Source organism: Halomonas sp. C10-5, assembly GCF_057169305.1.
In genome coordinates this window covers 111,259-337,415 of sequence record NZ_CP175665.1, presented here as the reverse complement: position 1 = coordinate 337,415, position 226,157 = coordinate 111,259, and the positions used below count along the sequence as shown (strand labels likewise).

Here is a 226,157-nt window from a genome sequence, read left to right as displayed (position 1 = left end):
TACCCTGTTCGGCGATCACCTGTTCAGTGCCTACACCGCCAACTGCTGGAAGCCCGACCCCTGCCTCTACGCCCATGCGGCACAGCAGATGGGCTACCCCCCGCAGCACTGCCTGGCCATCGAGGATTCGGTGGTCGGCGTCAAGGCGGCCCTCGGTGCCGGGATGCTGGTGGTCCACCTCAACCGTTACCCGGACGTCGAGCAGACCCCGGAGGGCGCGATCATGATCACCAGCATGTTCCAGCTGCCCACCGTGGTCAGCCGCCTCGCCCGAGATCTCTCGCCCCGCGCCGCGGCCCGCTGAGTCGGCGCGCCCCCATGCAAGCGGCGTCCACAGCCGCTATCATCCCGGCACCTTCTCTTCATCCTTTCCGGGAGTCCTTTCCATGCCATCACTCCAGGACCAGCTGCGCGGCCTCGTCTACTCCACCGAGCACGGCGCAACCTGCCCCGACTGTCGCCAGCCCGTCGCCGAGTGCCGCTGCGCCGAACAGGCCGAGCAGGCGCGCCTCGCCGAGCTCGACGGCATCGTGCGCATCCGCCGGGAGACCAGTGGCCGCAAGGGCAAGGGGGTGACCACCATCGACGGCGTGCCGCTGCCCGAAGCCGAGCTCAAGAGCCTGGCCAAGGCGCTGAAGAAGCGTTGCGGCACCGGCGGCGCCGTCAAGGAGGGGGTAATCGAGATCCAGGGCGACCACCGCGAGGTGCTCAAGGCGGAACTCGAGTCTCGCGGCTACACGGTCAAGCTGGCCGGCGGCTGAGGCGCGCCTCCAGCCGCTCGACCAGCGCACCCAGCGAGGTCTCCAGCGGTGCCGCCACCTTGAGCGAATAGAGCGCGTCGGCGCGGGTACGCCCCAGATTGAGGCAGGCGATGGGCTTGCCGTCGCGGGCCGCGGCCCGCGCGAAGCGGAAGCCCGAATAGACCATCAGCGAGGAGCCCACCACCAGCAGGGCATCACACTCCTCGACCAGGGCGAAGGCGCGCTCGACCACGCCACTCAGCACGCTGTCGCCGAAGAACACCACGTCGGGTTTCCAGATACCATCGCCGCAGCGCGAGCAGTCGGGTACCCGGAACGCGGAGAAGTCAGCCTCCAGGTCGGCGTCGCCATCGGGCGCCGCGGCGGCACCGGTGGTCGCCCAACGCGGATTGAGCGCCTCGAGTTCGGCATGCAGGGCATGGCGCATGCGACTGGCGCCGCAGCCCATGCAGCGCACCCGATCGGCGCGGCCGTGCAGGTCGATGACTCGCCGCGAGCCGGCACGCTGGTGCAGGCCATCCACGTTCTGGGTGATCACCCCGCGCACATGGCCCAGCGCCTCGAGCCTGGCCAGGGCAAGATGCGCCGCGTTGGGGCGCGCCTCGCCCAGGGTGCGAAAGCCCACCAGGGCGCGCGCCCAGTAGCGCTGCCGGGCAGCGTGACTGCCCATGAACTGGCGATGCTGCATGGGCGGCGAGCGCTTCCACTCGCCGGCATCGTCACGGTAATCGGGAATGCCGCTGGCGGTGCTGATCCCGGCACCGCCGAGAACCGCCAGTCGCGGATGGCGCACGGCGAACTCGACGAGCGCCTCCAGGTCCGCCCCGCTTTCATCGCGTACCACTGATGCTGCTGATACTGCCGTCATCCTGTTGCCTCGCTGCCTGCGCCGAACAGAGCATGGCCCCGGAGGGGGCGGGTTGTCTAGAATGGGGCCACCTCTCGCCGCCCCCTGCGCATGGGCAAGGAATCCCGATGGCCTGGCTGGAATACCTGCTCCCCCTGATCTTCCTGTTTCCCCTCGCCGCCATGGGGGTGATCGTGGTGGCGCTACGCAACCTGCACGATGCCCGGGTGCGCTCGCCCTTCAACGCCCAGCCGCTGCGCGAACCCGGCCAGCACCTGCGCGACCGCCTCGACGACGCCTTCGCCGGACTCTATCTGAATGGCGCCCTGGGTCCCCTGGTCACCCTGGTGCCGCTGGTCTACGGCATGGGTCGCATGATCTTCTCTGCAGAGCAGCACTGGGTGGAGTGGGCCCTCTACGGCGCACTGAGTACCCTGCTGGTGCTCGCCTACAGCTTCCGCCTGATGCGCGACTTCCAGCGCATCCGGCGGCTCAAGCTGGGGCTGGCCTGCGAGCTGGCGGTGGGCCAGGAACTGGAACGCCTGGTGCGCCCCGAGGCCCATCCCTTCTACGTCTTCCACGATGTGCCGGCGGCCGGTACGCGCATCGATCACGTGGTGGTCACGCCCTGTGGGGTCTTCGTGGTGGAGACCCGTGCCCGCACCCGCCCCTTCACGCCTTCCGGGGAAGAGCTCGACCGGCTGGTGGTGGAGAAGGCGCGGCTGCGCTTCCCTGGCTGGAGCGAGCGCAAGCCGCTGACCAGGACCCGCGAGCTGGCGCGCTGGATGGCCGAGTGGCTGAGCTCGCGTACCGGCCGCACGGTGCCGGTGATGGGCGTGCTGACCCTCCCCGGCTGGAAGGTGGAGACCGACCAGGCACCGGATGACCTGCTGGTGGACAGCGGCGACGACCTGGCCGGCCGCCTGGCCGACCTGTGCCCCGGTGAGTTCGATGCCGCCACCCATGATGACGTTATCGCCACCCTGCTCGCGCATGCAGCAGACACACCCTAGCCCTCACCCGACCGACCATGACGCTGATCACCTTCAACCCCATCCGGGCCCTCGGCGTACCTGGGGCGCGCTACCTCAAGCCCCAGCGGATGTATGACCACCTCGACGAGATCCGTGCCGCCGAGTGGCTGCTGTTCCCCGACCACTGGCAGGTCAACGCCCTGGCCTACGGGCTCGGCAAGCGCATCTTTCCCAGCCTGCCCAGCTACCACCTCGGCCACGACAAGGTGGAACAGACTCGCGCCTTCCAGGCGCTGTGCCCCGAACACGTGCCGGATACCCTGATCGGCGGCTTCACCACCCCCGAGCTCGAGACGGTAGAGCGCCAACTGGGGCTGCCCTACATCGCCAAGCGAATCCGCAGCGCCCAGGGGGAGGGAGTGATGCTGATCGAGCGGCGCGAGGACCTGATCCCGCTGATGGCCACCGAGTCGGTGTTCTACGCCCAGCGGCGCCTGCCCATCGATCGGGACCTGCGCATCGTGGTGGTGGGAGAGCGCGTGCTCACCGCCTACTGGCGCATCGCCGAACAGGGCGAGCACCGTGCCAACGTCAGCCGGGGTGGCAGGATCGAGCATCGTGGGGTGCCCGAGGCGGCCATCGAGCTGGCGCTTCACCTGGCCCGCTCACTGGGTATCGACCACGCCGGCTTCGACATCGCCATGGTCGACGGCCACCCCTACGTGCTGGAGTTCAACCGCCTGTTCGGCAACCGCGGCATTCCCGACAGCAAACACACCATCGGCGCAGCGATCGTGGAGGCGATGGCACGGCACGAACGGACCGGCTGACCGCGCCCGGGCTCAGTCGCCGCGCAGGCGCCCGCCCATCTCCTGGGCCAGGTCCACGGCGTAGTGGTCGGTCATGCCGCCGATGAAGTCGAGCATGCGCCGGTAGCTGTCGTAGAGGCTCCAGGAGGGACGCGGGGTATTCTCGCCGATCAGCGCCAGCACCCGCTGGTGCTTGAAGGTCGAACGCCCGGTGTGGTGCAGCTCGTGGGCCGCGCCTATGAAGGCCTCGAGCAGGATGCCCAGGGTGGTATAGGCACCGATCTCCAGCTTGGCCTTGCGCTCGTTCTGGAAGATGCGCTCCCGGGCCAGCTGCTTGGCCGCCTTCACCCCCCAGTCCAGGTCGGGATGACACAGCTCCAGCAGGTCCGACTTCAGCCGCCCGGCCAGCAGCTCCGTCTCGTGCTGCACGAACACCGCCCCGACATCGTTCACCGCACGCTCCATGGCCGCACCGCGCAGGGCGGCGATGCGCCGCCGCTGGGAGACCCCCTGGCGCTGCATGGCGGTGTAGTCGCCCGGGGGCCCGCCAGCGATCTGGATCAGGATCTCGGCGACCTCGTCATAGCGCAGGATGCCCATCTCCAGGCCATCTTCCAGGTCGAGCAGCGCATAGCAGATGTCGTCGGCGGCCTCCACCAGCCAGGCCAGCGGATGACGGCACCAGCGTCCCTCTCCCCTGGGCAGCAGCCCCAGCCGCTCGACCACCTCGATCAGCAGTTCGCGCTCGCTCTGGTAGCAGCCGAACTTGCCCGCCGCGCCGCCGTGCTCCACGGTCCAGGGATACTTGAGCAGGGTGCCCAGGGTCGCCGTGGTCAGGCGCATGCCGCCGCGGAACTGGTTGTACTCGATCTGGGTGACCACCCGGAAGCCCTGGGCGTTGCCCTCGTAGGTGAGCAGGTCCTCGCGCTCCAGGGGCGAGAGCCCCTCGAGCAGACCCTTGCCATCACTCTCGGCACGCTTGAACCAGTCGCGGATGGCGTACTCCCCGGCATGCCCGAAGGGCGGATTGCCGATATCGTGGCCGAGGCAAGCGGCCTGGACGATCACCCCCAGGTCAGCGGGGGTGATCCACCCGGGCAGTCGGCCGCTCAGCCGCTCACCGACGATCATGCCCAGCGAACGCCCCACGCACCCCACCTCCAGGGAGTGGGTCAGGCGGGTATGGATATGGTCGTTGTCGGTCAGCGGATGCACCTGGGTCTTGCGTCCCAGGCGCCGGAAGGAACCGGCGAAGACGATGCGGTCGTGGTCCTTGTGGAAGGGGCTGCGGCCGATCTCATCACGGCCGTTACCGGGGCGCTCGCCGCGCCGGTCATGCAGGCGGCTCGGATCCAGCAGCCGCTCCCAGCTCATCTGCGTCATGGGCATCTCTCCTTGAGGCCCCATTCTGGCAGCCCCCGGCGCCCCCGCCCAGCCCCTACTCCCCCTCCGCCAGGGCCGGCAACAGGGTCTTGAGCTTGCGGGTAAGGGTGTTGCGCCCCCAGCCCAGCAGCTCGGCGGCCTCGCCCTTGCGCCCCCCGGTGTGGCGCAGGGCGGTCTCGATCAGGATGCGTTCGAAGTCGGGAACGGCCTCCTCCAGAAGGTGAGTGTGGCCGGCGGCCAGGGCGCGGTCGGCCCAGTCGCGGAAGGCCACCCGCCAGTCGCTGCTGGCGACCAGCCCCTCGTCCCTCTCCTGGCGAAGCTCCGGCGGCAGGTCCTCCACCAGGATCTCGCGCCCGGAAGCCATCACCGTCAGCCAGCGGCAGGCGTTCTCCAGCTGGCGCACGTTGCCCGGCCAGGGCAGCCGGGTGAGGTGACGCTCCGCCTCGGGGGTGAGCACCTTGACGTCAGTGGCGAGCTCCTTGGCCGCCTCGGCCAGGAAGTGGTTGGCCAGGCGCGGGATATCCTCGCGCCGCTCGGAAAGCCTGGGCAGGTGCACGCGGATGACATTGAGGCGGTGGAAGAGGTCCTCGCGGAAGCGACCATCCTCCACCAGGCGCTCCAGGTCCTGGTGGGTGGCGGCGATAATGCGCACGTCCACCTTCACCGGGGTGTGGCCGCCGACACGGTAGAACTCACCGTCGGCCAGCACCCGCAGCAGTCGGGTCTGGGTCTCCGCCGGCATGTCACCGATCTCGTCGAGGAACAGGGTGCCGCCGTTGGCCTGCTCGAAGCGCCCCTGGCGGCTGGCCGTGGCCCCGGTGAAGGCACCCTTCTCGTGGCCGAACAGCTCCGACTCGATCAGGTCGCGGGGAATCGCGGCCATGTTGAGGGCGATGAAGGGCTTGCCGGTGCGCGGACTGTGCTGGTGCAGGGCGCGGGCCACCCGCTCCTTGCCGGTGCCGGACTCGCCGTTGATCAGTACCGTGATATGCGAATGCGAGAGCCGGCCGATGGCGCGGAACACCTCCTGCATGGCCGGCGCCTCGCCGATGATCTCGGCGTCCAGACCCTCCGGCACGCTGACCGGGCGCTTGCGCTCCCGGGCATGGGCCACGGCACGGCGCACCAGGGCCAGCGCCTCGTCGACGTCGAAGGGCTTGGGCAGGTACTCGAAGGCGCCGCCCTGATACGAGGCCACGGCGCTATCGAGATCGGAGTGGGCGGTCATCACGATCACTGGCAGCTCCGGGTGGGCCTCGCGCACACGGGCCATCAGGTCCAGGCCATCGATGCCCGGCATGCGGATATCGGTGACCAGCACGTCGGGCGGGTCGGCCAGCAGGCGCTCGAGGGCAGTATCGGCGCGCTCGATGCACTCCACCTCGAGGTCGGGCTGGGCCAGGGCGCGCTCCAGCACCCAGCGAATGGCACGATCGTCATCGACGACCGCCACGCGTGCAACGTCAGTCATGGCGCGTCTCCAGAGGAATCAGCAGGCGGAATTCGGTATGGCCCGGCACGGAATCGCATTCGATCAGGCCCTGGTGCTGGTGCAGGATGCCCTGGGCGATGGAGAGCCCCAGACCGCTGCCGTCGGCACGCCCCGAGACCATGGGATAGAACAGCGTCTCCTGCAGCGCTTCGGGGACGCCGGGGCCGTTGTCGAGGATCGCCACCTCGGCGACCAGACGGTGGCGCTCGGCACCCAGGGTGAACTGGCGCCGCGCCCGGGTGCGCAGCACCAGGCGCGGCTCGGGCATCGCCGCCTCGCCCATCGCTTCCACGGCGTTGCGGGCCACGTTGAGCACCGCCTGGATCAGCTGCGCCTCGTCGCCGGCGAGGTCCGGCAGGCTGGGGTCATAGTCGCGCTCGATGATCACCCCGGGGTGCTCGGCGAGCAGCAGGGTGCGCACCCGCTCCAGCACCTTGTGGATGTTGACCGGCTGGTGGCGCATCACCCGGTTGGGGCCCAGCATGGAGTCCACCAGGTCGCGCAGGCGGTCCACCTCCTCGATGATGATGCGGGTGAATTCGTGATGCGCCGGGTTCTCCAGGTCGCGCTCCAGCAGCTGGGCGGCACCGCGGATGCCGCCCAGCGGGTTCTTGACCTCGTGGGCCAGGCCCCGCGTCAGCACCTTGACAGTCTCCTGGCGGGTCATCAGCGCCTCCTCCCGGGAGATGCGGATCAGGCGGTCGCGGGGCTCCACCTCCAGCAGCAGCTCGTCGCGGGAGAGCGGGGTCACGGTGTAGTCCACGGTCAGCGACTCGCCGCCCAGCATCGCCAGGCGCGCCTCGCGACGGGTGAAGGGGTGGCAGGCGTCACGCGCCTTGGTCAGCACCTCGGCCAGGCCGTCCGCCTGCTCCATCAGCGAGCAGAGTGGCACCCCCTGCACGCGACTCAGGCTCACCGAAAGCAGCGCCTCGGCGGCAGGGTTCATCCACGCGACCCTGAGCTCGCCATCCAGCAACAGCACAGCGGTGGAGAGGTGTTCCATCAGGCGTTGGTACATCGAAGCGGCCATATCGGGTCCGGGTATACTTGCTCTGGAGAGGGAAGCTGCAAGAAACGGGCCAGGACGCTGGGGCCCATGACAGCGCGCCCTGCGACGTCTGACGGCGCAACATATGCACCAAAATAGTGCATAAGAAAGACGCCTGCACCATTGCCGGAGGGCCGAATCAGGGCGCCGGGCTCGCCCGGCGCTGCACTGGCTCATCCTCGGGCAGGCGTCGAGAGGGGGCGTCCAGGCGCCGCCGGGGCGTCAGGGACTCCTCTTCATCAGCAGGCGACGGAGGCGGCTGGTAGGGCGGATACTCGGAATGGGGAGGCCAGTGCCCGCCATGCGGTGGGCGACAGGGCCTGGGGCTGCCGTCCGGGCACCACGGCCAGGGTGCCCAGCGAGGGGGGAGCTAACCGGACGATTGGCGATTCACGTTGGCACGCAGCACATAGATGGTCACCGGCGACGTCCGGTGGCGCACCTCGCCGCCGGCATCCAGAAGCTCGGCCTGCAGCACATGCTCCCCGGGGTTCATGTTGGGCACCATGAACGCCGAGGTGTGCATCGCCGACTGGCTGACCTGGCCATCCACCAGCAGTCTGACGCGATGGTCCTCGCGCAGGCCGGGCTCGATCCCCAGGTCCACGGCGATGTTGCCGGCCGCACCCACCGGGAAGGCCTGCTCGTGGGTCGGCGAGACGATACGGAAGCTGTCGTAGGGCATGAACGGCTGGCCCGGCGAGGCCGCCGCCGGGGCGCTGTCCAGCCGCGGCGCGGCCTGGCCGGTGCGCACTTCGCCACTGGATGGCACCACCGTGACCGGTGCCAGCTCCACCTGCTCGCCGCCACGGTCGGGGTTGTCGGTGAACACCACGTTGCCCTGGGCATCCGTGGTGCGGTAGATATTCTGCGCCTCGGCGGCCACGCCGAAGGTCATGACCAGCACCAACGTCAGCACTGCCTTGTTCATGGAGAGCCCCCTGCTTGTCGGCTGCGCGAGCCTGGATGGTTCCGCAGCACCACTCTGCGTTGGATAGTGTAGAGAAGAAAGGGGTTCCGCCGGTAGCGGAACCCCTTTTCTGGTTCAACGAGTGCTGGTTCAACGTAACGCGCCGCCCCGCCGGGGCGACGACGATCATCAGCAGCTGTAGTACATGTCGAACTCGACCGGGTGCGTGGCCATGCGCAGGCGGTCCACGTCTTCCATCTTCAGCTCGATGTAGGCGTCGATCATGTCATCGGTGAACACGCCACCCTCGGTCAGGAAGGCACGATCCTTGTCCAGTGCCTCCAGGGCCTGGTCGAGGCTATGCGCCACGGTCGGCACCTTCTTGCCCTCTTCCGGCGGCAGGTCATAGAGGTTCTTGTCCATGGCATCGCCGGGGTGGATCTTGTTCTTGATGCCGTCGATGCCGGCCATCAGCATCGCCGCGAAGCACAGGTAGGGGTTGGCGGTCGGGTCGGGGAAACGCAGCTCGACGCGCTTGCCCTTGGGGCTCGCGGTGTAGGGGATACGGATGGAGGCCGAACGGTTGCGAGCCGAATAGGCCAGCATCACCGGCGCCTCGAAGCCCGGCACCAGGCGCTTATAGGAGTTGGTGGAGGCGTTGGCGAAGGCGTTCAAGGCACGCGCATGCTTGATGATGCCGCCGATGTAGTAGATGGCCATCTCGGAGAGGCCGGCGTACTCGTCACCCGCGAACTGGTTGGTGCCCTCCTTCCAGAAGGACTGGTGCACGTGCATGCCGCTGCCGTTGTCGCCCACGACAGGCTTGGGCATGAAGGTGGCGGTCTTGCCGTAGGCGTGAGCCACGTTGTGGATCACATACTTCATCTCCTGGACCTCATCGGCCTTCTTGACCAGGGTGTTGAACTTGACCCCGATCTCGTTCTGGCCGGCGTTGGCCACCTCGTGGTGGTGCACCTCGACGCTCTGGCCGATCGCCTCCAGGGTGTTGCACATGGCGCCACGGATGTCGTGGAAGCTGTCTACCGGGGGCACCGGGAAGTAGCCGCCCTTGACCCGCGGACGGTGGGCCAGGTTGCCGCCCTCGATGGGACGGTCGGTGGCCCAGGCGCCCTCCTCGGAGGTGATCCGGTACATGGCGCCTTCGGGGTCGGCCTTCCAGTGCACCTCGTCGAAGATGAAGAACTCGGGCTCCGGGCCGAAGAAGGCGGTGTCGCCCAGGCCAGTGGACTGCAGGTAGGCCTCGGCACGCTTGGCGATGGAGCGCGGATCACGCTCATAGCCCTGCATGGTGGCCGGCTCGATGACATCGCAGCGCAGCACCAGGGTGGAATCCTCGGTGAAGGGATCCAGGAAGGCGGTGCCATCCTCCGGACGCAGGATCATGTCGGATTCGTTGATGCCCTTCCAGCCGGACATGGAAGAGCCGTCGAACATCTGTCCGTTCTCGAAGAACTCCTCATCCACCTCCCGGGCCGGGATGGTGACGTGCTGCTCCTTGCCGATGGTGTCGGTGAAGCGCAGGTCGATCCACTTGACGTCATGTTCTTCGATCAGGGCGAGCGTCTTGGCAGACATGGTGTCCTCCGGTTGAGCATGGCTCGATGGTTGAGGTGATTCAGGCATAACGATGCTGGAACCCCAGCAAGCTGTTGTAGCACGCCGCAGGCACGCTGCCCACGACGGCCCGGCATCACCGGGCTCTGACCATAACAATGCAGGCGGCGTGCCAACCCTGCACCCCACACAGGCACGCCTCACACAATTAATTGAATAACTTGAATTTTATCCGAGATGCCTGCTGCACTTCGATGAGGCGCCGGCTCGTTGGGCGAGACAGTCTGACACAAACCGCACCATAACGGTGCAAAGCCCGGACGATACGCACCATTACGAACCACCGGACAGCGCCGGCAACAAGCCTTTGATACATTCAATAACTTCAAGCTACACTTGCTTACAACACTCCACGCCGGCCGCGTCTCCTGGCCGCCACCCGGAGCCTCCTCCTTCTGGCCTCGGAGAGCCTATGGCCGCTCCTTCCGGCACTTTACTGATCGATGCACGCAGTGCCGGCGCCAGGCTACCCCGGGAGCTGGCACTGGTGGCCAGCCTCGCCGCCGACCAATCCTTCGAGCTTGTTGTTGTCGACGATACCCGAGATCCACGGGTCACCGGCATCGCACGCCGCTATGGGGCACGCCACCTGCGCCTGCCCGGCGCCCCTCTGGGCGAGCGCCTCGCCACCGCCATCCCCAAGACCAGCGGTTCGTTGCTGGTGTTTCCCGTGCTTGGCTCTCTCTCCTCTACCCTCAGCCTGATTCAGCTGGCACAACGTGTGGCCGAAGGCGAGGTCGACGCCGTGATCCTGCCCGACAGCACGCCGGGGCTGTTCGCCCGCCTGCTGGGTCGCCGAAAGCCTGCCACCACGGCCGGCATCTGCCTGGCGCGCCACTGGTACGAGCGCCTCGGCGGTTGCGACCCGGGTCTCGACCGCGACGCCCTCACCGACCTGGTGGCGCGCCTGCGCCACTGCGGGGCTCGCCTGGAGCTGGCTGCCCCCGATCAGCGGGAAAGATAACCACCGCCAGGCGGTGTCACGGGCCCAGGCCCCGGATGAGGCGAGCGGACCAGGCTCGAGGGCACGCCATGGCAAGTCGGCAAACTTGCTACTCCTGGGCGCCGCTAGTCTGTACAATGCGCGTCCCACATCCCTGCCCCGCGCCTAGGGTACTTACCAGAACGTGTACATAGGTGCGTACATATCAGCGAGTCACACCTTATGAGCACGACCGTAAGTCCTTCAAATATCGAAAGTCTCAGAAATATCGCGATTATCGCGCACGTCGACCACGGCAAGACCACCCTGGTCGACAAGCTGCTCCAGCAGTCCGGCACCCTGGACCGCAAGGCCGAGGGCCAGGAGCGCGTCATGGACTCCAATGACCAGGAGAAGGAACGCGGCATCACCATCCTGGCCAAGAACACCGCGATCCGCTGGCAGTCACCGGATGGCCAGGCCTACCACATCAACATCGTCGATACCCCCGGACACGCCGACTTCGGTGGCGAGGTCGAGCGCGTCATGTCCATGGTCGACTCGGTGCTGCTGCTGGTCGATGCGGTCGACGGCCCCATGCCGCAGACCCGCTTCGTGACCCAGAAGGCCTTCGACCAGGGCCTCAAGCCCATCGTGGTGGTCAACAAGATCGACCGTCCCGGCGCGCGTCCCGACTGGGTGATCGACCAGATCTTCGACCTGTTCGACAACCTCGGTGCCTCCGATGAGCAGCTCGACTTCCCGATCATCTACTGCTCGGCGCTCAACGGCATCGCCGGCCCCGACCCCGACGAGCTGGCCGAGGACATGACGCCCATGTTCCAGTCCATCGTCGATATCGTGGAGCCGCCCAAGGTCGAGCTCGACGGTCCCTTCCAGATGCAGATCTCGGCGCTGGACTACAACAGCTACGTCGGCGTCATCGGCCTGGGCCGCATCAAGCGCGGCTCGGTCAAGCCCAACCAGCAGGTCACCGTCATCACCAAGGAAGGCAACACCCGTAAGGGCAAGATCGGCCAGGTGATGACCCACATGGGCCTGGAACGCGTACAGACCGACGAGGCCACCGCCGGCGATATCGTCTGCATCACCGGCATCGACGCCCTGGCGATCTCCGACACCCTGTGCGACCCGGCCGCCGTCGAGGCGCTGCCGCCGCTCTCGGTGGACGAGCCCACCGTCTCCATGACCTTCCAGGTCAACGACTCGCCCTTCGCCGGCAAGGACGGCAAGTTCGTTACCAGCCGCAACATCAAGGATCGCCTCGAACAGGAGCTGATCCATAACGTGGCGCTGCGCGTCGAGCAGGGCGAGACCCCGGAGAAGTTCAAGGTCTCCGGTCGTGGCGAGCTGCACCTCTCGGTGCTGATCGAGAGCATGCGTCGCGAAGGCTTCGAGCTGGCCGTGGGCCGCCCCGAGGTGATCATCCGCGAGATCGACGGCGAGAAGCAGGAGCCGTACGAAGAGGTGATCATCGACTGCGAGGAGCAGCACCAGGGCGCCATCATGGAGGAGATCGGCTACCGCAAGGGCGAGCTCAAGAACATGAACCCCGACGGCAAGGGCCGGGTGCGCCTGGACTTCATCATCCCGGCACGCGGCCTGATCGGCTTCCGCGGCCAGTTCATGACCCTGACCTCGGGCACCGGCATCCTCACCAGCCGCTTCGACCACTACGGCCCGCTCAAGCCCGACGCCGCCATCGAGCGTCGCAACGGCGTGCTGGTCTCCATGGTCTCCGGCAAGGCCCTGGCCTACGCCCTCTATGCCCTTCAGGAGCGCGGCAAGCTGATCATCGACCACGGCACCGAGGTCTACGAGGGCATGCTGATCGGCATCAACAACCGCGCCAACGACATGGTGGTCAACCCCACCAAGGGCAAGAAGCTCGACAACATGCGTGCCTCGGGCAATGACGAGAACATCGTGCTGACCCCCCCGGTCAAGTTCAGCCTCGAGCAGGCCATCGAATTCCTCGATGACGACGAGCTGGTGGAGATCACTCCCAACTTCATCCGCCTACGCAAGAAGCACCTCACCGAGAACGAGCGCAAGCGCGCCTCGAAGAAGTAACGCTTGCCACTCCGCTCTCCCAGGCCCGCCGATCGGCGGGCCTTTTCATGGCTGTCTGCCACCAGCGCCTTTCCCGTCAACGTCGCCACCCTCTATGCTGGAGGCATGCCCTTGCAGGCATGCCCATACAGAGAAGGAGAGCCCCGATGCACAAGCACGTGGAGTGGGACGACCCCGGCGCCGACAGCGTGATGCACCACTTCCAGCAGGACCCCGGCGGCTATTCGGACCCCGGCCCCGGCGACATCCTCTCGGCCCGCCATGAGGGTGCCGTGGTACGGGTAAAGGTGGAGGCCTATGTGGAAGGCACCAGCATCGGCGAGGTGGCGGCGATCATCTCCGTGGACAACGGCCGTAGGCTCAAGTCCCACGGCAAGCTCGCCCTGGGCGACACCGTGCGCCTGCCCGACGAGTTCCGGGCCCTGGAGCCGACCCTCGGGGACCCCGACGAGAGGCGCGAGAATGACTAGCCGACCCCCTCCTCTTCCCGGACGTTAACGCGGCAAACGCGTTGCCACTGGTTCCCGAAGGGGTTTTGTCGCAAAGTGGCGAGCTGGGCCAACGGCCAATGCTTTCAGCTTCGGAGCCACGATGAGCACGCACAACGTCTGGACCCACAAGGGCACCTTCCTGCTGGCCGCGGTCGGCTCGGCGGTAGGACTGGGGAACCTGTGGCGCTTTCCCTACCTGGCCGGCGAGAACGGCGGCGGCGCCTTCCTGCTGGTCTACGCCCTGACCATCTTCGCCGTGGGCATTCCGATCCTGATCGCCGAGATCATGCTGGGCCGCGCCAGCCGACGCAGCCCCATCATGGGCATGCATTTCCTGACCCGTACCCACCATACCTCGCGCAGCTGGCAAACTATCGGCTGGCTGGGCGCCGTCTCCGCCTTCCTGATCCTCAGCTTCTATTCGGTAATCGCCGGCTGGGCGATCCACTACACCTGGCAGATGTTTACCGGCGCCCTGGTCGGGGCCGACGCCGCAACCATCGCCGCCGGTTTCGACGCCCTGCTCGCCTCGCCCTCGCTGCTCACCCTCTACCACACCCTGTTCATCGTCGCCTCGGGGCTGATCGTCGGCCTCGGCGTCCACCAGGGTATCGAACGCGGGCTGCGGGTGATCATGCCGGCTCTCTTCGTGATCCTGCTGGTGGTGCTCGCCTACGGCGTGACCAACGGCGACTTCGCCGCCGCCGCCAGTTTCCTGTTCACCTTCAATGTTGCCGACCTCAGCCTGGAAGGCTGGCTCGAGGCCATGGGCCAGTCGTTCTTCACCCTGAGTCTGGGCATGGGCGCCATCATGGCCTACGGCGCGTACATGTCCAGCGAGGTGTCGCTGACCCGCACCGCCATCGCCATCGCCGTGATCGATACCGCGGTGGCCATCGTCGCCGGCCTGGCGATCTTCTCGCTTGTCTTCGGTGCCGGCCTCGACGCCGGCCAGGGCCCCGGGTTGATGTTCGTCACCCTGCCGCTGGCCTTCGCCGAGATGCCCGGCGGCGCGCTGGTCGGCGGAGTCTTCTTCATCCTGGTGCTAGGTGCGGCGATCAGCTCCTCCATCTCGCTGATCGAGCCGGTAGCCGCCTTCCTGGTCGAACGCTTCGACCTCACCCGTCCCCAGGCGGTATTCGCCATGGTGGTAGCCACCTGGGCACTGGGCCTGCTCACCGTGGTCAGCTTCAACCTGTGGGCCGAGGGCAGTATCTTCCACAGCCTGTTCGGGCGCAGCGCCTTCGACCTCTTCGAACTGCTCACCAACATCTTCATGCCGCTGGGTGGCCTGTTGATCGCGCTGTTCGCCGGCTGGGCGCTGACCCACTCCGAGGTGATGAAGGAGATGCGCACCAACGAGACCTGGTTCGCCATCTGGCGCTTCCTGGTGCGCTTCGTCGCCCCGGCGGCGGTCTCCTTCGTGTTCCTGCGCGCCATTCCCCAGGTAGATGGCTATCTGATTCCGGCCATCGGCGCGGTAGTGATCGTCGGCGCCTTCGCCGCCGGCCGCACCTTCCTGATGGATGACCGCCAGGAACAGTGACCCACGCTGCCGCCTCGAGGGGCGGCGGCGTCGTGGCGGCGTGACATAGCAAGCAGATACATCAAATCAACACAACAACAACGAGACATAGCGCATGGCATCCATGATCGACGTGCAGCACGTCAACAAGGCCTTCGGCGGCCTCAGGGTGATCAACGACTGCTCGCTCTCGGTGGAGTCGGGCTCGATCACCGGCCTGATCGGTCCCAATGGCGCCGGCAAGTCGACGCTGTTCAACATCATCGCCGGGGCCCTGCCGCTGGACAGTGGCAAGGTGCTGCTCGAGGGCGAAGATATCACCAACCGCCCGGCCAACGAGCTTTTCCACAAGGGCTTGCTGCGCACCTTCCAGATCGCCCACGAGTTCTCCCAGATGACCGCGCTGGAGAACCTGATGATGGTGCCCCCGGCCCAGGCCGGCGAAAGCCTGTTCAACGCCTGGCTCAAGCCCGACCTGGTACGCTCCCAGGAAACCGAGGTGCGCCGCCGGGCACTGGAGGTGATCGACTTCATCGGCCTGCATCACGTGCGCAACGAACTGGCCGGCAACCTCTCCGGCGGCCAGAAGAAGCTCCTCGAGCTCGGCCGCACCATGATGACCGACGTCCGGGTGGTACTGCTCGACGAGATCGCCGCCGGGGTCAACCGCACCCTGCTCGGCGACCTGGTGACCAATATCGAACGGCTCAACCGCGAGATGGGTTACACCTTCCTGGTCATCGAGCACGACATGGACATGATCGCCCGGCTCTGCGACCCGGTGATCGTGCTCGCCCAGGGCAGCGTGATGGTCGAGGGCTCCATCGAGGAGATCCAGAACAACCCCGAGGTCATCGAGGCCTACTTCGGAGCGTCCCAAGATGCCACTACTTGAAGCGCGTGAGGTCTACGGCGGCTACGGCGGCATGAACATCCTCAACGGGGTGAACCTGACCCTGGAGGCCGACGAGATCGGCGTCATCGTCGGCCCCAACGGCGCCGGCAAGTCCACCATGCTCAAGGCCATCTTCGGCCTGCTCGTGGTAAGCCAGGGCGAGATCCTGCTGCGTGGCGAGCCCATCCACAACCTGCCCCCGCACAGGCTGGTGCAGCAGGGCATGGGCTTCGTGCCCCAGGAGCACAACGTCTTCCCGAGCCTGACGGTGAAGGAGAACCTGCAGATGGGGGCCTTCCTCAAGCCGGGCAACGTCAAGCGCATGCTCAGGCAGATCTATGACTTCTTCCCGCCGCTCTACGACAAGCGCCACCAGCCCGCCGGCGAGCTCTCGGGGGGCCAGCGCCAGATGGTGGCCATGGGCCGCGCATTGATGGCGGAGCCCAGCGTGCTGCTGCTCGACGAACCCACCGCCGGCCTCTCGCCACTCTTCGTGAACGAGATCTTCGAGCAGGTAAAGCAGGTCAACGCCGCCGGCGTCGGCATCCTGATGGTGGAGCAGAACGCCAAGCAGGCGCTGGCCATCGCCGACAAGGGCTTCGTGCTGGCCGCCGGCCAGAACCGTTTCACCGATACCGGGGCCGCCCTGCTGGCGGACCCGGAAGTGGCCAGGAGCTTCCTGGGCGGCTGAACCGCTGGGGAGGCAAGGGAGAACCAACCTCGTGAACGAATTCGTCTTCTTCATCAACAACGTGATCGTCGCCGGCAGCGTCACCGGCTCGATCTACGCCATCGGCGCGGTGGGCGTCACCCTGGTGTTCAGCATCATGCGCTTCGCCCACTTCGCCCACGCCGACATGATGACCTTCGGTGCCTTCATGGTGCTGCTGCTGACCATGGCCTTCCCGGGGGCCGGCGCGGCCCTGGGGCTGCCCACCGCCGTGGTGATGCTGCCCCTGGCCATGCTGCTGACCGCGGGCCTGGCGGTAGGCATCGACAAGGTGTTCTACAAGCCGCTGCGCGCCCATGGTGTGAAGCCCATCGTCATGGTGATCGCCTCGCTGGGCGTGACCCTGATGCTGCAGGGGCTGATCCGCCTGTTCGCCGGCACCAGCGGCACCAGCCTGTATGTCGACGACCGCAAGGAGATCTTCCGCCTCGCCCTGCCCTTCGAGGGCGTGCGAGCCCCCATCGTGGTCACCGAACCCCAGCTCATCCTCTTCGTGCTGACCATCGCGAGCGTGGTGGGACTGCACCTCTTCCTCTCCCGCTCGCGGCTGGGCAAGGCGATGCGCGCCATGTCCGACAACCCCGACCTGGCCCGCGCCTCGGGCATCAATACCAACCTGATCGTGGCCGTGACCTGGGTGATCGTCGGTGGCCTGGCGGCCATCGCCGGCACCCTGCTGTCGCTGGATGTCACCTTCAAGCCCGACCTCAGCTTCTTCCTGCTGCTGCCGATCTTTGCCGCGGCCATCGTCAGCGGCGTGGGGCACCCCTACGGCGCCATCGCCGGCGGCTTCGTGGTGGGCTTCGCCGAGACCCTGGCGGTGTTCAACTGGGGGGTGCTGCTGCGGCCTTTCCGCGACAGCCTGCCGGAGTGGCTGGCCAACGCCGGCAACCTGGCCTTCGTCGGCACGGAGTACAAGATCGTGGTGCCCTTCTTCCTCCTCGTCGCCATTCTGGTGTGGCGCCCCACCGGCATCTTCAAGGGCAAGGTGATCTGATGAGCACACAGCAGCAACAAGGACAACACGAGCATCGAGAGGACCTGGTCGCCGCCCCGTCGCGCTTCCCGCTGCGTGAGGTGGTGCTGTTCGCCATCCTGATGGCCGCCATCCTCGGCGTCTACACCGTCATGGGGGCCGCCTACAGCACGCGCATGCTGGTGGAGGCGGCCTGCTACGCCATCCTGGCGCTGGGCCTGACCATCCAGTGGGGCTATGCCGGCCAGTTCAACGCCGGGGTGATGGGCTTCGTGGCCCTCGGCGGCTACAGCGCCATGGCCTTCAGCATGCCGGTCAACGGCGAGTTCTGGGCCAGCCCCCTCTCCGGCGAACTGGGCATGGTGGTGCTGATGGCCCTGGGCGGCGTGCTGGTGGTGGTCGGTGCCAGCCGCCTGCACCACCTGGGCGTGCCCCGGCGGCTGCGTACCGGCCTGGCGGTGGCCCTGGCGCTGCTCTTCTACCTGCTGGTCTCGGCCCGCCTGGGCCTGGTGACCGAGCAGATCGAGTCACAGTTCGGCTATATCGGCGGGCTGGGGCTGCCGCCCTGGGCCGGGTGGATCGTCGGCGGCACGCTGGCCGGGTTCGTCGGCTACTTCATCGGCAAGGTGTGCCTGGGACTGCGCAGCGACTACCTGGCCATCGCCACCCTGGGCATCGCCGAGATCATCAAGGCGATGCTCAAGAACGCCGATTGGCTGACCCGCGGCACCGCCACCGTCTCGCCGCTGCCCTGGCCGGTGCCAGGACCCGAGACGGTCGGCTTCACCCTCGCCCGGGCGCTCTACCTGTCGGTCACGGCGGTGATGATCGTGGCGATCTTCTTCCTGCTCACCCGTGCCTACCGCGCCCCCTGGGGACGCATGATCCGCGCCATCCGCGACAACGAGGTCTCCGCCGCGGCCATGGGCAAGGACATCAACCAGCGGCGCCTGGAGATCTTCGTGCTGGGCTGCATCCTGATGGGCGTCGGCGGCGCCGCCCTGGGCAGCTTCAACGGCATCTTCGACCCCCAGGGCTACCTGCCCCTCAACCACACCTTCCTGGTACTGGTGATGGTGATCCTCGGCGGTCCGGGCAATAACCTGGGCACCATCTTCGGTGCCTTCGCGGTGTATATCATCTGGGTGATGTCCGAGCCCCTGGCGCTGGCGGTGCTCGAACTGGCGATCACCTTCGGCGAGGGCAGCTTCGGCTGGGAGGCACCCACCAACCTCGACAGCCGCGCCCTCCAGGCCCGGGTGTTCGTCATCGGCCTGCTGATCTCCCTGGTGCTGCGCTTCGCGCCCAAGGGACTGCTGCCCGAGAAGGTCAAGCACCATGGCTAGCGAAACCAGGAACAGGGAGAGGTTGAGGACGTGGCTTCGGCGTTAGCCAAGCCCCACCATCTTGCCGATAATGGGCCGCGTCGCAACGGGGAGCACACGAGACGAATGGCAGCGAGTCGGCGATTACCGTATCGAGTGGCGGACACCATCAAGGGCTGGATCGTGGATCGCCAGCTGAAGCCCGGTGATAGGCTACCCAGCGAGGCGGAGCTGATGGCCAAGCTGGATGTCTCCAAGGGCACGATCCGAGAGAGTACCCGCGTGCTCGAGGCCCAGGGGCTGGTGGAGACGCGCACTGGTCCCCGTGGCGGCGTCTTCGTCTGCCGCATGAGCGAGGCCAAGGCCACGGCACTGCTCAGCCATTACTTCTACTTCCAGGACATCTCGATTCGAGACATCTACCAGATCCGTCTGGCGCTGGAGCCGGAGCTGGCCGCATCGCTGGCCGGCAAGGTCAGCGTCGAGGACCTGACCCGCCTGCGCAATAGTCTGCACAGCTATGCCGAGCCTGCCGATGATATGGAGGGCGAGCGTCAGCAGCATATGGAGTCGCTGCACTTCCACGAGATGCTGGCCGAGCTCGCCGGGGGCAATCCGCTGCTCTCCTTCATCATCCGCTTCATCGTGGAGATGCTCTCGGACCTCACCGTCTATCGCCGGCTCTACGAGCCTGGTGCCCACCAGATCGGACCCACGGGGTGTCGCTATCATGCGCGTATCCTCGATGCCATTGAGGCCGGCGATGCCGAGCTGGCTCGGGCACTGATGCGCGAACACATGCTCTCCGCCCAGGCGGTGATGAACGACAACGAGGCCCAGGTGCAGCGCGGTTTCCTCACCGGCTGAGTCGGGCACCGTGAGCCCCCTTCCGTCCTGCCTGTCAGACTCGCGACTCCATCGCGCGCAGGAACTGCATCATCACTCGGGTGGCGCGTTCGGCGTCCTCGGCGGTGATCGATTCGTCCGGGTGGTGGCTCAGGCCATCGCGGCAGCGCACGAACAGCATGCCGATATCAGTCAGGTCATGCATCGCCAGTCCGTCGTGGCCAGCCCCGCTGAACATCCGCTCGACCGGCTCGCCGGCACCGCCACACGCCTCCTCCAGAGCCTCGATCAGCCACTCGGCACAGGCCACCGCCTCGGCGGCGTAGGTGCGCTCGATCACCACCTCGAGGCCGCGCGCCTCGGCCAGGCGGCGAAAGGCGCTCAGTATCTCCTCGCGCCCGCGGGCGCGAGTCTCACCGTCCGGTGAGCGCAGCTCCAGGGTAAAGGTCACCTCGGAGGGAATCACGTTCACGGCATTGGGACGGACCTCGAGCTTGCCGACCACCCCGACGAAGTTGTCGGTGGCCTGGAGCAGGCGATCGGCCTCTACCACCATCTCGGCGGCACCGACCAGGGCATCGCGGCGCCCTGCCATGGGAGTGGTGCCGGCATGGCCCGCCTTGCCGGTGACCGTGACCCGTTGGCGCTCGATACCGGTCAGTGCCGTCACCACGCCCACCGCATGGTCACGCGACTCCAGCACCGGTCCCTGCTCGATGTGGACCTCGACGAAGCCCAGCACCTGTTCGGGACGCCGCGCCAGGTCGGGAATCGCCTCGGGTTCGCCGCCGAAGGTCTTAATGGCCTCCGCCACGCTGATACCCTCGGCATCTAGGGCGGCCAGGCTCTCGTCATCCAGCGTGCCCGCCAGGGCGCGGCTTCCGATCAGGGTCGACTGGAAACGAGTACCCTCCTCGTCACCGAAGGCAACCACCTCCACTCCATAGGGGAGTTCAACTCCCTGATCCTTAAGCTCCTGCAGTGCCATCAGCGGCAGGGCGACGCCGAGCATGCCGTCGTACTTGCCGCCTTCGGTGACGGTGTCCTGGTGTGAGCCGAGGATCAGGGTCTTCTCCCCGGCAGTCGCACGCGGGTTGCGTCCCACCAGGTTCCCCGAGGCATCGAGACTAGGTTCCAGTCCGGCCTGGCGCATCCAGTCACCGATCAGCTCCAGCACCTGGCGGTGCTCCTCCGAGCAGAACAGCCGGGTCACGCCGGGACCCGGTCGGGAGAAGGTCGCGGCCTCGTCGAGCCGCGCTATCAGGGTCTTCCCCAGGGTGGGGGCGTCGTTGGCAATATTCATGAGGACTCCAGGGTTCAGCGGAGCGGTAGCGCGGCCAGGAAGTCGGCAAAGGTCGGTTCGCGTACTCGCTCTAGAAGAGCGCGCAGCTCGGCCGCCGGGTTCTCGGCCCAGTCCACGCGAAGATCGATGGGGGCGGCGGAGAACGACTCCACCCGCAGCGCCGCCGAGCGGGTGCCGCGGCCATCGCCGCCGCCCGCCAGCGCGGCCTCGAGGGCCGCTACCAGAATCTCGGGAAGCAGCGCCTCGTAGTCATCGCGGTAGCGGGGGGATTCGACCTCTCGCCACGCCGTCTCGGCATTGACGCAGGCCTGCTCGAGGAAGCGATAGAGCAGGGCGTCGATCACCTCGGCATCGGCCAGCATGTTGCCGGCGGCGGCGACGGTGGGGAGACAGACGGCGGCGACCACGGGCAGGTTGTCGGTACCGCTGTGGACCGCCGCCCGGCCCTGGTGATCCATCACCAGGCACTGGCGACGGCTCGCTCCCGGATCCGATACGACGGTTTGGGCGAGGGCCTGCTCGGCGCTATCTGAATCATTTAGCGCCACACGCACTGTATCGGGGTACCAGGGGTTGGTGGCCAACCCCTGGGTAGCGCAGGCGCCGACGCCACGCCAGACATGGTGCACATAGCCGCCGACAGCCACGCCACCGGTGGCGGTTAGCGCCGCCACCGTGCCGGTGGCCGGCTGCACGTGCAGGAGGGAGAGAGTCATGGGGCGCTCAATAGCCGACCAGATGGCCTATCACCAGCCCGACCCAGGAGAGCCCGTAGACCAGCACCATGAAGGGCAGGATCGCCTTTAGCCACTTCTCGTAGGAGACGCGTCCCAGCGCCAGCATGGCCAGGGTTCCCCCGGAGGTCGGCACGATCAGGTTGGTCAGGCCATCACCGACCTGAAAGGCGGTGATCATCAGCTGGCGGCTCATGCCGACCAGGTCGGCCACCGGGACCAGGATGGGCATAGTCACCAGCGCCTGGCCCGAACCCGAAGGCACGAACAGGTTGATCGCCCCCTGTACTATGCTGGCCATGATCGCCGACAGCGCACCGGGAATACCCTGAATCATGCCGCTCAGGCCGTAGACGATGGTGTCGATGATCTGTGCCTGCTGCAGGATCACCTGGATCGAGGCGGCCAGGCCGATCACCAGCGCGCCGGCGGTCACCTTGGAAGCCCCCTCCATCATCTGCTTGACGATCTCGTTGGCCGAATAGCCATTGACGATACCGATCACGATGGCGATCAGCAGGAACATCCCGGCAATCTCGTTGATGTACCACCCCTGAGCGAACACACCCACCAGCATCGCTGCCAGGCCAAGCACGAATACGCCCAGCGTCCACTTGTCCTTGCGAGTCATCGCGTACTCATCGAGGGACTTGCTCATCGCCTTGGTGTTGTCCGGCTCCTCGAAGTCCATCTTCACCACCCAGCGGCAGATGTAGAAGGAGAGCAGGCCCAGCGATGACAGAACCATCAACGTGCGCAGCCAGGCGCCGGAGAAGGTCGGTAACTCGGCGATACCCTGTGCAACGCCGACCGTATAGGGGTTGATCGGGGAGAGCGCGAAGCCGATCCCGATGCCGCCGACCGCCATGGTCGTGCCCACCAGACTCGAACAGCCGATGGCACTGGCGATGAGCACCGCGATGGGCACCAGAGCGATATTGTTCTCGAAGCCCACGGCGACACCGAAGAAGCCATAGATGAAGGTGCCGGCGGTAATGATCACGTTGCGGCGCTCCACGCCCACACGATTCACGGCCACGCCGATCGCGTTCTCCAGCGAACCGGTGCGCTGCAGGATGTGAAACAGCCCGCCGGCGATGAACACGATGAACAGATACAACGAGGCTTCGTTGAGCCCGCGGGGGACCGCCACGAAGATATCGAAAGGATTGATGGCACCGACGTCGTTCAGGTACTGAAACGAGCCGGGCACGACCCGGGTGCGACCATCCTCCATCACCCGCTCGAACTCACCGGCCGGCACCACGAAGGTGAGGGCATAGGTTGCCAGAAGGATCAGGAATATCAGCACCATGGGATCGGGTACCGTCTGGTACCACTTCTTCTTGTGCGCGCGAAGCGTCTGGTCGTGGGATGTCATGGCTCTTGTCCTTGTAGGTTCGACACACGCCACCCTCAGTACGAGTGGCGCTATGGAAAATTTATCATGATAAATTGACCCGTCAAGGAACAACCTAGCGCCTCCTGCAAGGTCGAGTCGGTTTGAAGTCCACACGGTGCCTGGATGATCAAGTCAGTAAAAACGCTTCGGCCCCGGCGGTTTCCCGCCGAGGCCGAAGCGTTTCAGAGCATTGAGAGGTGGGTGAGTTTACTCGTCCAGGAAGCCCTTGCTGACGAACTCGCCGCCCTCGACCGCCATCTCCTCGACGATACCCGGGACGTCGCCCTTGTCGTCGAACTCGTGGCTGCCGGAGGCGCCCTCGTAGTTGATCTCCTCGCCGGCGGCGATCAGCTCCAGAGCCTTCTCCCACTCGCCAGGCAGGATCACCTCACCCGGGGCGGAGGAGACACTGCGCAGCGCCGCGGAGAGCCCCTCGCGCTCGGCGCTGCCGTTCTGCTCGATGGCCAGCGCCAGCAGGAAGGCGGCGTCGTAACCCTGCCCTGCGAACACCGCCTCGTGGGAGATGCCCCCCGCCTCGGCCAGCTCGACGAAGCGTTCGGTGCCGGGGCTGTCCGGGTTGCCCGGGCGCGTGGCGATGAAGCTGTCGTTGAGCACCTCTTCACCCACGCCATCGAGCAGCCCCGAGATCACCATGCCGTCGGCACCGATGTAGCGGGTGAACATGCCGCTCTCGTAGGCCTGGCGCACCACGGTCTGGCCGGAGGTATCGCCATAGGCCAGTACCACCAGGTCGGGCACGCCGGTCGCCGAGAGGGTGCCCAGCTCGGAACGGTAGTCGGCGCGGTTGTCCTCGTGGGCCAGGTTCTCGGCCACCGTGCCGCCCTCGGCCTCGTAGGTGGCCACGAAGGCATCGGCCAGGCCACGACCGTAGTCGTTGTTCACGTAGGTGACTGCCACCTCCTCGATGCCCTTCTCCAGCAGCATCTTGGCCAGGGCCTCGCCCTGGAAGGCATCGGAGGGCACGGTGCGGTACACCAGGTCATTGTCGTCCAGTTCGCTCACCGCCGGAGCCGTGGAGGCCGGAGAGACCATCACCACGCCCCCCGGAATGGCGGCGTTGTTGGCCGCGGCGATGGTGGCGCCGGTGCACAGCGCACCGACGATCGCCGTGACCTCCTCGCTGTTGACCAGGCGGTCGGCCGCGTTGGAGGCCGCCGAGGCGTCGGAACAGGTGGTATCGCCGCTGGGCATGGTAATCTGCTCGCCGCCCAGCACGCCGCCCTGCTCGTTGACATGCTGCATCGCCAGCTGCGCCGCATCATAGACCGGTGGGGTCAGGGTCTCGATCGGGCCGGTGAAGCCGCCCAGGAAGCCGATCTTCACCTCGGCCTGGGCAGCGCCCATGGCCAGGGTGGAGGCGGCTACCGCCATCGCTACTAGACTCTTCTTCATATTGTTCGTCTCGCTTGGTTTGCAGGGATGACACACCCCCTAAATCTGGAAGGGCAAAGGAAAAAACTCAAGTCGACTTCGCCAACGCTTGCACAATCGCGAGCCCCCGGTCAGGCCAGGCCGCCTATACTGAGCCGGGCAACCCCAGCCACGGGAGGTTTCCCCCAATGACAACGCACTATCCCCTGACTCCCACTGCCCTCGTCCTGGCACTCGCCGCCGGCGGCGCCCACGCCTTCGAACCCGCCGGTGAGGAGATCGCCTACGAGGTCGACGGCGAAACCTTCGAGGGCTACCTCTCCCGAGCCGAGGGCGAAGCCCGCGGCAGCGTGCTGATCATCCATGACTGGGACGGCCTGGATGACTACGAGCGCCGCCGCGCCGACATGCTCGCAGACCTGGGCTACGACGCCTTCGCCGCCGACCTCTACGGCCAGGGCAATCGTCCGGCCGAGACCGAGGCCAAGAAGGCCGAGACCGCCCGCCTCTACGAGGATCGCGAGCGCATACGTTCCCTCACCCTGGCCGGCCTGGAAGAGGCCCGCGCCCAGGGCGCCGCGAGTAATGCGGTAATCATGGGTTACTGCTTCGGCGGTGCAGTAGTGCTGGAGATGGCCCGCTCCGGCGCGGCCGACGACGTGCACGGCTTCGCCAGCTTCCACGGCGGCCTGGCCACCCCCGAGGGGCAGAGCTGGTCCGAAGACGCCGGCCCCCTCCTGATCGCCCACGGCGGGGCCGACGCTTCGATCTCCCTGGACGATGTCGCCACCCTGGGCAAGGAGCTCGAGAGCGCCGGTACCACCTACCAGATCGAGGTCTACTCCGGCGCGCCCCACGCCTTCACCGTGTTCGGCAGCGACGCCTACCAGCAGCGTGCCGATGAGCGCTCCTGGAGCGCCTTCCAGGACCTGCTCGACGAGGCGCTGACGCCCTCGTCCTGATCCGGCATCTTCCGGAGCCGGCCCTCTCTCTTCCCCCTACGCACCAAACCTGAAATGCCTCCCCGCGAACCGCGCGGGGAGGCATTTTTTCGGGAATGGCAAAGTTTCTTTCTGTAGAATCGCCGCCCTGCGCAATAAACCCACCATAAAATCGCACTTATGCAGCAAGGAGCCATGTTATGACCCAGCCTCCGCAAAGCACCGAGGGCAACCTCTGGCGCCGCATTCCGCTATGGCAGAAGATCCTGGCCGGCCTGATTCTCGGTGTGCTGGCCGGCGCCCTGATGGGCGAGAGCGCCAGCATCTTCAAGCCCGTCGGCGATATCTTCATCAGCGCCATCAAGATGCTGATCGTGCCGCTGGTGTTCTCGACCCTGGTGGTCGGCATCACTGCCATGCGCGACCCGCAGAAGATGGGCCGCATCGGCGCGCGCACCATCGGCCTCTACCTGATCACTACCGCCTTCGCCATCAGCATCGGCCTGCTCGCCTCTTGGATCTTCCAGCCGGGTGTGGGCCTGGAGATGAGCTTCGAGTCCGGCGTCGAGGCCAAGGAGGCCCCCAGCCTGATCGACATCATCGTCGGCCTGGTGCCCCAGAACCCCGTCGACGCCCTGGCCAGCGGCAATATCCTGCAGATCATCGTCTTCGCCATCGGCCTGGGCATCTCGCTGACCCTGATCGGCGAGAAGGGTGAACCGGTGGTACGCGTGTTCGAGAGCTTCGCCGAGGCGATGTACAAGCTCACCGGCATCGTCATGGCCTTCGCCCCGTTCGGCGTATTTGGCCTGATCGCCCATGTCGCCGGCAGCTACGGCCTCGAGGTGCTGTTGCCGCTGGCCAAGGTGATCGGTGTCGCCTACCTCGCCAGCATCCTGCATGTGCTGGTGGTCTACTCCGGCATGCTCGCGCTGATCGGCAAGCTCAACCCGCTGCGCTACCTGCAGGGCATCCTCGACGCTCTCGTCGTGGCCTACTCCTCCGCCTCCTCCTCGGGCACCCTGCCGGTCTCCATCCGCTGCGCCCAGAATAACCTCGGCGTCTCGGAGGGCGTCTCCGGCTTCGTGCTGCCGGTGGGTGCCACCATCAACATGGACGGCACCGCCATCTACCAGGGCGTGGTTGCGGTATTCATCGCCCAGCTGCTCGGCGTCGACCTCAGCCTGATGGACTACGGCATGATCATTGTCACCGGCACCCTGGCCTCCATCGGCACCGCCGGCGTGCCCGGCGCCGGCCTGGTGATGCTCTCCATCGTCATGGCCCAGATCGGCCTGCCGCTGGAGGCGATCGCCGTCATCGCCGGCATCGACCGCATCCTCGACATGGCCCGCACCAGCGTGAACGTCGCCGGCGACCTGATGGTCACTACCCTGGTCGGCAAGAGCGAAGGCGAGCTCGACGAGAGCATCTACAACGCCCCGCACAAGAGCTGACACGCCGGGGCCGGCGCCCTGCCGGCCCCACACTGCCTGCGTGCTAGAGTGATCCGAAAGGTCACCACACGGAGGTCACCATGCAACTGACTTATCTCACCGGCAGCCGGCGCGACATCGGCCTGGGGCACGGCCGTGCCCATGCCGCTTCGATCCGCGCCAGCATCGCCGTCTACGACCGCCTCTTCCAGGACTTCGTCGGCCTCGACTGGGGCCAGGCTCGCCGTGAGGCCGAGCGCTTCGGCGCCATGATCGAGGAGCGCTTTCCCGACATCCTCGAGGAGATGGCCGGCATCGCCGAGGGTGCCGAGGTCGACACCGCCGACATCCTCACCCTCAACTGCCGCAGCGAGATCTCGCTGACCCAGGCCAGCGGCGGCTGTTCCGCCTTCGCCCTGCAGCGCGGGGGGAGCCAGTGGCTGGCCCAGAACTGGGACTGGCGTGCCGACCAGCTCGACAACGTGGTGGCACTGCACATCGCGGGCGATGACAGCGCCCCGCTGGTCAGCATCGGCGAGGCGGGCATGGTGGCCAAGATCGGCATGAACGCCCACGGCATCGGCGTCTGCCTCAACGCCATCCGCTCGCAAACCTGCGGCGAGGGGCTGCCGATCCACGTCGCACTGCGCCGGACCCTCGAGAGCCCCGACATGGCCGGCGCCCTGGCGGTAGCGGAGCAGAACCGCGTCTGCTCGCCGGCACACTTCCTGGTCGCGAGTGCGGATGGCCAGGCCATGGGCCTGGAGGTACACCCAGGCGAGCCCGGCGTGCTCACGCCTCGGGGCGGCGCGGTGACCCACACCAACCACCTCTACGACGCCGCCGTAACCTGCCAGGTGGAGGACTTTCCTCGTCCCGACTCCCGCCCGCGCCTGGCCAGGCTCGACGCCCTGCTCGGCAAGTTCCCGAAGGACGCCCCGGTGGACGAGGCGCGGCTGTTCGAGATCCTCGGCGACCACGACGGCCACCCGCTGTCAATCTGTCGTCACTTCAATCCCGACCAGCCCGCCGAGGAGCGCATGGAGACACTGTTCGGCGTGGTGATGAACCTCTCCGAACGGCGCCTGACCCTCCGCCATGGCAAGCCCTGTGAAGCCGAAGACAGCCTGGTCCTGACGCTGCCGGCGGGCTGATACGAACTGTGACGGAGGTCAAATAACTCTCAAGCGCAAACAATAATACTTGTCATTAACAAGTCCGGGCGCTAGAGTTCTCGCTGTAAATGATTCTCATCGACAGCGAGGACATCATATGAAGAAGCTGCTGTTCACCGCCATGTGCTTCGGCCTGCTGGGCTCCACCGCCGCCAACGCCGACGACCATGAGCGGGCCGACCACTTCGAGGGCGAGAGCGCCGAGAGCCTGGAACAGGCGGTCAGCCACTTCACCGAGACCAACCGCCAGCTCGCCGAGTTGCTGGCCAAGGACGAGCTCAGCAACGCCGACCTCGGTACCATCCACGAGCTCACCTACACCCTCGAGAATGCTCTGGCGAAGATCGACGAGGAGCTCGACACCATGGCCGTGGACCTCGAGGAGGTGCACCAGGGCTCCGAGACCCTGGAGCAAGAGCGCGTGCGCACCCATGGCGCCGCCTACCTCGAGGCCGCCCAGACCCTGGCCGAGTAACGCCTCGCCAAGAGATCGGCCCACAATTCCCGGCCCCGAACGCACGACGGGCGAGCCATCCTCTATGGCTCGCCCGTCGTCGTATCGGCTGACCGGTCACGGCATGGCTATCCCGCCAGCGCCTCCTCCACCAGGGCCCGGGCCTGGTCGGTCATCGGCAGTGCCAGCGCCAGCTCGTGGGCCCGCGGCGACATCTTCTTCCAGGTCATCTGCACGATGCGGATCAGATGGTCATGGTCGATCTGCCTGGAGAAGTCGGCAAAGTAGTTCTCCAGAAACACCAGACAGGCGCAATCCTCCACCGCCTGGGTGCCTGCCTCTCGCCCTAACCCCTGCTTGCGGATCATCCGCGATACCGCTTCGGCGTCCTCGTCGTCATAGCCCGCCTCGCGCATCAGCCTTGCAGTGGTCTCGCCGGCGCGCTGCCCCTGGTCGCGCCGCCAGGTCAGGTAGCCCACCCGGCCCTCGGGATACTCGCTGCGCGACAGCTCCCAGCGCTGCAGGTGCTGGCCACGCACCGCCAGCTGGACCAGCTCATCAGGGTGCTCGTGCAGCCGCTCCAGCCAGGCGCTCATGCGCCCGGCATGCCACAGCTCATGAGGTACGCTCTCGCCCTCCACGCTGGCATGGCGCGGATCCTGGGCATGCAGCGCATCCAGCGCGGCCAGGGTCCGCTCGAAAGGGGAAAGGGGCATCGCTCAAGACTCCTTGCTGATCAGACAGAACGGCCCGACAGCCACCATGCCACCGGGCCGAGATATCAACCTGTTCTGAAGCAAAACCCCATACAGGTCAACCTTCCGAGTCACCCTCCTGCTCGGCGGGAGCCGTTCCCCAGTCGTCCGGGACATCGGCACCCTCGAGCCCCTCGAAGCGATCGGTCACATAGGCGCTGTGACACGCCACGCAGGACTCGGTCATCTGCGCATACAGCTCCACCTGTCGCGCGGTGTCCTCGGCATCGCCGGCCTCGGCCAGGGACGCCGAGAGTTCGTGCAGATAGCCATCCATCTCCAGGAACTCCGCCGGCACAGCGTTCTTCAGGTCCTGGCGGTCCTCGTCGGTCAGCGATTGCGAGAGGATGAAACTGTCGTGGATCGCCTGCCCCTTCTCGGCCACCACGTCGTGGCGCCCCTGAATGATGGCGCTGTAGACCTCGTGCATGGCCAGCTCGACCTGGATCATCTCCTTCTTGAGCAACCCCTGCAGCTTGGGGGTCAGGTTGGGCCTGACCGGCTCCGCCGCGAGACTCGCGGCACTCAGCCCAAGCCCTGCCGCCACCCCGGCAACAATGATCGCGGTCCGGCCACGACGGCAGCAGTGGATAAGTGGGCGTTTCGACATGGCATATGACATGGTCGGCCTCCTGCGGTTGGGTAAATATGGATTTACGGCACTCCTTCCCGGTCAGGATAGACGTTGCCACGGGAGAGCGAGCCGAGACAGATCAAACTACGCCCGAACGGTGGTATCAGCCGCCACACAGCAGGCCGCTGCCGCGGATCGCTTCCAGACGCCCCTCGCCGATGCCGGAGATACGCGTCAGCTCGCCCGGTGCCCGCCACGGCCGGCCCGAGATGATGGCCTCGGCGCGTGCCGGCCCTACGTGGGGCAGCTCGGCCAGGCGGTCGGCGCCGCTGGCGTTGAGGTCGATGCAACCCGGACCACCCCGGCTGGCCATCAGCTCACCCCCATCGGCAGCCCGGCGCTCCAGCGTCGCCCCGTTCAGCGCCACATATACCGGCACATGGTCCGATACGCGCGCGCGGGCCTCCTGGTGGGCCATCGGCAGCAGTTCGGGGAAGCGCAGCATGCCCTGTTCATCCGGCGCGAGGCGCTCGGCGTCGTACCACAGGTTGTCGTAGAGGTTGGCGTAACGGCCCGCCGTGGTCGCCAGGGTGGAGGCACCCTCGGTCACCGCCGGCACCGCGCCTCGCTCGCGCAGGGGCGCCCAGCCGGCATGGTGCGGTGCCAGGTTGAAGTCGCCCATCAGCAGGCGCGGGGTATCGGCATGCACCTCGCCGAGCCACTGCCAGTAGTCGGCCAGGGCCGCAATTTCCGGCAGGCGGTCGCCGACGCTATCGCCATAGACCACATGCACCGTGGCCGCGGTGAAGAGCGTATCGTTCTCCACATCGCGGAAGCGCGCCGAGTAGGGCTCGCGGGAGAAGACGTCGCCGTGGTCGATGAATACCACCGCGCCATCCTCGTAGGCCACCTCGCTCTCGCGCCACAGGAAGCCGTAGTGCTCCTCGTAGGAGCTGCGCCCCAGGGCATGGCTGGCCATGGAGGACCACGCCTCGCCGGAGAGCGCCTCCAGCTCCCGCTCCAGCGCCTCGAGGGCCGCCGGGTCCATCAGCTCCTGGATCGCCAGCAGGTCGAAGTGGTCGGCCACATGGGCCACCTGCCCCACCGCCTTGTCGTTGTTCCACCCCAGGTGCTTGATGTTCCAGCTGCCCACGATGACATCCCCATGGGCCGCCAGGGGAGCGAGGGCCAGCAGCCCGACCAGCAGCCCGGCCAGCAGAGAGCGGCTCATGAATCCTCCACGCAAAAGGCCGCCATGCTGCCGGCTCCGCGCAGAATCATCAATGGCTTAAAAAGGAAACAGGCATGTCATCGCGCCGACAAGGGGCTGTCATCACGACACATGATGATGCAGTAGCTGTACTCACCCCTTTCGGAGGTTCTCATGCGCTTCACTCGTCGCGACACCCTCAAGCTCGGCCTCAAGGGGGGTGCTGCCCTCGGCGCCTGCCTGGCCGCCCCCTCCATCGTGCTGGCCCAGGGCCGCCGCCCGATGCTGCCCTACGGTGTGATGAGCGGCGACATGCTGCACGACCGCGCCATGCTCTGGGCGCGTGCCGACCGCCCCTCGCGCATGCTGGTGGAGGTCGCCGACAACCCGGAATTCCGCGGCGCCCGCCAGCTGGCCGGCCCCGAGGTGCTGCCCAACACCGACCTTACCGCCAAGCTCGACGTCACCGGCCTGGCCGACATGGAGACCGCCCACTACCGGGTGCGCTTCGCTGCCCTGGACGACCATCGCGCCATCAGCGAGCCGGTAGTCGGCCAGCTACGCCTGCCGCCCAGCACCCGCCGCGACGTGCGCTTCGTGTGGTCAGGGGATACCGCCGGCCAGGGCTGGGGCATCGACGAGTCGCGCGGCGGCATGACCACCTACGCCACCATGCGCCGCCAGCGCCCCGACTTCTTCATCCACTCCGGCGATACCGTCTACTCCGATGGCCCCCTCAAGGAGAGCGTAACGCTGGACAATGGCGAAATCTGGCGCAACCTGGTGACGCCCGAGAAAAGCAAGGTAGCGGAAACCCTGCAGGAATTCCGCGGCCAGTTCGCCTACAACCTGATGGATGCCAACGTGCGGCAGTTCAATGCTGAGGTGCCCATGCTCGCCCAGTGGGACGACCATGAGACGGTCAACAACTGGTACCCCGGCGAACTCCTGGACGATGCTCGCTACACCGAGAAGAACGCCAGCCTGCTGGCGGCGCGCGCGCGGCGCGCCTTCCTCGAATACATGCCGCTACGCCAGCGGCCCGAGGCCCCCGGCCGCATCCACCGTCGCTTCGCCTACGGGCCCAGCCTCGAGGTGTTCATGCTGGACATGCGCAGCTACCGCGCCGCCAATAGCCGTAACCAGCAGACCGGCGGAGACGATGCCACCTTTCTCGGGCAGGACCAGCTGCGCTGGCTGCTTGACGGCCTGCGTCGCTCCACCGCTACCTGGAAGATCATCGCCTCGGACATGCCGATCGGGCTGATTGTGCGCGACGGCGAACACTTCGAGGCCATCGCCAACGACCATCACGGTGAGCCGCTGGGGCGCGAACTGGAGATTGCCGACCTGCTGCGCGCCATCCGCGACGAGGCCATTCACAACGTGGTGTGGCTCACCGCCGATGTGCACTACACCGCCGCCCACCACTACTCGCCCGAGCGCGCCAGCTTCAAGGAGTTCGCGCCCTTCTGGGAGTTTGTCAGCGGTCCGCTGCACGCCGGTACCTTCGGCCCCGGTGAGCTGGACGGCACCTTCGGCCCCGAGGTGGTGTTCCAGAAGGCGCCGCCGGAGGGGCAGTCCAACCTGCCGCCCTCCGACGGCTACCAGTTCTTCGGCCAGGTGGATCTCGATGGCGAGAGCGAGACCCTCACCGTTACCCTGATGGACGCAGCCGGCAATGCCCTACACACCCAGGCACTGGAGCCCCAGCGCACCTGAGAAGCCGGGCTGACCGCCACCCGCAGCACCGCGGCTCTCGAGAGCCGCGGTGCGTTCTTATAGAGAACCACGCAAGTAAATGAACAGGGCAAACCCCGCCACCGCCAACAGGAAAAACGCCAGTCCGATGCGCCGGGTGGGGATACGCGACGGACCGAACTGGGCGAGTTTCGGGTCGTCGGGGTCGTAGCGAACCTCCAGCGTTTTGCCGGTGGGGTAGTCCCGCAGCCAGGCCTCGGCCGCCTCACGCTCCGTGAAGGAAGGCGGCGCATCGAAGCGGCGGTTGTCGGTGACGATTGCCTGGCCCGCCACCTCGAAACGAACCTCCACCCGAGCCAGGTAGCGACGCTCCTGTTCGGGCCCCTCGCGATTCTGCACTCGCGACCCAAGCTCGATGACCTCGGTGGCCACCACCTCGGCCGTGGCCCGGGGCCAGGAGCTGACCGCGCGGCGCCGCCATACGCCGTAAGCGGAAAAAGCCGCCCCAAGCAGGGCGGCGATGGCGATCAGCAGGGGAACCTGCGACATCATGGAACATCCTTACCAGTAGCCGAGCAGCTTCCACCATAGACCGCCCACCACGACCCAGACCAGCAGGTTGACCACGCTCATGCTAAACCGGCCCACCCGGCTCGGGCTCATGGCACTTCTTCACCAGAGGCAGGCGGCTCGCACCCTGCCCGCACCAGCGTCACAGGGCGATAGGCGTCCTCCTCACGCCAGCGGCGCCACACGGAAGGGTCGACTGTCACCCCGACGGCCCGGTTGCCCTGGGCATCTTGGTCGTAGAGCCGGAAGTGACGGCCATCACCATCGCGGTCAAGCAGCGCGTGGTAGCGCCGGTAGAGCCCCTTCATGAACTCCGAATACGAATCCCGCAGCAGCGCCCGATGCGCACTGGGCGGCGGCTGATGCGTGTGCAGGGAAAGCCCGGCAGCCACCGCCTGACTGCACAACCAGGCATAGGCCAGGCTGGCCAGCGGGTCGAAGCCACCACCCGCTACCCGATAGCCTCCTCCCACGTTGGCATGGGCGCCGATGAACCAGCGCTGCTCGACCTCCAGCTGCTGCTCCTTCTTCTCGCCACCGCGATGGGTCCACAGCGGCACGGCGTAGGCCTTGCGATGTTCATCCAGTGCCACCGCGTGATAGGCCCGCTCCACGATCGACGACAGCTCGGTATCATGCCAGGCGAACTGCCCGTGCTCCGAGAGGTTGGTACCCGGAATGCCCAGCGCGCCGACGGTATCCCACACGCCGATGAAGTGAACCTTGATCTCCCGGCTGTAGCGCTCGCGAAACGCCCGACACGGTGCATCGTCGGGGGCGATCGTCTTGTTGCGGTAGAGGGCCTCTGCCTCCTTCACCAAGCCGGGAGTGGAGACCCGCAGCAGCCCGCACTTGCGGAGCATCCCCACCAGGCTGCGAGCGGTGTAGGCCCCACGGCTGAAGCCGAAGATGAAGACGTGGGTGTTTTCCACATAGTGGCGCACCAGCCAGTCGTAACCGTTCTGCAGGTTACGGCTCAGCCCGATGCCGAAGGCACCGCCGAGCAGCCGCTCCCACGGCCGAGTCCCGACCCCCGGCTCGTAGAAGAAACGCTGCCGGACAGCGTGGCGATCGTGGTCGTGGATATCGCGGGCCAGGCGGTAGACGTTGGTACGATCCTGGGGGTCGTTCCAGGTACCATCGAACAGGAGGATCAGGCGCTGCGTGGGCTGTGACATGCGTTTTCCCTCCTTGATACCCGGCACGGCCGGTGTCACCGATCACACGTGAACGGCCTGGCTTCAAGATAGGAAAGGGCGTGCAGGCACGCCATACGGGCCACTCTTCACGCCTGGGTTGGCTATCCTCGCACTGAGCGTGCCATGCCACCGGCAGGAGAAAGCCATGAAGTACATCTTCGAAGTGCATATCCGCGACGGCTACACCGCCGAGGACTACGCCGACGCCTGGGTACGCGCCAGCGAGCTGATCCAGCAGGCGCCGGGCGCGCGGGGCACCGAACTGCACCGCAAGATCGATGACCCCACCACCCTGATCGCCATCGCCCACTGGGACAGCAAGGCCAGTCGCGACGCCATGGAGGCCAAGCCGGCGCCCAGGGTAAAGGAGATCATCAAGAGCGCGGCGCCCTTCTGCGAGATCCGCGTGATCGGCGAGTTCGAGGAGCCCGAATGGGTGGTGATGCCGCCCCCGGCAAGGTAATAGGCCATCGCCATGTAACAAGCATCACGCGACGCCCATTTCGTTAGCTGCCTCTGTTTTCTCGCTTCCTGCACCCTTGCTGCACCTTCCCCACAGATAATCCCCGCATAACAGAACACGCCTCCCCCTCCCCGACGTCACCGTGACCGTCATCCAAGGAGGCAAGACATGAAGGTGCTGAAACCCGGGCAGGCCGTGGGCATCACGGTCGCCATCAGTTTCCTGCTGGTGCTGTGGGAAGTCCCCGTATCCACCTGGGCCACGTCGGCCACCCTGAGCCTGGCGGCGGGGATGGCGGCCCTGGCGCTGATGGCCACCTCGGCCATCCTGGCCAGCCGCTGGGCCTGGGTCGAGCGGCTGCTGGGCGGGCTGGATCGGATCTACCTCGCCCATAAGTGGATGGGTGTGTGGGCGCTGGGCCTGGCCTCGTACCACCTGGTGTTCAAGGCCGGTCTCGACGCCTGGGACGTGGCGCCGATCCTCGAGGTCAGCAAGTACTGGACCCGCCTGCTGCGCCAGCTGAGCTTCGTGGCGCTGATGTTCATCATCCTGCTGGCGCTCAACCGCAAGATTCCCTACCACCTGTGGCGGAGCTGGCACAAGCTCTCCGGCCCGCTGTTCGTGGTGGTTATCCTGCACTGGCTGACCTTCGAGTCACCCATCGCCCTGAGCGAGCCCGCCGGCCTCTGGCTGGGGATCCTCTCGGTGCTCGGCGTGGCGGCGGCCGCCTGGAAGCTGCTGCTCTATCCGCGCCTCGCCCGCCATGGCGAATATGAGGTAGTAGAGGTCTCGCCCGGCGCCGGGGCGGTTCGCCTGCGCCTGGCTCCGGTGGGCAGCGGCGTGGCCTTCCAGCCCGGCCAGTTCGGCTTCCTGCGGCTGAAGGAGGAGGGACTGCGCGAGCCGCACCCCTTCACCATCGCCTCGGCCAGCCAGGAGAACGGTGCGGTGGAGTTCTTCATCCGCGGGCTGGGCGACTTCACCCGCAGGCTGGTCAGCGAGAGCCGGGTGGGCATGCGCGCGGATATCTACGCACCCCACGGGCACTTCACGCGGCCCGAGCAGGCCAGCCATGAAGTGTGGGTCGCCGGCGGGGTGGGGATCTCGCCGTTCATCTCCTGGCTGCAGGACCCCGAGGCCGAGTCGCTGGAGCGGGTCACGCTCTTCTACTGCTACACCCCGGGGCGGGAGTTCCCCGGCGTCGAGGCCCTGCAGGCCCAGGCCGACGCCCGCGGCGTGGAGCTGGTGCCGGTACCCGCCGGGCCGAACAGCGCCGCCTTCCGCGAGCGCCTGGCCGAGATCGCCCGCGAGGTGCCGGCCGACAGCGTGGAGATCCGCTTCTGCGGTCCCCAGGGGTTGAAGGAAGCCGTGCGCCAGCAGATGGAGGCGCTGGATATTCCGCGCCGCAACCTGGCCTACGAGTACTTCGATTTTCGCTAGTCTGACCACCGCCCGGGCCTCGCCCGGGCCTCGCCCGGGCCGAGGACGGCGCTGCCGGAGCTCAACCGGTCGGCGCCGCCTTCGCTTCGGCATCCAGCCGCTGGGCGGTCTGGTCCACTCCGCGAAGCCAGATGAGAAGCACCGCCCCCAGGGCGACGAAGCCACCGGCCAGCCACAGGCCGATGTCGTAGTGGCCGCTGGTCTCGGCGAGCATGCCGGTGAGTGCCGGGGCGATGATCTGGGCGGCACCATAGGCCAACGTCATGCGCCCCATCATGCGGGCCGGGCTCTGCGGATAGAGCCGGCCGGCCATGGTCAGCACCAGGCTGACACAACCCAGGAAGGTGCTGCCGTAGAGCACGGCGCTGGCCAGCACGCCGGCCAGGTTGTCGGTGACCGCGGGCAGCACGATTCCCACCACCTGCAGGCCCATGGCGGCAATCAGCGCGCCGAGGTAGCCGATCCAGCGCGCGATCAGGTCCCACAGCATCACCGCGGGCGCGGCCGCCAGGCCCACCAGGGCGAAGGTCCAGTTGCCGGCGCCGGCCAGCAGCGGCTCACGCTCGACGATGGCGACGATGAAGGTGGCGCTGATCACATAGCCGTAGCCGGCGCAGAAGTAGGCGGCCAGCATCAGCCGCATGAAGGTGCGGCTGGGCGGCTGGGCCTGGCGTTGCCCGCCACCGCCACCCTCGAGCGGCTTGGCGGGCCGCGGCAGCCAAGCCCAGGCGGGCACCAGCAATGCCACGGCCAGGGCGGCGAAGCCCCACCACTGGGCCTGCCAGTCGAGGGAGAGACGCAACATCAGCTCCACCGCCAGGGCGGCCAGCAGCATGCCCAGGCCCACCCCGGCGAAGTGGATGCCGAGCTCGCCCCGCTGCCGGTGGCTGATCAGCCAGTGCAGGATCAGTCCGGAGGCGAGCAGCATGGCGCCGCTGCTCGAGAAGCCGGCCACGAAGCGCATCGACGCCCATAGCCAGAAGCTGTCGGCCAGTGCCATGCCGGCGGTGGAGACGAGCGCCAGCACCAGGGTGAGGCGGTAGAGGGTGTCCTTGAGCCGGATGCTGCTGATGGAGGCGGCGGTCAGCGCGCCGAGCATGTAGCCGGCGTAGTTGAGGGCGGCCAGCCAGCCGCCCTGGGCATCGCTCAGCCAGGTCTGCTGCTGCATCAGTGGCAGCAGCGGAGTGTAGGCGAAACGCGCCACGCCCACGCACAGCAACTGGCTGAACAGCCCGGCCAGCAGCACGCGGTAGCGCGGAGAGAGAAGAAAGGGCTTGGCCATGCCTGGCGCTCCGTGGTCCCTGTTATGGTTGTTGTGCCTGCCGTTATCCGCGGTGCGGCAGCGTGCCGGCCTACCATACAGCACGCCCCCGGCAGGAACCGGGGGCGTGCGACCAAAGGTGAAGCGAGAAGCGCCGGGGAGCGGCTCAGCGCCCTCTGCCGAGCCTCGGCAGCATGCGTGCCAGCACGTCCTCACCGGCCATGCGGCGATGCAGGAGCGCCATGCCCACGTGGCCGACGATCAGCGCCAGCAGCACCCAGCCGAGCAGGCCGTGAAAGATGCCGCCGACGGCGGTCATCCACTCGATCTCGCCCTCGAAGCCCGGCATCAGCGGGATGCCGAAGGGGGCGAAGGCACGGCCGGAGCCATACTGACGCAGCAGGGCGACCAGCGGCACCGCCACCATCAGGGCATACAGCGCCAGGTGACCGAGGCTGGCGGCGAGGTTGACCGAGGCCGGGCGCCGGGCCCGGTCCACCACCGCCCACACCAGGCGCAGCACGATCAACAGCATCAGCAGCGCCCCCAGCGGCTTGTGGGCGCCCCATACGGCGGCCTCCAGGGCGGTATCCGGGAAGGCGAAGTGGGCGATGGCGGTGATGAACTGGACGCCAAAGAGCGCCGCCATGCCCCAGTGGAGCAGGCGGCTGACGCGGCCATAGTGTGGGATGTGGGACGGCATGGCGGGGCTCCTGTGCGATGAGAATGCTTTGCATGCTAGCGACCCTTAGCGCAGGAATTGTGAAGGTCCCGTGCAGCTACCCGTCACAAGTGGGAGGCAGGATAGGCCAACAGGGCCCCGGAACTTGGTACTCTCGGGGTTCGATCGATGACACTGCGAGGATGCCCCATGTGGGATGAGCGCTACAGCACGGACGACTACGTCTACGGCACCGAACCCAACGACTTCCTGCGCGAACAGGCCGCGCTGATCGGCGAGGCGCCCAAGCGCGTGCTCTGCCTGGCGGATGGCGAAGGACGCAACGGGGTCTACCTGGCCGGCCTCGGCCACTTGGTCACCTCGGTGGATGCCTCCTCGGTGGGCCTGCGCAAGGCCGCCCGACTGGCCGAACACAAGGGGGTAGCGCTGACTACCCAGAACGCCGACCTCACCGAGCATGAGTTCGTGCCGGCCTCCTTCGATGCCGTGGTGTCGATCTTCTGCCACGTGCCGGCGGCGGGCCGCCCCCACCTGCACCGCCAGGTGATCCACGCGCTGAAGCCCGGCGGAGTGCTGATCCTGGAGGCCTATACGCCGGATCAGGTGCATCGCAATACCGGTGGCCCGGATACCCCGGATCGCACCCCCACCGCGGCGGAGCTCGACGCGGCCTTTGCCGAACTGGATATCGAGCTCAGCCGGGAGTGCGAGCGCGAGGTGATCGAGGGCCGCGGCCATACCGGCCCGGGCTGCGTGGTGCAGTTCATCGCCCGCAAGCGCTGAGGATACGGCTCGATAATATGCAAGGAGACACCATGAATTCCGTGACCGCCCGCCTGAAGGCCGTGGCCTCCCCCACCATCGGCCTGGGCTGCATGAACCTCTCCCATGGCTACGGCCAGCCGGTCTCCGAGTCCGAGGGGCTGCGCGCCCTGGAAGAGGCCTTCGAGATGGGCTATCGCCACTTCGATACCGCCACGCTGTATGGCGCCACCGCCAACGAACGCCTGGTGGGCAAGGCCCTCGCCGGCAAGCGGGACGAGTTCCTGCTCGCCAGCAAGTGCGGCATGGCCATGGACCCGGAATTGGGCAGGAAGGTGATCGACGGCCGCCCGGCCACGCTGCGCCGCCAGTGCGAGGCGAGCCTCGAGCGCCTGCAGACCGACCATATCGACCTCTACTACCTGCATCGCTGGGACAAGGGCGTGCCCATCGAGGAGAGCGTGGGCGAACTGGCCCGGCTGGTGGAGGAAGGCAAGATCGGCGCCATCGGGCTCTCCGAAGTCTCGGCGGCCACCCTGCGCCGCGCCCGGGCGGAGCATCCCATCGCCGCGGTGCAGACGGAGTACTCGCTGTGGACCCGCAACCCCGAGATCGCGGTGCTCGAGGCGTGCCGCGAGGCGGACACCCTGTTCGTGGCCTTCAGCCCGCTGGGGCGCGGCTTCCTGGCCGGGGCGGTGCGCGACAGCGAGGGCCTGGTCGAGGGCGACGTGCGCGTCGGCATGCCACGCTTCAACGCCGAGAACCTGTCGCGCAACTTGGGGCTGCTGGCCGAGCTCGAGGCCGTGGCCGGCGAGCTCGAGGTGACCAGCGGGCAGCTGGCGCTGGCCTGGCTGCGGGCCAGGGGTGATGACATCATCCCGATCCCCGGCACCCGCTCCATCGCGCACATGCGCGAGAACCTGGCCGCCGATGCCGTGACGCTGGACGCTGCCGGCGTGGCGCGTCTCGACGCCCTCTTCACTCCCGAGCGCATCGCCGGCGCACGCTACGGCGAGGCGCTGCAGGCCGAGATCGACACCGAGGAGTTCGCCTGACGGCGGGCCCGTGGCCTCAGCCGTTCAGCCACCAGATGCTGGTATTGAGGTAGGCGGCCAGGCTGACCCAGGCCAGATAGGGCGCCAGCAGCCAGGCGGACAGCGGCGAGACCCCGGCGAAGCGGCGGATGGTGAACACGATCAGCCCCCACAGCAGCAGCAGGTCGACCAGCGCCACCAGCATCCAGTGCAGGCCGAAGAACAGGATCGACCAGAGGGCGTTGGCGGCCAGCTGGGCCACGAAGGGCCAGAGGGTGTGCCAGCGCATTGCCGGGGGCGCGGCCAGGGTGGCCCGCCAGGCGGCCACGGCCATCAGCAGGTAGAGCAGCGTCCAGGCGATGGGGAAGGCCAGGCTCGGCGGGGTGAACGGCGGCTTGTCGAGGCCGGCGTACCACTCGCCGGGCGGGGTGAAGATGCCGGTCAGCGCGGTCAGCGTCACCAGTGCCAGCCAGCCCAGCAGGATCAGCGCGGATCGTGTCGCGGTCATGGTCGCTCCTTGGGTCGTCGAGTTTCGGTATCCTAGGCGGTAGCGACCGCGACCCGAAAGGGATTTCGCGCGTCGCCCGGACATCGGCAGTTGGAGAGGGCCACTTGGAGAAAGGCATGGACGAGACCCTGGATGCGATCATCGTCGGTGGCGGCATGGTCGGCGCGGCCGTGGCGGCGGCGCTGGGCCAGGCCGGCATGAGCGTGGCGCTGGTGGAGGGCGGCGGCCCGCCGGCGGCGATACCCATTGAGGCCCCCTTCGACCTGCGGGTGTCGTCGCTCAACCTGGCCTCCCAGCACTTGCTGGAGGAGGTGGGCGCCTGGGCGTTCATTCCCGCGGCGCGGCGCTGCCCCTTCCGCCATATCGAGGCCAGCGATGCAGCCGAGAAGCGCCATATCCGCTTCAACGCCGCCGAGCTCGAGTTGCCTGACTTCGGCTACTTCGTCGAGAACCGGGTGATTCGCCGCGCCCTTTGGCAACGCCTCGAGGAGATTCCCGAGGTGACCACGCTCTGCCACGTCCGGCCGGTGGCCTGGGTCCCCGGCGGGCACCGCAGCCTGCTGGAGCTCGATGACGGCCGGATGCTGGCCGCACGGCTGGTGGTGGGCGCCGACGGTGCCGCCTCGCATACCCGGGAGCTGGCGGGCATCGCGACCCGCGACGAGGACTATGGTCAACGTGCGTTGATCATCAACGTGCGCACCCGGCTGCTCCAGCAGGACGTCAGCTGGCAGCGCTTCACCCCCGCCGGGCCCCAGGCTATGCTGCCACTGCCGGGCCAGCATGCCTCGCTGGTGTGGTACGACAGCGCCGAGGCCACCCTGGCCCGGGAGGCACTGGACGACGAAGCGCTGCGCCTCGCCATCGAGCATGAATTTCCCGCCCGCCTGGGGGGCGTCGAGGCCGTGCTGGGCCGCGCCAGCTTCCCCATCCGCCGGCGTCACGCCGAGCGCTACGTGCGCCCACGCCTGGCACTGGTGGGCGACGCCGCCCACGTGATCCATCCGCTGGCCGGCCAGGGGCTCAACCTGGGGCTGCAGGACGCCGAGGCGCTGAGCCGGCGGGTGATCGAAGCCTTCCGTGCCGGCCAGGACCCGGGCGACCGCGCGGTCCTCGCCGGCTATGCCCGGGAGCGGCGCCCCCAGACCCTGGCGATGATCGCCGCCATGGAGACCTTCCATCACGTCTTCACCGGAGCCGCGCCGCTGCGCTTCGCCGGCGCCGCGGGACTGGCCCTGGCCGAGCGCCTGGAGGGTGCCAAGCGCCAGGTGATGCGCCACGCCCTGGGGCTCCCGCGATAATGGGGCTCCAGCGGTGAATCAGGCCGACTCGACCGTCGTCTCGGCCAGGGCCTCCGCGAGGAACCCCAGCAGCTCGGGCAGCTCGCCCTCGATATGCTGGCTGAGGTCGTGGTCGCCGGGCAGCAGGTGCAGCCGGGTCGGCGTCTCGCCACGGCTGGCGTAGAGCCGCTCGGCATCGCTCGGCGGGATCACGCGGTCGTCGCGGCCGTGGACCAGCAGCACCGGGCAGCGCACCCGCGGCAGGGTGTTCACCGGGGCGATGGCGTCGAAGCGATGGCCGATCACCCGCTCCACGTAGCGCAGCACGTACCAGCCCAGCGGAAAGAAGGGCAGCCCCCTCTCCGCCAGCCAGCGGCGCATCATGCCGTCGGGGTGGGCGAAGGCCGAGAGGCTGACCACGGCACCGATATCGTCGCGCCGCGAGGCGGCCAGCAGCACCGCCGCGGCGCCCACCGAGTGGCCGAGCAGCGCCACCGGAGCCTCCGCCATGCCGGGGCGGGCGCGCAGCCAGGCCAGTGCCGCCTCGGTGTCCTCGGCGAAGCGCGGCATGGAGGAGAAGCTGTCGGCAGCGCTGTCGCCGTGGTTGCGGGCATCGAACAGCAGCACGTTCCAGCCGGCGGCCTGCAGCGGCCTGGCCAGCGGCAGCATCAGTTCACGGTTGGCACCCCAGCCATGGGTGATTACCACCGTGCCGCGCCCTCCTCCAGGCAGCCACCAGCCGCTCAGCTGCCTGCCTCGCCGCGTGGGGAAGAGCACCGTCTCCCCGGTCACGCCGTGCGTCTCGAGCGAGCCCGTCACCGCCACCCGGGGCGCGGCCAGGCTGACCCGGAGGCGCCGATGGAAGAGGTGCAGCAGCCCGCCGCCCACGCTCGCCACGCCCAGGGGCACTGCCCACCACCATGCCGCTGCCATCCTGTTCTCCCTGTTCACTGGATTCGCCCTCATTCTCCGCGATGGCCGACATCACGTCAGCTACCGCCGCCTTGCCGAGACGCTGTCGCGGCGACCACCACTGGCGCTGGCCAGCCGTCGTTTTGTTATGTTATAACCTACTCCGCTTTTCGCAGGACACCGCTCAGAGGAACCCATGGCACACCGCAGACACCGGCACCGCCCGGAAGGGCCCTGCCACTTCTCGCTGATGTCGCTCTCGGCGACCCGCCGCCTGCTGCTGGCGGCGCTGCCGCTGGCGGTGTTGTGGCTGACGGTGGCCTGGGCCACCGGCTGGGGGGCGTGATGTCGCGCCTGCAGCTGGAGGACCTGACCCTGGCCCGCGGCGGGCGCACCGTGCTGGAGCATCTCGAGGGGCGCTTCCAGGATGGTGCCGTGACCGCCCTGGTAGGTACCAACGGCGCCGGCAAGAGCACCCTGATCAGCGCCATCATGGGCATGCTGCGGCCGATCTCCGGCCGCGTGGCCTGTCAGGTACCCAAGGAGCGACGCGCCTGGCTGCCCCAGCAGCTGGCCCTGGACCTCACCTTCCCGATGAGCGTGGAAGAGCTGATCATGACCGGCACCTGGCCCAGCCACGGTGCGCTGAAGGGCTACTGCGCGGCCCACTATCGCCGCGGCCGCGAGATCATGGCGCGGCTGGGCATCTCCCACCTGGCCCACCGCCAGCTGGGCGAGCTCTCCGGCGGTCAGCGCCAGCGCGCGCTGATCGGCCGCACCCTGATGCAGGAGGCCGAGCTGCTGCTGCTCGACGAGCCCTTCGCCAACGTCGACGTCGAGACGGTGGATGTGCTCATGGATGTGCTGCGCGACATGGCCCGGGACGGCGCCACCATCGTGGTGGTGCTCCACGACCTGGAGCAGCTCTCGCGCCTGGCCGATGACGTGCTGATACTGGCGGGCGGTCACGGCCGTTGGGCGAGCCCCGAATCGCTGCTCGAGCACTACGCCGGGCAACCGCCCCGCGCACCGCGCCTGCCCCTCACCTTCCCGGATACCTTCGATGCTGGAACTGCTTGACGCTTGGCTGCTCGCCCCCCTCGACTACGGCTTCATGAAGCGCGCCCTGGTGGCCGGCCTGGCGCTGTCGCTGGCCGCCCCGCCGCTGGGCGTGTTCCTGATGCTGCGTGGCATGAGCCTGATCGGCGACGCCATGGCCCACGCCATCCTGCCCGGGGTGGCGCTGGGCTTCCTCGCCGCCGGCTTCTCGCTGCCGATCATGAGCCTGGGCGGCATCCTCTCGGGGCTGCTGGTGGCGGTGCTCGCCGGCAGCGTGTCGCAGATGACCGGCCACCGCGAGGACTCCGCCATGGCCAGCTTCTTCCTGATCTCGCTGGCCGCGGGGGTGATGCTGGTCTCGCTGGGCGGCAGCAGCGTCGACCTTACCCATGTACTGTTCGGCTCGATACTGGCCGTCGACACCACCGCCCTGCTGCTGATCGCCGCCATCAGCAGCCTGATCGTGGTGATCCTGGCGGTGATCTTCCGCGCCCTGGTGGTGGAGTGTCTCGACCCGCTGTTCCTGCGCGGCCAGGGCAGTCCGGTGGGGCTGGTGCACGGCCTCTTCCTGGGGCTGGTGGTGCTCAACCTCACTGCCGGATTCCAGACCCTGGGCACCCTGATGGCGGTGGGGCTGATGATGTTGCCGGCGACCACCGCACGCTTCTGGAGCCAGCGCCTCGAGGGGCTGATCGGCATCGCCATCCTGGTGGCCCTGGTGGCCAGCAGCGGCGGACTGCTGCTCTCCTACCACCTCAACCTGCCCTCGGGCCCGGCGATCATCCTGCTCGCCGGGGCCGGCTACCTGCTCTCGGCCCTGGTGGGCCGACACCACAGCCTGCTCGCCCGGCTGCGCCGCCGCGCCACGCCGCTGGGCGCCCCGGAACACGACTGACCCCACGGAGACTCCGCCATGCACGCCTTCCGCACCGCCGCCGCCCTGGGCCTGACCGCCCTGCTTGCCCTGCCCACCGCCCACGCCGATGAGCGCGTGCAGGTGCTGGCCAGCTTCAGCATCCTGGCCGACATGGTCGAGAACGTCGGCGGCGAGCATGTCGCGGTCACCGCCTTGGTGGGCCCCGACAGCGACGCCCACGTCTATTCGCCGCGCCCCACCGACGCCCGCGCCCTGGCCGAGGCCGACCTGGTGGTCTTCAACGGCCTGCAGTTCGAGGGCTGGATGGAGCGCCTGGTGGAGGCCAGCGACTACGCCGGCCCGCTTGTGGTGGCCAGCGACGGCCTCGCCTCGATGAGTGAGGAGCCAGAAACGCCCGCCGGGGACGACCATGGCGATCACGACGGCCACGACCATGGCGACCTGGACCCCCACGGCTGGCAGGACCTGAATGCCGGCAAGCGTTACGTGGCCAATATCCGCGACGGCCTGATCCAGGCGGACCCGGACAACGCCGAGGCCTACGAGGCCAACGCCGCGCGCTACCTCGACGAGATCAAGGCCACCGACACCGAGATCCGTGCACTGATCGCCGAGATTCCCGCCGCCACCAGCGTGATTACCGGCCACGACTCCTTCGGCCATTTCGCCCACGCTTACGGGCTGCGCTTCCTCTCGCCCCAGGGTCTCTCCACCGAGGCCGACCCCAGCGCCGCCGACATGGCCGCGCTGATCGAGGTGATCCGCGAGCAGGAGGTGCGCGCCCTGTTCCACGAGAACATGACCAGCCCGGCCCTGCTCGAGCAGCTAGCCGAGGAGACCGGCCTGCCCATCGCCGGCACCCTCTACGCCGATGCCCTGGCCAGCGAAGGCGAGGCCAGCACCTGGCTGGGCATGATGCGCCACAACGCCAATACCCTCCACGACGCCCTGGCCCAGCCGGGCAACCACGACGACGCCGACATGGGCGACGCCAGGGAGCATGGCCACGAGCATTGAGCAGTTGGTTAGGTGCAGCGAGACGGGGGAGGCTCTACGATAGATTCTTAACTACACCATGCTGTCCAAAGTGCTGCAGCTATTCTACAAATCCAGATTTTTGTCACGACAGGTCAGTAATAGCTTATAAATGAATCGGACGATCAAAGGCATCCAGCACAGACTCGTGCAACGCTTCCGACAGCGTCGGATGGGGAAAGACCGTACGCATGATCTCCAGCTCCGTCGTCTCCAGGGTTCGACCCAGCGCATAGGTGCCGATCAGCTCGGTCACGTCCGGCCCGATCAGGTGAGCCCCCAGCAACTCGCCGCTGTGCGCATCCATGACCGTCTTGACGAAGCCCTGCGAATCTCCCAGAGCCAGGGCCTTTCCATTACCCACGAAGGAAAAGCGGCCGACGCTGACCGTATGGCCGCGCTCCCGGGCTAGCGCTTCCGTCAACCCCACGCTGGCCACCTGGGGATGGCAGTAGGTGCAGCTGGGAACGGCTTCGGGATCCAGCGCATGCGCGTCGGCAAGCCCCGCAATGCGCTCGATGCAAGCCACCCCCTCATGGCTGGCCTTATGGGCGAGCCAGGGCGGACCAGCCACATCGCCGATTGCGTAGACCCCAGACTCACCGGTGGCCGACCAGCGATCCACCACGATGTGCCGATTCTCCACCTGCACCGCCGTGTTCTCCAGCCCCAGGTCCTCGACGTTGCCGACGATGCCTGCCGCCACTATCACTTTCTCGCTGTGATGGTCGAACCGCACGCCCGCCGCGTCGATCGACATGCGCACCCCCGAGGCCGTGACCTCCGGCGCCTCAGCCCGCACACCGACGTGAACGTCGATGCCCTGTTCGTCGAGGCGTGCATGCAGATGAGCGGCGATCTCCTCGTCCTCCTGCGGCACGACCCGCTCCGCCGCTTCCAGCAGGGTGACCTTGACGCCCAGCGCCGCATAGAAACTGGCGAACTCCACGCCGATCGCCCCGGCACCGATAACGGTCAACGAAGTGGGCAGGGCCTTGGGCGTCATCGCCTCGCGGGCCGTCCAGATGCATTCGCCATCCGGCGTGAAGCCTGGCAGTTCGCGCGGGCGGGCACCGGTCGCCAGCACGATGTGGTCCGCGCTCACCTGCTGCGCACTGTCACCGCCCTCGATGCGTACCCGACCCTCGCCCTGCAGGCTCGCCTGGCCCGTCAGCACCTGCACGCCATGCTTCTTGAGCAAGCCGCGCACGCCACGGTTCAGCCGCCCCGCCACCTCGCGGGAATGTGCGACGGCCGCCCGGATGTCGAACCGCACCGTGCCATCTATCACCACACCGAAGGCGCCGCTCGACTGCGCCTGCCGAAAAAGCTCGGCCGAGCGCAGCAGCGTCTTGGTGGGAATGCACCCCCAGTTGAGGCATACGCCGCCGAGCTCGGCGCGCTCGACGATGGCCGTGGCGAAGCCCAACTGGGCTGCACGAATCGCCGCCACGTAACCACCCGGCCCAGCGCCGACGACGAGAACTTGAAACTGTGCCATTGCGGTCTCCTATACCAGCAGTTCGAGCGGATCTTCGAGCAGCGCCTTAAGCTCGGCGAGAAACCGCGCGCCGACGGCACCATCCACCACGCGGTGGTCGGCCGAGAGCGTCAACGTCATCAAGCTACCCACGACCAGTTGGTCATCGCGCACCACCGGCCGCTTCTCGACCGCCCCTACGGCGAGGATGGCCGCCTGGGGAGGATTGACGATGGCAGCGAACTCGCGCACGCCGTACATGCCAAGATTGGATATCGTGAACCCGCCCCCCTGATAGTCGGCAGGCACCAGCTTGCCGTCGTGGGCTTTGCGCGCAAGCTCGCGGATTTCGCCGGAGATCTCGGCCAGCCCCTTGCGGTCAGCTTCGTGGATAACAGGAGTGACCAAACCGCCCTCGGTGGCTACAGCCACGCAAACGTCCACGTCCAAATATCGCAGGATCGCCTCGTCGCTCCAGCTTGAGTTCACTGCTGGCACCCGGCGCAGGGCGGACGCGGCGGCATAAACGATGATGTCGTTCACCGAAAGACGGAACTTCGGCTCGGCTTTCGAGCCCTTTGCGTTGAGCCGGCTGCGAAGCGCCAGCAGCTCGTCCACCTGCACGTCAACGGTGAGGTAGAAATGCGGAACCTGTTGCTTGGACTCAGCCAGCCTGCGGGCGATGGTCTTGCGCATGCCGCTGTTGGGGATCCGCTGGACGCGGGTACCTTCGACAATGGCGGGTGCAGCGGCCGGTTTGGTGACAGGAGCCGCTGCCGCACTTGCCGACGGTGCCGGTGCGATTTCACGCACACGCTCAACATCCACGCGCACGATTCGTCCGCGCGGTCCGCTACCTTGTACGCTGTGCAGGTCCACGCCGTAATCGGCCGCCAAGCGCTTTGCCAGCGGACTGGCGAGGATGCGCTCACCATGAGAGTGCTGCGGCGTCAGCTTGGCAGCTGCACGCGTCTCGGGGAAAGTTTCCGGTTCCAGCGCGGCGGGCGAAGCATCGGCAGTCGGTGCGCTCGGCGCCTGGAAGGACGCGAGCGCGGATTCGTCCTCGCCCGGCTCCAGCAGCACACCGATAACTGTGCCTACGGCCACACCTTCGGTGCCGCCCGGCACCAGAATGCGCCCGAGCACGCCGTCGGCCTCGGCCTCCATTTCCATCACGGCCTTGTCAGTTTCCATTTCGGCGAGGGTTTCGCCCTTGGACACCTTGTCGCCTTCGGCCTTCACCCAGCGCACCAGGGTGGCCTCTTCCATGCCGGCGGCTACCGACGGCAGTTCGATCTTGATGGCCATGTTCAGCCCTCCTGGGGAACGTCGGGCCGGTAGGCCTGAATGTCGGCGTACTGCACGAACTCGAGAATGTTGCCTTCGGGATCGCGCAGGAAGATCAAAAAGGTGCCGGGGCGCACTTCAACCAGTTCGTCGCCGCTGAGCAAAGGTAGGCCCAGCTTCTTGAGCTTGGCCAGCATCGCGGCGAGGTCGTCGACGATGAAGGTCAGATAAGCGTTGCCGCGCCGCTCGAGAATGGTGTTGGTATGCGTGAGCGCAGCCGGTGTAGCCTCGGGCTGGAGCAGCTTGATGCGCTCGCCGAAAGGCGTCTGCAGCCGCGCGACGCGGTATGCGCCGACGGTGAGACCGGTGTCGCCGGCCTTCTCCGCCGGCACGTCGATGACGTTGATTTCGGTGAGCCCCAGCTCCTCAACGTAAAAGCGCTTGAGCGCGACGAGGTCTTGGCAGCAGATGCCAACTTCCATGGGTACCAGTTGCTTCATGTTCATCACTCCTTTACGCGAGCGGCCGGCCCTGCTGAGCCATGACTAGACGCAGACCGTCCTCGATTTCTTCCGGGCCAGCGCAGGCGGCGCGCTCGAGCACCTTGGAGATGCTCGGCGAGGCTTCGCCACCCGTCACCTGCTGCACCGGCTGATCCAGGTAGTCCAGGAAGCGACGCTGGATCTCGTCGCCCAGCAGCACACCATAGGCCGTGCCCACTGAACCCTGCTCAACTACCAGCACGTTGTTGGTCTTGCGGATGCTCGTTCCTATAGTCTCCCAGTCCAAGCCGGCCCGATCTAAGCTGCGCAGATCGATGACTTCGGCGTCGACTCCCAGCCTCTCCGCGGCCTCCACCGAGGGCTGCACCATGGAGAGATACGTCAGCACCGTGACGTCCTTACCCGGGCGCACCACCTTGGCCTTGCCCAGGGGAATGTAGTAGTCCAGGTCGTCGACCGGTGCCGGGAACTTGGTGTTGTAGAGGTCGGTGTGCTCGATGACCAGCACCGGATCCTCGCACTGCAGGGCGCTGTTCATCAGGCCGACGTAGTCGTACGGGTTGCTGGCCGCGACGATGCGCCAGCCCGGCGAAGTGGCGAAGATTCCAGCCGGGTCCATCGAGTGCTGCGAGCCGTAACCCGTACCCATGGCCACCTTCGTGCGCAGCACCAGCGGCATGGCGCTGTCGCCGCCGAACATGTGGCGTGCCTTGGCGATCTGGTTGAACACCTGATCGGCGGCCACCCACATGAAGTCGGGGTACATGAACTCCACCACCGGGCGGTAGCGGCCGTCCATGGCGATGCCCCCACCCAGTCCGGCGAAGGCATTCTCGCTGATGGGCGTGCCCAGGCAGCGGTCAGGGAAGTCCTGCGACAGGCCGCGGGTGGCGCCGTTGGTGCCGCCCTTGAGGCGGTGCACGTCCTCGCCCATGACCACGATGCGCTCGTCCTTGCTCATGCGCCGGTGCATGACGTCGGCCACCGTGTCGACGAATTTGCGCTCTTCGAGCTTGCCGGTGAACTGCTCCTGCTCGACGTAGCGCACGCCGTCGAGTTCGGACAGGTCGCCGCGGATATGGGCGTCACGGAAGTCCGGCGAGGGCCATAGATCGGCACGCACGGCGAGTTTGGCGCCGCTCTTGTCGAGCAACTCATCGGCCGCGGCTTCCATGGCAGCTTGGGCCTGGTCGCGCAGCGACTTGATACCTGCCTCGTCGATCAGCTTGCGCTTGAGCATTTCGCTGCCGACGCGATCCAGTGGGTCGCGCGCGCGCCATTCGTTTTCCTCGTCCTTCGTGCGGTAGCCGAAGGCGCTGCCCGGCAGCGGGCCGTTCTGGTGGAAGAAGCGGTAGACGTCGGCCTCGATGATGGTCGGGCCGCCGCCGCTGCGCATGATCTCCAGCGCCTCTTGCGTGGCGAGGTAGACCGCCAGCGGGTCCATGCCGTCCACCTTCCAGGAGGGAATGTTGAAGGCCTGGCCGCGGGCCGAGAGGCGCGGCTCGGCGGTGGCCTCGTCCACCACGGTGGACACAGCATAGCGATTGTTTTCGATGAAGAAGCACAGCGGCAGCCTCCAGGCTGCGGCCAGGTTCATCGTCTCCAGCACAGAGCCGATATTAACAGCGCCGTCGCCGAAGTAGGTGATGGCCACATCACCCTTGCCGGCGCGCCGGTGCGCCCAGGCGGCACCGGCGGCCAGCGGCACACCGCCGCCGACGATGGCGTTGGTGCCGAGCACGCCGGCTTCGCCCCAGCGCAGATGCATGGACCCGCCGCGGCCGCGGCAGTAGCCCTGCGAGAGGCCCATGATCTCTGCGAGCGTCCGCTGCAGCAGCTCCTGCACTGGGGCAGTGACGGCCTTGGCCGGATCCATGCCCTCGGGGGAGACGTAGTGCAGGCACTTGGCGAGGAATTGATGATGTGCGCGGTGCGAGCCGTTGATTTGATCGGCCGCGCGCAGTGGCAGCGCCGAACCCACGGCGCCGCCTTCCTGGCCGATGCTCGAGTGCGCCGGGCCGTGCACCAGGCCCTGCCCGGCCAATTCCAGCACTTTCTCTTCGAAGGCACGGATCAGGTGTAGATCGACCAGGGTGCTGCACAGCAGGCCGGGATCGGCGGCCCGCCAGTCCTTGTCGGTGGTGACCAGCTCGCGCCAGGGCGCAGCGGAACTCAGTTTGCTGGAACGGGGCATTGCCGCCTCCTTAAAATCGTTCAGAGATAACCGTTGGCGGACCAGCCGCCGTCAAGGCCGATGACTTGTCCGGTGATAAAGCGCGCCTGATCGGAGCCGAGGAAGTAGACCAAATCGGCCACCTCTTCGACGGTGCCGAAGCGCTCCTGCGGGGTGCGCCGGATTAGCGCGTCGGCGTCGACGCGGCCGTCCTGAATCAGCTCTTCAAGCAGCGCGGTGCGGATGTAACCGGGCGCGATGGCGTTGACCCGGATGCCCTCGACGGCCCACTCCACGGCCAAGGCCTTGCTCATCATCGCCACAGCGCTTTTGGTGGCGCAGTAGCCTAGGCGGTTGGGCGCGGCGACCACGCCGTACATGGAGCTCATATTGAGGATGACGCCGTCCTTGCCGCGCATGTAGCGCGCGGCCTCGCGCGCGCAGAGAAAAACACCGGTGAGATTGACGTCCAGTGAGCGCTGCCACTCGGCCAGCGAGAGCTCGAGCGTCGGCCGGTTGCAGGACAGGCCGGCGTTGTTGATCAGCACGCGCACCGAGCCGAAGGCCCCGGCCGCGGCGGCGAAGGCACCGGCTACATCCTGCTCTTCCGCTACCGAGCCGATGAACTCGGCGGCGCGCCCCCCGGCGCTTTCGATGGCCTGGACCGTACCGCAGGCAGCGTCGGCATCGCGGTCGAAGATCATCACCGGCTCACCGCCGGCAGCGAAACGCTCGGCGACGGCGCGGCCGATTCCGCTGCCACCGCCCGTGACCACAACGGCGCCGCCCTGGACTTGCTGAGATTGTTCTTGCACGACGAACCCCTGAATCATGTCTGCTTGTCTTACAACTCTTTTAGAGCAAGGCAGGCCGTGCGGGCACGGCCATGGCACCTCAAGCGACCTCGAGCCACTCCCGACGAATGTCGTCGCGGCTCTGCATCTCCTGCGCTGAGCCGTCGAAGACGATCTCACCGTGGCCCATAACCAGCACCCGGCTCGCCACGCGCATGGCCATGCTCATTTTCTGCTCGGCCAGCATTACGCCCACTCCCTTGGCATGGATGTCGCGGATCACGTCGGTGACCACATCCACGATCATCGGCGCTAGGCCCTCGGTGGGCTCGTCCACCAGCAGCACCAGCGGATTGCCCAGCAGCGAGCGGCAGATGGTGAGCATTTGCTGCTCGCCCCCCGACATGTAGCCGGCGCGCTGATTGCGCCGCTCCTTGAGGCGTGGAAAGTAGCCGAACATGTCCTCGAGCGTCCAACGCGGCGTGCCCTCTACCCCGGGCTGCACGCCCATCTGCAGATTCTCCTCGACCGTGAGGTTAGGAAACACCAGCCGCTCCTCGGGCACATAGCCGAGGCCCCGACGCGCAATGATGTGCGAGCCTTTGCCGGCGAGCTCCTCGCCTTGCAGCTTCACGCGGCCCTCAGCCGGTTGCACGATGCCCATCATCGCCTTGAACGTCGTGGAGCGCCCCGAGCCGTTGCGCCCGAGCAGCGCGATGATGTCGGCCTGCGGCAGTTCGAAGTTCACGCCGTGGAGGATGTGGCTCTTGCCGTAGTAGGCGTGTAGCCCTTGCACTTCTAACAACATCAGGCCACCTCCTCACCCAGGTAAGCTTCCTGGACTTCGCGGTTGTTGCGAATCTCGTCGGGCGTGCCGGTAGCGAGGACCTTGCCATAGACCAGCACCGAGATCCGGTCGCACAGGTTGAACACCACGCTCATGTCGTGCTCAACCATCATCAGCGTCTTGTCGGCCGTAACCTCGCGGATGAGCTCGACGATGTAGGCCGTCTCCTCGCGCGACATGCCAGCAGTCGGCTCGTCGAGCAGGATCACCTCGGCCCCGGTGGCGAGCGTCATGCCGATCTCCAGCGAGCGCTGCTCCGAGTAGGTGAGGTCTCCCGCCGGTGTGTCCGCCCGGTGTCCCAGGCGCACGCGCTCGAGCAGCTGCATGGACTCTTCGTTGATCGTCTTCATGCGGCTGATCCGGCGCAGCAGATCAAAGCGCACCCCGTGCTTGGCGAGCACACCCATGCGGATGTTCTCCAGCGCGGTGAGCTTGCCGAACACATTGGTGATCTGGAAAGAGCGGGCTAGCCCCGCGCGGTTGATCGCCTCCGGGCTCATGCCGCTGATCACCTTGCCCTGCAGCTCGATAGAGCCGCTCGTCGGCGGAAACTCGCCCGAGATCAGGTTGAACATGGTGGACTTGCCGGCGCCGTTGGGGCCGAGCAGCGCGTGGCGCTCGCCCCGGCGCAGCTCGAGGTTCACGCCCTTCATGATCTCCAGGCCGCCGAAACTCTTGGTGACGTCCCGTACGTTCAGGACGATGTCTTTGTTAGCCGTCATTGCATCGCTCCGTTAGCACCCGCCACCGACGGCCGGCGCGGCCTCGGCCTTGTCGATTCCGGCGTCATGCTCTTCCCACAGATCGTGGATGCGGGCCGTGGCGCGGCGCACGATGATTACGCCGGGCACGAACAGCACCAGCGGCACGATCCAGGTGATCGGGCTCAGCGGGTCCCAGCTCGCGCCGAACAGGTGGTAGTCGGCCCACTCGCCGCTGCGCGCCACGACCGCCTGATAGCGGCTGGAGAACACGTGTTCGACGCTCTGAATGCAGAACACCGCCGCCAGTGAGATCAGCACGCTGCCTACGGTGAGCGCGCCGTAAGGCAGCGGCAGCCGGGCCCAAGGCAGACGGTGGCGCTGATCGATGTGGGCCTGGATCAGCCCGCCGATGCCGTTGGGGGCATAGAGCATGACCAGCACGAAGATCCCCCCCTGGTAGAGCAGCCACGCGTTGGTCGCGCCCGAGACGATGAAGCCGAACAGGGTGAACACGCTCGCGCCGATGATCGGCCCGAAGAACACCGTGGAGCCGCCCACGAAGGTATAGAGCACCACTTCGGCCGAGATGTGCGTGCTGAAGATGCTGTAGTTGGCCGTCTCGTTGGACATGGCCATGAGCCCACCGGCGATGCCCGCAAAGGTCGTGGAGATGGCAAACACCACCACCTTGGTGGCATGGGCGTTGTAACCCATGTAGCGGATGCGCTGAGCGTTGTCGCGCAGCGCCTGGGTGAGGCGCCCGAACGGGGTCCGCGTGTAGGCATAGAGCAAGGCGATGCACAGCACCACCCACACCAGGGTCAGGTAGTACACCTCCAGCGTGCTGCCGAAGGTAAACCCCATGGAGGGCATGCGCATCGACGAGAGGCCCGCTTCACCGCCGAAGATGCCTTCCCAGTGCGGGGCGAGCGAGTACAGGAGCTCGGCCAGCGCAAGCGTCACCAGCGAGAAGTACACACCAGCGCGCATGGTGGCGAAGTAGCCGGCGAAGAGTCCGCCGATGAGCCCGGCCAGGCCGCCGGCGAGCGGCAGCAGCACCGTGGGGATGCCAAGATCCCCGTACTCCACCGCCTGCATCAGGTGCAGCACGGCAAAGGCGCCGATGCCAAAGTAGGCGGCATGACCGAAGGAGAGCATGCCGCCCTGCCCCATGAGCAGGTTGAAGGCGGCAGCGAACAACGACGCGATGAGCGCGTTGACCAAGGCGTACTGCAGACCGCCGCCGAGCATCGGTGGCACCGCGACCAGGACGATCAGCAGCAGCGCAATGAGAGGGAGTTTGTAGCGCATCGTCCTATCCTCAGTTCTTGGAGCCCATCAGACCCGCCGGGCGAACCAGCAGCACGATGAGCATCAACAGGAAGGGCACCGTGCCGGAGATCGAGGAGATCGACATGGTCAGCAGGCCGCCGACACTGCGCGCCCACTCGCCAAGCCCGACCCAGTCCATGGCGCCGGCGAGCGACCAATCCAGGCCGACGGCAAAGGAACTGAAGATGCCGATCATGAGCGAGGCCAGCAGCGAGCCGGTGAGCGAGCCCAGGCCGCCGACCACGACCACCACGAACACGATCACACCGAGCTCGAGCGCCATATTCGGATTGGTGGGGTAGAAGGCACCGGCCACCGCGCCGCCCAGGCCTGCCAGTGCTGCACCGGCACCGAACACGCCCATGAATACCAGCGGCACGTTGTGACCCAGGGCCTGAGCCATCTGCGGCAGGCGCTCAGCGCCGCGCACCACAATGCCCACGCGGGTCTTGTTGAGCAGCAAGAGCAGCGAGATGAACATGCCCAGCGCCACCATGCCGATGAACACCCGATAGAACGGGTAGTCCGTCCCGAAGATATTGAAGGCGGCGAAGTTCAGAGCCTCCGGCACGCGGTAATTGACCGGAAAGTTGCCGTAGAAGAGCTTCACCAGTTCCTCGAAAATGAACGCAAGACCAAAGGTCAGCAGCAGCTCGTGCGCGTGGCCGTAGGCATGCACGCGCCGCAGCAGATAGCGTTCGACCAGGATGCCGATGCCGGCCACCAGCAGGGGTGCGACCAGCAGGCCGATCCAGAAATTGAAGATGCCCGAGAGGGTGTAGGCGAAGTAGGCGCCCAGCATGTAGAACGAAGCGTGCGCGAAGTTCAGCACGCCCATCATGCCGAAAATCAGCGTCAGGCCCGCCGACACCATGAACAGCAGCATCCCGTAGATGACGCCGTTCAGCGTGGAGACGATTAGGAATTCCATGCATCACTCCTGATCCGGGCAGAAAGGGGCGCCTCGGATGGAAAGAAAAGCCCCGCGAACCCGAAGGTCCGCGGGCGCGCTTGCTTTTACGGACGGCGCATCCGACAGGATTCCTGCACCGGGAACATGACGTCATCGGCGGCAACCGCCTCGACCGGCTCGAAGCCCATATCGGTGTCGTCAACCGGATACTTCACGTCCTTGCTCACTCGCGAGACCACGACTGGCATCACCGTCTGGTGGTCGCCCTTGCGGATGGAGATCTTGCCGAGATCCGTCTCCAGGGTGGCCTGCTCGAGCGCCAGCGCGATTTCGTTGGTGTCGATCTCACCACCGTCGAAGTTCACGCTCTCGAGCGCCTTGGCGAAGAGGTTCATGCCATTGACAGCACCGGGCTCGACGTACACAGGGTAGTGGCCGGTCGCTTCCCGGTAGTCCTCGACGAACTGCTCGTTGAGCAGCTCGATGTTGCCGGGATGGGCGACGTAGTTACCCAGCGCCGCTTCGCCGGCGTTGGCGACGTTGCCGACCTGGTCGAGGAACGCCGTGCCGAAGGTGATGTTGCTCAGTCCGGCGTCGCCGACCGCTTTCATCAGCAACAGCAGGTCATTGGACCAGTTGCCGGTGATGACCGAGTCCGGGTTGGCGGACTTGATCTGAGCGACGTAGGGCGCGAAATCCTGGATGCGGTTCACCTCGTGCAGCACTGAGTCCACCACTTCGTAGCCGTACTGGTCGGCGCGAGCCTGCGTGGCTTCCTGCATGTCCTTGCCCCAGGAGTAGTTCTGGTTGATTGCGTAGACGCGCTCGCCCAGATCGCCCTGCGCTGCCATCACCTTAGTCAGCGGGCCGACGCGCATCGGCGCGGTGGTGGTGAAGTGGAAAGCGTGGAAATGGCACTTGTCGCCGCGCAGCTCCATCGCTTCGCCGCCGACGTTGAGGTAGAGCACCTCGTCGCCGCGGTTGCGGATGTTGTGCTTGCGCACGTCTTCGGTGACCTGGCCGGCAACGGCCGAAGAGGAACCCTGGATGATCACGTCGACGCCGTCGGCGATGGCCTGGCGAACTTTGGCCGCCGCGCCCGAGGTATTTCCACCGTTGTCGTATTCCAGGATCTGGATCGACTCGCCGTTGAAGCCGCCGCTGTCATTGATCTGGTCCAGCACGTAGCGTGCGGCAGTGGCATACAGTTGACCGGTAGAAGTCTGCGAGCCGGACAGCGACTCGACGATACCGACCTTGAGTGGCTCGGCCTGCGCCGAGGAAGCAACAGTCATCCCCACTGCTATGCTGGCCCCAGCCACAGTTGATAAAGCGATCTTGCTTAGCATAAGAGCCTCAACAATATTAAATTTTTTGATAGCTTTTCATGAAATGATTGCTGAAAAGCTTGTCAGCTCATCTTACAACCCACAAAATGCATGTTGTAAGACAACCTTACAACTAGGCTTTAGTATTAATACTAATGAGGGTGTGCATGAACAAACCGCGTCACAAAACAGCCGTCATCACTGGTGCCGCCGGGGAGATTTCCCAGCAAATCGCTCTATTTTTCAGCAAGCGAAACATCAAGTTAGTACTAACCGACATCGACGAGATGAACCTCGATCGCTTCGCAGCCACGCTGGGCGGCGAGCCCGACTGCCTGGCCATTCGCCACGATGTCGCTAAGATGGACGACGCCGAACGCGTTGCCGACGCATGTCGGGAGGCTTTCGGGCAGGTGGACTACATCGTCAACGCCGCCGGTCTCTACCAACATCTGTCGCTGGCGGAGATCGGCGAAGCTGATTGGAGAAAGAGCATGGCCATCAACCTGGACGGTGTGTTCTTCACCATCCAAGCCTTGCGGCCGCTCTTGAGCGAGGGCAGTTCAATCGTCAACATCGCCTCGCTGGCCGGCCAGCGAGGCAGCCTGAACCACACACCCTATGCGGCAGCGAAAGGCGGCGTGCTGACACTCACCCGGTCACTGGCCCAGGAGCTCGCGCCTCGCACTCGCGTCAATGCCATATCGCCGGGACTCATCGATACGCGGATGATTGAGTCGCTGGATGCGGCCAAACGCCAGGCCATGATCGGCACCACTCCCTTACAGCGCCTGGGCCGGCCCGATGAAATCGCCAGCGTCGTCGACTTCCTTTGCAGCGATGCGGCCAGCTTCATGACCGGAGAAAGTCTCCAGGTCAATGGTGGGCTATATATCAACTGACACACGAAGGCGCGCTTTTCGGCTGAAGAACGCCGCCTACTTTCCCAATGGACGCAATGATGAACACAGCACCTTCAAGCACCATCGCAAGAGGTCACTCCCTACCGGACGAAGTGGCCAAACGAATCAGAACGTCCATCGAAAGCGGCAGCATCGAACCGGGCCAGCGCTTGCCCACCCAGCAGGAGCTCGCCGAAACCTATGGCGTCAGCCGCCCTGTGATCCGAGAAGCCGTCTCCATCCTGAAGTCGGACGGCCTGGTGATCTCACAGCAGGGGCGTGGACACTTCGTCAACACGGAAGGCGCCTCGGTCTTCCGTCTCGAGCCCAGCTTCGAAGACAAGGAAGACCTTGCCGACCTGTTTCAATTCCTCATGGCCGTGGAAGTGGCGGCCACCGAGCAGGCCGCCACCCACCGCTCCCCCAGCAACCTCGACTCCATCCGCCAGCATCTCGACGGGCTGGAAATCGCCATTCGGGAAAACCGCAACGGGGTCGACGAAGACATGAAGTTCCATCACGCAATTCTCCAGGCCACCCACAACGCCTACTTCATAAGCTTCGGCGAATTCCTGGAGTCGCGCGTCCGCAACCTGATCCGCACCGCTCGCGAAAACACCGCGCGCAGCCAGGACATGGTCAAGCGCGTCCAGGATGAGCACGAGGCGATCTTCAAGGCCATTGCCGCCCAGGACGCCGAAGGCGCCCGGGCTGCCGCCGCTCATCACCTCGACAACGCCGCCCAGCGGTTGCGTATCTACCTGACGCCCGCGGATTGACCCGCCCGACCTGAACTGGCCAACCGTAGCTCGGCCAGCAGCGCCTGCAGCGGATGCGGCAGCGCGGTCTCCGACAGGCGCTTCACCTGGCTGCGGCAGGAGTAGCCGGTAGCCAGCAGGTGGCCGGCGCTGGCCTCGTCCTCGACCACCGGCTGCCACGACTGGGCGTAGATGGTCTTCGAGGTCTCGAGGTTGCGCGCCTCGTGGCCGTAGGTGCCGGACATGCCGCAGCAGCCGGTCGCGACCAGTTCGAGCTCCAGGCCGAAGGCGGCGAACAGCTGTTGCCAGGCCCTGGGGCTGCCCGGGGCGTTGGTCTTCTCGGTGCAGTGCGAGAGCAGCCGGTACCCGGGCCCCGTCACCGCCAGTCGGCGGGGGGCAAGGGTCGGCAGGAGGGCGGCCAGCCACTCCTGCAGCATCAGTACCTCGGGCACGGCGTCGGCCCCCAGCGCCTTCACGTACTCCTGGCGATAGGTGAGGGTCATGGCCGGGTCGATGCCCACCAGCGGTACCCCGGACTCGGCCAGCATCCCGAGTCGTTCGGCCTGTTTCGCGGCGGTGTGCTCGAAGGCACCCAGGAATCCCTGCACGTTGAGCGGCTTGCCGTTGGGAGAGTAGGGGGCCACGAAGACCCGGAACTCCAGCCGGCTCAACAGCTCGACGATATCCATGACCAGCCGGGCCTCGAAGTAGCTGGTGAAGGCGTCCTGGACGATCACCACGCTGCGCGCCTTCTGGGCATCGGTGAGCAGGCCCAGCGAGGTCGGGGTCGCCTCCGCCACGCCCCAGGCCGCCAGCTGCTTCCTCAGGCTGGCGCGGGAGAGTTGGGGGCTGTCCACCATGCCGACGGGGCCGGCCAGCAGGCGCTCCACCAGCCGGTTGCCCAGGGCGGCATTGTAGAGCGGGGCGATGCGCGACAGGGTCGGGACCATGAACTCCAGGCCGCCGATCAGGTAGTCGCGCACCGGGCGCAGGTAGCGGCCGTGGTAGACCTCGAGGAACTGCGCGCGGGAGTCCGGCACGTTGACCTTGATCGGGCACTGGCCGGCACAGGACTTGCAGGCCAGGCATCCGGCCATGGCGTCGTAGACCTCGTGGGAGAAGTCCTCCTCGCCGCGTCGCCTGGCCAGGGTGTTACCGAGCCGCTTCGGGAAGTCCCTGACGAAGCCCCAGGCACCCTCGGCCTTCTTCTTTCGCGACTCCTCGACCAGGTCGACACCGGCCTCGCCCTGCAGGCGCAGCCACTCGCGGACCAGGCTGGCGCGCCCCTTGGGGGAGTGGATGCGGTCGCGGGTGGCCTTCCACGACGGGCACATGGCATCGTCGGGATCGTAGTTGTAGCAGGCACCGTTGCCGTTGCAGTAGACGGTGGCAGCGTGGGCCTGCCACACCCGCTCGTCGATGGTGCGGTCGAGCTGGCCCCGGGTCGGCACACCATCGATGGTCAGCAGCCCCGGGTCGACCAGCGTGACAGTCTTGTCCTGATCGGCGGCGCTGGCTTGCGAGGTCGTTCCCGCGGCATCGGGCGGGATAGAAGCTGTACCCGCGGCTTCGGGCGGGCTCCCCGCGGGGGCGGGTGGGGTAGAAGAGGAGAGCGGTGTCGCGATCTTGCCGGGGTTCAGCTGGTTATGGGGATCGAAGGCCGCCTTGATCCGCTGCAGGCTCGGGTAGAGCTCGCCGAAGAACCTCGGCGCATACTCCGAGCGCACGCCCTTGCCGTGTTCGCCCCACAGCAGGCCGCCGTACTTGCGGGTCAGTTCGGCCACCTCGTCGGAGACCTCGCGGATCAGCCGCTCCTGGGCCGGGTCCTTCATGTCGATGGCCGGGCGCACGTGCAACACCCCGGCATCCACGTGGCCGAACATGCCGTACTCGAGGCCCCGGGCATCCAGGGCGGCGCGGAACTCGCCGATGAAGTCGGCCAGATGCTCCGGGGGCACCGCGGTGTCCTCCACGAAGGGGATGGGGCGTTTCTCGCCCTTGGCATCGACCCGGGCGTTGCCCAGCAGGCCCACGGCGCGCTTGCGCATGGTGTAGACCCGCGTGATGGCATCGCGCCCCTCGGCCAGGGTGAAGCCCAGGCGCTCGACGCTGTGGTCGCTTTCCAGGTGGCGACAGAAGGCAGCGACGCGCTCGCTCAGGCGCTCGGGGTCATCGTCGTTGAACTCCACCAGGTTGATGCCGCGCACCGGCGTCTCACCGGCGGGGAAGAACTCCGCCACGCTGTCCCAGACGAAGTCCTCCATGGCCAGGGTCAGCACCCGGTCGTCCACCGTCTCGATGGAGGTGGGGCCGGCGGAACTGGCCTTGAGCGCCTTGGCGTCGCGCAGGGCATCCATGAAACCGGCGTAGCGCACATTGACCAGGGTCGAGTGCCTGGGGATCGGCAGCACGTTGAGCACGGCCTGGTCGAGCAAGCCCAGCGACCCCTCGGATCCGCACAGCAGGCTGTTCATGTCGAGCCGGCCCCGGTCATCCCTCAGGTGCGCCAGGTCGTAGCCGGTCAGGCAGCGGTTGAGGGGCGGAAACTTGGCCCGGATCAGCTCACCCTGGGTATCGATGACCTCCCGGGCGGTACGGTAGGCACGGCCGCTGGTGGTCTCGGGGGCACACAGCGTCTGAAGCTCGCTCTCCGCCACCGGCCGGCTGACCAGCCTCTCGCCGCCCAGCAGGAGTGCCTCGAGCTCGAGCACGTGGTCACGGGTCTTGCCGTACTCGCAGCTGCCCTGGCCGCTGGCGTCGGTGGAGATCATTCCGCCGATGGTGGCGCGATTGGAGGTCGAGAGGTCGGGGGCGAAGAACAGCCCGTGGGGCTTGAGCGCCGCGTTGAGCTGGTCCTTGACCACCCCGGCCTGGACCCGCACCCGGCGGTTCTCCACGTCGATCTCGAGAATCCGGTTCATGTGCCGCGACACGTCCACCACCAGGCCGTCGGTGAGCGACTGACCGTTGGTGCCGGTGCCACCGCCGCGGGGGGTGAGCACCACCTGGCGGTGCTCGACCTGGCCGGCCAGGTGGGCGATGCGCTGCAGGTCCTCGCCGTGGCGGGGGTAGAGCGCGGCCTGGGGTAGGCGCTGGTAGATGGAGTTGTCGGTGGCCAGCACCGTGCGGTCGGCGTAGTCCGGGGCGATCTCGCCCTCGAAACCGGCGGCCTTCAGGGCCTCGAGAAAACGCAGGTAGGGTGCGGCGAGGCGCGTGCCCGGGTCGATGTAGGCCTTATCCAGTCTAGCGATCATGGTATCTCGGGGGAAAAAGCCCAGCACGAAGCTGGGCAAGGGGAAGCACGACATCGCAGTCGCGCGTGCTAGATCGTCCGGAAGGCTGTATCAAGTCATGTAAAGCCCACCGGCGACATCGATGGTCTGTCCCGTGACGAAACTCGACTCGTCCGACGTCAGATACAGCGCCAGGTCCGCGACTTCAGCCGGCTTGCCCAGACGACCGAGCGGAGTCAGGCGAACCTGCTCATCGTTGATAGCAGCATCCACCGCAAGCACCATCGGCGTCTCGATCCGGCCCGGGGCAATCGCATTGACGCGAATGTCGTAAGGCCCCAGTTCGGCGGCCAGGTGCTTGGTGAAGCCGATGATGGCTGACTTGGTCGCCGCATAATGGCACGCCACCACCGGCGAGTGGGTCTTGCCGGCAACGGAGGACATGTTGACGATATGGCCCCGCCGCGCACGACGCATGCCATCACCCACCGCGCGGATGGTATTGAACGCCCCCGTCAGATTGACCCCCACCACCTGATTCCACTCTTCCGGCGCCATGTCACAGACGGAGGCCGGCAGGCCGCCATGCTTGGGAGATATCCCGGCATTGTTGACCACGCTATCGACGGGGGCGCCAAAGTGGACTTCCGCCTCTCTCACGCCGCGTTCAACCGCGGCGTAATCGGAAACGTCGACCGACAACGGATAGGCATCGCCCCTTCCCGCTTCCCGGATGGCATCGCAAACCTCTCGGGCGCTGTCGACCGACCAGTCCATGACCGAGACATTGGCACCACGCGACGCAAACGCCATGGCAATGGCCCTGCCAATTCCGGCACCACCGCCGGTGACGAGCACATGTCGACCGGCATGGCTGGGTCTATAGCGTAAGGAACTCTCTAAAACCATGTCTCAAATCCCCAGATATGCTTTTCGAATGTGGTCATCGCCCATCAGTTCTTGCGCCTGGCCATCCATCACGATTCTTCCATTCTCGATGACGTAGGCCCTGTCGGCGACCTTGAGCGTCTGATTCACGTTCTGTTCGACGATCAGCACCGTCGTGCCGCTCTCGGCAATCTGTTTGACCACCTCGAAGACTTGGGAGACCACGATCGGCGCCAGCCCCAGGGAGGGCTCATCGAACATCATCAGCTTGGGACAGGCCATCATCCCACGCGCGATGGCAACCATCTGCTGCTCACCGCCCGACAGCGATTCCGCCTGCTGATGAAGGCGCTCCTTCACGCGGGGAAACAGTGTCAACACCTCTTCCAGTCGCTGGTCGTATCGAGACTTTGCCGCCGGACGATAAGCGCCCATCTGGATGTTCTCGAGCACGGTCATTTCCGGAAAGAGCTGACGCGCCTCGGGGATAAGCGTGATCCCGCGGTTCACCACCTGATGCGCCGGAAAGTGGGTAATGTCCTCGCCTTCGAAGGTGATGCTCCCGGCGGTGGCCTCGATCAAACCGGACACCGTTCTCAGAGTAGTCGTCTTGCCGGCACCGTTACCCCCCACGATGGTGACGACTTCACCTTCGTTCACCTCCAACGAGACATCGTGCAGGATCGTGGTAGCACCATAGCCAGCCGTCACATTATTCAGTCGCAGCATCGGACGCCTCCTTGCCGAGATAGGCCTCAATGACAGCCTCGTTCTTCACCACTTCCTCCGGCTTGCCTTGCGCGAGAATCTCGCCGGAACTGATCACGATCACGCGGTCCGAGAGCTCCATGACGGCCTGCATCACGTGTTCGATGGCAATGATGCTGATGCCGCTGTTACGAATCACCTTGATCAGTTCGATGGCTTCCCTGAGGTCGGCGGGATTGATGCCGGCCATTACCTCATCCAACAGCAGGATACGCGGACGCATCGCCATGACACGGGCCACCTCGAGGCGCTTGAGGCCGCCAATGGGAAGATTTCTGGCCTCTTCGTCCAGGAAGCGATACAGCCCGAGTTCGTAGGCGATCTCACGTGCTGCCTTGCGACACTGCTCTACCGATCGGAAGCGATGGAAGGCACCCACCATGATGTTCTCTTCCACCGTCATGGCCGCGAAAGGCTGAACGATCTGGAAGGTCCGGCCGACACCGCTCCTGGCAAAGGCACCGGGCGTTTTCGGGGAAATAAAGTGGCCGTCCTCGCCGAGCACCGCAACCGAACCGGAGTCAGCACGCAAGAAGCCGGAAATCATGTTGAAGACCGTGGTCTTGCCTGCACCGTTGGGCCCGATGATCCCCAACACTTCCCCCTTATGCAGGTCGAAGGAGACATCGTTGGTGACGTGCAAGCCCCCGAAGTGCTTGTCGAGATGTTCGACCTTGAGCACCACATCGCCGACCGGCGGGCGCTCGGGTTTCCTTATGTCGTCCAGGTGAACGTGATCGACGGGGCTCTCGACGCTGGTGTCGAATCGGCGAATCCGGGAAGTCGGCAGGTAGCGCTGGATGAGGCTCATGATGCCATCCGGCATGAACAGCACCACCAGAATCAGTACGACCCCGTATACGAACCCATGCAGGCCGATGGCACTGGAACCCAGCCAGCCACGGGCCAGCTCCGTGATGGGCACCAGCAGAATCGTACCGTATAGCGGACCAAAAATGGTGCCCAGCCCACCCACCAGGGCGAACAGAACGATCTGAATGGAAAACGTCAGATTGAATGCCGATTCGGGCTCGATGAACGTCAGGTACGAACCATGGAAAGTCCCGAGCATGGCCGTGAGGCCGGCGGAAATCGCCGCCGCATACAACCGCACATGCACTGTGCGAATCGCGGCCCCCCTTGCAGCCGATTCACGCTCACGAGTGGCAATCAACTGGAAACCCAGCTTGCTGCGGCGGATCGCCCAAGCAATGGCGAGGGCAAACGACATCAACCCGAATACGATCACCAGCGAAGGCAGCCGCTCCGTGAAGATCATGGTGCTCCAGCCCATCTCGAGGGGCACCATCACGCCATTGGCACCGCCCGTCAGGCCGGCCCAGTTCAGCGAAATGACATGAAAGACCTCGAGAAAAGCAATGGAGGCAAGAGCATAGAACGGCCCATGCAGCTTGAAGCAGGGGTAGCTGATGGCGACCGCCACCCCGGCGGCAAGAATGGCCCCAACGAACATGCTGATCCAGGGAGAAACGCCCGCGTTGAGCATCAGCATTCCCGTGTAGGCGCCGATGCCGTAATAGATTGCGTGCCCTAGCGAGAGCTGCCCCGCATAGCCGCCCACGATGTTCCAGGCGGTCGACAGCCCGGCAAATAGACAGATGGTGATGAAGATATGGTAGATGTAATCATCGCCGACACCTATCGGGATGAGAATCAAGCTGGCCAGGGTAATGAAGAACAGTATCTTCTTGTTGAGAAACCATTGCATACCGCCCCCATGACTCCTCGCCGGTGCAGAGGATATCGTCTTATCGTTCATGACACTTTCTCCGGTGACGCCACAGCATTTCTCAAGACACGTGTGCCAGTTTTCTTGCCTTGCCGAACAGCCCGGACGGGCGGAATATCAGGATCAGCAGGAAGATACCGAACACCGCGACATCCTTCAGTGACGACCCCAGATAGAAACCGGCAAAAGAATCCACGAGGCCAATGATCAAAGCGGCAAAGAAAGCTCCAGTGATGCTGCCCAACCCTCCCATGACGACGATCACGAAAGCAATCAGGACGAAGCTTTGCCCCGTTTGGGCATTGACGGGATACAACGGAGAAAGCAGAACGGCAGCGACACCGACGCAAGCTATACCGATACCGAAGGTCACCATATTGATGCGCGACACGTTGATGCCCATCAGCTGCGCAGCATTGCGGTTCTGAGCGGTGGCTCGAATGGCACGTCCCATCTGCGTTCGAGTCAGGAACAGATGCAGCCCACCCACCATGAAGATCGAGCACAGCATGATGACGATCTGTCCAGTCAAAATCGTTGCCGGTCCCAAGCCCAAGGTATGGCGCATGCCGCTGGACGGCGTATTGAAATTATCGGAACCCGCGATCATCAACACCAGGTTTATCATCGCGATCGACAGGCCGACGGTCGCAAATATCTGGATGTGCTCATCCGAATCCTTCAGCGGTTCGATCAGGAACTTCTGAACGAATATGCCCAACCCGAACAACAAGGGAACGATGAAGACCAGCGTCAAATAGGGGTGAATGCCGAGATAGGTCGATACGATGTAAGTCAGCATCATCCCTATCATCATGAATTCGCCATGAGCAAAGTTGATAACCTTTGTTATGCCAAAGATCAGCGTCAAACCGACGCTGACCATGGCATAAAGGCTACCAAGCATTAACCCATTGACGACAAGGCTAATAATTAATTCCATTTGGTAACCTCGGGGTTATTATTGACTAGTCCGCATATCGGCAACGCTGGCGCCTTCCGGATAAACGGTAACCAACTCGCCATCCTGCCATTGCATACCCATCATGCTGGCACGCTCGTTCTGGTTGTTCTCACCGATCTTGATGCCGATACCGGCTGCCGTTCCACCAACGGGGACGTCCATCGCCAGCACGGCTTCCTTGATCTCATCGGCGGAGAACCCGCTACCCGCGTCGATGGCACGCAGCAGTTCCAGGGCTCCGGCGTAGTTCATCAAGGAGTGGCCAGAGCGGGGAGATTCCTCGTACTTCTCTTCATAGGCAGCCACGAAGTCCTCGATGCCGGGAGCGAATTCCGGGTCGATGTTGTACTGGGTGAAGTCGACATCGTAAACACCGTCGATCACATCGTGCCCCACTGCCTCGGCAGTCGGCGTCATCGAGTAACCACCGCCGCCGCCGATGATCGCCTTGGGACGATAATCGCGCTCATTGGCCTGGCGAAGGAACAGAACCGAATCGTCCTGATAGGAGGTCTGCAGAACGACGTCGACTTCTTCATCTTGCAACGATAGAACAATGGAAGACATATCCACGGTTGACGCCGGATAATGCTCTTCCATTACGATATTGAGGCCATGCTCTTCGGCAAACGCACGTTGGTGTTTGCCCACCGACGAGCCGTAGTTGGAATCCTCATGGATGATGCCGATGCGCAGTTCGGTCGGGTCGACCCCGAGTTCGGGAGCAATGCCTTCGACCAGCATGTCGATGATGGTCTCTGCCATGTGATAGGCAGTCGGGTTGGTACGGAATACGTAGTTTAGGCCGCGCTCCGTGACATCGTCGGCAACGGCACCCAGCTCGAAGTAGGGCACCTTGCTCATTTCGGCCACCTGAGAGGCGGCGATAGAGCGTGAAGAGGCATAGGTACCGAAGATCGCTTTGACGTCTTCACGAGAGATCAGCCGTCGTGCTTCGCCGATCGCCTGGTTGTTGTCCACGGCATCGCCCGTCTCGAGAACGACGGTCTCGCCCTGGACGCCACCATTCGCATTGATCTGGTCGACTGCCAGCTCCAGGCCGCGATAGCTTTCTTCACCGAGAAGAGCCAGTCCACCGCTCAGTGGATAGAGCGCTCCGAATTTCACCTCGGCGAAGGCAGGGGCTGAGATACTACCAAGCAGGGCTGTCGCAATGACGCTGCTGATGACAGTGCGGCGGAATTTGTGATTGTATTTCATGGTCATATGCTCCTGATTGTTACTGTGTAACTCACTTTTTATGCGTTGGCTTTCGGCAGCATTTCGCTGCCTTGATAGCTCGTGATTGGCGGGTATGCATCTGGATCGATCATGACTTCCAGTAACGTGGGTACTTTGTCGTCAATGGCCCTCCTCATCTCAACCAAATAATCGTCAGGATGCGTAATCCTGACACCTCGTACCCCGCAGACATTGGCAATGCCTGCATGGTCTACGTGAGAGAAATGGCAGATATCGGTGTAGTCCCCGTGAAGCACCAGTTCGGAGTGCATCTGATAACCGAGCGTCTGGTTGTTGAGCACCGTGATGATAACCGGTAGTTGCATGCGCACCGCCGTTTCCATTTCGGCCCAGACGTGTCCAAAGCCTCCATCACCGGTGACACAGTGCACCGTCGCATCCGGCATTGCCGCTTTCGCTCCCAAGGCAAAGGGCAAGCCCCAGCCGAGACCCGCCAGTCCTCTGGGGGTCAAGAAACGCCGCCCGGGGTTCCTGGCCGTCAGGAAGTTCGCCACCCAGATCGAGGAGTAGCTGGCATCCGCCACCACGAGGCTGTTGCTATCCAGGCAACCATCCAGGTCACGCAGGATGCGCTCCGGCCGAATCGGCGTGGCGGAAAGCGTCACTGCCTCGGCCAGGCGTCGGTCGAAGGCGGCATGCTCGTGAGCGATTCGCTCGGACACCGTCGCCGACCAGCTCTGCATGGCCGACAGATCGCGCTCGCCCAGTGCCTGCGTCAGGGCCCCAAGGGTCAACTTGGCATCGCCGACCAGACGCGTAGCCTCATAGTTGCGGCCGACTTCCAACCCATCGACATCGATGTGGATGTAAGTCGCTCCCTCGGGGTAGAGGCTCCAGCTGTCGGTGCCGTTCTGGTTGGTCCGGTTGCCCACCAGCAGGACGAGATCGGCCTCCTCAACCACGAAGCGCAGCCGTTCCGTGCGACTGCGCGCCGCCATGAAGTAACCCACCACGCCGACGGACATCGGCGAGGTCTCATCGACCGCGCCCTTGCCCATCACAGTGGTGGCCACCGGCACGCCCAGGTTCTGAAGCGCTTCCACTTCCGCGTAAGCGCCGGCGGTATGCACACCACCGCCCACGATGGCGACCGGCCTGCGCGACGACGCGATCAGATCGGCCGCGCCGGCAATCGCGCCCGGGTCCGCCAACGTCCTGTCCAAGGGGTAACGCCCGTACCTATTGCGGCGTGGGGAAGCCGTAGCCTCCTCCCCGGCCGGCTCGTCGATGATGTCCACCGGCACCAGCAGAACCACCGGTCCTGGCCTACCCGAGGCGGCCTCGACAAAAGCCATGTCGATGGCATCATCCACGCGACCGGCCGACTCGATGCGTCGAGTCGACTTGGCTACCCCGGAAAAGAGACGGAAGTGATCGAGTTCCTGGAAAGCGTTCCTGTCGCGACTGCGTACGGCCACGTCCTGCACCAAGGCCACCACGGGAATGGACGCCTTGAAAGCTTCAGCAAGGCCGGGCACGAGCAGTGCAGCAGCCGGGCCGTTCTGCGCCGCAACGACCGCTACCTTGCCGGAAACCCGCGCATAGGCATCCGCCATTGCCGCTCCGGCATTCTCAGTGCGATACCCTACCTGCCGTATGCCCCTTGCGGTGGCCGCCAAAAATACCTTCGACGGAATGCTCTGGCCGAAGATCTCGCTGACACCGTGACGCTCCAGCGCATCGACGATGCCATCGGCAACGATCCTGCCCATGAGGCCCCCTGTCATTCGAAAGTCAGCACGATCTTGCCGATGTGGTCCGCATCCATTCGGCGATGCGCCTCCACCACATCGTCGATGGCGAAGGTGGAGTCGATCACCGGCAGGCAGCGCCCCTCCTCCCACAGCGGCATGACGCGGGCCTCGAGCTCCTCGGCAATGCCCTGCTTCTGCTCGATGGAGCGCGCTCGCAGCGTCGACCCCGTCAACCACAGCTTCTTGGCCAGCAACAGCCAGGCATTGATGGTCGACTCGGGCCCCTTCATCACGGCGATCTGCACGATGCGTCCCTCGTTGGCGGCCAACTCCATATTGCGATTGAGGTAATCACCACCAACCATATCGATGGTCAAATCGACACCGCGCCCACCGGTGATCTCTTTCACCGCCTCCACGAAATCCTGAGTCTTGTAGTTGATCGCATGGGCTGCCCCAAGCTCGAGACACTGCTTACACTTTTCTTCACTTCCCGCCGTGGCGATCACGTTCGCCCCGAAAGCTTTGGCTAGCTGTATAGCCGTCGTGCCGATCCCGGAGGTTCCACCATGCACCAGGAACGTCTCACCTTGCCTGAGCCCGCCGCGCTGAAATACGTTGGTCCACACCGTGAAGAAGGTTTCTGGAACCGCCGCTGCCTGCTCTAGGGTCATCGTCGCTGGTACGGGCAGTGCATTACGCTCGTCCACCACGGCGTACTCGGCATATCCGCCGCTGGCCACGAGCGCCATCACAGCATCGCCGACCGAGTAGCGTGACACCTCGCTGCCCGCCTCTGCCACGCGACCACTGATCTCCAGTCCCAGCACATCTGTCGCTCCAGCAGGCGGCGGATAACCCCCCATGCGCTGCATCACATCGGGACGATTGACACCGGCACCTGCCACCTTGACGAGAATTTCGCGTGGCCCTGGTACCGGAACTTCACCCTCAACGACACTCAGTACATCGGGTCCGCCAGGCTGCCGAGCCTTGACTTGCTTCATCGCTTTTGTCTGCGTTCTACGGGTCATGATTCCTCCACTTTATTGTAATATTCAACTAACGCTTCAAAGCAAATTAGGCCAAAGAAAATGAAGCGCTTCATTTTATGCTTTTAAAATAACACCACTCGGCGTTACCACAAGCACTTTCATCTTCATACTTTATGCTTACTCAGCCCTGCCACGAATCAGATCGGCTGCCTTTTCGGCCACCATCATCACGGCGCCCTGGGTATTACCCGACACCATCGCCGGCATCACGGAAGCATCGGCAATCGACAGTTTTTCCACGCCCTTTACCAGTAGGTTCGGGGTTACGACCGCGTCATCGCCGTCACCCATCCTGCAGGTCCCAATCGGGTGGTAAATGGTTTGCCCATTCTCCCGGGCGAATTCCAGCCACTCCTCGTCGGTTTGCACTTCCTTGCCCGGAGACATTTCATGCGACACGTACTGTTGCATGGCCGGCTGCTCGATGATTCTACGAGCCACCTTCATGCCATCCACCAGTGTCTGGCAGTCCTTTTCCGTCGCCAGCATGTTGGGCTTTATCGACGGAGCCGCCGCCGGATCGGCACTTTCGATATGAATGCTACCCTTCGATGTCGGGCGCAACTGCGTGACGCCTATCGTCATTCCAGGCTGCCGATCCAGAACGCGAGTCGCCGCATTGGCGTAGCTGGCATGCACGAAGAAGAATTGGACGTCTGGCGAACTCAATGTCGGCCGCGTCTTGACGAAACCGTGAACTAGACCCGTACCGAGGGTCAGTATGCCCTTGTGACTGGTGAAGTACTTCACCACTTCTTTCGTCAGCCGCAGCCCGCGTGACATCTCATTGAGCGTGACGGTGTTGCGCACTCGCCAATTCATGCGCGTGGCATAGTGATCGATATAATTCTCACCGACGCCAGTCAGCTCAATCCTGGGTTCGATGCCGACCTTTGACAATACGTCGGGATTGCCGATGCCGGACAGCTCCAGGATCTGGGGATTCTGAACGGCTCCTGCACACAGGACCACCTCCCGGGCCGCCGCCACGGTTTCACGCTTTCCGTCACGCTCGTAGGTCACACCGGTGCAGCGGCTTCCGTCGAGCTCGATGCGCAGCACTCGGCTGCCGGTCGACACCGTCAGGTTGCTGCGCGCCATCGCCGGTTTCAGGTAGCCGTCCACGACGCTCCAGCGCTGGCCGTTGCGCTGCGTGACCTGGTAATAGCCGACCCCTTCCTGATCCGCTGCGTTGTAATCCTTATTGAACGGCTGGCCATCCTCGGCGGCGGCTGCCAGGAACGCATCGGAAATGGGGAACCGTTCCTTGACGCGCTCCAGGTACATCGGGCCCGACTTGCCCCGGGACGCTCCGCCTTCGGCGAAGTTTTCCAGCTTCCTGAAGTAAGGCTCGACATCCTGCCAACTCCATCCGGCGGCACCTTCGTCGAGCCACCGGTCGTAGTCGTTCGGCTGGCCGCGTACGTAGATCATGCCGTTAATCAGGGTGGAACCGCCCAGCCCCTTGCCGCGTGGAATGGCGATCACGCGCTCCCTGGTGGCGGCCTCCGGGCATGACTCGAAGCGCCAGTTATAGGTCTTGTTGGTCAAGAGCTTGCTGAAGCCCGCCGGAATCTTGATCCAAGGGCTCCGCGGATGCCCGCCGGCTTCTAGCAGTAGCACGCTGTACTTACCATCTTCCGTTAGCCGGTTCGCCAGTATGCAGCCCGCCGTTCCACCGCCCACGATGACGTAATCGTATTTACCCATTACACCAAGCTTCCCGTTGCCGCTTGTCGAGTGGTCGCAACATGGCTCACAGCCCCATCGTCTCGGCCATAAGTTTGAGTTGATTCTTGAGCATTGGAAGCCCGTACTGAACGGTGCAGCCTTTACTCTTGGCGGCTTTCAGCAAAGATGTCTCCGCGGGCTCCATGATGATTTCAGCCACGATCTGCTCTTCCGTCAGGCTCTCGACGTCCAGCGGCAGCGGATCACCCTCTTTCAATCCCAGTGAGGTGGCGTTGATAACGAGATCATGGCCTTTAGGGTCTCGCCCACCTAAGCTCACGGGCAGTGCCGGGTAAGCCTTCCCGAGTCGCTTCCCCAACGCTTCGGCTTTCTCCTGGGTGCGGTTGGCTAGGGTCAGGCGACTGACTCCCGCCTCGGCCAAGGCATAGGCGATGGCACTGGCCGCCCCACCGGCCCCAACCAGATAGGCAGAGCGTCCTTCGGGTTCGATGCCCTCCTCGCGAAGCCCTGCCACAAATCCCTTGCCATCGAGAATAGCGCCATACAGCTTGCCACCGGGACTACGCCGAATGACGTTGACCGCCTCCATCCGCTCGGCATCTTCGCTGAGTTCATCGCACAGCTTTGCCACGGCCGTCTTATGGGGCACGGTAATGACGAATCCAGCCAGGTTCTGCATCGTCCGGAAGCCATTCACCACTGAAATGAGATCTGTGCTTGAGACATGCACCGGAACCATGACGGCATCTTTATCCGCCTCCTCGCATAGGCGATTTATACCCTGCGGTGTTTTCACATGCTGAATTGGGTCTGCGATGATGGCGCAAATTTTCGTTTTTCCAGTAATTTCCACATCAAACTCCCTGAGCCAGCGTGTAACTCGTCTTCACGTTTGTAAAGAATTCCTTGGCGTAACTCCCCTGCTCTCTCGGTCCATAGCTCGACCCTTTTCTCCCTCCAAAAGGCACGTGGTAATCGACACCCGCCGTCGGCAGATTGACCATCACCATCCCCGCACCGGAGTGGCGCTTGAAGTGTGTTGCGCGCGCCAACGACTGGGTGCAGATACCAGACGACAAACCATAAATAGTGTCATTTGCTAATATCAGTGCATGCTCGTAGTCTTCTGCCTGAATCACAGTTGCTACGGGGCCAAAGACCTCTTCACGATTAATCAGCATGTCGTTACGAGTCTGCGAGAAAAGGGCTGGAGTCAGATAATAGCCCGGTGCTTCCAATGACAGACGCTCGCCTCCAGCCTCGAGCCGGCAACCGGAACGCTTGGCTCCCTCGATGTAGCTTAAGTCCTGATCCAGTTGCGCCTGAGAAGCGACCGGTCCGATCTGGGTATCGGGATGCAGAGCGTTGCCCACCTTCAGTTCCTGAGTGGCTTCACGCATGCGTTTGACGAAGCTATCATGAATGCCTTTCTCGACGATAAGGCGACTCGAACTCGTGCAGCGCTGTCCGGTGGAGAAGAAGGCGCCATTAATTGCCGTAGAAACCGCTAGCTCTAAATCAGCATCATCCAGGACCACTAGTGGATTCTTGCCACCCATTTCCAACTGGAGCTTAGCGCCGCGGACGGCACACTCGGCGGCGATCCTCCTACCTGTCTCCGAAGACCCCGTAAAGGTGATCGCATTAACTTTCGGCGAGGTGACCAACGCATTTCCCACTTTGGAGCCGGGGCCCATCACCAGGTTGAATACGCCCTTGGGAAACCCACCGACTTCATCGATGATGCTCGCCAGCGCCCAAGCGCAGCCGGGTACCAGATCAGCGGGCTTGAACACCACACTGTTGCCATATGCCAAGGCCGGAGCAATCTTCCAAGCGGGAATCGCAATCGGAAAATTCCACGGTGTAATGACCCCCACTACGCCAACGGGCTCCCGCGACACCTCGACACTGACGCCAGGACGGACCGAGGGCAGAAATTCGCCGCCGAAACGAATGGCCTCGCCGGCAAAAAACTTGAACACCCGTCCGGCACGGGTGACCTCACCAATCGCCTCGGCCAGCGGCTTGCCCTCTTCTCGGGCCAATAGCTCACCAAGCTGGTCCTTGTCGGCGAGGATGCGGTCACCAATCCGATCGAGCGCATCGGCACGAGCCTCGGATGTCCATGTGGCCCATGTCTCGAGGGCGTCGCTGGCGGCATCTATAGCCTGCTGAGCCTGAGCGTCATCGCCGCGGGCGTATTCACCCACCACATCGCGCGTATCGGAAGGATTCAGGTTGCGATTGACCTCACTAGCCCCGGCCCACTCGCCATTGATGTAGTTCTCATGCATCCCGTTATCGTCCTCATCGAGGGGGTTTACCGCGTTCCCGCAGCATCAGCCGCCGCAGAATGAAGCGCTTCATTGTTCTTGCAAAAAAATGAAGCGCTTCATTTTAGGCCTCAAAAAAAAGGTGATAGTCACCTTAGATCTGATTTTTTAAGGGATAGCAGATGTGGACCTGTTGCCGATATTAGCCTTTGGTATCATCCGGCAGCTTCGCCATCCTTGAGATGCTTCAAGCTCTCACGTTCGACGATCCTCGTCTCCAGCTCAAGCGCTTCGGCCGCCCCCTCGTCATCGATGATCGCTACAATGGCTCGAGCAACTTCCACACCGATGTGATGCATCGGTACCCTTACCGTTGTCAATCCAGGGCTCATGGCACTAGCAAACTCAATGTCGTCGAAGCCCGTGATCGACAATCTGTCCGGAACGTCGATACCGCTCAACTGGCACTGATGGATAGCACCAATAGCATGCAGGTCAGTGCCACAAATCATCACCGTAGGCAGCTCACCGGCCTCAATCAATCGCATGATCGCCTCACGCCCACCATCAAGCGAGAATGGTGCTTCGATGAGCCACTGAGGCTTTACTGAGATGTTCGCCTCCTTGAGAGCTTCGAGAAAACCCGCACGCCGCTGTCTTGAGCGCTCGTTCCCCTCTACAGGGCCGCCGCAGAGTGCCACTTTACGATGCCCCTTAGCAATTACGTATCGTGCAATTCCATAGGCGGCCTGACGGTTCGAGAACCCAATTGTATGTGGGTAATTCGTTTCGTCAGTCGACCACATCATCAAATAGGGGGTTCCGTATGTTTCCAGCATATGAAACACGGCATCGTCATGATCCGTACCTACGAGAATCACGCCATCAACGCCACTTTCAACTAAAGCACGAAGGACTTTCACTTCGCGCTTTTGGTTATATTCGTGGCTGCCGATAACCAGCTGATACCCCATTTCTAATAGACTTTGCTGTAAGGAGTCTATCGAATTCGAGAACATTGGATTTTTCAGTGTTGGATACACTACCGCTACACGCCATGTTTTTCGAGAGGCAAGCGATCGCGCAACGCCATTGCGGACGTAACCCATTTCATCGACTGCATCCATAACCCTTTTCAAGGTTTTTTCTCTGACTTTATTTGGTGATGAAAGAGCCTTAGAAGCCGTACCTAACGACACATTAGCTCTCTTGGCGACATCTTCCAGAGTAACTCTTTTCTTTTTCAGATTCATCTGTATATGGCCGCAGCATAATTATGATTTAAAAATTACACACTGGTGTTGGATCTCACGTGATGGACCACCCGCTTATAAAATAATTCAGGTCGATTGGCTTGCCATCCCTGCATCCCTATGACCGGCGAATGATGGTGCAGCACCTTATGCAGGGTATCTTGATTGTACATGTCTGCGCCAGATCTTCCGAGTCGCCAGCAAGCCGCTGATGCGGACGTTCAAGCGCCCCATTATACCGCTCGTCTGTGGCCTTGCCTGATTGATCAGGCGAGGTTCGGTCCTTTGGGTCTGGCACTCCAGATCGAAGGGAGTGCGATCGCTGGGCATGCGTTCACCTGCCCGTATGAAGCGATCGGTGAACGACTTGCCGTTCCTGGATCCAAGTATGTAAACCTACGAAGTTGTTCTCGGATAGACCCCGCCGGCAAAACCGAGAGTAGCTGGCGAAGTAGTAAACTGTCCCAAGCAGATCCAAACAGGCGCACAGCTCGTCTCGTCAGGGGAAACGCAGCCGAAGGCCACCCAGGAGTGCACATCGGACGCGAGGCCAGCACCTGGCTCGGCATGATACGCCATAACTTCAACACCCTTCACGACGCCCTGGCCGAGCCTGGTTATGAGGAGCACGACGCCGAGGGGCATGGCCACGACACCTGAGTCGCAGGCCAGAACTGAACCACCTTCGAGTTGCGTGGCTTTTATGGGAAAATCGAGCCTACCGTTGCCAGGGAGGCCGCCATGCTCGAGTTCCGCCAGGTCCACAAGGCCTATGCCACGCCCCAGGGGCCCCTCGAGGTGCTCGCCGGGGTCGACCTGACCCTGGAGGCAGGCCGAAGCCTGGCGCTGATGGGGGAGTCGGGCAGCGGCAAGTCGACCCTGCTGCACCTGGCCGCGGGGCTCGACCTGCCGGATGCCGGCGAAGTGCGCCTGGGGGGCCGGGCGATCTCGACCCTCGCCGAGCCCGAGCGGGCACGCCTGCGCCGGGAGTCGCTGGGCCTGGTATTCCAGCAGTTCCATCTGGTGCCCAGCCTGACGGTACTCGACAACCTGCGCCTGCAGGCCCGCCTGGCCAGCCTCGAAGATAGCGCCTGGTCGGCCGAGCTGATCGCGCGGCTGGGCCTGGCGGGACTCGAGGGCCGCTACCCGGAGCAGCTCTCCGGTGGCCAGCAGCAGCGCCTGGCCATCGGCCGTGCCCTGGCGCGGCGTCCGCCGCTGCTGCTGGCCGACGAACCCACCGGCAACCTGGACGAGGCCACCGCCGGCGAGGTACTGGAACTGCTGCTGTCGCTGGTCCACGAGACCGGCTGTGCGCTGCTGATGGTGACCCATAGTCCGCGCATCGCCGCGCCGCTGGATCGCCGCCTGGTACTCTCCCGTGCCCGGCTGACCTCGGCGGACAAGGCCGCGGAGGAGGCGTCATCGTGATGGCCACCCAGTTCGTCACGCTGCTCACCACCCTGCTCTCCCACTATCGCCGCCACCCCGGCCAGCTGGCCATGCTGCTGCTGGGCCTGTGGGTGGCCAGTGCCCTGTGGAGCGGCGTCCAGGCGATCAATGCGTCGGCGAAGGAGAGCTACGCCCGCGCCGAGGCGCTGTTCACCACCGGGCTGGACCGCCTGGAGCGCCTCGACGGCAAGCCCCTGACGCGCGACGACTTCCTCACCCTGCGCCGCCAGGGAGTGCTGGTCTCGCCGCTCCTGGAGGGCGAGCTCAGCGCACCCGACGGCACGCGGCTGACGCTGATCGGCATCGACCCCCTGACCCTGCCCGGCGACAGCGCCTTCGCCACTGCCGGAAGCACAGTAGAGCTCACCGGTTTCCTGTCACCGCCATGGCAGACCCGCCTCGCCCCGGACACCCTGCCCAGCCTGGGCCTCGATGGCGATGCTGCACAGGGTGCGACCCCGCGCCTGGCGACGGGCCGGCTGCCGCCGCTGAGCCTCGCCCCCTCGCTGCCGCCGCAGACCCTGGTGATGGATATCGCCGCCGCCGCGACTCTGCTGGAGAGCGGCGAGACCCTGAGTCGGCTGGTCTCCGCACCGGGGGCCCTGGATGCCGCACCACCAGGGTTGGCGCTGGCCCGCGCCACCACCCTGGTCTCGCCGGGCCAGCTGACCCAGAGCTTCCACCTCAACCTGACGGCACTCGCGCTGCTGGCGCTGATCGTCGGCCTGTTCATTGTCCAGGCGGCCCTGGGCCTGGCCCTGGAGCAGCGCCTGGAGATGCTGCGCACCCTGCGTGCCCTGGGGGTCTCCGGCCGCACCCTGGTCACGGGCCTGGCCCTGGAGCTGGTGCTGCTCGGCGTGGTCGGCGCCCTGGCCGGGATCGCCGGCGGCGTCTGGCTGGCCCGGGCGCTGCTACCCGACGTGGCCGCTACCCTGGGCAGCCTCTACGGCGCCGGGGTAGGCGTGGAGCTGCGCCTGCCCTGGCACTACTGGTTCGGCGGACTGGCGGTAACCCTGAGTGGGTTGCTGCTGGCCGGCTCGGGCGTGCTGTGGCGGGCCGCGCGCCTGTCGGTGCTCGACCTGGGCCGCGCCCAGGCGTGGCGCAGCGGCTATCAGCGCCAGCTCGGGCGCATGACCCTGGCCGGCGCGGTGATTGCGGTGGCCGGCCTGGCGGTGTGGGGTTGGTTTTCACGGCAGCCCGCCGGCGAGGGGCTGGCGGCGGGCTTCGTGCTGATGGCGGCCCTGCTGCTGGTGGGCGCGCTGTTGCTGCCGCCGCTGCTGGCGGCAGCCCTGGCGGGTCTTGCCCGGCTGGCACGACGCCGCCCGCTGGCCCAGTGGGCCCTGGCCGACCTCGAGCTGCAGCTGCCGCGCCTGTCGCTTGCGCTGATGGCGCTGCTGATCGCGCTCTCGGCGAGCCTCGGGGTCAACAGCATGGTGGGGGGCTTCCGCCTGACCTTCCTGGAGTGGCTCGACCAGCGGCTGGTGGCCGACCTCTACCTGGATCCCCCGGCGGAGCGCTTCGCGGCGGTCCACGCCTGGCTGGGCGAGCGCCCCGAGGTGGCCGAGCGCCTGGTCACCCGCCATGGTGAGAGCACCCTTCTGGCGTTGGAAGCCGAGGGGGCCTCGCACCCGCTGGCCCGCCCGGTGTCTCTGTTCGGCCTGACCCCGGGCGAACGGCTGACGCCGACCTGGCCGCTGCTGGAAACCCAACGGGGCGTGGACGCGGCCTGGGCGTCACTGCGTGAGGGCGGGGCCTTCATCAACGAGCAGTTGGCCGTCGCCGAGGGCATCGCCCCCGGGGACCGCCTGACTCTGGCCACGCCGGGCGGCGGGGAGGCGCTCGCCGTGGCGGCGATCTATCCCGACTACGGCAACCCTCGCGGCGAGGTGCTGATGACCGCCGCCGAGCTGGGCAGGCGCTTCTCGGCACCGCCGGACTCCATCGGCATCGTGCTGGCCCCGGGTGCCGACGACGAGGCCCTGGGCGCGGCGCTGGGCAGTGAATTCGCCCTGGGCCGCGACGCCCTGCGTGACCAGGGCGAGGTCAAGCGCATCGCCACCGGCATCTTCGAACGCACCTTCACCATCACCCGGGCACTCAACGCCCTGACCCTGGCGGTGGCGGCGCTGGCACTGCTGGCCAGCCTGCTGGCCCAGGCCCGTGAGCGCCGCCGACGGCTGGCACCGCTGTGGGCTCTGGGGGTACCGAGAGGCCAGCTGCTGGGCGTCCAGCTCGCCCAGCTGGGTGGAGCGGCGCTGGCGGTGGGCCTGGTCGCCGTGCCGCTGGGTATCGCCATCACCTGGGGCCTGGTGGCGGTGATCAACGTGGCGGCCTTCGGCTGGCGGCTGCCGCTGCACCTCTTCCCGGGGGAGATCGCCCTGACCCTGGGAACGGCCGTGGCGGTGGCGCTGCTCGCCGCGGCACTGCCGGCGCTGCGCCTGTGGCGCACCCCGCCCCGGGCCCTGCTGGCCGAGGAGGCAGGATGATGCCACGAGCGACCAAGCATGCCGCCCCATGGCGCGCCCTGCTGCCGGCCGCCCTGCTGGGCACATTGGTAGCCCTCGCCGGCTGCGACGAGGCCCCACCCGAGCGCTCGGGGGCCGGCTTCGCCGGGCTCGGCGAGAGCACCGCCGGCTTCGTGCAGGCCGGCCCGGACACCACACTGCGCTTCCCCGAGGATCACGGTGCCCACCCCGACTACCGCATCGAGTGGTGGTACCTCACCGCCAACCTGGAGGATGAGCACGGCGAGCCGCTGGGGTTGCAGTGGACCCTATTCCGCCAGGCGCTGGCGCCGCCGGAGGAGCGCCCCGATCCCACTCCCTGGGCCGCCGACCAGCTGTGGATGGCGCACATGGCGGTCTCCAGGGGCACACAGCACGGCGTGGCGGAGCGCTTCGCCCGCAGCCACTCGGCGGCACCTTTCCAACAGACGGACGGCCAGGCCGGTGCGGTGGCATCCCCCTTCCACGCCTGGCTCGACGACTGGGAACTGGCAAGCGAGGTGACCGAGCCCGGCGCCGACACCTTCGAGCGGCTCACCCTCACCGCCTTCGAGGGCGAGGGCGAGGCGCGCCTCGGCTACCGGCTCACGCTCACCGCCGAGGGGCCGCTGGTCCTGCATGGCCGTGACGGCTTCAGCCAGAAGGCTGCCGACGGCCAGGGATCGCACTACTACAGCCAGCCCTTCTGGCGCATCGAGGGCGAGGTCACCCTGGCCGGCGAGACCCACACGGTCAGCGGCCGGGGCTGGCTCGACCGCGAGTGGAGCAGCCAGCTGCTGAGCCCCGACCAGGCGGGCTGGGACTGGTTCTCGCTGCACCTGGACGACGGCCGCCGGCTGATGGCCTTCCGCCTGCGCGGCGGTGGCGACGACGGCGGCGACTACCGCTCCGGCAGCTGGATCGCAGCAGACGGCACCACCCGCCCGCTGGCCTCGCAGGCGCTGGCGATGACCCCGCTGGCCACCTCCCCGGTGGCGGGACGCGAGGTGCCCACCCGCTGGCGACTGGAAGTGCCCGAAGAGGATCTCGACCTGATCGTCGAGGCGCCCCACACCGAGCGCTGGATGGACACCACGGTGCCCTACTGGGAGGGCGAGGTGGTGGCCCGCGACCATGATGGCGGCGAAAGGCTGGGGGTGGGCTATCTGGAGATGACCGGCTATTGATGGACGATAATCCTATAAGCCTGCTATCGAGATGGCCGGCCCGACGCGCTACCCTGAGGGCATTCCCACGCCCTGGAGCTCGCCATGCTGCCTAGCCTGTTCATCTCCCACGGCTCGCCGATGCTGGCCCTGACCGAGACCCCGGCCCACGCCTTCCTGCGTGACCTGGGCCGCGACTACCGCCCCCGCGCCGTGGTGGTGGTGTCGGCCCACTGGGCCAGCCGCCAGCTGCTGGTCAGTACCAGCGAGCGCCCCGAGACCATCCACGACTTCGGCGGCTTCCCCCGCGAGCTCTTCGAGGTGCAGTACCCGGCCCCCGGCGAGCCCGAACTGGCCAGGCGTCTGGCCCGGGAGCTCAACGCCGTACCCACCGAACGCGGCCTGGATCACGGCGCCTGGGTGCCGCTGTCGCTGATGTTCCCCGCCGCCGAGGTGCCGGTGGTCTCGCTGTCGCTGCCGATGCAGTGGTCCAACGCCGAGCTGCTGGCCCTGGGCGAGAAGCTCGCCGCCTTGCGGAAAGAGGATATCCTGGTGATCGGCTCCGGCAGTCTGACCCACAACCTCTACGAGATGCTGCCGCTGGATGCCGAGATGCCGCCCTGGGTCGGCGAGTTCGCCGACTGGGTCGAGGTGCGCCTGACGGCGGACGACCGCGACGCACTGCTGGCCTGGGAGCAGGGCCCCAAGGCCCGCGAGAACCATCCCACACCGGAGCACTTCCAGCCACTGCTGGTGGCGCTGGGCGCCGGCGGGCCGGGCAGACGCCTGCACCACAGCGTGGAGCACGGTGTGCTGGCCATGGACGTCTACGCCTTCGCGTGAGGAGCGATGCTCCCCGACAGTAACGAGGCCGCCCCGTTACCGGGGCGGCCTCGTCTCATTGCGAGCCAATGTCGCGAAATCAGGCGTCGGGAATCTCCAGCGCCTGCTGCACCAGCGGCCAGGCCGGCTCGCCATCACGGGTGGTCACGCCCTCGAGGAAGGCCTCGACCCGCTCGGGATTGTCGCGCAGCCACTGCAGGGCGACTTCCTCGGGCTCGCGCTCCTCGTAGCTGAAGCCGAGAATCATGGCGCTCTGGTCGTCGGCGCTGAATACCAACTGGTCGAGCAGCCGGGTAGCGTTGGGATTGGACTCGGAGAAGTCCGTGGTCACCAGCGTCTTGACGTCGCTGCGCCCCTGGTCCGGCCCCCACATGTCCTCGGGGTCCTCCAGGTACCTGACGTCGTATTCGATGTTCATCCAGTGCGGCGTCCAGCCCGCGAAGACGATCCACTCCTCGCGGTCCAGCGCCAAGTCCACTGCGCTGAGCATGCCCGGCGTGGAGGTCTCGGAGAGGGTCCAGTCGCCGAGGCCGTAGGTGTCGTCGTCCACCGCCCCGTTGAGGATCTCGCTCATGCCGGAGCCTACCTCGATGGAGTAGATGGTGCGCTCGAGCTTCTCGGCGAACTCCTCGTCGGCCAGATCCTCGGCGGAGGTCACGCCGGCCTCATAGACATAGGTGGGCACCGCGAAGCCCAGGCGGGCGCCATCGACGTTGTTGCCCAGGTCGACCAGCACGTCCTTCTCCATGGTGGTCTCGTACATGCCCTGCTGGCCCGGCAGCCAGGCGGCAAGGAAGGCATCCAGCTCGCCCTGGGTGAGGGCCTCGTAGGTGATGGTGGAACCGAGCTCCTCCTGGCTCACCTCATAGCCCAGCGTCTCGAGCAGCTGGGCGGCCAGGGCGGTCTTGACGGTAACCCCGGGCCAGGCGGGCACGGAGAAGCGCACCTGGGCCGGCTCCTCGGCGAGGGCCGCGCTGCTCCAGGTCAGCGGGGCAGCCAGCAGGGCGCCGGCCAGGGCCAGGGTAAGGGGACGACGGGACAGGTTCATCGGGTCTCCTTGGCAGGTCATGCCATGCATGGATTCGGGCATGACCTTATCGCCCACTAGCGTGGATGGCAAAAACGCCACCCCCAGGCGGCGCCTGGCCAGTGGCGCGCCCTCAGTCACCCATGGCGGCGAGGCGATCGGCCTGGACCACCTCGATCCAGTAGCCGTCGGCGTCCTTCACGAACACCACATCCTTCATCTTGCCCTGGTCGGCGCGCTTGACGAACTCGACATCGTTGGCGTCGAACCACGCCTCGGCGGCGTCGAGATCCGGCACGCTGAAGCAGATATGGCCGAAGCCCTGAGGCTCGGCGTTGCCGTCGTGGTAGGCGAAGTCGGCCTGCTCCTCGGTGCCCCAGTTGTGGGTCAGCTCCAGCAGCCCCTTCTGGCTGAAGGTCCAGACGGTGCGCTGGCCGGCGTCCTCCGGCACGTCATCACCCTGCTCCAGCCGGGCCAGGAAGTAGAGCGAGAACTGCATCTCCTCGAAGTCGAGGCGGCGCACCACCGACATGCCGAATACCCGCGAGTAGAAGGCCAGAGCCTTCTCGGGGTCCTTGACCCGCAGCATGGTGTGGTTGAGGCGGAAGCCCTGGGACTCGGGGGTGGGAGACTCTACGCCGGGATGCTGCTCACCCTGGAAGCTCATGGTGACTCCTTGTGATGCGTGGATGTACGCTCGGATATGGGGATGATGGTGGCACTTTTCCAGGCGCTTCCCGCGGCCTTCCCCAGCATGACTTCCCCACCAGTGGCGGCCAGCGCTAATGTAGGGGGATATCCACTGCAAGGAGCGATTCGCATGCCGGTTCGTGATCTCTGGCGGGTGTGGCTGCTGATGGTCGCCCTCACCCTGCTCGCCGGCTGTGCCGGCAAGGAGTTAGCGGTGGAGGACCCGCCGGCACACGAGGGGCTCTCCATCGACCGCGTGCTGATCCTGGCCGCCGCCGAGCGCGCCCTGGGCACGCCCTACCGCTTCGGCGGCAATACAACCTCGGGTGTCGACTGCTCGGGACTGGTGCAGCTGGCCTATCAGGCCGCCGGTATCCCCGTGCCGCGCACCGCCGATGACCAGTTCCGGGCCCTGCCGGAAGTGGATCGCGCCCGTCCCGGCGACCTGCTGTTCTTCGATACCAGCGGGGGTGGCAAGGCCAGCCACGTGGGCATCTACCGCGGCGACGGCCAGATGATCCACGCCCCCGGGCGCGGCCGCCGGGTAGAGACCTCGCCGGTGGAGATCGCCTACTGGCAGGAGCGCTTCCTGGGCGCCGCCGCCCCGGCCCCCTGACGCCCAAGGTGGCGCGCAACATTCCGGGCCAGGGCTTAAGCCTGCGTTAAGTTGTCGGGACCAGAGTATCGGTGAAACGTCATGGAGACGACCCGATGCCTGAACCGAGACGCCTGCCCTGCCTGCCGGCCACGGCCACCCCCTCGCCGCTGCAGTGGCGCGAGGCGCGCCACTGGACCCGGCGCCGCCGCCTGGAGCACCTGGTCCGCCGCCGCTTCGCCGAGGAGCATGGCGCCGCCATCACCCAACTGCTGCCGCGCCTCTTCGGCCTGTGGCAGGGCGATCGGGCCGAGGCCGCGGTGGGGGTGCGCTCGGCGGCGAGTGGCCCGCTGTTCCAGGAACGCTACCTGGACGTTTGCGCCGAGCGCCTGCTGGCCGAACGCTTCGCCCGCCCCGTGGCCCGCCACCAGGTCGCCGAGATCGGCAACCTGGCCAGCCGCCGTCCCGGCCTGCAGCGGATGCTCTTCCTGCATCTGGTGGACCAGCTCGGCCGCGAGGGCATCGGCTGGCTGCTGTTCACCGCCACCCCCGAGGTGGCCAACGGCATTCGTCGCCTGGGCCTTACCCTGGAGCCGGTGATGGTCGCCGACCCGGCACGCCTCGGCGCCGAGCAGGCCAGCTGGGGCCGCTACTATGAGCGCCGCCCCTGGGTCATGGCCGGCGACCTGCGCCGCGCCCATCGTGAACTGGGAGAACGCGGCCTGCTGCCCTCGAGCCTGCCCCGTCCGGCGGAGGTGGCCCATGCGCACCTCGCCTGAGGCCTTCCTCGCGCGGCTGAGCCGCCACGCTGAGGAGCGCCCGACCCGTATCGCCCTGGAGGAGGGGCAGCGGCGGGTCTCCTTCGCCGAACTGCCGGGCGAGATCGAGGCGCGCCGGCAGCGGCTGGCCGACGCCGGCGCCGCGCGGGTCGCCCTGGCACTGGACAACGGCATCGACTGGGCTCTGTGGGACCTGGCGCTGCTGCAGGATGGCCGCGTGGCGGTGCCGGTGCCCGCCTTCTTCAGCGCTGCTCAGCGCCACCACCTGGTGGAGACTGCCGGGCTCGACGCCTGGATCGGCCCCGGCGGAGAGGCCCAGGGCTTCGCCGCCACGCGGGACCCGGCCCTCGCCACCCGACGCGTCGCCTCGCCACCGGAGCTGCATCCCGGCACCACCCGCATCACCTTCACCTCCGGCACCAGCGGCACTCCCAAGGGAGTCTGCCTGGATGCCGCCGCGCCGCTGACGGTGGCCGAGAGTATCGCCGCGGTGGTCGAACCACTGGGCATCGAGCGGCACCTGGCGATGCTGCCGCTGGCCACCCTGCTGGAGAACATCGGTGGCCTCTATGTACCGCTGTGGCTGGGCGCCACCGTCTGCCTGCCCGGGGTCGCCGAGCTGGGCTGGAGCGGCGCCAGCGGCTTCGACCCGCAACGAGCGCTAGCCACCCTCGACGCCTGCCGGCCCCACAGCCTGATCCTGGTACCCCAGCTGCTGCAGGCGCTGGTAGAGGCGTCCCCGAAGGCCCCCGAGAACCTGCGCTTCGCGGCGGTGGGTGGCGCCAGGGTCGCCGATACCCTGCTGGCGCATGCCCGGCACGGCGGCTGGCCGGTCTTCGAGGGCTACGGCCTCTCGGAATGCGCCTCGGTGGTCTGCCTCAATCGCCCCGGCGAGCCCGCCAGCGGCGTGGGCCGGCCGCTGCCGCATGCCAAGGTGCGGCTGGCCGACGACGGCGAGGTGCAGGTCCAGGGGGCCAACATGCTCGGCTATCTCGGTGAGCCGAGGTCCACCTCGGCCTGGCACGCCACCGGTGACCTGGGGCACTGGGAGGGCGATGCCCTGGTGCTGGAGGGGCGACGTCGCGAGGTCTTCATCACCGCCTACGGCCGCAACGTCGACCCCCAGTGGGTGGAGGGCGAGCTCTGCGCCCGCCCCGCCATTGCCCAGGCCCTGGTGCACGGCGAGGCGCTGCCCGCCAACCGCGCGCTGCTGGTGCCTGCCTCGGCGGAGGTCGACGACACCCAGCTTGCCGCCGCGGTGACCGAGGCCAACGCCGGGCTGCCCGACTACGCCCGGGTCCACGAATGGCGCCGCAGCACCCCCTTCACCCCCCACAACCACCAGCTGACGGCCAACGGCCGCCTGCGCCGCGACGCTATCCTCGCCGCCCAAGGCGGCTGGCTGTGTGCCGCACCCACTCGACCCGAGCCGCACCTTTCACAGGCGCCACAAGGAGTGACCCCATGACCCCCTACCAGCAACTGCAGCACGCCACCCGTGAAGAGCGCGACTGGCTGCTCTCCACTCCGCTGCTGACCCGCGCCCTGGCCGGCCGGGTGAGCCGTGACGAATACCTCGCCTTCCTCGGCCAGGCCTACCACCACGTGCGCTTCACGGTGCCGCTGATGATGGCCTGTGGCGCCCGCTTGCCGGAGCGTCTGGAGTGGCTGCGTGGCGCCCTGGTGGAGTACATCGAGGAGGAGCACGGCCACGAGCAGTGGATCCTCGACGACATCCGTGCCACCGGTGGCGATGCCGCGGCGGCCGCCGCCCGCCCGGCGGACCCCGCCACCCGTCTGATGGTGGCTGCCGTGCGCGACGAGATCGAGCATGGCCACCCGGTGGGCTTCTTCGGCATGGTCCAGGTGCTGGAGGGCACCAGCACGGCGCTGGCCACCCAGGCTGCCGAACGCTTGCAGGCGAGCCTCGACCTGCCCGACGACGCGGTACGCTACCTGACCTCCCACGGCAGCCTGGATATCGGCCACCTGGCCTTCTTCGAGGGGCTGGTGAACCGCCTGGAGGAGCAGGACCTGGCGGCGGTGATCGACACCGCCAAGCTGGTCTACCGCCTCTACGGTGCCATGTTCCGCGGCGTCGAGGCGCACTGTGCCGGCGGCGATGCCGCCCGGGAGCTCTCCGATGCGCTGGCCTGATCGCCTCGCTCGACGCCCGCGGCTGCCGGAGGGAGGCTGGCCCGCCCAGCGGGTGCTGATCACCGGGGCCAGCGGCGGCATCGGCCAGGCGCTGGTGGACGAGCTGGCCGCCGCCGGGGCGCAACTGCTGATCACCGGCCGCCGGGCGGAGGCCCTGACAGCCACCGCGGACCGCCATCCCGACCGGGTCACCGCGCTGTCCGCCGACCTGACCCGCACCGAGGAGCGCCAGCAGCTGGTCGCCACGGCCCGACAAGTCGGCTGCAACATGCTGATCAACGCCGCCGGTGTGAACCGGGTAGCGCTGTTCACCGAGGGCTCCGATGCCGAGATCGAGCGACTCATTGCCCTCAACCTCACCGCCACCCTGCAGCTGACCCGCGCCCTGCTCCCCCAGCTGATGGCGGCGCGTCAGGGCTGGGTGGTCACCCTGGGCTCCACCTTCGGCACCCTGGGCTACCCCGGTCAGGTCGGCTACTGCGCCACCAAGTTCGCCCTGCGCGGCTTCAGCCAGGCCCTGCGCCGGGAGCTCGCCGACACCCGGGTGCGGGTGTTGCATGTCTCGCCCCGGGCCACTCGCACCGCCATGAATGCCCCCGAGGTGGAGGCCATGAACGCAGCCCTGGGCAACGCCATGGACAGCCCCGCCCGGGTCGCCCAGGCGGTGCGCTACGCCGTGGAACGCGGCCGCCAGGAGGCCCAGCTGGGCGGGCCGGAGCGGCTCTTCGTGCGCCTCAACGCCCTGCTGCCGGGTGTGGTCGACCACGCCCTGGCGCGCCAGCTTCCCGTCATCCGCCGCTTTATCGGCACTTCGGAGACCACGCCATGAACGCTCGACGCCCCCCTCGCTTCCCCCTGCTTCGCCTTGCCGCCACGCTGCTTGTCGCGGGCCTCGGCGGCCTCTCCACCATCACCGCCCTGGCCGCGGACGATGGCGGTGGTGCCGACCCGAGTGTGGCTGCACTGCAGTCCCGCTGGGCCGAGATCCGCTACGAACTGCCCGAAAGCCAGCAGGCCAAGGCCCTCGAAGAGCTGGGCAAGGAGGCCGAACGCCAGTTGGCCGAGCACCCCGACTCCGCCGAGCTGCTGATCTGGACCGGCATCGTGCGCTCCAGCCAGGCCGGCGCCGAAGGCGGTCTGGGGGCGCTGGGCCTGGTCAAGCAGGCGCGCGGCTATCTGGAGGCCGCCCTGGCGCAGGACCCGCTGGCGCTGAACGGCTCCGCCTACACCAGCCTGGGGGCCCTCTACTACCAGGTACCGGGCTGGCCGATCGGCTTCGGCGACGACGACAAGGCCGAGTGGCACCTCAAGCGGGCGCTCACCATCAACCCCGACGGACTCGACAGCCTCTACTTCTGGGGCGACTATCTGCACCAGCAGGGTCGCGATTCCGAGGCGCGCCAGGCCCTGGAGAAGGCCCTGCAGGCGCCGCCCCGGCCCGGCCGCGAGCTCGCCGATGCCGGCCGCCGCGAGGAAATCCGCCACCTGCTGTCGCAACTGGAGCAATGACCCACCGATGCGCATCCTGCTGGTCGAGGATGACCCGAGCCTGGCCTCGGGCATCCGCCTGGCCCTCAAGCCAGAGCACTACACCGTGGACCATCTCGCCGATGGCGCCGTGGCACTCACCGCCCTGCAGGGCAGCGAACCCTTCGACGCGGTGATCCTCGACCTGGGCCTGCCTGGGCTCGACGGCATGCGGGTGCTGGAAGCCGTGCGGCGGGGCGGCAATCGGATCCCGGTGCTGGTGCTGACCGCCCGGGACGCCGTCGACGACCGCATCAAAGGCCTCGACGCCGGCGCCGACGACTACCTGGTCAAGCCCTTCGAGGTCGCCGAGCTCAAGGCACGCCTGCGTGCCCTGCTGCGCCGCAGCCAGGGCCAGGCCAGCCCAATGCTGGAGTGTCGCGGCATCCGCCTCGATCCCGCCAGCCGGGAGGTGTGCTATCGCGGCGAGGTGATCCCGCTCTCGCGCCGCGAGTTCACCCTGCTTCAGGAGTTCATGGGCCACCCCGGGCGAGTCTTCACCCGCGACACCCTGACCCGGCTGGTCTACGGCTGGGAGGAAGACGTGGAGAGCAACGCCATCGAGGTGCATGTCCACCACCTGCGTCGCAAGCTCTTCCCCGGCCTGATCCGCACCGTGCGCGGCATCGGCTATGTGCTGGACCGCGCGCCGCAGGAGGCCGAGGCGTGACCTCCATTCGTCGCCGAACCCTGGGACTTGTGCTGCTGGTGTTCGGGGTCAGCATGCTGGCCATCGGCCTGGTCAGCTATCGTTATGCTGCCCACGAGATCGAGGAGCTCTACGACGCCAGCCTGGCCCAGAACGCCCGCCTGCTGGAGGGCCTGATCCAGGCGCCGCTGCCAGACGACCAGCGCGAGGCGCTGCTGGCGAGCCTGGAGAGCGCAGTGGCGCGCGCCGAGCAGTCTGACAAGGAGCTCCCCGGTCACCGCTACGAGAGCAAGCTGGCCTTCCAGCTGTGGGAGGAAGACAGGCTGTTGCTGCGCTCGGCCAGTGCCCCGCCCGAGCCCTTCACCGAGGCGCCACCCGGCTATGCCAGCAGCCGGGTGGCCGGCCACGACTGGCGGGTCTATGTCCTCGACCTGCCCGAGCCGTCGCGGCGGGTGATGGTCGCCGAGCGCGACGACGTGCGCGGCGAGCTGACCCGCGCCGTGGCCCTGCGCACCCTGCTGCCGGACCTGGTCGGCCTGCCGCTGCTGGCACTGCTGCTGTGGTGGGCCGCCGGCTGGGGATTGCGGCCGCTGTCGCGGCTGGCCGCGGCGATCCGCCAGCGTGATCCCCACAACCTGCAGCCACTGGTGATGCGCCCCCTGCCCCGGGAGCTGGACACCATCGTCGGCGCCCTCAACCGGCTGCTGGAGCGCATCCGCGGGCTGCGGGTGCGCGAGAAGCGCTTCATCGCCGACGCCGCCCACGAGCTGCGCACCCCCCTGGCGGTGCTCGACCTGCACGCCCAGAACGCCCTGGCCACCGAGGACCCCGCCGACCGTCGCGAGGCGCTGGAGGAGCTGCGCCGCGGCGTGGCTCGCGCCACCCGGCTGGTCACCCAGCTGCTGACGCTGGCGCGCCTGGAGCCCGAGGAGGAGGAGCAGGAGGCGAGCGCCCGGATCGCCAGTGACCTGCTGGTCGAGGTTCGCGAGGCCCTGGCCGAGCTCTCGCCGCTGGCGGTGGGGCGCGGCCAGGCGCTGGATCTCACCGCGGACGAGGAGAGTGACTGGCGGTTGGCTACCGAACCCGGTGCCATCGCCACCCTGGTACAGAACCTGGTCGGCAACGCCCTGCGCTACACCCCGGACGGCGGCCGGGTAACGGTGAGCCTGGCGGCCGAGGCGACCCGACTGACGCTGCGGGTGGATGACCAGGGCCCGGGGATTCCCGCCGCGGAGCGCGAACGCGTTACCGAACGCTTCCATCGCGTCGGCCCCGGCGCCGGGGCCGGCCTGGGGCTCTCCATCGTCGAGCGCCTGCTGGCCCGCCATGGCGGCACCCTGCGCCTGGAGGAGGCGCCCGGCGGCGGCCTGCGCGCCGTGGCGACGCTGCCGCGGCGGCCCTCGCCAGACCCGGAAAAGTGAGGCGGGCCGCCGGCGATACCGGTGGCCCGTCTCGCTGAAGGCACGGCAAGGGATCACGCCATGCGCTTCAGGGTGTGGTCGCCCAGCCAGAACTGGTGCGCCAGGCTGGCCACCACATGACCGCCGATCAGCAGCCACAGCAGGTTGGCCAGTACCTCGTGGATCTCCTCGGCGGCCTCCTCCAGCCACTCGATTTCGGCACCGGGCGCAATCAGCGGCAGGCCGAAGAACTCCACGCCGTGGCCGCTGCCCAGGGCGACGAGCAGGCCGCTCACGGGGATCACCAGCATCGCCGCGTAGAGCGCCAGGTGCCCCAGCCGGGCTGCCCACTTCCAGTGCGCATGGGCCTCGAGCCGGCCGTGGTTGACCCGGCGCCACAGCAGCCGGAACATCAGCAGCCCCAGCAGCAGCACCCCCACGCTCTTGTGCAGCGCCATCGCCTCGCGCTCGCTCATCCCGACGATCTCCCCCAGCCACTCCGTGCCGAGCATCAGGAACAGCAGCGTAGCCATGCTCCAGTGAAGCGCCCGTGAGACGGCGCCGTAACGTTGTTCGGAATCCAGCCAGTTCATGTCGTCATCCTCCTCGGTCGATGGACGACGACCGTTGTACCGCACCCCGGCTGACGCCAGCCTTAACGCACCATTCATGCGCCATTCATCCTCACCCGGTGCCGCTCAACGATAGAAGCGCGACAGCGCCTGCAGCACCTCGCGGGAGACCTCGGGGGCCGGACGCACCTCCTCGAGCTCGTTCATGCGGTAGTCGTAGGCCTCGAAGGCGCCGGTCGGATGCACGGCGATCTGGTACTCCGGCAGCAGGATGCCGTAACCCATGTAGCTGCCGGAGAGCAGCCAGTCGCGTGGGGCACCGGGGGCGAGCAGGCTGCGCCCCAGGGTATAGCGCTCGGGGGCGGCCTCGCAGCCGAGCAGCTCCTCCAGCAAGGTCGGGGCGATATCGGCATGCTGGGTGCGCCCCTCGAGCACACCACCGGGGCGCCCCGGCAGGTGCATCACCAGCGGTACCTGGACCTGCTCCGGGGTGTAGTTGCTGCCGTGTCCCCAGTAGTTCCGCCCATGCTCGTTGAACGACTCGCCGTGATCCGAGGTGATCACCACCGCGGTATCGTCGAGCCTGCCGCGTCGCTCGAGGTCATCGAGCACCCGCCCGAGCTGCGCATCCACGTAGCGCGCCGCGGTACGGTAGCGATTCCAGTAGGGCTCGGGGTCGAAGTCGGGACCCAGCGCCATATGGTTGATCTGCTCCCAGTAGGGAGTGAAGCGCGGGAAGTCGGGGGGATGGCTGTAGCCATGCACGGCGTCGTAGAAGAGGAAGCCGAAGAACGGCGTGGCATCGGGCGCCTCCGCCGAGCTCTCCATCCAGGCCAGCCAGTCGTCGGTGATCTGCCGGTCACGCTCCCAGGGCTCGCCCTGGGCCGGCGTCAGCGAGACGTCTTCCAGGCCGGCGAAGACATTGCGGTCAAAGGCGGGGCTCACCAGGGTCGCCGAGGAGAGTACCTGGAAACGATAGTCGGCGGCCTCGAGCTTCTCCATCAGCACCGGCGGCGTCTGGCCGCCGGTGAAGGCATCCCAGTAGGTGACCGGCAGGCCATAGAAGAGGCTGAACACCCCCGCCTTGGTGGAGTTGCCCCCACTGAAATGCTCGGCGGCCCGGTACCAGCCGGAGCGGTTGGCGTAGCGACTCAGGTTGGGCATCACCTCGGGGCTCAGCAGGTCATGGCGCACGCTGTCCAGCACCACCAACAGCAGGTTGTGGGGCGCGGCCGACGGCGAGCAGCTCAGCGGCGCCGAGGGATAGGCCAGGTCATGGGCCTTTCCCTGTGCCGCCTCCAGCTCCACCCGGTCGCGCACCGCCTGGGGGTCGACCCAGCCCCGCTTGACGAACAGGCGCTTGGCAGTGGCGGGATAGAACAGCGGCACATGGCGGGTCATGCCGGTGATGTCGCGGTCGTAGTGGGCGTCGGCCCAGGCGTGCCAGCCGTGCACCCCGAGCAGGGCCAGCAGGCCGAGGGCGAGTGCCGGCAGCACCGGCCGCGACAGTGGGCGCCGCTTGAGCCATAACCCCAGGGCCCCCTGCAGCGCCAGCATCGCCAGCACCCCGCCGATGGCCAGGCCCCAGGCCAGCCAGGAGAAGCTGAAGACGTCGCCGCCAGCGTTGACCAGCAGGTCGAGGATGAAACCGCTCAGGTGGAAGCGGTACTGGGCGTAGACGAAGGTGTCGAGCAGCAGCACCAGCTGCAGCAGGCCGGCCCACAGGGTGGTGACCAGCCACAGCCAGGGCGCCCGAAGCAGCGGGGCCAGCAGCAGCAGCGGCAAGGCCCCAAGCCACACCAGCAGCCCGATATGGCCGAGGAACACCAGCAGCAGGTAGCCCCACTGCTCGGCGCCCTCGGGAGCCATGTAGGGGAGGTAGCGCAGGCTGATCAGCCAGGCGAGCAGCAGGTTGGCAAGGGTCCAAGCGCCCAGCCAGCGCCAGCGATGGAGAAGGGATGCAAGCATGTGATGGCCACGATCATGAAAGGGCCCGACACCAAGCCGCGATACACGGCCTGTCGGGTGGTGGAAAGATACCGGGATCGGCGTCGTCACACTCTGGTCATGCCACCTTAAGCAATCCTTAAGGAAGGCGCGCCACAGTCATGGTGCATGCTGATACCGCCGCAACCCGAGGCAACACCATGACCCGGAGTCCGATAATGACACTCGCAGACACCCTCGTCGCCGAGAATCGCGCCATCGTGCCGCTGCTGCTCATTGGCCTGGCGTTGCTGGCCCTGGGCGTGCTGGCCGCCGGCTGGGACCCCATCGAGCTGCCACTGGGGCTCGCCGCCCTGGGCACCCTGGCGCTCGTCCTGCTCACCCCCGAGCGCTGGCAAGGCGAGGAAGCACGGGACACCGTCAACAGCCTGGTACTGGCCAGCCTGATCACCCTGGCGGGCTTCCATGTGATGGCGTGAACCTCGCTGCTCGAGCGCCTCGCCAGAGGCATTGCCCGGCCTTTACAGTCCTCCCCGGGACGTGGATAGTGTGGCTCGACGACAGGGGCGCCGCGGCACTCGCCGTGGCTGAGACGCACCCTTGGAACCTGACCCGGATCATGCCGGCGTAGGGAGTCGTGCAGCCCGCCCCGCCGCCTGCACCTCCCGCGCCCGGGAGGAACGATGACCACTGCCACCCGCGGCCCGATCGACCCCGCCGCCCATCTCGCTCGCCTGCGCGAGCGCGCACCACTGATTCACAACATCACCAATCTGGTGGCCATGAATCCCATGGCCAACGTGCTGCTGGCCCTGGGCGCCTCGCCCGCCATGGTGCACGCCCGCGAGGAGGCCGCCGAGTTCGCCGCCCTCGCCGATGCCCTGACGGTGAATATCGGCACCCTCTCCCCCCACTGGGTCGAGGCCATGGAGGAGGCCGCCGTGGCCGCACGGCTGTCGGGCAAGCCCTGGGTGCTGGACCCGGTGGCGGTGGGCGCCACCGCCTACCGCCGCGAGACGGGCAGCCGCCTGCTGGAGCGACGCCCCACGGTGATCCGCGGCAACGCCTCGGAGATCCTGGCCCTGGAGCACCAGGGCAGCGGCGGGCGCGGCGTGGACAGCAGCGATCCCACCGAAGCCGCCGAGCAGGCCGCCGTGGCCCTGGCGCGCCGCATTGATGCCGTGGTGGCGGTGACCGGCGAGGTCGACCTCGTGACCGACGGCCGGCGCCTCGCCCGCATCCCGGGCGGCCATGCGCTGATGCCCCGGGTCACCACCCTGGGCTGCGCGCTCACCGGCGTGGTCGCCGCCTTCCTGGTGGGCGCAAAGGATCCCTTCGCGGCCAGCGTGGCGGCACTCGCCTGCTACGGCGAGGCGGGACGCCGCGCCGGTGAGGTCGCCAACGGCCCCGGCAGCTTCGCCGTGGCCTTCCTCGATGCCCTCTACGCCCTCGACCACGACCAGCTTGCCACCCTGCCCACCCTGGAGGTGACCGATGCGCCTTGACCTCTCCCTCTACCTCATCACCGACCCCGCCCTGTGCGCCGGCCACGGCCTGGTGGAGACCGCAGTGGCCGCGGTGCGCGGCGGTGCCACGATGATACAGCTGCGCGACAAGCACGCCTCGAACGGCGAGATGATCGACCAGGCGCGACGGCTCAAGGCGGCGCTGGCCGGCAGCGGCGTGCCGTTGATCATCAACGACCGCCTGGCAGTGGCGGTGGAGAGCGGTGCCGACGGCCTGCATATCGGCCAGGATGATGGCGAGGTGACCGAGGCCCGAGCGGCCCTCGGCGAGCAGGCGATACTGGGGCTCTCGGTGCAGACCCTGGCGCAGATGGCACGCATCGACGCCGAGCACCTCGACTACCTGGGACTCGGCCCGGTATTCGCCACCCCCAGCAAGCATGACCACGCCGAGCCGCTGGGCTTTGCGGGGCTGGCCACCCTGGTGGCGGCGAGCCCCCTGCCCAGCGTGGCCATCGGCGGCCTCACGGTCGAGCACCTTACGGCGACGCGCCAGGCCGGTGCCGACGGACTGGCGGTGATCTCGGCGATCTGCGGCATGCCGGACCCCGAGGCCGCGGCGCGGGCCTTCTTCTCCCGAGGCTGAACTCATCCCGGGACAAGGCCAGGACGTGCAGCAACGGCTGGGGATCAGGCGGTGGGGCGCCGCTTGAGCGAGGTGCGCCCCTCGCGATAGGCGATGGCCAGGCCACTGCCGATGATCAGCACGCTGCCCACGAACACCCAGAGGTCCGGCATCTCGCCCCAGAACCACCAGCCCAGCAACACCGCCCACAGCATGGCGGTGTAGTCGAAGGGGGCGGCAATGGCCGCCGGGGCGTGGCGGAAGGCCAGGGTGATGAAGGCGGTGGCCCCCACCCCGAACACCCCGGCGCCGAAGAAGCCCAGCCAGTGCCAGGGCTGGGGTGACTGCCATACCCAGGGCAGCAGCAGCCCGGTGAGCACGAAGGGCACCACGGTCATATGGAAGACCATGGCCCAGAGATGCTCGCTGCCGCCCCAGCGGCGCGCGGTGATCAGCATCAGCGCATAGAAGAGCGCCGCTCCCACCAGCACCAGCGATCCCGGATGGAACGCCTCTCCCCCGGGGCGCACCACGATCAGCACGCCGACGAAGCCCACCAGCGAGGCGGCCAGTACCGGCCCCTCGATGCGCTCGCCGAGGAGCGGCACCGAGAGCAGGGTCACGAACAACGGCGCCACGAAGGCGATGGCCGTGGCCTCGGCCAGGGGCAGCAGGGTCAGGCCCAGCACGAAGCAGCCCATGGTGCCGGTGTAGATCAGCCCGCGCAGCAGATGAATGCCGGGGCGCCGGGTGCGCAGCTTGCGCAGGCCTCCGGCAAAGTGCGCCAGCAGCGCGATCAGCGGCAGCGAGACCAGGGTGCGGAAAAAGATGATCTGCAGCGGCGAGTGCACCTCACCGAGCCACTTCGAGATGGCGTCGCCGATGGCCAGGCAGAGCACGCCCAGGCACATGAAGCCGATTCCCTTGAACGACGCTGTCATCACGACTCCCCTTCCGATCACCCGGTGTGGCAAAAGCACCACCCCGCCGACCGAAGGCCGACGGGGTGGTTATCTAGGTCAGGCTAGAAGGTTCGCAGACGAACGGCAAGGCCTAGAGGCTGGCGTTGACCACCATGCAGTCGATGCCATCCCGGGCCAGGCTGCGGCAGGCGCGGTAGGCCTGATTCTCGTCGAGGTTGACCAGGCGGGCACGGAACAGCGGCTGCGGCCCCGGCGCCTCGTGGATGTCCACGCGGGCATTGGTCAGGTCGCTGGCCAGGCGGTCGGCGGCACGGCCGGCCAGGCTGCGGGCATTGTCGGCGTTGCTGAAGGCCCCCACCTGGACGCCCCAGCCTCCCGAGCCGCTGCGACCTACCGGCTCGAGACGCTGGCTGGTGCGGCTGACCGGCTCGTCGGCCTGGGAGATCAGCTCGCGGATCGGGTCGTTGGCCGAGCCCTGGGCGGTCTCGGGCAAGGCTGACGTCGCACGGGGCAGCGGCTCGGGGGCCTCCAGGCTGGCCAGCTGGGGTGCTGGTTCTGGCTCCAGGCGCTCCACGACGCGGGGTGCCGGTTCGGGTGCCTGGCGGCTGGCCACCTGCACCGCCGGCCGAGACGCCGGTACCGCCGGACGCGAGGCGGGAACCGCTGCGGGCGTCGCCTGGGGCAGGGTCATGCGCTCGCCGGAGAAGTCGGCCTGGGCCACCCAGTCGCCGCGCCCGAACAGCGAGGCCCGCACGAAGCCGCGGTCCAGCAGGTCCGCCATATGGGCATCACGGGAGGCCGCGGTGAAGCCGCCCATCACCACCGATACCAGCCGGCGGCCATTGCGCACCGCCGAGGTGGCCACGTTGAAGCCCGAGGCGCGAATGAAGCCGGTCTTCAGGCCATCGGCGCCGGCGTACTTGTCGAGCAGGCGGTTATGCCCGGTGATGGTCTTGCCCTTCCAGTTGAAGCTGGTGCGCGAGAAGTAGTGATAGTACTGCGGGAAATCCTGCATCAGCCGCAGCGACAGGGTGGCCATGTCGCGGGCGGTGGTGGTCTGCCCGGCGTCGGGCAGGCCGTTGGCATTGCGGAAGGTGGTGCGCGTCATGCCCAGCTCGCGGGCCTTTTCGGTCATCATGCGCGCGAAGTGGGTCTCGCTGCCGCCCAGGGCCTCGGCCACCACCACGGCCACATCGTTGGCCGACTTGATCACCAGCGCCTGGATGGCGGTCTCCACCGGAATCGTCGAGCCGGCCTTCACATAGAGCTTGGAGGCCGGCTTGGAAGCCGCATAGGAGGAAACCGGTAGCGCGTGACCGAGGCTCAGACTACGCCCCTCGAGGGCCTCGAACAGCAGGTAGAGGGTCATCATCTTGGTCAACGACGCCGGATAGCGAGTCTCCTCGGCGTTGGCGGCGTGGAGGATCTCGCCACTCTCCACGTCGACGACGATGGCAGCATAACGAGGATTGGCCTGTGCCACCCCGGCCAGCAGCATCGCCAGGCTCACCAGCAGCCCGAACGCCAACAGCCGTGAGCGGCCCATGGCCATGTTCGCGGTCACCATACTCTTGCTCCCTCGAATGTCCCGATATCGCTTTTCTTGAGGCTTCTAAAGCCATTATGGCCGGCATGCCGGCGCTGTACAGCGCGAATCGGCAAAAAAACTCGACTTCCACAATCCTCAGCCCGCCAGCCGAGACGCCCCCAGCCAGACCAGCCGCAACGCCAGCAGGGTCAGGGCCCACTTGAACAACGTATCGAAGCGGTGCTCGGAGAGCCGCCGGAGCAGACGCAGGCCCAGCCAGGTACCGATGAAGCCCGAGGCGACCATGGCCAGCATCAGCCCCAGCCAGTCGCGGAACACGAAGCCGGCCATGCCGAACACGAAGGCCTTGGTCAGGTGCTGGGCACTCATGCAGGCCGAGAAGGTCGCCACCTTGGCCAGCCGGTCGCTCTGCCCCTGCTTGATGAAGGCCGCCACCATGGGCCCGCTGGCGCCCACCAGGCTGGAGAGCAGGGTGGTCAGGGCGCCGGCCAGCAGTACCCCGACGCGCCCCAGCGCCCGCTTGGGCAGTCCCGGCCCCCAGCAGCTGTAGAGCACAAAGGCGGCGATAGACAGCTCCAGCAGCCCGGCGGGCAGGCGCACCAGCAGCCAGGCCGCGGCCAGGGCGCCCAGCACCACCCCGGGCAGGAAGGCCGCGATCACCGTGCGATCGACATGGCGCCAGGTGAGCGCCACCCGTCCGACGTTGGAACCGGTCTGCACCATGCCGTGAACCGGTATCAACGCCGCCGCCGGCATCACCTGGGCCAGCGCCATGATCAGCAGCAGTCCGCCCCCGACTCCCACTGCCGCGGTGAAGGCCGAGGTGAACACCGAGATCAGGATCAGCAGCAGGTTGATGCCGGCGGAGAGCGGCGAAAGAAGGTCGAGCAGCGTCATCGGGGCTCCCGGCGGGGGTGAATGGCGAAGGGAATGACGCCATAGGGTAGCGAGAGGCCAGCGAGAAATCTCCCCGAGCCTCCTGGTGACAGGGCTAGTCCAGGCCGGCCCCATAAATGACGCATCAAGCCAAACGAATGTCGCTTTAGGTCAACTTTTCCGAGCCAAGGCTGACCACACTAGGCGGGACACCTCCTCCGCCACAGAGGCAAGACATGAACCGCAACGTGATCCTGACCTGCGCCGTCACCGGCGCCGGCGACACCACCGCCAAGAACCCCAATGTGCCCGTGACCCCGCAGCAGATCGCCGACGACTGTATCGCGGCCGCCAAGGCGGGCGCCAGCGTGGCGCATATCCACGTGCGCGACCCCGAGACCGGTGGCATCAGCCACTCCGTGGACCACTTCCGCGAAGTGATGCAGCGGGTGCGCGAGGCGGACGTCGACATCGTCATGAACATCACCGCCGGCGGTGGCGGCGACTGGATCCCCGACGCCGAGGACCCCACCCGGGGCGGCCCGGGCAGCGACATCCAGACCCCGCGCCAGCGCCACGAACCGGTGGGCGAGCTGCTCCCGGAGCTCTGCACCCTCGACTGCGGCAGCCTCAACTTCGGCGACATGGTCTACGTGAACCCCGCCGACTGGCTGCGCGAGCACGCCCGACTGGTGCAGGCCGCCGGGGTCAAGCCGGAGCTGGAGTGCTTCGACCTGGGCCACGTCTGGTTCGCCCGTCAGCTTCAGCAGGAGGGCCTGATCGACGGCGACCCGCTCTACCAGCTCTGCCTGGGCATCCCCTGGGGCGCCGAGGCGGACCCCGAGACCATGCTGGCGATGCGCAACAAGCTGCCGGAGAACGCCAACTGGGCGGCCTTCGGCATCGGCCGCCACCAGATGCCCATGGCGGCCCAGGCGGTGCTACTGGGCGGCCATGCCCGGGTCGGCCTGGAGGACAACCTCTACCTGGAGAAGGGGGTGCTGGCCACCAACGCCCAACTGGTGGAGAAGGCCGCCGGTCTCTTCGAGAACCTCGGCGCCCGCGTCATGACCCCGGCCGAGACCCGCGCCCAGCTCGGGCTGCGCGACCCGAACACCGGCAAGGTCGTCGAGAGCATCGCAGGAGGTGAGGCATGAGCCAGCAGCTCTCCGTAATCGGCACCGGGGTGATCGGCAACGGCTGGATCGCCCGCGCCCTGGCGCGCGGCTGGGACGTGGTGGCCTTCGACCCGGACCCCGAAGCCCCGGCGCGTACCCGCGCCTTCGTCGACAATGCTTGGGCCTCGCTCGAGCGCCTGGGCCTGGCCGAGGGCGCCAGCCCCGCACGGCTGACCTTCGTGGATAGCCTCGAGCAGGCGGTGGTCGGCGCCGACCTGATCCAGGAGAACGTGCCGGAGCGCCTGCCTCTCAAGCAGGAGATCCTCGCCGCCATCGACGCCGCGGCGGAAGAGCACGTGGTCATCGGCTCCTCCACCTCCGGCTTCAAGCCCAGCGACCTGCAGCAGGATTGCGCCAAGGCGCCCGGCCGGGTGATCGTCGCCCACCCCTTCAACCCGGTCTACCTGCTGCCGCTGGTGGAGCTGGTCGGTGGCGCAGCCACCGAGCCCGCGCAGGTCGAGCGCGCCCAGTCGCTCTACCAGGTGCTGGGCATGCGTCCGCTGGTGGTGCGCCGCGAGATCGAGGGTCATATCGCCGACCGCCTGATGGAGGCGCTGTGGCGCGAGGCGCTGCATCTGGTCAACGATGGCGTGGCCACCACCGAGGAGATCGACGCCGCCGTGGTCTATGGCTGCGGGCTGCGCTGGTCGCTGATGGGCACCTTCCTCACCTTCCACCTGGCCGGGGGCGAGCAGGGCATGCGCCATATGCTCGAACAGTTCGGCCCGGCACTGAAACTGCCCTGGACCAAGCTCGAGGCCCCCGAGCTTACCGACACCCTGATCGACCGGGTCGTCGAGGGCTGCGAGCACCAGGCCGCCGGCCGCCCGGTGGCCGAGCTCGACCGCCGCCGCGACGACTTCCTGGTGGAGCTGCTCGACCTGGTGCAGAAGTACTGGCCCGAGGCCGAGGGCCTGGAGGGACGCATCTGATGGTGATCCTGGAGAGCCGTGTCGCCCCCGAGTGGGTCGACTACAACGGCCATATGAACGACGCCGAGTACGCCCGGGTCTTCTCCCTGGGCGTGGAGGCGCTGATGGACCGTATCGGGCTGGACGCCGCCGGCCGCGACCGGCACGGCTATACGATCTACACCCTGGAGACCCACCTCTGCTATCGCCACGAGGCCCACGAGGAGCAGCCACTGCGCGTCGCCCTGACCCTGCTGGATCGTGACGCCAAGCGGCTGCACGTCTTCTTCGAGCTTCTCGATGTAGACGGAAACCTGCTTGCCACCAGCGAACAGATGCTGATGGGCATGGGCCAGGAGAGCGGCCGTCCGGCGCCCTTCCCCGCCGAGATCGAGTCCGTCATCGCCACGCTGCCCCACGCCGCACGGGACGCCTGGCCGACACTCGCCGGGCGCACCATCGGCATTCGCCGCTGACCCGGCATTCGTCACTAACCCGGTCACGAACGCCATAAGGGATCGGCTGCCCCTTGCCGGGCAGCCGGGCGGGATCGCCGGCCCGAGGACCGGCCCAGGAGGACACGACTATCGCTACGCCAACTCCCCCATCGCATAAAGCCGACGCTCATATCGAACTCGATACCGACTACATGGTCACCGAGCTCGCTCAGGGCGGTTTCTTCCAGGGCATGCACCGCGGCATGACCCTGACCTCCGCCGCCCTGGTGCTGGCCTTCGTGCTCTTCACCGGGTTCGGCTCCGATACCGCCGGCAGTGTGTTCGGTGCCGCCCGCGCCTGGATCGAGAGCACCTTCAGCGGCTACTACCTGGTCACGGTGATGCTGCTGCTGACGGTGTGCGCCTTCATCGTGCTCAGTCGCTATGGCAGCGTACGCCTGGGACCCGATGATAGCCGCCCGGAGTTCAGCAACTTCGCCTGGTTCTCGATGTTGTTCTCCGCCGGTATCGGTATTGGCATCCTGTTCTTCGGTGTCGCCGAGCCGGTCTTCTACCTCGATGACACCGGCGCCTTCGGCTATCCCAACAATCCCCATGCCGACATGGCCGGGGCCGCCGCCATCGGCCATGAGCGCGCCATCGACGCCCTTCGGGTCACGGTCTTCCACTGGGGGCTCCACGGCTGGGCGATCTACGTCATCGTCGGCATGTCGCTGGCCTACTTCGCCTATCGCAAGGGCCTGCCGCTGGCGCTGCGCTCGGCCCTCTACCCCTTCATCGGCGAGCGCATCTTCGGTCCTCTGGGCCACCTCTTCGATATCCTTGGCGTGCTGGGCTGTGTCTTCGGTGTGGCCACCTCCCTGGGCCTCGGCGTCAGCCAGATGGCGGTGGGGCTGGAACGCCTGATGGGCATCGGCGCCGGCCTGGATACCCAACTGATCCTGATCGCCCTGATCTCGATGGTCTCGATCCTCTCGGCGGTGACCGGGGTACGCCGCGGCATCCGGATGATCTCCGAGCTCAATATCTGGACCTCGCTGTTCGTGGTCGGGGTCTTCCTGATCGGCGGCCCAACCCTGTGGCTACTCAGCGCCTTCGGCGAGACCCTGCTCGACTACGCCGTCAACTTCATCCCCATGGGCCTGTGGTTCGCCGACGACCCCGCTAACGTGGAGTGGCAGCAGGGCTGGACCATCTTCTACTGGGGCTGGTGGCTGGCCTGGGCCCCCTTCGTCGGGCTGTTCATCGCGCGCATCTCGAAAGGCCGTACCCTGCGCGAGTTCGTCCTCGGCGTGCTGCTGGTGCCGACCCTGATCATCTTCGTGTGGCTGATCATCTTCGGCGGCAACGCCATGTATCAGGAGCTCAATGCCGCGGGCGGCCCGGGCAGCGCCGGCATCATCGAACTGGTCAACGCCTGGCAGCTACCTGCGGCGCTGTTCGCCACCGCCGATGGCATCGTCGGCACCGGCACCTTCGGCTGGCTGCTCTCGGCGATGATGGTGTTCCTGCTGATGAGCTGGTTCGTCACCTCATCCGACTCCGGCACCCTGGTGCTGACCACCATCCTGTCACTGGGAGACGAGGAGCCACCCCGCCGCTTCCGGGTGTTCTGGGGCGTGGTGATCGGCCTGGTGGCCGCGGTGCTGCTGGTCGCCGGCGGCCTCACCGCCCTGCAGACCGCACTGATCGCCGCCGCCCTGCCACTGAGCTTCGTCATCCTGGTGATGACCGCCGGCGTGCTGCTCTCGCTGGTGCGCGAGACCCTCGACGCGCGGCGCCGAGCCGCCGCCAAACCCATCTCCGCACGACAAGGAGATTCCCATGATCGCTGACCTGCCCCTGACGCCTGACTACGACGCCTGGCCCATCGAAGCAGCTATCATTGCAGTGGAGAGCGACCCACAGCTGGTCACGGTGCGCTGGAACGACGGCCGCGAGAGCCGCTACCACGGTATCTGGCTGCGCGAGAACGCCGCCGATGACTCCACCATCAACCCGGCCACCCGGGAGCGTATCCTGGATCTCTCCGCCCTGCCCGCCTGGCCCACGATCACCGATGCCAAGGTCGATGAGGCCGGCGCCCTCTGTGTGACCTTCGCCTCCGAGCAGCGCCGCCTGCGCTTCCACCCCGGCTGGCTGCGCGCCCATGACTACGACAACGGCGAGGATCCCGAGGCGCCGCTGGTGCCGGTGACGACCTGGCAGGGCGGCGAGGACAAGGTGCCGGACAGCCTTGAGGCTGCCGGGCTACTCGACACCGAGCCGGGCAGCGAGGCCGAGGAGGCGATCCTCGCCCCGGCGCTGGAAAGCGTTCTCGCCAAGGGACTGGTACGCCTGCGCCATCTGCCCACCGAACCCGGCTCGCTGGAGGCCATCGCCCGACGCATCGGCCCGGTGCGCCCCACCAACTTCGGCCTGTTGTTCGACGTCAAGGCCAAGCCGGACCCGGACTCCAACGCCTATACCTCCATCGCCCTGCCGCCGCACACCGACCTGCCGACCCGCGAGTACCACCCGGGCCTGCAGATGCTGCACTGCCTGGAGAACAGCGTGGAAGGTGGTCAGGCGGTGATGCTCGACGGCTTCGCCGTAGCCGAGGCGCTGCGCGAACGCGACCCCGAGGCCTTCGCCACCCTGACCCGGGTGCGCTGGTGTTTCGCTAACACTGCCCGCACCACCGACTACGTCTGGTACTCGCCGATGATCCGCCTGGATGAACGCGGTGAGCTGCTTGAGGTGCGCATCGCCGACTTCCTGCGCGGCCCACTGCAGACGGACTTCGAGGAAGTGGAGCCGGCATACCGGGCCCTGATGACCCTGCAGGCGATGCTGCGCGAGCCCGAGTTCGCCCTGCGCTTCACCTATGAGCCCGGAGACCTGGTGATATTCGACAATCGCCGGCTGCTGCATGCCCGCGACGCCTTCGAGGGCGACAGCGGCCACCGCTGGCTGCAGGGCTGTTACATGGAACGCGACGAGATCCGCTCACGCTACCGCCTGGTGCAGCGCTCTCGGCGCCAGCGGAGAATTACCCGAGAATGAGCTGCCTTAGCCATTGGCCGGCAGTTGACGCACCTCGCGCGGCGACTGGCCGTAGTGTTCCCTGAAGGCGCGAGAGAAGCTGGACGCAGACGAGAAGCCACAGGCGAGGCCCACCGCCAGCACGTCGAGATCGGTCTCGACAAGGAGTTGGTGGGCTCGCTCCAGGCGCAGACCTAGGTACCAGCCCTGGGGCGTGCTGGCGAGGTGCTGCGCAAAGAGCCGCTGCAGCTGGCGGGAGGTAATCCCGCAGCGGCGGGCAATTTCGCCAAGCGCCAACGGCGCCTCGAGATGGCGCTCCATCAATGCCACCGCCTGCACCAGACGGCGGTTATGAGTGCCCAGGCGACGTGCCAGGGCCATGCGTTGCTGGTCGCTGCGGCTGCGTAGCCGGTCATGAATCAGCTGCTCGGAGACATCCAGTGCCAGGCGGGTGCCGTGACGTCGGGCGATCACCTCCAGGGCCATGTCCATGGCAGCGGCCCCGCCGGCGCATGAAAAACGCCGCGGACCCAGCTCGAACAGTTCGTCGGACGTCTCGATGGCAGGGAAGCGTTCACGGAAGGCGGGCAGGCTCTCCCAGTGCAGGGTGACCCGCTCTCCCTTCAGCAGGCCGGCGGCGGCGAGCAGGAAGCAGCCAGTATCGAGCCCGCCCAGGGTACAACCGGCCTGGTCCAGCCGATGCAGCCAGGCCATCAGAGGCCGGCTCAGATGTGCCTCGGGCTCGAAGCCGCTGCACACAGCCAGGGATGGCAGTGCATGAGGTTCACCGGCCGGCCGGTCGACCAGCAGGGTCATGCCGTTACTGGCGGTGACCGGCTCACCGTCGACCCCGAACAGTGTCCAGTCGAACAGTGGCCGCCCACTGATGCGATTGGCGATGCGCAGCGGCTCCACCGCAGAGAAGAAGGCCATCATCGAGAAGCGCGGCAGCAGCAGGAAGCCGATCAGCTCGGGTAGTGGGCCCTGGTAGTGCAGGCGCATGGCTGGCTCCTCAATGCGGTTTCACCACGATCAACATGACACTGAGGTAGTACCTTGTGCTTCTAGAAAGAACCTCTTCCACAATGACGGAAGAGAGTGCCGAATCAAGTGTCATGGCTTTTACCATGTAACTGCTCATCCGAGACTTGGTACCTGATCGGCATTCCGGACCAAGAAATACTCGACATCCTAAGGGATGTAACGTCTCCAGAAAGCCGGATAGGAACCTGACAAACAGACCAAGACCATTATTTGCAGCATAATGATTACATGAGAAGTTCATGGGGAGAGAAATCACAAAAAGTTTCATCGAAGTCTCTCTCACTGCGATGAGCACAGTCTCTGCCCAGCGCACCGACGGTGACATGACCGTACACACGTCTAAAAAGCGATGCTTCTCCACAACCTAATATGGGGAAAGATTACCGGGAACATGATCAAATAAGCACGTTTCCGGCAGTCGTGATTTCATCTTTCACACGCAAGAGTGAAGCGTTTCACAACCATCTATCCCAGAGTTGCTTGCGAATAGGCATTCCAGCCAACGATGCCGCCTACTGGCAAGTCACATGAACCATCAACGTGCAGATTCAACCATTATACCGAGGTGTTCGACACCATCCACCTGAGCAGCAGGGGCAACAGCAACACGAGCAGAGTGATGCGCAGCAAGTGGTGGGTGGTGACGAAGGCAGGATCGATGCCGAGGCTCAGTGCCACAAGGCTAAGTTCCGGTGCACCACCCGGCATGTAAGCGAGTAACGCTGCCGCCGCGGAGTATCCGGTAAGTAAATGCCCCACCCAGGCAGCCGCAAGGGCCACTAGCAGCAGCACCAGCGCCTGGATCACCGCCATCAACAATGCATGTCCCACTTCGGCAAGCCGAGTGCCGGCAAAGCGGCCGCCTACCGAGATACCGATCACCACCTGCACGAGAGCGATTATCAGAGGAGGCACCGCGGCATGGGTCAGGCCAGTGAGATGAAGTGCCGCAGAGGCGAGTGCCGGGCCAAACAGCAACGGGCTGGGCAGGTGTAAGCGTTTCCCCATCCACATACCGCCTAACCCCGCCAGCACCAGCCACGCGATGTCGGCGGGTGCCGGCACCCACAGCCATTGCGACAAGGTCGGTGTGGCGCTGCCGACATCAACATGCCCGATGAAATGCAGCGCGGGCGGTATGGCGACCAGAAGGACCAGGATGCGAACGGCATGTGTAATGCCTATGATCCGAAGATCCGCTCCGGAGGTGATCGCCATCACCGTTACCGTTGATACGCCGCCTGGCACCCCCGAATAGAGCGCGGTCTCCCAGGAGTGCCCCGCTACGCGGCAGGAGAACCATACCGAGAAGGCCATCATCACTGCCGTGGCGATCAGCATGATGGCAAGGCTGGCACCCCACAGCGTCGCCTCACCGGTCATATCCGGTGTAAATGCCGAACCCAGCATGACGCCGATGACGACCAGCACCCCCTTGCGTCCGGTGCGAGGTGACTTCAGCGGAACGCCCGCCAGGGACGCGGCTGTCGTGGTGATCATGGAGCCAAGCAACCATGGGAGCGGCAGCTGAATCCAGTACGCCACCCCGCCTCCGACAAGTCCCAGCATCAGGGTGGGCAGGAATCGGCCGAGTGGCCCCAACCATTTCAACAGTAGAGCCTTCACTCTCACATCACTCCACAAAAAAGCCCCGGCCGCCATGCAGAACAGGCCGGGGCTGCCATCAGTATCTGGCCCAGCAAGATTCGATACCACTCACTATTTAGTGGTAGGCATCAGCCTTGGCAAAAGCTTAGGTAACAACCAAGGCAGCACCAGAAGGGATGCAGCGGCGATCCACAGGCCAAGCGAGATACCCGACTGCCATAGAATACCCATATCGCCACCGCTGATTGACAGGGCTCGTCGCAAGTTCTGCTCCATCAATCCGCCCAGAACATAGCCAAGAATTACCGGTGCCAGGGAGAAGCCAAGCTTCCTCAGCAAGTAACCGAACACGCCGATGATCAGCATCAGGTAGATGGCAAACAGGTCAGAGTGCAGCTGATAGACACCGACGAATGCCAGGATGGCAATCGCGGGCACCAGCACCCATCGCGGGATAGTCAACACGCGAGCAAAGACGCCCGCTAGCGGCAGATTGAGGGCCAAAAGCACCACATTGCCGATGTAGAGCGAGGCGATGAGGCCACCAGCCACTTCTGGACGCTCGGTGAACATCATCGGCCCCGGGGTAATGTTGTAGAGCATCAGCGCCCCAAGCAGTACCGCGGTGGTACCGGAACCAGGAATGCCGAGAGTCAGCATGGGCACAAATGAGCCGGCCGCGGCCGCATTGTTGGCAGCCTCAGGCGCCGCCAGCCCGCGCATGTTGCCGGTCCCGAAGGTGTTGTCTTTGTCGGATAAGCGCTTCTCTGTGGTATAGGAGACCGCGCCGGCTACCGAGGCGCCGGTTCCCGGCAAGACTCCAATGATAAAGCCAATCAGCCCCGAGCGACCCATTGTCCACTTGCAGGCCAGAACTTCCTTGAGGCTGACAAAGACACGTCCTAGTGGTGGCAGCGTGCCGTCGCTGTCCTGGCGATGTGCATGTTCGAGCATCAACAGGATTTCACTGATCGCAAACAAGCCGATGATCATCACCACGAAATCGATGCCGTCATAGAGCTCAGGCATACCGAAGGTATAGCGCAGCACACCACTCCCTGAGTCGACCCCCACGGTAGCAATCAGCACACCCAGCACCGCCCCAATCGCGGTCTTGACAGGATCCTTGCCCATCATCACCGACATCGAGGAGAAGGCGAACACCATCAGGGCAAAAAACTCTGCCGGGCCAAACATGACGGCCACTTCAGCCAACAGCGGAGCGAACAGCGTCAGGCCAATGATGGCGATGGTGGCACCGACGAATGAGCTTACGGCCGAAAGTCCTAGCGCCGGGCCAGCTAGTCCCTTCTGTGCCAGTGGATAGCCATCCAGAGTGGTCATCACAGCGCCGGCATCGCCGGGAACGTTGAGCAGGATACTCGACATTCGGCCGCCATATTCGGCACCGGTGTAGACAGCTGCCAACAGAATAAGCGATGACTCGGCTGGCAATCCCAGCGTATAGGCCAGTGGCATCAGAATGGCGATGCCATTGATGGGCCCGATACCCGGCAAGGCCCCAAACAGGGTTCCAAGCAAGGCGCCGAGTAAGGCCAGGCCCAGGTTGAGAGGGGTCAGCGCAACACCGAAGCCCTCGATCAGGAAATCGAACATCTCAGCGGTCCTTTAGATGAAGGCGTCGAACCAGTGGCCAGCAGGCAAAGAGATACCGAGGCCAGAAGTGAACAGAAAATAACCGGCTATCGACATCACCACACCGGTGATCAACGCCTTTCCCCATGTCGCACCAAACAGCCGTGCCAGCGCCATGACGACCATCAGCGACGAGGCGATGAAGCCCAGTTGCGTGAACAGCACGGCGTAGACCAACAGCAGCACCAGCACTAGCAGCAACCGGAGTGCCAGTGCCCGGTGCGGCCAGTGTCCATCGGGGCCAGGACGAAAGATCAATACCAGTGACAGAAGCGCCAGCAGAATTCCAAGGCCCAACGGAAAGGCCTTGGGGCCAACGGGCTCGTAGCTGAAGGGAACTTCAAGCTGAAAGGCCTGGGCGGCGATAAACGCCGCCAGACCGATCAGGGCAACTCCCAGCACTCGGTCGGCGGCGATCCTCATTTGGTCAGACCCACTTCTTCAGCCAGTCCCTTGAACTCGGCAACCTGCTCCTTGACGTAGGTGTCGAAATCCTCACCAAAGCGGGACATCGGGAACAGGCCACGAGCCTCGCGCAGCTCAGCGAAGGCAGGGGCATCTGCCAACTCCTGCATGCGCTTTACCCAGGCGGCATAGGCCTCATCACTGACTTCGGGGCCCATGTAGTAGCCACGCCAGATCGGCCACTGAACGTCATACCCCTGCTCGGCTGCTGTGGGAATCTCGGCGTAGGGCCCTCCCATCCGCTCTTCGGACAGCGCGGCCAGCACCCGGATCTTGTCACTCTCGAGCTGAGACTTGAGCTCAGAGAGGTCACCAGTAAATACCTGGATATGGTTGCCCAGGAGTGCCGCGAGTGCTTCACCGCCACCCTCGAAGGCGACATAGCGCAGATCCCTGGGTGATATTTCACCTGCCTTGGCAGTCAGCGCGGCTTTCATCCAATCCTGGCTACCGACCGTACCGCCGGCACCGAAGGCGATCTCGCCCGGATTCTCCTGCAGGTCGGCCATCAGCTCGTCAAGGCTCTGCCAGGGTGCATCAGCCTTGACCACGATAGCGCCGTAGTCGACGCCCAGTGCTCCCAGCCAGCGGACTTCTCCCGCGTCATACTGACCGAACTTGCCAAGCGCCAGGTTGACAGCAGCACCAGTGCTGGCGGCCACGATCAGGGACGGATCATCAGTGCGAACGCCGTTGACGTGGTTATAGGCCACCGCACCGATGCCACCGGGCATGTAGCTGACCATCATCGGCTTGCTGATCAAGTCCGTCTCCTGCAGGCCATTGGCCGCAAGTCGGCACGTCAGATCATAGCCACCGCCAGGCTTGGCAGGCGCGATGCACTCGGTGGACTCAGGAATTGCCTCGGCGTGAGCCTGGCCAAAGAGGATCGCGCTCCCGATCAGAGCGAGGCTGGAGGCATTGCGAAGGGCTTGGTTGATCTTCATGACGAACTCCTGTTCTCTTGTTCTGCACGGGCGAAAAAGGCCCAGATCCGGTCATACCCAGATGACAGAACCGATGCTAGGTAAGCGACCTGTCATCAACCTGTCACTACCAATGCCATATTCCGAGACTTTAGTCGCATGCGCTTGCTGATCGCCGAAGACGACCCGATGATTGCGCGCTCTCTGAACAGCGCCCTGACGGCCTTGGGCAACACGGTCGACACCTTCTCATTGGCAAGCCAGGCCCGCACCGCACTTCAAAATGACCGCTTCGATCTTGTCCTGCTGGATCTGGGGCTGCCTGACGGGGATGGGCTGGATCTATTGGCAGAACTGCGAGATCGAGGCGACAAGACACCTGTGCTGATCCTCACGGCACGTGACGGCATCGAAGATCGCGTGCGAGGACTCGACCTTGGCGCGGACGACTATCTCGCCAAGCCTTTCTCCATCGCCGAGCTGGAGGCGCGTGTCCGCGCCTTGCTCAGGCGCAGCCAGCAGCGCAGCGATAATCACCTGCGGTTCGGGGCGCTATGCCTCGACTCCAGCGTTGGCAGCGTCACGCTTGAGGGTAACCCCCTCGAGCTGCCCCGACGTGAACTCCGGTTGCTCGAAGGGCTCATTCTTAATGGCGGCAATATCGCACCGCGAGAAATGCTTGAGAGCCGAGTCTTCGGCTTCGGTGAGGTCGGATCCAACGCACTTGAAGTCTACGTCAGCCGGTTACGCAAACGCCTTCAGGGGAGTGGATTACGAATCCGCACGTTCCGAGGCCTCGGCTATCGCCTCGAGGAAGAACCAAGTTGATTCACATAGATGGCTCACTGAAGGTGCGCCTGGCTATCTTGCTGCTGGTAATGGTATCCATCCTCGGCACGCTGCTGATGATCGAGGCCTACTTCGCTACCCAGCGTGCTGCACAGAGGGCATATGACAGTCAGTTGGAAGCGGCAGCACTGACGATCGCAGAGGCCGTACAGTGGGAAGGTGCCGATCCGGTCGTCGAGATACCTGCGGCAGCCCTACAGATACTTGCCACTCAGCACCAGGAGCGCGTCTTCTACACCGTCCTCGACCACAACGGAGACCGGCTCTCGACCAACCTTGATATTGATCTCCCTCACACAAGTCGTCAGGCTGCCGCGTTGGCTCCTACCTGGCTGGACCTTGTTCATAAGGATACCGAGTGGCGGCTACACGGACAGGAATACGACTCAGCCGGATGGGAGATCCAGAGTCCGGTGCAGATCTGGGTTGGCCATACGCTGCGTGGGCGGAAGGCACTGGCCAGCGAGCTATTCGATCGAGCCGTCATCCGCTTCTTGGCCATGGTACTTCTTGCTGCCACCCTGATGGTCTTGGCAATGCGGGTGGCACTTACGCCGATGCGCCAACTACGTCATCAGCTCAGGCGGCGCCAGGCAGATGATATCCGCCCCCTCGACACCCGGGTCCCGGAAGAGATGCGCGAGATGGCCGAGGCGCTCGACACCCTCTTTGCCCGTCAACGCGAGAGCCGCGACACCCTGTTGCGTTTCACGGCAGATGCCAGCCATCAGCTCAAGACGCCGCTGGCGGGCTTGCAGAGCACCAGCGAACTGGCGCTAAAAAGCCGGAGTCCTGACGTATGGTACCAGGCTCTAGAAGAAGTGCATGGAGGCACACAGCGTACCAGCCGCCTTGCTGGCCAGCTGCTGAGCCTTGCGCGACTACGCCACATCGAAGATACCGAGGCACTGGTACCACTCGACCTCAAGGAGCTGCTACGTAGCACAGTGCTGGAGTGGGCAGGCCGCGAAGTGGCTATAGATCATGACCTGGGACTTTCAGCGCTTCCTTCTACTCCCATGACAATCAGGGGCGAGCCATGGGGATTGCGAGAACTGTTGGGCAACCTGATCGACAATGCCATTCGCTATACCCCCGCCGGCAGCGAGATCACACTGGGAGTCGAGTCATGCAGCGACCATTGCATGCTTTTCATCGAGGATGATGGGCCCGGAGTCGATCCCGAGGGACTGAGCCGGCTATTTCAACCGTTCGAGCGTGTAGGTCGCCAGGACACGGAAGGGTCTGGCCTTGGGCTGGCCATCGTGGATTCCATCGCGAAGCGCCACGATGCCGAATTGCATGCCAGGGAAAGGCTGCCGCATGGCTTACGGATTGAGTTGCACTTTCCTCTCCATGAAGAGAAATGCTGATGTTACGTTCGTGGGTATTGACGGGGCTATTATTCGTTAGCCTCACGTCTACCAAGGGGATGGCAGCTACACAACTCGTTGTGGAGGCTGCCTTGGACCGGCAAGTAGTAGCACCTCTTCTGGCGGCGTTCGAGAAGGCCCACCCGGAGATCGAACTGACCTACCACGACCGAACAACACTCGAAGTCGACTTGTTGGTTGAGACCTCCAGCCAAGCACCAGATATCGTCATCAGCTCCGCCATGCCGTGGCAGATGAACCGCGTCAACGAGGGATATGCCAGGCGCATTGACTCCCAACCGGCAGCACAGTGGCCTGAATGGGCAAAGTGGCGAAATGAAATCTTCGGGTTCACTTTCGAGCCCATCGTAATGGCGTATAGGCTGGATCTAGCAAGCTACATGCTACCGCCCCAAACACATGCCGACCTGCACACCTTGCTGAGGAGTCAGCAAGAAAGTCTGAAAGGAAAAGTTACCACCTACTCGCCTTCCGAAAGTGGCATAGGCTACACCCTCTTCCAGCAGGATGCTCGTTATACGGCAAAATTCTGGGACTTGGTTAAGGCACTGGGGAATGCAGAAGCGACTCTTGAACTTGATACGCAATCAATGCTCGAAGGCCTAACTCGCGGCGATTATTGGTTAGGCTATAATCTTCTCGGCTCCTACGCCATGGTATGGGCACAGCAGCACCCCGAGATTATTGTACAGGTCCCTCAGGACTATGCCTTGGTAGTGATGCGCACAGGGTTTATTCATCGAGATGCCCCTAACCCTGAGGCAGCTGAAAAGTTCATGAACTTCCTTCTCAGCCGAGACGGCCAACATGTACTAGCTGGAAAAACACCTTTATTTAGCGTCCATCCTGATATCATCGGACCGTATACAGCCCAGCGCTTGCGCGACCAAGTGGGTGACAGGCTTTACCCCATCACGCTGAACGCGTCTCTGCTCGCCTTCGTTGACCCTCAGCGCCGCGATGCCTTCATGGCTCGATGGCAGCGTGAATTCAACCAGCAGCGAGAACTTCCTCAGGGCCCTGAGTCCAGGAAATAACCGCAACTTCCTGGACATCCCGGTAGATACAGAAAGGCTGAACCCATCGCGCATGATGACCTTCAGGTACCGCGACACGGATTATTTGTTACAGAAGTTCCGCGTCGCGTTTCCCGGAAAGATGGGATGAGGCGTCATTAGAGAGGCCGTTAACACTCGATCCCGCTGACGGCGAGGCCACCCTTAGAAGTCTCCTTGTACTTCTCCTGCATGTCGGCGCCGGTGTCGCGCATGGTGCGGATCACCTTGTCCAGCGATATGAAGTGCTGGCCATCGCCGCGCAGGGCCATCTGGGCGGCGTTGATCGCCTTCACCGAGGCGATGGCGTTGCGCTCGATGCACGGCACCTGGACGAGGCCGCCTACCGGGTCGCAGGTCAGGCCCAGGTTGTGCTCCAGGCCGATCTCGGCGGCGTTCTCCACCTGATCGATACTGCCGCCCATCACCTCGGTGAGACCGGCGGCGGCCATGGCGCAGGCGGAGCCCACCTCGCCCTGGCAGCCCACCTCGGCGCCGGAGATGGAGGCGTTCTTCTTGCACAGGATGCCCACGGCACCGGCGGCGAGCAGGAAGTCCACCACGTCGCGCTCGCTGGCGCCCTTGCGGAAGTGCATGTAGTAGTGCAGTACCGCCGGAATGATGCCGGCCGCGCCGTTGGTGGGGGCGGTGACCATGCGCCCGCCGGCGGCGTTCTCCTCGTTGACCGCCAGGGCGTAGAGGTTGACCCAGTCCATGGCCGACATGGTGGTAGCGATCAGCGAGTCGTCGTCGCTGCTGTCCAGCAGGCGTTGATGCAGCGAGCGGGCGCGACGGCGGACATTGAGCCCGCCGGGCAGCACCCCCTCGGCCTCAAGCCCTTTCTCCACACAAGCCTTCATGGCCTGCCAGATCTCGCAAAGCCCGGTGCGGATCTCTTCCTCGCTGCGCCACGCCTTCTCGTTCGCCAGCATCAGCTCGCTGATCCGCAGCCCGCTCTCGCGACACATGCGCAGCATCTCGTCGCCGGTCTGGAAGTCGTAGGGGATCTCGGTATGGTCGGTGTCCAGCACCCCCTCGGCAGACTGTGCCTCGTCGATCACGAAGCCGCCACCCACCGAGTAGTAGGTGTTGCGATATAGCTCGCCGGCGTCACCGTGGGCAATCAGGCGCATGGCGTTGGGGTGGCGCGGCAGGCTCTCCTCGAGCAGGCGCATGTCCCGCGCCCAGACGAAGGGCACGCGGTGGCGGCCGGCCAGACGCAACGTGTCCGAAGTCTTGAGCTCGTCGATGCGCGGGGCGATGACATCGGGATCGATGCGATCGGGACGCTCGCCCATCAGCCCCATGATCACCGCGTGGTCGGTACCATGGCCGATGCCGGTGGCGGAAAGCGAGCCGTAGAGTTCGACCTCGAGACGCGTGACGTGCTCGGTCAGCTCCCTGGCCTCGAGCTCGGCGACGAAGTTGCAGGCGGCCTGCATCGGACCCACGGTGTGGGAACTGGACGGCCCGACGCCGACCTTGAACAGATCGAAGACGCTGATTGGCATGATGCTATGACCTTGTTGTTGGATTCATCGAGAGGCGCCTGACGGTGCCTATCGATCGAAGACCACGGTGCGCTTGGCGTGCAGGAAGACACGGCGCTCCACGTGCAGGGCCACCGCTCGGGCCAGGGTGAGGCACTCGACGTCACGCCCCTTGGCCACCAGGTCCTCCGGGTAGTCGGCGTGGCTCACCGGCTCCACGCCCTGGGTGATGATCGGCCCCTCGTCCAGGTCATCGTTGATGTAGTGGGCAGTGGCGCCGACCAGCTTGACCCCCTTCTCGTAGGCCTGGTGGTAGGGCCTGGCACCCTTGAAGCCGGGCAGCAGGGAGTGGTGGATATTGATCGCGCGGCCGCTGAGCTTCTCGCACATGTCGCTGGAGAGCACCTGCATGTAGCGGGCCAGGATGACCAGTTCGGCGCCGCTCTCCTGAACCACCTGCCACACCTGCGCCTCCTGCTCGGGCTTGGTCTCGGGGGTGATCGGAAAGTGGTGATAGGGAATGCCGTGCCACTCCGCCAGGTCGGCTAGGTCCGGGTGGTTGGAGACGATGGCGCGTATCTCGATGGGCAGCTGGCCGATGCGATAGCGGTAAAGCAGGTCATTCAGGCAGTGATCCGCCTTGGAGACCATGATCACCACCGGCATGCGCGTGCCGGGGGCGGTGAGCTCGAAGGTCATCCCGAACTCGGCGGCGCGGGCGGCGAACTCGGCCTGGAAGGCCTCAGCATCGAAATCCGCCTCCTCGGGACGAAACTCGGTGCGGATAAAGAAGCGCTCGCTCAGCCGGTCATCGAAGGAGTGCTGCTCGGTGATGTAGCAGCGGCTCTCCTTGAGGAAACGCGTCACCACGTCCACGGTGCCCAGCCGGCTCGGGCACTGGGCCGCCAGGATCCAGCGATTGTTGTTGTCTTTCATCTCATCTCTCCCGAAAGGGGCCGGCAGATGCCGGCCCTCTCTCTTCTAACAAGCAACAGCTGTCACTCTTCCACGCCGATGGCGTACTCGGCACCGGCATCCAGGATCCAGCGATAGAGGTAATCGGCGAAGCTTCGGCGCAGTACCAGCTCCCAGCGCTCCTCGGTCGGCCGACGCAGGATCAGGTTGGCCTTGGCGAACACCGTGGTCACTCCCTTGCCCACCGGGAAGGCCTCCGGGTGAACGTCATAGGGTGTCGACTTCATCAGGAGCTCCCGTGCCTTCTCACCCGAGAGCTCGACCAGGGTCTGGCCGCCACTGACATCGACGATGGCATAGTGGGCATCGCCCAGGGCGTCGCGCAGCCGCTGCTCGACGTCGAGCTCCTCGCCACCGGGCACGATCACCAGCCACTCATCCGGCGACAGCCACTGAACGCTGCGCTCGCCGCTGGCATCCAGTGCCAGCCCCAGGGGCTGGCCGGGCAGGCTGATGCCCAGCACCTTGCGCACGGCTTCGTCGAGGACGATGGCACCACCACGCAGGATCAGATGGCCCAGGAAGGCCTGCTCCTTGAACAGGACCCGGCTGCCGGATGTCGCGGCAGGCACGCTGCCCGTGTTGAACGCCACGGACAGCGGTGACTCCATGGGAATCGAGGTGTCCGGATGGGTGTTGAAGGTCGCAACCTTGCCGTAAGTGATATCAGACATGCTGACGCTCTCCCTTGGGATCGATGAATACGGGGCTGACGACCTCGACCTCATGGGCCTGACCTCCCGGCATCGGCACATAGAGCTTCTCGCCCATGCGGTCGCGGCCGCCCTTGATCACTGCCAGGGCAAAGCCGCTCTCCAGGTTCGGGCTGTAATAGCTCGAGGTCACGTGACCCAGCATGTCCATGGGGATGGGCTGGTCCTTGTCGACGACGATATGGGCGCCCTCTTCCAGCACCACCTCCGGGTCGACGGGCTTGAGCCCCACGAACTGCTTGCGGTCCTTGCGCGCCGTATCCGGACGCGTCAGGGCGCGCTTGCCGATCCAGGAGAACGGCTTGTCGTAGCCGATCGCCCAGAACATGCCCAGGTCCTCGGGGGTCACCGAGCCGTCGGTATCCTGACCGGCGATGATCAGCCCCTTCTCGGCACGCAGCACGTGCATGGTCTCGGTGCCGTAGGGCGTCAGGTCATACTTCTTGCCGTGCTCGAACAGGGTCTTCCAGACGTGCATGGCGTAGTTGGCCTGGACGTTGATCTCGTAGGCCAGCTCCCCGGTGAAGGAGATGCGGAACACCCGCGCCGGGACATCGGCCACCTTGCCGTTGCGCCAGTCCATAAACTTGAACTGCTCCTTGTCGAGATCCATATCGGTGATCTCGGACAGCAGCTTGCGCGCATCCGGGCCGGTCACGGTCATGGTCGCCCAGTGATCGGTGACCGAGGTGAAGTACACCTGCAGCTCCGGCCACTCAGTCTGGTGCCACAGCTCCAGCCACTCCATCACGCCGGCGGCCCCACCGGTGGTGGTGGTCATCAGGAAGTGGTTCTCGCCCAGGCAGCTGGTGGTGCCGTCGTCCATCAGCATGCCGTCGTCCTTGCACATCAGGCCGTAACGCACCCGGCCCGGCGCCAGCTTGGCCCACTTGTTGGTGTAGACACGACCGAGGAACTCCCGGGCGTCCGGTCCCTGGATATCGATCTTGCCCAGGGTGGAGGCATCGAGGATGCCGACGCCGGTACGCACCGCCAGGCTCTCGCGGGCCACCGCCTCGTCCATGGTCTCCAGCTTGCCGTTGACCTTGCGCGGGAAGTACCAGGGACGCTTCCACTGGCCGACATCCTCGAACTCGGCGCCGTTCTCGACATGCCACTGGTGCAGCGCGGTGTAGCGCTCGGGGTCGAACAGCTCGCGGCAATGGCGACCGACGATGGCGCCGAAGGTGACCGGCGTATAGTTGGGCCGGAACACCGTGGTGCCCACCTCGGGAATCGACTTGCCGAGACAGCGCGCGGCGATGGCCATGCCGTTGATGTTGCCGAGCTTGCCCTGGTCGGTGCCGAAGCCCATGGCGGTGTAGCGCTTGACGTGCTCGATGGACTCGAAGCCCTCGCGAGTGGCCAGTTCGATGGCCGCCGCGGTGACGTCGTTCTGCATGTCGACGAACTGCTTGGGCGCACGCAGGGTCGGCTTCTCGTGGGGCACCTGATAGAGGGCACAGGCCTGGCCTTCGCGGATGGCATCGGCCCGGGGCGGCTCGATGGCACTGGCGGACTTGCCCAGCGCGGCAAGGGCCTCGCTCGCCTTGGCCGCTCCATCGGCCAGGCCTCCGGCCAGGTCATGCACGCCACGCGCGCTGCCGGCGGCGTGCACCCCCTTCACCAGGCTGGGCACGAAACCGAGGATCTCATCGTCCCAGGTGGGTCGTGCGCCGGTGTGAGAGGCCAGGTGGATCACCGGGCTGTAGCCGCCAGAGCTGGCGATGGTGTCGCACTCCAGGAGCTCGGCCTGACCGGTGACCTTGAAGGCCGCGGCATCGATGGTCGCCACACGGGCGCCGCTGACGCGCTTGTCGCCCTTGGCCTCGAGCACCGCCGCGCCTTCGATGATGCGAATGCCGCGGGCGCGAGCCTGCTCGACCAGCTCGCCATCCGGGTTGCGGCGCGCATCGACGATGGCCACCACCTCGCGGCCGGCCTCATCCCAGTCCAGGGCGGCGCGGTAGGCGTGGTCGTTGCTGACGGAGAGCACCAGCTTGTTGCCCGGCACCACCCCGTAGCGGCGGATATAGGTGGAGACCGCACCTGCCACCAGATTGCCCGGCACATCATTGTTGCCATAGACCAACGGACGCTCATGGGCGCCGGTGGCGAGCAGCACCTGGCCGGCACGCACGCGGTGCATGCGCGAGCGAGTAGGACGGACGCCGTCAATGGTAGGCGCCGTTTCGCCGAGGTGCTCGGTGCGCCGCTCATGCAGGGTCACGAAGTGATGGTCATGGTAGCCATTGGCCGTGGTGCGCGGCAGCAGGGTGACATTGTCGTTCTCGGCCAGCTCGCTGATCACCTGCTCGGCCCACTGGGCGGCAGGCCGGTCGTCGAGCAGCTCGCGGCTGTCAAGCAGCGAGCCCCCCATCTCCTCCTGCTCATCGCACAGGATCACTCGGGCACCGGCCCGGGCGGCGGTCAGCGCGGCGGCCAGACCAGTGGGGCCGGCGCCGACTACCAACAGGTCGCAATGCTGGTTGAGGTGGTCGTAGCTATCGGGATCGTTTTCCATCGGGCTGCGACCCAGACCCGCTCCCTTGCGGATGTACTTCTCGTAGGTCATCCACATGGAGGCCGGAGCCATGAAGGTCTTGTAGTAGAAACCCGGCGGCATGAAGCGCCCGCCCAGCTTGCCGACCAGGCTCATGACATCACGCTGCACGTTCGGCCAGCCGTTGGTGCTCTGCGCCGTGAGGCCCTCGAACAGCGCCTGCTGGGTGGCACGCACGTTGGGCACCTGGGCCGCCTCGGTGCTGCCCAGCTGGACCAGCGCATTGGGCTCCTCGGCACCGGCGGCGACGATGCCCCGGGGCCGCGAGTACTTGAAGCTGCGGTTGACGACATCTACCCCGTTGGCCAGCAGTGCCGAGGCCAGGGTATCGCCGGCATGCCCCTGATAACGCTTGCCGTTGAAGGTGAAGCTCAGGGTACGGGAGCGATCGATGCGTGCACCCTCGCGAAGACGATTGACCTGACTCATGCCTTGACTCCTTCCTGACCTGCGACCATTCCCGCCTCGTCGGCGACGCTCACGGTAGCCCCCCGCTCGGCTGGCTTGCCCTCGGGGTGCTCGGCGCTGAAGCGAGGCTGCTCACCCATTCGGTAGGTCTCGAGGATCTCGTAGCTCGCCGAGTTGCGGGTGATGTTGAAAAACTTGCGGCAGCCGATCGCGTGCACCCACAGCTCATGGTGGATACCCCGCGGGTTGTCACGGAAGAACAGGTAAGCACCCCACTGCTCATCGGTGCAGGACTCGGGGTCCTCGGGACGGGCGATATGCGCCTGGCCCTTGGGGTGGAACTCCTCTTCATCGCGGTATTCGTCGCAATAAGGGCAATGGATATAGAACATCGTATTTCTCCTTAGTGCGCGACGCCGGCGGCGCCATGTTCATCGATCAGGGCGCCGGTGTTGAAGCGGTCGATGGAGAACGGCGCAGCGATGGGGTGCATCTCGCCCTTGGCGAGGCTCGCCGCGAACACATGCCCGGAGCCGGGTGTCGCCTTGAAGCCACCGGTGCCCCAGCCGCAGTTGAAGAACAGCCCCTTGACCTTGGTCTTGGAGAGGATCGGACAGGCATCCGCACAGGTGTCGACGATGCCGCCCCACTGACGGTTCATGCGCACCCGCGAGAAGATCGGGAACATCTCGACGATGGCCTGCAGGGTGTGCTCCACGGTGGAGTAGCTGCCGCGCTGGCCGTAGCCCAGGTAACCGTCGATACCGGCGCCGATGACCAGGTCACCCTTGTCGGTCTGGCTGATATAGCCATGCACGTGGTTGGACATCACCACGGTATCGAGCACCGGCTTGAGCGGCTCGGAGACCAGCGCCTGCAGCGGATGCGACTCCAGCGGTAGCGTGAGGCCAGCCATCTTGGCCACCACGCCGGAGTTGCCCGCCGTGACACAGCCGATGGTCTTGGATTCGATATCGCCGCGATTGGTATGCACGCCATACACCTGGCCATCGCGAATCTTGAAGCCGGTGACCTCGGTATTCTGCAGGATATCCACCCCCAGGGCGTCCGCCGCCCGGGCGTAGCCCCAGGCCACCGCATCGTGGCGCGCGACGCCGGCACTCTTCTGCCAGGAGGCCCCAAGGATCGGATAGCGGGCACGCTTGGAGGTGTCGATGACCGGCACGATCTCCTTGATCTGGTCGGGGTAGATCACCTCACTGTCGACACCGTTCAGCCGGTTGGCATGCACTCGACGCTGGATGTCACGCATGTCCTGCAGGGTGTGCCCCAGGTTCATAACGCCACGCTGGGAGAACATCACGTTGTAGTTGAGGTCCTGGGACAGCCCCTTCCACAGATCCAGCGAGTGGTCATAGAGACGTGCCGCCTCGTCCCACAGATAGTTGGAGCGCACGATGGTGGTGTTGCGCGCGGTATTGCCGCCCCCCAGCCAGCCCTTCTCCAGCACTGCCACGTTGGTGATGCCGTGGTTCTTGGCCAGATAGTAGGCGGTGGCCAGGCCGTGGCCGCCGCCGCCGACGACGATCACGTCGTACTGCTTCTTGGGGGTGGGGTTGCGCCACTGGCGCTGCCAGTTCTCGTGGTGGCTGAGCGCATGTTTCGCCAGCCCGAAGCCTGAATAGCGTTGCATCTTGTTCCTCCTCGGCCGGCCCCGCCTGGCGAAGCCGATCCTTTACGGGTTCAGGCGGTAGCGGTTTCGCGTACCGCAGCCGGGGCGGCATCGCCGTAGACCGGATGGCGCTCGCAGAGGGCGGCGACCTTCTCGCGCACCTCGGCCTCCACGGCGTCGGTATTGCCCTGCTCGGCCAGCACATCGAGGATGTCGCAGATCCAGCCCGCCAGGTCGCCGCACTCGCTCTCGTCGAAGCCGCGGGTGGTGACCGCCGGGGTGCCGATACGCAACCCAGAGGTGACGAAGGGGCTCTGCGGGTCGTTGGGCACGGCGTTCTTGTTGACGGTGATATGGGCGCGGCCGAGTGCTGCATCTGCGTCCTTGCCGGTGACTCCCTGCTTGATCAGCGAGACCAGGAAGAGATGGTCGTCGGTGCCGCCGGAGACGACGTCATAGCCACGCTCCAGGAAGACATCGGCCATGGCGCGGGCGTTGTCGATGACACACCGCTGGTACTGCACGAACTCCTGGCTCATGGCCTCCTTGAAGGCCACCGCCTTGGCGGCGATGACATGCATCAGCGGGCCGCCCTGCTGACCGGGGAAGACCGCGCCGTTGAGCTTCTTGTAGAGATCGGCATCGCCGGTGGCGGAGAGGATCAGGCCGCCGCGCGGGCCACGCAGGGTCTTGTGGGTGGTGGTGGTGACCACATGGGCGTGGGGCAGCGGGCTCGGGTAGTGGCCGGCGGCGACCAGGCCTGCCACGTGGGCCATGTCGACCATCAGCCAGGCGCCTACCTCGTCGGCGATGGTGCGGAAACGACGCCAGTCGACGACGCGGGCATAGGCGGAGAAGCCGGCGATGATCATCTTCGGCTTGTGGCTCTTCGCCAGACGCTCGACCTCGGCGTAGTCGATCTCGCCGGTCTCCGGGTTCAGGCCGTACTGCACGGCGTGGTAGTGCTTGCCGGAGAAGTTCGGCGCCGCCCCATGGGTCAGGTGGCCACCGTGGGCCAGGCTCATGCCCAGCACGGTATCGCCGGGCTTGACCAGGGCCATGAAGGCCGCGGCGTTGGCCTGGGCGCCGGAGTGGGGCTGGACGTTGGCGTAGTCGGCACCGAACAGGTCGCAGGCGCGGTCGATGGCCAGTTGCTCCACCACGTCGACGTGTTCGCAGCCGCCGTAGTAGCGCTTGCCCGGGTAGCCTTCGGCATACTTGTTGGTGAGCTGGGTGCCCTGAGCCTCCATCACCGCACGGCTGGCGTAGTTCTCGGAGGCGATCAGCTCGACGTGGGCCTCCTGGCGGGCCACCTCGTCGGCGATGGCGGCGGCGACCTGGGAATCGTAGCTGGTGAGAGAGGCGTGATTCATGAGTTTCTCCTGTTGTTGTCGCTCATTGTTCGTTTTTCAAAACCCCATGACCGGAATCTATCGGTACGCCTGTCATGGGGAAAATTTGAAATCCCAATGTCCGGATAAGGCGCTCAGTTGACCCGGTAAATGTCCGCGTTGAAGCGCTCGCTCTGCTTGCCCCAGGAGTCGAACTCCATGACCTCTTCCCCTTGCTCGGCCCAGGACTGCTTTTCCTTGTCACTCGCCAGGGGCGAGAACCATCCGGTCCATCCATAGAGGATGCCGATCAGGGGGGAGAGCCAGCAGGCGAAGGCCAGGGGGATGTAGAGAAGGTCAACAGGGTTTCCGCTATAGACACCGAGCCCCAGCGAGGTGATGACCACGGCGCCGCCGGCATTCCACGGCACCAGCGGGGAGACCAGAGTGCCGCCCTCCTCGGTGGCACGGGACAGGTTGAGCATCGAGTAGCCCATGCCACGATAGGCCGGCCCGAACATGCGCCCCGTCAACGCGATGGAGAGGTAGGGGTCACCGGCGACCACGTTGGTCACCATGGAACTGCCGATCGCCGAGGTCTGCAGGCCACCGAAGCTCCTGATGCGCTTGACGACCGCATCGAGGATCGCCCGCATGGACCCCGTGCTTTCCAGGACGCCACCGAAGGAGAGGGCGATCAGCAGCAGGGTAATTACCCAGGTCATGGACTGGATGCCGCCGCGATTGAGCAGCCCGTCGATCTCTGCCACCCCTGTCGCGATCTCGTAACCGGAGAAGGCGTAGGCGAAGAGGTGCTTCACCTCGGCCCCCTGGAAGCCCATGGCCGCCAGGCCACCCAGGATGACGCCGGCAAACAGCACCGGAATCGCCGGCAAGCGCATCACGGCCATGCCGATGACCAGCACGACCGGCAGCACCGTCCACCAGGAGAGCATGAAGTGTTCGGACAAGCCGTTGTTGATGGAAGCGATCCGGGCGAGGGAAGCCGACTCGTCGCCCACCAGGTTGAAGCCGGCCAGCAGGTAGATCACCAGGGCGATCAGCATGGCGGGCAGGGTGGTGGGGGCCAGGTTGCGAATGTGATCGAAGAGATTCACTCCGGTGACCGCTGGCGCCAGATTGGTGGTATCCGACAGCGGGGAGACCTTGTCGCCGAAGAAGGCGCCCGAGACCACGGCGCCGGCTGTCCAGTAGACCGGGATGTCGAACCCGGCGCCGATCCCCATCAGGGCCAGGCCCACCGTGCCGACGGTCCCCCAGGAGGTGCCGAGTGACACGGACACGACGGCACACAGCAGGGCCGCCGCCGCCAGGAAGAACTGGGGGCTGATCAGTTCGAGGCCGAAGTAGATCAGCGAGGGTACTGTGCCGCTGGCGATCCACACGCCGGTCAGCATGCCGACCAGGATCAGGATACCGATGGCCGGCAGGCCTACGCTGACCACATGCAGCATGCCCTCCTCCATGTCCTTCCAGGAGGTGCCGTTCAAGCGCCCGACCAGGGCGGCAAACCCGATGCCCAGTACCAGAGGGACGTGTGGGGTAAATGTATCAAACACGAACAGCTGGATACCCAGCACGATAAAAGTCAAAAGAATGGGCAGCAGGGCCCATTGCAGCCCGATGCGGGGCTTGGTTGTGTCCATCATCTCGCCTTCTCCGGATGGTTATTCTTGTCGGCGGCTCGCAGCAGGCATCACGACGGCCGCCACCGCTAGCCATTAATAGCCAATGGAGGCGAGATATAATTGAACGTATGCGACATGATCCAAGAACGAAGTCACCGAAACGGCATCGAATCGGTGCTTCAAGGAGCCGAATTACCCTTTAGTCGTACAGATATGGCGGGCATCAGGCGTCGCTGATATGCAGGAAGAAGGGGTCGACCGGATCGCTTCCCGGCGAAGCGGCTCGCTTGCGCATTTCCGACGGCGTGGCACCGAAGGTGCTGCGGAAGTGGCGCGAGAAGTGGGCAGTATCGGCGAAACCGCAGCGTTCGCCGATCTCGGTGATGCTCTTGCCGGTGTAGTGAAGCAGCCAGAGGCCATAGCGCAGGCGCAGCTCCCTGGCGAACTTCTGGGGACCGACGCCCAGGGTCGCTCGGAAGCGGCGCTCCAGGTGGCGACGCGAAGTGCCGACCCGCTCGGCCAGCACCTCCATTGGTATCGCCTCCCCCAGGTGCTGCTCGAGCACGGTGATGGCACGCCGCACCAGGCGGTCCTCGATCTTTCCGAACACCACCGGCTGGGGCTGTGGGTGGGTTCCCGCCCGCGCCTCATCGAGGAGCATGATGTTGACGCTCTTCATGGCCCAGGCCTTGCCGAGGTGGCGCTCGACCAGGTACGCCGCCAGGTCGGCCGCTGCCGCGCCGCCGGCACAGGTGAGGCGATCCCCATCATCGATGAACAGCCGATCGGCCACCGGCTCGATGGCCGGGAAACGCTGGGCCATGTCGCGATGGTGGTACCAGCTAACGCAGCAGCGCCTCCCCTTCATCACCCCGGCCTGGATCAGGGCGAACACGCCCGTGCACAGTCCAACCAGCGTCACCCCGGCCTCGGCCGCCTGGCGCAGGTAGGCCAGGGCCGCGGTGTCACGCGGGTCACCCTCGTGCTGGACGCCTCCGACGACCACCAGATAGTCGAACTCGGCGGGATCCCGGAACCGCTCGCAGGGAGAGATGGCGGCACCGCTGCTGGAAAGCACCGACTCGCCGGCGCTGCTCATGAAGGTCCAGTGGCAGCGCACCTGACGGCTACGATCCCCCTCATCGGCCGCCAGGCGCAGGCAGTCGACGAAGGCGGCGAAGGGGAGCAGCGTGAAGCGGTGCAACAGCACGAAACCGACCGAGAGGGGCTCTTCGGTCCGACACACGCTCCTGGTGACATCGGTCATCTTGGCGGGAAAGATCTCAGGTCCAGTTGACGACTAGCCTATCTCGGCAGCTGCCACAGCACCATCGGTGCTTGTCCAGCCTGGCATGGAAGCTCTGACCTACCACCCGAAAACGCCACACCCGCAGTCTCCTGCGGGCGTGGCCTTCATAGCGTGGTCTTCATCGATGAGGCCTGGCCTTCATCGACGAGTAAGCCGTGGTTGGTAATGGCGCCGCCGCGTCACCAGCGATACACCCACGTAGCAGATCGAGGACACCACGCAGCCGGTCAGCGGCCCGATCAGCCAGCCCACATCGGCGAACAGCATCATGTAGCCACTGGTGAGGAAGCCCACCAGCATCGCGGTGAGCGCCCCCCAGCCACTGCCCTGCCAGAAGGTGGAGATGAACACCGGCCCGATCATGCTGGCCAGCAGGGTGCCTGAGCCCAGGATACCCAGCCAGGAGAGCATGAAGGGCGGGGCATAGAGCATCATCAGCAGGGCGACCACGCCCAGCACCACCACGGCCGTGCGGTTGATCATGAGTGCAGCGCGCTCACCTGCAACGGGGCCGAACAGCGACAGCCGCAGGTCATGGGAGGTCGCCGAGGCCACCGTGTGCAGCAGCGAGTTGGCCGTGGACTTCATGGCGAAGATGATGAACAGCGTGATCACTCCCTGAATAGCCGGGTGCATGAACTGCTCCAGATAGACCGGCATCGCCATGTCGGGGTCGGCCAGGTCCGGCACCTGCATCCGCACGTAGAGGCCGACGATGGGGATCAGGCTCAGCAGCGCCCCCAGGATCGCCACATAGACCCCCACCTTGTGCAGCTTGACGTCGGGTTTCATGGCCAGGAAACGGATCGCCATGTAGGGCAGTACCGCGGCGAACAGGAAGGCATAGGGCAGCACCAGGAAGACGGTGCCGATGGAGTCACCGTAGTGGGCCCCGGTGGTGGGATTGAGAAGCTCAGGGTCGATGGCGTTGAGGGAGGTCTCCCAGGTTCCGAGGTCCACCGAGGTAAATATCTGGATCATGATGATCACGGCCGCAAGTGCCATGCCGCAGACCATCACCGTATCGGTCCAGGCCACCGCGGCGAGGCCGCCCAGCATGGTATAGATGATGATTACCGATACCATCAGGAAGGCGCTCTGGTTGAGCTCGATGCCCAGCCAGCTGGCACCCAGGAGACCCACGGCCTTGATCTGACTGGTCAGGAAGACCAGCAGCAGCAGGATGGTGATGAACCCCGCCACCCCCTGCAGCACCCGCCCCATGGCACCGCCGCCATGGCTCTGGGCGATATACTCGGGAATGGTGTTGCTGCCCATCTCGATTGCCCGGCGCTGCAGGAATCGCGCAAAGTAGAGCACCGCGATCATCATTGCCGGGGCGAAGAAGAAGTTGCCCAGCACCTCGATGGCACCGAACTGGTAGGTGACGCCGGGTGACCCCATGAAGCCCCAGCCGCTGAAACCGGTGGCGACGATGGTACCGGCCGCGACGAAGGCACCCAACGAACGCCCCGCGACCAGAAATCCCCCTTCGTCGCTCTTGTTCATGTATTTCGAGGAGAGAAAGCCGAGGTAGATCAGCAGGCCGAAGGTGAGGATCAATAGCCCCCAGTTGAACATCTTGTAGGCATCCATGGTCACCTCCTCACCTGCTGAGCTGCCGACTTCCTCTTCAGCTCCCTGCGGAGATAGGCGGCCCCGGAGTGAATTAACATATAGCATGTCAATATAAGAAAAGTGGTCAATACCCAGGAATTCATCTGCTTAGCCTCTTGTTTTTGACTTGCCATAAAGGAGGGACTGGATCGTTGTTTTTAAGCCAGCAATACCAAGGTATTTCAGATAAAGTAGAGCGCCAATTTGTAAAGCTTATGTCCCGATCAAACAATGAAATGGCCCTGCAATGACCAATATTCCCACTGACCTGTTGAGGACCTTCGTCACCATCAAGGACCTGGGCGGCTTTACCAGCGCAGGCGAACTGCTGGGCCGGTCTCAGCCGGCCATCAGCCTGCAGGTCAAGAAGCTGGAAGAGATCCTCGACACCAAGATCTTCCTCAGGGGCTCCAGCCTGGAGCTGACCGAGGATGGCGAATATCTCTACCGTGCCGCCAGGCAGATGCTGGAGATCAATGACCAGATCATCGCCAAGGTAAGGGGCGACAACATTTCGGGAAAGGTACGTCTCGGCATCCCCAACGACTTCGAGCTGGCGTTCCTGGCCAAGGCGCTGAGAAACCTGTCGCGGGTCTACCCCAATATCATCGTCGAGGTGGATTGCGAGATCAGCAAGGTGATACTCCAGCGCTACCAGAAGGGACATTACGACATCGCTCTGGCCATGGAGCGGGCCAAGGCGAGCGAGGACAGAGACGCGCGGGACTACCGACTGGAGAGCCTCGAGTGGGTCTTCAAGGAGGGCTATCAGGCCAGCTGCGACGACGAACCGATTCCCCTGATCGCCTACCCCCAGGGGTGTGTCTATCGCTCGATCATGGAGGAGGCACTGCAGGCCCAGCAGCACCCCTATCGCTTCATGTACACCAGCACCAGCCTGCTCGGCATCTTCTCCGCCGTGGAAGAGGGGCTCGGCATCACCGCGATGGCACGCTCCGTCATACCGGACCATCTCCGGCATGCCGAAAGCACGGCGGCCCTGCCGGCCCTGGAGCGCGTCTGCATCGGCCTCTACTACAAGGAAGCCGAGCTCAACATCGCCTCGCGCCACGTGCTGGACTTCCTGAGATCCGGGATCGCCAACCTGTAAGCGGCGACCGGCGCAACGCAAGCAGGCCTGCCGGTCAGGGTGATGACCGGCAGGCCTGCTGTCTTCAGGAAGCTCGCCGCCTCGAGCGTGCCCCCTGACGCGTGAGGGGCAAGGCCGTCAGGTGCCCGAAGCGCTGGGCTTCAGGTTGTCGCCGGAGACTGCCTGTACTTCCCCTTCGCCGTTGACCTCGAGTTTCACATTGGGGTCGGGATCATTGACCACCTTCTCGAGTTCCCTGGTCGCCTGGTCGCGATTGAGCAGGCGGCGAATGGTGTTGATGATCATCAGCAGGATCACGATGGAGAATGGGAAGGCGCCGATGATGGTGCCGGTCTGGACCGTATCGACCACTCCGCTGCCACCGAGGGTCAGCAGCACCGTGGCCACGGCGCCGATGCTGAGCACCAGCACTACGCGGAACCAGGCACCCGCCCGCTTGGGCGCCGAGACGAAGTCCGCCAGGGCGTAGGTACCGGCGTCCAGGGAGGTCACGTAGTAGGTCGCCACCAGCACCGTCGCCACCACCAGCAGCAGGCTGCCCACCACCGGGATGGATTCCAGCATGGCGAAGAGGCCGCTGGCGACATCCGCATTCACCGCATCGGTGATGCCGCGTCCGCTCTTGTCGTCGTAGTAGATGGCCGCGGAGCCCAGCACGCCGATCCACAGCATCACGATCAGGGAGGGGATCACGGTGACGCCGATGACGAACTCGCGCAGCGTACGCCCCCGGGAGATACGGGCGATGAAGCCGGCCACGAAGGGCGAGAAGGCGATCACCCAGCACCAGATGAACACCGTCCACCAACCGTTCCAGCTCTGCTGCCATGAGGCCAGCGGCTCGGCGGTGCTCGGTGCATCCGTCCAGAAGCTCATGGGCACGAAGTTGGCGAAGTAGGAGCCGAAGGTCTGGGTGACATTGGAGATGATGAACAGCGTGGGGCCGAAGATGAAGGCGGCCACCACCAGCACGACGCTGAGGATGGAGTTCGTCTCGCTGATCAGGCGCATCCCCTTGCTGATGCCGAAGAACGCCGAGATCGCGGCGGCGGTACCCAGGCCCACGATGACGAACAGCCAGATGGTCGGCCCGGAGGTCACGCCGGTGAATGACGTCAGGCCCGCGGTAAACTGCATGGCGGCGAAGGCGAAGGAGGTGGAGAGGCCCAGGATAGTCGCCATGATCGCCAGCAGTTCCACCACCACGCCGGCTCCGCCCCGCGCCCAGCGCGGCAGCAGGTCCACCGTCGCCTCGCGGAAGGTCAGGGTCTTGCCAAGGTTGTGGTGCGAATAGGCGAGACAGACCGCGACGACGCAGTACATGGCCCAGGCGGTGAAGCCCCAGTGGAAATAGGCCCAGACGATGCCACCGCCCGCCACGTTGCCTTCCATCGCCTGGAAGACCGGACTCTCGTCACGCAGCATGATCGGTTCGGCCACCGACCAGAAGATCAGGCCGATGCCCTGGCCACAGGCGAAGAGCATGGAGTACCAGGCGAAGTTGCTGTATTCGGGTTTCGCCTTGGGGCCACCCAGCTTGACCCGGTTACCCACCTTGCTGAATACCAGCCAGCCGCACACCGCCACGGCGAACAGCGAGTAGAGGATGAATAGCCAGGTGAAGCCACCCGTGACATAGGTGCGCAGGTCGAAGATGACCGAGGCGACGCCATCGGGGTTGCGCAGCACCATCACGATCAGCGCGATGATGGCGATGGGCGGGGCAAACTGGATGACCAGTCGCCCGACGGGGGGCAGGTCTCGCCCCGTGAATCGCGGGACCGCGACCGGTTCTTTCTTAGGCATCTTTCTACCTCGCTATTGTTGTACTTGGCATCGTCCTTGATATCTCGGGCCCCGAGGGTCTCTCGAGGGGCCTGACCAGTGATTCAGTTCAAGTGCGATACGATTCCCGAGATGCACTCTTCAAGGATCAGCTCCCCCTTTTCGGCCGTTGCCTTCAGCGGCGATGAGAGGGTGCCGGAGGGCGCCACCCAGCTCGGGTCAGGAGGAAAGACGTCGTAGGGAGGGAAGCTGGCCGGTTCCACGTCGACGGCCTTGGACATGTCGACGAGTTCGGGATGAATCTTCAGCATGATCGAGGTTTCCAGCACCCCGCCATGTTCCACGGCCCAGCCGGTGAAGCCATCCGGGAATACCTTGGCAACGGTCTCGTCGCTGATGAAGTCCCAGTAGGAGAGCAGGTAGATCCTGATCGAGATTCCCTCCGCCCGGCACTTGTTGACCAGCCTGTCGGCTGCCTCGCAGAGGTGCATGGAGTTCTCGAAGTGGCCGTTGATCAGGATGAATTCACGGTTGCCGTGATTCACATAGGCCTGCAGCACATCGAAGACGTAGTTTTCCAGCGAGGCGCCCGAGACACAGGTCGTCCCCGGGAAGAAGTTGCCGCCGCCGGACTTAACCTGTGACTTGTAGCCGTAGCTGATGGGGGGTGCGACCAGCATGTTGTCGCCGCGAGACGCCACCTGCTCGCCGATATGGCTGGGGATCAGCACATCGGGATTGAGCGACATGTGTGGGCCATGCTGCTCGATGGCACCCAACGGCAGGATGATCCGGCACTGCCCATTTTCAGTCAGGGCCTTGTAGGTCATCCAGTCCAGGTTCTCTATCTTGACACTGTTCATCTCGTTGCTCCCGGCACGCTATCGTCAAGAAAGGGGGAGCCAAGCTCCCCCTTTGTATTCAACATCTTACTTGATGATATTGTGCTCCGGGCCATACGGGAAGCCGGTGATGTTCTCGGCCCCGTGCTCGTTGACCACCAGGATGTCGTGCTCGCGATAGCCGCCGGCACCCGGCTGGCCTTCCGGCACCATGATCATCGGCTCCATGGAGACGACCATGTTGGGCTCGAGCACGGTCTCGATGTCCTCGCGCAGCTCCAGACCCGCCTCGCGGCCGTAGTAGTGGCTCAGGGTGCCGAAGGAGTGGCCGTAGCCGAAGGTGCGGTACTTGAGCAGGTCATGCTTGGCGAAGATCTCGTTGAGCTCGTGGGCGATGTCGCAGCAGCGCACGCCGGGCTTGATCAGCTCCTGGCCACGGCGGTGGACCTCGCAGTTCACTTCCCACAGGCGCAGGTGCTCATCGGAGGCGTGACCGAGGAACAGGGTACGCTCCAGAGCGGTGTAGTAGCCGGAGATCATCGGGAAGGTGTTGAGGCTGAGGATATCGCCGGGCTGCACGCGGCGGCTGGTCACCGGGTTGTGGGCACCGTCGGTGTTGATACCGGACTGGAACCACACCCAGGTGTCCATCAGTTCGCTGTTGGGGTAGGTCTTGGCGATCTCGCGCACCATGGCGGCCTGACCGGCCAGCGACACCTCGTACTCCGGCACGCCGGCGTAGATCGCATCGCGCACGGCCACACCACCCACGTCGGCGATGCGTGCGCCCTGGCGGATCAGCGCGATCTCCTCGTCGGACTTGATCATGCGCATCTTCATGGTGGGCGCGCCGGCATCGACCAGTTCCACGTCGCCCAGCACATCGACCAGCTTCTGCTTGTTCTGCAGCGTCATGTGGTCGAACTCGACCGCGACGCGGCGCTTGCCTTCGCACAGCTGCTTGACGGCCTTGAAGAAGTTGTCCTTCTGCCAGTCGGTGTAGACGATGTTGTCGCCCAGGCGGTTGCGGCGGAAGGGCTGGCCGCCGTCGATGTTGGCGGTCACCGTGGTGAAGCGATCCTGGGTCACCACCAGGCCGTAGTCGCGGCCGAACTTGCAGTAGACGAAGTCACTGAAGTAGTTGATGTTGTGGTAGGAGGTCAGCACCACCGCATCGACATCGTTCTGTGCCATGTAGTCGCGCAGGCGCGCCAGGCGGCCCCGCATCTCGGCGTCGGAGAAGGTCGGGACGACCTTGTCGCCGTTGGGAATCTCGATCAGTGACGGCAGTTGCATGTTGTTGTCTCCTCTGGGTCCGTGGGATCGACTCACCAGCCGGGGCGTCCGCGGCCCTGTCGGTGTCGGCCGCTCTCCCCTTCACTTGTCAGTGTTGTGTCGACTGCTGGTGATTCGAATATGGCCAGAGGCACCCCGCGGGACCAATGACTAGTGCAAATGCATGCATTGGTGCGGGTAATACGCCGTGATTTCAGGGAGTTGCCTGGGCTGAGAGAGAGGTTTCAGTACTGCCGGGCGAATCGTTGTCGTGCCTGTTCGAGAGGGGGTGACCGAAATATTGGTGGAGTTTCTCGCTGGAGCGGTCGGCGAACAGGGCCATAGCGTGCCGCTCGCTGTCCCTCAGCCCCCGGTCATGTTCATGAAACGCACCACCTGGACATCACCGTCGGTGGAGAAGTGATGCCGTTCGGGCTTCTTCGTCATGGCGGCCACGATAGCCGCCTTGAGCCGTTCACTGTCGCCGGGATGGCGGCGCAGCACGGCACGCAGGTCCACCGAGTGTTCGTTGCCCAGGCACAGCAGCAGGCGCCCCTCGGCCGTGACACGCACACGGTTGCAGGCGTCGCAGAAGTTGTGGGTATGCGGCGAGATGAAGCCGACCCGGCTCTCGGAGTCCGCCATGCGGTAGTAGCGCGAGGGGCCGAGGGTGCTCTCGGTGGTAGGCACCAGCGGATGACGCGCCTCGATGATGGCGCGTACCTCATCGCTGGAACAGAAGGTGGTGGCACGGTCGTGGCCGATCGCCTCGCCCAGCGGCATCTCCTCGATGAAGCTGATATCCACCCCCTCGGCGCGGGCGAACTCCACCAGATCAAGGACCTCGTCGTCGTTGCGCCCCTTGAGGATCACGGCATTGAGCTTGATGTGCTCGAAACCGGCCTGGCGAGCGGCGCGGATGCCGTCGATCACCTTCGCCAGGTCACCGGTACGGGTCAGCGCGCGAAAGCGTACCGGGTCCAGGGTGTCGAGGCTGATATTGAGGCGTCTCAGGCCGCCCTGGCGCAGGGCGCGGGCATGCTTGACCAGGCCGGCGCCATTGGTGGTCATGGCGAAGTCGCGAATGCCCGGCAAGGCGCCAACCTCGGTGACCAGAGTCTCGATGCCGCGCCTGACCAGCGGCTCGCCACCGGTGAGGCGGATCTTCTCCACCCCCAGCTCGATGAAGGCGCGGCAGAGAGTCGCCATCTCCTCCAGGGTCAGCACCTGGGCACGGGGCAGGAAGGTCATCTCCTCGGCCATGCAGTAGACGCAGCGGAAATCGCAGCGGTCGGTGACCGAGAGGCGCAGGTAGCGGATGGTGCGGCCGAAGCCGTCGACCAGGGCGGGAGCGGCGGACATAGGGGCTTCCTTTGGAGGAACGGCGGCAGCTGCCGCCGTTCCGTCACTCGTCGGTCATCATCAGGTCGCGCATCTTCTGCTCGTCGAGCACCACCAGCCGCTGGCGATCGATGTTGATGGCGCCGTTGTCACGCAGCTTGGCCAGCAGCCGCGAGAGGGTCTCCGGCGTCATGGCCAGCTGGGCGGCCAGCCAGCGCTTGGGAATGGTCAGGCGCACCACCCGGGGCTCCTTGCCACGCCCCGACGGCAGCTGGCGCAGCACATAGCTGACCAGCCGCGACATGGCGTCGCCCTGGGTAAGCAGCGCCAGGTCCTCGAGGCGATCGGTGAGTTCCAGCGCCAGGCGGCTCATGAACTCGGCGCGGCACTCGGGGTGGCGATCCATGGCCTCGCGGCAGCGCTCGGCGGGAATCGACAGCACATGGGTGCGGCGCAGCGCCTCGGAGGAGTAGAGGTAGATGCCCTCCCGGGACACCATGCTCAGCTCGCCCAGGGTGCCGCCACGCTCCACGCAGCGGATGGTGGCCAGGCGTCCGTCCCCGGCACTGCGTACCAGGCGCACCGCACCGCTGATCACAATATGCAGCCACTCGGCGGGGGTATCCTGGCGGAACAGCCATTCACGGCTGGCCAGGGTCCGCGGCTCGCAGTCCTCGAGCAGCGCCTCGATCTCCTCGTCGGAGAGCGCACCCAGCCACGGCACGCCGCGCACCAGGTCACGCAGCTGGCGCGGCTTGAACAGCAGGTCAGCGGCCGAACTGGGCGGCTGGGCAGTATCCATAGGCATGTTGTTCCTCCACATCGGTGTCGGCGTCGACCAGCAGGTAGCCATGGGCCTGGCTGGCGGCACTCAGCATATGCGATCCCTGGCCGCCGGCCAGGCGAGCCACCGGCGTACCGGCGCTCCAGTCGAGCACGACCCGCAATAGTTCACGGCGTCCGCGCGGCCCGCGCCGCGAGAAGCCGGCCTTGACCGGAAAGCGCTGCAGTGCCGGCGGCGTCATCCCCTGGCGGCCTTGCACCAGGGGCAGGGCGAGGAACTGCCAGCCCACCAGCGAAGCCACCGGATTGCCCGGCAGGGCGATCAACGGTGTTCCGGCGGCGAGCGACTCGCCCAGGAAGCCAAGGGCGAAGGGCTTGCCGGGCTTGATGCCCACGCCATGGAAGGCGATGCCACCCAGCCGTTCGATGGCGGGGCGTACGTGGTCCTCCTCCCCCACCGATACACCGCCGCTACAGACTACCAGATCGGCCTCGTCGCGGGCCCGGTCCAGGGCCTGATGCAGGTCAAGGGGATCGTCAAGAATCACGCCCAGGTCGATGAGCTCCACGCCCGGGTGGGCCATCAGCGCCTTGAGCATCGCCCGGTTGCTGTCGAAGACCTGTCCCGGCACACGGCGCTCACCCGGCTCGATCAGCTCGTCGCCGGTGGAGAATAGGGCAATCTTCACGCGGCGCCTCACCGTCACCTCGGCGATGCCGTGGCTGGCCAGCAGGGCAATGGCGGCGGCCTCCAGGCGGGTACCCGAGGGCAGCAGCGGCGTGCCGGCGCGGCTCTCCTCGCCCCGGCGGCGGATATTGGCCCCCTCGGCGAGCTCCCCCTCGACGTGCACCCGGCCCTCGGCATCCAGACGCACCTTTTCCTGGGGCACCACGGCGTCGGCGCCGATGGGCACCGGGGCGCCGGTGAAGATACGCGCACAGCCGCCTTTGGGCAGGTGCATCACCCCGGCACCGGCCGGCACCCGTTGCACCACTGGCAGACCCACGGGGCAAAGCTCGGCCAGGCGCAGGGCATAGCCGTCCATGGCGCTGTTGTCGACGCCGGGCAGGTCCAGGGCCGCGGCAACATCATCGGCCAACACCCGCCCCTCGGCGTCACCCAGCGCCACCCGCTCGCGCCCTTCCACCGGACGGGCGGCGGCGATCATGCGTTCACGGGCATCGAACAGGTCGAGCAGACCGGAAGTGACCACCTCCGCGCAGCCACAGTTCATGCATCGACCTCCTCGTCGCTTTCCGTCTCCATCAGCGCCTCGCTGGTCGACGGCTCCTGCTGGCGGCTGACACAACCCGCACTCTGGGGCAGCACCATGGCCACGAAGTTGCAGGGCCGGGTACGCGCATCGAGCTGCTCGGCGAGGATGCCATCCCAGGCGGTGGCACAGGCCTTGGGTGAGCCGGGCATGGCAAAGACCAGGGTACGGTCGATCAGCCCGGCCACCGCCCGGGACTGCACGGTGGAGGTGCCGATGCTCTGGAACGACAGGTGGCGGAACAGCTCGCCGTAGCCGTCGATGGCCTTGTCGAACAGCGGCGCCAGCGCTTCCGGGGTGGTATCTCGGAGGGTGAAGCCGGTGCCGCCGTTGACCAGCACCACCTGGATGTCGTCGCGCACGACCCACTTCGAGACCACCGCACGGATGCGGTAGACGTCGTCGGGGACGATGCGCCGCTCGACTAGGGCATGGCCGACCTCGGTGAGGCGCGCGGAGAGCAGGTCGCCGCTGCCGTCCTCGTCGAAGCCACGGGTGTCGGAGACGGTCAGCACGGCGATGCCCAGCGGGGCGAAGGGAGTATTGGCGTGAACGTGAGCCATGGGGTCCTCCTCACCGCCCACCGGCGGGCGAGCGGTGCATGAATGGCGAGGAAAGGAAAGGGCGAGAACACCGAAAAGGGGGCCAGGCGCCCCCCTTCATCCGGCTACTGCATCAGGGCGCTGCCACTTTCGTCGTCGAGACTGATCCCCTCGACGCCGATCTCGGCCTGCAGCGCCATCAGGTAGTGGCGCAGGGCACGGCGCGTGGACTGCTCGCGCAGGCTGTGACGCACATGCTCGGCGACCTGCTCGTAGGGACGCTCGCGACCCTCGACACGCTGGTCGATGCTGACCACATGCCAGCCGTAGCGCGAGGCGAGCGGCCGGTCGTGGAGCCCCTCGGGCAGGTGCTGCAGAGCACCATCGAGTTCGGCCACGGTCTGCCCCGGCGCCAGCCAGCCCAGCTCACCGCCCTCCTCCTTCGAGGGACAGGCGGAGTGACGCTGGGCGAACTCGGTAAAGCGCTCGGGGTGTTCGCCCAGCTGCTTGATGAGCTTCTCGCCCAGGCGATAGCCGGCATCCCGGGCCTCGGCGTCGTCCGGCGCCGCGGCCAGCAGGATATGGCGCACCTGCAACTGCGTGGGTTCACTGAAGCGCTCGGCGTGGGTGGCATGGAAGCGCCGACAGTCCTCCTCGGAGGGCTCGGGCACGTCCAGCTCCTGTTCCAGCAGGGCGGCGATGGCGGCATCGTTCTCGTCGAGATCCGTGCCGTCGGCATCGGCCAGGCCCAGGGCAACGGCGCGCTGGTGCAGCAGCTCGCGCACCACCAGGGCACGGGCGGCCTTGAGCTGGGCGGTGCCGGCGCTGTCCGCCGGGTGGTACTGCATCTCCTGGGCGATGTCGGCCTCCGCGATGGTGGCCTCGCCGACCCGGATGGGCGGGGGCGTGGTAGCCCCCCCCGGGATCATCTCGATATCGATCTTTTGCATGCTTTTTCCTCGAAACCGTTTCAGCCCCGCTTGCGAACCAGCTGGTAGCGACGGGTCACGTAGCCGAAGGGCACGCTCCAGACGTGAACCAGGCGGGTGAAGGGGAAGACCAGGATGATGGTCAGGCCCACCAGGATATGCAGCTTGTAGATCAAGCCAACGCCCTCGAGGTAGGTAGCCGCACCTCCCTGGAAGAAGACGATGGACTGTGCCCAGTGGGCGAGCTGGATCATCACGCCGCCGTCCAGGTGACCCAGGGCGGGGATGATGGTCAGCAGACCCAGCGAGACCTGTACCACCAGCAGCACGATGATGAAGGTGTCCATCGGGCTCGAGGAGGCGCGCACCCGCGGGTTGGTGATGCGGCGATGGGCCAGCATCACGCCACCCACCAGGCACATCACCCCGGCGATGCCGCCGATCAGGATGGCGATCACCTGCTTGGTGCCGGCACTCATGAAGGGCGAATAGACCCAGTGCGGGGTCAGCAGGCCCACCAGGTGGCCGAAGAAGATCACGATGATGCCGACATGGAACAGGTTGCTGGCCCGACGCATGTTCTTCGAGGTCAGCATCTGGCTCGAGCCGGTCTTCCAGGTGTACTGGCCGTGGTCGAAGCGCAGCAGGCTACCGATCAGGAAGACGGTACCGGCCAGGTAGGGGTAGAGCCCGAACAGCAGGGTGTTGAAGTAGTTCATGACGGGTCTCCGTTCAGTGTTTCCGGGCGGGGGCGGCGGGGTCGAGGACCCGCACCGCTTCGCTCTGGGTAACGTTCTTGCGCTCGGCCAGTCGCCGTCCCTCGGCGGACTGCAGGGCGCAATCCTGGTCGGAATCGGCGGTAAAGCGCACCGCCTCCTCTTCCCACACCTCGTCCAGGGCCTCCGGCGTGTAGTCGGGCGCCTCCTCCTTCGCCGTCTGGCGATGCGCGGCGACATCCTCCTCCGCGCCGATCAGTGCCAGCAGTGCCAGGGGCACCAGGGCGTGATCGGCCTCGCGCTCCTCGAGCCGGGCGGTGAGAAGCGCCAGGATATGACGGATCTCGCCCAGCCAGCGACCGATCTCGGCCTCGGAGCGGGTGGAGAGGTACTCCAGGAACAGCGGCAGGTAGTCCGGCAGTTCATGGGCGTCGAGTTCGAAACCCGCGGCGCTGTACTCGGCCATCAGGTCGACCATGGCCTGGCCGCGGTCGCGGGACTCGCCGTGCACGTGTTCGAACAGCAGCAGCGAAGTGTTGCGGCCACGATCGAACAGCGCCACGTACTCCGCCTGCAGCTCCATGATGTCGGCCTCCATCATGCGCTGGCACCAGTCCATCAGGGCGGTGCGTCGCGCCGCCGACAGGCGGCGCTCGGCATTCAGGATCTCGATCATCTCGGGGGCGGCGGCCTGGAGCTCCTCGCTGGGGTAGTCCAGCAGCCGTGCCAGCACGCGCAGGCTCAGCATGCCACCGACGGGTTCCAGCTGTTGTGCTGCGTCAGCCATGACGGGCCTCCTCGCTCTGCGCCTGCGGGTCGAAGGTCACCGGCTGGACCAGGGTCGCATTGTTCTTGCGACCGCCGAACAGGCTCTCGCTGCTATCGCCGTGGCAGCCATCGCCGAAGCTGAAGCCGCAGCCACCGCGCTCCGGGAAGGCCTCGGTGGCCATCTCGCGGTGGCTGGTGGGGATCACGAACCGATCCTCGTAGTTGGCGATGGCCAGGTAGCGGTACATGTCCTCCACCTGCTGCTCGGTGAGTCCGACGCTCTCCAGCACCTCGGCGTTGGCCTGGCCTTCCACATGCTTGCCGCGCATGTAGAGGCGCATGGCCATCAGCCGCTTGAGCGCCAGCACCACGGGCTCCTCCTCACCGGCGGTGAGCATGTTGGCCAGGTACTTGACCGGGATGCGCAGCGACTCGATCTTGGGCATCACACCATCGAACTCGACCTTGCCGGCCTCGGCGGCGGACTGGATCGGCGACAGCGGCGGCACGTACCAGACCATCGGCAGGGTGCGGTACTCGGGGTGCAGCGGCAGCGCCAGGCCCCAGTCCATGGCCAGCTTGTAGACCGGCGAAGCCTGGGCGGCGGCGATCACGTTGTCGGTGATGCCATCCTTCTTGGCTTGGGCGATGACCTCGGGGTCATTAGGATCCAGGAAGATCTCGCACTGGCGATGGTAGAGGTCACGCACGTCCGGGGAGCTGGCCACTTCCTCGATGCGGTCGGCATCGTAGAGCAGCACGCCGAGATAGCGGATGCGGCCCACGCAGGTCTCGGAGCAGACGGTCGGCTGGCCGGCCTCGATGCGCGGGTAGCAGAAGATGCACTTCTCGGACTTCCCGGTCTTCCAGTTGTAGTAGATCTTCTTGTAGGGGCAGCCGGAGATGCACATCCGCCAGCCGCGGCACTTGTCCTGGTCGATCAGGACGATGCCGTCCTCCTCGCGCTTGTAGATCGCCCCGGAGGGGCAGCTCGCCACGCAGGTCGGGTTGAGGCAGTGCTCGCACAGCCGCGGCAGGTACATCATGAAGGTGTTCTCGAACTGGCCGTAGATATCGGCCTGCACCTTCTCGAAGTTCATGTCCTTGCGACGCTTGGCGAACTCGGTGCCGAGGATCTCCTCCCAGTTCGGGCCCCACTCGATCTTGTTCATGCGCTGGCCGGAGATCAGCGAGCGCGGACGCGCGGTGGGCTGGTGCTCACCCTGCTTGGCGGTATGCAGGTGCTCGTAGTCGAAGGTGAACGGCTCGTAGTAGTCGTCGATCTCCGGCAGGTCGGGGTTGGCGAAGATGTTCGCCAGCACCCGCCACTTGCCGCCGATGCGCGGCTCGATCTTGCCGTCCTTGCGACGCATCCAGCCGCCCTTCCACTTGCCCTGGTTCTCCCACTCCTTGGGATAGCCGATGCCGGGCTTGGTCTCGACGTTGTTGAACCAGGCGTACTCGACGCCCTCGCGGCTGGTCCAGACATTCTTGCAGGTCACCGAGCAGGTGTGGCAGCCGATGCACTTGTCTAGGTTGAGGACCATGCCTACCTGGGAACGAATCTTCATTTCACGGCCTCCTGCTCGTAGTCGTTGCCTTCGCCATCCAGCCAGTCGATCTTCTTCATCTTGCGTACGATGACGAACTCATCGCGGTTGGAGCCGACGGTGCCGTAGTAGTTGAAGCTGTAGGACAGCTGCGCGTAGCCACCGATCATGTGGGTCGGCTTGGGACACACGCGAGTCACCGAGTTGTGGATACCGCCGCGGGTACCGGTCATCTCGGAGCCCGGCATGTTCAGGATGCGCTCCTGGGCGTGATACATCATCGCCATGCCGTTCTTGACCCGCTGGCTGACCACCGCACGGGCCGCAATGGCGCCGTTGGCGTTGTAGAGCTCGATCCAGTCGTTGTCCTCGACGCCGATGGACTTGGCATCGTCCTCGGACATCCACACTATCGGACCACCCCGCGACAGGGTCTGCATCAGCAGGTTGTCGCTGTAGGTGGAGTGGATGCCCCACTTCTGGTGCGGAGTGATCCAGTTCAGGGCGATCTCCGGGTTGCCGTTGCCCTTGGGCTCGGCCACGCTCACCGCCGCCTTGGTGTCGATGGGCGGACGGTAGACCAGCAGGCTCTCGCCGAAGGCGCGCATCCAGGGGTGATCCTGATAGAACTGCTGGCGACCGCTGACGGTGCGCCACGGGATCAGCTCATGGACGTTGGTGTAGCCGGCGTTGTAGGAGACGTGCTCGTCCTCGAGGCCGGACCAGGTCGGGCTGGAGATGATCTTGCGCGGCTGGGCGACGATGTCGCGGAAGCGGATCTTCTCCTCTTCCTTGGGATGCGCCAGGTGGGTATGGTCCCGCCCGGTGATCTTGGAGAGCGCGTCCCACGCCTTCACCGCCACCTGGCCGTTGGTCTCCGGCGCCAGGGTCAGGATCATCTCGGCGGCGTCCACGGCGCTGTCGAGACGCGGACGACCCTTGTGCGGTCCCTCGGTCTTGCGGTGGTTGAGCTTGCCGAGCAGGTCCACTTCGGACTCGGTCTTCCAGCTGATGCCCTTGCCGCCGTTGCCGATGGTCTCGAGCAGCGGGCCGATGGAGGTGAAGCGCTCGTAGGTCTCGGGGTAGTTGCGCTTGACCTCGATCAGCGCCGGCATGGTCTTGCCGGGGATCGGTTCGCACTCACCCTTCTTCCAGTCCTTGACCTCAACCTGGGCCAGTTCGGCCGGGGAGTCGTGCTGGTGCGGCAGGGTGACCAGGTCGGTCTCCTCGCCCAGGTGTCCCTCGGAGGCCTCGGAGAAGGACTTGGCGATGCCCTTGAAGATCTCCCAGTCGCTGCGCGACTCCCACGCCGGGTCGGTGGCCGCGGTCAGCGGGTGGATGAAGGGGTGCATGTCGGACGTGTTGAGGTCGTCCTTCTCGTACCAGGTCGCCGTGGGCAGCACGACATCCGAGTAGAGGCAGGTGGTGGACATGCGGAAGTCCAGGGTCACCAGCAGGTCGACCTTGCCCTCCGGGGCGTCGTCATGCCACTTGACCTCTTCCGGCTTCTGGCCACCGAAGTCACCCAGGTCCTTGCCCTGGATGCCGTGGCGGGTGCCCAGCAGGTACTTGAGCATGTACTCGTGGCCCTTGCCGGAGCTGCCCAGCAGGTTGGAGCGCCAGATGAACATGTTGCGCGGGAAGTTCTGGGGGTTGTCCGGATCTTCCGCGGCGAAGGCGAGCTTGCCCTCCTTGAGCTGCTGCACGGCGTAGTCCTGGGTGGACATGCCGGCATCCTTGGCCGCACCGGCCAGGCGCAGCGGGTTGGTACCCAGCTGAGGAGCGGAGGGCAGCCAGCCCATGCGCTCGGCGCGCACGTTGAAGTCGATCAGGCTGCCGGGGTAGTCCTCGGCCTTGGCCAGCGGCGAGAGGATCTCCTTGATCTCCAGCTTCTCGTAGCGCCACTGGGAGGAGTGGTTGTAGAAGAAGGAGGTGCCGTTCATGTGGCGCGGCGGACGCTGCCAGTCGAGGCCGAAGGCCAGCGGGGTCCAGCCGGTCTGCGGGCGCAGCTTCTCCTGGCCGACGTAGTGGGCCCAGCCGCCGCCGCTCTGACCGATACAGCCGCACATGACCAGCATGTTGATCAGGCCGCGGTAGTTCATGTCCATGTGGTACCAGTGGTTCATGCCGGCACCGACGATGATCATGCTGCGACCCTGGGTCTTGTCGGCGTTCTCGGCGAACTCACGGGCGATGCGGGTGGCCTGCTCGGCGGGCACACCGGTGATCTTCTCCTGCCAGGCCGGCGTGTAGGGCTTGACCTGGTCGAAGGAAGTGGCGCCGTCATCCTCACCGAAGCCACGATCGATACCGTAGTTGGCACACATCAGGTCGAAGACGGTAACCGCCAGAGCCTCGCTGCCGTCGGCCTTCTTCAGGCGCTTGACGGGCAGGCTGTGGAACAGCAGCTCGTCGCTGGCCCCACCGCTCTTGACGTGGTCGAAGTGCTCGTGGGCGATGCCGCCGAAGTAGGGGAAGGCGACCTTGGCGACCTCGTCATGCTTGTCGGCCAGGGTCAGCAGCGGCTTGATCTCGGTGCCTTCGGCATCCAGCGGCTCGAGGTTCCACTTGCCCACCTCGTCGCCGGTCTCGCCCCAGCGGAAACCGATGGAGCCTCGCGGCACCACCAGCTGGTCGCGGGTCTCGTCCCACGCCACGGTCTTCCACTCGGGATTGTTGCCCTGGCCCAGGCTCGCCTCGAAGTCGCTGGCGCGCATCTGGCGACCCGGCGCATAGCTGCCGTCCTCGCGAGCTTCCAGCTCGACCAGGAACGGCATGTCGCTGTAGCGCCGCACGTAGTCGGTGAAGTAGCTGCTGGGATTGTCGAGGTGGAACTCCTTGAGGATCACATGTCCCATGGCCATGGCCAGGGCGGCATCGGTGCCCTGCTTGGCGGAGAGCCACTCGTCGGTGAGCTTGGAGACCTCGGCATAGTCCGGGGTGACCGAGACGGTCTTGGTGCCCTTGTAGCGCACCTCGGTGAAGAAGTGGGCATCCGGAGTACGCGTCTGGGGCACGTTGGAACCCCAAGCGATGATGTAGCCGGAGTTGTACCAGTCGGCGGACTCGGGCACGTCGGTCTGCTCACCCCAGGTCTGGGGGCTGGCCGGCGGCAGGTCGCAGTACCAGTCGTAGAACGACAGGCAGACGCCACCGATCAGCGACAGGTAGCGCGCACCGGAGGCGTAGCTGACCATAGACATGGCGGGGATCGGCGAGAAGCCGATGACACGGTCCGGGCCGTACTCCTTGGTGGTATAGACGTTGGAGGCGCCAATCAGCTGGTTGAGTTCGTTCCAGTCGGCGCGCACGAAGCCGCCCATGCCGCGGGCACGCTTGTACTGCTTGGCCTTGGCCGGGTCCTCGACGATGGAGGCCCACGCCTCGACCGGGTCCTTCTTCTCGCTCAGTGCCTCACGCCACAGCTTGAGCAGCGGCTTGCGGATCAACGGGTACTTGAGGCGGTTGGCACTGTACATGTACCAGGAGTAGCTGGCGCCGCGCGGGCAGCCACGGGGCTCGTGGTTGGGCAGGTCGGGCCGGGTGCGCGGGTAGTCGGTCTGCTGGGTCTCCCAGGTAACCAGGCCGTTCTTGACATAGATCTTCCAACTGCACGAACCGGTGCAGTTCACCCCGTGGGTGGAGCGCACGATCTTGTCGTGCTGCCAGCGCTGCCGGTAGCCGTTCTCCCAGCCGCGAGACTCGTCGCGAAGCTCGCCGTGGTCGTTGGCGAAGGGCTCGCGGGCCTTGCGGAAGAAGTTCAGCCGATCGATGAAGTGACTCATGGTCGCTCTCCAGGCTCCTGAAAAGATGCGTGGCCCCGCCGGGCCACCCGGTCAGCCTTGGTCGAGTGCGCTCCAGCGCGGACCAGGGCCAGTGACTTGCAGGCAATTCTGGGCGATAGACGCCGCGATTACTGCCCGGTTACCTCCATATACCCCCCGCCTACCTCCAAGGGGATAGCCCCCCACGACACCCGGGGTGATAGGCCCATCAGGGCCTCAACCGTCCCGCTCCGCTGGCGTGGTCCCAGACCATCACCAGCATGCACACTACCAGCGAGGCGTAGAGGAACATGAACCCCGCGGTGCGGATGCCGACCCAAAGATTGCCCAGGGCGAACATCACCGGCAGCAGGGCGCCGAACAGCCCACCCAGGGTCAACGCCAACCCGCCCACCAGTGCCAGCTGGCTGCCGTGATCGCGATGGATCATGCGCATCAGGCTGCCCTGGCCCAGCCCCATGACCAGTCCCATGGCCACCAGCAGCGCCAGGAAGCCCCACAACGGCGCGGCATAGCGCAGCGTCAGCACCCGCTCCACCCCTTCGATCCGCATAGTGAAGGGGGGGTAGGAGAGCAGGAACAGGCAGACCAGCACGAAGGCCGTGACCCACCAGCGCAGGGCACGAAAGTCGCGCACATCTCCCCAGGCGCCGCCCGCCACCTGGCCCAGGCCCACCGCCAGCGGAAAGGGCAGTGCCAGCAGCGCGGCGTCGCGCAGACCCAGGCCGTACTGGGCGCCGAGGTAGGCCGGCAGCCACAGCGTCAGCGCCACGAAGGCGCCATAGAAGAAACTGTAGACCACGGCCAGCCGCCAGGGGCGCCAGTGGTGCAGGGGTGCCAGCCACCCGGGCCTGGCTGCCATGCCGTCATCGTCGGACTCGCTGGAGGCGGCAGGCGGCTCCGGGTCGTCGGCGAACAGCCACAGCAGCGCAGCCACCGCCAGTACCGGCAGCAGATAGAGCATCGGCGCGCTGCGCCAGCCGTAGGCCTGACTGATCAATGGCAGCAGCAGGTAACTCAGGCCGGCCCCCATCATGCCGGCACCATAGAGGCCCAGGGCCAGGCCGGCGTGGCGGCGTGGACAGAGCTCCCCCACATAGACCAGCCCCGCCGCCAGGGACCCGGCGCCCAGCCCCAGGCCGGCACCGGACAGCAGGAAGTGCACATAGTCACTGGAATGGGCCACCGCCCACAGGAAGGGACAGATCAGCAGCAGGCAGGCGATCATCACCCGCCGCCCCCCATGGCGCCGGGCCAGGGCCGCCATGGGCAGCGCCGCCAGGGCCCCGGTCACCATGGGCGTGGCCAGCAGCAGCGCGAAGCCGAGCTCGCCCAGCCCCAGCATCTCGCGCAGCTCCATCCCCAGCACCGCGAAGATGGTCCAGCTGGCGAACACCAGTGCAAAGGCCAGCGGCGACAGCATCACCACCACCAAGGGACGGTAGCCGACGACGACAGCATCGCGGTCAGAAGGGAGTGGCATCATGGGCCTAGGGAACGGTGAAGTATCGCCCAAGTCTCAGTAGGACTCCCATCGGGGTCAAAGGGGCAGTGGAGGTATCCGCCCTACCCCCTTGGGTGTAGTAGACTCCCGGCAGCACCACGCATAAGAGCCACTCCCCCGACGGCCTGCGGATACTATGAAACTGATCCAACACTCCCTGGTGGCACGCATCGTCGCCTCGCTGCTTGCCATCAGTGCCATGGCACTGGTCAGCATCGTGGTCACCATGACGGTGGCCAACGACAGCCGCGGTGACGCCGGCGCCATCAACGTGGCTGGTTCCCTGCGCATGAACACCTACCAGATCGTCGCTGCCCTGCAGCGCTACGAGCAGCAGCCCGCGGTGGCGCAGCGCTCACGGGTAGAGGAGTTGATGGAGCAGTTCGAGACGCGCCTGGCCAGTCCCGCACTGACCCGTGCGCTGCCCGGGGCCGAGGATCACTCCCTGCACGAACAGTACCGGATGCTTCAGGAGCGCTGGGAGGAGGCACTGGCCCCCCAGGTGACCCGCGCCATCGCGGGTGGCGAGCTCGAGGTCGAGGCACTGCGCCAGACGCTGGACGGGCTGGTCGGCGATATCGACGCCATGGTCACCCTGCTCGAGCAGAACAGCGAGTCGAAGATCCAGCTGCTCAGCGCCCTGCAGATCCTGTTCCTGGCGCTGACCGCGGTGGTGGTGGCCATCGCCCTCTACGATATCCGTCACAACCTGGTGGGGCCGCTGCGCCAGCTGGTGGTATTGGCCCGCGAGGCCGCCCAGCGCAACTTCGGCTACCGCACGCATCTCACCGGCAACGATGAACTTGCCCTGCTCGGGCGCACCTTCGACGGCATGGCCGAGGAGCTCGCTGCCAGCTACGCCGAGCTGGAGGAACGCGCCTCGCGCAAGAAGGTGGAGCTCGAGCGCAGCAACCGGGCCATGCAGGTGATGCACGACGGCAGCCGCGCCCTCTACGGCGGCGGCAACGACCTGTGTGCCAGCGCCGCGCCCATGCTGCGGGAGCTCGAGCAGCTGCTCGAGGTGGGCCCGATCCGGCTGTCGCTGAACGACCCCTATGACGACCGCCAGATCCCGATACTCGCCACCCACTCGCCACGCCGCCCCGAGTACTGTCGCGATCACGACTGTCATGCGTGCCTGCTCGACCCCCAGCCGCTTCGCCTGGAGCAGACCGAACAGGGCGAGTGCCTTCTGCTGCCGGTGAGCGTTGGCGAGCTGATGCTCGGCACCCTGGAGGTGTGGCATCCCAAGCGCCAGCCGCTCTCCGACAGCGTGCGGCGCCTGCTCAACGCCCTGGCCGACCAGCTGGCCACCGCGGTCTACCTGCAGCGCCGCATCGAGGAGCAGCAGCAGGTGACGCTGATGAACGAGCGCGCCATCATCGCCCGGGAGCTGCACGACTCCCTGGCCCAGTCGCTCTCCTACCTCAAGATGCAGGTGGCCAGGCTCGAGCGCATGCAGCGGAAGGAGGCCCCGCGGGAGAGCCAGGCGGCGGTATTCGACGAGCTGCGCACCGGGCTCGACAGCGCCTATCGCCAGCTGCGCGAGCTGCTCACCACCTTCCGCCTCAAGCTGGAGGGCCCGGGGCTGGCCAGCGCCCTGCGCCAGACCACTCGGGAGTTCAGCGACCGGCTGGGATTCCCGGTGGCGCTGGATGTCGACGTGCCACCCCACCTGCTCAACCCCAACGAGGAGATCCACGTGCTGCAGGTGGTTCGCGAGGCGCTGGCCAACATCCTCAAGCACGCCAACGCCCACTGGGCCGCCGTCACCATCGGCTTCCAGGCGGCGCAGTTGCACGTCGCCATCGAGGATGATGGCGTGGGTCTCGCGGACGACAGCTCGCCGCCGATGCACTACGGCCTGGTGATCATGCGCGACCGCGCCGACACCCTGGGCGGGCAGATGACGCTCCGCAACCGCCCCGGCGGCGGCACCCGGGTCGAGCTGACGTTCACGCCCCAGACCGCGCGCCTGATCCACCAGCACGCCAGCGCCGAGGCGGGTCACGTGGATCCCCGCGCCGCCATCGCCACCGACTCTTCCGACGACAGGACCCAAGGATGACCGACTTCGCTGCCGAAAGCCCTGCCACCATCCTGATCATCGACGACCATCCGCTGCTGCGCCGCGGGGTCTCCCAGCTGCTGGAGCTGGAGGATGACCTGCTGCTCGCCGGCGAGGCCGGCGATCCCCGGGAGGGCATCCGCCTTGCCCTGGAGCTCGACCCCGACATGGTGCTGCTCGACCTCAACATGCCGCAGATGGACGGCATCGAGACGCTCAAGCGTCTGCGCGACGGCGGCTTCGCCGGCCGCGTGGTGATGTTCACGGTCTCCGACCATGAGGAGGACGTGGTCAACGCCCTGCGTTCGGGGGCCGACGGCTACCTGCTCAAGGACATGGACCCCGACGAGATGGTGCGCCAGCTGCGCCAGGCCTCCCTGGGGCGCATGGTGATCAGCGAGAGCCTCACCGCACTGCTCGCCGAGGCGCTGCGCAGCCAGCGCAGCCAGCCGGCGGCGCCGGATATCCACAGCCTGACCCAGCGCGAACGCGAGATCCTTCGCGAGCTGGCCGCTGGGCTCTCCAACAAGATGATCGCCCGCAAGCTGGAGATCACCGAGGGCACGGTGAAGGTGCACGTCAAGCACCTGCTCAAGAAGCTCAACCTGCGCTCGCGGGTCGAGGCCGCGGTGTGGGCCGTGCAGGAGGGGATCGAGCGCTAGCCGAGGCCCGGTTCTGTGTGGATACCTCCAAATACCCTCGGGGCGCCGATGCGCCCCCACCACCCCCTTTCCGAAACCCAATAATTCTTTATAAACAATTAATTAAAGATTAATCCCCTCTACCCCCCTGGAGGTATACCCGCCCGGCGTGGAGTCGTTCGCCACGTTTCCCGATTCCGCCACGCGGCGTATCTTTCCCCCATCTTCGCGCGCCTTGATATCGATCAATCGATTCGGGGCCGATGCGAGCACCGCTAGACCTCAAGGGGAAACGCCATGACCAGAAAGAATGCCGACATCGAACAGTGGGATGTCGAGAATGAGGAGTTCTGGGAGTCGGAGGGCAAGAAGGTTGCCAACCGCAACCTGTGGATCTCCATCCCAAGCCTGTTGCTGGGCTTCGCCGTCTGGCTGATGTGGGGCATGATCACCACCCAGATGCAGAACCTGGGCTTCCCGTTCACGGTGGATCAGCTGTTCACCCTGACCGCGATCGCCGGTCTGGCCGGTGCCACCCTGCGTATCCCCGCCTCCTTCATGATCCGCATCGCCGGCGGGCGCAATACCATCTTCCTGACCACCGCCCTGCTGATGATCCCCGCCATGGGCACCGGCATCGCGCTGATGAACCCCGGGACCCCCTTCTGGGTGTTCCAGGCCCTGGCGCTGCTCTCCGGCATCGGCGGAGGCAACTTCGCCAACTCGATGAGCAACATCTCCAACTTCTTTCCCAAGAAGCAACAGGGCTATGCCCTGGGGATGAACGCCGGGCTGGGCAACTTCGGCGTCACCTCCATGCAGATCCTGATCCCGCTGGTGATGACCGTGGGCCTGTTCGGCGCCCTGGGCGGCGACCCCATGGAGCTGCAGAAGGCCAGCGGCACCCTGATCGGGCGCATCGAGGCGGGCACCCAGACCTGGATCCAGAACGCCGGCTTCGTATGGATGCTGTTCCTGATCCCGCTGGCCTTCGCCGGCTGGTTCGGCATGAACAACCTGCGCACCATCACCCCCAACCCGGGCACACCACTGCAGGCCTTCGGCAAGATCCTCGGGCTCTACGGGGTCGGTGTCGTGACCTCCATCGTCGGCGTGGTGGCGCTGGGCTATCTCAACATGTGGATCGCCCTGCCGCTGACCATCGTGCTCACAGTGGTGCTGCTGCGCCTGATTCCCGGTGACATCAAGCCCGGTATCCAGAAGCAGTTCGAGATCTTCTCCAACAAGCACACCTGGTCGATGACCGTGCTCTACATCGCCACCTTCGGCTCCTTCATCGGCTTCTCCGCGGCACTGCCGCTCTCCATCTCGGTGATCTTCGGCAACATGATGGAAGTCGCCGCCGACGGCAGCATGACCCGCGTCGCCAACCCCGAGGCTCCCAGCGCCCTGACCTGGGCCTGGATGGGACCCTTCGTGGGCGCCCTGATCCGTCCGGTGGGCGGCTGGATCTCCGACAAGCTGGGCGGTTCCATCGTCACCCAGGTGATCACCGCCATCATGGTGGTGGGCTCTGTGGGCGCCGGCTACGTGATGATGCTGGCCTACAACTCCACCGATCCCAACCAGTACTTCTGGATGTTCCTGCTGCTGTTCATCCTGCTGTTCGCCGCCAGTGGCATCGGCAACGGCTCCACCTTCCGCAGCATCGGCTTCATCTTCGACCCGCAGCAGAAGGGCCCGGCGCTGGGCTGGACCTCGGCAGTGGCCGCCTATGGTTCCTTCATCGCCCCGCGGGTGATGGGCGAGCAGATCAAGGCCGGCACCCCGGAACTCGCCATGTACGGCTTCGCGGTCTTCTACGCGGTCTGCCTGGTAGTCAACTGGTGGTTCTACCTGCGCAAGAACGCCTACGTGAAGAACCCCTAAAGCCTCTCTGAAGGTGTAATAAAGAGCCGATCTTTCACCATGATAGATCGGCTTTTTTGATACCGATCAAGGCAATAATCACTCCCTGGCATATCCTGAAACCATCCCTTAACCCGGCAAACTCGGAGGGTCCCATGGCCTCTGAACGCTTCAAGCAAACCTCGGTGCTGATAGCCAACACCTTCGCCTTCACCATGTGCTTCATGGTGTGGACGATGTTCGGCGAGATCGGCGTACCGATCGCCGAGCAGCTCGATCTCAACGGCACCCAGTTCGGCATCCTCACCGCGGTACCCATCCTCACCGGTGCCCTGTCGCGGCTGCCGCTGGGTTCGCTGACCGACCGCTACGGCGGCCGCCCAGTGTTCTTCATCATCCTGCTGCTCATCGTGCCGGCCATCTGGCTGGTGCAGTTCGCCACCGCGTACTGGCAGCTGCTGGTACTCGGCGCCTTCGTCGGCCTGGCCGGCGGCTCCTTCTCGGTGGGTATCACCTACACCGCCAAGTGGTTCGAGAAGGATCGCCAGGGCCTGGCCATGGGCATCTTCGGTGCCGGCAACGCCGGGGCCGCGGTCACCAAGTTCATCGCCCCCACCGTGATCGTGGTGCTGGGCTGGCAGGCCGTACCCAATATCTATGCCGGCATCATGCTGGTCACCGCGGTGCTGTTCTGGTTCTTCACCTACTCCAACCCGGACCACCGCACCGCCAGCAGCGTCTCGCTGCGCGACCAGCTCAAGGTGCTCAACGACCCCAAGGTGTGGAAGTACTGCCAGTACTACTCGGTAGTGTTCGGCGGCTATGTCGGCGTCTCGCTGTGGCTGACCCGCTACTACATGGGTGAGTACGGCCTGGGTATCCAGGTCGCCGCGCTGATCGCCACCATCTTCGTGCTGCCCTCCGGGGTGATCCGCGCCTTCGGCGGCTGGCTCTCCGACCGTTTCGGGGCCCACACCGTCACCTGGACCTGTCTGTGGGCCAGCCTGATCGCGCTGTTCATCATGTCCTACCCCGAGACCCAGTACCGCGTGGCCGGTGCCGGCGGCGAAGGGGTCGTGGAATTCGGCTTCGGCATCCCGGTGTGGCTGTTCACCTCCGCACTGTTCGTGGTGGGCATCGCCTGGGGAATCGGCAAGGCCTCGGTGTTCAAGTACCTCTCCAACGAGTACCACGAGAACCTCGGCCTGGTCTCCGGCATCGTCGGCCTGGCCGGCGGTATCGGCGGCTTCCTGCTGCCGATCATGTTCGGGGCCCTGGTGGACATCACCGGCGTGGCCACCACCGTGTGGATGCTCTGCTTCGGCGTGACCCTGGTCTCGATCATCTGGATGTGGTGGACCGAGCGCCGCGTGCCGATGCTGACCCGCGACGAGAAACATCCGGGCAAGCCCGCCGAGACCCAGTCCGCCGAAACCAAGCCGGCCGAGAGTTGATCCAGGCCAAGTCTTTCCGCAAGGTCTCGCGCTATAGTAGTATCCTGAATACATCTTAGGCCGGCCCGCCAGGGCCGGTCGCCTGTCAAGCGAGGACCCGTCATGTCCACCCCTCAGGCCTTCCCCGCCGCTTCCGGCGACCACTTCGACGACGCGAATCCCGGCAAGCAGTCCCGCGGGCGCGGCGCCGCCATCATCGTCTACATGTTGTTCCTGGGCAGCGTGCTGGCGGTGGTCACCGCACCCATCGCCGTGCTGATCGCCCATTTCAAGCGTCCCGGTGCCGAACCCTGGGTGCAGAGCCACCTGCAGTTCCAGATCCGCACCTTCTGGCTCGGCGTGCTGGGCGGCGCCGCCTTCATCGCCACCTGGCAGCTGCTGGGGCTGGCCGGCATCCCGCCCATGGCGCCCTGGGCCATGGGTTACCTCTACTTCACCGCCTGCATGATCTGGATGGTGGGGCGCTGCGCCGTGGGCATTGCCCGGCTGACCTCCAACCGCCCGATAGACAACCCGCGCAGCCTGGCCTTCGGCGGCTCCCGGGTAACCCTGACCGACGCATGAGGGAACAAGAGCTTCCCAACCCCGGCTGGGGCCCGCTCTCCGCCCTGCCCGGCAACCCGCTGATGTGGGTGCTGATCCTCAGCGAGTTGCTGGTGTTCATGGCGTTCTTCGCCCTCTATGCCGCCGAGCGCGCCGCCCAGGTGGCGCTGTTCGACGCTTCACAGCAGGACCTCGACCCGCTGATGGGCGGGCTCAACACCCTGGTGCTGCTGACCAGCGGCCTGTGCGTGGCGCTGGCCGTGGAAGCCAGTGCCGCGGAGCGTATCCGCCGTACCCGCCAGTGGTTGGCCGCCGCCATGGGGCTGGGCGTGCTGTTCGGGGTGATCAAGGTGGTCGAGTATTCGAGCAAGTTCGCCGTGGGGATCACGCCGGACACCAATACCTTCTTCGGCTTCTATTACGGCCTGACCGCCTTCCACTTCGCCCACGTACTGTTCGGCCTGGCGCTGCTGGCCCTGGTCAGCTGGCGCACCAACCTCGAGAACGTGGAGACCGCCGCCGCCTTCTGGCACATGGTCGACCTGATCTGGATCCTGCTCTACCCGCTGCTCTATCTATTGCGCTGAGGGCTCCCTATTGCGCTGACACGGAGGCTGTCATGACATCGCTGCCCGGCACCCGCCGCCTGTTGACCACCTGGGCGATCCTGATGGGACTGACCCTGGTGTCCATGGTTTCGGCGCTCTTCGACGCCAACGACTGGCAGGCGCTGCCGCTATGGTCGGCGGCCCTGGTGATCCTGGCCACCGGCTTCAAGGCCCAGCGCTTGCTGATGGTCTACCTCAACCTGCGCATGGCCACCCCGGCCTGGAAGGGCGCCTTCGTGGGCCTGGTGGCGCTGACCCTGGCGCTGATCGGCGCCGGCTACCTGGTGGCACGGCTGACCTGAACAGAATCCTCCGCAGCAGCCACATCCGACGGTAGCGGGGGCTTGAGATAGCGGAACATGAACGCCAGTGCCGGCCTCAGGCTGGCACGCCACACCCGCCAGGTATGACCACCCGGGAACACCTCCAGTCGCACCTCTCCCGGCTGATGGGGTTGCAGCGCAGCCTGCAGGCGGCGGGCATGGGTCACCGCATCGAAGACATCACGGCTGCCCGCACTCAAGTAGAGGGGGACCACCCGGTCCTGTGACAGGTAGTGCTCCAGGTGGGTGGGATAGTTGAGCAGCCGCCATAGACCGGCATCGAATCGGTCCTCGGCCGTCAGGAAGGCGGGATGCCTTCTGGCGGTGGAGTCCTCCGGGGGCAGGGGATAATAGCTGGCCGGACTCAACGCCGCCGCGGCGGCGAACAGTTCGGGGCGCTCGAGGATGAAGTTCACGGTCCCGAATCCTCCTGCGGAAAGGCCGGCGATCCCGCGCCACTCCCGTTTCGACACCACCCGCCACAATCCTTCCACATGGGGCAGCAGTTCCTCGAAGAAGGCGGTGCGCGCCTGTTCGTTGTGACCATCCACCCACCAGCTTCTGCTGCCGGGCATCACGATGACAGCAGGCGGGATGCTCCCCTGGAGGATCATGCGGTCGGCAATCCGCTTAAGCGCTCCGCGCGCAACCCAGTCTCGGTCACTACCGAAGGAGCCGTGCAGCAGATAGATCACCGGGTAGTCGAGCCCGGCATCGTGGTAGCCATCCGGCAGGTAGAGGGTATAGGGGTAATCCCGCCCGAGGGTGGCCGAAGGAAAGTGGTGGTGAGACACCTGGCCAGCCAGGGCCGGCCAGGTCATCAACAGCAGGAGAAACGTGATTACGCAGCGTGGCACGGCTGACATGTCTGCTCCGATAAGGGAATCCCTGTGACCTGTCGCTGTCCGACAACATTCAGGTCGACGGTGTTCACTCGGACGAGGCGAGAAGGGGAGCGGGATGCAGCGCATCGAGGAGATCTACTGGCTACGCGCCTATGGCTGCCTGGCGGTGTTCTGTTTCCACCTGCTCGACCACCTGAACCAGCGCCTGGACACCCTGGCGACCGATCTAGCTCGCATTCCCACGGTGCTGGGCACCCCGATCTTCATCTTCATCTCGATCTTCCTGTTTTCCATGCGCTACGGGCGCGATACCCCCGCAGGGTTCCTATCCGGTCGGGTCAAGTACGTGCTGGTGCCCTATGCGATCTATGGCCTCGCCTACTCGGGCGCCGAGTTCCTGCGCCAGCGCAGCGTCAATGCCGACGCCAGCCTGCTGGAGGTGCTGCGCGAGTACCTGCTCTATGCCGGCTGGCATGGCTACTTCCTGATCATCGCCGTGCAGTTCTATGCCCTCTACTGGCTCTACATGCGCTTCGACCTTGGCCGCTGGCTGCCTAGTACGCCTTGGCTGGCGATCGGCAGCCTGGTCAGCATGGGATGGTGGGGGTACTGGCAGTGGCGCAGCGAGTTTCCCCCGGGCTACCTGCACTGGATCGCCCCGCTCGGCTGGCTCTACCTGTTCTTCCTGGCCCTGGTACTGGTTCGGAACTATCACACCCCACCCGCCAGGCGGCCGGTCTGGCTGGTCCGCCTGGCCCATCCTGGCTGGCTGGTCGCCATGCTGGGCGTGGTGGTCCTGCTGTCGCTGCCCGGCTGGCTGGCGTACTCCTCCAAGGAGGTGTGGGTGGTTCCGCTGTTCCTGCTGTTTACTCTCTGGATCATGGCGCACCTGCGCAGTCGGCCGGCCCCGCCTGTGGTCAAGCGCCTCAACGAGTTCTCCTTCGGCATCTACCTGGCACACCCGATGTTCTTCAACCTGGTCGACCTGCTCGACGGCGGAGTACGCCTGCCTCTCCCCCTCTATGTGGCGATGCTGGCCGCCGTGGGCCTAGCGGGCTCCATCGCCTGGAACCTGGTCGCCAACCGGATCCCCTGGGGCGGGCTGATGTTCGGCAAGCGGCTCAGGGTGGCCTGAATCACTCACTGTACAAACCGTTACAGGAAAATGGTGAACGCGACTGCCGCATGACCGTCACAGCGACACATTCATTCGGCGCCACGCGCCACACCAACGGGAGATAGCCATGCTGCGTATCACCGCCCTCTTTTCTGCCGCCCTGCTCAGTGCCGGCCTGATGGTGTCCACCGCCAATGCCCAGAAGGATCCTGCCGCCACAACCGGACAGCCCCAGGCGGCCGCCCCGGCACAGGACTTCTCCGAGCAGCAACTGCAGCAGTTTGCCGATGCCTCCCAGGAGATCGCCGCGGTATCCCAGGAGTATACCGAGCGCCTGCAGTCCGCCGAGGGCGAAGAAGCCCAGCAGGAGATCCGCATGGAGGCCAACGAGAAGATGGTCGAGGAGGTCGAGGACAGCGGCCTTGATGTCGACACCTTCAATGCCATCGGCCAGGCCATGCAGCAGGATCCCGAGCTGATGCAGCGCGTCCAGGAGATGGGCCAGTCATAACCCTGACCAACCAGCACCCGGGGTGCACGGGAGCGCCTCGGATGCTGCCGAACCAGTTGGCAATCCACATGGCGAGGATGGAAGGATGATTGCGAAGAGTCTCCTCAACAAGGCCGGCACCCTGTGCCTTGCAGCGGGACTGATGGCCAGCCCACTGGCTTTCGCCGATATGCATGACGCGCCAAGCACCGATCCGGCGCCCGCGACGACAGCCGATGACAGCCAGCAGGCCGACTCCCCGACACAGCCGTCTGCAGCGGATGAAGAGGTCTTCACTGACCCCGAGACCCGGGCCGAGCCGGGCACACCGGCCGAGGATAGCGGCTTCGGCGGCGGCATGGATCCCATGCCGAACGGTGAGCAGCCTGAGGCGCGCTCTGACAGTGGTGACGCCGCAATGCCCGATGCTCAGGACAGCGATCAGCAGTAATGGCGTAACGTGGTCTTCATGTGTTCCCCGTCGCGGCTGAATGGTGCCTGTTCCCTCATCATTTCCAGCCAGATGCGACCTTGCCCCCTGCTTCGGCAGGGGTTTTTTTTATACTGCAGTACAAGCTCTCACCGGCGACGCCGCCAGGCTCCTAGCCTCGCCTGGGGTGATCGGGTGGCGTACTTGCCCGGGCCCAGTTCTCCAGGGCGCGGCCCAGGCGCATCAGGGCAAAGACCAGGAACGGGGTCAGCAACATCAGGCCGATGCCCCAGTCGCGGTTGTTGATCAACCATACCAGCGGCAGCACCAGCGCCACGGCGACCAGGCACCAGGCCGCCACGGCAAGGATCAGTCGGGTTTGAAGTGTCATGGCGCGCTCCTCGGCGTCGGTTCGACGGACAACAGGCTCAGGTGGCGATGATCTGGCGGTAGATGCCCGGCAGGGCCAGCGACAGGTGCTCCGGACGCTGCACGATGGCGTAGCCGCCGCGACCGAACAGGTGGGGGATATACTGCCCCGCCTCACGGTCAATGGTCACCCCGAACACCCGTACCTCCTGGCGCCGCGCTTCCAGCACCGCCTTGCGGGTATCCTCGATGCCGTAGCGCCCCTCGTAGTAGTCATTGTCGTTGGGCTTGCCGTCGGTAAGCATCAGCAGCAGCCGGTGCCGGTTGGGGCGTTCGCTCAGTTGCTTGGTCAGGTGGCGAATGGCCGGCCCCATGCGGGTGTAGCTGCCGGGACGCAGCGCCGAGATGCGCCGCGTCACCCGGTCGCCCATGGGCTCGTCGAACTCCTTCAGGGTGTTGACCCACACCTTGTGGCGGCGCTGGGAGGTGAAGCTGTGGATCGAATAGTCGTCGCCACAGCCGGCCAGGCCATGGCCCAGCACCAGCAGCGCCTCCTTGGCCACGTCGAGCACCCGGCGGTCCTGCAGCCACGCCTCGGTGGAGAGCGAGACGTCCACCAGGATCGATACCGCCAGGTCACGGGCCTGGGTGCGGCTGGCCATGTAGAGGCGATCGCTGGCCTCGCCGGTGGCGGCCAGGTCGCAGCGCGAGCGGATCACCGCATCCATGTCGAGTTCGCTGCCATCCAGCTGGCCACGCAGGATCTCGCGCCGCGGGCGCAACGCCTCGAATTCGCGACGCACGCGGCGGATGCGCCGCCGGGTCATCTCGTCGGGCGCCCAGTCCTCCCCCTCCTCGCTCTGCACGTCGCTGAGCACCACGCAGTGATCGGGCAGGTAGGCCTGCTTGCGGTGGTTCCACTCGGGATAGAGATGCTTGCCCTTGAGGCGGCCACCAGCGGCCTCGTCCGGGGCCAGGTCGAGGTCGAGCTTGAGCCGGGAGGAGGCCTTCTTGCGGTTGGAGCTGAGCACGATCTCGTCCATCTGATCGGCCGCCTGACGCGCTTCCTCCTCTTCCTCGTCCTCCACGTGGCGATTGAGGTTCACCATTTCCGCCCAGGAGAGCATCTTCTCCATGTTGTTGAGCATCAACGGATCGTCACGATCGGCCTGGTCCTGCTCGCGGCGATCGGCCTGGCGCTTGCCGTGGTCATCGTCGGGCGAGGCGGCGGCGCTGGCCAGCTCCTCGTCATCGTCCACGCTCTGTTCGCGAGCGCCGTCGCGGGTACCCAGGGTGACCGCCTGTCCCCACAGCGGCACCGGCAGCGGCGGGCGATAGCCGCGTGGCGCGCGGAACTCCTCCAGCGGGAAGTCGCTCTCGCGGATGGCGCGCTGCATGGCCACGGCCCAGGCCTCCTCGGGGTCGGGAGCACCCAGCTCGGCGCATATTGCCGCCTCCAGGGCCGCCTCCATGGGCGGCAGGCGCTTGCGCTGCGGCCGGATGGCCAGCAGCTCGCTGCACAGACGGACATAGCGCTCGGCGAGCCCGGGGAAGCGGGCCAGCGCGGCACGGGCGGTACGCCGCGCCTCGCGCAGCCGCGCCAGATCGGCCTGCAGAGGATCCTGGGGGTATGTCAGCGGACGTGCCTCGGCCAGGTAGGCGGTCAGCCACAGATAGAGGCCGCGGTTGAGAGCGGCCTCGGGGTAGAGCGCCAGGCGTGGCGGCAACAGCAGGTTTTCCTCGTCACGGCGGGCCTGGTCCAGGGCCTCCTCGTCGAGGCCCAGGCGCTGACGCAGACTCAGCCGGTGAGCCGAGGCGCGCCGGGCGATGGCCGCCACCTCGATACCCTGCTCCCCACCGCCGGCGCGGAAGAACACGCCCAGCATGGGGCGCAGGCTCTCCAGGCTGACCGCCGCCTCGGGGTGATCGGGATAGCTCGCCGCCCCGGAGGCCCAGCGGTGCCAGAAACGGCCGACGGTCTCCTCGACCTCAAGAAAGTCCAGCATGATCAAGCTCCCGGGTATCGAAAGGGGCTGATTACGCCCCCTTTCTCCCTCGTTTCCATATGATATCTGATTAACCGAAGGTGGCCTGGATGGCCTCCATCAGGCCCTCCTGGACGTCCGCATCGTCGGAGAGCGGCTCCACCAAAGTGGCGCGGGCGGCATCGCGGATCGGCATGCCGGCCTGGATCAGGGTGGCGCAGTAGACCAACAGGCGGGTGGAGACGCCCTCCTCCAGGTCCTGGCCCTTCATGGCACGCAGGCTGGCCGCCAGGTTGACCAGTGCGCTGCAGCGCTCGGGGTCCAGGCCGCTCTCGCGGGCGACGATATCGCGCTCCACCCTGGGCGGCGGGAAATCGAAAGACATCGCCACGAAGCGCTGGCGGGTACTGGGCTTCAGTGACTTGAGAATGTGCTGATAGCCGGGGTTGTAGGAGACCACCAGCATGAAGTCGTCCGGTGCCTCGAGCAGTTCGCCGGTACGCTCCAGCGGCAGCAGGCGGCGGTCGTCGGTCAGCGGGTGCAGCACCACGGTGACGTCCTTGCGCGCCTCGACTACCTCGTCGAGGTAACAGATGCCGCCCTCGCGCACCGCGCGGGTCAGCGGGCCGTCGACCCAGCGGGTCTCGCCGCCCTGCAGCAGATAGCGGCCGGTCAGGTCGGCGGCGGTGAGATCATCGTGACAGGAGACGGTAAACAGTGGCTTGCCCAGCTTGGCGGCCATATGGCTGACGAAGCGAGTCTTGCCGCAGCCGGTAGGACCCTTGAGCAGCAGCGGCAGGCGCTGCTCGTAGGCATGCTCGAACATGGCGCACTCGTTGCCCACGCTGTCGTAGTAGGGAATCTCCTGGTCGGCGGGCTGCGCCGCCGCGGGGGAGAGGGTCATGGCGAAACTCCGTGTGGGTCAATCGAAGAGGGCCCCTGACGGGGCCCTCGTTAGGTCAGGCGCGGTCGGCGCCAGCGGTGAGCTGAGTCCCGCCTGCGGGAACCTGCTCACGGGCAGGGCCGAAGAAGGCGTAGAGCAGCAGGCAGCTACCGATGGCCACGGCGATGCCGGAGCCCAGGCGCATGCCATAGAACAGCACCAGCTGGTCCTGCACCTCCATGAAGTTCATGCCCAGCACGCGCTGCAGGTGGGTCTGGACGACGCCTGCAAAGGTCAGCGTGAAGGTCATGAAGCACATGGCGCCAGTCACGATCCAGAAGCCCCACATGTTCATTACCTGGTTGTAGGGCTGCACGCGGCGCAGCTGCGGCATGGCGAAGCTGATGATGCCCAGCATCAGCATCACGTAGGCGCCGTAGAAAGCCAGGTGGCCGTGGGCCGCGGTGACCTGGGTGCCGTGGCTGTAGTAGTTGACCCAGTGCAGGGTGTGCATGAAGCCCCACACGCCGGCGCCGAAGAAGGCAACGGTCGGGCAACCGAGCGCCCACAGCATGGCGGCCTTGTTGGGGTGGTTGCGGCTACCCTTCCAGAACATGGTGAAGGCGAACACCACCATGGCGAAGAAGGGGATCACCTCCAGGGTGGAGAAGATGCTGCCGATGGGCTGCCAGTAGCTCGGCGCACCGATCCAGTAGTAGTGGTGACCGGTACCCAGCAGGCCGGAGAACAGCGACAGGCCGACGATGACGTAGAGCCACTTCTCGATCACCTCGCGGTCGACGCCGGTCATCTTGATCAGCAGGTAGCCCAGCAGGGAGGCCATGATCAGCTCCCACACGCCCTCGACCCAGAGGTGTACCACCCACCACCAGTAGAGCTTGTCCACGGCGAGGTTGGAAGGGTTGTAGAAGGCGAACAGCCAGAACACCGCGGCCAGCCACAGGCCCAGCATCAGCACCAGGTTGATGGCGGTGCGGCGCCCCTTGAGCAGGGTCATGCTGGTGTTGAACAGGAACATCAGGAAGGAGATGGTGATCAGCACCTTGACCCAGAACGGCTGCTCGAGGAACTCGCGGCCCTCGTGGATCCCGAACTGGTAGCCGACCAGTGCCGCTGCACCGGCGAAGGCGAAGATCGCCAGCTGAATATAGGCGATGGTGGGGCTATGGATCTCCCGCTCGGCCTCTTCCGGCATCAAGTAGTAGGTAGCGCCCATGAAGCCGATCAGCAGCCACACGATCAGCAGGTTGGTATGGCTGACCCGCATGATGTTGAAGGGCATCAGCTCGGCCATGAAGTTCGGCCATACATAGACAGAGGCGGCCAGCAGCCCGAAGACGATCTGCAGCGCGAAGAGCGCCATGGCCACCATGAAGAATGGCAAGGCCACCTTCTGGGTTTCGTATTTCATCGGTGTCGTTCTCCTTGATTCATCCGCGGTCCGGCGATCCGGTAGTCATGTGGCTCAGCCGGCGGGGTGCGGCGGCCAGTCCTGGTCGTCGATGCCGTCGGTCCACTCGAGGAAGTCGATCAGCGCGTTCATCTCCTCGTCGCTGAAGTCATAGGCCGGCATCTGACGGCGGCCCTGGGTGCCCAGCGGCTGGGCGCGGATCCACGCGGCCAGGCCGGCACGCGCCGCCTCGGGGTTCTGGTGGCCACCGTAGCGCTCCCAGACGTTACCCAGCTCCGGCGCGAAATAGGCGCCCTCGCCCATGATGCTGTGGCAGTTGATGCACATGTTCTTTTCCCAGATGTGCTTGCCCTCCACGACCGACTCGGTAAGCCCCTCCTTGTCGGTGGACGTGTTGACCATGTACCAGTGACTGTGTGCCGTCAGGGCGGCAAACAGCAGAAAGAAGAACAGCGACCCGCCGTAGAAGATATTGCGGGCCGCCGACTTGGTGAGACCGTCGGCCATGAATCTTTCCCCCCTTGCTCGTCTGGCAGGCGCGTCGCGGGATACACGGGTTACGCCTGGCGATTTCTTAACATGCATTGCTGATGCATGTTAAGCGTACCAGAAGAGAGTGGCTCAAGGCTTTGACGCTGGTCAAATAGTGCAGGAAGGTAGCAAATCGCGAGCGGCCAGGACCCGAAAGAACGCCGCCCGCATGGGGATAGTGGGCTTGTCAGCAAGCCTAGCACAGCCTGGCCACCTCAGTGGCCGAGAATCTGGCTGAGGAACAGCTGGGTGCGCTCCGACTGCGGGTGGTTGAAGAACTGCTCGGGGGGCGCCTGCTCGATGATCTGCCCCTGGTCCATGAAGATCACCCGGTCGGCGACGGTCTTGGCGAAGCCCATCTCGTGGGTGACGCAGAGCATGGTCATGCCCTCGCGGGCGAGCTCGATCATCACATCGAGCACCTCCTTGATCATCTCAGGGTCTAGCGCCGATGTCGGCTCGTCGAAGAGCATCACCTCGGGCTGCATGCACAGCGCCCGGGCGATGGCCACCCGCTGCTGCTGGCCGCCGGAGAGCTGTCCCGGGTACTTTTGGGCCTGGTCGGCGATCTGCACCCGCTCGAGGATCTCCATCGCCGTGCGCTCGGCCTCGGCGCGCGGCTTCTTCTGTACCCAGGTCTGGGAGATGCAGCAGTTGTCCAGCACGCTCAGATGGGGGAAGAGGTTGAAGTGCTGGAAAACCATGCCGACATTGCGGCGGATGTGCTCGATGCGCTTCACGTCGCGGGTCATGGGCATGCCATTGACCACGATGCGCCCCTCCTGGTGCTCCTCGAGGTGGTTGATGCAGCGGATCAGGGTCGACTTGCCCGAGCCCGAGGGGCCACAAATGACGATGCGCTCGCCACGGGCCACCGTCAGGTCGATGTCACGCAGCACATGAAAGTCGCCATACCACTTGTTGAGCCCGGTGATCTCGATCATCGGCGAGTCGGCCTGGGCGGCATTTGCCTGGTTCATGTCGGGTCGAATCCTTGTTGTCAGTTGCGATGGCCGGTGTGCAGTCGCCGTTCGATGTGCTGGCTGTAGCGCGACATGCTGAAGCAGAACACCCAGAACACCAGGGCGGCGAAGACATAGCCCTCGGTGGCGAAGCCCAGCCACTCACTGTCGGTCAGCCCTGCGCGGATGATCGCCAGCAGGTCGAAGAGACCGATGATCAGCACCAGCGAGGTATCCTTGAACAGCGCGATGAAGGTGTTGACGATGCCGGGAATGACCAGCTTGAGCGCTTGGGGCAGCACGATCAGTGCCATGCGCTGCCAGTACCCCATGCCGAGCGCCTTGGCGGCCTCCTCCTGCCCGCGGGGGATCGCCTGGAGTCCACCGCGCACCACCTCGGCCATGTAGGCGCTCCAGAACAGCATGATGCCCACCAGGGCCCGCAGCAGCTTGTCGAATTCCACCTGGGTCGGCACGAACAGCGGCAGCATTACCGAGGCCATGAAGAGCACGGTGATCAGCGGCACGCCGCGCCAGAACTCGATGAATACCACGCAGAAGCCACGCACCAGCGGCATCTTCGAACGCCGCCCCAGGGCCAGCACCACGCCGATGGGCAGCGAGCCGACGATCCCCACGGTGGCGATGGTCAGGGTCAGCATCACCCCGCCCCAGTCCCGGGTGGGCACGAACTCGAGGCCGAAGCTGCCACCCACCAGCAGGAAGAAGGCCGCCACCGGGAAGCCCACCAGGGCGAACAGTCCCACCCAGCGCTTGGCGGGCAGGCGCGGGATGGCCAGCCAGGCCACCAGCACCGCCATCAGCAGGAACACCAGGTCCACCCGCCAGCGCTCGGCCTCGGGGTAGAAGCCATAGACGATGGATTCGAAGCGGGCGCTGATGAACACCCAGCAGGCCCCCTCGCCGCTGCATGCCTCTCGTGAGCTGCCGATCCAGTCGGCCTGCAGCACCGCCCACTGCAGCGCCGGCCACAGCAGCCAGGCCAGCAGGGCGGCGGTGACCACCGTCACGGCACCGTTGAGCGGCGTATTGAAGAGGTTGGCCCTGAGCCAGCCCGCAGCCCCCCGGCGCATGTCGGGCGCGCGGCGCTCGGGAATCATCTCGGTTCGGGTCGAGGTCGGTTCCATGTCACCGCTCCTTGAGCAGGGTGCGCGCGTTGTAGAGGTTCATCAGCGCGGACACCACCAGGTTGATCAGCAGGTAGACGGCCATGGTCATGGCGACGATCTCGATGGCCTGCCCGGTCTGGTTCAACGCCGTGCCGGAGAACACCGCCACCAGGTCCGGGTAGCCGATCGCGGTGGCCAGCGAGGAGTTCTTGATCAGGTTGAGGTGCTGGCTGGTCAGCTGGGGCACGATCACCCGCATCGCCTGGGGAATCACCACCTTGCGCAGGATGATGCCGGCGGGCAGGCTCAGCGCCTTGGCGGCCTCCACCTGCCCCTGGGGCACCGACTGGATGCCCGAGCGCACGATCTCGGCGATGAAGGAGGCGGTGTAGATGGAGAGCGCGAGCCATAGCGCGATCAGCTCGGGAAGCACCGTCACGCCACCCTGGAAGTTGAAGCCCTTGAGCGTCGGGATGGACCACTCCATCGGCATGCCGGTGAACAGGAAAGTAGCCAGCGGCAGGCCGACCAGCAGCAGGGCGCCCAGCCTGAACACCGGCAGCGGCTGGCCGGTTCTGGCCTGGCGGCGCTTCGAGAAGCGCACCAGCCCCCAGGTGGCGACCACCGCGACCAGCAGCGACCAGGGGGTGGCGGCGAAGCCGGCCAGCGGCTGGGGGTCGGGCAGGACCACGCCACGTACATTGAGGAATGCCACCTCCATGAGCGAGAGGCTGTCGCGCGGGCTGGGCAGGGCCTGCAGCACGGCGAAGTACCAGAACAGGATCTGCACCAGCAGCGGGATGTTGCGGAAGATCTCCACGTAGGCGCTGGCCAGCCGGGCCAGCAGCCAGTTGGGCGACAGCCGGGCGATGCCCACGGCAAAGCCGATCAGGGTCGCCGCCACGATGCCCATGGCGGAGACCAGCAGGGTGTTGAGCAGCCCCACCACGAAGGTGCGGGCATAGGTGCTGTCGCCGGAGTAGTCGATCAGCGTCTGGGGGATGGAGAAGCCGGCCCGCTCCTGGAGGAAGCCGAAGCCGGTGGTGATGCCCCGGGCCTCGAGGTTGGCCAGGGTGTTGGACACCACCATGGCGATGAACGCCCCCAGCGCCAGCAGCAGGATGCCCTGCACCAGCAGGGCGCGGAAGGTGGGATCACGCCACAGTGGTCCCCGCTCCCGTGAGGAAGGTCGCAGCATATCGAGCCTCGCAGACGAACCCGAAACGGCACCACGCATGTCGCCATGCGTGGTGCCCGGTCATTGGACGTTCAGGATGGGTCAGCGGATCGGCGGTGCGTAGAGGATGCCGCCCTCGTTCCACAGCGCATTCACGCCACGGCTGATCTGCATGGGGGAGTCTTCGCCGACGGTGGTGGCGAACACCTCGCCGTAGTTGCCGACGTGGCTGATCAGGTTGTAGGCCCAGTCATTCTCCAGCCCCAGCTGCTCGCCGTAGTCACCGTCCACGCCCAGCAGGCGCGCCACCTGGGGATTGGGCGGGTCGGCCTTCATGTCATCGACGTTCTCGGACGTGACGCCCAGTTCCTCGGCATTGACCATGGCGAAGATCGACCACTGGACGATATCCAGCCACTGATCATCGCCCTGACGCACCACGGGCCCCAGCGGCTCCTTGGAGATCAGCGTCTCAAGGATCTCGACGCTGTCCGGTTCCGGCAGTTGCAGGCGCAGGGCGCTGAGCTGGGAGGTGTCGGAGGTCAGGATGTCACAGCGGCCACTGGCGAAGCCCTGGGCGGTCTGGTCGGGGGTGTCGAAGGTGACGGTCTGGATCTCGATGCCGCGGGAGGGAAAGTAGTCGGCCAGGTTGAGCTCGTGGGTAGTGCCGGACTGGATGCAGATCGAGGCGCCGTCGAACTCGTCCGGGCCCTCGATGCCCAGATCCTTGGCCACCATGAAGCCCTGGCCATCGTAGAAGGTGGTGGCGGTGAAGTTGAGGCCCAGGGAGTTGTCGCGGGTCGCGGTCCAGGTGGTGTTGCGCGAGAGCACATCGATCTCGCCCGACTGTAGTGCGGTGAAGCGCTCCTTGGCGGTCAGCGGGGTGAAGGAGACCGCCTCGGGATCATCGAAGATGGCGGCAGCGATACCGCGGCAGGTCTCCACGTCCAGCCCCTGCCAGGTACCATCCTGGTCGGGCGAGGAGAAGCCAGAAAGGCCGACGTTGACGCCACAGCGCAGCTCGCCCCGCTCCTGCACTTCGTCCAGGGTGGCCGCCGAGGCGGACGAGACCACGCCGAGGCAGAGGGCGGCGGCGGAGAAAGAGAGCAGTGTCTTGTTGTTGTACCGCATGAAAAGACTCCAGAGTCTGTTATGTCGAGTGTTGCTGATGCAGCAGACTCGAAGCTAGCAGACCCGGGAGTCTCGTCGCCAACCGGTGATTAAACGCTTGTCCCAGCCGCCTGGCACAGGCAGCCGTCGCTCAGGATTCGGTAATGTCCTCGATCCAGGTAAGGGCGGCGACGCCGCGGGGAAGCCCCAGGGTGGGGATCGCCAGCATGGCCACCTGCTTGAGGGCCTGGCTTGACTCGCCCTCCTCCAGTGCGCGGCGGGCATGGGAGTGCACGGCGCCCTCGGAGCGTGCGCCCACGGCCAGGGCCAGCTTCACCAGTCGGCGGGTACGCGCGTCCAGCGGACCACTCTCGGCACAAGCCCTGCCCAGCTCGGCGTAGGCGTCCCACACCTCGGGGTACTGCTCGGCCACCTGACCGGCACCGGAGGGAAGATCCTGTTTCGACATGCCAAGTTCCTTCTGCGGATGAATGTGGCGTCAGTATAGGCCACTCGACCGGGGCCGCGTCACGCCAGCCAGGAGAGCGCGCTCTTGGTGATGGCCGCGCCCAGCATGTACAGGAACACCAGTACCGCCGCCACGCCGGCCACACCACGCACCGCCGGGCTTCGCCCGCGCTTGATCGCCAGCGTGCCCAGGCCGATGTAGACCAGCAGGGCAATCAGCTTGGCGGCCAGCCAGGGATGCTGGTGGGGCCACAGCGAGAGCATCACCATCAGCACCACACCCAGCGTCAGCAGCAGCGTGTCGATGACATGGGGGGCGATCCTCACCCAGCGCGCCTGCAGCACCGGCGCCTCGCGCACCGACCAGACGGCGCGCAGCATGAAGAAGAGGATGCTCAGGGTGGCGGCGGTGATATGCAGGTGCTTGATAAGAAAATAGTGTTCCATCGAGACGCTCCGGGTGCGTGGCTAGCCATCCTTGCCGTCGGCGCGAGGCGACAGCAGCGGCCCCGTATAGTGGAACAGGAAGACGCCATAGGCCAGGCACCAGAAGATGATTCCCAGGTTGTAGGTCCAATGGGTGATCTGCGGGAAGAGCACCAGCACCGGCGAGCGCAGGAGCGCAGCGGCCACCATCAGCGCGAGGGCCACCCTGATGCCGGGCAGACAACGGATGGGGCGTGCGGTGTGGCCCAGCGATACCCGCGCCATCATCGACAGCATCATGGTGCCCATGCCGCCGATGGTCAGGGCGTGCAGCGCGGCATCCGCGCGGCTGCCGACGAGCAGCGCCAGGGCCCACATGACCAGGCCCACGGGGATGAAGGCATAGCTCAGGTGTAGGCCCCACAGCAGTGGCTCGCGCCAGCTGTGCTGGCCACCCCAGCGGGCGAAGCGCACCAGGTTGGCCAGCGCGGCGAGCCCCATCAGGCCGGCCAGCAGCGCGGGGGGCAGCGCCACTCCCAGGGCAACGAGCAGCTGGCCGACCACCACCGCCATCACGCTACCCAGGCTCAGGTATTCGAGTACCGGAATCGGCGGCTTGCGCGTCAGGCCCAGGCGGTTGGCAGTGAACATGGCGATCACCCGACCGCCCACCACCACCATCAGCAGGGTGATCAGCAGCACCGCCAGGTGTGCCGCCGGGCGGATCAGCTCCGCCTCGCCGGAGAGCACGCCCAGGTGCATCAGCAGGTTGGCCAGGGTCAGCAGGCCCAGGGCCGGCAGGAAGACCAGGTTGCGCCAGCGCCGCGCGCGGATCACCAGGCTTGCCATCACCGCCGCCACCACCGGCAGGAAGGCGAGATCCACCGCCGCCACCAGCCAGCCCGGCAGCCCCATGGGAAAGGCCATCAGCACACGCGCCGCCAGCCACAGGGCGACCAGCCCCAGTAGCGGTCCGCCCTTGAGGCTGGGCAGCCCGGTCCAGTTCTGCACCGCGGTGAGCAGGAAGCCTGCCACCACGGCAACGGCAAAACCGAACAGCATCTCATGCTGGTGCCAGAACATCAGTCCACCCTGGGGGCGCAGCAGGATATCGCCGTGCCAGAAGGCGAACCACACCACCAGGGAGAGGATGCTGAACAGCGAGGCGAGCAGGAAGAAGGGACGGAAGGCCAGGCGCGCCACCGCTAGCTGGGTCGGTGCGAAGGCGGTCTGGCTGGTGCGGGAGGAGGACATGTCGCGATACCCGTATGAGACGCTTGGATGGTGCTATTGTGCGCCGACGGGCTCGCGACTTCCATGACAGGTATCAAGAATACTTCTTATGACACCTCAGTGGCTGGTGCCCTCCTCGTATCTGGTCTTGTTCCAGACGTTGTACTTGCCGGAGGGCTTGCTCATCGGGATGCGCTTCTCCTCCTCGAGGGTCTCGGCGTCATAGACGATCACCGCGCCATCGTCTTCCCACAGGCTGAGCAGCAGCTTCTCGCCGTAGCGATCGAACTCCACGTGGGCGGCGGTCTTGCCGGGCTCGGGAATCAGCGTCTCGACGATCTCGAGGCTCTGCTTGTCGATGACATGCACCCGGTCGCGGTTGGGGCCGAAGAAGACGTCCGCCCAGACATAGGGCGAGTTGGCATGGCTGCGCATGAAGAAGCCGGGGCCATCGGTCTCGAGGGTCTTGATGACCTCCCAGCTGGTCATGTCGATGATCGATACCGCCGCCCGGGTCAGGTGGGGCGTCGCCATCACCCGACGCCCCTCGTGTTCCCAGGTGATGCCCGAGCCGAGGTGGGGCATCCCCTCCAGGGGCAGGTCGGCCACCTTCTCGCCGCTGTCCAGGTTGACCACCATGCCGCCCTGGCCGCCCCGTGAGGCGCCGATGACGTGCTCGTAGTCGAGGTCGAAGAAGAAGTCATCGAGGTAGTCCGGGACCGGGATCCGCCGCACCCGGAAGTTGGGCGTGTCGTGGCCGCGTCGTGGCGCCAGCGGCGTCGCCATATGGCCGGTGGAGACCACCGGCTCGGTGGGCAGCGGCCAGGGAATCTCCCACACCTCCTCGATATCCTTCAGCGCGGCGATGAAGCTGCCCCGCGGCGGGGCGGCGTAGACGGCGCTGACCCGCGAGCTCTCGCCGTTCTCGCCCACCGCCGGATAGACCTTCATCAGGTCGAGGTTGTGGGCATCGAACAGCACCAGGCTGTGGGGCAGGTAATTGGCGGCCATCACGTAGCGGCCATCCCCGGAGACGGCAATATTGCGCATGTTGATACCGGCGCGCACCTCGGCCACCACCTGCATGTTGTAGATGTCGTACTTGGTCACCCAGCCGTCCCGGGAGCCGAAGAACACGTAGCGTCCATCCGGGGTGTACTTGGGCCCGCCGTGCAGGGCATAGCGGGTGGCGAAGCGATGAATCGGCTCGAAGGTATCGCCGTCGAGCAGGGTGGCGTGGTGGTCACCGGTCTCCACCACGATGAACAGGTTGAGCGGGTCGGCGTCGAAGCGCGGTTCGTCGGGCAGGCTGCCATCGGGATGGTGCACCAGCTGGCTGGCCAGGATCTCGTCGCGCCCCCAGCTCGGCTCCACCTCGGGCTCGCGGTAGATCCACTCGGCCAGCGAGGTGACCTGATACTCTTCGAGCTGATTGGCAAATCCCGGCATCTGGCTGGCCGCACGGCCGTCACGGATCACCGCCTCGGCGGCCGCCGGCTTGAGACGTGACAGGTTGCCCGGCAGCAGCGCCGGGCCGATACCCCCCAGGCGGTCGGCACCGTGGCAGGAGGCACAGTGGGTCTGGTAGAGCGCCTCGGTATCCGCACCACCCTCGGCCAGGACGGCCGCGGGCAGCAGCATGGCGACAGCCAGCAGCGGCAGGAATCGCGGGATCATTGCGAGTCTTCCATGAACTGTCACAGGGCAATCCGCTCCAGGGCGGCACCCTCGATGAAGGAGGCCTCCTCCGGCGCGGGCTGGGCCAGGGTATCGGCCAGGCGCACCACCTCACCCACCACGATCAGGGTGGGCGGACGCAGCCCTTCCCTGGCGATGGTCTCGACCAGCTCGCCCAGGCAGGTGATGACCTGGCGCTGCTCGGGGGTGGTGCCACGCTCCACCAGGGCCACCGGATGCTCGGCAGGCAGGCCGTGGCGCTGCAGTTCGCGGCGAATCAGCTCGGCATTGGCCAGGCCCATGTAGAACACCGTGGTCTGGTGCGGGGCGGCCAGCGAGGCCCAGTTCAGGGCCAGGTCGCCATCCCCCTTGCAGTGGCCGGTAACGAAGGTGACGCTCTGGGCGTAGTCGCGATGGGTCAGCGGGAAGCCACCGTAGGCGGCACAGCCCTGGGCGGAGGTGATGCCCGGCACCACGCGAAAGCCCACGCCATGCTCGATCAGCACCTCGGCCTCCTCTCCGCCGCGACCGAAGATGTAGGGATCGCCCCCCTTGAGGCGCACCACGCGACGGCCCTCCCGAGCCAGGCGCACCAGCAGGGCATTGGTCTCGTCCTGGGTCAGGGCATGGCAGCGTGACGCCTTGCCCACGTAGAAGCGCCGCGCCCTGGGGCTGGCCAGGGCCAGCACCTCGCGGGAGACCAGTCGGTCATAGACCAGGCAGTCGGCCTGCTCGATCAGCGACAGGGCCCGCAGGGTCAGCAGGCCGGGATCACCGGGGCCGGCGCCAATGATGGCCACTTCGCCGGACGCCAGCGGCGCCTCGGCCAGGTCATAGGAAACACGGTGTGACGGCATGGCGGTACTCCTCGCTAGCCTCAGCTGATCTCGACGGCCTGGATGGCCTCGTAGGGTGCCGCCACCCGGCGCTCGCCAGCCTCGGCGACGCCGATCTCGGCGTTGGTCAGGTAGCAGCCGGGATCCTCTTCCCAGGGATCCCCACTGACCTTCCAGGCACGCACCCGGGTATTGCCGTTGCAGATTGACAGGTAACGGCACTCGGCGCAGCGTCCCTTGAGCGGCCGCGGCCGCTGGCGGAAGCCGACCATCAGCGGGTCCTGCGTATCACGCCAGATCGTCGAGAAGGGGCGTTCGCGGACACTGCCCAGGTCGTGGTCCCACCAGAAGGTATCCGGGTGGACGTGGCCCAAGTTGTCGATATTCGCGATATGCTCGCCGGAAGCGTTGCCGCCCCAGTTGAGCAGCCGCTGCTCCAGGGCCTCGGCCTGGTCGGGGAAGTGCTCCCGGGCCCACATCAGCAGGAAGGGGCCATCGGCATCGTTGTTGCCTGTGACGTACTCGCGCTCCACGCCGCGCTCGAGCTCATCGCGGCAGTGGTCGAACAACCGGGTCATGGCGTCGCGGGTCATGCGATACCAGGCGTCCTGCTTGCTGTGGCGTCGGCCGCGACCACCGTAGTTGAGGTGGGAGAGGTAGAACTTGTCGACGTCATGCTCGTCGAGCAGGGCCAGGATATCGCCGAGCTGCTCGTAGTTCTCGCGGGTCAGGGTGAAGCGCAGGCCCACCTTGATACCGCGCTCCTTGCACAGTTTCACCGCATGCATGGACTCGCGGAAGGCACCCTTCCGCTGGCGGATGACGTCGTGGGTCTCCTCGAGGCCATCGATGCTGATGCCCACGTAGTCGTAGCCCACGTCGGCGATCTCGTCGATATTCTCCTCGGTGATCAGGGTGCCGTTGGTGGAGAGTCCGGTGTAGATCCCCAGCTCCCGGGAGCGACGCGACAGCTCGAAGATGTCGGGCCGCATCAGCGGCTCACCGCCGGAGAGGATCAGCGCCGGCACCCGGAAGCCGGCGAGGTCGTCTAGAACCGCATGGGCCTCGGCGTTGGAGAGCTCGCCGGCGAAGTCGATATCCGCCGAGGTGGTATAGCAGTGCTTGCAGGTCAGGTTGCAACGACGGATCAGGTTCCAGATCACCACCGGGCCAGGCGGCTTGCGCGCCGGCGGGATGGGGCCCGGTTCCATCAGGCTCTTGATATAGCGGGTGACGCGGAACATGGCGTTCTCCTGCTGGGATTTGCTGTGCTGAGCCGCCGCGGCAGCGCGCGACTCAGCCCCGACGTTGGGTGTCCTTGGACGCATCGCTCGGCCGGCTGCCGGCCAGGCGCAGCCCGGTCTTCTTGAGGATACGCGTGCTGTAGAGGATCCGGTGATCGCGACACGCCTCGCCCAGGCGCTCGCGCAGCACCGCGGCCTGGCGCTCGACCTCCTCCCGGCTGCGGCCATGCAGCATGGCGAACAGGTTGTAGGGCCAGTGCGGCAGGTGGCGCGGGCGACGATAGCAGTGGCTGACGCCCTCGATGGCGGCCACCTCGCGGCCCAGGCGGTCGATCTGGGCGTCGTCGACGTCCCACACCGTCATGCCGTTGGCCACGTAGCCGAGCCGATAGTGGTTGGGCACCGCGGCGACCCGGCGGATCACCCCACTTTCCTGCATGGCCTGCATGCGCTCGAGCACCTCGGCACCGCTCATGCCCACCTCGCGGCCCACCGCGCCCCAGGGGTCGGGGACCAGCGGCAGGCCGGCCTGGGTGGCCAGCACGATGGCACGATCGGCGGCATCGAGCCCCCCGGCATCCGGCGTCGGGACTGCAGCCTCGACGGCTTCGCGGGACGGCGCCGGCCTAGACGGGCAGGTGGAGACGGACATGGAACTCCTCCTCCTTGGGCATGTTGTAGACCGGCAGGCCGGTGGCCGCCTCGATCCCGGCGATGGTCTCGGCGATACCCTGCGGCGTCTCGGTGGCCAGCACGAACCACATGTTGAGCTCGTGCTCGCGACGATAGTTGTGGGCCACCTCGGGGAAGGCATTGACCGTCGCGACGACCTCATCATAGTCGGGCTCGGGCACCGCCAGCGCGGCCAGGGTCAGGCCGCCGCCCAGGCGCTCGGCGTGGTACATCGGGCCGAAGCGGCTGAGCACACCGCCCTCGCGCAGGCGCTCCAGGCGGTAGAGCAGATCGCCCTCGGCAATGCCAAGCTCCTCGGCCACCGCCGCGAAGGGGCGTGCCACCAGCGGCAGGCCATCCTGCAGGCGGTTGATCAGGCGACGATCGACGGTGTCCAGGTCATCGAGGGTCATGCCGCCCCCTCGCGCACGTAGCGGCCACCGCACTGGCGATAGGCATGGGTGCTGAACAGCACGCGGTGCTCCAGGTCTCCCAGGCCCAGGCGCTCGACGATGGCCGCAAGCTCCGCCTCGACCCGCTCGCGGCGGGCACCGTGGATCATGCAGAACAGGTTGTAGGGCCAGTCGGGCAGCCGCCGGGGGCGGCGGTAACAGAGTGTCACGGCGGTCTCGTGGGCCAGGCGGCGGCCCACCTCGGCGACCCGCTCGTCGGGCACGTTCCATACCACCATGGCATTGGCCTGGATGCCCAGGCGACGATGCTTCACCACCAGCCCCAGGCGCTTGATCATGCCGTCGGCCTGCCAGCGGTGCACGCAGGCCATCACCTGATCCTCGGCCATGCCGGCCTGTTCGGCCAGGGTGCGCCAGGGACGCGGGACAAGCGGCAGCCCCTGCTCAAGCAGGCCGCGCAGGCGGCACTCGGCCTCGGCCGATGGCGCATGGCGGGCGGCGCCGGTGGCGCCGGTGGCGGCGAACTCCAGGTCGTCGGTGGTCTTCATGCGCGCTCCAGCTCGGCCCAGGGAATGGGGAACGACAGGTCGATATGGTAGCCCTCGAGCATCGGCAGCCGCAGGATCGGCACGCCCAGGCGTGCCTCCAGGGCGTCGAGCCGCGCGTCGAGCTCGGATTCGTCCGGCGCGGTCATCACGAACCACAGATTGAAGTCGTGTTCGCGGGCATAGTTGTGGTTGACGCCGGGGGCGGCGTTGATGAGCTCTGCGAAGGCATCGCGCTCGGCCTCGGGCACGGCCACGGCGGCCAGCAGGCTGGCTCCCGCCCGAGCATGGTCGAACACCGGCCCCACCCGGCTCAGCACGCCCATTTCCTGCAGGCGCTCGAGGCGTGAGATCACCTCGTCCTCACTGCTGCCCAGGCGTTCGGCAATGGTGTGGAAGGGGCGGGTACAGACCGGCAGGCCGCGCTGATAGCTGTCGATCAGACGACGGTCCAGCGCATCGAGCTTTCGGGCCTGGTGAGTCGGGGCTTGGCTGTTCGGGGCTTGGCAATGCATTGGCACAGCTCACTTGCGGGGGTGGCGGCGGGCTTGCGCCCCCCCCGGGTCCCGATCAGTAGATGTCTTTCTGAGTGTTGATCACGTTGAACTTGCCGGTCGGGGTGACCAGCCGCTCGTCCTTGATCACGTGCTTCAGCTCGCGGGTCTCGTCGTCGACCACCACGATTGCGGAGGTGTCATCCATGGTGTTCCACACGGAGAACCACACCTCGTCGCCGGCCTGGTTGTACTCCGGCTGCACCACGCGCTTGGGACCCTCACCCACATCGGCCCACTCAGCGATCGGCAGCACATCATAGCCGGCCTCCAGATCGTTGATGTCGAAGACCGCCACGCTCTGGCTGGCCGCCTCGTTGGGATTGAGCGCGGTGTCGACGTAGAGGTTGTCGGACTCCGGATGGGTCTTGATGAACAGCGAGCCGCCGCCCTGCCCTTCCATGGTACGCACCACCTTCCAGGCATTGTCCGGATGACCTTCAGGGTCGGTGCCGATCAGCTGGATGGTATTGTCACCCAGGTGGCTGGTGGCCCACACCGGCCCGTGCTCGGGGTCGACGAAGTTGGCGCCGCGGCCCGGGTGCGGGATCTTGCCCACGTCGACGATCGCCTCGAGCTCGCGCTCCTGGGCGTCGATGACCACGATCTGGTTGGACTCGTTGGCCGCGGTCATGAAGTAGCGGCCCGAGGCATCCCAACCGCCGTCGTGCAGGAAGCGGGAGGTGTCGATCTCGACGGTGGAGATGGCATCCAGGTTCTCGTAGTTCACCAGGCGGACCTTGCCGGTCTCCTTGATGTTGACGATGAACTCCGGGTGCTGGTGGGAGGCCACGATGGCCGCCACACGGGGCTCCGGGTGGTACTCCTGCTCGCCGACGGTCATGCCGCGGGTGGCCACGATCTTCTTCGGCTCCAGGGTCTGGCCGTCCATGATCACGTACTGGGGCGGCCAGTAGGCGCCGGCGATGGCCAGATCATCCTCGTAGCCCTCGAACTTGGAGGTCTCGACGGAGCGTGCCTCCATGCCGATCTTGATGGTGGCGACGATGCTCGGATCTTCCATCCACAGGTCGACCATGTCGATCTTGGCGTCGCGACCGATGACGAACAGGTAGCGGCCGGAGGCGGACATGCGCGAGATATGCACCGCATAGCCGGTATCGAGGATCTTGACGATCTCCTTGGACTCGCCGTCGATCAGGGCGATCTGGCCGGCGTCACGCAGGGTGACGGAGAACAGGTTCTCGATGTCCAGGTCGTTCATCTGCTCGGTGGGGCGATCCTCGGGGGCGACCAGCACCTCCCAGGTATCCTTCATGTCGGCCATGCCGAACTCGGGAGGCTGCGGTGGCTCGTGCATGATGTACTTGGCCATCATCTCCACTTCATCCTCGGTCAGGTCGCCCGAGGTGCCCCAGTTGGGCATACCGGCCGGAGAGCCGTAGTGGATGAACGCCTTGAGGTACTCGATACCACGCTCCTGGGTGATATCGGTGGTCAACGGCTTGCCGGTGGCGCCCTTGCGCAGCACCCCGTGGCAACCGGCGCAGCGCTGGAAGTAGATCTCCTTGGCCTGCTCGAACTCTTCGTCGGTCAGGTCCGGCGCGCCGGGGGTGCGAACCACCTTCGCCGAGCCCGGATCCACGGCGGACTCGGTGCCCTGATAGGCAGCCTGGGTCTCGTCGAGATCCTTCTTGCCATCCTGGGCGTAAGCCGCGGTAATACCCAGCGCGACGGTGGTTACCGCCACGGCCAGGGGCTTGAGATACCAGTCTTTCTTCATCATCGTTCCACCTCTGTCATGATCCTTGAGTGCGCTGTCGCCAGGACATGGGCGAGTCATTGTTGTACGTCGCCGGACGGCCAGCCGGCATCACATGGCCGATGACCTTCCTGCGCAGAGAGTGGCCCAATAACGCGCATAATTCATGCTCCTTTAATGCTCTCAGGCGCTCTATCCGGGGAGACATTGACCTGTATCAAAGCACGGAACGGCTACCCACAAAGGGAAATTGAGCGCTCCGAGCTTTGCTGATAAGCACAAGCATAGGAGACTTTCGTTGACGCCAATCAATGCGCGCCGACGCCCGGGCAGGGACACTCTCCCCAGCCCTTATCTCAGGAGTCGCCATGTTGCCGCCCCTTAACCTACGCCTCTTGTTGCTGGCCATGGCCTGTGCGCTGCCGCTCGCCGCCCAGGCCGAGACACCACTCTCCGCCGAACGCGAGGCCGAACTCGAGACCCTGCTCTATCAGGACTGCGGCTCCTGCCACGGCATGACCCTGCGCGGCGGCCTGGGCCCTGAACTGCCCAGGTCGCGCATGAATGCCTACAGCCAAGACGGCCTGGCCGCGCTGATCCTCCACGGCGTCGAAGGCACCGCCATGCCCGGCTGGGAGGGGCTGCTGACCGAGCAGGAGGCCCTGTGGCTCGCCGACCACCTGCAGAACGACAACCCTCTGGATGAGTGATCTCTTCATGCCCACGATATCCCCTGCACTCCGCAAGACCCTCGCCGCCGTCTCGCTGCTCGCCCTGCTGGCCGGATGCCAGGCGACCCCGACCGCCGAGCTGCGCGGCACCGGCGACCTCGGCGTGGTGGTGGAGCGCGCCACCGGCAGCCTGGCGGTGGTGGATACCAGCGAACGCCGCATCCTCGACCGGGTCGAGGGCCTCGGGGATCTCTCCCACGCCTCGGTGAAGTTCTCCCGTGACGCCCGCTACGCCTTCGTGTTCGGCCGCGATGGCGGCCTCAGTCGAGTCGACCTGCTTACCGGCGAGATCACCCACCGGGTGATCCAGTCGGGCAACAGCATCGGCGGCGCCGTCTCCCAGGATGGCTCGCAGGTGGCGGTCGCCAACTACGAGCCGGGCGGCGTGAAGATCTTCGACAGCGAGACCCTGGAGGAAGTCGCCGATATCCCCGCCATCTGGACCGACGAGAATGGCGAGGAGCAACGCTCCAAGGTGGTGGGCCTGGTGGATGCCCCCGGCAACCGCTTCGTCTACAGCCTGTTCGAGGCCGGCGAGATCCACCTGGTCGACATGCACGGCGATACCCCCGAGGTGACGCGCTTCCCCGATATCGGCAAGGAGCCCTACGACGCCCTGATCGGCCCCAACGGGCGCTACTACATCGCCGGGCTGTTCGGCGAGGATGGTCTGGCGATGCTCGACCTGTGGCACCCGGAGCAGGGCGTGCAGCGCATCCTGCCCGACTATGGCCGCGGCGAGGAGCGCCTGCCGGTCTACAAGATGCCCCATCTGGAAGGCTGGACCCTGGCCGGCGACGAGGCCTGGCTGCCGGCAGTGGGTCGCCACGAGGTACTGGTCGCCGACAGCGACGACTGGTCGCTGGTCGACCGTATCCCGGTCCATGGCCAGCCGATCTTCGTGATGCGCCGCCCCGATGAGCGCCAGATCTGGGTGAACTTCGCCCACCCCGACAACGACGTGGTGCAGGTGATCGACACCGAGTCCCGCGAGGTCGTCGCCACCCTCACGCCCGGCGAGGCGGTTCTGCACATGGAGTTCACCCCCAAGGGGGAGCAGGCCTGGGTCTCGGCTCGGGACAGTGACCGGGTGGTGGTCTATGACACCCGCACCCTGGAGGAGGTCACGCGCCTCGACAGCGAGTCGCCAAGCGGCATCTTCTTCACCGACCGGGCGCACCGTATCGGGCTCTGAGGACCCGGCCACCCGAAGCAAGGAAGGCGTCCCGCGGGGCGCCTTCCGTCATCATGGCCTGACCTGCGACTAGCACCGCACGTGCAGCGGCACCTCGGAGTAGCCGCCGGCGGGGTAGAGGGCGCGCACCGCGGGACGGCCCGGCAGCAGGGTGATGTCGACGGTGGCGTCGAGCAGCGCGTCCATGAAGTCCTTGAGCTCCATGCGCGCCAGCGGCGCCCCGGGGCAGACGTGGATACCGGCCCCATAGAGCAGATTGTCCTTCGGGTCGCGATCCAGGCGCACCTCATCGGGGTCGCCGAACACCGCCTCATCGCGGTTGACCGAGCCCCACAGGATCGTCAGACGCTCGCCAGCCTCGAGTCGACGGCCACCGATCTCCACCGGGCAGGTAGCAATGCGCCGGTTGGACATCAGCGGGGCATCGAGGCGCAGGATCTCGTCGATGGCCGCCGGCAGCAGCTGACGCTCGGCGCGCAGCCGCCCCTGGAGCTCCGGATCGGCCGCCAGGTAGCGCATCAGGATACCGATGCTCGCCGAGATGGTGCCGAGCTCACCCACCGTCCAGTTGCGCAGGATGCTGACGATCTCTTCGTCGGAGAGTGCACGCCCCTCGACGGTCTCGTTCATGATGCGAGTGGTGACGTCGTCCGGCGCATCATCGCCGGCCGCTCGGCGGCTGGCCAGCTGCTCGCGGATCACGCTATCGAATTCCAGCGCCAGCTCGCCCAGCGCCTCACGATCCTGGGCCAGAGTAGCGGCCTGCTGGCGCTTCACCCAGGCACGCAGTGGCTCATGCAGCGCAGTGGGCCAGCCCATGAAGGCGCACTGGATCTCCAGGGCGAAATCCTGGCCCATCTCGGCCATCGCCTCCACCTCACCGTCGGCGGGCAGCCGGTCGACCACGGCCTCGGCGATGGCGCGGCATTGCGGCGCAAACTCGGCCATGGCCTCGGACCCGAAGTAGGGCTCGATGATCCGCCGGAAGCGGGTATGCTCGGGCGGGTCCATGGCGTTGGGCACCGACAGGTGGCGGCTCGCCGCGTTACTGAAGGTCTCATGGTCCTCGAGCACGCGCATCACGTCCGCATGGCGGAACAGCGACCACTGCAGATAGTCGCTGAAGGCCACCGGGCAGCGGTGGCGCATCTCGTCATAGGCGCTGATCTGGTCGTTCAGCACATCCTCGGCGCGCGGGTCCCAGTCCTGCTGGCGCGTATCGCTCATGTCATCTCCTGAATGAATAAGAGAGTCTGTTTCGCCATGAGAGCATGCGCCCTCGAAGGCTGCATTGACGCAAGTCAGCGCCCCTGACTGGCCTAGTGAAATTCGGGCCAGCCGGGCAGGCAGAACTCTTCCTGCAGGTGGCGAAGCTCCGGCTGGTGCTGCTCGGCGATGCGACTGGCCAGCTCGGCACCGCGAGGCAACAGGTGCACCTCGATGCAGCGGCGATCCTCTTGGCTCGGGCGACGCTCCACCAGGCCCAGTTGCTCGCAGCGATCGATCAGCGCCACCGTACCGTGGTGCTTGGCCTGAAGCCGCTCGGCCAGCTCGCCAACCGACGCCCATTCGCGCCCCTCGAAGCCCAGCAGGTGCAGCAGCAGCTGATACTGCAGTGGCGTCAAGCCGTGGCGGCGACAGATATCCTCGCTCTGGCGCAGGAAGCAGCGCAGCTGATAGCGGAAGTGAGAGAGGCGTTGGAAGTCCTGCTTGGTGAGGGCGTCATCGCTCATGAAGCGGTATCCGAATGTGCATGGGCAGCCACAATCGCTCCTTGACAGCCAGGGAAGCGAAGCCTAAAGATTAAACAATAATATCACAACATGATACAACTTCCCCGCCGACGAGGAGACCACCATGAACCCCCTGACCGTCATCAAGCTGCCCTTTACCCGCCAGGCGGGCTGGAAGAGCCTGCAGCAACGCAAGCCTTCGATCCCGGTGCTTGCCTGGGGCCTGGTACTGCCCATGTCGCTGCTGCCGCCGGTGCTGCTCTACTATGCCGGCACTCACTACGGTGACGGCTTCGTGATGGGCTTCGCCGACCGGGAGTGGCGCTTCATCACCACCATCCTGTTCCTGGCCGAGTTGCTCACCTTCTTCGTGATGGGCTGGCTGATTCACGCCGTCGCCAATGGCACTCGCGAACTGTCGATCGACTATCACGACGCCTACCTGCTGGCAGCCCTGGCGCCTCTGCCGCTGTGGTCCTCGGCGATCGTGCTGCTGATCCCCAGCCTGCTGCTCAACACCCTGGCAGTACTGGTGGCCCTGGGCATCTCCTGCAGCCTGGTCTACCACGGCCTCCAGGCGCTGTGCGAACGCAGCGACAACGACGTCAACACCATGTCGGCGGCCTACACCATCATGGCGGCCGGGGTACTGGCCTGGGGCCTGCTGATGGCAATCGTCTGGGCCTATTGAGCCGCGACCCTTGATGCGGTGCAGCGTCACAGGGCTGGCATCGACGGGGATGAACATGTAATTTACATGCACCTTAAAAACATCCCCGACTCGGAGCCCCTCGATGCTGACCCAGGAACAGGAACAACTGATCGCCGCCACCGCCCCGGTAGTGGCCGAACACCTCGACGCCATCACCCAGCGCTTCTACCCGCTGCTGTTCGAGCGCTATCCGCAGGTAAAGCCGCTGTTCAACCCGGCACACCAGGCCGACGGCGGCCAGCCGCGGGCACTGGCCGGCGCCGTGCTGGCCTATGTGCAGTTGCGCCACGATCGCGAGAAGGTGCGTGAGACCCTGGCCACGGTGGTCGGCAAGCATGTCTCCCTGGACATCCGCCCCGAGCACTACCCCCTGGTCGGCGAATGTCTGATGGCCGCCATCGGCGAGGTGCTGGGCGACGCCGTGACGCCGGAGATCGCCGCCGCCTGGGAGGGCGTCTACGAAGAGCTGGCCGGGCTGCTCATCGAGCTGGAGGCACATCGCTACCGCGAGTTCGAGAGCCGCCCCGGCGGCTGGAGTGGCCCCCGCGAGTTCCGGATCACGGCGACGCACCAGGAGAGTGCGGTGATCCGCTCCTTCGTGCTCGAGCCGGTGGATGGCGGCCCGGTCGCCGACCATGAGCCCGGCCAGTACATCGGCGTCAAGCTCACCATCGATGGCGAGCCGGTCTATCGGCACTACAGCCTCTCGGACCTGCCCAACGGCGAGAGCTACCGGATCTCGGTGAAGCGCGAGCCCCAGGGGCACGCCAGCCGTCACCTGCACGACGCCATGGGCGTCGGTGACAGCCTGTCGCTGCTGCCACCGGCCGGCGACCTGACCCTGGCCGAGGGCGACGAACCGCTGCTGCTGGCCAGCGGCGGTGTCGGCCAGACCCCGCTGCTGCCCATGGCGCGCCAGGCGCTGGCCCAGGGTCGCCGGGTGGTCTACCTGCACGCCGCCCTGGACGCCGAGCACCACGCCTTCCGCGACGAGGTGGCGACACTCGCCGAGGCACATCCGGAACGGCTGCGCACGGTGACCGTCCATGAGAGCGGCGCAGCCGCCGATCATGTCGGCCGCGTGGATCGCGACCTGCTGGCAAGCTACCTGCCCGAGGGCGGCCGTTGCTACTTCGTTGGCCCCCAGGGGTTCATGACCGCCGTTGACCAGGCCCTGGCCGAACTCGGCGTGCCCTCCGAACGCCGCCATTTCGAGCACTTCGGCCCCTCGCGCCCCCTCGACGCCGCCTGACATTCACCCCCTGCATGATGCGACGACGCCCCGGCCTGGCCGGGGCGTTCGCGTTGTGGTCTGCGTATCTTCTCTCCCCGCCCTTCACAAGACGCAATTTCAGTTATATCATTTATATTTAGTATTCGATTAAATTATATATAATCATTCCAGGAGCTCATATGCAGCTTCACTTCGAACGCGTCACCAAGTCGTTCGGCGACCTGCGAGTCATCGAGGCCTTCGACAACACCATCGCCGACGGCGAGATCGTCGCCCTGGTGGGACCCTCGGGCTGCGGCAAGTCGACACTGCTGCACATGGTGGCAGGCCTCCAGCAGGCCAGCGCCGGCGAGGTGCGTGCCGGTGAGCGGCCGGTCACTGCACCTGCCCCGCAGCGCACCCTGGTGTTCCAGGAACACGCCCTCTACCCCTGGATGACCCTAGAGCAGAACGTCGCGCTGGCCCTGGAGTTCCAGAACCACCCAGTTGAGGAGGCCTGCTCCCAGGCGCGTGAATGGCTGTCGCGGGTCAAGCTCGACGGCTTCGAGGCCTACTACCCCCACCAGGTCTCGGGGGGCATGCGCCAGCGCTGCGCACTGGCCCGGGCCTTCATCGCCCGTCCCCAGGTGCTGCTGCTCGACGAGCCCTTCGGCGCCCTCGACGCCCTCACCCGCATGACCCTGCAGAGCGTGCTCAAGGAGCTCATCGAGGAGGAGCGGCCCACGGTGCTGCTGGTCACCCACGATGTCGACGAGGCGCTCTACCTGGCCGATCGCGTGCTGGTGTTCAGCCAGCGGCCCGCCCGGGTGCTCGAGGAGTTCACCCTGGGGCACATCCCCAAGAGTCACGACCTGAGCGCCTTCGCCGACATCCGCCGCGAGGTGCTGGCCCTGCTGGGCATCGATACCGACGCCCCGAGCGCCGAACCGCGCCGGGCACACAAGCAAGGAGAAATCGCATGATTCGTCGCCTCTTGACCCCGCTGCTGGCCGTGCTGCTAGCCACCCCCGTCCTCGCCGAAGAGGAAGAGTTCCGCGTCGGCTATGTCCGTGTGATGGACGACGCCCAGGTGATGCTCGCCTACGAGGCGGGGCTCTACGCCAAGCACGGCCTCGACGCCGAGCTGATCGAGTTCAGCTCCGGCACCGACCTGATCAAGGGCATCGTCGGCGGCCAGCTCGACATCGGCGTGCTGGGCTTCTCGAACGCTTTCACCTGGGCCGGCCGGGGCGCCGACCTGAAGATCGTCGGCGGTGCCCAGCGCGGTTACCACGCCCTGCTGGCCCATGACGACGCCGGTATCGATGAGGTCGCCGACCTCGCCGGCAAGAATCTGGCCTCCCAGAAGCAGGGCAGCACCGCCGACATCGTGCTCAAGGGCGTGACCCTGGCCGAGGCCGGACTCTCTGCCGATGACCTCAACATCATGGGCGTGGCGCCCTCGGTGGCGGTGCAGTCGCTGGCCGGTGGTCGCGTCGACGCCGCCTTCCTGTTCGAACCCTACGCCAGCATCGCCAAGCTGCAGGCCCCCGTCACCGAGATCTACGAGATCGGCGAGGTGTGGCCCTTCCCCTGCATGGTGGTGATCACCGCCGAGGAGACCCTGGCGGAGCGCCGCGACGTGCTGTGGGCGGCGCTGGACGCCCAGCGCGAGGCCATCGAGATGCTCGAGAACGATCCCGAGGGTGCCGCCGAGTACATCACCTCCTACTTCGTCAAGGAGGACGTGGTGAAGACCCGCGACCAGGGCGAGATCGAAAGCGAGAAGGTGATCGCCGAAGCCATCGCCACCAACGACTTCAGCGCCGAGCTCACCGAGGCGGACATCGACCGCATGAAGGAACTTGCCGGCATCATGCACGAGCAGGGGATCCTCGAGCAGGCCGACTTCGACGTCGACGCCCTGCTGGAACTTACCTGGCAGGAAGAGCGCGAGCTGTAAGCCATGAGCACCTCCCCCAGCACCACCGGCGTGGCCAGCAAGAAGTCCTATGTACTGGCCATCCTCGTCATCCTCTTCTTCTGGCAGGTAGCCGCCTGGTTCCTGCCCAGCTTCCTGATGCCCGACGTCCACGTGGCGCTGGTTCGGCTATGGCAGGAGCTGGGCAGCGGCGAGTTCTACCAGGGACTCGGCAACAGCATGGGCCGCCTCGGCGCCGGCTACGGCGCCGCCCTGGTGGCCGGGGTGGTGTTGGGGCTGGTGGGTGGCACTATCAACGCCGTGCGCAGCCCACTCAAGGCGGCCATCATCATCCTGCAGTCGATCCCCTCGATCGCCTGGGTGCCGCTGTTCCTGATCCTGATGGGCTTCGGCAACCTGCCGATCATCGTGGTGGTGGCGGTAGGCGCCTTCTTCCCCACCGCGCTGAGCGTGATGAACGCCACCGAGAGCGTCGAGCGGGTGCATATCGATGCCGCGCGGGTGATGGGTGCCTCGCGCACCCAGATGCTCAAGCGGGTCTACTTCCCGGCGGTCACCCCCGAGCTGATCACCGGCGCCCAGCTCGCCTTCGGCAACGCCTGGCGGGCGCTGATCTCCGCCGAGATGATCGTCGGCTTCAGCGCCGGGCTCGGCAAGTCGCTGGCCTACTCCGGCGAAATCGCCGACATGACCGGGGTAATGACCAACATCCTGGTCATCGCGGTGCTCGCGGCGGTGATCGACCAGGTGATCCTCGAGCGCATCAAGCACCGCCTGCTGCGCTACCAGTACCTCTGACACCCCAGCTGCCTTCACCGACGCAACGACGACGCCCCGGCCAGGCCGGGGCGTCGTCGTTCAGGATGTTGTATGGAGTACCGCTCAGTACATATCCAGACGAGCAAGATCGCGGGTCTGCAGGCGGGCCTCGGCCTCCTGCTGATCGGCCAGTTGCGTGAACAGCTCCGCCTCCTCGGGTATCTCGGCAAGCTCCGCACGCAGCCGGTACATGTCCTTGAGTGTCTGGTGGGCAGTCATCACGTTAGCCAGGATATCCTGCACGTCGTGACAACCCAGGCAGGGCGGGATGCGCTCCAGCACACTCGGGTGGCCGAACTGCTGGCTATCGATCAGCCAGGTGGTCAGCAGCCCCTGATCGGCATCCTCGAGAAAGGCTGCCATGGCATCGCGCAGGCGTGCCTCGCGATCGGCGAGGAACACCAGTGCCATCTTCATGCGCTCGTCCGCCGCCTCCTCGGCCAACCCGGAGTACTGCTTCCCCAGACGGTCATGGAAGTCATGGACCCACTCCAGCAGGTCCCTTACCTGTCGAAAGGCCATGGAAACCCTCCCGTGAAGTGTGGACTGGATCTCAGCTCCCGCGTGCCAGCAGCATCGCCTTGATATGGCCGATGGCACGCATCGGGTTGAGCCCCTTGGGACACACCCAGGTGCAGTTGGCGATCTGTCGGCAGCGGAACACGCTGAAGGGGTCGTCGAGCTCGGCCAGGCGCTCCTCGGTGGCGGTATCACGGCTGTCGATCAGGAAGCGGTAGGCCTGGATGAGGCCGGCCGGACCGATGTACTTGTCGGGGTTCCACCACCAGGAGGGACAGGCCGAGCTGCAGCAGGCGCACAGGATGCATTCGTAGAGACCATCGAGCTTCTCGCGATCCGCCGGACTCTGGCGTCGCTCGATGGTGGTGGGTGGCTCGTCGTTGATCAGCCAGGGGCGGATCTTCTCGAACTGTCGGAAGAACAGCGTCTGGTCGACGACCAGATCACGGATCACCGGCATGCCCGGCAGCGGGCGCAGGGTCAGGGTATCCCCCTTGCCGAGCACCTCCTCCACGGAGGTGATGCAGGCCAGGCCGTTCTTGCCGTTGATGTTCATGCCATCGGAGCCACACACCCCCTCGCGACACGAGCGCCGATAGGCCAGGGTGGCATCCTTCTGCTTCAGGTGCTCGAGCACGTCGAGCACCATCGCCTTGCGGAAACGCTCCTCGACGTCCAGGCTTTCCATCCGCGGCAGCTCGTCTCCCTCGGGGTGGTAGCGATAAAGCCGTACCTTGATCATGGTCGCTCTCCCGGCGATACATCGAATTCACGCTTTCCGGGTCACTCTCTACGGATCACTCCCGCCAGTAGTCGTTGGCGGCGGCGACGGTCTGGAAGTGAGTGGCGATGACATGGGAGGCCGCGATCAGGCTGTCGGGGTCCTCGGCATATTCGGGGCGCTGCGCCTTGCGCACCTCCGCGTCCGGCTGGGTCGTCGCCACTCCCTTCTGGGAGAGCGTCACCGCCAGTGCGAAGCCCTCCTGGGGCGTCTCGGTGATCAGACTAGGCAGCCAGGTATCCTCGTCCGATGATGCCCCGTGTTCATCCGCCACGACGAAGCCGCTGAGTGCCAGTGTCGTCACCAGTACCAGGCCAACCGTGAGCCTCTTTCGCGGTAAAGATGAGCAGTGGGTCATGAGCATGTCGGCCTCCTCTCGAATGCGGCGAGTCACGATAAAATGCAAAATCAATGCATCTTTAAAGCTAGTCGAGAAAACCGCGTCGTCAAGGCCATACCACGACGCGCCGTCATAGCGGATCCCCTCCGCGCGTCCAGCCCCAGTCGTCGAACAGCACATAAAGTGCCGGAATCACCAGCAGCACCAGCAGGGTGGCGCTGAGCAGGCCGAACACCACGGCGATCACCAGCGGCTTGATGGCATCCGCCTGGCTGCTGGTCTCGGCCAGCAGCGGCGCGAGGCCTGCGATGGTGGTGGTGGAGGAGATCAGGATGGCCCGCAGCCGGTCGCGGCTGGCTTGCCCCGCGGCCGCTACCGCATCCATGCCTCGCTCGCGGTGCGTCTTGATGAAGTGGATCAGCAGGATGGCGTTGTTGACCACGATGCCGGCCAGCGAGGCGGCGCCGATCAGCGAGGGCATCGAGAGGTAGTAGCCCATGATCACGTGCCCCCAGATGGCGCCGATGAAGGCCAGCGGAATTGAGAGCATGACGATCAGCGGCTCCACATAGCTGCGGAACTGGAAGGAGAGGATCACGAAGATCCCTACCAGGCCGATCAACAGGCCGCGGGCGATGGAGCCGCCGGTCTCGGCGGAGCTGGCCACCTGCCCCTCGAAGGTGACCGTCACCTCGGGATGGCGCGCCTCGAAGTCGGCCAGCCAGCCGCTGCCGACGAGGTCGTCGACGATGGCCTGGCCACTGGCCTGGCGGGCGTCCACGTTGGCCTCGACGGTGACGGTGCCCCGCCCGTCGATGCGGGTGATGCGCGCCCAGTCGCGGCGTTCCGCCACCTCGGTCACCACCGAGAGCGGCACCCGGCTGCCGTCGGGGAGCAGCAGGGTCTGGTCAGCCAGGTCATCGAGACCGTCGCGGTCGGCCTCGGCCTGGCGCACCAGCACCTCGATCTCCTGCTCGCCGATGCGCTGGGTATCGGCGATCTCACCAAGCAGGCCGGCGCGCAGCTGGCTCGCCACCTCCTCGGCGCTGAGCCCCAGGCCGTGGGCACCCGAGGCCAGCGAGTAGGCGCGTTGGGGCTTGCCCAGGCGCTGATCATCCATGACGTTGTAGACCGCCGAATAGCCCTCGAGGCGCGTGGCAAGCTCCCGTGCCGCCGCCTTCATGGCTGCTAGGTCCTCGCCGGCCAGGCGCACCTCCACGGGCACCCCGGCGGGGCCGAATCCCGGCTCCTGGATGATCAGGCGCTGCACCCCCGGGATGTCACCGATCGCTTCCCGCCACTCGGCGGTCAGCGCATCCAGGGTCATGGTGCGCCGCTCGGCGGTGAGCAGGTCGACACTGACCGTGGCCACATGGGGCCCCGCCTCCCGGGCGCTGAGGTTGTGATTGAAACGCACCTGGATGGCCTCGACCAGCGCCGCGCCCCCCGGCTGCCCGGGCGAATGGCGTTCATCGAGCTCGCGCATCGCCGTCTCGATGCGCTCGGCCACCGCCTCGGTGCGCTCGAGCGGTGTACCCTGGGGCATCAGGATGCGTGCCTCCAGCACGTCGCCGTCGATGTCGGGCATCGCCTCGCTGCCGACGTGGCCGCCGGCCATGAAGCCGACGGAGGCCAGCATCACGGCCAGCACCGCCCCCAGCACCAGATGGCGGAAGCGGATCGCCCGATCGGCCAGCCGCCCCACCCCCTCGCGGAAGCGCTCGAAGCCGCGGTCGAAGGCGCTGCGAAAACGCGACTCATGGCCCTGCTGCAGGTGTTTCACGCTGCCCTTGAGGTGGTGAGGCAGGATCCAGAACGCCTCGACAAGGCTCGCCGCCAGCGCGGCGATCAGCACCACCGGCAGCACCTCCAGCACCGCCCCCAGCTCGCCGGCCAGGAAGGAGAGCGGCACGAACACCGCTGCAGTGGTCAGGAACGACGACAGCACCCCGGGCAGTACCTGTCGAGTCCCCGCCACCACCGCCTCCAGTGGTGTGGCGTTCTCCCCGGCGTGGGCGGCGATGTTGTCGGTGATCACGATGGCGTCGTCCATGACGATGCCAATGGCCATCAGCAGCGCCACCAGGGTGATCATATTCAGCGAGAGGCCGGCGAGCCCCATGACCAGGAAGGCACCCATGAAGGCCGCGGGCAGCCCAAGCACCGCCCACAGCGCCAGACGCGGGCGGAAGAACAGGCTCATCACCAGCACTACCAGTGCCAGCCCCATGACACCGTTGCCCACCAGCATCTGCAGGCGATCGCGCACGATGCTGGTCATGTCCTGGGTCAGTGTCAGCGTGATGCCATCATCGAAGCGGCGGCGCTCTTCCTCGATCAGCCCCTCGAGGCGCTCCTTCACTGTCAGGGAGTCGTCGCGCAGGCTCTTGCTCACCTCCAGCACCAGCGCCGGTTCACCGTTGAAACGAAGCTTCTCCTCCTCGCGTTCACCGGCCTCGCTCAGGCTGGCGATGTCACCCAGGGTCAGCTCGCCGCCGGCCGGGTCGGAGATCACCACCAGGCGCGACAGTTCCTCCAGCGAGCGGCGCTGGTCGGTGAAGCGCAGCAGGAGTTCGCGCTCGGGGGTCTCCAGGGTGCCCAGCGGCAGGTCCAGGCTTTGAGCCGAGATCCGCCGCGCCAGCTCGCGGGCCGAGAGGCGGTGCTGGCCGAGCACCTCGCCGGGCACCTCCACCTGCCACTGGCGCTGGGACATGCCGTGGATCGCCACGTCCGCCACGCCGGGCAGCGCCATGATGCGCTCTTCCAGGCGCAGGGCATACTCCTCGAGCTGGCCGGCGGGCATGTCGGCCGACACCGCGACCGCCGCCACCGCGTCACTGCGATGCATCTCGCGTACCACCGGCGGATCGGCACGCGCCGGCAGCTCGGTGATGGCGGAGACCTCGGTGTCGATCTCGCCGAGAAAGCGCAGGGGATCACCGCCGGCCTGCATGGTGGCGGTGGCGCTGGCCAGGTTGTCCTGGGCCACACAGATGAACTCGTCGAGGAACTCCACCCCCTTCACCGCCTCATGCAGGCGGCGGCAGATGGCATCCTCCACGTCGGCGGCGCTGGCCCCGCGGTAGACCACCTCGACGCTCACCTCCACCGGGCGGTAGTCGGGGAAGGTCTCGCGCTTGAGCGACGGGGCGGTGAAGAGGCCGGCGGCGAGCAGCAGTACCAACAGCAGGTTGGCGGCGGTGGGGTGGGCGGCGAACCAGCGGATCATGGTCGCGCTTCCTCATGTCCCTGGCCCAGCGCCTGCTCGGCGACTCGCGCCTCCAGGGCCTCGTCGCGACGCGGGTCGAGGGCCATCCCGGCGATCGCCGCGGGCAGGTCATCGACCACCAACTGCTCGCCGGGCCTGAGGCCGTCCGTGATCACCGCCAGGTTGCCTTGCTCGAAGGCCACGCTCACCGCGCGCCGCTCGAGGCGACCCTCGTTATCCACCAGCCACACCTCACCCTGATGCACCGCACTGGCAGGTATCACCAGGCGAGGCTCGGGGCTGGACGCGCTGAGCCGCGTGCGCACGTACATGTCGCGCTGCAGCGGCGGGTGATCCGGCGGCCGGGCATCGCGATAGGGGTGCTCGACCCGCACCACGGCACGCACGGTGCGGGTGGCGGGATCCAGGCCGCTGGCCACGCGTACCAACGTCCCCGACCAGCCCACGCCCTCGGCGCCGGCCAGGAAGAGGTCGGCCTGCACCGCCGGGAAGTCCAGCCGCTCCGCAAGATCCAGCCCCTCGGCCAGGACCGGGGCCGCGTCGCTGGCTCCCGCCGGCATGGCTGCGGCCAGCAGGCGGCGCATCATGGCGATGGGTATATGGGCCTCCACCTCGGCAGCGGCCAGGCTCTCGGCTTGGAAAAGCCGCTGCCCGGTGCCGACGAACTGGTGCAACTCCACCTCGACATCGGCCAGGCGCAGGTCGTAGGGAGCCTCGAAACGCGTATCGGCGAGGTCCTCCCGGGCCTGGGCCAGGCGCACCGCGGCCCGCTCGCGCTGCGCCTCGAGTACCTCGCACCGCGTGGGCAGCAGTGCCAGGCTGTTCTCCAGCGAGGCGACCGCCTGACGCTGACCCAGGGTGCTGCGGCGCTGCTCGTCGCGTCGTGAGCTGGAGACTGAACCGCTGGCCGCCAGGCGCTCGATGCGTGTCAGCTCCTGCTCGGCCAGGGCAAGTGCCTGTTGCTCCAGCCCCAGTAGGCGACGGGTGTTCTTTTCCTCGGCCTCGAGCTGAGCCAGCTCGCCGGCCAGGCTGGCGAGCTCCGCCTCGGCCTCGGCGATGGCCAGCTCATAGCGGCTGGGATCCAGGGCCACCAGCAGGGTGCCCTCGGGCAGCAGGGTGCCGCTCTCCAGTTCCGGGTGACGCTCGACGACCCGCCCCGCCACGTTGGCTGTCGCCTGCCAGGTCTCGGCGGGGCGCGCCACGCCGTGGCCGCGCGCCTCCAGGCGCAGCTCCAGGGGACGAATCTCGACGAACCTGACCGGAGTGGCGGAGGCCGACGCCTCCTCCTCGCGCTCGGGGGACTGACGGTTGGCCACGAAGAAGACCAGCAGCGCCACACCCACGGCGACGCCGATCAGCACCGCCAAGCCCCGCCCCAGTCGCCGTGTCCAGGGTCTCATGCGTCACCTCCCGCATCCGCGCGAATGCCGTGTCGATAGAGATCGAAGGCCGCCGGCGCCCGGTCGACGATGCCTGCCACGTCGGCGGCGATCAGCGACTGCAGCACCAGTCCCTGAACGCAGCCGATGAACTGGGTTGCCGCCGTGTCCAGGTCGAGGCCAGAGCGCAGCTGCCCTCGACGCTCGGCCTCGACGAGCAGGCTCAGCAGTCGCCGCCGATAGCGCTCCAGCAGCTCGCGCACCAGGCGGCTGGCAGCGGTAGGCCGTGGGTGCTGCAGCTGGCCCATCAGCAGCCGCGGCACCCCTGGGTGCTCGGCGATGAACATCACATGCGCCAGGAACATCGCCTCGAGCGCTTCCAGGGGATCCTCGATGCCCTCGGCGGCGGCAGCGACCCTCGCCATGACTCGCTCGGCGATCCAGGCCACCGATGCCTCCCAGATCGCCTCCTTGCTCGAAAAGTGGCGAAACAGCGCCCCCTGGGTGACCCCCATGCGACGGGCGATGCGCCCGGTGGTCAGGGTGGCGGGTTCCTCACGGCCGCAAAGCTCGATGACGGCTTCCACAGTGCGTTCCCGGCGCTCGTCGGCGGGGAGATGCTGGCGTTCGGACATGCTCGGGCCCCAAAGATAGTAATTGATCACTATCTTAAGCTCGATACAGCCCCTATGCCAGGGGCCGAAGAGCATCTCTGATCGAGATCAAATTCGATAAGACAAATAGATGAAAATCGATAACTTACCTTAATGAAGATAGGTGAAGTCATTAAAATCAATAGCTTGCATAACAAAAAGAGAGTAGCCTGCCTAGAGTCCCTTCTAGGAGACGCGCCATGTCACTTCGACCCCTGCCACACTTCGGCCCTGCCACCCGCGCCATCCATGGCCAGCAGCAGAGGGATGCCTTCGGCAGCCCGCACATGCCGATCTACGACACCACCACCTTCACCTTTCCGGATACCTCCACCCTGCTCGAGGTGACCGAAGGGCGGCGGCAGGCCCCCCTCTATACCCGATACGGCCATAACCCGACGCTCTACGCCCTGGAGGAGACGTTGGCGGCACTGGAAGAGGCCGAAGCCGCCTGGGCATTCACTTCCGGCATGGGAGCCATCAGCACCCTGCTCCTCGCTCATGGTCGTCGGGGTATCGCCTGCCTGGGGGAGGTCTATGGTGGCACTCTGAGCCTGCTCGAACAGCAGCTGCCGGCGCTGGGTATCAATACCCATCTACTCGATGGTTATGAACCCGAGATACTGGAGCAACTTCTGGCATCCGGCGTCGGGCTGGTCTATCTCGAGACCCCCACCAACCCGACGCTACGCCTGATCGATATCGCGGCGGTGGCCGAGCAGGCCCATCACCACGGCGCCCTGATGGCGGTAGATGGCACTTTCGCCACGCCGATCAACCAGCGGCCACTGTCGCTGGGCGCCGATATGGTGGTGCATAGCGCCACCAAATATCTGGGCGGTCACAGCGACCTCACCGCCGGCACCGTGATGGGAAGTGCCGAGGTTCTGGCGCCGCTGTGGCACTGGCGCCAGAACCTCGGCACGGCGCTGTCGCCTCAGGCGGCTTCCCTGCTCTCGCGTAGCCTGCGCACCCTGCCCCTGCGTATGCAGCGCCACAACGCCTCGGCACATGCCATTGCCGAAGCATTGCAGTCGCATCCCGCACTTGAGCGAGTACTTTACCCCGGTCTGGCCTCGCACCCCGGCCACGACCTGGCCTGCCGACAGATGTCGGGCTTCGGCGGCATGCTGACGCTCGAGCTGTCTGGCGGTCGAGAGGCGGCGGCCAGGGTTGCCGACCGTTTCTCCCTTTTTGCCTTAGCCCCCAGTCTCGGCGGTGCGGAGAGCCTGGTCACCCAGCCCTGTACCACCTCGCACGCCGACCTGACCGCGGAAGAGCGGGCACGACGCGGCATCGGCGACGGCATGCTGCGCCTTTCAATAGGCCTCGAGGACATCGAGGATCTGCTCGCAGATTTACATCAGGCGTTGGATGCGGAGGAGGTGGGCCGATGAGCGGCCTCTTCCGACGCCTAGCCAACCTCGTGGATCATGCAGCGGCCGAGCTCTTCCCCGGTTACTTCGCCGTGATCATGGCCACCGGCGCCACCTCCATCGCCTGCCATCTGATGGGGCTGACGCTACTCTCCTGGGGGCTGCTGGGGGCCAATCTACTGGCGTACATGACCCTATGGCTGTTGACGATCACCCGTCTGGTCCGCTATCCGGAGCGGCTTGCTGGCGACATGACCGATCATGCCCGTGGGCCGGGCTTTTTCACCATCGTGGCCGGTACCTGCATCCTGGGGACGCAGTTTCAAATCGTGGCCGATCACGATGCAATTGCTGCCGAATTCTGGTGGGTAGGGCTGACGTTTTGGAGCGTCATCATGTATCTGTTCTTTATCGCCGTGACCACACGGTCCGAGAAGCCCAACCTGGGGTCCGGCATCAACGGTGCGTGGCTGCTGGCAGCGGTCAGTACCCACTCCGTCTCGATCCTGACGGCGCTGCTGCCATGGAGCGGGCCCGCCGATGTGCGGCTGTTCTTCGCGCTGTGCATGTTCCTGATCGGCTGCATGCTCTACCTGGCGATCATCACCTTGATCTTCTATCGCCTTACCTTTCTCAAGGTGACGGTGGAGAGCCTGACACCGCCCTACTGGATCAATATGGGGGCGGTAGCGATCGCCACCCTGGCCGGCTCCACACTGATATTGCGCGCCGCGGAGGACGGTGTGATCGCGGACTTCAAGCCGTTCCTGCTGGGGTTCACGGTGTTCTTCTGGGCGACTGCCAGCTGGTGGTTTCCGCTGCTGGTAGGGCTGATGCTATGGCGCCACTTGATCCGCCGCCACCGTATCGCCTACGAGCCGCAACTGTGGAGCATGGTCTTCCCGCTGGCTATGTACACCACTGGCACGCTGCGACTCTCGGAGGCTATTGAAATGCCATTTCTAATGCGCATACCCGAATTGATGATCTGGTTGGTACTGCTGGCCTGGGGCGCCACCAGCGCCGGAATGTTCCGTCACTTCTGGCGGCTGGCGCGTTCACCATAGGCCTGACCTCTACTTCAGCGATCACCGTTTGAAGCACGACTTCAGCACAAGGAAGGCCTCTCTAAACAGGAATTTCCCATCACGAAGGACGCCGATGAAGGTATTATCAAGAAGCTTTCTTCAAGGGTTTGTGTGCAATATCCGGCTCCTTTCCCTTCAGCATCTTGTTCCAATAGAACGGCGGCAACAGATGCTTCTTGACCACCCAGTAGAAGCGTGACTCCTTGAAGGGATCCAGCGGCAGGGTCGGCGTCACGACACCATCATAGATGAATTCCGCGATCATGACCTTGCCGTAAGCCGTCACCAATGGACACGAGGTGTAGCCATCATAATATGCCGAGAGCTCACGTCCTTCCAGATGAGCCAGCAAGTTCTTGACCGTAACCGGTGCCTGTTTGCGTACCGCCGCCGCGGTCTTTGACGTGGGTAACGAGCTGGCATCCCCCAGGGAAAACACGTTGGCGTAGCGCACATGCTGGGTGGTGGCCTTGTCCACCTCGACCCACCCGGCAGAATCCGCCAGCGCGCTCTCACGGATCACGTCGGGGGCACACTGGTGGGGCGTCACATGCAGCATATCGAAGGGTTGTTCGAGACGGGTCCTTTCACCTTCTCCGTTCTTCGTCTCGAAGATGGCAACTTTGCGTTCGCCATCGACTTCGACCAGATCATGCGATAACAGGATCTCGACGCCATGGCGATGGGCGACCCGTTCCAGCGGCGGCACGAACTCCGGCACGCTGAATAGTGCCCCCCCTCCGTTGTAGAATTTCAGGGTGCTGTTCTCCCTGAGACCCTGACGACGCAAGTGATCCGCGGTCAGGTAGGCAATCTTCTGAGGGGCTCCAGCGCATTTCAGCGGAGGCGGTGGCTGAGTAAAGATGGCATTGCCCCCGCGGAAGTTCTTCAGGCACTCCCAAGTGTAAGTCACCGTCTGCGGACTATAATTACTGCAGACGCCATTCTTGCCCAATGTCTCACCCAGGCCCTTGACGCGATCCCAATCAAGCTTGATACCCGGCGCAACCACCAGTGCCTCATAGCCAAGTATGCGTCCGTCATCGAGTGTCAGCCGGTTGTTTTCCGGATCAAATCCGGTCACTGCCGCCTGGAGCCAGGTGGCTTGCTCGGGCAGTACGTCACGCTGGAGACGGTGCGTCTTGCCCAACTCATAGGTACCACCACCCACCAGCGTAAAGGCAGGCTGATAATAGTGGGTATCGGACGGGTCAACGACAGCGACATCGAGTCCGGGCTGCTTGACAAGTAGCGAGGCAGCGACGGTAGCTCCGGCGCTACCGCCCCCCATGATGACCACGCGATGGTGGATGTTGGCCGATTGCTGTGTCATGACGACCTCCGCTGATGCATGCGAGGAATAAAGGCTGATAAAAGATATAAAACACATCGATTTTATAACTTAAAGTAATCAATAGGCATATTGAAAATCCTCCTCCGCATAAGCGCAGCCCAACTATTGATGCATAATAATTTTAGCTTTCATCTCATTGGATAAAGTCCAGAATTATCCGTTTGACTTACATCAAACAGATATAAAGAATATTAATATTTTTCTGTGTGTTACAGATCCAGATCAAATCGTTATCTTGCTACACTTATTACCGGCTAGTCCCAATGGTAGGGTGACTGTCTCGCCGAAAACTGCGACGCCCCCTCACCATGCATATTTCTTCGAATGAAACGCCTCTCGATGAGACACAAGCAGAAGCGCTGAACCGCCTGCTCACGACACTCACTCCAGCCCAGGCAGACTGGCTGGCCGGGTTCATCGCCGGCTGGCGAGCGTCTCAGCGTGACCCAAACGACATTGAACCCGGGAGAACCGATCACGACTCGGGATCCGGCCTCTCGCTGACCGTGCTCTACGGCTCCCAAACCGGCAACGCGGAAGGGCTGGCCGAAGCGCTTGGCCAACAGGCGAGTGCCCGAGGCTTCTCTGCCAGGGTCATCGACATGGCCGACTACAAGCCTCGTCAACTCAAGAATGAAGCCTATGTGGCGGTGATCACCTCCACCCACGGCGAGGGTGACCCACCCGACAACGCCCTGGACCTGCATGAGTTCCTGCACGGCCGCAAGGCCCCCTCCCTCAGGCACCTCAAGTACGCCGTGCTGGGGCTGGGTGATACCAGCTACGAACACTACTGCCGGACCGGCAAGGAGTTCGATAGCGCCCTGGCCAGGTTGGGGGCGACCGCCTTGTGCGAGCGTGTCGATTGCGATGTCGACTACGATGAAGCCGCCGACACCTGGTTCGCCAGGCTGCTGGAAACCCTGCAGGGCGAGGCCGGGGCCGCTGGGCTCGTCACCTCCTCGAGCAGCACCGGCTACTCTGCGGCCACCGCATCGAGCCATGATCGGCGCACTCCCTTTCCGGCTGAGTTGCTGGAAAACCAGCTTCTCAACGGTCGCGGCTCGAGCAAGGAGACCCGTCACATCGAGCTATCCCTCGAGGGGTCAGGGCTGAGCTATCGGCCCGGCGATGCCCTGGGCATCTATCCCCAGAACGACCCCCGCCTGGTGGCGACCATCATCCAGCGTCTGGGGCTCGACCCGGACACGGGCGTCAAGGCCGGCGACGTCGACACCACTCTGGCAGGCGCTCTGCAACATCACCGCGAGATCACCCTGCTGACTCGCCCGGTGGTCGAACACTGGGCCGAGTTCAGCGGCAACCAGACGTTGACAACATTGCTCGAGGATCACGCCAGGCTCAGCGCCTGGATGAAGAGCCGCGACCTGCTCGACCTCATCGAGGAGGCCCCCGTGAGCGGACTCGGCGCCGACACTCTGGTACAGGCGCTGCGCAAACTGCCGGCACGCCTCTACTCCATTGCCTCCAGCCAGGCCGCAGTGGACGACGAAGTGCACCTCACCGTGGCGGCCGTGCGCTACCAGGCCCGTGGGCGCCGACGCGAGGGCGTGGCTTCCACCTGGCTCGCCGACCGCCTGGCGGAGGATGAACGTGTGCCGGTCTACATCGAGCACAACAAGCACTTCCGGCTGCCCGAGGACGACGAGGCGCCGGTGATCATGATCGGCCCCGGCACCGGCATCGCGCCCTTCCGCGCCTTCATGCAGGAACGCGAGGCGCGCGAGGCCGGCGGCGCCAACTGGCTGTTCTTCGGCGCCCAGCACTTCCACACCGACTTCCTCTACCAGAGCGAGTGGCTGGCCTGGCGCCGCCAGGGGCTGGTCGATCGCATCGATGTGGCCTTCTCCCGTGATCAGGAAGAGAAGATCTACGTCCAGCGGCGCCTCCGCGACAACGCCAGTGAGCTGTGGCGCTGGCTGGAGAAGGGCGCCTACCTCTACGTCTGCGGCGACGCCGAGGCCATGGCCCCGGACGTGCACGAGGCACTGCTCGACATCATCGTCGAGGCCGGCGGCAAGCGACGCGAGGACGCCACCGACTACCTGCGGGAGCTGACCCGCCAGAAACGCTACCAGAGGGACGTCTACTGATGAGCGACCAGTTCCCCGATGCCGAGATCATCAAGCGCGAGAGCGACTATCTGCGCGGCACCATTGCCGAGGGCCTGGACGACCCCGTCACCGGTGCCATCTCGGACGATGACACCAAGCTGACCAAGTTCCACGGCGCCTACCTGCAGGACGACCGCGACCTGCGCGACGAACGCCGCCGCCAGAAGCTCGAGCCGCTCTACATGTTCATGGTGCGCCTGCGCCTGCCGGGCGGCGTGCTGACCCCGCAACAGTGGCTGGGCCTCGACGCCATCGCCGACGAGTGCGCCAACCACACCCTGCGCCTCACCACGCGCCAGACGTTCCAGTTCCACGGCGTGTTCAAGCACCGCATGCGTTCCTTCATGCAGCGCGTCAATGCCCTGGGGCTCGACACCAAGGGCGCCTGCGGTGACAACAACCGCAACGTCATCGCCAACGTCAACCCGCACCTCTCGGCGCTGCACGAGCGCATCTACCGCCTCTCCACCGAAATCAGCGAACGACTGATGTGGCGCTCCGGCGCCTACGCCGAGATCTGGCTGGGCGAGAAGCGCGTACACCACCTGGGCGGCGACGGAGAGGAAGAGCCCTTCTATCGCCACTACTATCTGCCACGCAAGTTCAAGATCGCCCTGGCGATTCCGCCGGAGAACGACTGCGACGTGCTGGCCAACGATATCGGCCTGATCGCCATCGTGGAGGCTGGCAAACTGGCCGGCTTCAACGTGGCGGTGGGCGGCGGCATGGGGCTGACCTACGGCAACGCCGCCACCTACCCGCGGCTGGCCGAGTTGGCCGGCTTCGTACCCGCCGAGCGCATCGTCGACGCCTGCGAGGCGATCGCCGCCATCCAGCGCGACCACGGCTGTCGCACCGACCGCAGCCACGCGCGTTTCAAGTACACCCTCGACGACCACGGCATGGCGTGGTTCCGAGAACGCTTCGCCGACTACCACGGTACCCCCATGGAGGCGGCCCGCGAGTACCGCTTCATCCACAACGGCGACCGCTTCGGCTGGGTGGAGGGCGAGAACGGCAACCGTCACCTCACCCTGATGATCCAGAGCGGGCGCATCGCCGATTTCGACGGCTACCCGCTACGAACCGCACTGCGTGAGATCGCCAAGGTGCACCACGGCGAGTTCCGGGTGACCTGCAACCAGAATCTGATGATCGCCAACGTCACCCCCGTGCAGCAGGATCGCATCCAGGCGCTGGTTCACGAGTACGGCCTGGACGACGGCAGCCGCAGCACACCGCTTGGCCGCAACGCCATGTCATGCGTGGCCTTCCCCACCTGTGGTCTGGCCATGGCGGAATCCGAGCGCTACCTGCCCGGCCTGGTCAGCAAACTCGACGCCATGATGAACAAGCACGGCCTCTCCGACACGCCGATCAATGTGCGCGTCACCGGCTGCCCCAACGGCTGCGCCCGGCCCTTCCTGGCCGAGATCGGCCTCACCGGCAAGGCGACCGGCAAGTACAACCTCTACCTGGGCGGAGACGAGCGCGGCCAGCGCATGAGCCGCCTCTATCGGGAAAACATCGACACCACCACCATTCTCGAGACCCTCGACCCGATGCTCGAGCGCTTCGCGAGAGAGCGCCAGGCGGATGAAGGCTTCGGTGACTTCCTGGTGCGCGCCGACATCATCGACGCCGAACGCGGCCCGAAAGTCTTTCACACGGCCTATTCGGCCTGACCTCCTCCGGAGGCGCAGGTCATGGCAATGTATCCACCTGCCGGTGGAGGATATCGATCGCCTCATCGAGGCCCGCCGGCCTGCGCTCACGCGGATGGACCAGATAGACAGGGTAGGAGAATTCCGGCAAGTCGTAGACCCGTTCAAGCAGTCCCTGCTCAAGATAGGGTTGAATGACGCCCAAGCGGAAATACCCCATTCCGGAATGATTGAGCAAGTAGTGTAAAGCCAGGGGCCCCAGGTTAACCGCGATGACTGGACTAGCGTACTGGGGCAGCGCCGCATGGTGTTCACGACGAAAAAGCTCTCCCCAGTCCACGTAGAGATAAGGAGCCGTCGTATCGGCCCCTGGTGTACGCACCATTACCAGTCGCTCCTCCTGAAGGAGCTCGACCTGCATGCTGGGCCAGTAGTCCGCCTGATGCACCAACGCCGCGTCGAGCACGCCCTCGGTGAGCTTTTCCTGCAACTCGCGACGCGCCCCGACCTCGATGCGCACCGCTAGCTGAGGCAGTGACTCACGTAGCGCACTCAGCCAGCCTGCCAGTAGCGGGTCCCACAGGCTGGTTTCTCCCCCTAACGAAAGCACACGCCGGATACCCTGGGGCAACGGCAGTTCCCGCTGTGCCGTCTCCCATATCTGCACGAGTCGAGAAGCATGCTCGGCGAAGCGTTCACCATCGACGGTCATCGCGACACCACCGCGGTTGCGCTTTAGCAGCCGACAGCCGAGCCGCTCTTCCAGTTTGCGCACCCGCATGGTGACCGTGGTCTGGGTGACATGCAGCGATTGGGCTGCCTCGCTGAAACTGCCATAGCGCAGGATCTCCAGGAATGTCCTGGCCAGCTCGATATCCATACGCCCTCTTTGATCAATTAAATTGATATATAAGCGCTTCAATATTCATTATACATCAATGCTTCCCCCCACTAGATTGAGAAGGCAGTTACTCAGACGATCAATTCCTGACGAATCTGGCCCTGCCCATTTCCAGCGCTAGCAGGGGCATACACTATTTGAAGGTTTTCATGACTCCCACCATTGCCATACTGCTCATCATCACTTTCGTGGTGTCAGCGGTGGGCCTCTTGCTCTTGATCTGGTCTATCGCCACCAATCAATTCAGTCACGGCCACCTCGCTGCCAGAACCATCTTTGCCGAAGGCGAGGAGGGGCACGGCGAGGACCCTGCCGGTGATACGGTGCTTGAGGACACCGACAACACCATTGCCAACGATGAACTCCAGGCGCGCGAGGTTGCCGATCGCTCATCACGCCAAGCGGCGCTGGCTTGGCTCGGTTCAGCGGTTCTCTGGCTTCTGGTGGGCTCGGCCTACGGCTTGCTAACGTCGGGCAAATTCCACTGGCCCGAGTTGCTGGCTGATAGTGAATGGCTGACTTTCGGCCGGGTTCGCCCCATGCACCTCAACGCCGTTGCCTATGGTTGGGCATCCATGGCCGGTGTCGGGGTGGCAATCTTCCTGATACCGCGACTGTTCAAGACGGCGCTGGTGGGCGGTCGCTACGCCCTGTGGGGCGCCGTCCTCTGGAACCTCGGCATGGTGCTCGGCCTGGTGGCGATCAATCTGGGACTCTCCGACGGAGAGGAGTGGCTCGAGTTTCCCTGGCAGGTCGACACCCTGTTCGTGATCGGCGGCGGCCTGTGTGCCATTCCGCTGTTGCTGACGGCCGCCAACCGACGGGTATCACATCTCTACGTCACCAGCTGGTACCTGCTGGCCGCGCTGGTGTGGTTCCCCATCCTCTTCCTGCTGGCCAACCTGCCGGTGGTGTTCCCCGGGGCCTCGGGAGCCACCGTCAACTGGTGGTTCGCCCATAACGTCCTGGGACTTTGGGTGACCCCCATCGGGGTCGGTATCGCCTACTACATGATTCCCAAGATTCTCGGCCGCCCGATCATCTCCTATCAGCTCTCCCTGATAGGTTTCTGGTCACTGGCACTCTTCTACAGCCAGGTGGGGATTCACCACCTGGTAGGTGGCCCCGTACCCACCTGGCTGGTCACGCTCTCCATCGTCCACAGCGTGATGATGTCTGTCCCCGTGATCACCGTCGCCATCAACCACCACGGCACCATGTGGGGGCATTTCGGCAGACTCAAGGATTCTCCCACGCTGCGTTTCGTGTGGATCGGGGCACTGATGTACACCCTGTCGTCGCTGCAGGGCTCGATGGAAGCGCTGCGCAGCGTCAACGTGGTCACCCACTTCACCCACTACACCGTGGGCCATGCCCACCTGGGGATGTATGCCTTCCTCAGCCTGATCCTGTTCGGCGCCATCTATTTCATCATGCCACGCCTGATGAACTGGGAATGGCCCTGGCGTCCGCTTATCAGCCTGCACTTCTGGCTGGTGACGTCCGGCATCCTGATCTACGTGGTATCGCTCTCCGTCGGCGGCTGGCTGCAGGGCCTGGCGATGCTCGATGCCGAAACAGCGTTCATGGACATCGTGCGCCTCACGCTCCCCTATCTCGAGGCCCGTACCCTGGGAGGTGCGCTGATGACCCTCGGTCATGTGATATTCGCCGTGCACTTCGTGGCCATGCTGCGCCGCAGCGGCAAGGAGCGCCACCGGCCGACGCTGTTTCGATCCGCTCAACGCACCCGGGATACCCTGGAGGGCTCTCGATGAAACATGCCTTAGCGATCATGGTGGGCGCCGCGCTGATCCTGCTGCTGGCCACGCTGACCCTGGTGGCCATGCCCTATGTGCAGATGTCCACCGAAGCGGTTCCCGAGGAACTCGAACCCTATACCCCGGCTCAGCAGCGTGGCAGGGACCTCTATATCGCCAACGGCTGCCTCTACTGCCACAGCCAGCAACCGCGCGACCCCGGCTTCTCGCGGGCCGACAGCGAACGTGGCTGGGGTCGCCCCTCCGTGCCCGGTGACTATGCCTTCGATCAGCCCCACCTGCTGGGGACCATGCGCACCGGCCCTGACCTGTTCAACATCGGCGCTCGCCAGCCCAGCGTCGACTGGCACCTGCTCCACCTCTACAACCCGCGTGCCGTAGTCGAGGACAGCATCATGCCGGCCTATCGCTTCCTGTTCCGCGTCGTCGACGAGCCCCGGGAGGATCAGCACGTGGTCGAGATCCCCGAGCCTTACGGCCCCGAATCCGGCGTCGTCGTGGCGACCCGGGAAGCGCTGGAACTGACGTCCTATCTGCTGTCCCTGGATCACACCTATCCCGTGGACACCCTGCCCCGGGCCAAGGCGGCGGACGAGGAAGGAGAAGGCTGATCATGAGCGCCCATGACCCACAGCGTGCCCAGCATCGTGAGCATCCCGAACCCAGCGAAGGCGGTCGTCCCGTACCGCGGTTCGTGGTGGCCTGGATCGGAGTGCTGATCCTCTGGGGCGTCGGCTACTATGCCTGGCACATCGGCTGGCCCCTCACTGGCGGCGACAGCCGTACCGCCGTCGAACAGGCCGCACCCGGTGCGGCAGTCGATGGCGAGAAACTGTTCACCGCCCAATGTGCCTCTTGCCACCAGCCGACAGGAGAGGGTGTTCCCGGCACTTTCCCGCCGTTGGCCGGCAGCGAATGGGTGCAGGGCGATCCATCACTGATCATCGCCATCGTCCACGATGGCCTGACGGGTCCCATTAGCGTAGCCGGTGAAGAGTACCAGGGCAGCATGCCGGCCTTCGCTGATCAGCTCTCCCCCGACGAACTGGCCGCGGTGCTCAGCCATGTGCGTCAGGCCTGGGGCAATGAGGGCGACCCCGTCGACCCGGCTCTGGTCAGGGAACACGAGGAGCGCTTCGCCGAGCGCAGCGCCTGGACGGTGGATGAGCTGCGCAATACCTTCTCCACACCGGAGTAGCCCGGCCGTGCGGCACACTGCCAACCTCTCTGCCGGCCACGACGCCGTCGGCGCTACCCCCGAATTCGAGGAACGAGTGTTCGTGGTGGACGGCCTGCACTGCGCCAGCTGTGCCACGGCAGTGGAGGCTCAACTCCGTCGCCAGTCCGGCGTCTTCAGCGCCGCCGTCAACTTCGCCGCCGACTCTGCCATAGTGCGCTGGGACGATACCCGTACCCCCTTCGCTGAGTTACAGCACGCCGTGGCGAGGCTTGGCTACCGACTGCGACCTCCCGACGACGCAGACAACGCGGCTGAGAACCTAGACCGGATTCGCAAGCCCCTGCAATGGCGCCTCGCCGTCGCGGTGTTCTTCGGCATGTGGAGCATGATGCCGGCACTGCTGATCTACCTGGCGCCGTTAGGCGTGGTCGAGCCCGCCGTCACCTGGCCACTGGGCATCGCCAGCGGCATGCTGGCCATACCGGTACTGCTCTTCTCGGGGATGCACTTCTATCGCGTCGGGTGGCGAACCCTGCGCGTCGGCGCGGCCGGCCTTGATACCCTGATCAGCGTGGCAGTGGTGGCGGCCTGCCTGGTTTCGGCGTGGCATCTGATGAACGGCTCGGCGGAGGTCTACTTCGATGCGGCGGTGATGCTGATCACCTTTCAGCTCGTGGCCCGCCTGATCGATAGCGGCGTGCGACGGCGAGCCTCGGCGATCATTCGCGGCTACCTGACCCACACGCCCGAGCGCGTGCGGACGTGGCGAAACGATGATTGGCAAGAGGTAGCCGCCACTGAGGTGACGGCGGGCCAGCACATCCGCCTCGAGGGCGGCGAGCCGCTGGCTCTGGACGGATACGTGATTGATGGAAACGGCGATGTGGACATGTCGATCCTCACCGGAGAGCACGTTCCGCGGCGCGTGGCCCGGGGGGGAACGCTTGAGGCCGGCTGCCGCCTCGTCGACGGCAGGCTGGAACTTCGCGTCACCGCCGGCGTCGGCGAGAGGCGCATCGATGGTATCGCCCGCTCGGTGCGTGCCCTGCTCAGCCACAAGTCCGCCATGCAACGCCTCGCCGATCGCCTGGCCCGGCGGCTGCTGCCACTCATCGTGGTGGCCTCGGGCCTGGCCATGCTGCTGGGCGTCGCCCAGGGCCTGCCGACCGGTGAGATCCTGATCCACGGACTGGCCGTGCTGATCATCGCCTGTCCCTGCGCCCTGAGCCTGGCGATTCCACTGGTCATCGTGTTGGGCCAGGCCCGCATGGTGATGCTGGGCATCCTGTTCCGCGACCCTGCCGCCCTGGAAGGCGCCGCCTCGGTCAGCGTGATTGTCTTCGACAAGACCGGCACACTGACCACCGGCACCCCTCATCTGTCGCGCGTGGTGCCCTCAGCCGGCGTGACGCCCAGGGACCTCCTGCAACTGGCGACCGATGCGCTGCAGGATATCCCTCATCCGATCGCCGAAGGCCTCAAGTCCGCAGCGACCCCTTCTGCCCACGCGACACGCGGCCGGCGTGACAACCATCCCGGACAGGGGGTGTGCTGGACACAGGGTGCCGAGCGCATCCTCGCCGGGCGCCGGACCTGGCTCATCGAACGGGGCATCGCGGTACCTCCTTGCGACGACGCCGGCATGGAGCTCCATGTGGCAAGCAGCGGCCGATACGCCGGCCGACTCCTGTTCCGGGAGACGCTCCGACCGGACGCCCCCTCCACGGTGCGTCGGCTGCAGCAATCCGGCTACGCCCTCTACCTGCTCAGTGGAGATACGCCACGCGCCTGCCAGGAGGTCGCCGAGACGCTGGGCATTCCCCATGACCGCGCCCTGGCGAGTCGCTCACCAGAGGAAAAATCGCGTTTCGTTGCAGCGCTCGAGCGCCATCATGACGTCGCCTTCGTCGGCGATGGCCTGAATGATGGGCTGGCGCTGGCCCGTGCCCGCCTCGGCATCGCCGTCGGCAGCGCAACCTCGGCGGCCAGCCAGGCCGGCGCCGTCTACCTGCCGGATGGGCTGGCACGCATACCGCAGACCCTGCAACTGGCCAGGCGGGCACGCCGCCTGATGCAACACAACCTGTATTGGGCCATCGGCTACAACGCCATGGCCATCCCCTTGGCCATCGCCGGCTGGGTGGCTCCCGGGGTCGCCGCCCTGGCGATGACGCTCAGCAGCCTGTGCGTGCTGGCGAACAGCCTGCGCATCCGCAGCGGAAAACTCAGCAACCGACACCAGCTGGACAGTATGCGGGAGTGAGGCTTCAGGCCAGCGCTGACGACACGGGATGCGTCATCTACGTTGATAGAGACCGTTCAGCCACACGGCTGATCATCAGTTTCATCACCACTCTCACCGACAACCTTGAGGTCGTGTTCATGACGGATATCTCCATGCCCAAAGCCACTCGCGCCCACGCCGAAAAACGCCACCGACTGGCACCATTGCCCGACGATGCCTTTCACCAATTCAGCGAAGCCGTATTCGCCGATGGCGCCCTCGACGGGGCCACTAAACAACTCATCGCGGTAGCGGTCGCTCATGTCACCCAGTGCCCCTGGTGCATTGAAGGCCATGTCAAGGCGGCACGCCGAGCTGGCGCGACGGGCGAACAGATCATGGAAGCCATCTGGGTGGCTGCCGAGATGCGAGCAGGTGCTGCCTTTGCGCATTCGATAAAGGCGTTGGATCTGATTGAGTAGACAGAGCCAACAACTCACCCTTTAGCCGTTGAGCTTAGTGGTCGCCTCGGCAAACCTGATGAATTGTCGGTTGTATAATTCGTGCTGGGAGACATGGCTCCAGGCTTTTCAACCTGGCTCAAGGTGAGACTCACTTCAGCCCCAGCCGCCTGGCCAACTTGTGCAGGTTGCTGGGATCCAGCTCCAGGCGCCGAGCCGCCGCCGCCCAATTCCCGCCGCAGGCGGCGAGGGCGTCGCGGATGGCCTGCCGCTGGGCCCATTCCACCCGCTCGCGCAGGTTGGATGCACCGACTGCCCCGGCGTGCTCCGACGCTGCCGGCGTGCCGACGCTCATCTCCTCGGGGACCGGCAGATCGAGCCAGCCCGGCTCCAGGGTGATGATCTCGTCGCGCCTCGCGCCCTGACTCAGGGCCTTGATGGCGGCCCGGCTGATCACGTGTTCCAGTTCCCGCACGTTGCCGGGCCAGGCGTAGCGCGACAGCGCCTGCTCGGACTCGGGCGAGAGACGCAGGCTGCGCACCCCGAGCCGGGTGCGGTTGATCTCCAGGAAATGGCCGGCCAGCACCAGCACGTCGCTGCCGCGTTCGCGCAGGGGGGGGATCGCTACCGGATAGACCGACAGCCGGTGGTAGAGATCGGCGCGGAAGCTACCCTCACGCACCGCTTCGCCCAGATGCCGGTTGGTAGCGGCGATGATGCGCACGTCGACGCGCCGCGGAACGTCCTCCCCCAGCCGCTGAATCTCACCCTCCTGCAGGGCGCGCAACAGCTTGGCCTGGACCGTCAACGACAGTTCGCCCACCTCGTCGAGCAGCAGGGTACCACCGTCAGCCGCCTCGAAGCGCCCGGCGCGCGCGGCGGTGGCGCCTGAGAAGGCCCCCTTCACATGACCGAACAGCTCGCTCTCGGCCAGGGACTCCGGCAGGGCGGCGCAGTTGACTTGCACCAGCGGCGCGGCGTGGCGGGCGGAGCGACGATGGAGACGGCGTGCAAAGAGCTCCTTGCCCACCCCGGTCTCGCCGCTGAGCAGCACCGGCAGGTCCGATGCGGCCACCACATCGAGCTCACGCAGCAGCCGCTGGAGTTCCGCGCTGTGGCCAAGGATATCGCGCTCCTCGGGGGCCGCCAGCGGCAGGCCGCTCTCCTGCTGGGACATGCGCAGGGCCCGCAGGTCACGCTCCAGGCGGCTGACCCGCGCCGCCGCCTCGACCAGCAGCGCATAGCGCTCCAGGGCCGCCCGGTCGGTGGCATCGAAGGTCCCCGCTTCGAGCGCATCCAGGGTCAGAGCTCCCCAGGGTTCGCCCTCCACGTGCAGGCTGATACCCATGCAGTCGTGGACATGCAGCGGCTGTCCGGGCTGCTGCTCCACCAGCCCATCATAGGGATCGGGCAGGTCGGCATCGGGCGGGAAGAGGGTCGTGCGCCGACTGGTGAGGATAGTGGCCAGGCGTGGATGCTGGGCCACCTCGAAGCGCCGTCCCAGCACTTCGCGCACCAGGCCGTCCACGGCCAGCGGAACCAGGGCGCCCTCCTCCAGGCGCAGCAGGCAGACGGCGCCGCAGCGAAAACCTTCGCGCAGGGTCCGCACCAGGCGCTGCAGGCGCACCGCGCTGGGCAGGTCGGCGACCAGGTCAGCAAGCAGAGTCTCGTCGAGCATGGTGATATTCACCTTGAAGGGTTCAATCTACCCTAAACGATCCGGGTATTTTTCACCAGAATGGCCTCGATACCCGGCAAAACAGGCCGTCAGGAACTGGCATGCCACTTGCTTGTGATGAGGTACCACCCTTTTCTGCCATCATCCGACCAAGGAGCTCCTGCCATGAGCCTGATCGAACAGACCGTCGGCCGCACCGCCCTGACCCTGCCCGGCGCCACCCGGGTGTTCCGCGACCACAATATCGACTTCTGCTGCGGCGGCCGCATAAGCCTGCGCGAGGCCGCCGAGCGCGTCGGCCTGGCCCCAGAGGCGCTGGTGGACGCGCTCGAGGCGCTGCCCGCCGGCGCAAGCGACGAACGCGACTGGCAGTCCGCCAGCAACGACGAGCTCATCGACCATATCCTGACCCGCTACCACGATGTCCACCGTCAGCAGCTGCCCGAACTGGTGCGCATGGCGCGTCGCGTCGAGCAGGTCCACGGCGAGCGCGACACCTGCCCCAACGGCCTGGCCGACCTGCTCACCACGATCTACCAGGAGATGGAGAGCCACATGCAGAAGGAGGAGCAGATCCTCTTTCCGATGCTGCGCCGGGGCATGGGCGCCCAGGCCCAGGGACCCATCGCGGTAATGCGCCACGAGCACGACGACCACGGCGAACACCTCGAACAGCTGGCGGCGCTGACCGACGACATCACTCCGCCCAAGGGCGCCTGCACCACCTGGCGAGCCCTCTATACCGGGCTGCGCGAGTTCCGCGACGACCTGATGCAGCACATCCATCTGGAGAACAACCTGCTGTTCGAACGCGCCGGCTGAATCCCGTTCGGCGCCCAATCATGACGCACCGTCGCCCGACGGTGCGTCAGGGAGGCCACCATGAAAGCCATCATTCTGGAACGCCTGCATGCCGACCACCATCGCTACGCGGCGCTGCTCTGCATCCTCGACCGCCAGCTGCATATCGCCGCCTGCGAGGAGGTCCCCGACTATCGACTGCTGGCCAGGCTCTGCCACTACCTGACCCACCAGCCCGAGGAGTGGCACCATCCGGTGGAGGAGGCCCTCTTCGCCCGCCTCACCGGCTGCCATGCACAGAGCGTTGAGCTGCTCGCGGTGCTCTCCGAGGAGCACCGACGGATCACCCGCGATGGAAACGAGCTCGAGGCGACCTTCCGCCGCCAGGCGAATGAGATGCCCGAGGCTGAGCTCGATCCCGGCCAACTCAACCTGGCTCGCGGCTTCAGTGAGCTCTATCACCATCACCTGCACAGCGAGAACCGGCATATCTACCCGCTGATCGAGCGCTGCCTGCAGGCCGCTGAATTGGATGAGCTGGCGCCCTCTCCTTCGCTGGCCAGTCCCTCCGAGGGCAGCCCCAGCTTCCAGCTGCTGTACCGGCAGATCGCCGACCACCGCACGGGACTGCGCCTGGGCCACGGCGAGCAGGCCGACTTTTGTCCGCTCTGCGACGCCAGAGCCGACTACGCCTCCTTATGACCCGCGTCAAAAGGCCAGGCGGGATAGTCGACTAGCATGGTCGGGATTCCCACGACAGGAGGCTCACCATGGAGCTCGTCTGCCCCGCCGGCAACCTGCCTGCCCTTAAGCGCGCCGTGGATGAAGGGGCCGATGCCGTCTACTTCGGCTTTCAGAACACCACCAACGCCCGCCAGTTCGCCGGCCTCAACTTCACCGACAAGCGCGCCAGGGAGGGCATCGACTACGCCCACGCCCGCGGCAAGCGGGTCTTCTGCGCCATCAACACCTACCCTCAGCCGGATGGCTGGGCCATGTGGACCCGCGCCGTGGACCAGGCCGCCGATCTCGGCGTCGATGCCCTGATCATGGCCGACATGGGGCTGCTCGACTACGCCGCCCGCCGCCACCCCGACCTCGCCCGCCATCTCTCGGTACAGGGCTCGGCCACCAGCCACGAGGCGCTGCGCTTCTATCACGACCAGTTCGGCATCAAGCGCGCCGTGCTGCCCCGGGTGCTCTCCATCACCCAGGTGCGCGACCTGGCCAAGCAGAGCCCGGTGGAGCTCGAGGTATTCGCCTTCGGCAGCCTGTGCATCATGGCCGAGGGGCGCTGCTACCTGTCGTCGTATCTCACCGGTGAATCGCCCAACACCCGCGGCGTCTGCTCGCCGGCGGCCCATGTACGCTGGGAGGAGACCCCGGAGGGCCTGGAGTCACGCCTCAACGGCGTGCTGATCGACCGCTACGGTGAGGGCGAGAACGCCGGCTACCCCACCCTGTGCAAGGGGCGCTTCGAGGTGGGCGGCGAGACCTACCACGCCATCGAGGAGCCCACCAGCCTGAACACCCTGGAGCTGCTGCCGGAGCTCAAGGAACTGGGCATCGCGGCCGTCAAGATCGAGGGTCGCCAGCGCAGCCCGGCCTATGTATCAAAGGTCGCCGGCATCTGGCGCCAGGCCCTGGATCGCCTGGAGCGCGCCCCGGGCCGCTTCCACACCGAACCCGCCTGGATGACCGGCCTCGGCGAGGTCTCCGAAGGCAGCACCACCACCCTGGGCGCCTACGAGCGCCGCTGGAAATAGGAGAGAGCCCATGTCCGCTACCCCCACGCTCCAGCTGTCGCTCGGCCCGGTGCTCTTCTACTGGACCCGCGAACACTACGCCGACTTCTATCGCGAGGCCGCCGACTGGCCGGTGGAGATCGTCCACCTGGGCGAGTCGGTCTGCTCACGGCGCCGCGACATGAAGCTCGACGACTGGCTTGGCATCGGCCGCGAGCTGACCCAGAGCGGCAAGCAGGTGGTGCTCTCGAGCCAGACCCTGATCGAGTCCGAGGCCGACCTGCGCGACCTGCGCAAACTGTGCGACAACGGCGAGTTCCTGGTCGAGGCCAATGACCAAAGCGCCCTGCAACGCCTCTCGGCGGCGGGCCAGCCCTTCGTGGCCGGTGCCGCTCTCAACCTCTACAACCCGGCCACCCTTGCCGTGCTCTCGCGCGCCGGTATGCAGCGCTGGCAGGCGCCGGTGGAGATGTCCCGGGACGACCTCGCCCGCCTGCTGGAGGACTGCCGCGAGCAGGGGATCGAGGCCCCCTGCGAGGTGTTTGCCTACGGCCACCTGCCGCTGGCCTGGTCATCGCGCTGCTTCACCGCGCGGCGCTACCAGAAACCCAAGGACCGCTGCCAGTTCGTCTGCCAGAAGCACCCGGAGGGCCTGGCCCTGCGCTCCCAGGAGTCCCAGCAGGTATTCACCCTGAACGGCATCCAGACCCTCTCGGGGGCATGCCAGGACCTACGCCACGAGGTGCCGGACATGGCCAGGATGGGCGTCGGTGTGGCACGCCTGAGCCCGCGCCCCGAGGGCATGGCGGAGGTGGTCACGGCCTTCGATGCCGCCCGCCGCGGCGAGTTGCCCACCCCCGATCCGCTCAGCCTGGTCGATGTCGAGATCTGCGACGGCTACTGGCACGGCCGCCCCGGCATGGACCACAGCCGAGCCGCCAGCCTGGGGTGAGCGCCATGGTGATCCCCCTGGTCCCCGAGCCCGGCGCCGTGATCCGTCTACCCATTGCCGGCTTCGAGGCCAGGGACGACCACGCCTTTCCGGGGCGCCGGTCGGCGGTGGTCTACCTGCAGGGTTGTCCGCTGCAGTGCGGCTACTGCGAGACGGCGAGCAGCATGGGGCCGGCCCGCCGCGCCGCCCCGGGGGAGTGGCCGGCCATGGAGGCACTGCTCGCCACCCGGCTGGGCGAGATCGATGCCGTGGTCTTCAGCGGCGGCGAGCCCACCCTGCACCCCGACCTGCCCGCCGCCGCCGATGCCTGCCGGTCACTCGGACTGGCGGTGGGGCTGCACACCGCCGGCCCCTACCCGGAGCGCCTGGAGCGGCTGCTGCCACGACTCGATTGGGTTGCCCTGGACACCAAGGGGCGCGGTGCCGACTTCGACCGCATCGGCGGCCGGCACGGCATCTGGCAGCACCACGCCCGCAGCCTGTCGCTGCTGCTGGAAAGCGACGTCCCCTTCGAGTGCCGCACCACGCTGCACTGGCGCGACTTCACCCTGGAGGAGCTCGAGCGTCTGGCCATGACCCTGGCCGACTGCGGCGTACGTCGCTACGCTATCCAGCTGGCACGGCGGGAACACTGCCTCGACCCCGGCTACCGGGAAGCGGTGGAGGACGCCCCGCCCCGGGAGACCCTGGAAACCCTGGCCAGGCGACTCAAGCGCCACTTCGAGCACCTCGAGCTGCGAGGCTGACGCGAACCATCAAGGCGAGCCATCATGTATCTGACCCTGGTCGATCTGCTGCTGGCCACCAGCATCATTCAGTCGCTGGGACTGGCCGTCTTCCTGCTGTTGCCCGAGACGTTCCGGCTGATCAGCAACCGCCTGCTGGCGGCCAGCGTCCTGACCTTCGCCGCCGGGCTCGGTGAGTTCTTTCTCTACTCCACCGGTCTGGCGCTGGAGCACCCGAACCTTGCGTATCTGGGCACCCTGGTCGGCCTGCTGCAGGCGGGCCTGCTCTATATCTATGCGCAATCTCTGATGTATCGCGACTTCCGCCTGCTGCCCCGGCACGCCCTGCACACCCTGCCGTTCTGGGTGATATCCGCGATCTTCCTGGTCGAATACTACCTGCAGCCCACGGAGGTGAAGCTGGAGATCCTTGTCGACCGCGACCACCCAGGGGTCCTCACCTCACCACTGCTGGCGGTGGCCATCCATCTGGTATTTCTCGGCTATCTGTGGGCCACCATCCACGCCCTGACCCGCTTCGGCACCACGGTACGGCAGCTCTTCTCCAACCTGGAGAACAAGCAGCTGGCCTGGTTGCGCACCCTGCTGATCCTGTACGCCATCGCCTGGCTTATCAGCCTCTTCTACTGCCTCTCCGCCCATGTCTACAGGGATCTTGTGAGTGTCACGGCGGTATCTGCCGTCGGTGCCATTTCTGGCTTCCTGTTTATCAACTATCTGCTGATAAACGCCCTCCACCAGCCGAGCATCTTCTCGGGATTGAGCGCCGACGAGGTGCAGCTGGCGGAAAGCGAAGCGCCGGGCCGGGCCGCCCTGATCAGCGCGGAGAACGCCGCGCTGCTGCGCCACCTCGATCGCCACATGGCCGAGGCCCGGCCCTACCTGGACGCCAACCTCAGCGTGGACCAGCTGGCCCGCCAGCTCGGCGTCCCCTCCCGGGAGCTGTCGCGGGCCATCAACGAGGGGCTCGGCAAGAACTTCTTCGAGCTCGTCAGCGACTACCGCATCGCCGAGGCCCGCCGTCAGCTGGAAGCCGCCGAAGCCGGCACCACCATCCTCCAGGTGATGTATGACTCGGGCTTCAACTCCAAGTCGGTCTTCAACACGGCATTCAAGAAAGCCACCGGGATGACCCCCAGCGCCTACCGGGCGCAGCACTCCGCCTAGCCAGCCCTCCCCCCTCCCTCTTTCCGGTTCGACTTTCATCGCCCTGAAGCTCGAACTCTTATCTCATTGATACATAGAGACTTTTCAGCAAGAAAGAAAAGGGTTCGAGAGTGCGCTGACGAACGACCCGGAGGTCTCCGCTCCCTATCATGGTGTCAACGCTGAGCAGCCAGCCCGCTGGCCTGACTCTTCACTTCACCATGACGGAGCAGACGACCATGACGACTTCCACTCTGAAAACCACCACCCTGCGTTCCGACGAGTTCTCCTGCCCCAGCTGTGTCAACAAGATCGAAACCCGGCTCAAGGGGCTCGAGGGCGTCGAGTCCGCCGAGGTGAAATTCGCTTCCGGCCGGGTACTCGTCAGCCACGATCCGGCAAAGGCCTCGGTGCGCGCCCTGGTCGATGCCGTGGCCGAGGTCGGCTTCAAGGTCAGGCCTTCGGCCATCTGAGCGGAGCGTTCGCGCAGGCAGGGGGCACTCCCGCCCCCTGCCAATCGTACAGGAGAGACTCATGAAACAATGGAACACCTGGGGCGTGGTCATCGCCTCTGGCCTGTTGATCATCGCGTCCTGGCTCACCGGCTCGGACCTGCTGATGATCGCCGCCGCCGCGGTGGCGGGCTATCGGATTGCCATCTCCGCCTACCAGGCTCTGCGCATCAAGACCATCTCCATCGACCTGCTGGTCATCGTCGCCGCGGTCGGCGCCCTGTTCATTCACAACTACTGGGAATCCGCCGCGGTGACCTTTCTCTTCGCCCTCGGCGGCGCCCTGGAAAGGGCCACCCTCAACAGGACCCGCCAGGCCCTGTCGGACCTGGTGGAGGCCGCCCCCGAAACGGCGACCGTGCTGCGTGACGGGGAGCCGCAAACCGTCGAGGTGTGGGAGCTCGTGCCCGGCGATATCGTCTTGATAAGGAACGGCGAGCAGGTGCCCGTGGATGGCACCGTGGTCTCCGGCCACGGCGGGGTGGATGAGGCCAGCATCACCGGCGAGTCGGTGCCTGCCGAGAAGGCCGAGGGCGTGGAGGTGTTTGCCGGCACCTGGCTGAGATCCGGCGTGCTGCGCGTCAAGGCCGTCGGCATCGGGTCGGACACTGCCCTGGCCAGGATCATCCACCGCGTCGAGGACGCCCAGGATGCCAAGGCCAGGACCCAGACCTTCATGGAGAAGTTCTCCCGATACTACACGCCCGGGGTGATGCTCACTGCGCTGATCATCGGCCTGCTGACGCGCAACGTGGAGCTGGCCCTGACCCTGCTGGTCATCGGCTGTCCGGGTGCCCTGGTCATCTCCATACCGGTTTCCATCGTGGCGGGTATCGGCCGCTCGGCCCGGGACGGCGTGCTGATCAAGGGGGGCGAATACCTGGAAACCGCCGCCCGGGTCAGCGCCGTGGTCATGGACAAGACCGGGACCCTGACCAACGGACGGCCCGAGCTGACCGATGTAGTGGTGCTGGATGACGCCTGGAGCGAGGATCAGGTACTCGCCCTGGCCGCCCGGGCGGAAACCGCCTCGGAACACCCCCTGGCAGAGGCGATCATTCGCGGCGCCGAACAGCGCCAGCTGGCCGTGGCGATGGTCGAGCGCGCCGAGCCGGTGACCGGCAAGGGCATCCGCGCCGACGTCGATGGCCATACCGTCACCGTGGGCTCCGCCGACCTGCTCGACCACACCCCCGACAACGAGCGCATCCTGGCACTGAATGCCGCCGGCAAGACCGCCATGTTCGTCGGCGTGGACGGCCGCGCCGTAGGGATCGTGGCGGTTGCCGACACCGACCGCGACGACGCCCCGGCCGCCATCCAGGCCCTGCATGACAACGGCATCAAGGTGGTCATGGCCACCGGTGACGCCCGGCGTGTCGCCGAAAGCGTGGCGACGGAGCTTGGCGTGGACGAAGTGCACGCCGAGCTGCTGCCCGAGGACAAGCTGACGCTGGTCGAGGCGCTGCAGCGTCAGGGGCATACCGTGGCCATGGTGGGCGACGGCGTCAACGACACACCGGCGCTCGCCCAGGCCGACATCGGAGTGGCCATGGGCGCCGCCGGCTCACCCGCCGCCATCGAAACCGCCGATATCGCGCTGATGGCCGACCGCCTGCCCCGCCTGCCCTATGCCCTGGGCCTGGCCAGGCGGACGGTGAACACCATGCGACTCAATATCGCCATCGCCCTTCTGACCGTGGCCGTGCTGCTGGCCGGGGTGCTCTTCGGCGGCGTGACCATGGCCATCGGCATGCTGGTTCATGAAGCGTCGGTACTGCTGGTCATCCTCATCGCCATGCTGCTACTGCGTCCCACCCTCAAGGAGAGCAGACAGGCGACAATGCAGCACCATGAACCCACGGATGCCCTGGCGTCATGATCACCGACAGCATCCTTTCTTACCACCACCAATCCATCCATACCGAGAACGGGAGACTCAAGATGTCGATCAAGCTTTCCACTGTCCTCATCCCCTTTACCCTGGCGGCCGCACTGGCGGTTTCCGGAACCGGCCTGGCGGCCGATACGGCGGTGCACGACCATGACCATGGCGACGTCCCCTTCGAACTGCAGCTCAACGACGGCGAAAAGTGGGCAATCGACGCCCCGCTGGCTAAGGCCATGGGCGATATCAGCCTGGTGATGCGCGGATCCATCGACACCATCCATGAGGACCAGCTGCCGGCAACGGAGTACGTCCCCCTGGCTGAGCAGATCAATGACAGCGTCGCTTACATGGTGGAGAACTGTGAACTTCCGCCCGCGGCCGACGCCCAGCTGCACATGATCATCGCCCAGCTGGTGACCGGTGCGGACAAGATGGCCGGCAACAATGTCGACGCCACACCCCGGGGGGGAGCGGTTCAAGTGCTGGGGGCACTAGAGGCCTATGAGCGCTATTTCGATGACCCGGACTTTGTCGCTGTCCTTCACTGAGCCACACCCCGGCAACAACGAAATCCGGCGTGCCTTGCACGCCGGATTTTCTGGTTGCTGCCTGTCAGGAAAGGCGACTCACCCGCCGAGCCGATGGCTCAGCCGCACTTCGACCAGCCGCAGCCGGAGTAGCAGGTGGGGCAGCCGTCCATCATGATCAGCTCGCCGTTGCACTCGGGGCAGTGGCCCACCACGGTGGGGCCGTCGCCCTTGGCATGGGCGGCCTCCTCGGCCTTGCGCTCGGTCTGCTCGATCTCCTCGGCGGTGGGCGGCACCCACAGGTGGCCGCTGGCCTGGCGCTGGGCGTAGCGGGCCACCAGCTCCTCCACCGGCACCTGGTTGCCGTCCTGGTCGAGGAAGCCGCGGCGGTAGAGGATCTGCTGGATCGACCAGGCGATCGCCGCGACCTCGGAGTCGTGGAACACCGGCTTGCCCCAGCGGTTCATTCCGCAGCGCACCAGGCCCTTGTCCCAGGCCACCTTGCGCAGGTCGGCCACCGCCTGGGTGACGTAGCCGCCGCGGGCGGCCAGCGACAGGCTGCGCATGGTGGCGGTGATCCACTGGTGCTCGCTGGAGAGCTGGCCGGAGGGGAAGAAGAACTCCACCGGGCGCTCGATCACCACCCGCTTGCCGTTGAGCACGCCCTCCACGGGCATGAAGGAGACCAGCAGGTAGACCTTCTTGCGCCCCTCGGCGCCGACGTAGGAGATCTTCTCCGACACGGCCTCCAGGGTGCCCTCGGGACGCGACGGGATGCGCACCGTGAGCGGGTTCTCCTCGGGCAGCGGCGGCTCTTCCACCGCCTTCTTGACACTGTAGGAAACGATCTTGGAATTGATCTCGACGGCCATCAGGGGGCTCCTCCGGAAAGTTTTACATTGACGCTAGCGTGACAGCAGGCATTACCACTTGCCATAGGTGCCTTCCTTCAGCGCGTCATAGAGGTTCGCCGCGTTGTGCTCCTCGCCGTCGTAGATGACCTTCTCGTCACCGGCCAGCTCCACGCTCTCGCCATTCTCCAGCTCGAAGACGTAGGTGGTGTTCTTGAGGTCGTCCTCGCGCACCAGCACGCCCTGGAAGGCCTCCGGATTGAAGCGGAAGGTGGTACAGCCCTTGAGCTTGCTCTGGTAGGCGTCGAGGTAGAGGTCCTTGAACTCCTCGAAGGGGAACTCGGTGGGCACGTTCACCGTCTTGGAAATCGCCGAGTCGACCCAGGCCTGGGCGGCGGCCTGCACCGCCACGTGCTGCTTGGGGCTCACCGCGTCGGCGGTGATGAAGTAGTCGGGCAGGTCGCTCTCCACGGCGTCGGCGGCGATGAAGTGACGGTAGGCCGCCAGCTCGAAGGAGACCACCTCGACCTGCTCCTTGGTCTTCTTGCCCGACTGGATGACGTTGCGGAAGTAGCGGTGCGAGAACGACGGCTCGATCCCGTTGGAGGCGTTGTTGCCCAGCGACAGCGAGATGGTGCCGGTCGGCGCGATGGAGCTGTGGTGGGTGAAGCGCGCACCATGCTCGGCGAGCTGGGCGACCAGCTCAGGCTCCACCTCGGCGACCTTCTGCATGTACCGGCTATAGCGCGCATGCAGGATGCGACCGGGCACCTTGTCGCCGATCTCGTAGCCGTCCTTCTTGAGCTCCGGGCGCTCACGCAGCATCTTCGGGGTGATCTCGTAGTCCTCGGCCAGTGCCGGGGCCATGCCCTTCTCGCGGGAGAGTTCCAGCGCCTGCTTCCAGCCCTCGATGGCCAGGTTGCGGCTCACCTCCTCGGTGAAGGCCAGCGACTCCGGCGAGCCGTAGGGGATCTTGAGCATGGTCAGGGTGGAGCCCAGGCCCAGGAAGCCCATGCCGTGGCGGCGCTTGGCCTCGATCTCGCGACGCTGGCCCTCCAGCGGCAGGCCGCTGATCTCCACCACGTTGTCGAGCATGCGGGTGAAGATCGCCACCACCTGGCGATAGCGCTCCCAGTCGAAGCGCGGCTTCTTGCCGAAGGGGTCGATCACGAAGCGCGTCAGGTTCACCGAGCCCAGCAGGCAGGCGCCCTCGGGCGGCAGCGGCTGCTCGCCGCAGGGGTTGGTGGCGCGGATCTCCTCGCAGAACCAGTTGTTGTTCATCCGGTTGACCTGGTCGATCAGGATGAAGCCCGGCTCGGCGTAATCGTAGGTGGAACGCATGATGGTGTCCCACAGCTCACGGGCCTTGATCACCTCGACGATGCGGCAGGCCACGCGACCCTCGGCGTCGACGGTGTAGCCCTCCTCCACCACCGGCCAGTCGCGGTAGATCAGCTCGCTCTCCTCGACGTCATCCTTCTCGCCGGCGTGCAGCGGGAAGGCCAGCGGCCAGTCGGTGTCCTTCTTCACCGCTTCCATGAACTCGTCGGTGATCAGCAGGCTCAGGTTGAACTGGCGCAGGCGACCCGACTCGCGCTTGGCCTCGATGAACTGACGCACGTCGGGGTGGCCGACGTCGAAGGTGCCCATCTGAGCGCCGCGGCGGCCACCGGCGGAGGCCACCGTGAAGCACATCTTGTCGTAGATATCCATGAACGCCAGGGGGCCGTTGGTGCCGGCACCGGCGCCGAACACGAAGGCACCCTTGTGACGCAGAGTGGAGAAGTCGTAGCCGATGCCACAACCCGCCTTGAGGGTCATGCCGGCGTCCACCACGGAGTCGAGGATATCGTGCATGGAGTCACGGATAGTGCGCGACACCGTGCAGTTGATCAGACTCACCGCCGGCTTGTAGGCCTCGGCGCCAGCATTGGACATGATGCGCCCGGCGGGAATGGCGCCATTCTCCAGCGCCCAGCGAAACTTCGGCAGCCAGGCGTCGGCCTGCTTGTCTTCCACCGCGGCCAGCGCCCGGGCCACACGATCCCAGGTGGCAGCCACGTCCTGGTCCACGGCCTTGCCGTGACGGTCCTTGAGGCGGTACTTGGAGTCCCAGATATCGCGGGACGGCCCCTGCAGGGGCACCTCGTTGGATGACTTCACTGCCTTGGTGGAAGTGCTCATTCGGATGGCTCCGGAAGAAGTTCGTTAATCGAAAAAATTCAGCTTGTACGTCTCGCCAGTCGCTCCAGGCGAACCAGCAGCTCTCCGAAGGGCCCCTGGGCCAGGCCCTCCTCGCGACCGTCGAGCAGGTTCTTGACCATCAGGCCCAGTTCGGTGTCGCCCTCGATCAGCAACCGGCGCTGAAAGAACAGCGCATCGGGGTCCTCGCGCCGGGTGGCCAGGCAGAGGAACTCCCGCCAGCCACCGCGAATGGTGGCCTCGCCGGGCTCGCCACACACCGTCAGGCACTCGCCCTCCAGGGTGAGGGTCAGCGCCACGCCGATATCCTCGATGGCCAGGGTGATGCGGCGCCCCTCCAGGGCGTCGAACTCCCCCTCGGCCAGGGGCTCGGCGAAGGTGCGGTTGAGCAGCGGTTCCACCAGGCGGCGCTTGAGACCGACCGGCACGCGCGGATCGATGGCGCGAATCAGGTGGGCGGGTGCGGGAGGACGCGGCAGGGACAGTAACGGCAGGGACATGACAGCTCTCCTGAAGGGTAACCATGCGGCCAGGGCCGCCGAACCGTTCATCCTAGGCCGGTGCTCCCGGGGCTGCACTGACATGCATCATGTCGGTGTCAGGCCCTCTGTTCACCCGCGGCCCGACTACCATATATAGACCATATCTCGCCGGCAAGCCCCATATCTGGTGCAAGCCGGCGAACATCATGATCCATTTTCATTTGACAGCCTAACCGCTTGAAGCGGCGGCAGAATCACCCGACGCGGCGGTAGATGAGATCCCAGACGCCGTGGCCGAGCTTCTCGCCGCGGGCCTCGAACTTGGTCAGCGGACGGAACGCCGGGCGCGGCACGTAGGGCGCGGTCTCGGCCTCGGCGGTATTGGCGAAGCCGGGGGCGGCGTCCATCACCTCGGCCATCCACTCGGCGTAGGCTTCCCAGTCGGTGGCCAGGTGGAAGGTGCCTCCGACCTTCAGCCGCGAGCGCACCAGCGCGACGAAGGCGGGCTGCACGATGCGCCGCTTGTGGTGCTTCTTCTTGGGCCAGGGGTCGGGGAAGAACAGCTGCACGGTGTCGAGGCTCGCCTCGGGCAGGCACTCCTCGAGCACACGCAGGGCGTCCTCGCGGTAGACGCGCAGGTTGCTGAGGCCGCGCTTGTCCGCCTCGTCGAGCAGCTTGCCGACGCCCGGCGCATGCACCTCGATGCCGATGAAGTCGGTATCGGGATGGGTCTCGGCCTGCTCCACCAGCGAGGCGCCCATGCCGAAGCCAATCTCCACCACGCAGGGCGCGCGGCGCCCGAACAGCGTCTCGAGCTCCTGGCGACCGTCGGCCAGGGTCAGCCCGAGCCGCGGCCACACCTCCTCGAGCCCGCGGGTCTGGGCCTGGGTCATGCGTCCGGCGCGCAGCACATAGCTCTTGATGCCGCGGCGGTGCAGCGGAGCGTCCGCCCCCTCCGGGCCGGTGGTCTTGTCGTCGTGTCGGGGATCGGTCATGGCGCGGGGCAACTCTTCTTGGCTTGAATAAACCGGGGGCGCGTATTGTAGCGGCTAAGGCTCGCCCGGGGTACGGTAGCGGCCGATTCTACCGGCACGGAGGAGACCGATATGCAGGACAGGGGATGGTGGCTGGGGGTGGCGCTCTCCGGCGCCCTGGTGGTGATCGCCGGTGCCTTCGGCGCCCACGCCCTGGAGGGGCAGCTGGCCCCGCGGCTGGCGGCGGCCTTCGAGACCGGGGTGCGCTACCAGGCGTGGCACACCCTGGCACTGCTGGCGATGCTGGCCTGGCGCGCCTCCCAGCCGCTGGCCGGCCAGCGGCTGGCCATGGCGCTGTGGGCGGCAGGCATCGCGCTGTTCTCCGGTTCGCTCTACGCCATGGCGCTCACCGGCGCGACGGGGCTGGGGATGATCACGCCCATCGGCGGGGTACTGATGATCAGCGGCTGGCTGGCCCTGACCGCCGCCATATTGCGCGCCCGCTGAGGTGCCTCAGTCGTCTCGATCGGGCAGGGCGTAGGTGGCGGTGACCAGCGCCACCGGCTCCTCCTGTCCAGCCGAGAAGAGCTGCACCTCGCCCACCGCCAGGCGGCGGCCCAGCTTGAGGATACGCGCGGTGGCGATGATATCGCGGTCGCCCCGGGGGCGGCGCAGGAAGCGGCAGTGCAGGTCGCTGGTCACCGCCATGGGCTCGGGGCCAATCTCGGCGAGGATCGCCACGTAGAGACAGACGTCAGCGAGCCCCATCAGGGTGGGGCCGGAGACGCTGGCGCCGGGACGCAGGTGCTCGTCGTCGATGGCCAGGCTCATGGTGGCCTTCATGTGATCGACGGCCTCGATGGTGCCGAAACGCTGGGGGAACACCTCGTCGAGGAAATCCTCGATGGCGGCGGCGGTCATCACGGGCATGGCAAGCCTCCCTGCTGTGGCTAACGAAAACCACCACCTTAGCCGACCAGTGCCGGCACCGACAGTGCCCGAACGTCGAGCTCTCACGAAAGCGCCCCCGCGGCATAACCGCGGGGGCGCTCCCCGACGCCTTTCGTTGTGTTGCCTTACTTCGCCTTGTGAACGGCTCGCCAGTGGTGCAGCAGCGGCTCGGTGTAGCCGGCGGGCTGCACGCGGCCCTTGAAGATCAGGTCACTGGCGGCCTGGAAGGCGCTGGAGCCCTCGAAGTTCGCGCTCATCGGCGTGTACTCCGGGTCATCGGCGTTCTGCTTGTCGACCACCTTGGCCATGCGCTCCAGAGTCTCCTGGACGCGGGCGGCATCGACCACGCCGTGGTGCAGCCAGTTGGCGATGTGCTGGCTGGAGATGCGCAGGGTGGCACGGTCTTCCATCAGGCCCACATCGTGGATGTCCGGCACCTTAGAGCAGCCCACGCCGTGCTCGACCCAGCGCACCACGTAGCCGAGGATGCCCTGGCAGTTGTTGTCGAGCTCCTGCTGGATCTCCGCGTCGCTCCAGTCGGCGCTCTCGGCCACCGGCACGCTGAGCAGGTCATCCAGGACGTCCGGCTCGCCCTGCCCCTCCAGCTCACGCTGGATGGCGGCGACGTCCACCTGGTGGTAGTGCAGGGCGTGCAGGGTAGCGGCAGTGGGTGAGGGCACCCAGGCGGTGTTGGCGCCCGCCTTGGGGTGGCCGATCTTCTGCTCCAGCATGCCGGCCATCAGGTCGGGCATGGCCCACATGCCCTTGCCGATCTGGGCGCGGCCGCGCAGGCCACAGGCCAGGCCGACCTGGACGTTGTTCTTCTCGTAGGCCTGGATCCAGGCGGCACCCTTCATATCGCCCTTGCGGATCATCGGACCCGCCTCCATGGCAGTGTGCATCTCGTCGCCGGTGCGATCGAGGAAGCCGGTGTTGATGAACACCACACGCGAGGCAGCCTCGGCGATACACGCCTTGAGGTTCACCGTGGTACGGCGCTCCTCGTCCATGATGCCCATCTTCAGGGTGTCACGGGCCATGCCCAGCAGATCCTCGATGCGGCCGAACAGCTCGTTGGCGAACGCCACCTCCTTCGGCCCGTGCATCTTGGGCTTGACGATGTAGACCGAGCCCTCGCGGGAGTTGCGCGCCTCACCCTCGCCCTTCTTCAGGTCGTGCAGGGCGATCAGGCTGGTGACGATGCCGTCGAGGATGCCCTCGGGCAGCTCGTTGCCCTCGGCGTCGAGCACTGCCGGCGTGGTCATCAGGTGACCGACGTTGCGCACGAACATCAGCGAGCGACCCGGCAGGGTCACGCTGCCGCCAGCTGTGTTCTGCCAGGTGCGGTCGGCGTTGAGGCGACGGGTGAAGGTCTTGCCGCCCTTCTCGACCTCTTCTGTCAGGTCGCCCTTCATCAGGCCCAGCCAGCTGGCGTAGACGCCTACCTTGTCCTCGGCGTCCACCGCGGCCACGGAGTCCTCACAGTCCATGATGGTGGTCACCGCCGCCTCGACCACCACGTCCTTGACGCCGGCCGGGTCGGTCTTGCCGATCGGGTTGCTCGGGTCGATCTGGATCTCCAGATGCAGGCCATGGTTGCTCAGCAGGATGGTATCGGGGCTCTCGGCCGGGCCGTTGAAGCCCACCAGCTTGCCGGCATCCTTGAGGCCGGTCTCGCGACCACCCTCCAGGGTAACCACCAGATGGCCGTCACGCAGGGCATACTTCACGGCGTCACGGTGGGAGCCAGTGGCCAGCGGCGCGGCGCGGTCAAGCACGCCACGGGCGTAGGCGATGACCTTCTCGCCGCGCTTGGGATTGAAGCTCGTGCCCTTCTCGGCGCCGTCCTCCTCGGAGATGGCATCGGTGCCGTAGAGGGCATCATAGAGGCTGCCCCAGCGGGCATTGGCGGCATTCAGTGCATAGCGGGCGTTGTTGACCGGCACCACCAGCTGGGGGCCGGCCTGGACGGCAATCTCGCGATCGACGTTGGCGGTGGTGACCTTGACCGCCTCCGGCGCCTCGGCCAGGTAGCCGATCTCCTCGAGGAAGGCGCGGTAGCCAGGCATGTCACGCACCGGGCCCGGGTTCTCGCGGTGCCAGGCATCGAGCTGCTCCTGCAGGCGATCACGGTCGGCAAGCAGTTCACGGTTCTTCGGGGTCAGATCATGAAAGAGCGCATCGACGCCGGCCCAGAAGGCCTCGGCCTCGACGCCGGTGCCCGGGAGCGCCTGTTCATTGATGAAACGGTCCAGTTCGGCGGCTATCTGGAGGCGGTGACGCGTGACACGCTGGGTCATGGTGGATCTCCTCGCACGGGGCAGGCGGCGGGTGCACACCGAACTGCCATCAACAGGGTTGGGTGACTGCGTAGCTTCGATTTTGTGGAAAACCGTTCCATATGTAAAGCCGGATTGGCCTTGCCTCCCCAGGGACTCGACCAAAAGATAAGGCAGCGAGGCCAGCCCGTCCGACAAGCATGGTGCCGCCTCCTGCTTGCCGCTAGCATGGTGGAGCACCGTGGAGAATGCGATGAGCGATTTCACCCCCCTGCAGGCACTCGGCCCCTTCCGCTGGATCGACCCGGCCGAGGAGTTGCCCGGCGGCGACCACCTGGAACGCTATCTGGGCCACTACGGCCTCGCGCCCCTGCTCGCCGAGCATGTAGGGCTGCACCTGGGCTTCCTGGACGCCGGCGACTTCCGCCTGTGGGCCTCGGTGTGGAGCCCTGCCGAGCCCATCGGCACCGCCTTCGTGGTGCACGGCTACTTCGACCACCTGGGGCTCTATCGCCACCTGCTGGAGCGCCTGCTGGAGCGCGGCTGGCGCGTGGTACTGTGGGACCTGCCCGGCCACGGGCTCTCCAGCGGCCAGCGCGCCTCCATTGCCGACTTCGACGACTATGGTGGCTGCCTGCACGCCCTGCAGGACCACCTGGAAGCGGAGGGTCTGGCCCCGCACCCCTGGCTGGGCATCGGCCAGAGTACCGGCGCGGCGATACTCGCCACCGACGCCCTGACCCGCGGCGCGGACGGCAGCTGGGCCGGCCTGGCCCTGCTGGCGCCGCTGGTGAGGCCCTGGGGTTGGCGCCAGTCGAGTTGGCTGCACCTGCTGGTGGGGCCCTTCGTGCGCTCCATTCCGCGCAAGTTTCGCGACAACTCCACCGACGCCGAATTCGCCGCCTTCCTGCGCGACCAGGACCCGCTGCAGGCCGACCGCGTGGCGGTGGACTGGGTCAGCGCCATGCGTCGCTGGATGCCGCGGCTGCTGGCACTGCCCCCCAACCCGGTGCCGACCCTGATCCTGCAGGGCGAGCAGGACCTGACCGTGGACTGGGAGTGGAACCTGGAGGTACTCAAGGAGAAGTTTCCCAATGCCGAGGTGCATCTGCATCCCGAGGCCCGGCACCACCTGGTCAACGAGGCGGAGCCCATCCGCCAGACGCTGTTCGAGAGCCTGGACCGCTTTATCGATGCCCTGGCGCCCGACGCCGCAGTGGAGAGCACGCCATCATGACGATCCTGCCCACCCGCCTGGTCAGCCTGCTGGCTCTGACCCTGCTTGCCGGCTGCGCCGGCACCCCCGAGCGCCCCGACAGCAGCATCCGCCAGGCGCTGTTCAACCTGGGCGAACGCGCCGCCGCCCTGGTGATGAGCGCGCCTGAGCTGCCGCAACCGCCGAGCGACCAGGTGCTGCTGCTGGCTCGCCCCGAGGTCAACGCCGGCCTCGACATCGAGAATGAGCGCTTCAACGAGAGCCTGGTACGCGCCCTGCTGGCAGTCAGAGATGGCCCCCAGGTCCTCGACTGGAACACCGCCATGTCCGACAGCGGCGATAACCAGTGGCGCCTTGAGAGCCGCCTGATGGCCGACGGCCCGCCCCTCACCCTCTCCGACCGGCAACTGCTGCCCTACCGCCTGACGCTGACCCTGCGCCGCCCCGGCGAGGAGGCAGCGCGCTGGGAGCAGAGCCTGCAGGGCGCCCTGGACGCCACGGCACTGTAGTCTGCCTCACCCCTTGAGCAGTCGATCGAGCTGGCGGTAGCCCACCGCCTCGATCAGCTGATCGCGCTCGGGGCGCGAGACGCCGGCGAGATCGGCCAGGGTCAGTGCCACCCGCAGCACACGATGATAGGCCCGCGCCGATAGCTTGAGCCGCTCCAGCACCGCCGCCAGCCAGGCGCGGTCGGCCGCCGAGAGGCCGCAGGCCGCCTCCAGCTCGCGCCCAGCTAGGTGAGCGTTCAACGCACCCCGCGCCAGCTGGCGCTCGCGGGCTGCCAGCACCCGCTTGCGCACCGTGGCGGAGTCCTCGCCGGGCTGGTTGGCGGTAAGCTGCTCCGGGGGGAGTGCCGGCACCTCCACCTGCAGGTCGATGCGGTCGAGCAACGGCCCGGAGAGGCGCGCCTGGTAGCGCTGGATCTGCGCCGCGGTGCAGTGGCAGGCCTGCCGGGGGTCACCCAGATGGCCACAGGGACAGGGATTCATCGCCGCCACCAGCTGGAAGCGCGCCGGATAGCGGCGCTCGTGGCTGGCCCGGGCGATATGGATGCGCCCAGACTCCATGGGCTCGCGCATTACCTCCAGCACATGACGCGGAAACTCCGGCAGCTCGTCGAGGAACAGCACGCCATGGTGGGCCAGGGAGATTTCCCCGGGGCGCGGCCGCGCGCCACCACCCACCAGGGCCACGGCGCTGGCGGTATGGTGCGGGGCACGGAAGGGGCGTCGCCCCCACTCGGCGCGCAGCGGCAACCCGCTCACCGAGCGCACCGCCGCCACCTCCAGGGCCTCCTCGTCGGTCAGCGGCGGCAGGATGCCCGGCAGGCGGCTGGCCAGCATGGTCTTGCCGGTGCCCGGCGGACCCGCGAAGAGCAGGTTGTGTCTTTGAAGGCCTATGCCTATGCTAGCGGCATCCTAAAGGTGCAAGGGAAGGGAGAGCCACAGGCATGACTGAACAGAAGAAACCAAGGGCATACAGCTACTTACGCTTCTCCACCCCTGAGCAGATGCAGGGCGACAGCTTCAGGAGGCAGACACAGCTAGCCAAGGAGTACGCAGAGCGGCACGGGCTGGAGCTGGATGAACACAGCTTCGATGACTTCGGGCTGTCTGCATACCAAGGCCGGAACAAAGAGACGGGCGAGCTACGCATGTTCCTTCGAGCTGTTGAAGACGGAAGCATTGAGCCGGGCTCGTACCTGCTGGTTGAATCTCTAGACAGGATTTCCCGGCAGTCTGCATGGAAGGCATCGCGTGTATTGGGTGATATCTGCGATATGGGCATAACAATAGTCACCCTGTTCGATGGCAAGTCTTACAATGCCGAAAGCCTTGAAAGAGACTCAATATCTTTCATTCTTGCTATCCTCACCTTCCAGCGTGCGCATGAAGAGTCGGCAACCAAAGCTTACCGTCTTCGCTCAGTCTGGCAAGAGAAGCGGAAGAAGATCGCATCTGGCCAGCCTGTCCGCCTTACTTCCCGTGCCCCTCAATGGCTCAAGCCTGCTAGCGATGGCGTATCCTTTGATGTCATCCCTGAGCGTGGCGAGGTAGTCCGTAGAATCTTCGAGATGGCACTAGATGGAGTAGGCAAGAAATCTATCTGTGAGCACCTGAACTCTGAGGGAGTCCCTGTCTTCGGTCGTGGCAAGCATTGGCACCCTAGCTACGTGAACAAGATACTGAATAACCCTGCCACCTATGGCACCTTGACGCCCTTCACCAGCAGGCCAGAGAGGAAGACTGACAGGGAAGCCTGTGATCCTATTGAGGGCTATTATCCTGCTGTCATCGACAAGGATACCTTCGAGCATTTCCAAGCCTTGCAAGCCAGCAAGGCACCGAGAAGAGGCAGGCACTCCAAGAGCCAAGTACAGAACATACTAGGTGGTCTATCTACCTGCCCGCTGTGCGGTAGCACGATGGCTAGGGTATCCAAGAACGTAGCGAAGGGCTGGGTATACCTTGCCTGCCAGAGAGCCAGGCAGGGCGCTGGATGCAAGTACAACGCTGTTCGATATGACCGCGTAGAGCCCGTGATTCACAGCAAGATAAACAGGCTTGTCGATGCCTGCCCTTCTGGTGACGACTCGCTAGACATGCAGATAGAAGACACAAAGCTAGAGCTAAAGCTAAAGGAGAAAAGCATTGATAGGATGCTAGAGACAATCGAGCAAGGGCAGTTGCCACCGAACGCCAAAGGCATTCCCTTTTTGCAGGAGAGACTTTCTCAAAGAAGGATCGAGCTAGATGAAATAAAGGATAGGCTTTCCGAGCTGTACCAGCAGCGAAACATGCTAGGCACTGAGCTGGCTAGGCGACGTGCGGAGACCCTTAAGGCTGCTGTGCTTGAGCATCCAGAAGACAAGACATTGGTTAACACCAAGATGCGGGAATGCTTCTCCAAGGTAGTCGTAGACTTTCGATCCGAGAGCCTAGTATTCCACTGGAAGCAAGGCGGAGAGACTGCCATTAGGTACAAGGCCAGTAAGTGATACCAGGGTTGGGCTGGCTAGGACAGATGCGAGAGAGCAAAACCCAGCCTATACCCCTCCCTTTGCTTTCTCCGAGACTAGGGCAAGGGGGAAGTACGGGGCTCTCGAAAACCGAGATAGCTGCACAGGATTCCTTGCAGGATTTTGCATCTGACATGAGTTGCCCCTTGCTGGCGCT

General features: G+C 65.8%; 207 protein-coding genes, 2 pseudogenes and 1 riboswitch (1 of these 210 running past the window's edge). Of the genes and pseudogenes, 93 read left to right on the top strand and 116 right to left on the bottom strand.

The annotated features are described in order from the left end of the window. Positions 1-304, top strand: partial view of an HAD-IA family hydrolase gene (locus tag ACJ7IV_RS01585; RefSeq protein ID WP_483865504.1) — the 3' end only. 383 nt of this gene lie to the left of the window's left edge; only the last 304 of its 687 coding nucleotides appear in the window; the start codon falls outside the window, past its left edge; the stop codon is at positions 302-304. Between the two features lie 82 nt (positions 305-386). Further along, the gene (locus tag ACJ7IV_RS01580) at positions 387-761 is read left to right on the top strand and encodes a translation initiation factor Sui1 (protein ID WP_483865503.1); all 375 of its coding nucleotides are present in this window, start codon (positions 387-389) and stop codon (positions 759-761) included. Here ACJ7IV_RS01580 and ACJ7IV_RS01575 read toward each other — a convergent pair. After that, the gene (locus ACJ7IV_RS01575; protein WP_483865502.1) at positions 742-1,629 is read right to left on the bottom strand and encodes an NAD-dependent protein deacetylase; all 888 of its coding nucleotides are present in this window, start codon (positions 1,627-1,629) and stop codon (positions 742-744) included. The two genes, ACJ7IV_RS01580 and ACJ7IV_RS01575, sit on opposite strands and share 20 nt — an antisense overlap. A 107-nt stretch (positions 1,630-1,736) precedes the next feature. Between ACJ7IV_RS01575 and ACJ7IV_RS01570 the strand changes: the two genes are divergently transcribed. Together ACJ7IV_RS01570 and ACJ7IV_RS01565 are read left to right on the top strand one after the other, a co-directional pair. Continuing rightward, complete coding sequence (locus ACJ7IV_RS01570) at positions 1,737-2,621, top strand: nuclease-related domain-containing protein (RefSeq protein WP_483865501.1); 885 nt, start codon at positions 1,737-1,739, stop codon at positions 2,619-2,621. Positions 2,622-2,638: 17 nt separating this feature from the next. Beyond that, on the top strand, positions 2,639-3,412 hold the full coding sequence (locus tag ACJ7IV_RS01565; protein WP_483865500.1) for an ATP-grasp domain-containing protein: 774 nt from the start codon (positions 2,639-2,641) through the stop codon (positions 3,410-3,412). Between the two features lie 12 nt (positions 3,413-3,424). Here the strand turns inward: ACJ7IV_RS01565 and ACJ7IV_RS01560 are convergent, their stop codons facing one another. The 5 genes from ACJ7IV_RS01560 to glnA all read right to left on the bottom strand — a co-directional run bounded on the left by ACJ7IV_RS01560 (position 3,425) and on the right by glnA (position 9,820). Then, a complete protein-coding gene (locus tag ACJ7IV_RS01560; RefSeq protein ID WP_483865499.1) occupies positions 3,425-4,774 on the bottom strand; it encodes a deoxyguanosinetriphosphate triphosphohydrolase in 1,350 nt (449 codons plus the stop codon). 55 nt (positions 4,775-4,829) lie between these two features. Beyond that, a complete protein-coding gene (glnG, locus tag ACJ7IV_RS01555; protein WP_483865498.1) occupies positions 4,830-6,245 on the bottom strand; it encodes a nitrogen regulation protein NR(I) in 1,416 nt (471 codons plus the stop codon). Then, complete coding sequence (gene glnL / locus ACJ7IV_RS01550) at positions 6,238-7,284, bottom strand: nitrogen regulation protein NR(II) (RefSeq protein ID WP_483866532.1); 1,047 nt, start codon at positions 7,282-7,284, stop codon at positions 6,238-6,240. The genes glnG and glnL overlap by 8 nt, the downstream gene beginning before the upstream one ends. 400 nt (positions 7,285-7,684) lie before the next feature. After that, positions 7,685-8,245, bottom strand: coding sequence for a DUF4124 domain-containing protein (locus ACJ7IV_RS01545; RefSeq protein ID WP_483865497.1), 561 nt, complete (start codon positions 8,243-8,245; stop codon positions 7,685-7,687). Between the two features lie 168 nt (positions 8,246-8,413). Next, on the bottom strand, positions 8,414-9,820 hold the full coding sequence (gene glnA / locus ACJ7IV_RS01540; RefSeq protein WP_483865496.1) for a glutamate--ammonia ligase: 1,407 nt from the start codon (positions 9,818-9,820) through the stop codon (positions 8,414-8,416). Positions 9,821-10,271: 451 nt separating this feature from the next. Here glnA and ACJ7IV_RS01535 point away from each other — a divergent pair, with 451 nt between their 5' ends. The 9 genes from ACJ7IV_RS01535 to ACJ7IV_RS01495 all read left to right on the top strand — a co-directional run bounded on the left by ACJ7IV_RS01535 (position 10,272) and on the right by ACJ7IV_RS01495 (position 19,684). After that, entirely contained in the window at positions 10,272-10,823 is a 552-nt protein-coding gene (locus ACJ7IV_RS01535) for a hypothetical protein (protein WP_483865495.1), read from the top strand. 201 nt (positions 10,824-11,024) lie between these two features. After that, entirely contained in the window at positions 11,025-12,875 is a 1,851-nt protein-coding gene (gene typA / locus ACJ7IV_RS01530) for a translational GTPase TypA (protein ID WP_483865494.1), read from the top strand. A 146-nt stretch (positions 12,876-13,021) separates the two neighbouring features. Further along, positions 13,022-13,345 (top strand): hypothetical protein, encoded by a 324-nt coding sequence (locus ACJ7IV_RS01525; RefSeq protein ID WP_483865493.1) that lies wholly within the window; start codon positions 13,022-13,024, stop codon positions 13,343-13,345. Between the two features lie 121 nt (positions 13,346-13,466). Beyond that, positions 13,467-14,912 carry a sodium-dependent transporter gene (locus ACJ7IV_RS01520; RefSeq protein ID WP_483865492.1) on the top strand — a complete coding sequence of 482 codons (1,446 nt, stop codon included), beginning with the start codon at positions 13,467-13,469 and terminating at the stop codon, positions 14,910-14,912. Positions 14,913-15,006: 94 nt separating this feature from the next. Then, positions 15,007-15,786 (top strand): ABC transporter ATP-binding protein, encoded by a 780-nt coding sequence (locus ACJ7IV_RS01515; RefSeq protein ID WP_483865491.1) that lies wholly within the window; start codon positions 15,007-15,009, stop codon positions 15,784-15,786. Further along, positions 15,773-16,477: an ATP-binding cassette domain-containing protein gene (locus ACJ7IV_RS01510; RefSeq protein WP_213311084.1), complete on the top strand. Its 705-nt coding sequence runs from the start codon at positions 15,773-15,775 to the stop codon at positions 16,475-16,477. Before ACJ7IV_RS01515 ends, ACJ7IV_RS01510 begins: the two co-directional genes overlap by 14 nt. Positions 16,478-16,508: 31 nt before the next feature. Then, positions 16,509-17,513, top strand: a complete 1,005-nt coding sequence (locus ACJ7IV_RS01505) for a branched-chain amino acid ABC transporter permease (protein WP_483865490.1) — start codon at positions 16,509-16,511, stop codon at positions 17,511-17,513. Beyond that, positions 17,513-18,838: a branched-chain amino acid ABC transporter permease gene (locus ACJ7IV_RS01500; RefSeq protein ID WP_483865489.1), complete on the top strand. Its 1,326-nt coding sequence runs from the start codon at positions 17,513-17,515 to the stop codon at positions 18,836-18,838. Before ACJ7IV_RS01505 ends, ACJ7IV_RS01500 begins: the two co-directional genes overlap by 1 nt. 135 nt (positions 18,839-18,973) lie before the next feature. Next, the gene (locus ACJ7IV_RS01495) at positions 18,974-19,684 is read left to right on the top strand and encodes a FadR/GntR family transcriptional regulator (protein WP_483865488.1); all 711 of its coding nucleotides are present in this window, start codon (positions 18,974-18,976) and stop codon (positions 19,682-19,684) included. A 34-nt stretch (positions 19,685-19,718) separates the two neighbouring features. Here the strand turns inward: ACJ7IV_RS01495 and ACJ7IV_RS01490 are convergent, their stop codons facing one another. The 4 genes from ACJ7IV_RS01490 to ACJ7IV_RS01475 form a co-directional block, all read right to left on the bottom strand. After that, on the bottom strand, positions 19,719-20,966 hold the full coding sequence (locus tag ACJ7IV_RS01490) for an allantoate amidohydrolase (RefSeq protein ID WP_483865487.1): 1,248 nt from the start codon (positions 20,964-20,966) through the stop codon (positions 19,719-19,721). A gap of 14 nt (positions 20,967-20,980) precedes the next feature. Beyond that, complete coding sequence (locus ACJ7IV_RS01485; protein WP_483865486.1) at positions 20,981-21,682, bottom strand: DUF1028 domain-containing protein; 702 nt, start codon at positions 21,680-21,682, stop codon at positions 20,981-20,983. A gap of 7 nt (positions 21,683-21,689) precedes the next feature. Then, positions 21,690-23,081 carry a YfcC family protein gene (locus ACJ7IV_RS01480; protein ID WP_483865485.1) on the bottom strand — a complete coding sequence of 464 codons (1,392 nt, stop codon included), beginning with the start codon at positions 23,079-23,081 and terminating at the stop codon, positions 21,690-21,692. Between the two features lie 228 nt (positions 23,082-23,309). After that, positions 23,310-24,515 (bottom strand): ABC transporter substrate-binding protein, encoded by a 1,206-nt coding sequence (locus ACJ7IV_RS01475; RefSeq protein WP_483865484.1) that lies wholly within the window; start codon positions 24,513-24,515, stop codon positions 23,310-23,312. A 167-nt stretch (positions 24,516-24,682) separates the two neighbouring features. Here ACJ7IV_RS01475 and ACJ7IV_RS01470 point away from each other — a divergent pair, with 167 nt between their 5' ends. From ACJ7IV_RS01470 to ACJ7IV_RS01455, 4 genes are all read left to right on the top strand, one after another. Beyond that, complete coding sequence (locus tag ACJ7IV_RS01470; RefSeq protein WP_483865483.1) at positions 24,683-25,456, top strand: dienelactone hydrolase family protein; 774 nt, start codon at positions 24,683-24,685, stop codon at positions 25,454-25,456. A gap of 179 nt (positions 25,457-25,635) precedes the next feature. Continuing rightward, positions 25,636-26,892, top strand: coding sequence for a dicarboxylate/amino acid:cation symporter (locus ACJ7IV_RS01465; protein WP_483865482.1), 1,257 nt, complete (start codon positions 25,636-25,638; stop codon positions 26,890-26,892). An 80-nt stretch (positions 26,893-26,972) separates the two neighbouring features. Then, positions 26,973-28,025 (top strand): C45 family autoproteolytic acyltransferase/hydrolase, encoded by a 1,053-nt coding sequence (locus ACJ7IV_RS01460; RefSeq protein WP_483865481.1) that lies wholly within the window; start codon positions 26,973-26,975, stop codon positions 28,023-28,025. 118 nt (positions 28,026-28,143) lie between these two features. Then, a complete protein-coding gene (locus ACJ7IV_RS01455) occupies positions 28,144-28,521 on the top strand; it encodes a DUF6746 family protein (RefSeq protein WP_483865480.1) in 378 nt (125 codons plus the stop codon). A gap of 107 nt (positions 28,522-28,628) precedes the next feature. Here the strand turns inward: ACJ7IV_RS01455 and ACJ7IV_RS01450 are convergent, their stop codons facing one another. The 3 genes from ACJ7IV_RS01450 to ACJ7IV_RS01440 all read right to left on the bottom strand — a co-directional run bounded on the left by ACJ7IV_RS01450 (position 28,629) and on the right by ACJ7IV_RS01440 (position 31,060). Beyond that, positions 28,629-29,216, bottom strand: coding sequence for a DUF4202 domain-containing protein (locus ACJ7IV_RS01450; RefSeq protein WP_282041047.1), 588 nt, complete (start codon positions 29,214-29,216; stop codon positions 28,629-28,631). 97 nt (positions 29,217-29,313) lie between these two features. Next, a complete protein-coding gene (locus tag ACJ7IV_RS01445) occupies positions 29,314-29,877 on the bottom strand; it encodes a hypothetical protein (RefSeq protein WP_232913241.1) in 564 nt (187 codons plus the stop codon). Between the two features lie 115 nt (positions 29,878-29,992). Next, positions 29,993-31,060, bottom strand: a complete 1,068-nt coding sequence (locus ACJ7IV_RS01440; protein ID WP_483865479.1) for a helix-hairpin-helix domain-containing protein — start codon at positions 31,058-31,060, stop codon at positions 29,993-29,995. 153 nt (positions 31,061-31,213) lie between these two features. On the opposite strand from ACJ7IV_RS01440, the gene ACJ7IV_RS01435 reads away from it, so the two are divergent. Continuing rightward, positions 31,214-32,761: an alkaline phosphatase D family protein gene (locus ACJ7IV_RS01435; protein ID WP_483865478.1), complete on the top strand. Its 1,548-nt coding sequence runs from the start codon at positions 31,214-31,216 to the stop codon at positions 32,759-32,761. A 57-nt stretch (positions 32,762-32,818) separates the two neighbouring features. Here ACJ7IV_RS01435 and ACJ7IV_RS01430 read toward each other — a convergent pair whose 3' ends face one another. After that, positions 32,819-33,292: a DUF3592 domain-containing protein gene (locus ACJ7IV_RS01430; RefSeq protein WP_483865477.1), complete on the bottom strand. Its 474-nt coding sequence runs from the start codon at positions 33,290-33,292 to the stop codon at positions 32,819-32,821. A gap of 107 nt (positions 33,293-33,399) precedes the next feature. Beyond that, the gene (locus tag ACJ7IV_RS01425) at positions 33,400-34,488 is read right to left on the bottom strand and encodes a DUF2235 domain-containing protein (protein WP_483865476.1); all 1,089 of its coding nucleotides are present in this window, start codon (positions 34,486-34,488) and stop codon (positions 33,400-33,402) included. 166 nt (positions 34,489-34,654) lie between these two features. On the opposite strand from ACJ7IV_RS01425, the gene ACJ7IV_RS01420 reads away from it, so the two are divergent. Next, positions 34,655-34,972, top strand: a complete 318-nt coding sequence (locus ACJ7IV_RS01420) for an antibiotic biosynthesis monooxygenase (RefSeq protein WP_213311129.1) — start codon at positions 34,655-34,657, stop codon at positions 34,970-34,972. A 168-nt stretch (positions 34,973-35,140) separates the two neighbouring features. Next, positions 35,141-36,409 (top strand): ferredoxin reductase family protein, encoded by a 1,269-nt coding sequence (locus ACJ7IV_RS01415; protein WP_483865475.1) that lies wholly within the window; start codon positions 35,141-35,143, stop codon positions 36,407-36,409. 61 nt (positions 36,410-36,470) lie between these two features. Here ACJ7IV_RS01415 and ACJ7IV_RS01410 read toward each other — a convergent pair whose 3' ends face one another. Beyond that, entirely contained in the window at positions 36,471-37,691 is a 1,221-nt protein-coding gene (locus ACJ7IV_RS01410; protein WP_483865474.1) for a YbfB/YjiJ family MFS transporter, read from the bottom strand. A 145-nt stretch (positions 37,692-37,836) separates the two neighbouring features. Next, positions 37,837-38,373 carry a cytochrome b gene (locus ACJ7IV_RS01405; RefSeq protein WP_483865473.1) on the bottom strand — a complete coding sequence of 179 codons (537 nt, stop codon included), beginning with the start codon at positions 38,371-38,373 and terminating at the stop codon, positions 37,837-37,839. 168 nt (positions 38,374-38,541) lie between these two features. Between ACJ7IV_RS01405 and ACJ7IV_RS01400 the strand changes: the two genes are divergently transcribed. Then, positions 38,542-39,135, top strand: a complete 594-nt coding sequence (locus ACJ7IV_RS01400) for an SAM-dependent methyltransferase (RefSeq protein WP_483865472.1) — start codon at positions 38,542-38,544, stop codon at positions 39,133-39,135. 32 nt (positions 39,136-39,167) lie between these two features. Next, a complete protein-coding gene (locus ACJ7IV_RS01395; RefSeq protein WP_483865471.1) occupies positions 39,168-40,169 on the top strand; it encodes an aldo/keto reductase in 1,002 nt (333 codons plus the stop codon). 16 nt (positions 40,170-40,185) lie between these two features. Here ACJ7IV_RS01395 and ACJ7IV_RS01390 read toward each other — a convergent pair whose 3' ends face one another. Next, a complete protein-coding gene (locus ACJ7IV_RS01390) occupies positions 40,186-40,656 on the bottom strand; it encodes a TspO/MBR family protein (RefSeq protein ID WP_483865470.1) in 471 nt (156 codons plus the stop codon). Between the two features lie 116 nt (positions 40,657-40,772). Here ACJ7IV_RS01390 and ACJ7IV_RS01385 point away from each other — a divergent pair, with 116 nt between their 5' ends. Then, on the top strand, positions 40,773-41,957 hold the full coding sequence (locus ACJ7IV_RS01385) for an FAD-dependent monooxygenase (RefSeq protein ID WP_483865469.1): 1,185 nt from the start codon (positions 40,773-40,775) through the stop codon (positions 41,955-41,957). An 18-nt stretch (positions 41,958-41,975) separates the two neighbouring features. Here ACJ7IV_RS01385 and ACJ7IV_RS01380 read toward each other — a convergent pair whose 3' ends face one another. Then, positions 41,976-42,869, bottom strand: a complete 894-nt coding sequence (locus tag ACJ7IV_RS01380; protein ID WP_483865468.1) for an alpha/beta hydrolase — start codon at positions 42,867-42,869, stop codon at positions 41,976-41,978. A gap of 175 nt (positions 42,870-43,044) precedes the next feature. On the opposite strand from ACJ7IV_RS01380, the gene ACJ7IV_RS01375 reads away from it, so the two are divergent. The 4 genes from ACJ7IV_RS01375 to ACJ7IV_RS01360 are packed head-to-tail and all read left to right on the top strand — an operon-like array spanning position 43,045 to position 45,801. Further along, the gene (locus tag ACJ7IV_RS01375) at positions 43,045-43,194 is read left to right on the top strand and encodes a hypothetical protein (protein ID WP_282041086.1); all 150 of its coding nucleotides are present in this window, start codon (positions 43,045-43,047) and stop codon (positions 43,192-43,194) included. Continuing rightward, on the top strand, positions 43,194-43,928 hold the full coding sequence (locus ACJ7IV_RS01370) for a metal ABC transporter ATP-binding protein (protein ID WP_483865467.1): 735 nt from the start codon (positions 43,194-43,196) through the stop codon (positions 43,926-43,928). Before ACJ7IV_RS01375 ends, ACJ7IV_RS01370 begins: the two co-directional genes overlap by 1 nt. Further along, positions 43,912-44,802 carry a metal ABC transporter permease gene (locus ACJ7IV_RS01365; protein WP_232913415.1) on the top strand — a complete coding sequence of 297 codons (891 nt, stop codon included), beginning with the start codon at positions 43,912-43,914 and terminating at the stop codon, positions 44,800-44,802. Before ACJ7IV_RS01370 ends, ACJ7IV_RS01365 begins: the two co-directional genes overlap by 17 nt. A gap of 18 nt (positions 44,803-44,820) precedes the next feature. Beyond that, the gene (locus ACJ7IV_RS01360; protein ID WP_483865466.1) at positions 44,821-45,801 is read left to right on the top strand and encodes a metal ABC transporter solute-binding protein, Zn/Mn family; all 981 of its coding nucleotides are present in this window, start codon (positions 44,821-44,823) and stop codon (positions 45,799-45,801) included. 124 nt (positions 45,802-45,925) lie between these two features. Here the strand turns inward: ACJ7IV_RS01360 and lpdA are convergent, their stop codons facing one another. The 10 genes from lpdA to ACJ7IV_RS01310 form a co-directional block, all read right to left on the bottom strand. After that, on the bottom strand, positions 45,926-47,320 hold the full coding sequence (gene lpdA, locus ACJ7IV_RS01355; RefSeq protein WP_483865465.1) for a dihydrolipoyl dehydrogenase: 1,395 nt from the start codon (positions 47,318-47,320) through the stop codon (positions 45,926-45,928). 9 nt (positions 47,321-47,329) lie between these two features. Continuing rightward, a complete protein-coding gene (locus tag ACJ7IV_RS01350) occupies positions 47,330-48,607 on the bottom strand; it encodes a pyruvate dehydrogenase complex dihydrolipoamide acetyltransferase (protein ID WP_483865464.1) in 1,278 nt (425 codons plus the stop codon). A 2-nt stretch (positions 48,608-48,609) separates the two neighbouring features. After that, entirely contained in the window at positions 48,610-49,086 is a 477-nt protein-coding gene (locus ACJ7IV_RS01345) for a VOC family protein (protein WP_483865463.1), read from the bottom strand. A gap of 13 nt (positions 49,087-49,099) precedes the next feature. Then, on the bottom strand, positions 49,100-51,283 hold the full coding sequence (locus ACJ7IV_RS01340) for an alpha-ketoacid dehydrogenase subunit alpha/beta (RefSeq protein ID WP_483865462.1): 2,184 nt from the start codon (positions 51,281-51,283) through the stop codon (positions 49,100-49,102). 20 nt (positions 51,284-51,303) lie between these two features. Next, entirely contained in the window at positions 51,304-52,095 is a 792-nt protein-coding gene (locus ACJ7IV_RS01335) for an SDR family NAD(P)-dependent oxidoreductase (RefSeq protein ID WP_483865461.1), read from the bottom strand. 61 nt (positions 52,096-52,156) lie between these two features. Next, positions 52,157-52,864 (bottom strand): ABC transporter ATP-binding protein, encoded by a 708-nt coding sequence (locus tag ACJ7IV_RS01330; RefSeq protein WP_483865460.1) that lies wholly within the window; start codon positions 52,862-52,864, stop codon positions 52,157-52,159. Then, positions 52,864-53,625 carry an ABC transporter ATP-binding protein gene (locus ACJ7IV_RS01325; protein WP_483865459.1) on the bottom strand — a complete coding sequence of 254 codons (762 nt, stop codon included), beginning with the start codon at positions 53,623-53,625 and terminating at the stop codon, positions 52,864-52,866. The genes ACJ7IV_RS01330 and ACJ7IV_RS01325 overlap by 1 nt, the downstream gene beginning before the upstream one ends. Positions 53,626-53,637: 12 nt before the next feature. Continuing rightward, the gene (locus tag ACJ7IV_RS01320) at positions 53,638-54,918 is read right to left on the bottom strand and encodes a branched-chain amino acid ABC transporter permease (RefSeq protein WP_483865458.1); all 1,281 of its coding nucleotides are present in this window, start codon (positions 54,916-54,918) and stop codon (positions 53,638-53,640) included. 10 nt (positions 54,919-54,928) lie between these two features. Continuing rightward, a complete protein-coding gene (locus ACJ7IV_RS01315; protein ID WP_483865457.1) occupies positions 54,929-55,870 on the bottom strand; it encodes a branched-chain amino acid ABC transporter permease in 942 nt (313 codons plus the stop codon). Positions 55,871-55,956: 86 nt separating this feature from the next. Then, complete coding sequence (locus ACJ7IV_RS01310; protein ID WP_483865456.1) at positions 55,957-57,147, bottom strand: branched-chain amino acid ABC transporter substrate-binding protein; 1,191 nt, start codon at positions 57,145-57,147, stop codon at positions 55,957-55,959. Between the two features lie 200 nt (positions 57,148-57,347). On the opposite strand from ACJ7IV_RS01310, the gene ACJ7IV_RS01305 reads away from it, so the two are divergent. Together ACJ7IV_RS01305 and ACJ7IV_RS01300 are read left to right on the top strand one after the other, a co-directional pair. Then, a complete protein-coding gene (locus ACJ7IV_RS01305; RefSeq protein ID WP_483865455.1) occupies positions 57,348-58,082 on the top strand; it encodes an SDR family NAD(P)-dependent oxidoreductase in 735 nt (244 codons plus the stop codon). A 59-nt stretch (positions 58,083-58,141) separates the two neighbouring features. After that, complete coding sequence (locus tag ACJ7IV_RS01300; RefSeq protein WP_483865454.1) at positions 58,142-58,861, top strand: FadR/GntR family transcriptional regulator; 720 nt, start codon at positions 58,142-58,144, stop codon at positions 58,859-58,861. On the opposite strand, the gene ACJ7IV_RS01295 is transcribed toward ACJ7IV_RS01300, so the two are convergent. From ACJ7IV_RS01295 to ACJ7IV_RS01235, 13 genes and pseudogenes are all read right to left on the bottom strand, one after another. Beyond that, positions 58,840-62,094, bottom strand: a complete 3,255-nt coding sequence (locus ACJ7IV_RS01295) for an FAD-binding and (Fe-S)-binding domain-containing protein (protein WP_483865453.1) — start codon at positions 62,092-62,094, stop codon at positions 58,840-58,842. The genes ACJ7IV_RS01300 and ACJ7IV_RS01295 overlap by 22 nt on opposite strands. 90 nt (positions 62,095-62,184) lie before the next feature. Continuing rightward, positions 62,185-62,982, bottom strand: coding sequence for a 3-oxoacyl-ACP reductase FabG (gene fabG, locus ACJ7IV_RS01290; protein ID WP_483865452.1), 798 nt, complete (start codon positions 62,980-62,982; stop codon positions 62,185-62,187). A 3-nt stretch (positions 62,983-62,985) separates the two neighbouring features. Continuing rightward, entirely contained in the window at positions 62,986-63,690 is a 705-nt protein-coding gene (locus tag ACJ7IV_RS01285; RefSeq protein WP_483865451.1) for an ABC transporter ATP-binding protein, read from the bottom strand. Further along, complete coding sequence (locus tag ACJ7IV_RS01280; RefSeq protein WP_483865450.1) at positions 63,674-65,509, bottom strand: branched-chain amino acid ABC transporter ATP-binding protein/permease; 1,836 nt, start codon at positions 65,507-65,509, stop codon at positions 63,674-63,676. The genes ACJ7IV_RS01285 and ACJ7IV_RS01280 overlap by 17 nt, the downstream gene beginning before the upstream one ends. Positions 65,510-65,540: 31 nt before the next feature. Further along, positions 65,541-66,422: a branched-chain amino acid ABC transporter permease gene (locus ACJ7IV_RS01275; protein ID WP_483865449.1), complete on the bottom strand. Its 882-nt coding sequence runs from the start codon at positions 66,420-66,422 to the stop codon at positions 65,541-65,543. An 18-nt stretch (positions 66,423-66,440) separates the two neighbouring features. Continuing rightward, positions 66,441-67,664, bottom strand: coding sequence for an ABC transporter substrate-binding protein (locus ACJ7IV_RS01270; protein WP_483865448.1), 1,224 nt, complete (start codon positions 67,662-67,664; stop codon positions 66,441-66,443). A gap of 38 nt (positions 67,665-67,702) precedes the next feature. Beyond that, positions 67,703-69,418, bottom strand: a complete 1,716-nt coding sequence (locus ACJ7IV_RS01265) for an acetolactate synthase catalytic subunit (RefSeq protein WP_483865447.1) — start codon at positions 69,416-69,418, stop codon at positions 67,703-67,705. Positions 69,419-69,429: 11 nt separating this feature from the next. After that, positions 69,430-70,434 carry an NAD(P)H-quinone oxidoreductase gene (locus ACJ7IV_RS01260; protein WP_483865446.1) on the bottom strand — a complete coding sequence of 335 codons (1,005 nt, stop codon included), beginning with the start codon at positions 70,432-70,434 and terminating at the stop codon, positions 69,430-69,432. A 138-nt stretch (positions 70,435-70,572) separates the two neighbouring features. After that, the gene (locus ACJ7IV_RS01255) at positions 70,573-72,165 is read right to left on the bottom strand and encodes a GMC family oxidoreductase (RefSeq protein ID WP_483865445.1); all 1,593 of its coding nucleotides are present in this window, start codon (positions 72,163-72,165) and stop codon (positions 70,573-70,575) included. A gap of 46 nt (positions 72,166-72,211) precedes the next feature. Then, positions 72,212-73,000: a shikimate dehydrogenase family protein gene (locus tag ACJ7IV_RS01250; protein ID WP_483865444.1), complete on the bottom strand. Its 789-nt coding sequence runs from the start codon at positions 72,998-73,000 to the stop codon at positions 72,212-72,214. Between the two features lies 1 nt (position 73,001). After that, entirely contained in the window at positions 73,002-74,444 is a 1,443-nt protein-coding gene (locus ACJ7IV_RS01245; protein WP_483865443.1) for an aldehyde dehydrogenase family protein, read from the bottom strand. A 194-nt stretch (positions 74,445-74,638) separates the two neighbouring features. Then, a complete protein-coding gene (locus tag ACJ7IV_RS01240) occupies positions 74,639-75,676 on the bottom strand; it encodes a LacI family DNA-binding transcriptional regulator (RefSeq protein WP_483865442.1) in 1,038 nt (345 codons plus the stop codon). Between the two features lie 35 nt (positions 75,677-75,711). Beyond that, positions 75,712-76,051 (bottom strand): annotated as a pseudogene (locus tag ACJ7IV_RS01235) (IS481 family transposase); the annotation flags it as partial. A gap of 156 nt (positions 76,052-76,207) precedes the next feature. On the opposite strand from ACJ7IV_RS01235, the gene ACJ7IV_RS01230 reads away from it, so the two are divergent. From ACJ7IV_RS01230 to ACJ7IV_RS01210, 5 genes are all read left to right on the top strand, one after another. Beyond that, positions 76,208-76,336 carry a hypothetical protein gene (locus tag ACJ7IV_RS01230; protein ID WP_483865441.1) on the top strand — a complete coding sequence of 43 codons (129 nt, stop codon included), beginning with the start codon at positions 76,208-76,210 and terminating at the stop codon, positions 76,334-76,336. 81 nt (positions 76,337-76,417) lie between these two features. Further along, positions 76,418-77,104 carry an ABC transporter ATP-binding protein gene (locus tag ACJ7IV_RS01225; RefSeq protein ID WP_483865440.1) on the top strand — a complete coding sequence of 229 codons (687 nt, stop codon included), beginning with the start codon at positions 76,418-76,420 and terminating at the stop codon, positions 77,102-77,104. Further along, the gene (locus ACJ7IV_RS01220; RefSeq protein ID WP_483865439.1) at positions 77,104-79,611 is read left to right on the top strand and encodes an FtsX-like permease family protein; all 2,508 of its coding nucleotides are present in this window, start codon (positions 77,104-77,106) and stop codon (positions 79,609-79,611) included. Before ACJ7IV_RS01225 ends, ACJ7IV_RS01220 begins: the two co-directional genes overlap by 1 nt. Continuing rightward, a complete protein-coding gene (locus ACJ7IV_RS01215) occupies positions 79,608-80,795 on the top strand; it encodes a lipocalin-like domain-containing protein (RefSeq protein ID WP_483865438.1) in 1,188 nt (395 codons plus the stop codon). Before ACJ7IV_RS01220 ends, ACJ7IV_RS01215 begins: the two co-directional genes overlap by 4 nt. An 84-nt stretch (positions 80,796-80,879) precedes the next feature. After that, positions 80,880-81,617 carry a DODA-type extradiol aromatic ring-opening family dioxygenase gene (locus tag ACJ7IV_RS01210; RefSeq protein ID WP_483865437.1) on the top strand — a complete coding sequence of 246 codons (738 nt, stop codon included), beginning with the start codon at positions 80,880-80,882 and terminating at the stop codon, positions 81,615-81,617. 79 nt (positions 81,618-81,696) lie between these two features. Here ACJ7IV_RS01210 and ACJ7IV_RS01205 read toward each other — a convergent pair whose 3' ends face one another. Both ACJ7IV_RS01205 and gloA read right to left on the bottom strand, forming a co-directional pair. After that, on the bottom strand, positions 81,697-82,665 hold the full coding sequence (locus ACJ7IV_RS01205) for an ABC transporter substrate-binding protein (protein WP_483865436.1): 969 nt from the start codon (positions 82,663-82,665) through the stop codon (positions 81,697-81,699). A 112-nt stretch (positions 82,666-82,777) separates the two neighbouring features. After that, on the bottom strand, positions 82,778-83,311 hold the full coding sequence (gene gloA / locus ACJ7IV_RS01200; protein WP_483865435.1) for a lactoylglutathione lyase: 534 nt from the start codon (positions 83,309-83,311) through the stop codon (positions 82,778-82,780). A 153-nt stretch (positions 83,312-83,464) separates the two neighbouring features. Here gloA and ACJ7IV_RS01195 point away from each other — a divergent pair, with 153 nt between their 5' ends. The 8 genes from ACJ7IV_RS01195 to ACJ7IV_RS01160 all read left to right on the top strand — a co-directional run bounded on the left by ACJ7IV_RS01195 (position 83,465) and on the right by ACJ7IV_RS01160 (position 90,462). Beyond that, on the top strand, positions 83,465-83,950 hold the full coding sequence (locus ACJ7IV_RS01195; protein ID WP_483865434.1) for a C40 family peptidase: 486 nt from the start codon (positions 83,465-83,467) through the stop codon (positions 83,948-83,950). 95 nt (positions 83,951-84,045) lie between these two features. After that, the gene (locus tag ACJ7IV_RS01190; protein ID WP_483865433.1) at positions 84,046-84,708 is read left to right on the top strand and encodes a thermostable hemolysin; all 663 of its coding nucleotides are present in this window, start codon (positions 84,046-84,048) and stop codon (positions 84,706-84,708) included. After that, positions 84,692-86,176 carry an AMP-binding protein gene (locus ACJ7IV_RS01185; protein WP_483865432.1) on the top strand — a complete coding sequence of 495 codons (1,485 nt, stop codon included), beginning with the start codon at positions 84,692-84,694 and terminating at the stop codon, positions 86,174-86,176. The genes ACJ7IV_RS01190 and ACJ7IV_RS01185 overlap by 17 nt, the downstream gene beginning before the upstream one ends. Further along, positions 86,173-86,865, top strand: a complete 693-nt coding sequence (locus ACJ7IV_RS01180) for an iron-containing redox enzyme family protein (protein WP_483865431.1) — start codon at positions 86,173-86,175, stop codon at positions 86,863-86,865. The genes ACJ7IV_RS01185 and ACJ7IV_RS01180 overlap by 4 nt, the downstream gene beginning before the upstream one ends. Then, on the top strand, positions 86,852-87,694 hold the full coding sequence (locus ACJ7IV_RS01175) for an SDR family oxidoreductase (RefSeq protein ID WP_483865430.1): 843 nt from the start codon (positions 86,852-86,854) through the stop codon (positions 87,692-87,694). Before ACJ7IV_RS01180 ends, ACJ7IV_RS01175 begins: the two co-directional genes overlap by 14 nt. Then, complete coding sequence (locus ACJ7IV_RS01170; RefSeq protein ID WP_483865429.1) at positions 87,691-88,374, top strand: hypothetical protein; 684 nt, start codon at positions 87,691-87,693, stop codon at positions 88,372-88,374. The genes ACJ7IV_RS01175 and ACJ7IV_RS01170 overlap by 4 nt, the downstream gene beginning before the upstream one ends. 7 nt (positions 88,375-88,381) lie before the next feature. Further along, positions 88,382-89,062, top strand: coding sequence for a response regulator (locus ACJ7IV_RS01165; protein WP_483865428.1), 681 nt, complete (start codon positions 88,382-88,384; stop codon positions 89,060-89,062). Further along, on the top strand, positions 89,059-90,462 hold the full coding sequence (locus ACJ7IV_RS01160) for an ATP-binding protein (RefSeq protein ID WP_483865427.1): 1,404 nt from the start codon (positions 89,059-89,061) through the stop codon (positions 90,460-90,462). Before ACJ7IV_RS01165 ends, ACJ7IV_RS01160 begins: the two co-directional genes overlap by 4 nt. Positions 90,463-90,515: 53 nt before the next feature. Here the strand turns inward: ACJ7IV_RS01160 and ACJ7IV_RS01155 are convergent, their stop codons facing one another. Both ACJ7IV_RS01155 and ACJ7IV_RS01150 read right to left on the bottom strand, forming a co-directional pair. Next, complete coding sequence (locus tag ACJ7IV_RS01155; protein WP_483865426.1) at positions 90,516-91,034, bottom strand: cytochrome b; 519 nt, start codon at positions 91,032-91,034, stop codon at positions 90,516-90,518. Between the two features lie 105 nt (positions 91,035-91,139). Further along, positions 91,140-92,981 (bottom strand): DUF3413 domain-containing protein, encoded by a 1,842-nt coding sequence (locus tag ACJ7IV_RS01150; RefSeq protein ID WP_483865425.1) that lies wholly within the window; start codon positions 92,979-92,981, stop codon positions 91,140-91,142. A 197-nt stretch (positions 92,982-93,178) separates the two neighbouring features. Between ACJ7IV_RS01150 and ACJ7IV_RS01145 the strand changes: the two genes are divergently transcribed. From ACJ7IV_RS01145 to thiE, 3 genes are all read left to right on the top strand, one after another. Then, positions 93,179-93,439: a hypothetical protein gene (locus tag ACJ7IV_RS01145; RefSeq protein ID WP_483865424.1), complete on the top strand. Its 261-nt coding sequence runs from the start codon at positions 93,179-93,181 to the stop codon at positions 93,437-93,439. Positions 93,440-93,512: 73 nt separating this feature from the next. Then, positions 93,513-93,611, top strand: a riboswitch (TPP riboswitch). 32 nt (positions 93,612-93,643) lie between these two features. Continuing rightward, positions 93,644-94,465, top strand: coding sequence for a hydroxyethylthiazole kinase (gene thiM / locus ACJ7IV_RS01140; protein WP_483865423.1), 822 nt, complete (start codon positions 93,644-93,646; stop codon positions 94,463-94,465). Then, positions 94,455-95,072: a thiamine phosphate synthase gene (thiE, locus tag ACJ7IV_RS01135; protein ID WP_483865422.1), complete on the top strand. Its 618-nt coding sequence runs from the start codon at positions 94,455-94,457 to the stop codon at positions 95,070-95,072. Before thiM ends, thiE begins: the two co-directional genes overlap by 11 nt. Positions 95,073-95,116: 44 nt before the next feature. Here the strand turns inward: thiE and ACJ7IV_RS01130 are convergent, their stop codons facing one another. The 3 genes from ACJ7IV_RS01130 to ACJ7IV_RS01120 form a co-directional block, all read right to left on the bottom strand. Further along, positions 95,117-95,992, bottom strand: a complete 876-nt coding sequence (locus tag ACJ7IV_RS01130) for a DMT family transporter (RefSeq protein ID WP_483865421.1) — start codon at positions 95,990-95,992, stop codon at positions 95,117-95,119. A gap of 112 nt (positions 95,993-96,104) precedes the next feature. Next, positions 96,105-97,541, bottom strand: a complete 1,437-nt coding sequence (locus ACJ7IV_RS01125; protein WP_483865420.1) for a serine hydrolase — start codon at positions 97,539-97,541, stop codon at positions 96,105-96,107. A 117-nt stretch (positions 97,542-97,658) separates the two neighbouring features. Beyond that, on the bottom strand, positions 97,659-98,420 hold the full coding sequence (locus ACJ7IV_RS01120; RefSeq protein ID WP_483865419.1) for a TSUP family transporter: 762 nt from the start codon (positions 98,418-98,420) through the stop codon (positions 97,659-97,661). A 215-nt stretch (positions 98,421-98,635) separates the two neighbouring features. On the opposite strand from ACJ7IV_RS01120, the gene ACJ7IV_RS01115 reads away from it, so the two are divergent. The 5 genes from ACJ7IV_RS01115 to ACJ7IV_RS01095 all read left to right on the top strand — a co-directional run bounded on the left by ACJ7IV_RS01115 (position 98,636) and on the right by ACJ7IV_RS01095 (position 103,991). After that, complete coding sequence (locus ACJ7IV_RS01115; RefSeq protein ID WP_483865418.1) at positions 98,636-99,556, top strand: beta-keto acid cleavage family enzyme; 921 nt, start codon at positions 98,636-98,638, stop codon at positions 99,554-99,556. Next, complete coding sequence (locus ACJ7IV_RS01110) at positions 99,553-100,509, top strand: L-carnitine dehydrogenase (RefSeq protein WP_483865417.1); 957 nt, start codon at positions 99,553-99,555, stop codon at positions 100,507-100,509. Before ACJ7IV_RS01115 ends, ACJ7IV_RS01110 begins: the two co-directional genes overlap by 4 nt. Further along, the gene (locus tag ACJ7IV_RS01105) at positions 100,509-100,964 is read left to right on the top strand and encodes a thioesterase family protein (RefSeq protein WP_483865416.1); all 456 of its coding nucleotides are present in this window, start codon (positions 100,509-100,511) and stop codon (positions 100,962-100,964) included. The genes ACJ7IV_RS01110 and ACJ7IV_RS01105 overlap by 1 nt, the downstream gene beginning before the upstream one ends. 173 nt (positions 100,965-101,137) lie before the next feature. Then, positions 101,138-102,781 (top strand): BCCT family transporter, encoded by a 1,644-nt coding sequence (locus tag ACJ7IV_RS01100; RefSeq protein WP_483865415.1) that lies wholly within the window; start codon positions 101,138-101,140, stop codon positions 102,779-102,781. Beyond that, entirely contained in the window at positions 102,771-103,991 is a 1,221-nt protein-coding gene (locus ACJ7IV_RS01095) for a TauD/TfdA family dioxygenase (protein WP_483865414.1), read from the top strand. The genes ACJ7IV_RS01100 and ACJ7IV_RS01095 overlap by 11 nt, the downstream gene beginning before the upstream one ends. A 6-nt stretch (positions 103,992-103,997) precedes the next feature. Here the strand turns inward: ACJ7IV_RS01095 and ACJ7IV_RS01090 are convergent, their stop codons facing one another. From ACJ7IV_RS01090 to ACJ7IV_RS01070, 5 genes are all read right to left on the bottom strand, one after another. Further along, complete coding sequence (locus ACJ7IV_RS01090) at positions 103,998-104,972, bottom strand: GlxA family transcriptional regulator (protein WP_483865413.1); 975 nt, start codon at positions 104,970-104,972, stop codon at positions 103,998-104,000. Positions 104,973-105,569: 597 nt separating this feature from the next. Further along, complete coding sequence (locus tag ACJ7IV_RS01085) at positions 105,570-106,583, bottom strand: AbrB family transcriptional regulator (RefSeq protein ID WP_483866531.1); 1,014 nt, start codon at positions 106,581-106,583, stop codon at positions 105,570-105,572. Positions 106,584-106,733: 150 nt separating this feature from the next. Next, a complete protein-coding gene (locus ACJ7IV_RS01080; protein ID WP_483865412.1) occupies positions 106,734-108,239 on the bottom strand; it encodes a tripartite tricarboxylate transporter permease in 1,506 nt (501 codons plus the stop codon). A gap of 12 nt (positions 108,240-108,251) precedes the next feature. Beyond that, a complete protein-coding gene (locus ACJ7IV_RS01075; protein ID WP_483865411.1) occupies positions 108,252-108,701 on the bottom strand; it encodes a tripartite tricarboxylate transporter TctB family protein in 450 nt (149 codons plus the stop codon). Next, complete coding sequence (locus tag ACJ7IV_RS01070; RefSeq protein WP_483865410.1) at positions 108,698-109,690, bottom strand: Bug family tripartite tricarboxylate transporter substrate binding protein; 993 nt, start codon at positions 109,688-109,690, stop codon at positions 108,698-108,700. The genes ACJ7IV_RS01075 and ACJ7IV_RS01070 overlap by 4 nt, the downstream gene beginning before the upstream one ends. 138 nt (positions 109,691-109,828) lie before the next feature. Between ACJ7IV_RS01070 and ACJ7IV_RS01065 the strand changes: the two genes are divergently transcribed. The 3 genes from ACJ7IV_RS01065 (at position 109,829) to ACJ7IV_RS01055 (ending at position 112,949) form a co-directional block, all read left to right on the top strand. Then, the gene (locus ACJ7IV_RS01065) at positions 109,829-110,497 is read left to right on the top strand and encodes a response regulator (RefSeq protein ID WP_483865409.1); all 669 of its coding nucleotides are present in this window, start codon (positions 109,829-109,831) and stop codon (positions 110,495-110,497) included. Further along, the gene (locus tag ACJ7IV_RS01060) at positions 110,494-111,891 is read left to right on the top strand and encodes a sensor histidine kinase (RefSeq protein ID WP_483865408.1); all 1,398 of its coding nucleotides are present in this window, start codon (positions 110,494-110,496) and stop codon (positions 111,889-111,891) included. Before ACJ7IV_RS01065 ends, ACJ7IV_RS01060 begins: the two co-directional genes overlap by 4 nt. Before the next feature lie 92 nt (positions 111,892-111,983). Continuing rightward, entirely contained in the window at positions 111,984-112,949 is a 966-nt protein-coding gene (locus ACJ7IV_RS01055; RefSeq protein ID WP_483865407.1) for an ABC transporter substrate-binding protein, read from the top strand. Between the two features lie 149 nt (positions 112,950-113,098). Here ACJ7IV_RS01055 and ACJ7IV_RS01050 read toward each other — a convergent pair whose 3' ends face one another. The 10 genes from ACJ7IV_RS01050 to ACJ7IV_RS01005 form a co-directional block, all read right to left on the bottom strand. After that, positions 113,099-114,478: an L-serine ammonia-lyase gene (locus tag ACJ7IV_RS01050; RefSeq protein ID WP_483865406.1), complete on the bottom strand. Its 1,380-nt coding sequence runs from the start codon at positions 114,476-114,478 to the stop codon at positions 113,099-113,101. A gap of 48 nt (positions 114,479-114,526) precedes the next feature. Continuing rightward, a complete protein-coding gene (purU, locus tag ACJ7IV_RS01045; RefSeq protein WP_483865405.1) occupies positions 114,527-115,393 on the bottom strand; it encodes a formyltetrahydrofolate deformylase in 867 nt (288 codons plus the stop codon). A 62-nt stretch (positions 115,394-115,455) separates the two neighbouring features. Continuing rightward, positions 115,456-116,106 carry a sarcosine oxidase subunit gamma gene (locus ACJ7IV_RS01040; RefSeq protein ID WP_483865404.1) on the bottom strand — a complete coding sequence of 217 codons (651 nt, stop codon included), beginning with the start codon at positions 116,104-116,106 and terminating at the stop codon, positions 115,456-115,458. Beyond that, the gene (locus ACJ7IV_RS01035; RefSeq protein ID WP_483865403.1) at positions 116,099-119,137 is read right to left on the bottom strand and encodes a sarcosine oxidase subunit alpha family protein; all 3,039 of its coding nucleotides are present in this window, start codon (positions 119,135-119,137) and stop codon (positions 116,099-116,101) included. The genes ACJ7IV_RS01040 and ACJ7IV_RS01035 overlap by 8 nt, the downstream gene beginning before the upstream one ends. Continuing rightward, positions 119,134-119,508: a sarcosine oxidase subunit delta gene (locus ACJ7IV_RS01030; protein ID WP_483865402.1), complete on the bottom strand. Its 375-nt coding sequence runs from the start codon at positions 119,506-119,508 to the stop codon at positions 119,134-119,136. Before ACJ7IV_RS01030 ends, ACJ7IV_RS01035 begins: the two co-directional genes overlap by 4 nt. 11 nt (positions 119,509-119,519) lie before the next feature. Next, complete coding sequence (locus ACJ7IV_RS01025; protein ID WP_232911820.1) at positions 119,520-120,770, bottom strand: sarcosine oxidase subunit beta family protein; 1,251 nt, start codon at positions 120,768-120,770, stop codon at positions 119,520-119,522. Positions 120,771-120,820: 50 nt separating this feature from the next. Beyond that, positions 120,821-122,122 carry a serine hydroxymethyltransferase gene (gene glyA, locus ACJ7IV_RS01020; protein ID WP_232911821.1) on the bottom strand — a complete coding sequence of 434 codons (1,302 nt, stop codon included), beginning with the start codon at positions 122,120-122,122 and terminating at the stop codon, positions 120,821-120,823. A 113-nt stretch (positions 122,123-122,235) separates the two neighbouring features. After that, positions 122,236-123,750, bottom strand: coding sequence for a Na+/H+ antiporter NhaC (gene nhaC / locus ACJ7IV_RS01015; RefSeq protein WP_232911822.1), 1,515 nt, complete (start codon positions 123,748-123,750; stop codon positions 122,236-122,238). A gap of 202 nt (positions 123,751-123,952) precedes the next feature. Further along, entirely contained in the window at positions 123,953-124,996 is a 1,044-nt protein-coding gene (locus tag ACJ7IV_RS01010) for a GlxA family transcriptional regulator (protein ID WP_483865401.1), read from the bottom strand. A gap of 180 nt (positions 124,997-125,176) precedes the next feature. After that, positions 125,177-126,634, bottom strand: coding sequence for a sodium:solute symporter family protein (locus tag ACJ7IV_RS01005; RefSeq protein ID WP_483865400.1), 1,458 nt, complete (start codon positions 126,632-126,634; stop codon positions 125,177-125,179). Positions 126,635-126,902: 268 nt separating this feature from the next. Here ACJ7IV_RS01005 and ACJ7IV_RS01000 point away from each other — a divergent pair, with 268 nt between their 5' ends. Continuing rightward, entirely contained in the window at positions 126,903-127,766 is an 864-nt protein-coding gene (locus ACJ7IV_RS01000) for a LysR family transcriptional regulator (protein WP_232911827.1), read from the top strand. Between the two features lie 117 nt (positions 127,767-127,883). On the opposite strand, the gene ACJ7IV_RS00995 is transcribed toward ACJ7IV_RS01000, so the two are convergent. The 13 genes from ACJ7IV_RS00995 to ACJ7IV_RS00935 all read right to left on the bottom strand — a co-directional run bounded on the left by ACJ7IV_RS00995 (position 127,884) and on the right by ACJ7IV_RS00935 (position 144,839). Then, on the bottom strand, positions 127,884-129,572 hold the full coding sequence (locus ACJ7IV_RS00995; protein WP_483865399.1) for a BCCT family transporter: 1,689 nt from the start codon (positions 129,570-129,572) through the stop codon (positions 127,884-127,886). A gap of 83 nt (positions 129,573-129,655) precedes the next feature. Beyond that, the gene (locus ACJ7IV_RS00990; protein WP_483865398.1) at positions 129,656-130,414 is read right to left on the bottom strand and encodes a creatininase; all 759 of its coding nucleotides are present in this window, start codon (positions 130,412-130,414) and stop codon (positions 129,656-129,658) included. Positions 130,415-130,480: 66 nt separating this feature from the next. Then, positions 130,481-131,689 carry a M24 family metallopeptidase gene (locus ACJ7IV_RS00985; protein WP_483865397.1) on the bottom strand — a complete coding sequence of 403 codons (1,209 nt, stop codon included), beginning with the start codon at positions 131,687-131,689 and terminating at the stop codon, positions 130,481-130,483. A gap of 342 nt (positions 131,690-132,031) precedes the next feature. Continuing rightward, entirely contained in the window at positions 132,032-133,030 is a 999-nt protein-coding gene (moaA, locus tag ACJ7IV_RS00980; protein WP_483865396.1) for a GTP 3',8-cyclase MoaA, read from the bottom strand. A gap of 43 nt (positions 133,031-133,073) precedes the next feature. Next, a complete protein-coding gene (locus ACJ7IV_RS00975; protein ID WP_483865395.1) occupies positions 133,074-133,817 on the bottom strand; it encodes a Crp/Fnr family transcriptional regulator in 744 nt (247 codons plus the stop codon). Continuing rightward, the gene (locus tag ACJ7IV_RS00970; RefSeq protein ID WP_483865394.1) at positions 133,777-135,027 is read right to left on the bottom strand and encodes a molybdopterin molybdotransferase MoeA; all 1,251 of its coding nucleotides are present in this window, start codon (positions 135,025-135,027) and stop codon (positions 133,777-133,779) included. The genes ACJ7IV_RS00975 and ACJ7IV_RS00970 overlap by 41 nt, the downstream gene beginning before the upstream one ends. Beyond that, positions 135,024-135,629, bottom strand: a complete 606-nt coding sequence (gene moaB, locus ACJ7IV_RS00965; RefSeq protein WP_483865393.1) for a molybdenum cofactor biosynthesis protein B — start codon at positions 135,627-135,629, stop codon at positions 135,024-135,026. Before moaB ends, ACJ7IV_RS00970 begins: the two co-directional genes overlap by 4 nt. A 104-nt stretch (positions 135,630-135,733) precedes the next feature. Then, positions 135,734-136,558 carry a peptidylprolyl isomerase gene (locus ACJ7IV_RS00960; RefSeq protein WP_213311229.1) on the bottom strand — a complete coding sequence of 275 codons (825 nt, stop codon included), beginning with the start codon at positions 136,556-136,558 and terminating at the stop codon, positions 135,734-135,736. A gap of 20 nt (positions 136,559-136,578) precedes the next feature. After that, complete coding sequence (narI, locus tag ACJ7IV_RS00955; RefSeq protein ID WP_483865392.1) at positions 136,579-137,256, bottom strand: respiratory nitrate reductase subunit gamma; 678 nt, start codon at positions 137,254-137,256, stop codon at positions 136,579-136,581. 13 nt (positions 137,257-137,269) lie between these two features. Beyond that, positions 137,270-138,040 carry a nitrate reductase molybdenum cofactor assembly chaperone gene (narJ, locus tag ACJ7IV_RS00950; protein WP_232911835.1) on the bottom strand — a complete coding sequence of 257 codons (771 nt, stop codon included), beginning with the start codon at positions 138,038-138,040 and terminating at the stop codon, positions 137,270-137,272. After that, positions 138,033-139,592, bottom strand: a complete 1,560-nt coding sequence (gene narH, locus ACJ7IV_RS00945) for a nitrate reductase subunit beta (protein ID WP_483865391.1) — start codon at positions 139,590-139,592, stop codon at positions 138,033-138,035. Before narH ends, narJ begins: the two co-directional genes overlap by 8 nt. Next, the gene (locus ACJ7IV_RS00940) at positions 139,589-143,356 is read right to left on the bottom strand and encodes a nitrate reductase subunit alpha (protein WP_483865390.1); all 3,768 of its coding nucleotides are present in this window, start codon (positions 143,354-143,356) and stop codon (positions 139,589-139,591) included. Before ACJ7IV_RS00940 ends, narH begins: the two co-directional genes overlap by 4 nt. Positions 143,357-143,564: 208 nt before the next feature. Beyond that, complete coding sequence (locus ACJ7IV_RS00935; RefSeq protein WP_483865389.1) at positions 143,565-144,839, bottom strand: MFS transporter; 1,275 nt, start codon at positions 144,837-144,839, stop codon at positions 143,565-143,567. 157 nt (positions 144,840-144,996) lie between these two features. Here ACJ7IV_RS00935 and ACJ7IV_RS00930 point away from each other — a divergent pair, with 157 nt between their 5' ends. The 7 genes from ACJ7IV_RS00930 (at position 144,997) to ACJ7IV_RS00900 (ending at position 152,345) form a co-directional block, all read left to right on the top strand. Further along, positions 144,997-146,928, top strand: a complete 1,932-nt coding sequence (locus ACJ7IV_RS00930) for a type IV pili methyl-accepting chemotaxis transducer N-terminal domain-containing protein (RefSeq protein ID WP_483865388.1) — start codon at positions 144,997-144,999, stop codon at positions 146,926-146,928. Continuing rightward, positions 146,925-147,590, top strand: coding sequence for a two-component system response regulator NarL (narL, locus tag ACJ7IV_RS00925; RefSeq protein WP_483865387.1), 666 nt, complete (start codon positions 146,925-146,927; stop codon positions 147,588-147,590). The genes ACJ7IV_RS00930 and narL overlap by 4 nt, the downstream gene beginning before the upstream one ends. A gap of 276 nt (positions 147,591-147,866) precedes the next feature. Beyond that, entirely contained in the window at positions 147,867-149,459 is a 1,593-nt protein-coding gene (locus tag ACJ7IV_RS00920; RefSeq protein WP_483865386.1) for an MFS transporter, read from the top strand. A 134-nt stretch (positions 149,460-149,593) separates the two neighbouring features. Further along, on the top strand, positions 149,594-150,892 hold the full coding sequence (locus tag ACJ7IV_RS00915) for an MFS transporter (RefSeq protein WP_483865385.1): 1,299 nt from the start codon (positions 149,594-149,596) through the stop codon (positions 150,890-150,892). A 102-nt stretch (positions 150,893-150,994) separates the two neighbouring features. Then, on the top strand, positions 150,995-151,456 hold the full coding sequence (locus ACJ7IV_RS00910; protein ID WP_232911843.1) for a DUF4870 family protein: 462 nt from the start codon (positions 150,995-150,997) through the stop codon (positions 151,454-151,456). Beyond that, a complete protein-coding gene (locus tag ACJ7IV_RS00905; protein WP_483865384.1) occupies positions 151,453-152,022 on the top strand; it encodes a cytochrome c oxidase subunit 3 family protein in 570 nt (189 codons plus the stop codon). Before ACJ7IV_RS00910 ends, ACJ7IV_RS00905 begins: the two co-directional genes overlap by 4 nt. A 32-nt stretch (positions 152,023-152,054) precedes the next feature. Next, a complete protein-coding gene (locus tag ACJ7IV_RS00900) occupies positions 152,055-152,345 on the top strand; it encodes a hypothetical protein (RefSeq protein WP_161431676.1) in 291 nt (96 codons plus the stop codon). On the opposite strand, the gene ACJ7IV_RS00895 is transcribed toward ACJ7IV_RS00900, so the two are convergent. Continuing rightward, the gene (locus ACJ7IV_RS00895; RefSeq protein ID WP_483865383.1) at positions 152,321-153,232 is read right to left on the bottom strand and encodes an alpha/beta hydrolase; all 912 of its coding nucleotides are present in this window, start codon (positions 153,230-153,232) and stop codon (positions 152,321-152,323) included. The two genes, ACJ7IV_RS00900 and ACJ7IV_RS00895, sit on opposite strands and share 25 nt — an antisense overlap. A gap of 94 nt (positions 153,233-153,326) precedes the next feature. Here ACJ7IV_RS00895 and ACJ7IV_RS00890 point away from each other — a divergent pair, with 94 nt between their 5' ends. The 3 genes from ACJ7IV_RS00890 (at position 153,327) to ACJ7IV_RS00880 (ending at position 155,269) form a co-directional block, all read left to right on the top strand. Continuing rightward, positions 153,327-154,346, top strand: coding sequence for an acyltransferase family protein (locus ACJ7IV_RS00890; RefSeq protein ID WP_483865382.1), 1,020 nt, complete (start codon positions 153,327-153,329; stop codon positions 154,344-154,346). Between the two features lie 109 nt (positions 154,347-154,455). Next, positions 154,456-154,839, top strand: a complete 384-nt coding sequence (locus ACJ7IV_RS00885; protein ID WP_483865381.1) for a DUF4168 domain-containing protein — start codon at positions 154,456-154,458, stop codon at positions 154,837-154,839. 85 nt (positions 154,840-154,924) lie between these two features. After that, complete coding sequence (locus tag ACJ7IV_RS00880) at positions 154,925-155,269, top strand: hypothetical protein (RefSeq protein WP_483865380.1); 345 nt, start codon at positions 154,925-154,927, stop codon at positions 155,267-155,269. 151 nt (positions 155,270-155,420) lie between these two features. Here ACJ7IV_RS00880 and ACJ7IV_RS00875 read toward each other — a convergent pair whose 3' ends face one another. The 20 genes from ACJ7IV_RS00875 to ACJ7IV_RS00780 all read right to left on the bottom strand — a co-directional run bounded on the left by ACJ7IV_RS00875 (position 155,421) and on the right by ACJ7IV_RS00780 (position 174,642). Further along, positions 155,421-155,639: a hypothetical protein gene (locus ACJ7IV_RS00875; RefSeq protein ID WP_483865379.1), complete on the bottom strand. Its 219-nt coding sequence runs from the start codon at positions 155,637-155,639 to the stop codon at positions 155,421-155,423. A gap of 37 nt (positions 155,640-155,676) precedes the next feature. Beyond that, positions 155,677-157,623: a nitric oxide reductase activation protein NorD gene (locus ACJ7IV_RS00870; RefSeq protein WP_483865378.1), complete on the bottom strand. Its 1,947-nt coding sequence runs from the start codon at positions 157,621-157,623 to the stop codon at positions 155,677-155,679. A 70-nt stretch (positions 157,624-157,693) separates the two neighbouring features. Next, positions 157,694-158,506 carry a CbbQ/NirQ/NorQ/GpvN family protein gene (locus tag ACJ7IV_RS00865; protein WP_161431679.1) on the bottom strand — a complete coding sequence of 271 codons (813 nt, stop codon included), beginning with the start codon at positions 158,504-158,506 and terminating at the stop codon, positions 157,694-157,696. Positions 158,507-158,561: 55 nt separating this feature from the next. Beyond that, complete coding sequence (locus tag ACJ7IV_RS00860; protein ID WP_213311811.1) at positions 158,562-159,917, bottom strand: cbb3-type cytochrome c oxidase subunit I; 1,356 nt, start codon at positions 159,915-159,917, stop codon at positions 158,562-158,564. A 54-nt stretch (positions 159,918-159,971) separates the two neighbouring features. Continuing rightward, entirely contained in the window at positions 159,972-160,424 is a 453-nt protein-coding gene (locus tag ACJ7IV_RS00855; RefSeq protein WP_213311808.1) for a c-type cytochrome, read from the bottom strand. Between the two features lie 239 nt (positions 160,425-160,663). Then, a complete protein-coding gene (locus ACJ7IV_RS00850; protein ID WP_483866530.1) occupies positions 160,664-161,392 on the bottom strand; it encodes an amino acid ABC transporter ATP-binding protein in 729 nt (242 codons plus the stop codon). A 56-nt stretch (positions 161,393-161,448) separates the two neighbouring features. Then, entirely contained in the window at positions 161,449-162,558 is a 1,110-nt protein-coding gene (locus ACJ7IV_RS00845; RefSeq protein WP_483865377.1) for an amino acid ABC transporter permease, read from the bottom strand. 1 nt (position 162,559) lies between these two features. Continuing rightward, positions 162,560-163,738 carry an amino acid ABC transporter permease gene (locus tag ACJ7IV_RS00840; protein ID WP_483865376.1) on the bottom strand — a complete coding sequence of 393 codons (1,179 nt, stop codon included), beginning with the start codon at positions 163,736-163,738 and terminating at the stop codon, positions 162,560-162,562. A gap of 81 nt (positions 163,739-163,819) precedes the next feature. Beyond that, on the bottom strand, positions 163,820-164,848 hold the full coding sequence (locus ACJ7IV_RS00835) for an amino acid ABC transporter substrate-binding protein (RefSeq protein WP_483865375.1): 1,029 nt from the start codon (positions 164,846-164,848) through the stop codon (positions 163,820-163,822). 130 nt (positions 164,849-164,978) lie between these two features. After that, on the bottom strand, positions 164,979-165,296 hold the full coding sequence (locus ACJ7IV_RS00830; protein WP_213311802.1) for a carboxymuconolactone decarboxylase family protein: 318 nt from the start codon (positions 165,294-165,296) through the stop codon (positions 164,979-164,981). A gap of 59 nt (positions 165,297-165,355) precedes the next feature. After that, positions 165,356-165,742 (bottom strand): SirB2 family protein, encoded by a 387-nt coding sequence (locus tag ACJ7IV_RS00825; protein WP_161431685.1) that lies wholly within the window; start codon positions 165,740-165,742, stop codon positions 165,356-165,358. 21 nt (positions 165,743-165,763) lie between these two features. Then, complete coding sequence (locus tag ACJ7IV_RS00820; protein WP_483865374.1) at positions 165,764-166,975, bottom strand: NnrS family protein; 1,212 nt, start codon at positions 166,973-166,975, stop codon at positions 165,764-165,766. Between the two features lie 96 nt (positions 166,976-167,071). Continuing rightward, on the bottom strand, positions 167,072-168,631 hold the full coding sequence (locus ACJ7IV_RS00815) for a cytochrome D1 domain-containing protein (RefSeq protein WP_483865373.1): 1,560 nt from the start codon (positions 168,629-168,631) through the stop codon (positions 167,072-167,074). Positions 168,632-168,651: 20 nt separating this feature from the next. After that, complete coding sequence (gene cobA, locus ACJ7IV_RS00810; RefSeq protein ID WP_161431688.1) at positions 168,652-169,488, bottom strand: uroporphyrinogen-III C-methyltransferase; 837 nt, start codon at positions 169,486-169,488, stop codon at positions 168,652-168,654. Between the two features lie 20 nt (positions 169,489-169,508). After that, positions 169,509-170,711, bottom strand: a complete 1,203-nt coding sequence (nirJ, locus tag ACJ7IV_RS00805; protein WP_483865372.1) for a heme d1 biosynthesis radical SAM protein NirJ — start codon at positions 170,709-170,711, stop codon at positions 169,509-169,511. 52 nt (positions 170,712-170,763) lie between these two features. After that, a complete protein-coding gene (ahbB, locus tag ACJ7IV_RS00800) occupies positions 170,764-171,363 on the bottom strand; it encodes a siroheme decarboxylase subunit beta (RefSeq protein ID WP_483865371.1) in 600 nt (199 codons plus the stop codon). Beyond that, the gene (locus tag ACJ7IV_RS00795; RefSeq protein WP_483865370.1) at positions 171,338-171,796 is read right to left on the bottom strand and encodes an Lrp/AsnC family transcriptional regulator; all 459 of its coding nucleotides are present in this window, start codon (positions 171,794-171,796) and stop codon (positions 171,338-171,340) included. The genes ahbB (ACJ7IV_RS00800) and ACJ7IV_RS00795 overlap by 26 nt, the downstream gene beginning before the upstream one ends. Beyond that, positions 171,793-172,344, bottom strand: coding sequence for a siroheme decarboxylase subunit beta (ahbB, locus tag ACJ7IV_RS00790; RefSeq protein ID WP_483865369.1), 552 nt, complete (start codon positions 172,342-172,344; stop codon positions 171,793-171,795). The genes ACJ7IV_RS00795 and ahbB (ACJ7IV_RS00790) overlap by 4 nt, the downstream gene beginning before the upstream one ends. Then, positions 172,341-172,856, bottom strand: coding sequence for an AsnC family transcriptional regulator (locus ACJ7IV_RS00785; protein ID WP_483865368.1), 516 nt, complete (start codon positions 172,854-172,856; stop codon positions 172,341-172,343). Before ACJ7IV_RS00785 ends, ahbB (ACJ7IV_RS00790) begins: the two co-directional genes overlap by 4 nt. 55 nt (positions 172,857-172,911) lie before the next feature. Then, positions 172,912-174,642, bottom strand: a complete 1,731-nt coding sequence (locus ACJ7IV_RS00780) for a cytochrome D1 domain-containing protein (RefSeq protein WP_483865367.1) — start codon at positions 174,640-174,642, stop codon at positions 172,912-172,914. A gap of 344 nt (positions 174,643-174,986) precedes the next feature. Here ACJ7IV_RS00780 and ACJ7IV_RS00775 point away from each other — a divergent pair, with 344 nt between their 5' ends. Both ACJ7IV_RS00775 and ACJ7IV_RS00770 read left to right on the top strand, forming a co-directional pair. Beyond that, on the top strand, positions 174,987-175,328 hold the full coding sequence (locus ACJ7IV_RS00775; RefSeq protein ID WP_483865366.1) for a c-type cytochrome: 342 nt from the start codon (positions 174,987-174,989) through the stop codon (positions 175,326-175,328). A 7-nt stretch (positions 175,329-175,335) separates the two neighbouring features. After that, positions 175,336-176,544 carry a cytochrome D1 domain-containing protein gene (locus ACJ7IV_RS00770; RefSeq protein ID WP_483865365.1) on the top strand — a complete coding sequence of 403 codons (1,209 nt, stop codon included), beginning with the start codon at positions 175,336-175,338 and terminating at the stop codon, positions 176,542-176,544. Between the two features lie 69 nt (positions 176,545-176,613). On the opposite strand, the gene ACJ7IV_RS00765 is transcribed toward ACJ7IV_RS00770, so the two are convergent. Both ACJ7IV_RS00765 and ACJ7IV_RS00760 read right to left on the bottom strand, forming a co-directional pair. Continuing rightward, positions 176,614-177,771: a cytochrome P450 gene (locus ACJ7IV_RS00765; RefSeq protein ID WP_483865364.1), complete on the bottom strand. Its 1,158-nt coding sequence runs from the start codon at positions 177,769-177,771 to the stop codon at positions 176,614-176,616. Between the two features lie 92 nt (positions 177,772-177,863). Next, complete coding sequence (locus tag ACJ7IV_RS00760; protein WP_483865363.1) at positions 177,864-178,277, bottom strand: MarR family transcriptional regulator; 414 nt, start codon at positions 178,275-178,277, stop codon at positions 177,864-177,866. Between the two features lie 124 nt (positions 178,278-178,401). On the opposite strand from ACJ7IV_RS00760, the gene ACJ7IV_RS00755 reads away from it, so the two are divergent. The 5 genes from ACJ7IV_RS00755 to ACJ7IV_RS00735 all read left to right on the top strand — a co-directional run bounded on the left by ACJ7IV_RS00755 (position 178,402) and on the right by ACJ7IV_RS00735 (position 182,942). Continuing rightward, a complete protein-coding gene (locus ACJ7IV_RS00755) occupies positions 178,402-178,968 on the top strand; it encodes a YIP1 family protein (RefSeq protein ID WP_282041962.1) in 567 nt (188 codons plus the stop codon). A gap of 103 nt (positions 178,969-179,071) precedes the next feature. Beyond that, a complete protein-coding gene (gene hmpA / locus ACJ7IV_RS00750) occupies positions 179,072-180,241 on the top strand; it encodes an NO-inducible flavohemoprotein (RefSeq protein WP_483865362.1) in 1,170 nt (389 codons plus the stop codon). A 161-nt stretch (positions 180,242-180,402) separates the two neighbouring features. Further along, entirely contained in the window at positions 180,403-181,185 is a 783-nt protein-coding gene (locus ACJ7IV_RS00745; protein WP_483865361.1) for an ABC transporter ATP-binding protein, read from the top strand. Then, positions 181,182-182,165: an ABC transporter substrate-binding protein gene (locus ACJ7IV_RS00740; RefSeq protein WP_483865360.1), complete on the top strand. Its 984-nt coding sequence runs from the start codon at positions 181,182-181,184 to the stop codon at positions 182,163-182,165. Before ACJ7IV_RS00745 ends, ACJ7IV_RS00740 begins: the two co-directional genes overlap by 4 nt. 3 nt (positions 182,166-182,168) lie before the next feature. Further along, entirely contained in the window at positions 182,169-182,942 is a 774-nt protein-coding gene (locus tag ACJ7IV_RS00735) for an ABC transporter permease (RefSeq protein ID WP_483865359.1), read from the top strand. An 84-nt stretch (positions 182,943-183,026) separates the two neighbouring features. Here the strand turns inward: ACJ7IV_RS00735 and ACJ7IV_RS00730 are convergent, their stop codons facing one another. From ACJ7IV_RS00730 to ACJ7IV_RS00705, 6 genes are all read right to left on the bottom strand, one after another. Then, positions 183,027-183,485: a ferritin family protein gene (locus tag ACJ7IV_RS00730; protein WP_483865358.1), complete on the bottom strand. Its 459-nt coding sequence runs from the start codon at positions 183,483-183,485 to the stop codon at positions 183,027-183,029. Positions 183,486-183,516: 31 nt separating this feature from the next. Next, positions 183,517-184,221 (bottom strand): succinate dehydrogenase iron-sulfur subunit, encoded by a 705-nt coding sequence (locus tag ACJ7IV_RS00725; protein WP_483866529.1) that lies wholly within the window; start codon positions 184,219-184,221, stop codon positions 183,517-183,519. Positions 184,222-184,279: 58 nt separating this feature from the next. Then, on the bottom strand, positions 184,280-184,627 hold the full coding sequence (locus tag ACJ7IV_RS00720; RefSeq protein WP_483865357.1) for a hexameric tyrosine-coordinated heme protein: 348 nt from the start codon (positions 184,625-184,627) through the stop codon (positions 184,280-184,282). Positions 184,628-184,733: 106 nt separating this feature from the next. After that, positions 184,734-187,832 (bottom strand): efflux RND transporter permease subunit, encoded by a 3,099-nt coding sequence (locus tag ACJ7IV_RS00715; RefSeq protein ID WP_483865356.1) that lies wholly within the window; start codon positions 187,830-187,832, stop codon positions 184,734-184,736. Continuing rightward, entirely contained in the window at positions 187,829-189,232 is a 1,404-nt protein-coding gene (locus ACJ7IV_RS00710) for an efflux RND transporter periplasmic adaptor subunit (protein WP_483865355.1), read from the bottom strand. Before ACJ7IV_RS00710 ends, ACJ7IV_RS00715 begins: the two co-directional genes overlap by 4 nt. After that, positions 189,229-189,846: a TetR/AcrR family transcriptional regulator gene (locus ACJ7IV_RS00705; RefSeq protein ID WP_483865354.1), complete on the bottom strand. Its 618-nt coding sequence runs from the start codon at positions 189,844-189,846 to the stop codon at positions 189,229-189,231. The genes ACJ7IV_RS00710 and ACJ7IV_RS00705 overlap by 4 nt, the downstream gene beginning before the upstream one ends. Before the next feature lie 218 nt (positions 189,847-190,064). Here ACJ7IV_RS00705 and ACJ7IV_RS00700 point away from each other — a divergent pair, with 218 nt between their 5' ends. Together ACJ7IV_RS00700 and ACJ7IV_RS00695 are read left to right on the top strand one after the other, a co-directional pair. Next, on the top strand, positions 190,065-191,261 hold the full coding sequence (locus ACJ7IV_RS00700) for a trans-sulfuration enzyme family protein (RefSeq protein WP_483865353.1): 1,197 nt from the start codon (positions 190,065-190,067) through the stop codon (positions 191,259-191,261). Continuing rightward, the gene (locus ACJ7IV_RS00695) at positions 191,258-192,307 is read left to right on the top strand and encodes a tellurite resistance/C4-dicarboxylate transporter family protein (RefSeq protein WP_483865352.1); all 1,050 of its coding nucleotides are present in this window, start codon (positions 191,258-191,260) and stop codon (positions 192,305-192,307) included. Before ACJ7IV_RS00700 ends, ACJ7IV_RS00695 begins: the two co-directional genes overlap by 4 nt. 106 nt (positions 192,308-192,413) lie before the next feature. Here the strand turns inward: ACJ7IV_RS00695 and ACJ7IV_RS00690 are convergent, their stop codons facing one another. Beyond that, positions 192,414-193,661, bottom strand: coding sequence for an NAD(P)/FAD-dependent oxidoreductase (locus ACJ7IV_RS00690; protein WP_483865351.1), 1,248 nt, complete (start codon positions 193,659-193,661; stop codon positions 192,414-192,416). A gap of 329 nt (positions 193,662-193,990) precedes the next feature. Between ACJ7IV_RS00690 and ACJ7IV_RS00685 the strand changes: the two genes are divergently transcribed. After that, the gene (locus ACJ7IV_RS00685; protein WP_483865350.1) at positions 193,991-195,796 is read left to right on the top strand and encodes an assimilatory sulfite reductase (NADPH) flavoprotein subunit; all 1,806 of its coding nucleotides are present in this window, start codon (positions 193,991-193,993) and stop codon (positions 195,794-195,796) included. After that, the gene (cysI, locus tag ACJ7IV_RS00680; RefSeq protein WP_483865349.1) at positions 195,796-197,502 is read left to right on the top strand and encodes an assimilatory sulfite reductase (NADPH) hemoprotein subunit; all 1,707 of its coding nucleotides are present in this window, start codon (positions 195,796-195,798) and stop codon (positions 197,500-197,502) included. The genes ACJ7IV_RS00685 and cysI overlap by 1 nt, the downstream gene beginning before the upstream one ends. Before the next feature lie 19 nt (positions 197,503-197,521). Here cysI and ACJ7IV_RS00675 read toward each other — a convergent pair whose 3' ends face one another. Beyond that, positions 197,522-198,361, bottom strand: a complete 840-nt coding sequence (locus ACJ7IV_RS00675; RefSeq protein WP_483865348.1) for a LysR family transcriptional regulator — start codon at positions 198,359-198,361, stop codon at positions 197,522-197,524. Between the two features lie 170 nt (positions 198,362-198,531). On the opposite strand from ACJ7IV_RS00675, the gene ACJ7IV_RS00670 reads away from it, so the two are divergent. The 5 genes from ACJ7IV_RS00670 to ACJ7IV_RS00650 are packed head-to-tail and all read left to right on the top strand — an operon-like array spanning position 198,532 to position 204,049. Further along, the gene (locus ACJ7IV_RS00670) at positions 198,532-200,160 is read left to right on the top strand and encodes a cbb3-type cytochrome c oxidase subunit I (RefSeq protein WP_483865347.1); all 1,629 of its coding nucleotides are present in this window, start codon (positions 198,532-198,534) and stop codon (positions 200,158-200,160) included. Further along, positions 200,157-200,774 (top strand): cbb3-type cytochrome c oxidase subunit II, encoded by a 618-nt coding sequence (locus ACJ7IV_RS00665; RefSeq protein ID WP_483865346.1) that lies wholly within the window; start codon positions 200,157-200,159, stop codon positions 200,772-200,774. Before ACJ7IV_RS00670 ends, ACJ7IV_RS00665 begins: the two co-directional genes overlap by 4 nt. A 2-nt stretch (positions 200,775-200,776) precedes the next feature. Continuing rightward, positions 200,777-201,361, top strand: coding sequence for a c-type cytochrome (locus ACJ7IV_RS00660; protein ID WP_483865345.1), 585 nt, complete (start codon positions 200,777-200,779; stop codon positions 201,359-201,361). Positions 201,362-201,368: 7 nt separating this feature from the next. After that, a complete protein-coding gene (locus ACJ7IV_RS00655) occupies positions 201,369-203,606 on the top strand; it encodes a heavy metal translocating P-type ATPase (protein ID WP_483865344.1) in 2,238 nt (745 codons plus the stop codon). Next, positions 203,603-204,049 carry a carboxymuconolactone decarboxylase family protein gene (locus tag ACJ7IV_RS00650; protein WP_483865343.1) on the top strand — a complete coding sequence of 149 codons (447 nt, stop codon included), beginning with the start codon at positions 203,603-203,605 and terminating at the stop codon, positions 204,047-204,049. The genes ACJ7IV_RS00655 and ACJ7IV_RS00650 overlap by 4 nt, the downstream gene beginning before the upstream one ends. 130 nt (positions 204,050-204,179) lie before the next feature. Here the strand turns inward: ACJ7IV_RS00650 and norR are convergent, their stop codons facing one another. Then, the gene (norR, locus tag ACJ7IV_RS00645; protein WP_483865342.1) at positions 204,180-205,706 is read right to left on the bottom strand and encodes a nitric oxide reductase transcriptional regulator NorR; all 1,527 of its coding nucleotides are present in this window, start codon (positions 205,704-205,706) and stop codon (positions 204,180-204,182) included. A gap of 165 nt (positions 205,707-205,871) precedes the next feature. Here norR and ytfE point away from each other — a divergent pair, with 165 nt between their 5' ends. The 9 genes from ytfE (at position 205,872) to ACJ7IV_RS00600 (ending at position 214,047) form a co-directional block, all read left to right on the top strand. Beyond that, positions 205,872-206,528: an iron-sulfur cluster repair protein YtfE gene (ytfE, locus tag ACJ7IV_RS00640; RefSeq protein ID WP_349607500.1), complete on the top strand. Its 657-nt coding sequence runs from the start codon at positions 205,872-205,874 to the stop codon at positions 206,526-206,528. 60 nt (positions 206,529-206,588) lie between these two features. Next, a complete protein-coding gene (locus ACJ7IV_RS00635; protein WP_483865341.1) occupies positions 206,589-207,209 on the top strand; it encodes a hemerythrin domain-containing protein in 621 nt (206 codons plus the stop codon). A 68-nt stretch (positions 207,210-207,277) separates the two neighbouring features. Next, on the top strand, positions 207,278-208,273 hold the full coding sequence (gene ubiU / locus ACJ7IV_RS00630; protein WP_023004293.1) for a ubiquinone anaerobic biosynthesis protein UbiU: 996 nt from the start codon (positions 207,278-207,280) through the stop codon (positions 208,271-208,273). A gap of 10 nt (positions 208,274-208,283) precedes the next feature. Then, entirely contained in the window at positions 208,284-209,204 is a 921-nt protein-coding gene (locus tag ACJ7IV_RS00625; protein ID WP_483865340.1) for a U32 family peptidase, read from the top strand. Positions 209,205-209,209: 5 nt separating this feature from the next. Next, positions 209,210-209,950 carry an anaerobic ribonucleoside-triphosphate reductase activating protein gene (locus tag ACJ7IV_RS00620; RefSeq protein ID WP_483865339.1) on the top strand — a complete coding sequence of 247 codons (741 nt, stop codon included), beginning with the start codon at positions 209,210-209,212 and terminating at the stop codon, positions 209,948-209,950. A 24-nt stretch (positions 209,951-209,974) separates the two neighbouring features. Next, positions 209,975-211,117: a helix-turn-helix domain-containing protein gene (locus ACJ7IV_RS00615; RefSeq protein WP_280552936.1), complete on the top strand. Its 1,143-nt coding sequence runs from the start codon at positions 209,975-209,977 to the stop codon at positions 211,115-211,117. Positions 211,118-211,335: 218 nt separating this feature from the next. Then, positions 211,336-211,569 (top strand): heavy-metal-associated domain-containing protein, encoded by a 234-nt coding sequence (locus ACJ7IV_RS00610; RefSeq protein ID WP_483865338.1) that lies wholly within the window; start codon positions 211,336-211,338, stop codon positions 211,567-211,569. Positions 211,570-211,630: 61 nt separating this feature from the next. Next, on the top strand, positions 211,631-213,490 hold the full coding sequence (locus tag ACJ7IV_RS00605; protein ID WP_483865337.1) for a heavy metal translocating P-type ATPase: 1,860 nt from the start codon (positions 211,631-211,633) through the stop codon (positions 213,488-213,490). After that, positions 213,487-214,047, top strand: coding sequence for a hypothetical protein (locus tag ACJ7IV_RS00600; RefSeq protein ID WP_483865336.1), 561 nt, complete (start codon positions 213,487-213,489; stop codon positions 214,045-214,047). Before ACJ7IV_RS00605 ends, ACJ7IV_RS00600 begins: the two co-directional genes overlap by 4 nt. Before the next feature lie 98 nt (positions 214,048-214,145). Here ACJ7IV_RS00600 and ACJ7IV_RS00595 read toward each other — a convergent pair whose 3' ends face one another. The 4 genes from ACJ7IV_RS00595 to trmB all read right to left on the bottom strand — a co-directional run bounded on the left by ACJ7IV_RS00595 (position 214,146) and on the right by trmB (position 218,556). Then, positions 214,146-214,898 (bottom strand): ribonucleoside-diphosphate reductase, encoded by a 753-nt coding sequence (locus ACJ7IV_RS00595; protein ID WP_483865335.1) that lies wholly within the window; start codon positions 214,896-214,898, stop codon positions 214,146-214,148. Positions 214,899-214,949: 51 nt separating this feature from the next. Next, on the bottom strand, positions 214,950-217,061 hold the full coding sequence (locus ACJ7IV_RS00590) for an adenosylcobalamin-dependent ribonucleoside-diphosphate reductase (RefSeq protein WP_213311772.1): 2,112 nt from the start codon (positions 217,059-217,061) through the stop codon (positions 214,950-214,952). Positions 217,062-217,099: 38 nt separating this feature from the next. Then, the gene (ubiT, locus tag ACJ7IV_RS00585; protein ID WP_483865334.1) at positions 217,100-217,579 is read right to left on the bottom strand and encodes a ubiquinone anaerobic biosynthesis accessory factor UbiT; all 480 of its coding nucleotides are present in this window, start codon (positions 217,577-217,579) and stop codon (positions 217,100-217,102) included. A gap of 236 nt (positions 217,580-217,815) precedes the next feature. Then, on the bottom strand, positions 217,816-218,556 hold the full coding sequence (trmB, locus tag ACJ7IV_RS00580; protein WP_483865333.1) for a tRNA (guanosine(46)-N7)-methyltransferase TrmB: 741 nt from the start codon (positions 218,554-218,556) through the stop codon (positions 217,816-217,818). Between the two features lie 111 nt (positions 218,557-218,667). On the opposite strand from trmB, the gene ACJ7IV_RS00575 reads away from it, so the two are divergent. Beyond that, positions 218,668-219,042 carry a DUF423 domain-containing protein gene (locus tag ACJ7IV_RS00575; RefSeq protein WP_483865332.1) on the top strand — a complete coding sequence of 125 codons (375 nt, stop codon included), beginning with the start codon at positions 218,668-218,670 and terminating at the stop codon, positions 219,040-219,042. A gap of 6 nt (positions 219,043-219,048) precedes the next feature. On the opposite strand, the gene ACJ7IV_RS00570 is transcribed toward ACJ7IV_RS00575, so the two are convergent. Then, positions 219,049-219,465 (bottom strand): PaaI family thioesterase, encoded by a 417-nt coding sequence (locus ACJ7IV_RS00570; RefSeq protein ID WP_161431707.1) that lies wholly within the window; start codon positions 219,463-219,465, stop codon positions 219,049-219,051. Between the two features lie 146 nt (positions 219,466-219,611). Next, positions 219,612-221,786, bottom strand: coding sequence for a malate synthase G (locus tag ACJ7IV_RS00565; RefSeq protein WP_483865331.1), 2,175 nt, complete (start codon positions 221,784-221,786; stop codon positions 219,612-219,614). A 232-nt stretch (positions 221,787-222,018) separates the two neighbouring features. On the opposite strand from ACJ7IV_RS00565, the gene ACJ7IV_RS00560 reads away from it, so the two are divergent. Both ACJ7IV_RS00560 and ACJ7IV_RS00555 read left to right on the top strand, forming a co-directional pair. Then, complete coding sequence (locus tag ACJ7IV_RS00560; protein ID WP_483865330.1) at positions 222,019-223,002, top strand: alpha/beta hydrolase; 984 nt, start codon at positions 222,019-222,021, stop codon at positions 223,000-223,002. Beyond that, positions 222,999-223,490, top strand: coding sequence for a hypothetical protein (locus tag ACJ7IV_RS00555; protein WP_483865329.1), 492 nt, complete (start codon positions 222,999-223,001; stop codon positions 223,488-223,490). The genes ACJ7IV_RS00560 and ACJ7IV_RS00555 overlap by 4 nt, the downstream gene beginning before the upstream one ends. A gap of 6 nt (positions 223,491-223,496) precedes the next feature. On the opposite strand, the pseudogene ACJ7IV_RS00550 reads toward ACJ7IV_RS00555, so the two are convergent. Then, a pseudogene (locus ACJ7IV_RS00550) lies at positions 223,497-224,366 on the bottom strand (YifB family Mg chelatase-like AAA ATPase); the annotation flags it as partial. Positions 224,367-224,431: 65 nt separating this feature from the next. On the opposite strand from ACJ7IV_RS00550, the gene ACJ7IV_RS00545 reads away from it, so the two are divergent. Then, entirely contained in the window at positions 224,432-225,979 is a 1,548-nt protein-coding gene (locus tag ACJ7IV_RS00545; RefSeq protein WP_483865328.1) for a recombinase family protein, read from the top strand. The last annotated feature ends 178 nt before the right edge of the window (positions 225,980-226,157 follow it).

Bases quoted from the DNA above. Each gene is read 5' to 3' on its own strand.
- ACJ7IV_RS01190 (WP_483865433.1), top strand. From the start codon at position 84,046: ATGCCTGAACCGAGACGCCTGCCCTGCCTGCCGGCCACGGCCACCCCC.
- ACJ7IV_RS01450 (WP_282041047.1), bottom strand. From the start codon at position 29,216: ATGCCCCTTTCCCCTTTCGAGCGGACCCTGGCCGCGCTGGATGCGCTG.
- ACJ7IV_RS00795 (WP_483865370.1), bottom strand. From the start codon at position 171,796: ATGACCCTCGATGACCTGGACACCGTCGATCGTCGCCTGATCAACCGC.
- ACJ7IV_RS01145 (WP_483865424.1), top strand. From the start codon at position 93,179: ATGACACTCGCAGACACCCTCGTCGCCGAGAATCGCGCCATCGTGCCG.
- ACJ7IV_RS01490 (WP_483865487.1), bottom strand. From the start codon at position 20,966: ATGAATATTGCCAACGACGCCCCCACCCTGGGGAAGACCCTGATAGCG.
- cobA (WP_161431688.1), bottom strand. From the start codon at position 169,488: ATGCCGTCACACCGTGTTTCCTATGACCTGGCCGAGGCGCCGCTGGCG.
- ACJ7IV_RS00940 (WP_483865390.1), bottom strand. From the start codon at position 143,356: ATGAGTCACTTCATCGATCGGCTGAACTTCTTCCGCAAGGCCCGCGAG.
- narH (WP_483865391.1), bottom strand. From the start codon at position 139,592: ATGAAGATTCGTTCCCAGGTAGGCATGGTCCTCAACCTAGACAAGTGC.
- moaB (WP_483865393.1), bottom strand. From the start codon at position 135,629: ATGGCTCACGTTCACGCCAATACTCCCTTCGCCCCGCTGGGCATCGCC.
- narL (WP_483865387.1), top strand. From the start codon at position 146,925: ATGACCGACTTCGCTGCCGAAAGCCCTGCCACCATCCTGATCATCGAC.
- ACJ7IV_RS00770 (WP_483865365.1), top strand. From the start codon at position 175,336: ATGCCCACGATATCCCCTGCACTCCGCAAGACCCTCGCCGCCGTCTCG.
- ACJ7IV_RS01520 (WP_483865492.1), top strand. From the start codon at position 13,467: ATGAGCACGCACAACGTCTGGACCCACAAGGGCACCTTCCTGCTGGCC.
- ACJ7IV_RS01075 (WP_483865411.1), bottom strand. From the start codon at position 108,701: ATGAGGATCGCCGCCGACCGAGTGCTGGGAGTTGCCCTGATCGGTCTG.
- ACJ7IV_RS00775 (WP_483865366.1), top strand. From the start codon at position 174,987: ATGTTGCCGCCCCTTAACCTACGCCTCTTGTTGCTGGCCATGGCCTGT.
- ACJ7IV_RS01175 (WP_483865430.1), top strand. From the start codon at position 86,852: ATGCGCTGGCCTGATCGCCTCGCTCGACGCCCGCGGCTGCCGGAGGGA.
- ACJ7IV_RS00860 (WP_213311811.1), bottom strand. From the start codon at position 159,917: ATGAAATACGAAACCCAGAAGGTGGCCTTGCCATTCTTCATGGTGGCC.
- ACJ7IV_RS00985 (WP_483865397.1), bottom strand. From the start codon at position 131,689: ATGCAACTGCCGTCACTGATCGAGATTCCCAACGGCGACAAGGTCGTC.
- ACJ7IV_RS01125 (WP_483865420.1), bottom strand. From the start codon at position 97,541: ATGGTGACCGCGAACATGGCCATGGGCCGCTCACGGCTGTTGGCGTTC.
- ACJ7IV_RS00615 (WP_280552936.1), top strand. From the start codon at position 209,975: ATGTATCTGACCCTGGTCGATCTGCTGCTGGCCACCAGCATCATTCAG.
- ACJ7IV_RS01050 (WP_483865406.1), bottom strand. From the start codon at position 114,478: ATGCCAATCAGCGTCTTCGATCTGTTCAAGGTCGGCGTCGGGCCGTCC.
- ACJ7IV_RS00575 (WP_483865332.1), top strand. From the start codon at position 218,668: ATGCAGGACAGGGGATGGTGGCTGGGGGTGGCGCTCTCCGGCGCCCTG.
- thiM (WP_483865423.1), top strand. From the start codon at position 93,644: ATGACCACTGCCACCCGCGGCCCGATCGACCCCGCCGCCCATCTCGCT.
- ACJ7IV_RS01120 (WP_483865419.1), bottom strand. From the start codon at position 98,420: ATGACGCTGCTCGACCTTCTTTCGCCGCTCTCCGCCGGCATCAACCTG.
- ACJ7IV_RS00565 (WP_483865331.1), bottom strand. From the start codon at position 221,786: ATGACCCAGCGTGTCACGCGTCACCGCCTCCAGATAGCCGCCGAACTG.
- ACJ7IV_RS01090 (WP_483865413.1), bottom strand. From the start codon at position 104,972: ATGCGCCTGCACTACCAGGGCCCACTACCCGAGCTGATCGGCTTCCTG.
- ACJ7IV_RS01575 (WP_483865502.1), bottom strand. From the start codon at position 1,629: ATGACGGCAGTATCAGCAGCATCAGTGGTACGCGATGAAAGCGGGGCG.
- ACJ7IV_RS00970 (WP_483865394.1), bottom strand. From the start codon at position 135,027: ATGAACTGTGGCTGCGCGGAGGTGGTCACTTCCGGTCTGCTCGACCTG.
- ACJ7IV_RS00900 (WP_161431676.1), top strand. From the start codon at position 152,055: ATGACATCGCTGCCCGGCACCCGCCGCCTGTTGACCACCTGGGCGATC.
- ACJ7IV_RS00740 (WP_483865360.1), top strand. From the start codon at position 181,182: ATGATTCGTCGCCTCTTGACCCCGCTGCTGGCCGTGCTGCTAGCCACC.
- ACJ7IV_RS00600 (WP_483865336.1), top strand. From the start codon at position 213,487: ATGATCACCGACAGCATCCTTTCTTACCACCACCAATCCATCCATACC.
- ACJ7IV_RS00570 (WP_161431707.1), bottom strand. From the start codon at position 219,465: ATGCCCGTGATGACCGCCGCCGCCATCGAGGATTTCCTCGACGAGGTG.
- ACJ7IV_RS00605 (WP_483865337.1), top strand. From the start codon at position 211,631: ATGAAACAATGGAACACCTGGGGCGTGGTCATCGCCTCTGGCCTGTTG.
- ACJ7IV_RS01195 (WP_483865434.1), top strand. From the start codon at position 83,465: ATGCCGGTTCGTGATCTCTGGCGGGTGTGGCTGCTGATGGTCGCCCTC.
- ACJ7IV_RS01395 (WP_483865471.1), top strand. From the start codon at position 39,168: ATGAATTCCGTGACCGCCCGCCTGAAGGCCGTGGCCTCCCCCACCATC.
- ACJ7IV_RS00590 (WP_213311772.1), bottom strand. From the start codon at position 217,061: ATGAGCACTTCCACCAAGGCAGTGAAGTCATCCAACGAGGTGCCCCTG.
- ACJ7IV_RS00705 (WP_483865354.1), bottom strand. From the start codon at position 189,846: ATGTCCGAACGCCAGCATCTCCCCGCCGACGAGCGCCGGGAACGCACT.
- ACJ7IV_RS01365 (WP_232913415.1), top strand. From the start codon at position 43,912: ATGCTGGAACTGCTTGACGCTTGGCTGCTCGCCCCCCTCGACTACGGC.
- ACJ7IV_RS01350 (WP_483865464.1), bottom strand. From the start codon at position 48,607: ATGGCCATCAAGATCGAACTGCCGTCGGTAGCCGCCGGCATGGAAGAG.
- ACJ7IV_RS01305 (WP_483865455.1), top strand. From the start codon at position 57,348: ATGAACAAACCGCGTCACAAAACAGCCGTCATCACTGGTGCCGCCGGG.
- ACJ7IV_RS01085 (WP_483866531.1), bottom strand. From the start codon at position 106,583: ATGCTGGGACTTGTCGGAGGCGGGGTGGCGTACTGGATTCAGCTGCCG.
- ACJ7IV_RS01310 (WP_483865456.1), bottom strand. From the start codon at position 57,147: ATGACTGTTGCTTCCTCGGCGCAGGCCGAGCCACTCAAGGTCGGTATC.
- ACJ7IV_RS01435 (WP_483865478.1), top strand. From the start codon at position 31,214: ATGCGCTTCACTCGTCGCGACACCCTCAAGCTCGGCCTCAAGGGGGGT.
- ACJ7IV_RS01295 (WP_483865453.1), bottom strand. From the start codon at position 62,094: ATGATCGCTAGACTGGATAAGGCCTACATCGACCCGGGCACGCGCCTC.
- ACJ7IV_RS00695 (WP_483865352.1), top strand. From the start codon at position 191,258: ATGAGCGGCCTCTTCCGACGCCTAGCCAACCTCGTGGATCATGCAGCG.
- ACJ7IV_RS01170 (WP_483865429.1), top strand. From the start codon at position 87,691: ATGAACGCTCGACGCCCCCCTCGCTTCCCCCTGCTTCGCCTTGCCGCC.
- ACJ7IV_RS00675 (WP_483865348.1), bottom strand. From the start codon at position 198,361: ATGGATATCGAGCTGGCCAGGACATTCCTGGAGATCCTGCGCTATGGC.
- ACJ7IV_RS01480 (WP_483865485.1), bottom strand. From the start codon at position 23,081: ATGACATCCCACGACCAGACGCTTCGCGCGCACAAGAAGAAGTGGTAC.
- narI (WP_483865392.1), bottom strand. From the start codon at position 137,256: ATGAACTACTTCAACACCCTGCTGTTCGGGCTCTACCCCTACCTGGCC.
- ahbB (WP_483865369.1), bottom strand. From the start codon at position 172,344: ATGAAGACCACCGACGACCTGGAGTTCGCCGCCACCGGCGCCACCGGC.
- ACJ7IV_RS01245 (WP_483865443.1), bottom strand. From the start codon at position 74,444: ATGCATGAGAACTACATCAATGGCGAGTGGGCCGGGGCTAGTGAGGTC.
- ACJ7IV_RS00760 (WP_483865363.1), bottom strand. From the start codon at position 178,277: ATGAGCGATGACGCCCTCACCAAGCAGGACTTCCAACGCCTCTCTCAC.
- ACJ7IV_RS01240 (WP_483865442.1), bottom strand. From the start codon at position 75,676: ATGAATCTGAAAAAGAAAAGAGTTACTCTGGAAGATGTCGCCAAGAGA.
- ACJ7IV_RS00720 (WP_483865357.1), bottom strand. From the start codon at position 184,627: ATGCTCATGACCCACTGCTCATCTTTACCGCGAAAGAGGCTCACGGTT.
- ACJ7IV_RS01455 (WP_483865480.1), top strand. From the start codon at position 28,144: ATGAAGAAGCTGCTGTTCACCGCCATGTGCTTCGGCCTGCTGGGCTCC.
- ACJ7IV_RS00935 (WP_483865389.1), bottom strand. From the start codon at position 144,839: ATGCCACTCCCTTCTGACCGCGATGCTGTCGTCGTCGGCTACCGTCCC.
- ACJ7IV_RS01150 (WP_483865425.1), bottom strand. From the start codon at position 92,981: ATGCTTGCATCCCTTCTCCATCGCTGGCGCTGGCTGGGCGCTTGGACC.
- ACJ7IV_RS00660 (WP_483865345.1), top strand. From the start codon at position 200,777: ATGAGCGCCCATGACCCACAGCGTGCCCAGCATCGTGAGCATCCCGAA.
- ACJ7IV_RS00730 (WP_483865358.1), bottom strand. From the start codon at position 183,485: ATGGCCTTTCGACAGGTAAGGGACCTGCTGGAGTGGGTCCATGACTTC.
- ACJ7IV_RS01035 (WP_483865403.1), bottom strand. From the start codon at position 119,137: ATGAGTCAGGTCAATCGTCTTCGCGAGGGTGCACGCATCGATCGCTCC.
- ACJ7IV_RS00610 (WP_483865338.1), top strand. From the start codon at position 211,336: ATGACGACTTCCACTCTGAAAACCACCACCCTGCGTTCCGACGAGTTC.
- ACJ7IV_RS00930 (WP_483865388.1), top strand. From the start codon at position 144,997: ATGAAACTGATCCAACACTCCCTGGTGGCACGCATCGTCGCCTCGCTG.
- moaA (WP_483865396.1), bottom strand. From the start codon at position 133,030: ATGTCCGCCGCTCCCGCCCTGGTCGACGGCTTCGGCCGCACCATCCGC.
- fabG (WP_483865452.1), bottom strand. From the start codon at position 62,982: ATGGTTTTAGAGAGTTCCTTACGCTATAGACCCAGCCATGCCGGTCGA.
- ACJ7IV_RS00735 (WP_483865359.1), top strand. From the start codon at position 182,169: ATGAGCACCTCCCCCAGCACCACCGGCGTGGCCAGCAAGAAGTCCTAT.
- ACJ7IV_RS00560 (WP_483865330.1), top strand. From the start codon at position 222,019: ATGAGCGATTTCACCCCCCTGCAGGCACTCGGCCCCTTCCGCTGGATC.
- ACJ7IV_RS01580 (WP_483865503.1), top strand. From the start codon at position 387: ATGCCATCACTCCAGGACCAGCTGCGCGGCCTCGTCTACTCCACCGAG.
- ACJ7IV_RS01030 (WP_483865402.1), bottom strand. From the start codon at position 119,508: ATGTTCTATATCCATTGCCCTTATTGCGACGAATACCGCGATGAAGAG.
- ACJ7IV_RS00685 (WP_483865350.1), top strand. From the start codon at position 193,991: ATGCATATTTCTTCGAATGAAACGCCTCTCGATGAGACACAAGCAGAA.
- ACJ7IV_RS00620 (WP_483865339.1), top strand. From the start codon at position 209,210: ATGGTGATCCCCCTGGTCCCCGAGCCCGGCGCCGTGATCCGTCTACCC.
- ACJ7IV_RS00820 (WP_483865374.1), bottom strand. From the start codon at position 166,975: ATGTCCTCCTCCCGCACCAGCCAGACCGCCTTCGCACCGACCCAGCTA.
- ACJ7IV_RS00545 (WP_483865328.1), top strand. From the start codon at position 224,432: ATGACTGAACAGAAGAAACCAAGGGCATACAGCTACTTACGCTTCTCC.
- ACJ7IV_RS00595 (WP_483865335.1), bottom strand. From the start codon at position 214,898: ATGGCCGTCGAGATCAATTCCAAGATCGTTTCCTACAGTGTCAAGAAG.
- ACJ7IV_RS01000 (WP_232911827.1), top strand. From the start codon at position 126,903: ATGACCAATATTCCCACTGACCTGTTGAGGACCTTCGTCACCATCAAG.
- ACJ7IV_RS01270 (WP_483865448.1), bottom strand. From the start codon at position 67,664: ATGAAATACAATCACAAATTCCGCCGCACTGTCATCAGCAGCGTCATT.
- ACJ7IV_RS01515 (WP_483865491.1), top strand. From the start codon at position 15,007: ATGGCATCCATGATCGACGTGCAGCACGTCAACAAGGCCTTCGGCGGC.
- ACJ7IV_RS01315 (WP_483865457.1), bottom strand. From the start codon at position 55,870: ATGGAATTCCTAATCGTCTCCACGCTGAACGGCGTCATCTACGGGATG.
- ACJ7IV_RS00890 (WP_483865382.1), top strand. From the start codon at position 153,327: ATGCAGCGCATCGAGGAGATCTACTGGCTACGCGCCTATGGCTGCCTG.
- ACJ7IV_RS01535 (WP_483865495.1), top strand. From the start codon at position 10,272: ATGGCCGCTCCTTCCGGCACTTTACTGATCGATGCACGCAGTGCCGGC.
- ACJ7IV_RS00855 (WP_213311808.1), bottom strand. From the start codon at position 160,424: ATGGCCGACGGTCTCACCAAGTCGGCGGCCCGCAATATCTTCTACGGC.
- ACJ7IV_RS00665 (WP_483865346.1), top strand. From the start codon at position 200,157: ATGAAACATGCCTTAGCGATCATGGTGGGCGCCGCGCTGATCCTGCTG.
- ACJ7IV_RS01430 (WP_483865477.1), bottom strand. From the start codon at position 33,292: ATGATGTCGCAGGTTCCCCTGCTGATCGCCATCGCCGCCCTGCTTGGG.
- ACJ7IV_RS01320 (WP_483865458.1), bottom strand. From the start codon at position 54,918: ATGCGCTACAAACTCCCTCTCATTGCGCTGCTGCTGATCGTCCTGGTC.
- ACJ7IV_RS01425 (WP_483865476.1), bottom strand. From the start codon at position 34,488: ATGTCACAGCCCACGCAGCGCCTGATCCTCCTGTTCGATGGTACCTGG.
- ACJ7IV_RS01420 (WP_213311129.1), top strand. From the start codon at position 34,655: ATGAAGTACATCTTCGAAGTGCATATCCGCGACGGCTACACCGCCGAG.
- ACJ7IV_RS01155 (WP_483865426.1), bottom strand. From the start codon at position 91,034: ATGAACTGGCTGGATTCCGAACAACGTTACGGCGCCGTCTCACGGGCG.
- ubiU (WP_023004293.1), top strand. From the start codon at position 207,278: ATGGAGCTCGTCTGCCCCGCCGGCAACCTGCCTGCCCTTAAGCGCGCC.
- ACJ7IV_RS00975 (WP_483865395.1), bottom strand. From the start codon at position 133,817: ATGCCTATGGATACTGCCCAGCCGCCCAGTTCGGCCGCTGACCTGCTG.
- typA (WP_483865494.1), top strand. From the start codon at position 11,025: ATGAGCACGACCGTAAGTCCTTCAAATATCGAAAGTCTCAGAAATATC.
- ACJ7IV_RS00670 (WP_483865347.1), top strand. From the start codon at position 198,532: ATGACTCCCACCATTGCCATACTGCTCATCATCACTTTCGTGGTGTCA.
- ACJ7IV_RS00870 (WP_483865378.1), bottom strand. From the start codon at position 157,623: ATGCTGGACTTTCTTGAGGTCGAGGAGACCGTCGGCCGTTTCTGGCAC.
- purU (WP_483865405.1), bottom strand. From the start codon at position 115,393: ATGAAAGACAACAACAATCGCTGGATCCTGGCGGCCCAGTGCCCGAGC.
- ytfE (WP_349607500.1), top strand. From the start codon at position 205,872: ATGAGCCTGATCGAACAGACCGTCGGCCGCACCGCCCTGACCCTGCCC.
- ACJ7IV_RS00635 (WP_483865341.1), top strand. From the start codon at position 206,589: ATGAAAGCCATCATTCTGGAACGCCTGCATGCCGACCACCATCGCTAC.
- ACJ7IV_RS00850 (WP_483866530.1), bottom strand. From the start codon at position 161,392: ATGATCGAGATCACCGGGCTCAACAAGTGGTATGGCGACTTTCATGTG.
- ACJ7IV_RS01375 (WP_282041086.1), top strand. From the start codon at position 43,045: ATGGCACACCGCAGACACCGGCACCGCCCGGAAGGGCCCTGCCACTTC.
- ACJ7IV_RS01465 (WP_483865482.1), top strand. From the start codon at position 25,636: ATGACCCAGCCTCCGCAAAGCACCGAGGGCAACCTCTGGCGCCGCATT.
- ACJ7IV_RS01460 (WP_483865481.1), top strand. From the start codon at position 26,973: ATGCAACTGACTTATCTCACCGGCAGCCGGCGCGACATCGGCCTGGGG.
- ACJ7IV_RS01100 (WP_483865415.1), top strand. From the start codon at position 101,138: ATGGTCACCGAGCTCGCTCAGGGCGGTTTCTTCCAGGGCATGCACCGC.
- ACJ7IV_RS01340 (WP_483865462.1), bottom strand. From the start codon at position 51,283: ATGCCCCGTTCCAGCAAACTGAGTTCCGCTGCGCCCTGGCGCGAGCTG.
- glnL (WP_483866532.1), bottom strand. From the start codon at position 7,284: ATGTACCAACGCCTGATGGAACACCTCTCCACCGCTGTGCTGTTGCTG.
- ACJ7IV_RS01500 (WP_483865489.1), top strand. From the start codon at position 17,513: ATGAGCACACAGCAGCAACAAGGACAACACGAGCATCGAGAGGACCTG.
- ACJ7IV_RS01220 (WP_483865439.1), top strand. From the start codon at position 77,104: ATGGCCACCCAGTTCGTCACGCTGCTCACCACCCTGCTCTCCCACTAT.
- ACJ7IV_RS00905 (WP_483865384.1), top strand. From the start codon at position 151,453: ATGAGGGAACAAGAGCTTCCCAACCCCGGCTGGGGCCCGCTCTCCGCC.
- ACJ7IV_RS01335 (WP_483865461.1), bottom strand. From the start codon at position 52,095: ATGATTCAGGGGTTCGTCGTGCAAGAACAATCTCAGCAAGTCCAGGGC.
- ACJ7IV_RS01025 (WP_232911820.1), bottom strand. From the start codon at position 120,770: ATGCAACGCTATTCAGGCTTCGGGCTGGCGAAACATGCGCTCAGCCAC.
- ACJ7IV_RS01215 (WP_483865438.1), top strand. From the start codon at position 79,608: ATGATGCCACGAGCGACCAAGCATGCCGCCCCATGGCGCGCCCTGCTG.
- ACJ7IV_RS01070 (WP_483865410.1), bottom strand. From the start codon at position 109,690: ATGAAGATCAACCAAGCCCTTCGCAATGCCTCCAGCCTCGCTCTGATC.
- ACJ7IV_RS01255 (WP_483865445.1), bottom strand. From the start codon at position 72,165: ATGGGTAAATACGATTACGTCATCGTGGGCGGTGGAACGGCGGGCTGC.
- ACJ7IV_RS01565 (WP_483865500.1), top strand. From the start codon at position 2,639: ATGACGCTGATCACCTTCAACCCCATCCGGGCCCTCGGCGTACCTGGG.
- ACJ7IV_RS00830 (WP_213311802.1), bottom strand. From the start codon at position 165,296: ATGTCGAAACAGGATCTTCCCTCCGGTGCCGGTCAGGTGGCCGAGCAG.
- ACJ7IV_RS01275 (WP_483865449.1), bottom strand. From the start codon at position 66,422: ATGGAATTAATTATTAGCCTTGTCGTCAATGGGTTAATGCTTGGTAGC.
- ACJ7IV_RS00715 (WP_483865356.1), bottom strand. From the start codon at position 187,832: ATGATCCGCTGGTTCGCCGCCCACCCCACCGCCGCCAACCTGCTGTTG.
- ACJ7IV_RS00915 (WP_483865385.1), top strand. From the start codon at position 149,594: ATGGCCTCTGAACGCTTCAAGCAAACCTCGGTGCTGATAGCCAACACC.
- ACJ7IV_RS01560 (WP_483865499.1), bottom strand. From the start codon at position 4,774: ATGACGCAGATGAGCTGGGAGCGGCTGCTGGATCCGAGCCGCCTGCAT.
- ACJ7IV_RS01545 (WP_483865497.1), bottom strand. From the start codon at position 8,245: ATGAACAAGGCAGTGCTGACGTTGGTGCTGGTCATGACCTTCGGCGTG.
- ACJ7IV_RS00755 (WP_282041962.1), top strand. From the start codon at position 178,402: ATGAACCCCCTGACCGTCATCAAGCTGCCCTTTACCCGCCAGGCGGGC.
- ACJ7IV_RS00825 (WP_161431685.1), bottom strand. From the start codon at position 165,742: ATGGAACACTATTTTCTTATCAAGCACCTGCATATCACCGCCGCCACC.
- ACJ7IV_RS01445 (WP_232913241.1), bottom strand. From the start codon at position 29,877: ATGTCATATGCCATGTCGAAACGCCCACTTATCCACTGCTGCCGTCGT.
- ACJ7IV_RS01325 (WP_483865459.1), bottom strand. From the start codon at position 53,625: ATGACGGCTAACAAAGACATCGTCCTGAACGTACGGGACGTCACCAAG.
- ACJ7IV_RS01360 (WP_483865466.1), top strand. From the start codon at position 44,821: ATGCACGCCTTCCGCACCGCCGCCGCCCTGGGCCTGACCGCCCTGCTT.
- ACJ7IV_RS01115 (WP_483865418.1), top strand. From the start codon at position 98,636: ATGAACCGCAACGTGATCCTGACCTGCGCCGTCACCGGCGCCGGCGAC.
- cysI (WP_483865349.1), top strand. From the start codon at position 195,796: ATGAGCGACCAGTTCCCCGATGCCGAGATCATCAAGCGCGAGAGCGAC.
- ACJ7IV_RS01415 (WP_483865475.1), top strand. From the start codon at position 35,141: ATGAAGGTGCTGAAACCCGGGCAGGCCGTGGGCATCACGGTCGCCATC.
- ACJ7IV_RS01185 (WP_483865432.1), top strand. From the start codon at position 84,692: ATGCGCACCTCGCCTGAGGCCTTCCTCGCGCGGCTGAGCCGCCACGCT.
- ACJ7IV_RS01380 (WP_483865468.1), bottom strand. From the start codon at position 42,869: ATGGCAGCGGCATGGTGGTGGGCAGTGCCCCTGGGCGTGGCGAGCGTG.
- ACJ7IV_RS00875 (WP_483865379.1), bottom strand. From the start codon at position 155,639: ATGACACTTCAAACCCGACTGATCCTTGCCGTGGCGGCCTGGTGCCTG.
- ACJ7IV_RS01095 (WP_483865414.1), top strand. From the start codon at position 102,771: ATGATCGCTGACCTGCCCCTGACGCCTGACTACGACGCCTGGCCCATC.
- ACJ7IV_RS01300 (WP_483865454.1), top strand. From the start codon at position 58,142: ATGAACACAGCACCTTCAAGCACCATCGCAAGAGGTCACTCCCTACCG.
- glyA (WP_232911821.1), bottom strand. From the start codon at position 122,122: ATGAATCACGCCTCTCTCACCAGCTACGATTCCCAGGTCGCCGCCGCC.
- ACJ7IV_RS01080 (WP_483865412.1), bottom strand. From the start codon at position 108,239: ATGTTCGATTTCCTGATCGAGGGCTTCGGTGTTGCGCTGACCCCTCTC.
- ACJ7IV_RS01475 (WP_483865484.1), bottom strand. From the start codon at position 24,515: ATGAAGAAGAGTCTAGTAGCGATGGCGGTAGCCGCCTCCACCCTGGCC.
- ACJ7IV_RS00920 (WP_483865386.1), top strand. From the start codon at position 147,867: ATGACCAGAAAGAATGCCGACATCGAACAGTGGGATGTCGAGAATGAG.
- nhaC (WP_232911822.1), bottom strand. From the start codon at position 123,750: ATGATGGACACAACCAAGCCCCGCATCGGGCTGCAATGGGCCCTGCTG.
- ACJ7IV_RS01400 (WP_483865472.1), top strand. From the start codon at position 38,542: ATGTGGGATGAGCGCTACAGCACGGACGACTACGTCTACGGCACCGAA.
- ACJ7IV_RS00625 (WP_483865340.1), top strand. From the start codon at position 208,284: ATGTCCGCTACCCCCACGCTCCAGCTGTCGCTCGGCCCGGTGCTCTTC.
- thiE (WP_483865422.1), top strand. From the start codon at position 94,455: ATGCGCCTTGACCTCTCCCTCTACCTCATCACCGACCCCGCCCTGTGC.
- ACJ7IV_RS00700 (WP_483865353.1), top strand. From the start codon at position 190,065: ATGTCACTTCGACCCCTGCCACACTTCGGCCCTGCCACCCGCGCCATC.
- narJ (WP_232911835.1), bottom strand. From the start codon at position 138,040: ATGGCTGACGCAGCACAACAGCTGGAACCCGTCGGTGGCATGCTGAGC.
- ACJ7IV_RS00865 (WP_161431679.1), bottom strand. From the start codon at position 158,506: ATGACCCTCTCCCCCGCGGCGGCGCAGCCCGCCGACCAGGAGATTCCC.
- lpdA (WP_483865465.1), bottom strand. From the start codon at position 47,320: ATGGCACAGTTTCAAGTTCTCGTCGTCGGCGCTGGGCCGGGTGGTTAC.
- glnA (WP_483865496.1), bottom strand. From the start codon at position 9,820: ATGTCTGCCAAGACGCTCGCCCTGATCGAAGAACATGACGTCAAGTGG.
- ACJ7IV_RS01330 (WP_483865460.1), bottom strand. From the start codon at position 52,864: ATGTTGTTAGAAGTGCAAGGGCTACACGCCTACTACGGCAAGAGCCAC.
- ACJ7IV_RS01180 (WP_483865431.1), top strand. From the start codon at position 86,173: ATGACCCCCTACCAGCAACTGCAGCACGCCACCCGTGAAGAGCGCGAC.
- ACJ7IV_RS00710 (WP_483865355.1), bottom strand. From the start codon at position 189,232: ATGAGACCCTGGACACGGCGACTGGGGCGGGGCTTGGCGGTGCTGATC.
- ACJ7IV_RS01225 (WP_483865440.1), top strand. From the start codon at position 76,418: ATGCTCGAGTTCCGCCAGGTCCACAAGGCCTATGCCACGCCCCAGGGG.
- ACJ7IV_RS01390 (WP_483865470.1), bottom strand. From the start codon at position 40,656: ATGACCGCGACACGATCCGCGCTGATCCTGCTGGGCTGGCTGGCACTG.
- ACJ7IV_RS00765 (WP_483865364.1), bottom strand. From the start codon at position 177,771: ATGAGCGATACGCGCCAGCAGGACTGGGACCCGCGCGCCGAGGATGTG.
- ACJ7IV_RS00835 (WP_483865375.1), bottom strand. From the start codon at position 164,848: ATGCGGTACAACAACAAGACACTGCTCTCTTTCTCCGCCGCCGCCCTC.
- ACJ7IV_RS00780 (WP_483865367.1), bottom strand. From the start codon at position 174,642: ATGATGAAGAAAGACTGGTATCTCAAGCCCCTGGCCGTGGCGGTAACC.
- ACJ7IV_RS00845 (WP_483865377.1), bottom strand. From the start codon at position 162,558: ATGGAACCGACCTCGACCCGAACCGAGATGATTCCCGAGCGCCGCGCG.
- ACJ7IV_RS00895 (WP_483865383.1), bottom strand. From the start codon at position 153,232: ATGTCAGCCGTGCCACGCTGCGTAATCACGTTTCTCCTGCTGTTGATG.
- gloA (WP_483865435.1), bottom strand. From the start codon at position 83,311: ATGAGCTTCCAGGGTGAGCAGCATCCCGGCGTAGAGTCTCCCACCCCC.
- ACJ7IV_RS01210 (WP_483865437.1), top strand. From the start codon at position 80,880: ATGCTGCCTAGCCTGTTCATCTCCCACGGCTCGCCGATGCTGGCCCTG.
- ACJ7IV_RS00995 (WP_483865399.1), bottom strand. From the start codon at position 129,572: ATGCCTAAGAAAGAACCGGTCGCGGTCCCGCGATTCACGGGGCGAGAC.
- norR (WP_483865342.1), bottom strand. From the start codon at position 205,706: ATGCTCGACGAGACTCTGCTTGCTGACCTGGTCGCCGACCTGCCCAGC.
- ACJ7IV_RS01470 (WP_483865483.1), top strand. From the start codon at position 24,683: ATGACAACGCACTATCCCCTGACTCCCACTGCCCTCGTCCTGGCACTC.
- ACJ7IV_RS01205 (WP_483865436.1), bottom strand. From the start codon at position 82,665: ATGAACCTGTCCCGTCGTCCCCTTACCCTGGCCCTGGCCGGCGCCCTG.
- ACJ7IV_RS01510 (WP_213311084.1), top strand. From the start codon at position 15,773: ATGCCACTACTTGAAGCGCGTGAGGTCTACGGCGGCTACGGCGGCATG.
- ACJ7IV_RS01345 (WP_483865463.1), bottom strand. From the start codon at position 49,086: ATGAAGCAACTGGTACCCATGGAAGTTGGCATCTGCTGCCAAGACCTC.
- glnG (WP_483865498.1), bottom strand. From the start codon at position 6,245: ATGACTGACGTTGCACGCGTGGCGGTCGTCGATGACGATCGTGCCATT.
- hmpA (WP_483865362.1), top strand. From the start codon at position 179,072: ATGCTGACCCAGGAACAGGAACAACTGATCGCCGCCACCGCCCCGGTA.
- ACJ7IV_RS01105 (WP_483865416.1), top strand. From the start codon at position 100,509: ATGGTGATCCTGGAGAGCCGTGTCGCCCCCGAGTGGGTCGACTACAAC.
- ACJ7IV_RS01285 (WP_483865451.1), bottom strand. From the start codon at position 63,690: ATGCTGCGACTGAATAATGTGACGGCTGGCTATGGTGCTACCACGATC.
- ACJ7IV_RS01440 (WP_483865479.1), bottom strand. From the start codon at position 31,060: ATGAGCCGCTCTCTGCTGGCCGGGCTGCTGGTCGGGCTGCTGGCCCTC.
- ACJ7IV_RS00885 (WP_483865381.1), top strand. From the start codon at position 154,456: ATGCTGCGTATCACCGCCCTCTTTTCTGCCGCCCTGCTCAGTGCCGGC.
- ubiT (WP_483865334.1), bottom strand. From the start codon at position 217,579: ATGTCCCTGCCGTTACTGTCCCTGCCGCGTCCTCCCGCACCCGCCCAC.
- ACJ7IV_RS01260 (WP_483865446.1), bottom strand. From the start codon at position 70,434: ATGACCCGTAGAACGCAGACAAAAGCGATGAAGCAAGTCAAGGCTCGG.
- ACJ7IV_RS00840 (WP_483865376.1), bottom strand. From the start codon at position 163,738: ATGCTGCGACCTTCCTCACGGGAGCGGGGACCACTGTGGCGTGATCCC.
- ACJ7IV_RS00785 (WP_483865368.1), bottom strand. From the start codon at position 172,856: ATGCATTGCCAAGCCCCGAACAGCCAAGCCCCGACTCACCAGGCCCGA.
- ACJ7IV_RS01010 (WP_483865401.1), bottom strand. From the start codon at position 124,996: ATGACCGATGTCACCAGGAGCGTGTGTCGGACCGAAGAGCCCCTCTCG.
- ACJ7IV_RS00880 (WP_483865380.1), top strand. From the start codon at position 154,925: ATGATTGCGAAGAGTCTCCTCAACAAGGCCGGCACCCTGTGCCTTGCA.
- ACJ7IV_RS01005 (WP_483865400.1), bottom strand. From the start codon at position 126,634: ATGGATGCCTACAAGATGTTCAACTGGGGGCTATTGATCCTCACCTTC.
- ACJ7IV_RS01525 (WP_483865493.1), top strand. From the start codon at position 13,022: ATGCACAAGCACGTGGAGTGGGACGACCCCGGCGCCGACAGCGTGATG.
- ACJ7IV_RS01280 (WP_483865450.1), bottom strand. From the start codon at position 65,509: ATGAACGATAAGACGATATCCTCTGCACCGGCGAGGAGTCATGGGGGC.
- ACJ7IV_RS01570 (WP_483865501.1), top strand. From the start codon at position 1,737: ATGGCCTGGCTGGAATACCTGCTCCCCCTGATCTTCCTGTTTCCCCTC.
- ACJ7IV_RS00960 (WP_213311229.1), bottom strand. From the start codon at position 136,558: ATGCAAAAGATCGATATCGAGATGATCCCGGGGGGGGCTACCACGCCC.
- ahbB (WP_483865371.1), bottom strand. From the start codon at position 171,363: ATGTCCGTCTCCACCTGCCCGTCTAGGCCGGCGCCGTCCCGCGAAGCC.
- ACJ7IV_RS00910 (WP_232911843.1), top strand. From the start codon at position 150,995: ATGTCCACCCCTCAGGCCTTCCCCGCCGCTTCCGGCGACCACTTCGAC.
- ACJ7IV_RS01385 (WP_483865469.1), top strand. From the start codon at position 40,773: ATGGACGAGACCCTGGATGCGATCATCGTCGGTGGCGGCATGGTCGGC.
- ACJ7IV_RS01265 (WP_483865447.1), bottom strand. From the start codon at position 69,418: ATGGGCAGGATCGTTGCCGATGGCATCGTCGATGCGCTGGAGCGTCAC.
- ACJ7IV_RS01130 (WP_483865421.1), bottom strand. From the start codon at position 95,992: ATGACAGCGTCGTTCAAGGGAATCGGCTTCATGTGCCTGGGCGTGCTC.
- ACJ7IV_RS01040 (WP_483865404.1), bottom strand. From the start codon at position 116,106: ATGTCTGATATCACTTACGGCAAGGTTGCGACCTTCAACACCCATCCG.
- ACJ7IV_RS00815 (WP_483865373.1), bottom strand. From the start codon at position 168,631: ATGATCCCGCGATTCCTGCCGCTGCTGGCTGTCGCCATGCTGCTGCCC.
- ACJ7IV_RS00690 (WP_483865351.1), bottom strand. From the start codon at position 193,661: ATGACACAGCAATCGGCCAACATCCACCATCGCGTGGTCATCATGGGG.
- ACJ7IV_RS00990 (WP_483865398.1), bottom strand. From the start codon at position 130,414: ATGAACAGTGTCAAGATAGAGAACCTGGACTGGATGACCTACAAGGCC.
- trmB (WP_483865333.1), bottom strand. From the start codon at position 218,556: ATGACCGATCCCCGACACGACGACAAGACCACCGGCCCGGAGGGGGCG.
- ACJ7IV_RS00745 (WP_483865361.1), top strand. From the start codon at position 180,403: ATGCAGCTTCACTTCGAACGCGTCACCAAGTCGTTCGGCGACCTGCGA.
- ACJ7IV_RS01065 (WP_483865409.1), top strand. From the start codon at position 109,829: ATGCGCTTGCTGATCGCCGAAGACGACCCGATGATTGCGCGCTCTCTG.
- ACJ7IV_RS01110 (WP_483865417.1), top strand. From the start codon at position 99,553: ATGAGCCAGCAGCTCTCCGTAATCGGCACCGGGGTGATCGGCAACGGC.
- nirJ (WP_483865372.1), bottom strand. From the start codon at position 170,711: ATGTTCCGCGTCACCCGCTATATCAAGAGCCTGATGGAACCGGGCCCC.
- ACJ7IV_RS01165 (WP_483865428.1), top strand. From the start codon at position 88,382: ATGCGCATCCTGCTGGTCGAGGATGACCCGAGCCTGGCCTCGGGCATC.
- ACJ7IV_RS01370 (WP_483865467.1), top strand. From the start codon at position 43,194: ATGTCGCGCCTGCAGCTGGAGGACCTGACCCTGGCCCGCGGCGGGCGC.
- ACJ7IV_RS01410 (WP_483865474.1), bottom strand. From the start codon at position 37,691: ATGGCCAAGCCCTTTCTTCTCTCTCCGCGCTACCGCGTGCTGCTGGCC.
- ACJ7IV_RS01485 (WP_483865486.1), bottom strand. From the start codon at position 21,682: ATGACTCTCTCCCTCCTGCACGTGCAGCCGGCCACCGGCACGGTGGCG.
- ACJ7IV_RS01405 (WP_483865473.1), bottom strand. From the start codon at position 38,373: ATGCCGTCCCACATCCCACACTATGGCCGCGTCAGCCGCCTGCTCCAC.
- ACJ7IV_RS00555 (WP_483865329.1), top strand. From the start codon at position 222,999: ATGACGATCCTGCCCACCCGCCTGGTCAGCCTGCTGGCTCTGACCCTG.